This is a genomic window from Chryseobacterium sp. MYb264, assembly GCF_035974275.1.
Classification (GTDB): domain Bacteria; phylum Bacteroidota; class Bacteroidia; order Flavobacteriales; family Weeksellaceae; genus Chryseobacterium.
In genome coordinates, this window is record NZ_CP142422.1 from 4,321,970 (window position 1) to 4,552,655 (window position 230,686).

Sequence of the window (230,686 nt, forward strand, 5' to 3'; positions counted from 1 at the left end):
CGTGGAACATAGCCGTTGTATAAGCTCCCAAACCTAAAGCGATGAACATAAATCCAAGTTGTGAAACGGTAGAATATGCCAATACTTTTTTGATGTCGTTCTGACGTAATGCGTAGAATCCTGCCAAAGCCGCCGTTAAGAATCCGATGAATAAAATTCCCCCCTGAACGGTTGGTGCTAAAGTAAATAAGAAGTTTGATCTTACTACTAAATAAATACCTGCCGTTACCATCGTTGCCGCGTGAATTAACGCAGAAACAGGAGTTGGACCAGCCATCGCATCCGGTAACCAAGTATATAATGGAACCTGAGCAGATTTACCAGTGGCACCGATAAATAAACTCGCCGTAATAAAGATAATTACGCTTCCGTCTAATTCAAATTTTCCGGCGTTTTGCGCTACAGAAATATAATCTAATGAATTTGTCTGTGCTGCAATCATGAAAATACCGATCAATAACGCAAGGTCACCAATTCTGTTCATGATGAATGCTTTTCTCGCTGCTTTACCGTATTCTTCGTTCGTATACCAGAATCCGATGAGTAAATAAGAACACAATCCTACACCTTCCCATCCGATGAATAAGATCAGGTAGTTGCATCCCATTACCAATAATAACATGGAGAAAATGAAGAGATTTAAATAAGTGAAAAACTTATAGAAACCTTTATCGTGGCTCATATATCCGATAGAATAAAGGTGAATTAAAGATCCGATTCCTGTGATGATCATCACCATCATTAATGAAAGCTGATCAATCTGGAATCCGAAATCAATCTGAACCCCGTTTACGGTGAACCATTTGAAAGCTTTTACGATAACAGCAGGACTTTCAGAATCGAAATTCATGAAAAGACTTACTGCAATACAGAAAGATCCTAAAACCATTGCTGTAGCCAGACTACCCACAACAATTTTTGGAAGATTTTTCCCGAAAAGCCCGTTAATAAGAAAACCTATAAGTGGTAAAAGTACTATTGCATATATTAAATTCTCCATTCTTATCCTCTTAATTTATTAAATATACTTACATCAACAGAACGGGTATTTCTATAAAGCATAGCAATAATTGCTAAACCTACCGCTACTTCCGCAGCTGCAACCACCATAATGAAGAAAACTAAAAGTTGCCCGTCGCCGTTTCCTTTGTAGGCTGAAAATGCAGCCAGTAAAAGGTTCGTAGAATTTAGCATAAGCTCAACACAACCCAAAATAACAATAGCATTTTTTCTCAACAATACGCCCAACACTCCTAAACTGAATAATACAGAAGAAAGAATGATGAAATAATTCAGAGGGATGCTTTGTATAAATGTATTTACTTCTCCCATAATTTTATAGATCTTTTTTACCGATTAGTACCGCACCTACAATACCTGCCAAAATAAGGATGGATGCAAGCTCAAACGGTAAAACATATTCATTAAACAAAAGTCTACCCAGATTTTTCGTCAAACCAACACCTTTGTCTACATTTTCAACAACAACGTGATTGTCCTGAACACCTCTGAATACGCCTAAAATTCCAATTAATAAAAGACCGGCTGTAAAAACTCCGACAAACTTTAAAGTATTGCCCTTCTTACTTTCGTCTTCTTTATTAAGGTTAAGCATCATCAGGATATAAAGGAATAATACCATGATGGCTCCGGCGTACACAATGATCTGAATAATCGCAAGGAATTGTGCATTCAGAAGAATGTACATACCCGCAATAGAAAACATCGTAACAATTAATGACAAAATAGCATATAAAGGATTTCTGGCAAATACGAAATACACCGCACTCGCCACTGCTAAAAACGCCACCAAGAAAAATAAAAACTGATCCATTATTTTACCGCATTTTTTTGTTTCTCGGATTGTCTTTCAGTGATATCAATCCTTTGATTTATTTTTTCAACCAATTTATCTTTTCCATAGATGAAAGAACCTCTGTTAGTTTCCACGTCTACCAATCTGTCTGTAAGATAAATTGCAGATTTCGGACAAGCCTCTTCACACATACCGCAGAAAATACATCTTAGCATATTGATTTCATATACCGAAGCGTATTTTTCTTCTCTGTAAAGATCTTTTTCTTCTCTGGTTCTTTCAGCTGCAGTCATGGTAATTGCTTCTGCAGGACAAGCCACCGCACAAAGTCCGCAAGCCGTACATCTTTCTCTGCCTTCCTCGTCTCTTTTCAAAACGTGCTGACCTCTCCAGATATCTGCTCTCGGTTTCTGTACTTCCGGATACGAATATACTGCAGGAGCACCTTTCAATACGGTTCTTACAGCATGCTTAAATGTAATCCCCATTCCTGTAAAAATTGCAGGTAGGTAGATTTTTTCAGCAAGGGTCATTTCTTTGTTGGAAACAACTTTTGATCTGTTCGTAAGTTTCATTTATTGTAATTTTTTAGACTGAACTTCTATTCAGCATTTAAAAATATATTCTTATCTCTTAGTTTGCAAACGCTAAAATTACAGCACCTGTAATTAATAAGTTTACCAATGCCATTGGAATTAAAGTTTTCCAACCTAAGTGCATTAATTGGTCATATCTAAATCTTGGAAGCGTCCATCTGATCCACATGAAGATCAAAATTCCGATCACTGTTTTAGCTAAGAATGCCACGATACTCAAGATACCCGCTGTGTTTTCACCCCAGTTCTGAGTTACCCATTCAATTCCAGGATAGTTATAACCTCCGAAGAAAAGAACCACCATGAACGCATTAGAAATAAACATATTCACGTATTCACCGAACATGTATAAACCTAATTTCATGGATGAGTATTCTGTAGAATATCCTGTTACCAATTCAGATTCACACTCAGGTAAATCGAAAGGGTGTCTGTTTGTTTCTGCTAAAGCGGCTACGAAGAATACCAAGAAAGCAATTGGCTGGTAGAAAATATTCCAGTTCATTCCAGAACCCCAAGGGATAATTCCCCAAAGTTTTCCGGTTGTCTGGCTTTCTGTGATTTCTTTTAAATCTAAACTTCCCGTCATCATAATGATAGAAAGTAAAGCCAATCCCATTGCCAATTCGTAAGAGATCATCTGAGAAGAAGCACGGATAGCACCTAATAATGAATATTTGTTGTTCGAAGCCCAACCTCCGATCATGATTCCGTAAACACCAATTGAAGCCATTCCAATGATGAAAAGTACTCCAACATCAATATTTGCTACTTGTAAGTCATAAGAAACTCCACCGAAATTCAATGTTTTACCCCAAGGAATAACAGCTCCCGTGATCAATGAAATAAACATCACCAAAGCCGGACCCAATACGAAAAGGAATTTTTCAGCATTTTGAGGCGTAAAATCTTCTTTGAAGAAGAATTTTCCACCATCGGCAAGAGGTTGCAGCAATCCGAAAGGCCCCGCTCTGTTAGGTCCAATTCTATCCTGCATGATAGAGGCAACTTTTCTTTCTGCCCAAGTAGAGTAGGCCGCAATCGTTAACGAAAGCAAGAAAAGTGCTAGTACAAGTATCAATTTAAATGTAAGTAAATCCATTTTTTATTTATTTAGATATTAGATGTCAGATGCTAGATGCTAGATGTCAGATTTTAAAAATCTGTTGTCTGATGTCTGAAATCTTACGTCTTAAAGATTAAATTTATTTTTCGTCTTTTTCACTGATTTCTTTAGCCATCGGATTGTCTAAAACTCTTAGTTCATCCTTTGGTTTTTCGTAGTGGTTCAATGAAATAACTGAATGTCTGTCGATGTGTCTAGGACCTTCGATGTTCCAGTCTGAAAGCGATTTTCTTTCGAAACGGCAAGTATCACAGATGAATTCTTCAACTTCACCCCACTGATCTTTTCTTGCAGTAACTCTTGAAATTTCATCACCTTTCATCCAAACTGTAGCTTTTCCTGAACATTTATCACATTTACAAGAAGCGTTCATCGGCTTTGTGAACCAAACTCTGCTTGCAAAACGAGAAGTTCTGTCTGTTAGGGCTCCAACTGGACAAACGTCGATTACATTTCCGATGAAGTCGTTATCTAAAGCTTTATTTAAATACGTAGAAATTTCAGCGTGATCTCCTCTGAACAAAATTCCGTGCTCTCTTTCTCCAGTTAACTGGTTGGCAGCGAGTACGCATCTTGCACAAAGAATACAACGGTTCATATTCAATTTAATGTGAGGACCAAGGTCATCAGCTTCGTACGTATTTCTTTCGAATTCTGTTCTTGTCTGAAGATTTCCGTGCTCATAACCCAAATCCTGAAGGTGACATTCACCAGCCTGATCACAAACAGGGCAATCCAGAGGGTGGTTTACCAATAAGAACTCGGTTACCGCTTTTCTACCTTCCTGAGCTTTTTCAGAAGTAAGATTTTTTACTTCCATACCATCCATCACATTGGTTCTGCAGCTTGCCACCAATTTTGGCATAGGACGAGGATCTGCTTCCGATCCTTTAGAAACTTCCACAAGGCAAGTTCTGCATCTTCCTCCACTGGTTTCCAATTTGCTGTAGTAGCACATTGCAGGAGGTACAGATTTTCCACCGATTTGTCTTGCAGCTTCCAAAATAGAAGTTCCAGGCATAACTTCGGTAGTCTGTCCGTCTATAGTTATTTTGAATTTTTTAATTTCTTCTGACATTGTAATCTTATATAAAATCCGTTATCTTTTGTTTATCTATATTGTAAGGATTAGTTTGGATTTCATCCAATATTTGTTTCAACTTTCTTACAGGATTATCTGTTGTATTATAATTTTCCAGAATAAATTTCACCAGACTTACAAAACGTTTGTCCTTATCTTGATTAATTCCTTTTATACTGTTAAAATCCTTCAGATTGGCAAAACCAAAATCCTGAATATTTGTATTAAAATAATTTTCTAAAATTTTACTAATCCAAGGTTCAAATTCAGGAATTAACTGAATAAAAACCTGATTTTTATCTTTTATTCTCCCAACCTCGAAATAGTCATTTTGAATTATCCATTCAAATTCTACTTTTTGGTTTTTAATTTGTTTATTATCCTTTAATTTTACCTTATCTTCATCTATTATCCCGACTTCAAATTTATGACTATTCCTAAGAATATTAGCAATCGCTTTTGGCTTATTTGCTTGTTTATTGATGTATTCCGAACCCATTAATTTAGAGAAGAAATATTTATCTGCAAAACATTCAACTGATATAAATTTGCTCATATCCGGTTTAGTTTTCTTCCCACAAAGATTCAAAATTCATAAATACACTCATGCCATAATCATAAACATCTTCTTTATATTTTTTCAATAATTTGACCTCTGTTCCTCGTTCTTTTGAAAAGTTGGTCAGATAAATGTTAATTTTTTCTTTTGTTTCTAAATCATTTACCAATTCATTGATAATAAAATCACTATGTGTTACGATAAAAAACTGATTTTTATTTTTATTATGAATGATTTCTTTTGTAAATTCCAATATATAAGGTTCGTAACAATATGCTTCAGGTTCTTCAAAAAGAAGTACACTTTCTTCATTACTTAAAATGGCAGCTTTATAAAATAATATTCGCCTGAAAGTATCTGCCAATACTGTAAATGGTACTGAAGTAACTAAGAAATCAGATTGTTTTCTTTGTGCAGAAATTTCGCCAGTTTGTTTATTAATTACTAAATCAAGTCCCAGTTTTTCAAATTCGTTAGCAACAAATTCCTGAAGTTCTTTAATCTGAAGAACCATCATACCTAAATTTTCTCCGAAAAAAGGCATTAATCTTTTGTTCCAAAAAACTGAATCATGATCTTTTCCATCATAGAAGTATTTTAAAGTAGGATATTCAATTGTATAATTAGTATCCTCTTTAACAAATGAGTAATAAGAAAAGTAATTTCCTGTCTGCCTTATCTGACTTTTATAGTCTATGTGAAATAAAAATTCTTTATCTTTTTGTCTTATAATATTGAGCAACGGAAAATTTCCTTTAAAATCATATTTCAAAAGAAATTTATCTTCTTCGCCATTTATGGTTCTGGATACATATGAATCTGTATTTGTCATATTTTGGTTAAAAACCAAATCTCCTAAATTTTGATATCTGATAAAATTATTTAATTTGGTATTTTCAGATATATCTAAATAAGGTAAAGAAAATAGACTCACAGCTTCCAATAAATTAGATTTTCCTGAGTTCGGAGGACCAACAATAATATTGATTTCATTTAAATCAATTACTTTCAAATCTTTTATTGATTTGAAATTCGAAATTTCAATATTTTGAATGTGTTGATTCACTTTCTATTTATACTTTTTTGTATTAAATGTATATCCGATTCCGAAATTGAATTCTCCAAAAACGAAATCCTGTGCAGCTTTATCCGGCTTATTATTAAGGGTTGTCTTAATATCCGGCATATTGATGTATCCGAATTTACCTTCTGCCTGCAATACAATATGTCTCAATACCACAACACTTAGAGCCGTTCTGATATCTGCTCCGAAACCTGCTAAATGGAATCTGTCACTTCTTTCATTTCCCATCAGTTTTACATTAGATTTCGGTACCAATGCTCCGATACCAGCTCCGTAGCTCCAAAAAACATCAATATTCTTTTTATCGTAGATATTCATGTATTTCTGAGCGCCGATATTTACATAATTAAGACCATCTGTATGTTCAAATGTTAATAATTTACCGTCTGTAAGATCTACTTTTCCGTTGTTTACCAGAGATGCATATTCAGGATTGTTGATATATCCTTTAAAATCTACGCTCTGGTTCTGATCCATCACATATTTCATGTGATCCATTCCTAAAGTAATCCCTAAATTATCCTTAATAAAATAAGTTACTCTGTAGTTTACCTGAGGAACCGTCACTTTTCCAGGGTTGAAATATAAATTCCATCTGAAAGCCGATTGTCTGTCGTGAGCCACTACATTATTCAACTGAAAATCATACCCATCACCCTTAAAACGAATGTCTGAATTTGAATATGCTGAATTATTCCATCCCCAAAATGCCAGTACCGAACCTTTTTTGAAAGGATTGACGTCCTTTTTATACGTAGGTTCCGTAATTTCATTTGTACTTCTATCTATTAAAGTATCTTTTTTTGACTGTGCAAAAACAAGATTCGACAACATTAAGCCGACAACCAATAATTTATTCATCTGATTAAGCGTTTTTTTCAACCGCAGGGATCGGGTCTGCATAATTGCCCAATCCGTAATTTTGTGTCTGAGACAACTCAGGGTTTTTGATATGCCATTCAAATTCGTCTCTGAAGTGACGAATAGCTGCTGCAACAGGCCAAGCCGCTGCATCACCCAATGGACAGATGGTATTTCCTTCGATTTTTCTCTGGATATCCCAAAGTAGATCGATATCTTCCATTTTTCCTTCTCCTTTCTCGATTTTTTTCAAAATCTTGTACATCCATCCCGTTCCTTCACGGCAAGGAGTACATTGTCCGCAACTTTCGTGATTATAGAATCTCGCCAATGTCATCGTATGCTCTACTACACACTGGTCTTCATCTAATACGATGAAACCTCCTGAACCCATCATCGTTCCGGTAGCAAAACCACCATCCGCCAATGATTCATAGTTCATATATCTAGGTTCTCCGTTTACGGTTTTTAATAATAAATTAGCAGGAACAATCGGAACTGAGCTTCCTCCAGGGATACAAGCTTTCAGTTTTTTTCCGTCTTTAATACCGCCACAATACTCGTCAGAATAAATAAATTCTTCAACGGTAATGGTCATATCGATTTCATACACTCCCGGTTTGTTGATGTTTCCACAAGCAGAAATTAATTTCGTTCCTGTAGATCTTCCAACTCCAATTTTAGCGTATTCAGCTCCTGTAATATCAATGATCGGAACAATTGCCGCGATAGATTCAACGTTATTTACAACCGTTGGTCTTTCCCAAAGTCCTTTTACAGCCGGGAATGGCGGTTTTAGTCTCGGATTTCCTCTTTTACCTTCAAGAGATTCAAGCAATGCAGTTTCTTCACCACAAATATATGCTCCGCCACCTCTTTGAACGTAAATTTCTAAATCGTAACCTGTTCCTAAAATATTTTTACCTAAAAATCCTGCTGCTTTAGCTTCTTCAATAGCCTCTTCCAAAATATCCGGGATCCAGGAATATTCTCCACGGATGTAGATATAAGAAGTATTTGAACCTAAAGTATACGATGAAATAAGCATTCCTTCAATCAATAAATGAGGAAGAAATTCCATCAAATATCTGTCTTTGAATGTTCCTGGTTCAGATTCATCGGCATTGACCACCAAGTGTCTCGGCACGCCTTCTGGTTTTGCCAAAAAGCTCCATTTCATCCCGGTTGGGAATCCAGCTCCACCACGACCACGAAGCCCGGAAACCTTAACCTCTTCCAAAATTTCTTCGGGTGTCATTTTCAAGGCTTTTTCAGCTGCGGTGTAACCTCCCTGTTTACGGTATGTTTCAAAGTAGCGGATACCTTCTATATGTGCGTCTTTAAGTAAAAGTTTTTTACTCATTGTAATATGCTTTTGGCGAGTGGCTTTTAGCTTTTGGCTATTTGCTTTACGCCTTTTTTAATTAATTTAAAATTTATTTAGCCCAAATCAACCTGTCCTTCTCTGCAAAGATCAAGGATTTCGTCAACTTTTTCTATCGTTAAATTTTCATGAAAGAATTTTCCTAACTGCATCATCGGAGCATATCCACAAGCACCCAAACATTCAGCAGGTTTTAAGGTGAACATTCCGTCTTCCGTAGTTTGTCCGTCTTTAATGTTCAGTTTTGTTCTGATATGATCAAGGATTTTTTCGCTTCCGCAAACCATACAAGGCCCCGTTCTGCAAACTTCCAAAACATATTTACCAACCGGCTTCATGTTGAACATCGTATAGAAAGTTGCCACTTCATATACTTCAATTGGCTTAATACTCAATAATTCTGCAACATAATCCATCACAGGAACGTCTAACCATCCTCCGAATTCTTTCTGTGCCACGTGAAGTACAGGAAGAAGAGCAGACTTTTGTCTTCCTTCAGGATATCTTGCGATAATTTTGTGTACCTGTGCTAAACTTTCCGGTTTAAAAGCTATTGTTTCGCTCATTTTTTATCTAAGATTTCAGATGCCAGATTTCAGACATCAGATTTTAAATTTATATATAAAGGAAAAAGTCTTACATCTAAAATCTGATGTCTGACTTCTTCTTTTTTATGCGTCTAATTCTCCCGCAATAATATTCATACTACACATCGTAACGATTGCATCAGAGATTACAGAACCTGTAATCATCTCAGGATACGCCTGGTAGTAGATAAAACATGGTCTTCTGAAGTGCAGTCTGTAAGGACTTCTTCCACCATCACTCACCAAATAAAATCCTAATTCTCCGTTTCCACCTTCTACAGCGTGGTAAACTTCACCTTTAGGCACATCTGTTTCTCCCATTACAATTTTGAAATGGTAAATCAAAGCTTCCATTTTTTGATAAACATCTGCCTTTTCAGGAAGATAAAAATCCGGAACATCCGCATGGAATGGCCCTTCTGGAAGATTGTCGTATGCTTGGTTGATAATTTTTAGTGATTCCCAGATTTCCTGCTGACGAACCATGAAACGGTCGTAAGTATCTCCTGCAGTTCCTACCGGAATGATGAAATCGAAATCTTCATAAGAAGAATAAGGTTGTGCAACTCTTACATCATAATCTACACCTGCTGCACGTAAGTTTGGACCTGTGAAACCGTAGCTTAAAGCTCTTTCCGCAGAGATTGCTCCCGCTCCGATGGTTCTGTCCATAAAAATTCTGTTTCTTTCTAATAAAGTACAGAATTCTTTAAATCTTGGTGGGAAAGTTTTAAGGAAATCCTTTAATAACTCATGGAATTTTGGGGTGAAATCTCTTTCAAAACCTCCGATTCTTCCCATATTGGTCGTCATTCTCGCTCCGCAGATCTGCTCATACATATCATAAATACGTTCTCTTTCGATGAACATATAGGTAAGACCAGTAATTGCTCCGGAGTCCATCCCGGTTACACCGTTACAGATAAGGTGGTCACCGATTCTTGCTAATTCCATTAAAATAACACGCATATAATCTACACGCTTTGGAACTTTAACGCCGATTAGCTTCTCCACTGTCATGTGCCAACCAATGTTATTAATCGGTGCAGAACAGTAATTCATACGGTCGGTAAGGGTAGTAATCTGAGAGTAGTTTCTTCTTTCAGAAATTTTCTCAAATGCTCTGTGGATATACCCAACGGTTTGCTCAGCGTGAAGGATTCTTTCTCCATCCATCGTTAAGATATTCTGGAAAATTCCGTGCGTTGCAGGGTGAGTGGGTCCTAAATTGAGGGTGTATAATTGTCCGTCAATTTGCTCCTTACTGTCGTACTGGTTTAGTATATTAGATAATGAGTTATCTTTCATAATGTTTGCTTTTAGCTATTTGCTTTTGGCTAATTGCCTTCCGCTATTATCTTCCGAACATGCTGTCGTTCTTGTCGGTTCTGGTTCCGTCTTCCAAACGATATTCCTTCAACATTGGGTGGTATCCAAGATCTTCCATATTTAAAATAGCTCTAAGATCTGGGTGCCCTTTAAATTTAATTCCGTAGAAATCAAAAGTTTCCCTTTCCATCCAGTTAGCTCCGGCGTATAATTCTACTAAAGAATCAACTTCGATATTTTCTCTGGACATAAAGATCTTCAGACGCAATCTGAAATTAGCCATCATATTATGCAAATGATAAACAACGCCTATTTCTTTTTCAGGGAATTCTGGGTAATGGATTCCACAAATATCTGTAAGGAAGTTAAATTCTAATGATGAATCTTTAAGATAATGAATAATCTTCTTGATATCTTCTTTCTTCACCTCGATCGTCAGCATTCCATACGGTTCTGAACTTTCGATTACAGATTCCGGAAATTCTCTTGTGATTGCTTCTAATACAAATTCGTTTGTCATTTCCGTTAGTTGCTTATGTTGTAAGAATCTAATAATTTCTGATATTCAGGAAGATCTCTTCTTCTGATGCTTTCGCTTTCAACGAGAGCCTGAACCTGCATTACTCCTTCAATAATCTGCTCCGGTCTTGGAGGACATCCTGGAACATATACATCTACAGGAATAATTTTATCGATACCTTGTAATACAGAATACGTATCAAAAATACCACCGCTGGAAGCACAAGCTCCAACAGCCACCACCCATTTCGGCTCAGCCATCTGAGTGTAAACTTCTTTTAGGACAGGTCCTAATTTCTTTGATATAGTTCCGCAAACCATCAGCATATCTGCCTGTCTTGGTGAGAAAGAGTTTCTTTCCATACCAAATCTTGAAGCATCGTATGTTGGGTTTAGGGTAGCCATAAACTCGATACCACAACAAGAGGTTGCAAAAGGTAAAGGCCAAAGTGAAAATTTCCTCGCCATCCCGATTACACTGCTCAGTTTCGTTGCGAAAAACCCTTCTCCTTCAAATCCTTCCGGAGCAGGTGCATCTGTTCTTATTACTGGTTTGTTGTCTGACATTTTTTTATAAATATTTAAAGATTAAAGAGATTTAATGATTGAAAAATTAATCATGATTTAAATTCTCGAATCTTTTAATGTTAAAATTTATTTATCCCAATCTAAAGCGCCACGTTTCCAAACATAGAAAAATGCCATGAAGAAAATCGCCACGAAGGTAAGTACTGCCAAGAATCCTTCCATTCCGAATTCTCTGAAGTTGACAGCGTATGGGTAAAAAAATACGATCTCAATATCGAATAATACGAATAATACCGCTGTCAAAAAGTATTTGATGGAAAACGGTGTTCTTGCATTTCCTTCTACCGGGACACCACATTCCCAGCTTTGGTTTTTTACAGAATTTCCTTTTTTCTGTTTAGGGCCTAAAAAATGCGCTCCAAGCAAAGAAACTGCTACGAATGCTACCGCAACACCTGCTTGTATTAGGATCGGAATATAACTTTCAGGTAAATTCATTTTTGCATTATTATCTCAATTTGCAAATTTAGCGAATAAACAAGAAAGCATGAAATTTATCAGCTTAAAAGTAGCTCTAAAATAGGTAAAACTGATAATTTAGAATCAGTAAAAATAAGATTTTATTTCTTTATTTTTTTAAGCAGAGAGAAGGCCATGAACGAAATATATCCAAAGAGAATGCTTGCGTAAATAATATTAATCGCTGTATTGGTACGATCGTCTTCAGATTGCAAAAAGAAATTGTAGATGATGAATCCGGCGATTAAAATGGCGAAGATGATTAAGTGGGGCTTCATGTGGGGGAGAGGGGGTGTAGGGTTTTAGTGTTTGAGAGTCTGAGAGTCTGAGAGTCTTAGAGTCTTAGAGTCTTAGAGTTTTAGGGTCTTAGAGTAAAAGAGTATCAGATGAGTTGTGAATAAAATTGGTAAGAGTGCTCATTACCAATTATTCATTACCTATATTTAAAGAATAGGTTCTTCTTCTTTTGTGATTCACCGGATTATAATCCTGCCATAAAACCTGAACGCTTTTGTTTTCTTCCAGTTCAGGATTCGTTTCCGCAAACTGGATCCCCATACTTGTAAATCTTACAAAAATTTCTTTGAAAATAATAGCCGTTACACCACGTCTCTGATATTCCGGGTGAATTCCGATAAGGTAGAAGTTGGCCCGGTCGTTTTTCTTGCTTGCCTGTAAAAAATGCCACCAACCAAACGGGAATAGCTTTCCTTTTGATTTTTGCAACGCCTTAGAGTAAGAAGGCATGGTAATCGCGAAAGAAACCAGCTCATTATTCTCGTCCACCACACAGATTACATAGTTTTTGTCGATAAAAGGGAAATATTTTTCTTTATAGGTCTTTATCTGCTCCTCAGAAATTGGGGTGTAGGTCGATAGATGCCTGTATGTTTCATCCAGCAATTTAAACATAGGCTCCACAAAAGGGAGAATTTCTTCTTTCGATTTAAAATGAAGAACTTTAAGCTTGTATTTTTGAGCAATCAGTCCACTGAATTTTTCTACTTTTTCAGGTAAAACTTTAGGGAAATTCATTTCAAATTCCACCCATTCTTTTTCTTTTGTTAAACCAAGATCTTCAAGGTGTTTCGGATAGTATTCATGATTGTAAATACCGATCATCGTTGCCAGTTTATCAAAACCCATCGTTAGCATTCCTGCTTTATCGAGGTTGGTAAAACCCATTGGTCCTTCAATCTTGTCGATGTTGTTTTCTTTAGCATAATCGATTGCTTTCTGAATTAATGCCTTTGAAACCTCTGTATCATCAATAAAATCGATCCAGCCGAAGCGTACTTTTTTTATGCCCAGTTCTTTTTCCTCTTTATGATTGATGATCACCGCTATTCTTCCAACCACTTTATTGTCCTTCTTGGCAATGAATTGTTTAGACTGAGAATAGTTTAAAGCAGGGTTTTCCTTCGCATCCCAGATTTTAAATTCATCCTTTATAAAAGAAGGAACATAATAAGGGCTATTTTTGTAAAGATCCATCGGGAATTGTATAAACTGCTTCAGGTCATTAGGCGTTTTTACTTCAATAATAGAGACTGTAGACATAAGTTCAAAAGGGTAATTAATCAACAAATATAAATAATAAAATCGTAATACTTTGGCATAGTTTTTACATCTTAAAGCTTGAAAATAGACAATAAAGTTAGTTAAAATGATAGGTTATTACATAATTATCGGAATTTCGATGCTGGTAAGCTGGTGGGTTTCATCAAGATTGAAATCGAAATTTGAATATTATTCTAATATACATCTTAGGAACGGACTTTCTGGTAAAGAAGTGGCGGAAAAGATGTTAAGAGATAATGGAATTAACGACGTTCAGGTGATTTCAGTTCCTGGGCAATTGACAGATCACTATAATCCTGCGGATAAAACAGTGAATCTTTCAGAAGCAGTTTATATGCAGAGAAACGCTGCCGCTGCTGCTGTTGCCGCTCATGAGTGTGGGCACGCAGTTCAGCATGCTGTAGGATATTCAATGTTACAATTAAGATCAAAGCTTGTTCCGGTGGTTCAGATTAGCTCAAATTTAATGCAATTTGTTCTTATCGGAGGAATTATGATCATGGCTGCAACACGAAGTATAGATAACCCTAATGGAAATACCTTGGTTCTTGCCATTGGAGTTATCATGTTTGCCTTTACTACTCTTTTTGCATTCGTAACACTTCCGGTGGAATACGACGCGAGCAACAGAGCAATGAAATGGTTGAAAGATACCGGAACGGTAACTGCCGAAGAGTTTGTAGGGGTCCAGGATAGTTTAAAGTGGGCTGCCAGAACGTATGTTGTAGCTGCCATCGGTTCTCTAGCACAACTCCTTTACTGGGCATCATTATTGATGGGAGGAAGAAGAGATTAATCCTTAAATGCAAAAGAAACATACTGCATCTCGGACAATTTGTCTGAGATGTTTTCTTTTTGTGCCAATTTTAAAGAGGCGGTGAGAATGCAGTTTTCATTAGCGTCAAAATCAAGTACTTTAGCATCGAATTTTGAAAGTAGAGTGAAAATTGTATTCTGCTGATTAAAATTAAACTGAATTTCCACTTTTGTTTCCAGTTCTTTTGTAATGATATTGGCTTCTTCTAACGTGATTTTCGCAGATTCTTTATATGCTTTTACCAAACCTGAAACGCCGAGTTTGGTTCCGCCATAATATCTTACGGAAATAACCAAAACATTAGTGATCTCATGAGCTAATAATTGATTATAGATAGGCAAACCTGCACTTCCTGATGGTTCTCCGTCATCATTAGCACGGTAATTTTCACCATTCAGCCCCATGCGGAAAGCGTAGCAATGATGGGTGGCTTTCGGATGTTCAGCTCTGATTTTTTCTAAAGCATTCTTTAATTGCTCTTCATTATGTACCGGAAAGGCAAATCCGAGAAACTTGCTTCCTTTTTCTTTTAATAAAGTGTTTTCTATCGGTTTTTCTATGGTTTTGTATTCGAACTGCATTTTCCAGCATATTATTGGTGCAAAAATAAGAAAGACTTTTAATGTGTCATTATTTTAAAAGAAAATACCGCCAAATAGACGGTATTTATATTGAATTTTAAAGTTATACACAAATAACGTCTCCGCCACCTCCGCCAGAATTTCTCCAATAACAGGTTTTGGTTCCTGAAGGGCAACCATATATTTCAACACAGCTCTCTTTTTTAATTGAACCTCCTTGAACAGTTTTTAAATTCTCTCTTGAGATTTTCTTTAGATTTTTCATAATTTTTTTGGTATTTGATTTTATCGAATGTATCGATTTGTTTTAATTTTAACCAAATTAACAATTAATTCAAAGATAAGTAATAAGAAATTTATATTTATGAATTTTTTAACTTATAAAAAGAAATTGTATTATCTCTAAAATTCTCAACTTTATTAAATGTAAAATCAAAATCAGGAGCTTCAGTACCATTTTCCAGTTTCAAATTTTTATTTTTAATTACAATTGCTTCATCCCAAAGATTAGCATTGATGAATTGCTGTAAAGTAAAGCTTCCGCCTTCAATAATAACTGACTGAATTTGTTCTTTATATAAAGCTTCCATTAAATCTGAAAGAAAATTCTCTTTATCAATTTTAATAAAATGAATATGATCTTGAATTTCTTCTTTTACAGAATTGATGACGATCGTTTTCGCTTCTTTATTATAAATATTAAAATCGTGCGGAACTTTCAATTCAAAATCAATTAAAATTCTTACAGGATTTACGCCTTCTACATTTCTTACATTCAAACTCGGATTGTCATTCAAAGCAGTTTGCGTTCCAACCAAAATGGCATGCTCGTCCGCTCGCAACTGATGAACAAACTGATTTACCAATGAATTAGAAATAGAGTAAGGTTTGAAATCTTTATCTAAAAATCCGTCACCCGATTCTGCCCATTTTAAGATAATATAAGGTCTTTTCTTTTCATGATAAGTAAAAAATCTCTTATTCAGTTCAATACATTCTTTTTCTAGAACTCCTGAAACGGCTTCAATTCCTGCATCCTGAATAATCTTTTTTCCCTTCCCATTCACTTTGTCATGAGAATCCATCGCACCAATCACCACTTTTTTGAAACCTAATTCTTTAATTTTTAAAGCGCATGGCGGAGTTTTTCCAAAATGAGCACATGGCTCCAAAGAAACATAGATGGTAGATTCAGGAATCAACGATTTATCTTTTACAGAATTAATCGCATTAATTTCCGCATGATTTTCTCCAGCTTTTTGATGATATCCTTCCCCGATGATTTCGTTGTTATGTACAATAACACTTCCCACCAAAGGATTAGGATATGTTTTTCCGATAGCTTTCTGAGCTAATTCGATACATCTTTTAATATAAAATTCGTCTTGCATATTGAATGAAAAAAGCGAAGTCAAATTACTTTGCTCCGCCTTTTTAGATTTTTAACTATGTTATTCTCCCGCGATAATGCTGTGAAGATTTTGTTTTAAGGTTTCCAAATGAGCTTTTTTCTCATCAATCGAATCAAAAGTATCTTTCAGTAAAGGATTATCTTTTGTCGGGTTTTTAAAGAATGCTAAATTGTTTTCCAGTTTTACGATCTCAGCTTCAAGATCAGAAATCTGGTTTTTAATTTTTCTGGCCTTATCCGTTAACTGATTTTCAGATAAACCTTCTTCTTTAAGTTCTAATTCGTTGATTTTGTTTAATTTCAACTTCTCTCTCAACGTCTTGTTGAATTCAGAATTAATTGAAATTTTATCTCTCGGCACTTTTCCGATATTATTCCAAGCTGTTTTTATTGCTTCGATTCTTTCAATGCTGCCTTCTTCACTCGTTACGGTTTTCAGATCATCAAGAATCGCTTTTTTATTCTTGTAATTTTCTTTCCAGTTGTCGGTTGAAGTATTGCTTTTTTCTCTGTAATTGTTGAAGAAAGCGTTACATGCATCACGGAAATCGTCCCAGATTTTGTTCGTCATGCTTTTAGGAACATGCCCGATCTTTTTCCAGTCTTCCTGAAGTTTTTTGAATAACGGAACAGCAATATCCCATTCTTCATTTGCCTGATTATCCTGAGCCGTTTGAATTAATTTCAGTTTTTCCTCAAGATTAGACTGCTGAGAACCTTTTAAAGATTTATAATACGTATTTTTTGTAGTATTAAAGCTTCTCAACGTAGTTTTAAAATCATTCCAGTTTTGGTTGGATAATTTTCTCGGAACACTTCCGGTTTTTAAGAACTCTGAACGAAGATCTTCAACTCTTCTGATCGAGTTTTGCCAATAATTATGATTTGGCGTTTCTGCAGGTTCAGATAGTTTTTTAATCTCAGCGATAATTTGAGTCTTTTTCTCAAGATTAGCCGCCTGTTCTGTTTCAATAGCTGCTGAAAGCTCAGATTTTCTTTCGTGGATTTTATTGGAAATTTCTTTGAACTCTTCCCAGGTTTTTTCACGGAATTCTTCTGCAACAGGTTCTGCCTCTTCCTTCCAAAGCTTGTGAAGATATTGAAGCTCATTTAATGCTTTTTGAATGACAGGCTCATGCTCAAGTTGCTTGGCGCGCTCAATAATGTGCTGTCTTTTCTCAAGATTATGATTGTATTCCTGCTCTAAGAATTCTTTATTTAGATCCAACATTTGATAAAACTGGTTCAAATGGTGAAAATAATTATTGTTAAGGATTTTAAATTCCGATTTAGCTACCTGTCCGGCATTCGTCCAGTCCTCTTTGATTTCTCTGATTGATTTAAATAAATTGGTTCCCGGTTCCGAGTTGGTATACAGATTTTTAAGTCTTTCAATGATCGTCTGACGGTGTTCCAGATTTTTCTTTTGCTCTTCTTCCTGACCTTTTTGGTAATGGTCATTTTTCTCTTTGAAAATATTTACCAAAGCCGAAAATCTCGCTTGTGAAGGATGTTCATAACTGAAATTTTCGGGAGCATTTCCAGCATCTACATATTCATGTTTTTTGTCTTCCACTTCATCATGAATATAATGACTTGCTTTTTCTTTTAATTGATTGAATTTTCTGAAGTCTTCTCCCGCATTTGGTGCGTTGATGATTTTCTCCATTTCCTTCAAAGCATCCGCTAAAGTGATTTCTACCTCTTCATGTTCTTCATCGTGTTCGGCCGCATCTTCATGAAGTTTTTCATCATTGGTAACTTCAGTCCCAGATGTTTCTTCTTGAGATACTTCGTTAGAATTTTTCATTTCTTCGTTTTCAGAAAGATTGTTTTCTGTAGTCATAGCAAATCGTTTATGTGAGTGGCATTAATATCCTTTAAATATAGCCAAAAAGCCAATTAAAGTACTAATTTATGTTATTTTTTTTGAAAATTCCAAATTTCCCAGGCTTTTTCTGCCTGCTGTTCCAGCATATAATAGCCGTTGACCGTTTTGGCTCCTCTCTCAGAAGCGTTGATAATAAATTGGGTGTAATTCGGATTATAAATTAAATCGATAATTAAATGATTCTTAGAAACTCCGTCAAAAGGAAAGTTCAGACAGTCTTTCACATTAGGGAAAGTACCCACAGGAGTACACTGAATGATTATTGTATGGTTCTGCACCGTTTCTAAATCTAAATTATCAAAATTGATTTCTGAATTTCTCGAAATCGTTTTTGAGGTAATTCCGTTTTTATCTAAAACATATTTTACAGCTTTTGCAGCGCCGCCGTTTCCTAAAATTAAGGCTTTTGTATGATGGGTTTTTTTGTGAAGAAGCAATGTTTTCTCAAAACCGAAAGCATCTGTATTATAGCCTGTTTTTTTACCATTTTGAATTAAAACACAGTTGACAGCGCCTATCTTTTCTGCTTCATCACTCAATTCGTCCAGATAATCAATGATTTTTTCTTTGTAAGGAATCGTTACATTAAACCCTAAAAGATCGGGTGTGGAAAATAAATTCTCAACTTCATGGATTTCGTTTAAATCAAAAATGCTGTAAGAAAAGTTTTTCAACATCAGTTTTTGGAATTTATCTTCAAAGTATTTTTTTGAGAAAGAATAGGAAATATTTCTTCCTATCAAGCCTAATTTTTTATTAGAATCCATATGATCAAAAATAAAAAAAAGACCGATAATAATCGGTCTTTCATATAAAATATTTTTTAACTTTTATTCTACGATGAATTTCGTAGAGAAGTTATCTGTTCTAAGGATGTAATTTCCTTTTACCAAACCTTTTAAATGTATTTTATTTGATGTTTTAAAAGGATTTTCAATCGTCTGAATCAGTTTTCCAGAAAGATCATAGATCTGAGCTTTAGAAATTTTGTTCAGGTTTTCTCCTTTTACAAACAATTCGTTGTTCTTAACAGGGTTTGGATAAATTGTAAATTTAGATTTATCCTTTGATGTTTCTGAAGTTGCCAATGGCCCTGAATAGCAAGTCCACGAAAGGTCATCAATAGAAATTCTTTTTCCTGTTTCTGAATTTACAATTGTAATAACAACATCTCCGGAGATATTTATATTGTTGATTGTAGTTGTTGTATTCGTGCTTTTAAAAGGAATGGTCCCTGCATTGTTTCCGTTGATTTGTAAAGTCAGGTTTCCTGCGTTGTCAGAAAACGGTAATACTGTGGTAACGGTTAAGCTGCCAATCCCTCCGGAAATAGTAGAACTTGTCAGGCTTCCGTTTTTGATATTAATGGCCTTACCATTGATCGTTTGGTCAATTCTCGCATCGGTTGCTGTCCATGTGATACTATTATAAGTCCATGTTCTAGTAGCATAAGCCGGATTCGTAGGTGATGTAGGGATGTTTGAGAAATCTTCAGTTCCACAACTTCCTCCTACAGGACCATCCAGTGTTGTTGCCACCGCATCATTACTTTGTGGAGAAGAGTTTCCGGAAGCATCTTTAGCAATGACATAGAATGAATATTGCGTAAGCGGGGCTAATCCTGTCACCGTAGTTGAAGTCCCCGTCACCGTAGCTTTCAATGTACCGTTGGCATACACTTTATATTCGGTAACTCCGATATTGTCGGTGGCTGCTGTCCAGCTTAAATCGACTGAATTTGATGTTGGGTTGTTAGCTATTAAGTTGGTTGCCGCTGTTGGAGCTTCTGTATCTGGTACCACAGATCCCCAGATTAATTCCACAAACTCAGGATGATCTATGAAAGGATTTTTATTCGCCTGATACGCAAAGGTAGCGGCATTTCTTGAGAGTTCAGCTTCAGAGACCGGATCTTGGGCATGCCAGGCACGTAATTGTTCAAGCTCCCAGCTTTGTAATCCCGGAAATGCGGATGTTCCAAGCATATCACCGGTTCCTTTTGCCGTTGTAAATTCTGAAAGCCGGTTTTGATATCTTGTGACAAAATAAAAAATCATTCTGGCTACGTCCCCTTTAAATTCGTCTATCGGTTCAAATACGATTCCTGAATATCCCGGAGAGACGGATGTTCCCAGTTTTGATCCGTTTAAAGAAGTGAATGACGCAGCATTTACTTTTCCAAATGGGTAATTGGATCTCATTCCGTTTACTTTTCCGTCTGTAGCTCTGATAAAGTTTACGTCGGCCACCATAGGTGAGCCTTCAGAAAATAAACTTTGAGGAACAATGTGCTCTCTGTTGTAACAGTCGCCTTCCTTACTGTAACTTCCACATCTTTTTACATCGACAACATAATTGTAAGGATCTGTAGTGGTAGGATTCTCTGAGTAGATATCGAGTATAGTACCGTCATTTTCATAGAAGTAGTCTCTGTCAGTGGTCTGAAAGGCGGTCCAAAGTCCATTGTAGGTTTTGGTCTGATGTCCGTTTGAGATAATTTCATACAGTTTGTTTTTCAAATTCACACCGGACAGGCCTGCCGTGCCATCATAATAATTAGCGGGTGCTGTCTGCGAAAACGCATTGAAAAATGCAAAAAGCAGAATAAAGGGTAGTAGATTTCGTTTCATTACTAAAAATTGGGACGCAAAGGTACCCAAAAAACGAAAAAAATGATATTAACTTTTGGTAATATAGTCTTTGCTGATTTTGGAAAAAAACCATGAAATGGCGAAGCCGAAGGCGGAAGCGGTAACCGCAACAATGCAGTAATTTTTGCCTACAATCTTTACGGGGAAGGGTAATGATTCATTGGCTCTGAAAAATTCAGTATACAATTGGAAATAGCACAGAGCTGTTCCCAGGATTAAACCGGTAATGACTCCCAAAGTAACAATTAAAACCCCGGTGTAAAAGTAGGTTCTCCGTAAATGACTTAGCGGAAATCCCAGTGAAATTAAGGATTTTGCCTGTTCTTTTTTGTCAAGCTGTAAAATAATAATAGCCCCGGCCAGATTGAAGGTTGTGATAAAAATAACCAGCGCAAAGATAAGATAGATGAATAGCTTTTCGGTATTAATCATCTTCCAAAAGGCTGCGTTTTCCTCTTCTTTCGTTTTGATTTCAACGTCTTTACCCAATACTGAAAGCAGGTTTTCTTTAACTGAGTCTGTATTTTCTGAGTTTTTTAATTTGATGACAATCTGGTAGGCGGATTGTTTCGGTAGATTCAGTAATTCTTCAGTCAGTTCTACGGGAGCAATGATATAATTGTCCATCTGGTCATTTCCCGGAAAAATACCCGTTACCAAGATATTTTTTTTGTTATAAATATCTTCTTCCTTATTGATAATTCCTGTTCCAGGTTTAGGCATAAACAGGGTAGCGTAATCTCCTGATGAGCCTATGGGTATAGATAGTCTGTTATCCAGTGAATTCTCCATGAATACTTCATTGGAATATTCAAAGTCGGGGTAAGAACCGTAAATGACTTTTTTGTTGATAGGATTGACTTTAATATAAGCCGAATCTACGCCGCGTAAATAGGCGATGTCTCCTTTTCCGTTGTAGTTAATGTATACTTTCTCTTCTATAACTCGGGAAAAAGAGCTGATCTCTTTATTGTTTTTCAGAATGGCGCTAATTCCGGAAAGGTTTTTAAGGGTTTTCCCTGATTTACTTTTGAGGGTCAGATCAGCGTGAAGGTTGGAAATAAGATCTTTGTTTAGATCTTCAAGACCTGAAAAAACAGAGATAATAACGAACATTGCAGCTACAGCAACCGTCATGGCACCCACCGCCAGCCACGTAATAAAGGTCACAGCAGTGCTTCCTTTTTGGGCTAAAAGGTATCTCGACGCAATATAAAATGCAATGTTCTTCAAAATCTATAAAACAGGATTATCGCCTTCGCCTCTCAATTCTTTTTCCAGTTTTTCCACATCATCAAGAGCGGTATCCAGATAGAAATTAAGATTAGGGATTACACGAACCTGTTTTGCCATTTTCTGGCCGATAAAATTTCTGTACTGAGCTTTGTTTTCCTCAATTTCCTTCATCACCGCAGTTCGGAATTCCTGAGGGAATATGCTTAAGTAGATTTTGGCAATACCTAAATCTGCCGTCACCTTCACATCCGAAACCGATACTAAAATACTCTGTTTACTTTCAGCAGCCTGTTTGCGGAAAAGTTCTGCGAAATCTTCCTGTATAATCTGAGCTACTTTTCTTTGTCTGTTACTTTCCATAAGTTGTGCAAATTTAGTATTTTTGTTTGAATTGATACTTTGAAATTTCTACTCTGTATCAAATTTACGATTTAAAATGTATTAAACTTTATGAAATTAGAACATATAGGCATTGCCGTAAAATCTCTGGGTGTTTCTGATGAGCTTTTTGCCCAACTTTTAGGAAAAGAATCCTATAAAAAAGAATCCGTGGAAAGGGAAGGAGTTATCACCTCATTTTATGCAGTCGGAGAAAGTAAAATTGAACTTTTGGAAGCCGGTAGAGAGGAGAGTCCGATCTCAAAATTCATTGATAAAAAGGGCGAAGGCATCCATCATCTGGCTTTTGGCGTTGAAAATATCATTGAGGAAGTGAAAAGACTGAAAAAAGAAGGATTTGAATTTATCTCTGAAGAACCGAAAGAAGGTGCTGATAACAAATTAGTTGTCTTCCTTCATCCCAAATCTACGAACGGTGTACTGGTAGAACTTTGCCAAGAAAAGCAATAAAAAATTTTGTAGTAAAAGAAATTTTGCTATTTTTGCAATCACAAAATTTAACCAAGTTTTGAGGTCCTATAGCTCAGTTGGTTAGAGCACCTGACTCATAATCAGGTGGTCCCTGGTTCGAGCCCAGGTGGGACCACATCGGTGAAGAATAAAATTTCTTCAAAAATTTAAAAGCCCCTTTAATAGGGGCTTTTTTGATTGTTGTAAATGTTTTTAGTTCGTCATATTTGTTCATAGTTCATTAAAAAAAGTTCCCCCTTTTTCGCCCCGAAAAAAAGTTTGCATTTTACGGATTTCCATTATAATTAATGGATGCTTTATTGTTATCTTTAATATTGTATTAAATTAAATATTTAATTAATTGATTTTCAGATATTTAATTTTAATTTTAGCTTATTTTATATTACATTCGCTTAAAATTTCAATGAAATAATTTTTGTAAATCTCAAAAAAGAAAACTCATGAGTGATAAATTTTCCATAAAAGCAGTTTTACGTACGGATAAGATTCTAAAAAACGGCAAACATCCGATTTCGATTCAAATTATTATAAATTCTAACAAGAAAAGAATTTCAATTGGAGAAAGTATTGATTTGAAAGATTGGGATAAAAAGAATGGTTTAGCTATTGGAAAAGGATATAAAGACTTAAATTCAAAATTGATAAATGAAAGAAGTGGGTTAGATAAATATCTTAGAAATGCTAATTTGGCTGGAATTCCACTTACATTCAGATTAGTTGATGATTATTTTAAGAAAACTGATAACAATAATTTCTTTACTGTTTTTGATTTTATTGTTGATCTAAAATCTGAACTTTCAAAAGATACATTGTATAAATATGAAACTCTAAGAAAAAGACTGAAAGGATTTAAGTCAACAATTTTAGTATCTGATGTAGACTTAGCATTTATCACAAAGTTTGATAATTATTTAAAAAAATTAAATATTGGAGAAGGTGGTATTTATAATCATCACAAATGTTTAAAATGTATTATCAACGAAGCTGTTGAGCATAAAAAATTCAATATTGATAATCCTTACAAGAACAAAAAATCGGTGAAAGTCAAATCTCCTAATCATCGTGAGGTATTTCTTGAAGAAGATGAAGTATTAAAAATAAAACAATATCGTCCGACTTCAAAAACATTAAAGGTTGTGAAGGATATGTTTTTATTGTCTTGTTTTACAGGATTAAGGTATTCAGATTTATTTTCTCTTAAAATTTCAGATTTAGATTGGGAAAGAAAAATTATTTCAAAGCAAATGTTGAAAACAAAGCACACTATTGACATTCCTTTAAATAGCCAAATTAGAGGTTTGTTAGTTAGATATATAATAGGCGATAAAAAGCCCGATGATAAAGTCTTTCCTGAAGTCGATAATCAAGTTGGAAATAGATTATTAAAGGAAATTGCTAGAGAGAGTAAGATAACTAAAAACTTAACTTTCCACGTAGGAAGACATACATTCGCTTCGTTTTTGATTAATGATAAAAATGTATCACTTTCTCTTGTTAGTAAACTTTTAGGACATAGGAGAATAGCAAATACGATGGTATATGCTAATTCAAATATTAAAAATTTAAGAAAAGTAATGGATGTTAACCGTTATGGATAATTTCCTAAATTTGTAGAGATAAATTAAGAATATGTAATAATTGACATAAAAATTTTTAACGAAAAGCGTAAGCTGTTTATTGTCTCATCCGAAAACTGGTAATTTTCTTATACACAGACGAAATAAATAGTGAAACGCCCTGCTTTTGCGTGGGGCTTTCCTATTAGTCTGTGTAGGTGTACCAGTACCTCGGTTGATAATACGGTTAGTTCCACGCTTTTTCATTCAACTAAAAGCCGTTTTGGAACTGATGGTATTTTAATTTAACGATGAAAAACTTATTAAAAATTTCACTAATTCTTTGTGCTTCTTCATTGAGTGCTCAATTTTCAAACGCTACAGAATTTATTTCATTTGCTAGAAAAGATTTTCCAACAAAAAAATCCGTTTTATCTCAGAATAGTTGGGAGTTGAAAACTTCTAAAAAGGACTATGCTGGGGAAGTGGCATTATATCAACTAAATATCGAAAAAAGCCGTGTATGGAATGTAGCTTTAAGAAAGGTTAAATCACCAAACTCTGGAAAAACTATCTATGATACAGAATTGAAAGTTCCAAATGATGAGTTTTACATGATGAATGAATGGATGGGACAACTTTTAAAAGAAGGATATGAGTTTGAAGTAAATCAATATCGTGGAGAAAGTATATATAAAGGTAAAGATTGGAGAATCATTGTGACAATGAAAAATAATGGATATGAAGCTCTTACGAAAATTAACGTGTTGGTTGTGAAATAACTTTTGTAGTATTTTAAAATTTCTTACTTTCATATAAATTTGAAAAAATTCATGGAAAGTGATAGGATAAAAGATAATGCTATTCTGCTTAAAAAAATTAGAGCTTTGGAAAAGCGTGTGAAGATTTTGGAGGACTTTTTAGAGGAGAAAACTTTAAAAGAAACATTCACTGTGGACGAAGTTTTAAAAGTCTATGGAATAAGTCGTTCCACTTTCGATAGGTATAGAGATTCAGGGTTAAAAGTTTATCAGCCTAGACGAAATGGAAGAATTATGGTGAAAAAAGTTGATATTGATAAATTTTTAAAGAAATGAAATGGTTGATGTAATTAGATTTTATATTGAAAATGTAGAATTGACTGAAAAAGCTCTGAAGAAATTTGATATATATCCAGTAGGTTACGGTAAAGAAAGAGGGTATTACAAAAAAATGAAGAGAGAAATAGAAAATGATTTGGATAAGCCTAAAGGACGTGAGTTTGATTATTTTTCAATAGTATATGATAAAAAAGAAGATGAGAATATTGGAAAACTTTGGTTTGAGCAAAATATTAGAAGGACTTATTTTGATAGAATCAGAACCGATGAGAGCGATTTAGAAATTGCAATGAGTGATTTGCATTATAATGATTTTGTCAGAGAAATAGAATATTGGGCTAATGAACTTGATATTGATGAAGAAGATTTTTGGAAAGCAAAAATAACGAAGATCGAGTTGGGAGTAACTCTCCATTTTAAAACTCCAATGAATGGTATTATATCTTGTTTTGGAAGTTTAAAAAATTTACCTAGAAAGCATGTTTATGAAAATTCTGGAGTTAAGTTTATAGGAAACAATTATCAAGTCTCAATTTATGATAAGCTAGATAGAGCGTTTCATACGGGAGAAATTTTTGAAAAGCAACCTGCCAAAAGAAGGAATATTTTAAATGTTGGTGCAAAAAAAGTTAAAGCTTACATTCGGTATGAAATAAAAATTACAACTGTTAGTGGCGTCCTCCCTAAAGATTTCGGAGATATTAGTACATTAGATAAATTAAATAAAAGTTGGAATAATCTAAATAATATGCTTTTAAACAAAATTGATGATTTTACCTTTGTTGATATCCTATCTCCAGAAATAGTAAAATATATTATTTACGAACAAATAGGAAATGCAATTGATGGTGTAAAAGGAAAAGACAAAACCCCAATTGAGGAATATTTAGTCGCTCCTTAAAAAGCTGTTTTTTGACTTTGAAAATTATATTTGCCTAAAAAGATTCGGAGAACAAGTTCGAGCCAAAGAAGAATTTGTTGTTTGATTTGATTCAATCTCATCTTCAAATTGTATCCAATCCCTGCTAATAATGCATTATTAATATCTCCAGCCACTCCTTTCAGGAAGTTTAATCCTAAGGAGTGGTTTCTTTTTAAATGAGAGATACAAGGTTCTATGGCTGCTCTTGCCCGGAATCTTAATCTGGCTACTTGTTGCCCATATTTTGTTTTTTCTTTTTTTGCGGGAAGCAAAATTGCTGTTCCTTCCACTTCTTTGATTCCTTTAAATCCTCTGTCTGTAGTGGCTTTCGTAGGTCTTGTTCCGCCAACGGATTTTCTTACCCTCTCACTCTGTGCCAATGATTCTTCAAGAGTTTTACTATCGTGAGGATTGCCAGAAAATCTCTTTACCGAGCTGATGATCCCTGTTTTCCGACCTCTTACTACTGCTACTTTTGTCCCAAACTCGTATGCTTTTCCCGATTTTCCTTTCGCAATACACGCAACTTGTGGCTCGTGAAGACTGTAAATTTTATCTTTCGTGGTACGTTCTTGGGTGAGTGCTTTAAGGTAAATTTTAAAAACGTCTTCGTAGCCTTTCAAAACATCTTTAGGAAGTTTTCTTTCCAATTCCCGAAGAACTCTTTTACCAATCGTCCTGAGCTTTTTCCTCGCCATTTTTGCCTTCTTCTGTCTTCTGGGATGATGTCCAAAAAAAGCGTCCCGCAATAATTGTTTGCTCACTCTTCTGTAGCTTTGTCTTTGTACAACGCTCTCTTTTTCTGCTATTTTTCTACAATTGTCGATTACTTTTTTTGCTAATTTGGCATCGGTAGGAAAGGTAATGTTCTTCTCCTGAACCGTCGTATCTACCTGAACTTCATCTTCTGTTTTGGCTTTGGGATGGAGAGAAACGCTTTGTCCCAAAAGAAATTCCAAACCCTTATCTCCAATTCTTTTTCTGAAGTGTACAAAATTGCTCGGATCGAAAGGCTGCTCTGTCTGGAAAAAGGTTTCTCCGGTAAAATATTGCCAATACGCATTCTCAATCCATCTCTCTATTACACTTTCATCACTTTCTTTAAACATTTCCTTGAGCAAAAGCATTCCTGCTATTTTACGGATAGCAATAGAAGGTCTTCCGTTTTCTGAAAATAATTTCTCAAACTCTGACTCCATTTTATCCCAGGAAATCTCCCCAGCTAATTTTACCACCGGATGCTCCATATTAATAAGCTCCGTAAGCCTGGTCTTGAATAAATTCTGCTGTAAATCCTCTCTTATTTTGCCTAACATTTTGCCACTTTTTATATCCTAAAAATACAATTTATTGCAATTTTTTACAACGATTTTTTACGAAATATAAGTGCATAAAACTGATAATCAAAATATTACTTGGTTTTTAAGGAATGACTATTTACTGTACTTGGGTCTGAAATATCTTGATTTTGAAAACAATGGAGTAATCAATAATGGATTTGATGAATTCAGAAGATACTTGCTTCCTTTTTTAAAGAGAGATAGGCTGAAACGAGAAAAAATTTATAGTGATATGTATATGAAGTTTAGGGTAAAAAGCAGTCCTACTTATGCAGAGAAATTTAAAACTGAATTGGCGAAAAAACTAAAAAGTCTAGTTGCGAAATAATCTCTGTGATCATTCAGTTATATATAACCTATATATTAGACGTAAAAACTACTACCATTAATACAAAAGTTTTATAGGGCTTTAACGAAATTTTTCGTCGAAAATTCGAAGAAAAAATTTAATACAAGAAAAAGCAAGTGAAACCATATACTTGTTTACCTATTTTTGACGTAAATATATAAGAAATGAGTATCGAAGTTTATAAGTAAAAACAAATCCGAGTTTTTATTTTAATTATAATGGTAATCTATATTTTTAAGATATTAATAAAATTGTTTATAGCTTATAGCAAGAATGAAAATTTATAAATATTACCAGTTTAAGAGTGGTTCTGGATTTCTAATTTTAGTTCAGATAGAATTCTTTTAATCATGTTTTTTTTGATTCCTACTTTCTTTTCTAAATCTAAAAGCTCATCTTCAGTTAAATCAAATTTATTAACATTAGACCTGATTTTATCAATGTCATCTTGTGTAATTTTTTCTTTTGTCTTAATAGTCTTGCTTAAGATTTCGATTTGCTGGTTTTTTTGATAAACTTTTAAAATTTTAATGTAGTCACGCACCACTAATTTCGGACCACATAGATTAATTTTTAACTCAGCATCATCTTTTTCTATTTTATTTACAATGTCTCCTAAAAGATGGAAATTTTCTCCAGAAATAAATGAAAAATCAGATTGGAAAATTTTTTCAGATAGTTCATCTAAAATTTTTACTTCAATTGTGCTTATTGTATCATTTTTATTTCCAATTTTAAAAGAATTTGGTGATGCGATAAGTTTATCAACGGAAAAACTCACGAATTTTCCAAAATTGATTATATCAAGCAGCGATTCATAAAAAAAATCTTCAGATAAAACTATAGTTTTATTCTGTGAGTTATAAGTGTGTCTAAAATGCGCATCAGTTTTACCTAGTCTATGAACTAATAAGTGTCTAATATCATGAATATACTGAATTTTGAATGTTGATGTTTTAGAAGAATTAAAATCAATTAAAAATGAATTTCGATAATATTTTGTTATCTCTTTAAAACCTTGATTTTGTAATTTTCTACATTCTTTGTTTACTACTTTTGACCAGATGTTAGAAATAGAATCTGAAGCCAAAAGCTCACCATAACTAAATTCGATTTTTTGCCCTGTATGAAATAAATATTTTTTATGTAAAAAAATTTCTCTTATCAGTTCAATTAAAAGGACTTCTAATGCGGATATAGCCCTAATTAAAGTAATCTCTCTAAGATTTTTTGAAAATCCAGATCTTAATTTGTTAGCCAATTCGTGAGCGTTACCTGCTAAAAAGAATTTGTCTTCTTCAATGCCATTTAAATATATTTTTTGCATTGGTTCTATTTCACCTTCATTTATGCTTTTTTTTATTTGTTTTCCTTGATTCGGAAAACAGTATAACGAAGCATTGTAAAGAGAAATAAGTCTTTTAATTTCTCTGTTAAATTCCAAATATTGTTTTAAACGACTCATGTAATAAATATGTATGAAGATAAAAACTGTTAGCGTATACGAAGCAAATTGACGATGTTTTGAATAAAACTAATCTACAAAAAATAATTGGCGTAAAATAGTTTTTAAAAAATTGTACCTTTAAATGATTACAAATCAATCTTGAAGATAGTCTTTAATAGAAAGGTATAGGTAGAACATCTTTAAAGATGATTTTTAATGAGTTAGTCAGTATGTTTTTAAATCTTTTGGAAATGTTTCAAAAATCAATTCAAAATTATTTTTAATATAAGTTGACTACTAATAAATTTTAATTCATTTTTACTGTTTTAAAATATTTGTAAAAAAAACTTGATCTATGAAAAAATCTGAATTAGAAAATAAGTATACTTTTTTAAATAAACTCCTAGAAGAATTTTACGATGTACAATATGAATATAAAAATGCAAAGTCAAATAGTAAGAAAAATGTTGAGTCTAGATTGAGTACTTTGATAAATAGAGCTGAAAATTATATTGAAAGTGATGATACATTGTATAATATTGTTACCGTAGGAAAAACTGAATATGAAAGAATGATTTCTATTGAGGAATCATTTACTCTTCGGAATTTTTCCCGTGATATGCCTGAGATTTTAAGCAGATTAAAAAACTTTATTGAAAATTTGGAATAGTTACAACAAATGTAACTATTTCAAAACCATAGAATATTACGGGAAGCCATAATGTTTTTTTAGTAATTATCTTAATTTTTGCATTTTTAAAATCTAAGGTTTAATTGAAGATTTATTAATAAGATTATTTTGTATAAACCTATTTTAAAATTTAATCATGATAAGTAATATGTTTGGAACTATTTTAATTATTGAAATAGAAGTTTATAGCTTAATTTAAGTAGAAAAACAGGTTAAAATTTATTTTATAAAGAATAAAAATGTTATTTTGTATTAGTAATTAATTATGAGTAAAATAACACAAAATATTGTTGATGAAATTATCGATCAATATTTATTTGCAGATAAAACTTTTAGACCATGGATAATTGGTTTTAGTGGAGGAAAAGATTCTACTGTGATGCTTCAACTGGTTTGGAAAGCACTAGAGAATATTAAAAAACTCGGAATGGTTACTTCTAGAGAAGTATATATTGTTTGTAATGATACAATGGTAGAAAATCCTGTTATTACAGAATATGTATATAGAGTTTTAGATAAAATTGAACTTGCCGCTAGAGAGCAAGATATGCCTATATATGTTAGAAAGACAATTCCAAGACTTGAAGATTCCTTTTGGGTAAATTTAATAGGTAAAGGTTATCCAGCACCTAATAATGCATTTAGATGGTGTACAGAAAGACTGAAAATAAAGCCAACCTCAAGATTTATCACTGACCAAGTTTCTGAATATGGAGAAGCTATCATTTTGATTGGGACTAGAAAAAGCGAAAGTGCTAATAGGGCTAAGTCAATGAAAAAGCACTCGATCAAAGGAAAGCGTTTAAGTAAACATCCTTTTCAGAATAATACATATATGTATGCCCCAATTCGAGATTTAAGGCTAGAGGAGGTTTGGTACATTATCAATACAATGAATTCTCCTTGGGGAGCTGATAATTCCGAACTATTCCAAATATATTCTGATGCTAGTGCTGATGATTATGAATGCCCAACAGTGGTTACCGATAAAGAACATAAATCTTGTGGGCAAAGCAGGTTTGGATGCTGGGTTTGTACTGTTGTTAAAGAAGATAAGTCAATGACTGCCTTAATTGAGAACGGATTGGATTGGCTAAAACCCCTATTGGATTTTAGAAATGATTTAGCTTTAAAAAGAAATGAATCAATCTATAGGTCGCATTTAAGAAGAAATAATACATTAGCTGTAAATGGGATGGGGTCATATAAGCCTTCTTATAGAGCAGAAATTCTTGAAAGACTATTATTAGCACAAAAAGAGATTCAAAAAATTAAACCCAATGTTGAGCTTATAACTAATCAAGAATTAATTGCGATACAAACAATTTGGTTTAGAGATTCTATATTTAATGTTAAAGTTTCCGATATATATAATAAAATTCTTAAAACTGATTTCGATATGAAAAACCACAATGAGAAAAAAGATAAAGAGCTTGAATTATTAAAGCAAAGCTGTGGTGATAAATCTAAAAATTTTGATTTGATTCAAGAATTGTTAATTCTTCAAAAAAATAAATCTCTGCTGAATAAAAAAAGGGGGTTGAAGGATGATATTGAAACAAGAATTGAAAATTACTTAAAAAAAGATAAAGAAGATGTTCATTAAAGAAATAGAGCTTAATAATTTTAGAATATATAAAGGAACTAATCAAATTAATCTTTCACCCGAAGGCGATAAGAATATTATTGTTGTTAGTGGTAAAAATGGTTTTGGAAAAACGACTTTTCTAATGTCTTTAGTTTGGTGTCTTTACGGACGTCAGATGGAGAAAGTTGATGAACTTTATCAAAAAGAAATTGCTGATAAAGGAGGATATGGAAAATACATCGGAAATAGTCTAAATCGCCTTGCTAAAGCAGAAGGGGATACGAAATTTTCTGTTTCTGTTACATTTCAAGATGTTAAAATTCCAGAAATAACATGTAATGAAATTAAGATTACAAGAAGCTATGATATTGTCACAAGTACAAATGATAAAGTTGAAGTTTTAATTGATGGTTTTCAAAATGAATTAATTCAAGACTTAACCACTGATGGAAAGCAAGATGGTGAAGAAATTTTCATTCGGGACTTTATTTTACCTATAGAGATTGCAAAGTTTTTCTTTTTTGATGCAGAAAAAATTGTATCTCTAGCAGAAATTAACTCTCCAGAGCAGAGAAGGTTATTGAGTAAGGCTTATACAGAAGTACTAGGAATAAAAAAGTATGAAGATTTAAAAGAACAACTAGAAAATATTCAAGATGAATATAGAAAAAAATCTGCGAAACCTGAAGAAAGAATTGCATTCAATCGCATTATAGCTGATATAGACAATAAACAAATTGATATTGATAATATTGAGGAAGAAATTCAAAGGTTAAATCAAGAAAAGGTAGAGAAGCAGAGCGAATCTAACGATATTCAACTAAAGCTGATTCAAGAGGGTAATATGATGACCTTAGAGCAACTGAATGAACTTAAAAATGAAGAAGATATACTTACGGTTAAAATAAATTCTTTACAAAATGAATTGAAAGAGTTATTTGACTTAATACCATTTGCTCTGGCTGGTGAAACATTGATGGATGTTTCTAACCAATTAAAGGCTGAAAAAAATTATAAGAGCAATAAATTTAAGCAAGAAGATGTCGAAACTAAAACGAAAAATATATTAAATGACATTGAACTAGAGAAAAAAAGCTTCTTAGGTTTTATAAATTACGATGTAAGAGATTTTTATGAAAGCCAGATAAAGAATCTTGTTAAAAAATATTTCTATTCCGATGTCCCAGAATTACCAAGTAATTTTATCCATTATCATGACTTTTCTAATTCCGAAACTAATGAATTAAATTCTTTGATAAATAGTCTAAAGCATACTTTTAAAGAGGTTTTTACAAGAATGAATGTAGAATACTCTAAATATAAAAACGAGCTTGACTCTATTAGGAGAAAAGTGCGAGATGCTGAAAAAGATGCAGAAGATGAATACATTGCCAATTTAAGACATGAAAAAGAATTGTTAGACAAAAGAGTTTTTAGTATTGATAAGGATATTTATGATTTTGGAGAAAAAATTGGTGCCTTTAAAAATGAAATTAAAGCTCTAAAGCAAAGACAAGAAGAGCTAAGAAAAAAAATTGATGATTCCCGTTTATATTCTGAAAAGGATAAAAAAACGCAGGAATTAATTGCAAATTTGAAAGACTTTGTTAAGCAATTTAAGGTTACTACAAAAGAAAAACTTGAAGAGAATATTTTATCTGAGCTTAATATTTTAATGCATAAGAAAGGCTTTATAAAGAAGGTTATTGTCGATATTAATCAAGCTGGAGACGATGTTGACATTAATTTATTTAATGTGAGAAATGAGAAAATAGATAAAGGCTCATTATCGATGGGAGAACGACAAATGTATGCGTCTTCATTATTGAAAGCTCTTGTTGACGAGTCTGATATAGATTTCCCTGTATTTATTGATTCCCCAATGCAGAAATTTGATAAAGATCACGCAGAAAATGTTATAAAAGAATTTTACCCTAATGTCTCCAAACAAGTTGTATTATTTCCATTAATTCATAAAGAATTGACTGAATCTGAATTTAATCTATTAGAACCTAAAATAAGTAAAGCTTTTATTATTCAGAATGTAAGTACCGATTCTTCGGAATTTAAAGAGATAGAACCTGCAAACTTAATTAAAACATACGACGAGCTATATGCAAATTAACATTAGAACATCCGAAGAAAATCAAGAAATAGTAAGAAAGCTTACATCTAAATTGCCAGTTGGAACTAAAGAAAATGTTATTGCAAGAATAGCTCTTGGGTATTCTTTACAGCTTGGTAAAAGATTTAATTCTAGTGAGTTTAATATATATGATTCTAAAGGAAAAGAATATAAAGACCATATTTTATTTGATGCTAGGTTTAGAGATTTTTATATAGCTTTAATTAGCCAACATTATGGGATTTATAAAACGGATGACAATATTCCTAAATATATCAAGTTACATATCGACCACGGTTTAGAAATGCTTGATAATCTATTTGGAAATTCCAATAATTACACTTTTTTTGATTTCTTAGTTGAACATTTAGAAAAGGGAATTTCGATGCTACATACAACGGAAGTTAGTTTTGATTCTGTTAAAAATAATAGTCAAAAAATTGAAAAGTCTTATTTTCAGGAAGCTATCAAAGTTGAACTCGGGGAATCCTTAAATACAAAAGAAAAGGTAGAATTAAATTTTAATAATACGAAGTTTTATAATAATAATCATATAGCGGTCGCTGGCAGTTCAGGAACTGGGAAAACTCAATTTGCATTATATTTACTAAGTGAAATATCTGAACTATCAAATCATCACGTTAATTTTATTTATCTAGACTTTAAAGGATTAAAGGACGATGATGTCCAGCAATTAAAACCTTTCTTTGAGGGGACTAATGCTAAATTTATTGATGCTCCTAATACTAAATTCCCAATAAATCCTTTATCATTTATTGACTCTATAAATAGTGTTAATAAAAATATGGGTATTGATAAATTTGTAGATATTATATGTAAATATTCTAATATAGGAATCAAACAAAGAGGAATTTTAAGAGAAGCAACTATTGAAGCTTTTGAAGGCAAAAAAACAGGCGAGTATCCAAATTTTGATGAAATTAATAATAGACTGTTAGATATTGTTGGGGATAAAAGAGACACTTTGACTGAAATAATCGATGATTTGAGTCGATATGAAATATTTCAAGAAGATAAAAAAATTAAAAATTTTCTTAATGAAAATATCTATTTGTCTTTATCAGGAGACTTGTCGAACTCAGTGAGATTTACTTCTCTTTTTCTAATTATTAATTACATATACAATATCTTTATGAATATGGAAAATACTCCAGTTGAAAATAATAATAGAGCAATGAGGTATGTTTTACTAATTGATGAAGCCCATGTTATTTTTAAAGAAAAAAAATATCAAGACATTTTAGAGAAAATTCTTAGAGAAATACGTTCTAAAGGTGTTTCCGTTATATTGCTTTCACAAGGAATAGAAGAATTTAATCAACCTAGTTTTGATTTTTCTTCAATGTGTGAGATTTCTTTTCTACTAGATATTAAAGATAAAAGCAATACCAAATCAATTAATAAATTTTTAGGTTTAAGTGAAAAAGACGGAATTAAGGTTTCGAGAAGCTTAGAAAAAATCCAAAAAGGTGAGGCAATCTCTAATATAAAAGAATTTCCTAAAGGAGAGTTATTTAAGATTAATCAATTTTATAATAAATAGTTAAATATGAAAAATGATAATGTATTTACACCTAGGCAAATAATGCAAATATTAATTCCTGGAATTTATTTTGCTAGTTTTTTATCATTAATTTTAGCTCCTTTCCTTAAGGAAAATTTTTCATATACAACAAAAGAGGATTTAATCTTTATTTCATTATTCTCTATTTTGTTTGGCTTATTATTCTATCTAATTGATTTGCCAAAAATATTATTACATCCAATTTTTCCAACTACTGTTATAAAAAATAAGCTTAATATTTCTGATCATAATATTTATTTTAAATTCTATGATGACGAATTGAAAAGTACTTTTCATAATTTAACCGAACGATATACTTCCATATTTCATTTAGGAATAAATTTATCATTTGCGAGTGTTATATTAGTACTAGTATATTATATCTCAGCTTACTATGATGAGGTGATTTATGTTAATTCTATTATAAAAGTTATTTACTTAGTTTTCGTGTTAAGTATTATTAATTCGTTGTTAGTAATCTTTGGGAAAAATAAAATTAAGTATGTTTTTAATAGACAGGTCAGTAAATTTGTTGAATGGAAAAATAATCAACCATAATAAATTATATAAAGTTTTTGAATGGCTACATATTTATCGAGAGAAGAAATCGCTTCACTTTATATAGAAGATAATTTTTCATTTAAAGTTTGCCATTTTCCCGAATATTGGGAGGATATTGATAGAGGGATTTTTGCAAAATTGCCTGCACCTACAATGCTAAATTTTAACCAAAATATAAGAAGAAATATGGAAGGTGCTGGAATTAAAAATTCGGCAGGAATCTACATGTTTTTTCTTGAACCTGCATTTAATTTTATGCCCGAAGTTAGACATTTATTATATGTTGGTCGGGTTATTACTGGTGATTCAGATCATTCTTTTTTTAAAAGATTTTATAGTTATGTAAAAGCTATTGGTGATGACACAAGGAAAAAAAATTTAGTTAAACTAACAAATTTATGGCCTACTTATACCAAAGTTTATTTTTATCCATTAACAATTCCAGATACGGAAATAATGGAGATTGAGGATATAATAATAAGTAAAGTAATACCCCCTTTAAATAATCAATTTAAAGGTAGATCTCGAAACTCAAGACAATTATATTAATATGGTACATTTAGCATGTTTAAGAGGAAATATCGGTTATTGGACTTACTACTCAACGGTAATGAAGATTAAAGATATAGTAAAAGATAAAAGAATAATTACTGTCGCCGAATCGGATGAGTTATATACTAAAAGTATAAATAAAATTCTTCAAAGAGAAGTAAATCCTAATAGAATTAAGGATATCAAGGATTATATCTTAAATAATAATGAAAGATTTTTTAATAGTTTAATCGTTGCCATTCATAAGGGGCATCCAATCTGGACTGATATTGACTTAGCAAAAAGATTTGAGATAGATGGTGATCTTATAGATGAAAATGATTTGAATTTTATTGAAAGTAAATTTGGTATATTAACATTAAATGGAGATGAAGAAATTTTTGCTCTAGATGGACAACACCGTTTAAAGGGTATAATAAGAGGTTATGAAACAAATAAAGAAATTGGAGAAAAAGAAGTGTCAGTAATTTATGTTTTACATGATCATACTAAACTTGACAAAACTAGAAGATTATTCACAGTACTAAATAAGTATGCAGAAAAGCCGAAGGGAGCAGAATTAATTATTATTGATGAAGACGATGCAGCAGCAATAAACGCAAGAAGATTAGTAAATGAGCACAATATTCTAAAAAAACAAGGAGTCTTATCTGATTCTAAATCAGGAAATCTTGCAACTACAGATAAAACATCATTAACGACTTTGGTAACTATATACAATATTAATAAAATATTGTATGATAAGAATAAAAATTTCTATGTTAAAAGACCTAATGATCAAACGTTAAATACATTGTATAATATTTCCAAAGAATTCTGGGATATTTATTTTGAAGTGTTTCCCGAGATTGTATTATTCGCAGATGGAAACTTGGAAGTTGAGATCAATGATAAATTGATTGTACGTAATGATGATACTGGAGGTAGTCTTTTATTAAGACCTGTAGGACAAGAATTAATAGCGAAAGCATATAAAAAATTTGAAGCTACTGAAATCGATGATTTTAAAAATAAAATTAGAATAATCGATTTTGATCTAAGTTCAGTTAATTGGAAATATATTTTCTGGAATGGTAAAATGCTTGGAAAGGAAGCTTCTTTGAAGAATAATTTAATATATTATTTATTGGGTAAGTATGACAGCTCAGCATGGATTACAACTAATATGAGAAGGATTTACGGAGCGATTAATTCGCAATATGATGAAAATTCTATAAGACCCGTGGAAATTATTTAATTTGTTATTTATAATAAATAGTTTTTGCTTCAATACTAATTGAAAATTTCCCCTATTTTTCTCCCTTTAAACTATATAGACTAATAAAATCCCCATAAACATTGGGGAAAATAAGGTTTAGTTCGGGTTCAGGTGGGACCACTTTAAAGCACTCTTTTTTGAGTGCTTTTTTTATACTAAATTTTCCACAAAAATGTAAAAACCAAATTTTACATTAATTAGTCATTCCTTAAAAACCAAGTAATATTTTGATTATCAGTTTTATGCACTTATATTTCGTAAAAAATCGTTGTAAAAAATTGCAATAAATTGTATTTTTAGGATATAAAAAGTGGCAAAATGTTAGGCAAAATAAGAGAGGATTTACAGCAGAATTTATTCAAGACCAGGCTTACGGAGCTTATTAATATGGAGCATCCGGTGGTAAAATTAGCTGGGGAGATTTCCTGGGATAAAATGGAGTCAGAGTTTGAGAAATTATTTTCAGAAAACGGAAGACCTTCTATTGCTATCCGTAAAATAGCAGGAATGCTTTTGCTCAAGGAAATGTTTAAAGAAAGTGATGAAAGTGTAATAGAGAGATGGATTGAGAATGCGTATTGGCAATATTTTACCGGAGAAACCTTTTTCCAGACAGAGCAGCCTTTCGATCCGAGCAATTTTGTACACTTCAGAAAAAGAATTGGAGATAAGGGTTTGGAATTTCTTTTGGGACAAAGCGTTTCTCTCCATCCCAAAGCCAAAACAGAAGATGAAGTTCAGGTAGATACGACGGTTCAGGAGAAGAACATTACCTTTCCTACCGATGCCAAATTAGCAAAAAAAGTAATCGACAATTGTAGAAAAATAGCAGAAAAAGAGAGCGTTGTACAAAGACAAAGCTACAGAAGAGTGAGCAAACAATTATTGCGGGACGCTTTTTTTGGACATCATCCCAGAAGACAGAAGAAGGCAAAAATGGCGAGGAAAAAGCTCAGGACGATTGGTAAAAGAGTTCTTCGGGAATTGGAAAGAAAACTTCCTAAAGATGTTTTGAAAGGCTACGAAGACGTTTTTAAAATTTACCTTAAAGCACTCACCCAAGAACGTACCACGAAAGATAAAATTTACAGTCTTCACGAGCCACAAGTTGCGTGTATTGCGAAAGGAAAATCGGGAAAAGCATACGAGTTTGGGACAAAAGTAGCAGTAGTAAGAGGTCGGAAAACAGGGATCATCAGCTCGGTAAAGAGATTTTCTGGCAATCCTCACGATAGTAAAACTCTTGAAGAATCATTGGCACAGAGTGAGAGGGTAAGAAAATCCGTTGGCGGAACAAGACCTACGAAAGCCACTACAGACAGAGGATTTAAAGGAATCAAAGAAGTGGAAGGAACAGCAATTTTGCTTCCCGCAAAAAAAGAAAAAACAAAATATGGGCAACAAGTAGCCAGATTAAGATTCCGGGCAAGAGCAGCCATAGAACCTTGTATCTCTCATTTAAAAAGAAACCACTCCTTAGGATTAAACTTCCTGAAAGGAGTGGCTGGAGATATTAATAATGCATTATTAGCAGGGATTGGATACAATTTGAAGATGAGATTGAATCAAATCAAACAACAAATTCTTCTTTGGCTCGAACTTGTTCTCCGAATCTTTTTAGGCAAATATAATTTTCAAAGTCAAAAAACAGCTTTTTAAGGAGCGACTAATTATTTTTTTATCAAATCGGGGGTAACTTATTGAAAAAAAATAATTTAAAACTATATCATTTAGTAGAAAATTTCAAGAAATATTTTTACATTTGTATCAACGCAAACACATTTATATGATGAAAACAATTGTTCCTGAGCATTTGTATCTGCCTTCGATGATTCTTGAGGAAAGGCAGTATCATTACAGTTTTACTAAAAAGAGCTTTAGCCAAGAAAAAGTTTTGTCATTTGATTTTACGTTTATTCATAACAGGCAGACTAACGAAGAACCTAAAAGACTTGTTGTAAAAATTAATCGAAGTAATCTTTTGATAAATAACGAAAAACCTGACGGAACGCTTATCAGTGAACTTTTATATCATTCCTCACAGGCTTTATTTCCTTTGAGATTATCACTCAATTCTTATGGTTACCCTAAAAATATATGTAATCATGCTGATATCGTTGAAAGATGGAAAAGCTTTATACCAAGATTCAAACCATATTATGAAGGTGAAAAAGTGATAAAACTACTGAATCGTATTGGGAAAATATATAGAAATGCCGATTATTTGTTAGATAGTCTAAGAAAAGATGTCTTCTTTTCTGTTTATTTCTTTCCAATTTACGGAGATTATAGATTAGGTAGGGTTACGGGTATTGATAATTATGAATTTTCTTTTAATTCCGGGCAAAAGGTCAAATACACTTTGGATTTGGAAGTTTTAAATGAATTTACCGAGAATGATAAAATCAAACTTATGGTTAAAGGCAAATCTGATGTAAAAGAAAATGATACCGTTTCAGGATATTTTTTAATGAATAAAGACCGAACGATTCATGAAATAAAAATGGATTTCTTCTTCGTTGATTATAATGAAGAAGTTAACATTCAGATTTTTGAAACGAAAGAAATTGCGGAAAGAAAATCGGCTTTTAATGTCGTGTATGATGAAAAAGAAGAAAGAGAAAAGCTAATGAAGTCAAGAGGGTTTTTCATAGAAGAAATTGAAAGTGATGATCTACCAGAACACAAATAACAATTATGAAAAAAGGATTTATTTACATTGTAAAAAAAGGGGAGACCTTAGAAAGTATTGCCGACGATTACGGGATTTCTGTGTATCAGTTAAGAAAATTCCACAACATTTGGTGTGAAGATATTAATGACGGAATTGCTTACAAAGTTTGGGAAGGAAAAAAACTGACGGTAGAAAGGGAAATGCCTTCTCAAAATGAAATTGATGCCAGAAAAGAGGAAGAATATCAGCAGGAAAAAGAGAAAAAAGAAGAACAAAGGCAGAAAGAAGAGGAAGTTCAGCGCACCGAGCATGAAAATAAATTTTATGTTGTTGATGGTGCAAAATGTGCCTGCGATAAAGGCACTGTTCCTGCTACTTTAAAGGTTACTTCTCATTCAAAAACTATTTTCAGCAGTCGTAATAATGATGAAAAATTTGTGGGAACTTTAGAAGATGTTCAGTTCAAAGAAGGAAATAGCTGTTTTGGAAGTTGTACCGCTAAAAATAACAATCCCTGCGCTTTTGTTCCTACCGGAAAATGGCGAAAACCTTATGAAAAAATGAAAATAATGGACAAACAAGCTCTTCTTGAAATATCTTATTTAATGTGTTCGGTGGGTGGAAAAATTACTGTACAGCATCACGGACAAAGCGTGATCATGGGAAACAATAATGTACAGAAAGCAGATGCGGAACTTATGAATCAAGTGATGGTGGGAGTAGATTTTGAAGAGTTTCAGGGCGAATATGACGAAAACCAATATTACCTGTGAACTATGGGAAATATATTAAGAGGAATAGATGGAGAACGTTTTCCTTTGATTGGAAAACAAGCTCAGAAATATTCGGTGACTTTTGATGAGTCGGTAGATATTGGAACGATAAATGATGATGAAATTCTATGGCAGATATACGCTGCTAATGAATATGATAAATATGAGAAAGTGCCGTTTTCGGGACAGAAAAAAGGCAAATTGACAACCTATACGTTTTTGCAAAAATTATTAAATAAAAATCTACAACTCCAAGCGACATACAAAAATGAAACTGTAGAACTGCATATTACTCCGCAAGCCAACGGAGAGATAAAAATAATTGATGTATTTTTTATGGATGTAGAATATAAGATACGTGAAAAAGACAATCTGAAATATATGAATAGTGTGAATCTTCAAATTTACACGTTGAATATGCTGGGTAAATATGTAGATTTTAAAATTTTTGGTACTTTAAATGGCATAGAAAAAGAGCTTTATAAAAGTGACCAACCGCTGAAAATTGAACAGAAAAACGGAATTATAAAAACTAAAAAGTCTATTTTGCTAAGTCCCGCTATGTATATACAGACTCAGCAAGATCTATCTGCGAGCGTGCATTCTTACAGGATAAAAGTCTGGGAAACGGATAATGAAAGCAATTTTTATGAAGAAGGCCTCACTGTAAAAAACGAAATGGGAAAAATGGAAGTTCCGCAGGATTCTCAAACGCCGGTGAAGACGGGGACTTCGGAACCTGTGAAGAACAAGGAAGAGAAAAAATATACCTGTGGAATTGAGTATAGAAATAGTATAACATGTGTTAAATATGGCTCTAAAAATCCAATTTATGGACCACTATATTATGGTTCAATAAAATTGGGATTTTATAAAAACTGGGAAAATATTATTTCAGAAGGTAAAGTAGATCAAGAACAGAAAGAAATTATTTTAGCCATGTCAGAAAATGAGGGTAACATGGATGCTGTTCAATCTTATGATAGTGAAATTCTAACAGCTGGAGCAATGCAAAAAACTATAAATCCTGATGGCTATGGAGAATTGTCAATCCAATTATGGGAATTTAAGCAAGAGTATCCAGAAAAATTTAAAATGTTATTTGAAAACTGTGGTTGGAGTGTCAAAGAGATTGAAATTAAAGATCACTCAAAGACAATTAAAAAATATCAATCATTCTATAATGAAAAAACGGGAAAAGAATTAAAGTCTTTAATTAGAAAAGGATTTGAAGAAAAAAAATACAAACAAAAAGTAATTTGTATACCTGTAGAACCTTTTATTAATGCTTGTAAAGATGAAGATTTTCAGGCAAAGCAAATAATTGATTTTATAAAAAGATTAAATAATGCTATAAATAAAACGCCTAATGGATATTCTAGTAAGATAAAAGATTTTGTAAAATCAAAGCTTGGAAAAGCAACAGTATTAGATCATGATGTAAACAGACCGGGTCACGTTTCTAATTGTTTTGGAGAAGCACTTAATAAATTTTTTGCTGAGCATAATAAATTATCACGAAATCCCGCAGACTGGGGAGAAAATCATCATATCTATGAAAAAGAAATTTTAAAAATATATGGTCCTTTAAGAGGGCAAGGTAAATATACTATGACAGATGCAAATGCACGATATATAAAATTAAAATCAAGATTATGAAAAAAATAATAATTCTAACAATTTTACTATTAATAAATTGTTACTCCTCTCAATCAAAAAGAATATTAAATGTTCTGCCAATTACTAAAAACAACAAGCTTGGTTTTTATTCTTATGATAAAGAATTTAAAATGTACCAAGAGCCTGTGATTTTAAATAAAGGAAAGAAATATAAAATTAAGGGATATGATGTTGATAATTATTCAGAAGGAAAAATTTTAAGCTTATCGCCAAATAAAAAGTATATTGTATTAGATAATGTTATAAAAGGTTATGTCGATGATGGTATTAATAAAACATTGTATGAAAATTATTTATGTGTCATAATTGATATTAATAAAACACAAGTTGTTATGGAAATGCAAGAGAAATGTGGAGGGAATTGGAATAAAAAAAATCAATGGATTTATGGCGACAAAGTAGAGTTTAATGGTAAATAAATTTATGAATATAAAATTATTTTTTAAATACATATGATGAAGTCATTTAAACTTTTAATATAAAAAACGGCTTGTTTATTTTTGTGTTGCGAAACATAAAAAACAAATCAAGCCGATGATGTACCAAGTACTAGACAAAGATATAATAGAAAATGAAATAGTACCTAATCTTCCTAAGCCAAAACGAGGATTTTTTCCCAAAGCCCCTCTTGCTGAAATAGTAAATTGCATATTATACAAACTGAAAACAGGGGTTCAATGGGCTTATTTACCTGTAAAAAGTCTTTTTGCAGAGAATGTTTTGACCTATCAAAGTGTTTTCTATCATTTTCGTAAATGGTGTGTAAAAAATATTTGGCAAGATTGCTGGATAAAGCTATTATCAAAAAATAAATCGAAATTAGATTTATCCAGTGCAGATTTAGACGGGAGTCATACATCAGCATTACGGGGAGGAGAAGAGGTCGCTTATCAAGGGCGTAAAAAGAGAAAGACCACTACTTCGCTTTATTTTACAGATAGACAGGGACTTCCTTTAGCAATGTCAGACCCTATTGCAGGAAATCATAATGATCTGTATCATATTGAAATCTATTTTGATCAGATCACTCAAACATTAGAAAAGGCAGATATTGCTGTAAAGGGATTATTTATGAATGCTGATGCAGGGTTTGATGCTCAAAACTTCAGAAAGCATTGTGAAAATAAAGATATCATGGCAAATATTGCTTTCAATAAGCGTAATGGCTCAGACACAGACGAGATTTATTTTGATGAGCTTTTATACCATCAAAGATATACTATAGAAAGAACAAATGCTTGGTTAGACAGCTTTAGATCATTGCTCAATAGGTTTGATACTACTGTATCTAGTTGGAAATCTTTTAATTATTTAGCATTTATGGTCATTGCACTAAGAAAGTTTTATAACACAAAAAAGTTTAAATGACTTCACAATTAAAATATTTAAAGATGAAAAATAATTTTAGTATAATCTTATTGTTTATGAGTATCCAGATTTATACTCAAAATCAAAAAGTAAAGGATTTTTTGAAAACAAATTATATAATTTCAGAACTTCATAATGATTTTAATAATGACGGGTTAAAGGATGATTTATATATTTTCGCAAGTAATACTGAAAAAGAAACAAAAGTAACTATTGAAGACATGAATAAAAGGAAGTTACTAATAATATTTAATCGAAATAACAACAATTCAGTTTATTATGAAAATGATAATATATTTCCTTGTAGAGAATGTACAGGGAAAAGTGATAATGATATTAGCGATTTAAAATTTGAGAAAAATATACTATCATATAAGACAATAATAGCTCCTTTTTCATCTAATAATTATTCTATAATAAATTTTAAGTTAAAATTTATTAATCAGAGCTTTGAAATTTGCAATTATGAAGAAACTTATTATAAAGTCGGTGAAGATAATCATGCTATTATCAGGTTAGATAGTGGCGATATTCCTAAGATGAAATTTAATTATTATGATTGGGTAGCAAATAAAAGTTGGGATGATTATATTTTAGTAACAAGCCAAAATGTTACAAAACTTAATGATTTTGCTTATAAGATTGAAAGCGTAAATCCATCTGTTTTAATAAATGTTCTTTTAAAGATTATTAAAAAATATCCAGAACGCGTAGTAGCTTATCTTAATTTAGCAGATGGCTATTGGGAAACTGGAGATAAATTAAAAGCAAAAGAAAACTATAAAAAGTACATTGCTTTAATGAAATCTCAGAATAAGGATTTGAAAAGAATACCGCAGCTGGTTTGGGAGAGAGCTAAATAAAAAAATAAAAAAAAATCCGAAGAAGAAAATCTCCGGATTTCAATAATCTTTCAAAAATTTAAGACACTCAGTCTATTAATTATTATTGTTCAGTCTTGTTATTCTGAGATATTTGGTATAATCCTCAGTGGCTTTCTTCAGAATACCGGCATTGCTTCCGTATGAAGGGGTTGCTGTTCCGGGTTTGGTAATGACAATTTTAATCCGGTCATTGGCGTTAAAACGGAGGATTGTTCTTGGAAGAATCACCGTCTGAAGCTGGTTAGATACTCCGATATCATAGGGAGTTGCTGACCCTGCCACTGCAGTCCATGTTGAGCCATTGTTCGTCGATTTCATCACCGTAATAGCGACGTATGTATAATTTGAATTATCTGCCGTAACACTTCTCTGAGGATTAAAACTATAATTGGACAATAATCTGTAATTTCCTGCCGTTTTAATGGTGAAGATGTCATTGGTACTTGCCAGCTCAATATCGGCAGGGTTATCAATAGAAATTTCGTTGGCTGACCAAAGGATGGGAACCTCATAATTCTGACTGTTATTTACGCCTGTAACCTGTGCTGCAGTAAAGGACTGTGCTGTAGTAGATCTCATGACGTATTGATTAGACTGTTTATAAACAGTGATCTCTGAAAAGGTCGTGAACTTTTGCCATGCAGAACTTTGCCAGAAATAAATGGAGTTGCCGACTACTGCATTGCTGCCGCTGCCGTTTGCCGTGAGATTTACAACCATCAGTCCATTGGCGGGATTGGCAATAGTTATTACGTCATTTCTCCCTGTTAAATTAAGCCGCGGCAGAAGAAACCCTTTATTGGCAGATGAAACCTCTAAAATTGCCGATGGACTTGGTGAAGATGTTCCTATTCCGACTTGGGCATAGTGTAATGTGCCTAAGAACAACAGGATATATTTGCTTGTATCGTATATTTTCATGTCGTTTATTTTTTTCGTCAGTTGCTTTTTTAATTAAGTTTTTGAATTCTGAGCAGGCGGGAGTAAGCCAGCCCCGTTCCTGATTCAATATTAAGGGTGCTGGTAGCAGATGCGGTTCCGTGGTTAACAGTGGAGCCCTTGGCAACTACAACCCGTATAAGGTTATTGGCGTTGAGGGTAACGATAAAAGGAGCCATCATAACGGAACGGTTACGGTCTCCTGTCCCTACACCCCATGTCGAACTTGTTTTTGAAATATTCGTCCATGAATCTCCGTTGTTTGTGGAAACCTGAATAATGAGATCTAAAGCTGCTATACAGTTTGTTTCCGTGGCTTGAGTAGTGCAGGTCGTCGATACCCAGGGGTTGTATCCTACATACCCTGTGATTTCATATCGTCCTGAAGAGAGAATCTTAAAATTATTATTGGCCAGAGAAACCCTGTTTCCGACATCTACATTCATCGCTCCTGTTGCTGACGAATTGAAATTGACAACTATATTTTGTGCGCTATTAAAATTAGTTTTGTTCAGCTCCTGATTGCCCGTATTTCCTACGATGAATACCTGTGGATAAAGCTCTGTTTCGAAGGTCTGAGCTGTGGCCATGTCAATCCAGCTTGTTCCGGTCCAATAATAAAAAGTATTGGCCATGATCAGGGAATCGGAAGTGGAGTTGGTCGTATTATAAACCAGTAACCCTACAGCAGGATTGGGAATGGTGGTAACATCCGTCCTGTTTTGTAATGCCACACGGGGAAGCAAAACTCCTTTTTTGCCATTCGCAGGAAGGTTGCTGACATCAAGATCTAGTAATGCTGAGGCGTTCGGACTTGAGGTACCGATACCCACCCCGGGCCCGTTGGTGTTTTGAGCATAAGCAAGACTTGCTGCCAGGAAGCATATGGTAGAAATATTTTTCAGCATATTTTTTTTATATAAATTATTGTTGAATATCATAATCTAAAAGCGTAAGGGTTAGGTTTTTTGATATGGGTGTCCTGGTGGAAGATGCTATAGATGGGAGAGGAGCATCAGGTGAAGACGCAGGATTTTCCCCGTGAATACTTGAGGTATCACTTACGCCAAAAGGATTCTGGACAACCATTCTCACCATCTGTCCGGCAGTAAGGTTAATAGGAGTGGAAATCAAAGTGGCAGTTTTCAGTAAATTATTGGTTCTTACTCCCCAGGCTGTTCTGTTTCCGATCACATCAGTCCATGTACTGCCGTTGTTATTGGACAGCTGCAGCTTCAGATTAAGAAAGCATCCTCTTTGCGGAGATCCTATGGAAGTACGGTTAGGATTATAGTTCACATAGCCTGATATTTCATACAGCCCGGTAATATTAATCTTAAACGTATTTCCTGATTTTGTTGCGATATTCCCGGTATTAACCACCATATCGGTATCTGAAAAAGAGATGGGGATTCCACCGTTTGCAGCACTGGTAGCGTTGATGTCATTATAGGTAAAAGTCTGGCTTGATGTCGCATTGAGACTCATGACTCTGTAGGCAAGAAAGCTTTCCAGTACCGTGGTTACTCCAAAATCTACCCATTCTGTGCCATTCCAGTAATAATATCGGTTAGGATGAACATTGTCTGGAAATGTGCCGGCAGTTGAAAGATTATACACTAAGAGACCTACAGCCGGTGAGGGAATTGTCTGCGTATCACGAGAACCTGTAAGACTGACCCTGGGACCCAAGAACCCTTTTTTGCTTCCCGTGGGCAAACTGGCGGTGTTTAACTCCAAAATTGCAGAAGGATGAACTTGCGAAGTTTGAATTCCAACTTGGGCATTTAAGCAAAAGCTTAAAGATAACAAGGAAATTAATGAAAAAAATTTAATCATATTAAGATTTTTATAATAATATATTTAATTGAAATGTTTGTTTTGATGTATTGTATTCATAAAAACAGCAACAATGTATTAATTCATATGAAAAATAGGGGTCTTGTTAACATATCTTAACAGGAATTATTTAAATAGATAGTATCGATTTTAATTATAGTTTAGAAGGAATGAATATTGAAGTATTCTAAAGTTTTATCGCAAAAATGGAGGGGGTAGTCATCAGAGGAAGGATCAGTAACAAAATCGGGTAACAAATCAAAAAAAAAGAGAAAGAATAATGAGGGCACTGAAAAACCCCGTTCATATAGAATTACCAATTGATTTGGAGTTAGAATTAAGAGTTTATTACGAAAATTAAACCTTCGTAATAAGCTTTTTTTCTTTTTTTCAGTATCAAATTTTTGAGGTTTAACGGGATTGATATTGCGCCACGCCTGCGATGTTTATAAAAGACGGAGTATAGATCGATTTCTCTATATTAATTTCAGGATTCTCTTCAAATTGACAGTGAAAATAGCCATTGCACCCTGCATTTGCATATTTTCAATACCATTTGCAATCGCCCTGTCGTAGCCGTGTACGTTTTTAAGCTCGCTGTTTTTGGCTTCGATTTTATAGCGGTGTTTCGATTTTTCTTTGTAATAATCGCTTTCCTGAAAAATCATTTGCTCCTTATGTAAGTCTGATTTTATGGAAACCGAATAAGTTTTAGATTTTGCTCCTTCTTTATAACATCCTTCTTTTAATGGGCAAACCTTGCATTTTTCAATATCAAAATAATAGGTATCCACTTGATTTCCGCCTACGTGTTTCTTCCCGCCACGAGCTTTGCGAATCGCCAAATGCCCTGCAGGACACACAAAACGGTCGGCATCTTTATTGTAATCAAAACGGTCTTCATCTTTTCGAAAACCCTGGGTGATGGAAGGATTAAGTCTGGCTACTATTTTAATATTTTGTTCGCCCGCAATTTTCAGATTTTCTTTTCCGCTGTAAGCAGCGTCACCAATGATGGCATCTACCTCCATCCCGTTGTCCTGGCTCATCTGCAGTAATTTTGGCAGTTCCGGGCCGTCGCCTTTTTCTCCCGAAGTTACCACGGCCGCCGTAATAATCCGCTCTTCGCTCATCGCCAAGTGCGTTTTGTATCCGAAAAAAGAACTGTCAGCCGATTTGTGACCCGTTTTAGCGTCGGCATCTTTTGAAAAAACCATCTGCTCCCCGGTGTCTCTCACTGTTTCCTTCAAAAGATTCAGCTTCTCCTTTACAGCAGGAATCTCCCTGATAGAAGCTTCGTTTTCAATGCGTTTTTCGAGTTCTCTGCAATAATCCAATTCTTTGTTTAAATCATTTTCAATATTTTTTGAGGGCATTTTAGTTTTAAATTCTTCATCAAACTGATAAACGGTCTTGCGAAGCAGTTTTGAGCGCTCCCGCAATACTTCTATCGTTGAAAAAGGATTGCTCATCGACAAGGTGTGAGTGGCATCTACAATGATGGATCTGGATTTGATGATGCCTTTTTCAATCGCAATACTCACGGTTTTACCAATGAGCAAGCTTAAAAGATCACTATCTTTCAAACGCAGTTTTCTGAATTTTGTAAGGGAACTGGGATTGATTACATCTTCTTCCGGAGTCATATCCAAGAAATATTTAAAGGACATATCATACCGGGAACGCTCTACCACATCTACATCAGAAACTGTATAAATACTTTTTAAAAGCAGGTATTTAAACATCCGTACCGGACTTTCAGCATTGCGACCATTGTTTAAGCAGTATTTGCTCAAAAGCTCATCATAGATGAAAGAAAAATCAATCAGCTCATTAATTTTTCTAAGAAGGTTTTCCTTCGGTACAATTAAATCATACAAACCGGAATAGGCACTCAACGGAAGTTTTTCTTGCTGTATTAACATTTGCTTTGCTATTGAAATTTACATTGAAGATAAAAAAATAAGCAAAACTTTTAAAGTTTTGCTTATTTTTTTTAATGAAGTTTACTTTTTCAGTGCCCTCAGAATAATAACACCGTTTTTTAGAATTTTATAAGGATTTGTTCACTTAATAAATGAGTTTTTTAAACTTTGAAAGGCGAAAATCCTAACACTTTTAATAAAAATGCTTTTAGATCCACAAGAAGTGAGAAGCATACAATAATCATATTTCACTGATATTTTCACGGCCTGGTCTATAAGGAAATCGAATATGGTTTATCAGAAATTCAGACCATACCGCGGATTTAGCCTAGCTGACGAATTTACAGTATCAATCGTAAAAAGAAAGGCATCATCGAAGCGGAGAGCTATTTGTTATTCTGGAAGATCAATGGGATAGTGAATGTAACGCCTTATTTAAAGATCTAAATATTTTAATAAAACAAAAAGAAATCAATCCGCATCATCGGTGGCTTTAGCGGATCCCTATGCTCCGTACAGCAAATGTCTGGCTGGTAGAAATTTCAGATTTAATTTTAAATAAGATAATCTATAAAATAGCGAATAACCCTATTTTTCATTTTTTCCAACCTTTTTCCCTTTTCCCGCATCTTTATCAATAGAAACATTGTTCAACTAGAAAACGCTATTGATATGAGAAGCTTATCTATAAAGTTATTGTTATTCTTTCCGGTTTTATGGTCGGCACAGATTCCGGTCATTGAAACTCCGGATAAAAAAGGAGGTTTTGAGAAGGATAAAAATGTTATTCTTCAGAAATTAAATATAGAAACAAAAATTACCGGCGGGATTTCCACGAATGTGGTGACGATGGTTTTTAAAAACAACTCCAAGAGGATCATGGAAGGACGCGTCACATTTCCTTTGCCGGAAGGCGTGAATGTGAGTGGGTATGCACTGGATATTAATGGAAAACTGCGAAATGCTGTTCCTGTAGAAAAAACTAAGGCGAAAGAAGTTTTTGAGACCATTGAAAAAAGAAGGGTAGATCCCGGAATTCTGGAAAAAGTAGAGGGGAATAATTTCCGGACCAGAATTTATCCGATCAGTCCGAACGGCGGAGAAAGAACCATTCAGGTGACGTATAATGATGAACTTAAAAAGTCAGGCAAAAGCTATCAGTACTTTTTACCGTTGAATTATTCAACAGAAATACCTCAGTTTAATGTTAAAACAACAGTGTACCAAAATGCAGATCTACCTCAGATGGTAGAAAAGCCAGATGGCAGCTTTGATTTTATCAAAAAAGGTGATGTTTGGGTAGCCGAAACGCACAAATTAAATTATCAGCCATCTCAGAATCTTAGGATCAATTTTCCTGAGGAAGATGACAGTCAGCAGATTTTAATGCAGAAAGCATCGAATAATTCGGCGTATTTTTTAGCCAATATAGGTGTAAAAGGGAAGGAAAAGCCGAAAAGACTGACCAATAAACTGGCTATTGTCTGGGACAATTCCTTGAGTGGTTCTAAAAGAAATCATATCAAAGAATTTGAATTATTAAACGAATATTTTAAATCAAATAAAGATCTGTCCGTAAAAGTCTATTTTATTAACAACGCTTTTGAAGAAGGTAAAAACTTTACAGTAAATGATGGAAACTGGTCGGAATTGAAAGCGTATTTATCTCAGGTCACTTATGATGGCGGAACAGATTTCGGGCAGCTGAAATCGGTTAAAGAACGTGAGATTCTATTTTTTACGGACGGACTTTCTTCTTTTGGAGATTTAAAAATGAACTGGAGACAGCCTGTATATACGATCTCAGCTTCCAATAATGCCAATTTTAATCAGTTAAAATTTATCAGTAATAAAACGGGTGGAGAGTTTTTAAACTTAAATGAAAATGAGCCGAGAAAAGAGGTGAGAAAACTCCTGTTTCAACCTTTTAAGTTTTTAGGAATTGAAGATAACGCAGAAATCACGGAGGTGTATCCTTCTTTATCACAAACGGTTTCTAATGATTTTGTTCTGACCGGCATTTTAACCGGAAATAAAACGACAGCTACTTTAAAATTCGGATACGGAAATGAAGTCTCAGAGACCAAGACCATTGATTTAAATGCGAGTGAGCAAATGGTAAAAGATTGGGAGATCTCACAATTCTGGGCTCAGAAAAAGCTGAATGAACTGGAAATTTTTGAAAAAGATCATCAAAAGGAAATCAAAGATCTTAGCCGTCAATTCGGTTTGGTGAGTAATAATACAAGTTTAATGGTGCTGGAGGACATTGCCGACTATGTCCGGTATGAAATTACACCGCCCTCAGAATTGCGTGCAGAATATGACAGATTGGTCAAAAATAATCAGGTTGAGAAAGATCAGCGTGTAGATGATCTCATGCAGAAAGCCGAAAATATGACCGCCAATCTGAAAAAATGGTGGGAAACAGATTTTGATAAAAAACCTAAATATTACCCAAGAACGAGGCGCTCACAAAACGATACGATGAATTATGAGAGACAGATTGAAGAGGTTGTTATGGTAGGGTATGGCGCTCAAAGGAAATCAGTTCAGGCTTCTTCCAGTTCTGTTGTCTCGGAATTGAGAGCTAATCATAATGTTCTTGCCAGCCTTCAAGGCGCAGCACCTGGTATTTCGATTGGTAGTGGAGAGTTTTCTCCTGAGAATATAGTGAGCAGCGGAAGGATCATCGTTGCGGATATCAAATCGGATGCAGAATACATGAAATTTTTTAATGAGGCTAAAACTTCCGAAGAAATTTATCAACTGTATCTGAATCATAGAAATGAATATAAAGATGTACCTAGATATTATTTCGATATTTCTCAGCTGCTTTTTAAAAATAATGATAAGAATTTAGGCTTAAAAGTATTGAGTTCCATCGCAGATCTGGATCTTGAAAATGAAGAATTATACAAATTATTAGCCTATAAACTGAAGCAGGCTGAGGTATTCGACAAGGAACTCTGGATCACTCAGAAAGTACTGGAATGGCGACCTTTTGATCCTCAAAGTTATAGAGATTATGCTCTGGCTTTGGAAGATAATGGACAGTATCAGGCGGCTTTGGAGAATTTGTATAAAATTTTAAATCAAACGTATACAAGAGAACTGGCCGCTCGTGATTATGGAATTGAAGAAACCTTGATTATGGAGATCAATGAATTAATTGCCCGTCATAGAAATGATTTGAATTTAAAAAAGATCAATCCTAAAATTATCGCAGATCTTCCGGTCAACATCCGTGTGGTCATCAACTGGAATAAAGACAATACGGATATTGACCTTTGGGTGACCGATCCGAATGATGAGCGCTGTATGTATTCTCACAAAGCAACGGCCATTGGAGGAAGATTAAGTAACGACTTTAGAGGAGGTTTCGGCCCCGAGCAGTTTTTACTGAAAAAAGCAATTAAGGGAAAATATAAAATTGAGACCAATTTTTATAATGAAAATCAGATAAGTATTGCAGGGCCTACAGCGATTATGGCAGAAATCTACATCAATTATGCTACCGGAAAACAGGAGCGGAAAGTGGTGGTTTTTCAGAATAAAAGTGAATCTGATACAGGAAATAGAGATGGTGTGCTAGTCGGTGAATTTGAATTTTAAGTTAGTGAAAGTAGGGGCAGAAGTGGCTGCCCTTGCTTTTTATTGTTCCAAGCAATGATTAACTGATTCTATACATTAGAATTAATTCTACACCTCTTCGATTTTTTTCTATCTGTAATTTTTCATGAAATCTCTTCAGAAAGGTATTTTTACAGAATAAAGAATGTTGAGCATTATGGCAATGCAATGCATGAGATTATAATAGTCCGATTGTCGTACTTATTTTAATCCTTAATTTTAAGTTAGGTTTCAAGTCTGTTCATTGAGCAGGCTTTATTCTTTTTCTCATTTCCGGTTTCCTTAAAATATTGTTAAATCCTTAGGTTCAGCCATAACTTTTTATCATAAATTAAAATTTATGTTTATTTTTGGAATATTAACTCAACTAAATTTAAATGATGTTTACAGTTAAAACGAGGATAACCGGGTTGATGTGTGCAATCGGTTGCATTGCTTCTGCTTCTGGGTATGCCCAAAAAACCATTCACGTAACCAATCCTTCAGATTTTCAAAGAAATGAAGTCGTTTCAATTCCCGTTTCGGATTTGAGAGCCTTTCTGAAGAAAACAAAAGAGGCAGATCTGAGAATAAAAGACGGGAATAATAAATTGATCACCATTCAATGGATTGATTATAATGGAGATAACAAAAATGATGAACTGCTTTTCTTTGCCCAAATAGAAGCAAAAGCTACCAATACCTATACTTTAGTTTCGGATCCTAAAACCCCCGTTCCGGAAAGTAAGCTGACGACCTATTCCAGGCTTGTTCCTGAAAGAGTAGACGATTATGCCTGGGAAAATGATAAAGTGGCCTTCAGAGTGTATGGTCCGAAGGGGCAAAAAGAAGCATTGGCGGGTGTAAAAGGAAGTACACTTTCCAGCGGTGTCGATATCTGGTTTAAAAGAACAGATCAGCCGGTGATCAATAAATGGTATAAAGGTTATCTTACAGACCCGATGTATTATCATAAAGATACGAGAGGCGAGGGGTATGATCCTTATCCGGTGGGAGACAGTCGAGGAACGGGAGGAACGGGAATCTGGACAGGTGATGAACTTCAGGTCTCCAAAAATTTTATTTCTTCAAAAACCATTGCAGAAGGTCCGCTAAGAACGGTTTTTGAACTTCAGTATTTTCCGTACAGCAACTTTATGGTAAAAGAAGTCAAAATCATCTCCCTTGACCTTGGATCTAATTTTTCAAGATTCGAAACTATTTTTGAATCCCACACTCCTGCGCCGAATTATGCCATAGGGATTTCATTGCATAAAAATGAAGGCGAAACGAAGCTGAACGACAGAGCCGGATACTATCTTCACTGGGAAAAAATTGATGACGCGTATGTAGGTGAGGGAATTGTTGTCAATCCTAATATTGTTCAGAAATCGTTTGCCCACAGAACAGAAACGCCTGATCAGAGTAATTTGCTTGTCCTTACTACTCCACAGAAAAACCTGACGTACTATGCGGGATTTGCCTGGGAAAAAAGCGGTCAGATAAAAACAAAGGATGATTGGGAAAATATGCTGCAAAAACAGGCGAAAATTGTGGCTAATCCGTTGGTGGTTGAGTTTAATAAATAATTAAAGAGCTAGGATGAATTTAAAAATCTGTACATTAACTTTAAGCTTGGTGGCTGCCAGTTTTTCAGCTCAGGTAAAAGATACTTTGGCGGAAAAAATAATGTTGTATCAGCTTCCGATCGGAGGTTGGGGAAAACAGTTGGAAGATAAATCTGTGGTGAATTACGATTTACCGATTGATAAACCCCTTTTAAAAAAGATAAAATCAACAGGTGATGATCACGCAACGATCGATAATAATGCAACGTCAAGGGAAATCAATGCTTTAATAAAAGCTTATTCTACCACAAAAAATCCAGAATATCTTAAATCTGCAGAAAAAGGGATCGCTTATCTTTTGTTGATGCAATATAAAAACGGAGGTTTTCCACAATATTATCCAAATACGGGATTATACCGAAAACAAGTGACTTACAATGACAACGCGATGATTAATGCTTTAACGGTTTTGTATAATGCTGCGGAAGGAAAAAATGATTTTAATGTTATTGATCCTAAACTAAAAGAAAAATCAAAAGTTGCCTTACAAAAAGGTATTGAATGTATTCTTAAAACTCAGGTTTTACAGAATGGAAATCCAACGATTTGGGCAGATCAGTATAATGAAATTACCCTTCAGCCGGATAAAGCAAGAGCTTTTGAACCTATTTCTCTGGCAACAGGTGAGTCTGTGGGAATTGTAAGGTTTTTAATGCTTCAGCCTGTAAATCCAACGATTGAAAAATCGATTAACGGGGCATTGCAATGGTTTAAAAACAATAAAATCGAAGGCTACAGCTACAACGTTTCCAAAGTAAACGGAAAGGCAGTACGAACTTTAACGGAAGATAAAAACTCTGTGATCTGGGCGAGATTTTATGATATTCATACCAATAAACCCCTATTCGGAGATCGTGATGGAAGTGTAAAATACAACTACTATGATGTTTCTGAAGAAAGACGAAACGGCTACAGCTGGTACGGAGATTTTGCTGAAAAATTAATTGCAAAGGAATATCCGAAATGGCAGGAGAGAAATGGGGTTGGGAGATAGGTTGTAGATTAGTATATCAATGTACCAATGTACCAATGTACCAATGTATCAATGTATCAATGTATCAATGTATCAATGTGTCAATGTGTCAATGTGTCAATTTATCAGGGTATTAGAATGGTGGGAATCTTACTGTCTAAAATAGTAAAGGTTTGAAATTTTCAAAGGACTCTTATTATTGTTGATAATTAATCTTCCTCAACCACGAAGTGGTGAAATATGAATAGCGTCGGGTGAAACCCGATGAATAGGTGTTTCGTTTGACCATATCCAATAAATTTGAAGTAAAAGGGTAGAGGTTAAAAGAGCCAGGTGGATGAGGTTAAAATTTTACGGAAACTCTCATTCTTATTTTTAATTTATCATCATAAAAGTACAAAGTAATAAAATAGGCTGTCCAAAATTGAGGACAGCCTATTTTTTATCAATCAATAGTATTTAAATTCTTTAGAAAGAATCGCAGACATTACCCGTTAATGTCGCACCGGCATTTGCTGTTACATCAGACTTTACAGAAGATAAAGAAAGTGTTCCGATAGAATACGGTGGGGTAAATGCGGTTCCGCTTCCTACTTTATTTCCCGTGGTATTGGTAAATGTATTGTTAGAAGTTACCGTTACCGCTGTATAACCGCTCATTAAATTAATAGGCTCTTTTACATTCTCAAATACGTTTCCGTCTACACGGATATTCGCCTGAACACCTGCTGCAATACATTTGTTGCTTACAGAACTGTTGAAATAACTGTTCAGGATATGAATTTTTCCGAATCTCACTCTCGGCATACGTTCTCTACATCCCGGAGCCCACCAACAACGAACAAAAGTTACATTCAGTTTTCCCGCATCGGCAGTCGCTCCATCACTCGAACCGATAAGATTAGAGAATCTGTGATCGTCCGTACCTCCTGAACCACCTGCTTTTGGAGCTTTTAGGTAATGGAATTTCGTGTAAGAAACCGTGATGAAATCAGATTTATTTTTAATATCAAAATTTCCATCTACGCCATCTCTGAATTCACAGTGATCGATCCAGACATTTCGGCAATCATCCAAAATAGCATTGTCCCAACCATCGGTATCATACGCCCCCGGACCTTCGAAGATCAGGTTTCTGATGATGATATTGTTACATCTTTTAATGTTGATAATTCCTGAACCGTCTTTTGTCTGGTTCGTGGAAACCAGCTTAGCACCACTGGCGCCGTAAATCGTTTTTCCGGTTTGATCCTGAAATGACAAACGAGAGGTGATGGTAATGGTTCCCGTAACTTTAATGACTTTCACAGCTGTATTTTCGATCGCAGCTTTTAACTGAGCATAAGTAGAAACCGTAGTTTCTGCCGCCGTTCCGCCGCCTGTGGTTCCTCCGTTTTGAGAAGCCCATCCGGGAGCAACGCAATCCGCTAAAGGAATAATTTTACCTGCCACTGCGCTTTTTAAACCAATCTCATTGGTTGTTGATTCATTGTTGATTTCTTCCTGACCACATCCGGTCAATACGAAAGTTGAACTTAGGACAGCCATAAGAAAGACCGCTCTGAATGTTTTCTTCATAGTTTATTATATTGTAATTATTCAGGTGTAAAATTATAAAGTTGCTATTGAATTAATTTATATTTTAACGTAATAATATTTATATAATTATAATGTTGAATATTTTATTTAAACAATCGGTTGCATTTTATGTTATGTATAAAATAATTTATTTTAGCCATTCCCAACGTTTTGCCCAATCCAGCAGAATATCATTTTTCCATTTGGAAATCGTTTTTCCACCTTGATATTTTCCGTCAAAAAGATTCGGATCAGATGTATCAGAAAACCATGTGTTACCAAGCGGAATATCTGTTGAGTTTTCTTTTCCCGGCCAAAGATTGACAATATTTAATTTCCCTTCAAAACCATTTAGCTCAGGAATATCTGATGTAAATTTATAATTCAAAACTTCCGCGGCCTTCGGAATATATTGTAAAACGTAATTTCCATTTCCAAGATAATTTCCCGGCCATTTCTGAATATCTTTTTTGTGTAAAGTTTCCATATAAAAAGGTGCAAAAGTGGGATTTTCTTTAAGAATAGGGCCTTTAAAACGGAATTCAATTAAAGAACAGAAAGCGATATCCTCTGAACTTCCTTTGGTTCCGTCAACAATAATTCTTGGGCTTCTATTGATTTTTTCAAAACTTCCGCCCCAGCTTTCACCAGTAGGATCATTAGGGTTTCCATGCATCAGATAAAATAAAGTCGGGCTGTCACCCATTTTAACTTCTCCGTTATAGTAATTCTTGAAATCTTTTCCCATTGCTCCGTAACCTTTAATGTATTGATCATAATATTCGGTGCTTTTTAAAATTTTAGGATTATCATTTTTAGAAAAAAAAGAGTAGTAGGTAGAATTTACTTCGATAAACCATAGATCAGGAAAGTTTTTCACAATATAAGAATAGGAATTGGCACTCCATTTTTTGTTGGGACCACCAATCCAGTAAATTTTAATGTTTTTTTTGATATCCGGTGCGTCGTGCAAAGCTTGAGCAATATCTTCCAGTCCGCCCCAAACCAAAACCCATAATGGTTGTGAAGATTTTTTTCTGGCAGATTTTACGATCCATTCTGAGCCTTCTGTTGATTTTGAAAAACCTTCGTAAGGCGCATTTCCTCGTAATCCTTGTTTTGAAACCGAACGCAGATATGTTGGAGTGGCAAAACCTGAACTGTGTTTTTTTAATTTAGGTAAATCTTTTTCATAAAGATCGATCATTTTTAAAATTTCTTCCTTGCTTCCGTTTCCAAAAGACGGCGAAGAAACAAGCCCTTCAATATTAAATTTATCCGAGTACATCAGCAAATGGATCATCGACTGATTATCATCCGGATCGGTTCCTCCAATATCTGTGCTTATCAGAATTCTTGGCTTTTCCTGAACTATTTTTTGAGCTTTTACATAAAAAGTGCTGACAATAAGTATGAAAAGAACAAGATTTTTCATGATAAGGTTTTCATTGGGTTATTTTTTTAATAATTGTTGGAAAACGCACAGACGCAAAGCTTAATGAAATACTTAATACTAAAAGGCATAAGGATTTTATCCTCGATAAAATTTTGTGTCGCACGACTTGCTAAAAAATCTTTGCGTTTTCCAATATATTTATTTCACGTCGAAAGTATAGGTTTTACCCGCTTTTGTATCAATATCAAAAACCTGAGTTTCAGGAACATAATATGCTTTCAATTCAGCCTTTTCTGAGATTAAAGGGGGGTTAATTGCATTTACCTGATAATATTCGTTTGAATTTTCTCCACTCGCTTCCGCAAGTTTAGATCTGAACTGAAGATCTTTTGCCACACGGATTCTTGCATTGCCACCCAAAGTTGATTTTATGGTTAATTTTTTCAGCTTAGAATCTTTCCAGTCGATATCAATTTCAAAACCGCCTCTGGCTTTTAATCCTTTAACAGAACCGTTCGGTAAAGCATCCGGAAGTGCCGGTAAAATATAAAGGTCACCATCATAGCTTTGCAATAGCATTTCCGCAATTCCTGAAGTACACCCAAAATTTCCATCGATCTGGAATGGCGGATGCGCATCCAAAAGATTCGGGTAAGTTCCTCCCGATTGCCCTTTTGTTTCCATTGGAGCCGGAGTCAGCTGATCTGAAATTAATTTAAAAGCACGGTTTCCGTCGAGCAATCTTGCCCACCAGTTCACTTTCCAGCCCATCGACCAGCCTGTAGATTTATCGCCACGATAGATCAGTGAGTTTCTTGCAGCTTCCGTTAAATCCGGATTTCTGAACGGAGAGATCTGCCCCGAAGGAAATAAACCGTACAAATGAGAAATATGTCGGTGCTTGTCATCGGTTCTGTCCATATCTTTCAGCCATTCCTGCAATTGAGCATGTTGCCCGATTTGCATTGGCGGAAGTTTATCTAAAGCCGTTTTTACCTCATCCGAAAGATCCTGATCTTCATTCACGATTTTTGAAGCATTGATAAAATTATTAAATACATCAAAAACAAGCTGATTGTCCATCGTTGTACCTGCCGTAATTCCTACGCCCTTCATATAGGTGTTTTCAGGTGACATTGATGGCGAAACCACCAGATAATTTCCTGAAGGATCGGGTTGAAGAGTATCTAAATAAAACAGGGCACAGCCCTTCAGTACAGGATAATATTTTTTTAGAAACTCCTGGTCTCCGGTGTATAAATAATGATTCCATAGATGTTGAGTGAGCCATGCACCGCCCATTGGCCACATTCCGTAGAAACCGCCATCTACAATTCCTGTGATTCTCCACAAATCGGTATTGTGGTGCATATTCCAGCCTCTGGCATGGTACATTTCCTTTGCAGATTCCTGTCCGATTACCGATAGATCTTCCAGCATATCGAACAAAGGTTCGTGCATTTCGCTGAGGTTGGTGTTTTCTGCTGGCCAGTAATTCATTTCGGTGTTAATGTTCACCGTATATTTGCTATCCCAAGCCGGATTCAGCTGATAATTCCAGATTCCCTGAAGATTCGCGGGCTGTGTTCCCTGCTGCGAAGACGAAATCAATAGATAACGCCCAAACTGGAAATACAATGCCACCAAATCAGGATCGCTTGTCGTTCCGAATTCCTGAATTCTTACATCGGTTGTTTTCTTCGTCTGCTCAGTAGTTCCTAAATCCAGATTAACACGCTTGAAATATTGTTGATATTTTTCAATATGTGCTTTTAATTCTTCATTAAAACTCTTCTTCAACGCACTGTTTAAATATTCTGTAACTCTCGTATGAGGATTTCCTGAAAGGTCATCGTATTTTTTGAAATTTGTAGCGGTAGAAACATAAAGAATAACTTCATTGGCTCCTGAAATAGTGATTTTCCCTTTAGATGAGGTTACTTTTCCACCTTTTAAAACAGGAACAGCCACGGTTTTAAATTGAACTCTGCCAATTTTATTATCCATAGAACCACTTGTTCCATTAATAATCAGCTGGTTACTCTGTGTGAAAACCGATTGCACTTTATGTGGAGTAGTGGCACTAATTGAAAAATTCAGATTTCCTCTTTTACTGGAAGTTAACCTGATTACCACCACATTATCGGCAAAAGATGAGAATATTTGACGTTTGTAAGTTGCTCCTTTTACTTTGTAGGATACGGTGCTTACGGCTTTTTCAATATCTAAAGTTCTCTGATAATGACTGAAATTTTCATGACCTTTAAAATCAATAAAAAGATCGCCCATCGTTTGATACGGCATTCCGTAATTCAGATCTTTGGTGGCTTTTCTCGGGTAGGTTCTGTTGGATAAATTCTGAGCTTCTTCAAAGTGACCGTCATTCAATAATTTTCTGATCTTTTGAATGCTGTCGAAGGTATTTTTCGGAACATTATTTCCCGGTTCGCCCGCCCAGATCGTTTCTTCATTCAGCTGAAGATGTTCCTGAGCAGCTCCGCCAAAAACCATCGCCCCCAATCTTCCGTTTCCGATGGGTAAAGCTTCGTTCCAGTTTTGGGCTGGTTTATCGTAGGTTAATTTTAAATTTTTTTGAGCCTGAACGCTAACGGAAATCACAGTTCCGCAAGCCAGTAAGAAAATTTTATGTTGAATGTTTTTAAACATGATCCATTAAATTTATAAAAGTCTTAAAAAATTATTTATTCATAATTGTTTTCAACCAATCTGTGCAAACTTCTTTCCAATTTTCTGTTAATTCAGATTTATTAGAAATTCCGATGTTGTGTTCGCCTTCAGGAAAAATAAATAATGCGCCTTTTACTTTATTTTTAATCATGGCTTCATAATACAGAATACTGTTGATAACGGGAACAGCAGGATCATTCTGAGCATGAAATAAAATGGTTGGCGGTGTTTTTTCATTCACCTTATTCTGCATAGAATATTCTTTTATTTTTTCCTGAGAGGCATCTTCGCCCAATAAATTCACGCAGCTTCCTTTATGCGCAAATTCACCGAGGTCGATCACCGGGGAAACAAGAATTGCAAAATTAGGAATTGTTGAGATAGTTGACAAATCGCCTTTTAATTCTGTATAATCTTTAGAAATATTACTTGCCATTGCCGCTAAATGTCCACCTGCAGAAGTTCCTAAAACGCCAATCTGATCAGGTGAAATACCATATTGGGAAGCATTTTTTCTGATTAATTTAATGGCTGCCTGAATATCTTGCAAAGGTGCGATTTCTCTTTGTTTCAAATCCGGAGAAGTCGGTAAACGGTAATTTAAAACAAAAGCTGAAATTCCTAATGTATTCAGCCATTTTGCATAAGAATATCCGCCTAAATCATAAGTTAAATGATGGTAACCGCCGCCGGGAATGATGATGATCGCCATCGATTTTCTCTCTTCTTTTGCTGGTAAAAATGCAAACAGTTCAGCTTCCTGAATTTGAGTGATGCGTCCTTCCTTTTCTTCAACGATATTTAATTTTAAACCTTTAGAATTAGGCATTCCACCTTTGGGCCAAACCGTGATTTTTTGTTGCGCGGATAATTGTATTCCGAGAAGAATGCTAAAAATGAAGATGAAATTTTTCATTGCTAAAAATGTATTACTCATTACCAATTACTTATTACTGATGCCTAGAAGCCAGTCTGAGCACAATTTTTTCCAGTTTTCGCTCAATGCATCTTTATCAGTTACAAAAAAACGATGACCTCCTTTCGGAAATATAAACATTGCACCTTTTACTTTATGCTGAGTCATTGCTTTAAAATATAAAATACTGTTCATCGGAGGAACTGCCGTATCGTCCTGATTATGAAATAAAATAGTGGGCGGCGTTTTTTCTGTCACCCGATTTTGCATGGAATATTCCCTGATTTTTTCCGTGGAAGCATGATCTCCGAGTAAACTTTCACGGCTACCTTTGTGAGCATATTCACCGAAATCAATCACCGGACAAAACAGAACGGCAAAATTAGGAATCGTAGAAATACTTTCCCAATCACCTTTCAATTGAGTATAATCTGTTGTGATATTGCTTACACTTGTCGCTAAATGTCCGCCTGCTGAAGTTCCCACAACGCCTACAAGATCGGATGAAATTGCCCACTGTGCGGCATTTTTTCTGATGTATTTAATCGAAGCCTGAATATCCTGTAACGGCGCAATCTCTCTTTGAATTAAATCGGTTGAAGTCGGTAATCTGTAATTTAAAACAAAAGCAGAAATTCCCTGAGTATTCATCCATTTTGCAATCTGAAAAGCACCTTCATCATAAGTTAATTTAGAATATCCACCACCTGGAATAATGATCACTGACATTTGTTTTCTTTCTTTTATGGGAGGAAGGAAAGCGAAAAGTTCAGGTTCTTTTATTGCTTCAAGCTCTTTTTTCTTTTGAGTTTTTGATGCTAAAATTTTAGAATTCGGCATTTCACCTTTCGGCCAGAACATCATTTTTTCCTGTGCGGAAAATAGAGTGAAAAGTAAAATAAATGGAATGAAAACTACTTTTTTCATGGATTACAAAAATTAGAAACCTCATAGATTTTAAAACCTATGAGGTTTGATTTTAGACTTTAATCTTTTAAAAAATCTTCTCTGAACGGCGTAAAAGCATCAATCAGCTGTCCCGCTTCCAGACATTTTACCCCATGAAAAATATTGGGTTGCGCAAAAAATCCGTCACCTTTTTGTAAGATTTTAACTTCTCCATCAACAGTTACTTCAAATTTTCCTTCGGCAACATACGTAATCTGTGAGTGAAAATGTTGGTGCAATGCGCCAATCGAATCTTTTTCAAACCTCACGATCACCATCATCACCTGAGAATTGTAACCTACAAACTGTCTTGAAACACCGTCTCCTAAATCTTCCCACTCAGAATTACCGTCGAAAAATGGTTCTTTTTTGAAATTCATTTTTTAATTTTTTGTTGTTGGTTAATCACAAAGGCACAAAGATTTTTATTTTAAATGCTTTTTTAAGGCGCAAGAAAATCAAAGATTTTCGACAAAGTATACAGTGCTAAATTTTATCAAAGATAAAATCCTTGTGTCTTAAAGATTATTTAGCAATTCCAAAATTCCTAGCGTCTTTGCGTTTAAAGCTACTTAATATACTTCTCCAAACCTGTTTTCAAAGTTTTCAAATCTTTAACAGCCAATTTTGCAACAGATTCAGCACCTAATCTCGATAGATGCGTGTCGTCCGCTTTATCTTTTGTATAATAGGGATTTTCGCCTGCCTTAAAATGAAGATGTAAAAGCTTCGATTTTTCCGGCCCTGCAGCGATTTCCATTTGTTCCGTCAATAATTGCATATCTACAAATGCCACTTTCATATCATTTGCAACCATTCTTACCACCAAAGGATATTCTTTATGAGTGTCAATTAAAACGCCGTTTTCATTGAAATTTCTTCTTGTGATGGAAGTCATTAAAATAGGTGTTGCTCCTTTTGCTCTTGTTTCATTCACGTATCTTTCCAAATTCGCTCTGTATTGAGTATAAGGATTGGTAAACTTTGTAGAATCTTTTAGTTTTTGGTCGTTGTGTCCAAACTGAATGATGACAAAATCACCTTTCTTCAATTGTTTTTCGACTTTATCCCATCTTCCTTCGGTTCTGAAACTTTTTGAGCTTCTGCCGTTCATCGCATGATTCTGAATTTCAATTCCGTTGGTCATGAATTGTCCTAAAACCTGTCCCCAACCGTGCTCTGGGTTTTTATCGGGATTGTCTTTGTTTGACATCGTAGAATCGCCGATCAAGAAAAGGGTTGGCTTTTGTTGCGCCAGAATTAATGTTGAAAGAGCTATGCTAAATAATAAAAATATCTTTTTCATTTTAAATAAATTTTAATTAATGTTCTTTTGTCTTAAAGGAAAAGAACTAAAATTGTCCTAAGTCTATTTATTGCAGTAATCATTACTCATTACCAATTACCAATTACTCATGTTTGGATTCCAGTTATTAAAAATCTTTTCTAATGAATAATTCTTCAAATCTTTTTTCGTCAGTTGATGAGACCAATTAATACGTTTTGAACTATTTCCGCCATCACCTTTGCTACCAAATTCTGCGTAATAAGCAGTTTTTTCTTTATCAGGAAACATTTTGTCGCCTTTCCACGGATTCCAGCCTTCGGGAAGAATGTGTTTTCCCATTTCGGTATTGATGAAAACGGTCTTAGCGTACGGTCGCCACGGTCTTCCTAAATACACTTTGGTGATACCTTCTTTGGCAATTAATTTACAGTCGAAAAATATGAAACCATACTGTCTGTCGGCTTCTGTTGCCGCTGCGGTGATATAAGAATCTGCTAAACTTTTAATCGTACAATTTTTAAAAACAACCGTTGCCTGTCCGAAAATAAAATCTGTTGTTCCTTCAATATAACAGTTTTCAAAATATTGTCTACTGTGATTGGTTGCGGAATAAATCGTGTCCTGACAACCTAAAATATTCGAGTTTTTAATCACAAAACGGTCACCTTCCACATGGAGAGAAACCGCCTGTCCTTCATTGCACGAAGAATTTTTAATGGTTAGATTACTGATTTTAATATCATCGCCCGTCACCAATAAAGTATAGGAATTAAACGTCGTCATCTTTTCATTAAACGCATCCAATTTTCCTGAAAAATTATTGTTGGTAATTATGGTATTATCTTTATTTTCGCCTTCTAACGTTATTTTATGTTTTGAAGAAGCGATAACCACTTTTTCATTATATGTTCCGGATTTAATGAAAACTAATGCTTCCGCCGGACCTAAATCTCTTATTGAATTAATTGCCTTTTGAATCGATGTAAAATCTCCGCTTCCATCTTTGGCAACGGTAATTTTGATGTAAGGATTATTTCCTGCAAAGAGAAAATTTGCCATTGAAGTGAGTAGAATTAAAAATAATTTTTTCATAAACTGATATATTATTTTTTGACGCAAAGATTTATTTTTTCTTTGTACTAATTTTTAAGGAGCAAAGGTTGCGACTTTGTCGCTGATGAAGCTTTACGATGAAAGCGTTTGCTTAATAAAATCAATTTATTGGTTCCTCTTTGCTGCTTAAAGTTTATCATATTTATTAATAAATTTTTGCGTTTAAAATTATTATTTCAAAACTTTATCTAAAAAGTCAATAGTTAAATTCAAAGTTTCTGTAAACCAAGGTTCTGCCGACCAGAAAGAGTGAGGAGAATCTTTGATTTCATGAAACTCAGTTGGGATATTATAACTCTTTAATCTTTTCATCATATCGTCTCTCCCAGCATGAAAGCGAGGCTGCGAACTGTTGATGAAAAGGGTAGGAGGTGTATTTTTATCCACATATTCCAATGGTGAAGCTTCTTTCCATATTTTCGGATTGTCTTTTTGCTGATAACCCAGCCAATAGGCATCGTAAGTTCCTTCTTTTCCGGATTCCTCATGAATAAAGGAAACAACACCGTCTACATTGACAATAGCCTGAATTTTATTCTTTTTTTTGACACCAACTAAAGTTGCCATTTGTGCTCCCGCAGATTCACCCAAAACCACCATTTTCTTTTTGTTTAAAGAATATTTCTGATGATTTTTCCTTAGCCAGTCAATTCCGGTTTCGATATCTTCCACTCCGGCCGGATATTTGGCAACATCGGCTAATCGATAACCGATTGCAATTACCACATAGCCTTTTGAAGCCAGTTCCATCGCCATGAATTTCTCATTTTCCTTGCTTCCCGAAATCCATCCACCACCGTGAACCATCGCAATTCCCGGATATTTTTTGGATGGGTCTGAAGGATAATAAACATCTGCTTTTAAAGAAAGGCCGTTGATATTTTTATATTCCACATCTTGATCAATTTTGATATTTTGTGGAACAGGTCTTTCAATAGAAGTGAGAAAAGGATATTTTTTCTTGAATTTTTCAAACGTACCTTCGGTGGTGTAAGGACTAGCATTCGGTCGATTTACCTGTCCGAATGCCATTGTCCCCACAAAAAAAATAGAAATATAAGTATGTTTTCTGTTAAAAATCATTCGCTTATGGAAATTTTTTAATACTATTTTTTGTTGTTGGTCAATCGCAAAGGCGCAATGAATTTTACAAACTTTATGTTTTAGGGCGCAAGGATTTTATCTTTGATAAAATTTAAAACTGCATAATTTTTTGAAAATCTTTGATTTTCTTGCGTCTTTGCGATTCTCCAACTATTTAACTGCATTTTTCGCTACATCCGTTCCGATAGAAAGTGAATTTTTATCAGACGTTACTTCTTTCGGTAACAAAACGGTTCCTGTTTTGCTGCCTAAAACCTTTACGTACGGCTTGTTTGCGGATTCAAATTTCACTGTCGAAAGGTTGATATTTTTACTGTTATAAATTGTAGCTCCCGTTCCCTGAGAGTATTTAAGCTTTACATTTTTTAATTGAATTCCGTCTGCATCTACGATTGTTAAAGCTTTTCTCGTTTCAAACTGAGAATCTTCGATCACAATATTTTTAAGATTCATTTCAGCTAAACCGAACAACGTAATTGCTTCATCAGAATTCACCGCATTAATGTTTTTAAAGAAAATATTTCTGAAAATCGGTGTTTCTTCTGTTACAGGATAAACTTTTTCAGGAGTTTTATTTCCTTCCTGTTTCTGTCCGTCTTCCAACACCGGAGAGGCGCCTTCGTAGAACATATTGAAACCAATCGTCTGTGTCGGGATATTAATCATATCAATATTTTTGATGTAAATATTTTCAACGATTCCTCCCCTTCCACGCGTTGTTTTGAAACGAAGACCGATATCTGTTCCGATAAAAGTACAGTCGGAAACGTGAATATTTCTCGCGCCGCCGGACATTTCACTTCCTATCACAAAACCTCCGTGACCGTGATATACAACGTTGTTTTTTATGATTACATTTTCAGTCGGCATTCCTCTTTTTCTTCCGTCCTGATCTTTTCCTGATTTAATACAAATGGCATCATCACCAACATCAAACGTATTATCGTAAATCAGAACATTTTTACAAGATTCCAAATCTACACCATCTCCGTTTTGAGAGAACCAAGGATTTCTAACGGTAAGATTTCTTAAAATCACATTCGAACACATTAAAGGATGAAGATTCCAGGCCGGAGAATTCTGGAAAGTTGGTCCGTCTAACAATACTTTGTCACAGCCAACCAAACTTACCATTACCGGACGAAGAAAATCTTTAACCGTATTTAATTCATCTTTAGAAATTTTATCAGGAACGTTGAAGCTTGAACTGCTTTCAAATCCTTTTTTATAGCTTTCTGAAGGATACCAGTTTTTACCGTCCGCAGATAAAATTCCGCCGGATTTTACTATATTTTTCCATTCAGATTCTGAAACTTTGCTTTTTTTGATGGCTCTCCACGCATCACCGCTTCCGTCGATTACCCCTTTTCCTGTAATGGCAATATTGGTCGCATTTTTAGCTGAAATCGGAGACTGACAACGGATGGTATTCAATCCTTCAAAGCTTACGTCCACCAAAGGATAATCTGCTTTATCTTTACTGAAAACGATAAACGCCCCTTCTTCTACATGAAGATTGATATTGCTTTTTAATTCAATCGGACCTGTTAGCCACATTCCTCTCGGAACGACTAATTTTCCACCACCTTTTTTGCTAAGGTCTTCAATTGCTTTTTTGAAAGCTTCGGTATTTTTTACATTTCCACCTGCAACACCACCGTATTGAGTAATAGAAACCGTGTTAGCTGCAAATGAAGTTTCTGCCACCTGAGGCATTTTAAACTCAATGTTTTTATAAATATCAAGGTTCTGAGCATAGATTTGCCCTGAAAACATCATTGCTGCTACTAAACCGATCACTTTAAGAGACTTCTTCATTTTATTATTTTTTGAGTTTTAATTCATTTTTTTATTGCGTTTTGCCGTTGCCAATGATATGTTTTGTGATTGTGGCATACAGACAACAGCAAAACGACGAATAAAAATGAAACTATATTGTAAAGTTTTTTTGTTCTTAGATTTTTTAATCTAATGTTTTTTATCCCACGGATTTCACAGATTTGCACGGATGTTTATGTTATTTTTAAGTTTTAAAAACGGTATGTAATATCTGTGTAAATCTGTGAAATCTGTGGGAAATAATTAATTTTTTGTAATTCTAAACCAATCAAAATCGGCATATCCTCCACGCGCTGCTTTGGTTGTGCTTACGCTGTATAAACCGACTTTAGCACCAATCCATTTTCCTGGCGTCGACTGGAAAACATCGCCCACTTTTGTGAAATTTTTTCCGTTTTCGCTGTAGCTGAACTGGCATAAACCGTTGGGTTCATTCACATTTACTTTTAAATAAGCTTCGTTACCTTTTAATTTAGTTTCAAATAAAATCTTCTCCTCACCGCCTTTATCGGCTTTTTCCGCTCTTCTTAACTGAAGATAAAACCCGTCCGGCTTATTGGTAATTACGACTGATTCATGATTTAGTCCCATGACTAAAAGTCCTGCGGTTTTTCCTTCTTTGGCATCTTCCGGGGTTAATTTAACCTTTGTTGACGCTGCAAAATTCGGTGCCGGGAATTTTTGGGTTAATAAATTCGGGACATTCCACAGATTTTTTTCACCTTCAGGAACTTTTATCGAGAATAATCTTAAAAATTTCTGTCCCGGAAGTTTGGAAGACCAAACGATGTTTTCGTTCGCACTCCATTGCCATTGCAATCCCAATTTTTCTCCATCAAACTCATCCGTTTCAGGAGGTGTAACGGTAGGATATATTTTCCCTACATTTGGTTTTTTATAGGTTAAAACCGGTTCCCCGATTCCGTTTTTATTATTATCAATTCCGATAACAGGCCAGTCTTTTTCCCATTTCATCGGTTGCAGATGAACAATTCTTCCGCCTGCATCCACATCCTGAAAATGATAGAACCAATCTTCACCGGAAGGCGTGTCTACCCAGGCCCCCTGATGAGGTCCGTTGATTTTTGTTGAACCTTGCTCCAACACTATTTTCTCTTCGTAAGGACCATAAATATTTTTTGACCTTAATACCAATTGCCAACCTGTAGCCACGCCACCTGCCGGAGAAAAAATATAATAATAGCCGTTTCTTTTATACATTTTCGGACCTTCAACGGTTGGATGAGCATCATGACCATCGAAAACATGAATACCTTTATCTAAAACCTTGGTTCCTTCAGGATTCATTTTATTCAACGTTAAAATGCTTTTCACTCCGGCACGGCTTCCCGCCCAACCATGAATCAGATACGCATTTCCATCTTCATCCCAAAACGGACAGGAGTCGATCAAACCTTTTCCTTCCATTACCAAAACAGGTTTTTCCCAGGCTCCCAACGGATCTTTGGTTTTCACCATATAAATTCCGAAATCGGGATCACCCCAATAAATATAGAACTCTCCTTTGTGGAAACGGATGGCAGGTGCCCAAACGCCGTCGCCTCTTTTTGGAGTTGAAAAATGTTCGCTCGGAAGAACATCCGGAAGGGCATAATTCACCAATTTCCAGTTGACCATATCTTTTGAATGAAGAATCGGCAGTCCCGGAGCTTCATTGAAACTCGAAGCGGTCATATAATAATCGTCACCCACGCGAATCGCATCCGGATCGGAATAATCTGCGTACAAAACAGGATTTTTATAATTTTTTCCCTGATCAGCAGTCCAGACTTCGGAAACGTAATTTTTTTCCTGTGCCTGAAGGTATGTTGAAGCAACTGAAAATAAAGTTATTGTTGCTATATTTAAAATTTTTGTCTTCATAACCAGATTTTTGATCTGTTTAATTTTTAACGCAAAGAGCGCAAAGATTTTTTTGAATTTAATGCTGTTGATTTTTAGTTCGCAAAGGCGTTTCACTCAGCAAAAGCTAATTGTTTAAAAATTTTCACCATTAAGGTTTTATTAAGAAGTTTAGTATAATTAAGCTGAGCTTCGCTTTAAGCAATTAACTTAATAGAACCTTAATTTCTTAGCTCTTCTTAATGGTTTAAAGTATTATTTTTCAAACTCTAAACTGGCCAGAATAAATGGTCCTGTTCCTTTTCCGTCATTAGAACGAATTTCTTCGTTTACGTAATATTCGTAAGAACCGTCTCTGTAAGGTTTTCCTCCTAAACCTGCAACGGCACAGCATTTATTTAAATTCACCACTCCGTTTTCATCAACTGTGATTAAATTTTTAATGATTCCGTCATAGCCTTTTTTGGCAGCTGCTTTATATGATTTTGGAAGATAACCATCGTTCACCGATTTAATGATCGTATAAACGAACATCGAAGATGCGGTTGCTTCTTCATAATTCCCTTTTTCCAAAGGTTTGTCTAAGATCTGATACCAAAGCCCTGATTTTTGATCCTGAACTTTAATAACTGCATCAGCGTAAGATTTTAGATAAGAAATTAATCTTGGTCTTCCCGGATGATCTTTCGGTAAATAATCCAAAACGTCTACCAAAGCCATTCCGTACCAGCCCATTGCTCTTCCCCAGAAATTAGGTGAAAGTCCGGTTTCCTTGTCCGCCCACGCCTGTTCTTTGCTCTCATCCCAACCGTGATACAATAATCCTGTTTTTTTATCCAACATATGTTTCTGAACAGAATCGAACTGAAAAACAACGTCATCATATGCTTTCTGAGCATCTGCTCCTTTTACAAAATCTTTTGTATAATGCGTGTAGAAAGGCATTCCCATATAAAGCCCGTCAAGCCAAACCTGATAAGGATAGATTTTTTTATGCCAGAAAGATCCTTCATTCGTTCTTGGCTGTCCGTCGATTTGTAAACGTAAAGTTTGAAGCGCCTTCAGATATTTTTCCTTTTTCTCTTTTTCATACAGATACAAAAGAACATTTCCGCTGTTCAGCATGTCGATATTGTACTTATCAAGATCGTAAGTAAGAATGGTTCCGTCTTCCTTGATTAAGTCTTTTCCGAAATCGCTGATGTAGTTGTAATATTCTTTTTTTCCTGTTTTTGCGTATAGTTTTTCAGCGCCATCCAGTACAATTGCTGAAGGATAGGTCCATTTCGGGCTTTTGCTGAAATCAAGCATCCACGCTTGCGGGAAGCGGTGCATTTCAGAAAGCATCATTCTTTCAGACCATTTCAGGTTGGTAGGAACTATTTTTCCTGATTTTGAAGTTTCCGTTGATGGTTTTGAAGCAGTTACATTTTTAGTCTGGGCACAAGCGAGGAACATTCCTGATCCTAAAATGGCGACAGCATATGCTTTTATTCTGTTATTAATGAAATTCATGATGGTAAACTTTAAAGTTGATTATTTTTATCTAAAATTTCTAATTTCTTATCTAAATCCTGGTAAAAAGAGTCTTCCGTGTTTAAACCGTTCGGTTCCTGAGACCAGGCTCCTAAAAAGTAGTAGGATACATTTTTCGTTTTCTTAAAAACTACTGTATGAGTAGATTTTGTTGTGACGAATTTATCAAAATTTTCAAGAGGATAGAAGACCGCCATTCCCAGTTGATCTTCTTTTTTGGCTAAAGTCTGCTGACCGTAAGTCGCAATATAGCCCCATTTTTTATTTTTACTGATTCCTTGTTTTAACGGAATATTTTTAATGGCAACAATTCCCGTACATAACCCCGAAATGGTATTGCTCAAATTCAAATCTACTTTTACAAAGCGGTCTTTGTTGAAGATGGTTAATCTGGAAGTTAAATCGATTGCACTGCCCCAGGTTTTCCAGCCTTTGTAAGTAATGGTGGCGTAAGATTGGTCTTTTTCATTGACAACCTTTGCCGTTGTATTTTTTACGATTTTAAAAGTTTCAACAAAATCATTCTGTTCATCATATCTTCCATAAGAACCGACGCCAATCGTACGTCCGGATTTCAAAATATCCTGTCCCCAAGGGGCATCGTGATGATAGGATTCAAAACCGTCTTGCCCGACTTCTGATAAAACCAGCGTACTTACTTTTTTACCGAAAATATCGGTTGCATTTCTCCAGTCGAGATATAATCTGTATGCAATCTGGTTGTTTTCCAACCCGATTCCTTCATATCTGATATATGTTGAATGATCGGTATGAGATTCCGGAAGGGTAATTTCCTGAACATTTTTGAAAGTTCCGCCAACGTATTTATTGCCTTCCCATTTACCACCTTCTTTTACAGAAAGTTCAGCATAGGAAAACGGTGCTTTTGGGTTCTTTTGAATGCTTTCAATCACAGAAGTCTGTGCTGAAAGATTTGAAGATAATAATACTCCTATGGTTATTATTTTAAATACATTGAGTTTCATACTATTTTTCATTAAATGACTGATTTTTAACAAAAAGTTTTCATGGTTATTGCTTATTGTTTCTCAGTTATTTTTTTGACAAGATCATTAAAATAAACTTCAATATTATCGTAATTTTTATCTAAATCTCTTCCGTTGGCATTGGCAACTTTCGGGTTTAATTTATGTTTAATTTCCCATTCATCGGGCATTCCATCGTTGTCTGAATCGAGTAGAGGCTTGCCTTGTTTCAAGTCTGGAAACCCACCGACATCCTTTTGAGAATCGATGATTCCGTTTGAACTTCCTTTTGAACCATTATACGTAAAACTTCCATTTTTTACATCTTTTAAAACATGTAAATCAACGGCATCCCTTACCAAACTTGCTCCTCCGATCTGCAGAATTTTATTATAAGCTTCTTTCGGAGCATCTGTTTTTATATTATTCTGGATATCATGAGGCTGATTAATTTTAATCAAATTTTTATCTTTATCCGTCAAATTATAAGAAGGTTTCATCTGCGCAAAAACGCCTTGTGTCCAGTTATCTTTTGATATTTCAGGATTTCCTTCAATTACATTTCCATTGATGTAATATTTTCCCCAGATATTGTACACTTCGGTCTCCGGTTTTTCATTTTTGTCGATAGCGACAATTCGCTGTCTGGTCATCGTTGCAGGTCCCGGTTTGTAATAGTTATTCACAATATTGACATTCATTCCTTCACCGCCGTAGACGTTGTTGTGTCCCCAATTGTAGATCACATTATTTCTGAAATCGGTAAGGTCAGTCAGTGCAAATTTGCTTCCCGCATATTCTCCTAATCTCGGATTTCTGCTGTCGTGGTGGGAATAGATATTATGATGAAAACTCGCGAATTTTCCGCCTGCAATTCCGCCATATCCGTGAGCGCCTTTTGGATGAGCCGAGTTTCTTAAACTTTCAGCAATTACGCACCATTGAAGCGTCGTATTTTCATTGACATAAATGGAAACCGTTTCATCCGTAGACCAGCTCATCGAACAATGATCAACAATTAAATTTTTGATGAATCTTGCGCCCAAAGCATCGCCTTCCACATTCTTTTGATCACCCATTCTGAAACGCATATAACGAATAACCACATTATCTGCGCCAACGAAAGTTTCGTAATTGGCAACCGTAATTCCTTCTCCGGGAGCAGTTTGTCCGGCAATCGTAACGTCGCCTTCTTTTATTTTTAAAGGAGATTCAAGATAAATAGTTCCTCCTGTTTTAAATACAATATATCTCGGACCTTTTTGATCTAAAGCATGTCTCAAAGTTCCTTCCGAACCATCATCCGTTAATTTTGTCACAAAATAAACCTTTCCGCCACGACCGCCCGTTGTGTATCTTCCGAAGCCTTCAGCACCGGGAAAACTTAACACCTGTTGAGCGTTAATCTGTGTGGAAATACCGCATAAAATTCCTATCGTGAATAGTCTTGTGAAGTGTTTTTTCATGATTGAAAATTCTTTGGTGTTTATAAATTTTAGGTTTAATTTATTTTAAATTTTTTATAGGATTCCAGTTGTCTTTTCCTTTCAGAATCGTGTTTATTGTGTATTTTTTTCTTTCTTCTTTTGTTAATTGATGCGACCATGAAACTCTTTTTGCGGCATTCGCCCCGGAACCTTTTGAATTAAACTCGCCGTAAAAAGTAGTTTTTTCCGCATCAGGCTTGCTCCAGTTGTGCCAGCCTTCAGGTTTTATGGTTGAATTGATCTCACAATCAATATAAACCGTCTTTGCAAAAGGTCGCCAAGGTCTTCCTAAATACACCGAATTTTCTTTAGCATCACCGATAATTTTAGAATTGATAAAAACAAATCCGAATTCGTTTTCCTGTGGAGTAGAAGCGGCTGTCACGTAGCTTGCTGTTTCTTTAGAATAAATCGTACAGTTTTCAAAAACCGAAGTTCCGGCTCCGAAAATATAATCGGTTGTGCCTTCGATGTAGCAGTTTTTAAAGTAATTTCTTGAAGGTCTTGTTTTATCCGCAGAATCCTGAACACCTTTTAAATATAGCGTATCCTGATTTCCTAAGAATCGGCAGTTTTCAAAAGCAATTCTGTCACCTGAGGTTAAAACAGCAACCGCCTGTCCGACTCTTCCTGAACTGTTTTCAAACGAAATATTTTTTGCCGTAAAATCATTGGAGTAAATAAAAATCGTTGAAGAACCTGTCGTTCCGATATCTTTTCCTTCAGCATTCTTTTTTGAGGCAAAGTCATTATAAGTAATAATCGTGCTTTGAGGATTTTCTCCTTCCAGCAGAATCGCTCCTTTAGTTTCAGAAACGATGATTTTTTCTTTATAAATTCCTGCTTTTACTACAATTTTTGTTCTTGTGAAAGAACCATTTTCAACGGCATCTATAGCTTGTTGGATCGTTGTAAAATTGCCTTTTCCGTCCTTTGAAACCACAATCGTTTTATCGGCAGTTTTAAAAGAAAGAAGACTTAACAATACGATAGAAAATATTGAAAGTGATTGTAAATTTTTAATAAAAGTGGAAGTTTTCATTGAAAATCTTTTTAGTTAAAATACAGGCTTTCCTTTTCGGGAATAAGCCTGTATTCTTTGATATGAATGTGAAACTTTTTCTAGTATCCGTAGTCCTGAGTAAGATTATAATTGGAGTTAACAACATCCAGCGCTAGGGGAAGCAATTCTCGCTTATTAGGCTGGAAATAGTATGCGTAACTCTTGATTGGGTCTCCACTGATGTAAGGTTGAGTCATCGCCAGTCTCCAGTTTACTTTTGTATAGCCTGAAGGTGTTGCCACACTTTGATTAGGGCTATAGAAAATATCCGCTTTTGCAGTTCCCGCTGCTGTGTAGAAATCAATATCAGAAATATTCTGCTGAGCTGTTTTAGACTTGTCATATGCTACTTTCTTATAGAAAATATATTCAGGAACATTAGCGTAAGCACCCGTACCATTCATAAAATCAGTCAGTTTTTGTCTGGTTTCATTGATTTTAGTTTCTAGAAGATTCCAACGGATAAGGTCATACTTTCTTAATCCCTCACCACCGAATTCCAATTGTCTTTCTTTAACAATATAATTGAAGAATGCGACTTTACTTGTCGGAATTGTTCCCACCTGGCCAATGTTACCTGTATAGGCTCTCTGTCTTACAGCCATTACTGCATCTATCGCATCTTGTGAAGGTGCTCCGTGTAATTCGTTATCTGCTTCTGCAAACATTAGTAAAATATCGGAATATCTTAATAAAGGCCAGTCAATACCCAAGTTTTGAGAAGTACCTGTGATATTAGACCATGATTTTCTGAATTTTCCGTCATTCCAGTTGATGGAAGTCTGAAGTTCCTCCTGTTTTGTTGTATTTACTCTGAAGATAGCGACGTTGATGTCTCTTCTTAAATCATATTTGCTGAATTCGTAAAAATACGTTGGGATCGCACTGATTCCTCCTGAAGATTTCCAGTCAGTATCATCGTGTCTCAACCCATTGTAGTAACCTATTTTAGAGTCTGTTCTTGAATTTCCTCCGAATGCTCCGATAGCATAAATTACCTCGTTTGTAGCATCCTGAGAATTGGTGTGCAATGCTCTGAACATTCCTTCGTAGCTCGGATTTAACTGATGCTGACCAGAATTGATAATGTCTTTACATTCATCAAAAGCAATCTGATAATACTTCTGGGGATTAGAACCCTGTAGCATTTGTTGCGGGGCTCTTCTCAATGAATATCCTGCTCTTGCCAAAGCGATTCTTGCTCTTAAACCTTTTACAGCACCTTTTGAAATTCTCTGAGCGGTTGTTCCGCCTTCAGATCTCCAAGGCACAAGGCTTTCTGCTTTTAATAAGTCATCAAGAATTTTATCGTAAATAAGGTCTCTGTCTGTTTTCGGAAGGTATAAATCCGTCAAATCTGCTGAAGGAACATCCTGAAAAGGGACATCGCCCCAGTTTTTAATTAGATCAGAGTAGAATTGAGCTCTCAGCGTTAAGGCTTCCCCCAAATATCTGTCCATTAATTTTTTATCTGCATCAGAGCCTGTTTTATATACCGGCGAAAGCGGGATGTTTTTAATCACAAGATTCGCTCTTTCAATACCAGCATAAGTATCTAAGAAAGGTCTTAAAAGTTCGGTATTGGTAGGTATGGCGCCAAAACAGCTGATTCCTCTTCTGTCGTTGGCATTATAGTCTCCGGAAGTTCTTAAATCATCTCCGGCTTGTGTAAGGATAAGATTCATTCTCTGACCATAAGTATTGTCACCCATAGTGGCGTTGTATACTCCCACAAGGGCAGAGAAAGTATCGGAAGCAGAGTCGAATTGCTGTGCTTCAGCGGTATTGGAAAGACTTTCCACATCCAAGTATTGCTCGCATGAATTTAAAGATATCAATCCTGCAATGGAAAATGCTATGGCTAAAAATGTATTCTTCTTCATAATATTAGAGTTTAAAAAGTGATGTCAACGCCTGATAAGATAAATCTGCTTCTTGGATAAGCAGCGTAATCTACACCTGGTGTTAAAGGATTTCTTCTGGTATTGGCCTCAGGATCATATCCTGAATATCCAGTGATTGTAAATACATTGTTCATGGTAAAATACAATCTGAAGTTTGAAAGACCTAATTGCTTAGTAAATTCTTTTCCGAGAGAGTAGCCCACTGTAATGTTGTTCAACCTCAGGAAAGAACCATCTTCAATAGCATACGAGTGTAAGAAATAAGCACCTGCAGGAGGAGTCCATCCTGTGGTATTGGCATTTAATGCAGCTAATGCTGTAGGATCGTTTACTTTTTCTCCGGCAGCATTAAACCATTTCCATCTGTCGGCAACTTCTGCCAACATATTATTGTCTTTGTATAAATATTGTGTTGAATATTCTATTTTATTGGCGTTATATACCTTATTACCCACTGAGAAGTTGAACATCATACTCATATCCCAGTTTTTGTAACGGAAAGTCTGGCTGAACCCACCGTAGAACTTAGGCTGTGCATTTCCTAGGTCCATCATATCTTTATTATCAATTACACCATCACCATTAAGATCCTGAAGTTTAAGATCTCCCGGCTGTACTGGCTTTGCACCATTTGCTGCTGCTGCCGAACTTGGAATGCCTGCTTTTAACGTATAAACCTGAGTGGTTGGGTTATAATCAAAATCACTTACTTCATATCTTCCAGCAGTTTGATATCCCCAGAAAGTACCTACTGGCTTACCAACCTGTACCAGGAAATCATTTAAGCTGTTCTGCCAACCAGAAGGATATAGGTAAGAAAAAGAACTTGGAGAAGCATTATTCCCTAAGCTTTTGATGGTATTTTTGTTTGATGAAATATTAGCATCCATTTTCCAAGTGAACTTATCATTACTGATAATGGTAGTTCCTATGGAAAATTCAATCCCTTTATTGGTCGTGCTTCCAGAGTTTTGATATTGATATTCGTATCCCGTTGTTTTAGGAATCTGTGCTAAAAGTAATAAATCTTTCGTATCGGTCTGATATAAATCTAAAGCACCATATACTTTTCCTTTGAAAAATCCGAAATCTAAACCAATGTTTTTAGACGTTGCCGTTTCCCATTTTACGTTTTTATTCGCCAGGATATTACCTGTAGTGGCTCCCGGAGTTACATTGGTTCCGAAAGCATATCCGTAATCAGACGATGTTGTAAAGAACGTATCATACAAGAAAGATCCGATTCTGTTATTTCCGGAAAGACCATATCCTAAACGAAGTTTTAATTCGCTGATGGTCTGGCTTTCTTTTAAGAAATTTTCCTCAGTAATTTTCCAAGCGGCAGAAGCAGCAGGGAAATATCCCCATCTGTTTCCTGGTCCGAAAACGCTGGAACCATCTGCTCTCATGGAAGCGGTAAGGATGTATTTATTTTTGAAAATATAGTTGGCTCTACCAAAGAATGAAGCCAAACGATCAGGGTTTCTTCCTGCTCTCGGCGCATCCTGTACCAATCCTGGTGGAGGCGATGCCGATTGAATGTTTGCAAATGCTTCTTCCGCATTGATTGATTTAGGGAACCATTTGATGGTCATTGCTAATGATTCTCCATCAGTTTTTACCATTTCCTGACCTACCAATAGATCTACTTTATGGTTTCCGAATGTTTTGCGGTAGTTTAAAGTATTGGTATTGGTAATTCTTCTTGTTTGAGATTTGTTTAAAACAACAACAGGCTGATCGTTATTCTGTCTTGCAACAGAAGTGATAGATCCTGAAAACTGATTGATGTATTCATCTCTCTGTACATATCCGATTACACTTCTGAAGGTAAAATCTTTACTGATTTTATACTCTAAAGTTCCGTTTAATAATAAATCGTTTCTTCCGTTTTCTTTAATCTCGTTATTCGCTAAAAGAATAGGGTTTACAAGATTGGTTTCATTCGCAAATAACGGATCGAAATCGTCCACATTTACATTAGATCCACCTTCAAACGGCTGGTATCTCACGGCATTTCTCAATCTGTTTGTTCCTTGAGAACCTGTAGAAGATGTTCCTGCCCCGAAAATCGTTTGTCTGCTGTATCTGGCATTCAAAGTCATGCTCAACTTCTTCGAAATATCATAATCGTATTTGAAGTTGGCCATGTTTCTTTTAAATCCGGAACCAATCATGATTCCGTCTTCCTGCATATTATTTAATGATAATGAGAACGATGAATTATCTGATCCTCCGGTTACAGAAAGATTGTGCGTAAAGTTGAAGGCTTCTCTTCCGAATACTTCATCCTGCCAGTCTCTTGTTTTTAGTTTTTTGTAGTCTTCAAGTTTATCATAAGTACCATATCGTGTGACAAATGCATCCATATCGGTCTGTACTCCGCCTCTGTTATACGCTTCATATTGATAGAGCACATATTGGTAAGGATCTAATACATCAATTGTGTTTTGTATTTTTCTTACTCCTAGAAACCCGTTATAGTTGATTGATGTTTTGGCTCTCTTACGTCCTCCTTTGGTCGTGATCAAAACAACACCGTTCGCCCCTCTTGCACCATAAATATTGGTGGAAGACGCGTCTTTTAGTACCTCAATAGATTCAATTTCTTTTGGAGATAAGATAGATAGTGCATTATCCATCTGTACCCCATCTACTATATAGAGTGGTGCATTACTCCCCGTGATAGAGTTTCCTCCACGGATAACGATATCCACGTCCGCGCCAGGAGAACCTTCACTTAACGAAACCTGTACTCCGGCCATTCTTCCCTGGATAGCTTCGGCAGCATTGGTGGAAGGCATATCTTTAATTGCATCTGCCTTTACAGAAGCAACAGAATTGGTAACATCCTTTTTAGAAACTTTGGTATATCCTACCAAAACCACTTCGTCGATTTTAGTTTCTTTTTCCTTTTTCGGTTCTTTTTCTTGAGCCATAGCAAGGACTGGAAGTAGAAAAACAGTTAAATATAACCACTTTATTGATTGTACTCTTTTATCCATTTTGTATCCTTATAGTTTTAATTCTTGGTTGAAAGTTTTATCTCTGTCTTTTGTGTTTTTAGTGGATTTGTACGTATTCTACAGGGTTTCTAGTGGTCAATATTCTCCGAAAGAATTACGCATTTAGAGTGCAATCGATTGCGTAAGTTTTCATTATAAAATATCTTGGCTTCTAAACTAATATTATTTTCCATTACACAAAGAAAAAAATATTATTTTTTCATTAAATTGATTGCTTAAGTGTGGAAATTTAATAAAACATTTGTTAGTTAGTTTTTTGTAATTAATTGAATATTAATTAATTGTTGTTATCGTGTTAATTGATAACTATTGTTAATAAGTTTTCAATTTAAGCGCTGTTTAATGATTTAAAACTTAAAATTTTCTTAAAAATATCACTTTTTTTGCCTGAATAAAATCCCCAAATTAATGCTCAAGAGTAAAAAAAATACAGTTTTCCTGATTTTTGTCACCTTTTTGGGTGAATATTTCTAACCTTATTTTGTACTTATTAAAGATTGAACTTAATATCTATTAGATGTAGAGTATATTTAGATATTTATTGTCGATTCGGTAGCTGTTGTTTTACAGTTTTATTTTGGCACGATTTTATATTTAAACCATAGTTAAGCATTAATTTTGGTTAAACAAAACCTTACTATTTTCGTGAAAATTTTCTTAATTTCTTGTGGATTTAAATTTTATTATATTGTTTTTCAGTTAATTACAAATTAAAATGAATTTATTGTTAACTAATTGAAGAATAATTATATATTTATCCCACAAGTATTTCTACAGAATTTTAGTGTAATTTATGCAATCGATTACGCAGTGTTTAACAGGTTTTCACAAAACCGCAAAAGAAAAAGTATAAAGTAGTATGACAAAATCAGAATTTCGTTACGCCCATCATCCGGATGATGTAAAAAAATACACAACTGAAGACTTGAGAAGGGAGTTTTTGATGAATGATTTATTTAATGAAGATCAGATCAATGTAGTATATTCTATGTACGACAGAATGATCGTTGGAGGAGCAATGCCTGTAAAAAGTGCTTTGAAACTGGAGCCAACAGACGATCTTAAAGCTGAAAATTTCTTAGACAGAAGAGAATTGGGAATCATCAATGTAGGTGCTGCCGGAAAGGTGACTGTTGATGGTGAAGTTTTCGAACTGGGAAATAAAGAAGCTTTATACATCGGAAAAGGAGCAAAAGATGTTATTTTTGAAAACGGAAATGAAGGTCAGACTTTATTTTATTTCAATTCTGCACCGGCTCATCACGCTTATCCTACAAAGAAAATCACAAAAAACGAAGCTGAAATTGTAGAATTAGGCGAAACAAAATATGCCAACAGACGAACAATCAATAAACTGATTGTGAACAGTGTATTGGAAACTTGCCAGCTGCAAATGGGAATGACCGAACTGCATGAAGGAAGCGTTTGGAACACCATGCCTTCTCACACGCACACCAGAAGAATGGAAGCTTATTTCTATTTTGATCTGGAGGAAGGTCAGGCAGTAAGCCATTTCCTGGGTCAGCCGAATGAAACCCGTCATATCTTTATGAAAAACAATGAAGCGGTATTATCTCCGGAATGGTCTATTCACTCAGGGGTTGGAACTTCCAACTACACTTTTATCTGGGGAATGGCAGGAGAAAATATGGATTACGGCGATATGGACGCTGTTAAAACTAACGAACTAAAGTAATTTTTCTAATGAATTTATTTGATTTATCCGGTAAAGTTGCCGTTGTTACAGGCGGTACTCACGGATTAGGAATGGCAATGGCAGAAGGTCTTGCCGCTGCAGGTGCTGAATTGGCGATTACAAGCACAACACCTTCAAAATTAGAGGAAGCTTTAAACTATTATCATTCTAAAGGATATAGCGCAACCGGTTATCTTTTTGATGTCACTGACGAGTTGGAGGCAGCTCAGAAAGTTGCTTTAATGGAAGCTACCCATGGAAAAATAGACATCTTGGTCAACAACGCAGGAATCATCAAAAGAATTCCGGCTTTGGAGATGGAGGTGGAAGACTTTAGAAAAGTAATTGATGTGGATCTTACGGGACCTTTTATCATGTCCAAATTAGTTGGAAAACACATGATCAAAAGAAAATCCGGAAAGATCATCAACATCTGCTCAATGATGAGTGAGCTCGGGCGTGATAATGTAGTGGCGTACGCTTCTGCAAAAGGCGGACTGAAAATGCTTACCAAAAATCTGGCGACAGAATGGGCAAAACACAATATCCAGGTGAACGGAATAGGTCCGGGATATTTTGCGACCTCTCAGACAGAACCAATCCGGGTAGATGGTAATCCTTTTAACGATTTTATCATCAGCAGAACACCGGAAGGAAGATGGGGAAATCCAGAAGATCTTGCAGGAACGGCTATTTTCTTAGCTTCTGACGCAAGCAGATTCATCAACGGACAGATTATTTACGTAGATGGCGGAATTTTGGCAACCATCGGAAAACCTTCTAACGAGTAACACCACAACTGAACAACAATGAAATCTTTTATTACAGATAATTTTTTATTACAAAATAAATACGCGGAAGAATTATACTTCAAATACGCAGAAAAACAACCCATCATTGATTATCACAATCACCTAACGCCTAATGATATTGCCGAAGATACCGTTTTCGAAAATATTTCAAAGGTTTGGATTGCGGGTGACCATTACAAATGGAGAGCCATGCGTACGATGGGCGTGAATGAAAAATTCATTACGGGAGACGCTTCAGACAAAGAGAAATTTGAAGCTTGGGCTAAAACAGTTCCTTATACATTGAGAAATCCTTTGTATCACTGGACGCATTTGGAACTGAAAAGATATTTCGGAATCGATGAGTTATTGAATGAAAATAATGCGTCAGAAATCTACGATAACATCTCTTCTCAGCTTCAGACTCCTGAAAAATCAACAAGAGGTTTATTAAAAATGATGAATGTAGAATCTCTGTGCACAACGGAAGACCCTACAGATATTTTGAATTATCACCAGGATTTAGCGAAAAGCGATTTCTCGATTAAAGTAAGCACCGCTTTCCGCCCTGATAAAGCGATTTTAATTGAAAACCACAACTTTGCAGATTACATTTCTAAATTAGGTGAATCTGCCGGAATTGAAATCAATTCTTATCAGACTTTGTGTGATGCTTTAACTAAAAGAATTGAATATTTCCACGAAAACGGATGCAGACTGTGCGACCACGGATTGAACAATATTTCTTTCGAAGAAGCTTCAGAAGCAGAAGTAAACGCTATTTTCAATGATAAAATTTCAGGAAAAGTAATCGCTGCAAAGCAGGTGAATCAATTTAAAACTGCAATCCTTTTATTCTTAGGTGAAGCTTACCATAAATTCGGGTGGGTTCAGCAATTCCATTTAGGAGCGTTGAGAAATAATAATGAAAGAATGCACAGAATTTTAGGTCCGGATACGGGTTGGGATTCTATCGGTGACTTCGTTCAGGCTGAAACGCTGTCTAAATTACTGAATGCTTTAGACGGAAAAGATAAGTTGGCTAAAACTATTTTATATAATCTAAATCCTGCTGACAACGAAATTTTCGCAACAATGATCGGAAATTTCAATGATGGAAGCATCAAAGGAAAAGTACAGTTCGGTTCAGGATGGTGGTTCCTGGATCAGAAAGATGGAATGATCAAGCAGATGAATGCCCTTTCCAATATGGGATTAATCAGCTGCTTCGTTGGAATGCTAACAGATTCCAGAAGTTTCCTCTCTTTCCCGAGACACGAATATTTCAGAAGAGTATTGTGTAACTTATTCGGTGAAGAAATGAAAAATGGAGAGCTACCTGATGATATTGAGCATGTTGGGAAAATAATTTCTGATATTTGTTATCATAATGCTAAAAATTATTTTGATTTTTAAATTTAAATAATGTCCCTCGCAGATTCAGCAGATTACGCAAATTATTTAAATTGGCAAAATTTGCTTAATCTGTGAGAGATTTAAAATAATGAGATCCTCGAAAGTTAAAGAAACGTATAAAAATCTTTGATTTTTAAACTTATGTGATCTTCATATTTTCAATATATTAAACTTCAAGATGACTAAAGTGTCAAAAACTTTTGTGCCTTTTGTGGTTAAAATAAAGAGAGTTAATTAAAACTATGAGCAACAAAATAATCACATTCGGAGAAGTCATCATGCGACTTTCGCCACCCGGCAACAGAACCATGAAGCAAAGCCACGAAATGGAATTCTTTTTCGGCGGAACAGAGCTGAATGTAGCCTCTTCATTGGCAACAATGGGTTGTGATGTGAGACATATCAGTAGTGTTTCTGATGATTTTGTAGGTGAATCTGCGCTTTCTTTTGTAAAAAGCTTTGGAATTGATACCTATTTTATTTCTAAAAATGAACATCCTCTGGGGCTGTACTTTTTAGAAGTAGGATCTTCAGTTCGTGCCAGCAGAATTGCTTACAACAGATTGAACGGTTCTTTCGCCAATATTCAGCCAGATAAAATCGACTGGAAGAAAGCATTGGAAGGCTGCCGGTATTTCCACTGGACAGGCATTAGCCCGGGAATTTCTGAAACGGCTTATGAAGCTTTGAAAGAAGGTTTACAGACCGCCCGTGAATTGGGAATTGAAGTGACAACTGATCCCGCATACCGTTCCAACCTTTGGAAATATGGTAAAAACGGAAATGAAGTGTTGAAAGAACTGGTTTCTTTATCAACAATATTTATCGGTGGTGTGAATGAAATCAATGAAATTCTCGGAACTCAGTTTTCATCAGATCAACAAGGTTTCCTGGAAGCTTGTGAAGAATTAAAAAGACAATGTCCATCAATCCATAAAATTTTCGATAAAATAAGAATCGGGGTTACGGCAAGTTCTCAGCAAACACAGGGAAGAGCTTTGATCAACGGAAATTATGTTGAAACGGTATTTTTAGAAATAGACAATGTAGTCGACAGAATCGGTACGGGAGATGCTTTTGCCGCGGGTTTAATTTATGGCCTGATTAATTTTGATGACGAAAAAGCCCTGAATTTTGCCAATGCAGCCTGTGCGATCAAACACACGATTTTAGGAGATATCAACTACAGCAGCGCGGAAGATATTCTGGAAGTAATGGCTGGAAACTCGGGAGGACGAATCAAGAGATAGAGACTTTGTTGTTAGTTGCTGGTTGATAGTTTTTAGCAACCCTTTCAAAGAAAGTCTAAGCCATAGCTATTATGATCTTTTGTAAGCGAAGCGGCTTTGTGAAACTTACAAACAGTTAGTAATTATAAAAATCTTTGTGAACTCCGTGTTCAAAAAAGATAAAAAAATTAAGTAACAGCACACTAAAGGATGGATAGAACCCTATCAAAGATTATTTTAACAAAATAATTCAAACAAAATGACAAAAATTCAATCAGTTACCAATACCATCATTAGTCAGGGCGCTTTGCCACTGTATTATAATGCTGATGAAACGGTAACGTTAGATATATTAAGAGCACTTTACAAAGCGGGAATCCGTGCAGTGGAATATACAAGCCGTGGCGAATCGGCGTTGAGTAATTTCACCAAAATGGTGGAAATCCGTAATGCAGAAATGCCGGAAATGCTTTTAGGAATCGGAACTATTAAGAATTTACAGCAGGCAGAAGCCTATTACAATGCAGGAGCAGATTTCTTTATCAGTCCGGGTTTTGTAGCAGAAGTGGCGGAATTTTTAATTCCTAAAGATCTACTGTACAGTCCGGGTTGTATGACACCAACTGAAATCATCACGGCTGAAGCAGCAGGAGTAAGTTTTATTAAATTATTCCCCGGAAATGCTTTGGGAGCAGGATTTATGAGTGCGATCAAAGATGTTTTTCCAAATCTGAAATTTATGCCGACCGGTGGAGTAGATACCACGAAAGAAAGTATCGAAAGCTGGTTCAAAGCCGGAGTTTCTGCGGTAGGAATGGGAAGCAAGCTTGTGAGTAAAGAGTTGATGGCTGCAAAAGACTATGTAACGATTGAAAACGAAACAAAAAAAGTACTTGATATCATTCAGACTTTAAAATAATAATGATAACGTAAAGCAAAAGACTTTGCTGTCTTGGTTAACAGAGCGCCTTTGTGAACTTAAAAACAGTTAGTAGTCAAGAAAAATCTTTGCGGACTTTGCGTTAAAAACAAGAATCATTATTAAAAAATATTCAAAAAACTAACTAATTCTAAAACTAATATGAGTTCAGTTAAATCTCTTAAACCTACAAAATACAGATGGACGATATGTCTGCTCTTGTTTTTGGCGACCACCATTAATTATCTGGATCGTCAGGTTTTATCTTTAACATGGAAAGATTTCATTGCTCCGGAATTTCACTGGAACAATAATGATTACGGAAATATTACCGCATTATTCTCTATTTTCTATGCCGTGGGAATGCTTTTCGCAGGAAAATTCGTAGACTGGATGGATACCAAAAAAGGTTTCCTTTGGGCAATCGGAGTTTGGTCTGTTGGTGCGGTTTTACATGCATTCTGTGGAATTGCCACTTCGGGAATTCTTACAGGAAATTGGTTTGCCGGTTTTCATGGTTCTAAAGAATTGATCGGTACGATATCCAATACTTCAGCGATTATCAGTACGAGTGTAACACTATTTATTTTTGCACGTTTTGTATTGGCGATCGGAGAAGCTGGAAATTTTCCGGCAGCAATTAAAACGACCGCTGAATATTTCCCTAAAAAAGACAGAGCATTTTCTACAAGTATCTGGAATGCAGGAGCTACCGTTGGAGCTTTGGCAGCACCGCTTACAATCCCCTTCATTGCAAAAGCAATGGGCTGGGAATGGGCATTTATCATCATTGGGGCGTTAGGATTTGTATGGATGGGACTTTGGGTATTTGTATATAAAAAACCTCACGAACATAAAAGAGTAAACGAACATGAACTGAAATATATCAATCAGGATCAGGATGATCTTCCCGTTGAAGAAACATCAGCGCCTGAAAAAGTGTTCACATTCAAAGAATGTTTCAGCTACAGACAGACCTGGGCTTTTGCTTTCGGAAAATTCATGACAGACGGTGTCTGGTGGTTCTTTTTATTCTGGACTCCGGCTTATCTAAGCTCGGTATACAAAATGGATTCCACGCAAAGTGCATTCCCATTATTCATTCTTTATATGATCACTTTATTGTCGATTATCGGAGGATGGCTACCAAAATATTTTGTGGAAAAGAAAGGAATGAACGCCTACTCAGGAAGAATGAGAGCCATGTTGATCTTTGCATTTTTCCCTTTATTAGCATTATTAGCACAACCTCTTGGTTCAGCAACCTACTGGATTCCTGTTTTAATCATTGGCGTAGCGGGAGCGGCACACCAAGCCTGGTCGGCAAACATATTCTCAACAGTGGGCGATATGTTCCCGAAAAAAGCGATTGCAACGATCACCGGAATTGGTGGAATGGCAGGTGGAATTGGTTCATTTATCATCAATAAATCCTCAGGAGTTTTGTTCGATCATGCTCACAAAGCTTGGTCAACGGTTGACGGAACACCTTTATTGGAAAAATATCCACAATACATCAACGAAAGATTACCAGATGGATTCTTTGAACAATTAGAAAAATCAGGCGCAGTAGTCGTAGACGGAATTGATAAAGGATACATGATTATTTTCTCAGTGTGTGCTGTAGCATACCTGATCGCATGGAGCGTGATGAAAACATTGGTTCCAAAATATAAAGTAATTAAATAAAATATTCAGCCTTAAACCTTAAAGGTTTGATTAAGAAAAAACTTCGTGATCTTATTTAAGTGAAACGCCTTTGCGAACTTAAAAACGATTAGTAGTCGAAAAAAACTTTGCGCCCTTTGCGTTAAAAACAAGCGCAAGCAACATTAGAAAAGATGGAAAATCAAATAAAACAAAAATTAAATCGTGAATTAAATGGTTCTCAGGAAAAATTACCAATCAAAATTGTACAGTTTGGTGGCGGAAATTTCATGAGAGGATTCACCGATTATGTGATCGATAAATTAAACAAGGAAACTGATTTCAAAGGTGGAATTGTTAATGTACAACCCACTCCGAACGGTTCGGTTCATAAACTGGAAGAGCAGGATAATGTATATACGCTTTTTACAAGAGGAATTAAAAAAGGTGAAATTATTGATGAAAAGCAGGTGATTTCTGCAATTCAGAAATCGATTAACCCTTATGCAAATTATGATGAATTCTTAGCTTTAGCGAAAGAAGAAGAATTGGAATTTGTATTTTCAAATACCACTGAAACAGGAATAGCTTATGATGAAACGGAGACTTCTTACGAAGGTCCGCATAAGAATTTCCCTGCGAAAGTAACAGTTTTACTTTACGAAAGATTCAAGCATTTCAATGGTACAGCTGATAAAGGTTTGAGAATTATTCCTTGTGAATTAATTGAAAACAATGCCTTTGCATTAAGAGATATCATCCTAAAATATGCTCAGCTTTGGAATTTAGAAGAATCATTTGTGCAATGGATTAACCAAAATAATTATTTCCATAATACATTGGTTGACAGGATTGTTCCGGGTTATCCTAAAAACGATGCAGAAGCGTATGAAGATCAACTGGATTATGAAGATCAGATGATGGTGGTTTCAGAATGTTTCCTTCTTTTTGTAATTGAAGAAGCTGGAAATTTAAATGAAAGAATTCCATTCAACAAAATCAACGAACAGATTTTGGTTGTTGATGATATCCAACCTTACCGTTTAAGAAAAGTAAGAATCCTGAATGGCGGCCATACCCTGATGTTGGCTCCGGCAGTTTTAGCAGGAAAAGAAACGGTAAAAGAATCTATTGATGATGCGTTTATCGGTCAATTTTTAAGTGAAACGGTATTTAATGAAGTTAATCCAACCTTAGGTTTAGATGAAACTGAATTAAAAGATTTTGCAGAAGAAGTTTTCGATAGATTCAGAAATCCTTTTATTAAACATTATCAGGCAAGTATCGCGCTGTATTTTGTTTCTAAATTTAAAGTGAGAATCCTTCCCAGCTTGTTAGGCTACGTAGAAATCAATAAAAAATTACCATTGAATCTGGTATTTTCCTTAGCAAGTTTGATCAGGTTCTATCAGGGAAGTTTTGGCGAAAAAGCTTTACCGATTAATGATGAAGAAGCTATTGTTGCTAAATTCAAAGAAATCTGGGCAAACGAAGATTACGGAAAAGTAGCAGAACTTTCATTAAGCGAAACTACTTTCTGGGATACAGACCTTACTCAGGTTGAAGGCCTGAAAGATGCAGTGGCAAAAGCTTTGTGGGAAATAGACCAAAACGGCGTAGAAACTGCATATCATCATTTTATACAATTTTATTCTTAGAAAAAATGCAAAAGAAAGTACTAAAAGTAAATCCCAAGGATAATGTAGTGGTGGCGCTGGTAGATCTGGCGCAGGGGGAAACGGTTACTTTGGGTGAACTTACTTACGAAATTATAAAAGACACGAAGGCGAAACACAAATTCGCGGCCGTAGACTTTGAAGATGGCGACCATATCATTATGTATGGCGTAATCGTTGGAAAGGCGAATCAGTCCATCAAAAAAGGAGAAGTCATTACAACTGAAAACGTAAAACACCAAAGCGCAAAAGTAGAAGGGAAAACGGCTACTTTAGGCTGGACTCCACCCAATGTTGATAAATGGAAAGACCGTACTTTCATGGGATATCACCGTGAAGACGGACAGGTGGGAACAGAAAATGTCTGGCTTTTCTTTCCTTTGGTATTCTGCGAAAACAAGAATATCGAAACGCTGAAAAATATCTTCGAAAAAGAATTGCTTCACGATAAAGCAAGCAAACATCAACTGCTATTAAGATCATTATTAAATGGTGGCGAAACATCAGATGTGGCGGTGGAAGAGGAAGAAGATACCAGAGTTTTTAAAAATATTGATGTTAGATTTATCACACATCAAGGGGGCTGTGGCGGAATTCGTCAGGATGCCGAAGCATTGGGAAGATTGTTTGCCGGATATGTGAACAATCCAAATGTTGCGGGTGCAACGGTTCTCAGTTTGGGTTGTCAAAACCTTCAGGTGCAAATCTTTATGGATGCACTTCACGCTTTGGCCCCAAACAGCAAAAAACCGATTGTCGTATACGAACAGCAGAAATCCGGAACGATCGACGAAATGTTAACCGGTGTGATTAAAGATTCTTATGAAGGAATTAAAAAAGCCAACGATATTGAAAGAAAACCTGCACCCATCACCAAACTGAATATCGGTTTGGAATGTGGCGGTTCAGATGGTTTCTCAGGAATTTCAGCAAACCCTGTTTTAGGTGAAGTTTCCGATATTATGGCGGCAGTGGGCGGAACAACCATGCTTGCTGAATTCCCTGAATTGTGTGGAGTAGAGCAGGAGCTGGTGAACCGTTGTATCCACGATGAAGATGGTGTGAAATTCCTTAAACTGATGCAGGATTTTGAGAAATCTGTAGTCGCAGCAGGATCAGGTTTTGATATGAATCCATCTCCCGGAAACATTAAAGACGGTTTAATAACCGATGCTATGAAATCTGCAGGAGCCGCTAAAAAAGGAGGAGCCGCACCGATTGTGGAAGTGTTGGATTTTACAGAATATGCTACTAAACCTGGGCTTAACCTTTTATGTACCCCCGGAAATGATGCCGAATGTACCACCGCTTTGGTCGGTTCAGGAGCAACAGTTGTACTTTTCACAACAGGTCTTGGAACACCCATGGGAAATCCTATTTCGCCGGTGGTGAAGATTTCTTCAAACACGATTTTATCTGAGAAAATGTCAGATATCATCGATTTTAATGCAGGAACAGTGATTAGTGGAGACAAAACCATTCCTGAAGCAGCAGATGAATTGTTAGAATATATTATAAAAGTAGCAAGCGGCGAAGTAAAAACCAAAGCCGATCTACTGAATCAGAATGATTTCATCCCTTGGAGAAGGGGTGTTTCTTTATAATTATTGTTTTAATTATATAAATATTAGGGTTGAAAATGCTTCTTACTTCGGTGAGGAGCATTTTCTTTTAAACACGAGTAGCACTTTTTTACACGAATAAATATAAGTATAATCTAATCAAGATATTTATATCAATAGAAACGGGCTTTAGCCCGTTTAATGAATACACAATTCATATTGGCTTTAGCCAAAACTTAAATTAGTCCTCCATAATAAAAATGTCACAGACTAAAAATCCGTGACATAGGTATATTTTTAAGTGTTAATAATATTTATTGCTTTGCTACTTTATTTCCTATCCCCGTCAGTGAAGTGTTGGGTTTCCCGCTTTTTGTACCTGAAGTTTTATAGAATATGGTATTGTTACCTCCTTCCATTTCGATGTTATCTACTCTATCGATGTATACCGTATTTCCGGTTCCTGAAACAGAAATTTTCTTTGCACTCCCTTTTATGGTGATCGTATTATCGCCTCCTTCCACATCAACAGTACCTCCGTTAAGGGTATAAGTAAGCTTATGACCGATGCCTTCTACCTGTATTTTTTTATTGTTATCTGTTTTTTCTACCCCTTTAATGGATTCTGTTTTTCTGGATTGAGAAAAAACGGTTTCCGTTCCCAGAAAGAGAATCGCTAAGATTCCCGCTGTTTTCATCTTTTTCATATTGAATTTTAATTTAGTTGAAGGTAAATATAAGTATAAAATGAATTCTTATGGACTTTTTAAAAGTTAAATGATTATAAAATTGATGTAGACTTAGAATAAATAAGGTATGTTTTCATTTTAAATCAACGGCTATAGAATGCTCTTTTTTATATTTCCTCACAAGGGTGCGAACATACTGTCTAATATTTTAATCAGAAGTTCTAGGAGGATGTTTGTAAAAATCAACATCCGAAGCAGAGTGTAGATAAAAATAGTTTTGCGAGCGTAAAAAATCGTACTGCTCGTGTGTGAGACAAACAATTAATCATGTAGCTTATTTCCATTCGCAAAAGTTATGAGACTTTTAGAGAATAAAACTGTTCTTTAGTGGAAAATTCCAAGTATTGAATTTTTGTTTCTTAGGTTCCAAGACAAAAAAACAACTTTTTCTGAAGCTGTTTTTTATATAAGTTTAAATTCTTTTAGAATGATAATGATTAAAGCTGCCCTTTTTTAGAAGACTTCCTGATATAAATCTGCGGTTCCAGAACCACTTTTTTCTCAATGGAAATACCTGAGCTGTTTTCTTTTACTCTTTCCAGAAAAACCTGTCCTGCCATTTTTCCCATGGTCACCGGGGTTTGGTCTACAGAACTTATCGGAAGTTCCATAAACTGGGTAAATGGCTCATTGGAGAAACCGATCACGGCAACTTCTTCGGGAACTCTAATATGACGCTTTTTTAGTTCCTGACAGGCGCCCAATGCCGTAAAGTCACTCGACGAAAAGATAGCATCCGGAACCGATTTTTTATCCCATAGCTTTTTAATAGCATCAATTCCTGCATCGATAGAACTGCCTGTAGGCAAAATATTTTCTTCCTTTACAGGTAAATGGTGATCTACTAAGGCCTGTTTATAACCATTCAAACGGTTCTGATAGATTTCAAGATTCAGATCTCCCGCGAAATGACAAATGTTTTTGTAGCCTTCTTTAATTAAATGTTCAGTCGCAATATACCCTCCTCTGTAGTCGTCAATCACCACCGTGCTGATTCCTGAAATATCCTTTTTACGGTCAAAAAAGATAATCGGCGTATTGGTGGTATCTAAAATGTTCTGAATATGTTCTGTATCGATTGTCGTTTTAGAAACCGACATGAAAATGCCGTCCACCTGAGCGTTGAGTAAAGTATTCAGATGCTTTTTTTCAATATTTACATCTTCGTGGCTTTGGCAGATAATAACGTGATAGCCGAAAGGCGAAAGTTCTTCTTCAATTCCGCGAATCACCGAGGAGAAGAAATTGGTATTTACAAAAGGAACAATAATTCCTACGTTTTTGGTTTCTCCACTTTTTAAGGCCTTAGCAAGATTATTCTGCTTATAGTTCATTTCTTTTGCCGTCTTCTTTACAAGATCTTTTGTGGCCTGACTTATTCTCGGGTGATCGTTCAATGCTCTGGAAACAGTTGCCACACTGACATTTAGCTTCTTCGAAATATCATATATCGTGGCACTTTTTTTTATCATATAAGTTTTTTTATTGCTGTTTTCTATCCATCGGATGGATATACATTATTGACGTAAATTTAATCAAATAAAGCATATCTGTACTGTAAAAAAGTATTATTTTATAAGTAAATTTTCCGACGGGAAAACCTGATCATCATTTTTATCAATGCCGTCGGCTATTCGCTCGTTATTAACACGGATACTAATCCAGAAGGTACATTTTTTTATTCTTAAGGCTGATGCCTATTTTTTTTTCCGAACCAGTTGATGCTCGTTTTTCCTTCATAAATAAGACCTTCCACAAACATCACTTTCGGATCCTTCAGGGTTACATATTTATTCGAAATAGATGACAAAGAACCTTTAAAAAATTTTGTAACGACCTTTTCATCAAATTCACTTTTCTTTTCCAGAACTTGTAGTTTTTCTTTATCGATGTTTAAGGTTTTTATGAATTTATCACTAATCCAGAACGAATCATTTCCCGCTCTGGAATCTAATAAAACCTGAATTTTATATTGATCATTAAGCATGATATACGTGAAAATATCCAACGATTTATCCGCATTTGTGGTAATCTGAATATCAAATACCTTGGTGTTTTTTTCTTTGGAAAGATCAGTTAAATTAATTTCTTTTTTATCAAAATCAATAATAAAATCGGTTTCGCTGAACATGGGAAGTGAGATCAGTCCGTCGATCCCATTGAGTTTCATATCAAAAGTAGAGTAGGGAATGTTGGCGAATTTTTTTCCGGCAAACGAAACTTCACTGCTCTGAAATACCGGAATATCCATTCTTTCACCCGTTGCGCGGTAAGCAGTCAGGAAATTGTAGGTTGTTTTCTGTTTTAAATCTTTAGCAAAACTGTCAAAAAATAAATTGATTCCGCCTCCTGTGTCAAAAATAAAGTTCCCTTCTTTCCCTTCAATAGTAGCTTTCGCCACAATATGTCCGGAAGGAAGGAGCGTAATAGGTGTTTTTTGAGAAAATAAAAAACCGGATGCCGCAACAGCGAATAAGTAAAGTGTTTTTTTCATGGCTTAGTTTAAATTTAGCTTAATTCAGATGTTTATATCCGATTGAATGAATGGTTTAAAAATAATAAAATTCAATGAGGTTTGATCATGAATTTTAGAGTATGTTTAAGTTTTAATTTAAATGTAAAAAATATTCACGCGAGCAAAGAAGAACCAACAAATTGATTTGATAAAGCATGTTTTTAAGCTTAGTGAAGCAAATCGTAAGTAAAAATAATGAAGGACATCAAAAAATGATGTCCTTCACCTAACTAAGTGTGTATGATGTAAGAAATTTTTATTTTTTCCAAAGGGTTTCTATTTCCTCTAATGATTTTCCTTTCGTTTCAGGAACCATTTTCCAAACGAAAAGTAAGGATAAAACACTCATCACGCCGTAAAAGCCGTAAGTAAACGCCCCACTGAATTCCATCATGAAAGGATAAGTGGATGAAATTAAATAGTTGGCTGCCCATTGTGCGGCAACGGCAATTGCAATCGCCCCTCCTCTGATTTTGTTAGGGAAGAGTTCTGAGATTAAAACCCAGCAAATCGGCCCCCAGGACATCATGAAAGATGCCGTATAAACGATGATAAATACCAATGTTGCAATCCCGATTATATGCAGATAGGAGAAAATAGCAATGGCAAACATTCCGATCGCCATTCCGATGGAACCAACGATCAGTAAAGGTTTTCTTCCCCATTTATCAACGGTGAAAATCGCGACAACGGTAAAGACTACGTTAACCAATCCCATCACTACAGTCTGTAACATGGAAGCATCTTTATGAACGCCCATGCTTTCAAAAATCCTCGGTGCGTAGTACAAAGCAACGTTAATTCCCACAAACTGCTGAAAAACAGAAAGCAAAATCCCGATAATGATGACCGTTTTCCCGAAAGCGAAAATCTCACTTTTATGTTCGGCAACAGTGCCTTTTATTTCATTAAAAATCTGATGACCGCGAAGCTGACCATTGATTTTGGTTAAAATTTTAAGTGCTTCATCATCTTTTTTGATTAAGGTTAAATATCTCGGTGTTTCAGGAACAAAAAATAACAAAATTCCGAATAGCGCAGCAGGGATGGTTAATGATAAAAACATATAGCGCCAGCCGATATCATTAATCCACTCTACTGATTTTCCATCTGCGATTCCCCAGTTGACAAAATAAACCACCAGCATTCCGAAGATAATCGCAAACTGGTTTAATGAAACCAATCTTCCGCGAACTTCCGCCGGAGCAATCTCTCCGATATACATCGGGCAAACGGCTGAGGCTAACCCAACGCCGATTCCTCCGATAATTCGATAAAAGTTGAAGGCCAGCAAAACACCTATAGAATGTTCGCCGTGCTTGAAGAATAAAAATTCAGGATAAGCAGCTCCCAAAGCACTGATGAAAAATAAAAATGCAGCCAGCATCAAAGATTTTTTTCTTCCCAGTTTTGATGAAAAATATCCTGAAACAGCACCTCCGATAATACAGCCGATCAGTGCGCTCGAAATTGTGGCTCCGTGTGCCAGAGAACTCAATCCCAATGGGATGATCAGATATTCCTGAATAGACTTTTCTGCTCCGGAAATTACAGCCGTATCATAACCGAATAAAAGTCCGCCTAATGTCGCCACCAATGTCAGCACAGTAACATAGGTCATGTTGATCTCTGCTTTTGCTCCCGAAGAATATTGGGGTCCGGAATCTATTATTTGCATAGTTTCATGTAGTTTTAATTATGGTTAAATTTTTTTTAAACACAAATAGCACAACTATTTTCACTGATGACACAAATATTTTAGTATTGATATCTGTGCAGTTATTCGTGTCATTTATGTTTTGAAAAAACTATAAATACTGATTGATCAAACTTTCCAGATATTCCTGTTTTCCGCTTTCTCTGCCTACTTCTCCAAGACCTTCCGCGTGTGAAGCCAGATCAGTTAAGGAAAGTTTTCCTTCTGCAAAATCTTTTCCCTTCCCTGAATCGAAAGATGAATATCTGTTGGTTCTGATTTCTGTATATTTTGATTTTTCTAAAATAGCATCTGCTGCCAGAAATGCTCTTGCAAAATTGTCCATTCCACTGATGTGAGCAATGAAAATATCTTCAAGATCGGTTGAGTTTCTTCTGATTTTTGCATCGAAATTCACCCCCCCGCCCTGGAAACCTCCGGCTTGGATAATCACTAACATAGCCTGTGTCATTTCATACAAATCAACAGGGAACTGGTCTGTATCCCAACCATTTTGGTAGTCTCCACGGTTAGCATCAATGCTTCCCAATACGTTATTATCGGCAGCAACCTGCAGTTCATGTTCAAAAGTATGTTGAGCCAAAGTTGCGTGATTCACTTCAATATTAAGCTTAAAGTCATCCAATAAATCATATTGACGAAGGAAATTTAAGCAGGTTGCGGCATCAAAATCATATTGATGTTTTGTAGGTTCCATTGGCTTTGGTTCAAGGAAAAAGACGCCTTTAAATCCTTGTGAACGCGCGTAATCTTTGGACAAATGTAAAAATTGAGCCAAGTGTTCCTGCTCACGTTTCATATCGGTATTCAATAAAGACATATAGCCTTCACGACCACCCCAGAAAACGTAGTTTTCACCATTTAATTTAATGGTTGCATCCAACGCATTTTTAACCTGACCTCCCGCGTAAGCCAAAACATCAAAAGAGGGATTGGTAGCCGCCCCGTTCATAAATCTCGGATTTGAAAAGCAGTTGGAAGTTCCCCACAATAGTTTAACACCGGAAGCCGCCTGTTTTTCTTTAGCGTAATCGGTGATGAATTCTAATCTCTTTGTAGATTCAATGAAATTATCAGCTTCATCAATCAAATCATAATCATGGAAACAGTAGTAAGGAACGCCTAGTTTTGTGAAAAATTCGAATGCAGCATCCATTTTTTCGGTTGCTTTTTGCTTAACATCGCTGGACGTTAACCAATCAAATTGCTGAGTTCCCACACCGAACGGATCTCCCCCTGTTGCGCAGAATGTATGCCAGTAAGCGGTTGCAAATTTGAAATATTCCTTCATCGTTTTTCCGCGAACGATTTTATTTTCATCATAAAATTTAAAAGCCAGCGGATTATCAGATTCTCTTCCTTCAAACTGAATCTTTCCAATGCCTTTAAAATATTCTTTGTTGCCTGTTATAATAGCCATTATAGTGTTGTTTAATTTTTATTCTCATGCAATCGATTGCGCTTTTTGAACGATGTGATCCTAAAATTGAATTTGATCAAAATGTTTATTTTAGAAATTCTGGCTCAAAAAGAGTTTTCAATATAAAATGTTAATCAATGTTCATGATTTATTAATAATTGAAAGTCCCTAAATGTAATAATTTTATATAATATGCAATGAGATTTTTTAAATATCTTATTTTGTATGATAAGGGTGCTGTTATTTGATTATTTTACAAGTGGATAAGACTTGATTTACCTGTTATTTTTTACGATAAAAAATGAATTTTACACGGTTTTAATGGAGTTTGTTTTTCCCGATTTTATCACTGACTTTCTAATTTTTGGAAATTGACGGAAAATTTTGAATGGTCTCCTCTGCATTTTTCTTTAAATATTCTATTTTTGGGTATGAATAATAGGAACCGCGGGAAAAATACGGGTGATGATGATCTTTTTGGTTCAGAAAAACAGATCGAAAAGCTAAAAAAGGCTGTTCGCGATGTAAAATATCTTCTGAGCCACGGATACGCTGAAAAAGCGAGCTGTGATCTGGCGGGAAACCGATATCGATTGAAAACGAGACAGATTCAGGCTTTTCGGGGAGCTGCGGCTTCGGAAGCTCAAATTATAGAGAGAAAAGCAAAAGAATTAGGTGCGTCGGACTTAGAAAATAAGACTGTTTATCTGGATGGATTTAACATTGTGATTCTACTGGAAAGTTTACTTTCAGGCGCATATATTTTTCAGGGTTTGGATGGCTGTTATCGTGATCTTTCAGGGGTTCATGGGACTTATAAAAGGGTTAATCAGACTTTGGAAGTTATTGAAATGATCGGATCTCTTTTTCAACAGCTGAGACTGGGAAAAATAATCTGGATCTTTGATCAACCCGTTTCTAACAGCGGAAGAATAAAACAAATGATCGAGGAGTTTGCACAGGGAAAGGCTTTGAATTGGGAAGTATATTTAGAATTCAATCCGGATCGGTTTTTAGTTGAAAACGCGGGGATTGTCGTGTCTTCAGATGCCTGGATTCTGGATAACTGTGGGCATTGGTTTAATCTTGCAGCATATTTAATTCAGAATGAAAATAGATCCGCAAATCTGATAAAGCTTTTTTAAAATGAATCTATTCGAACCTTATATTTCTTTTTTTTCTGAAGAATGGAAAGAAAAATATGCTCCTATTTTAGTGGATGAGCATTTGAGTGATTTAAGTAATACTATCAAACGGTTTAAAGATGGAATGAATGATTTTCAGCTGCCTCATTTCAATGAGGAAACTCTAATTCAAAGGTCTGAAAGTTTTAGTTTATTCATCGATATTCTTGACAGAAAAGCATCATCGGAAATGAAGACGATATCTCTCGAAAATCTTGCTTTTGAACATTGGCTGAATATTCTGGGACAGCGGATTACTTCTGCCAGTATCCGTGATGAATCGGCTATCCCGCCATTAAGATCGATTTTAATTGATAGTTGTGAAAAACTTTTTAATCAGGAAATCACTACTGCACAACGCGCCTGGGAAAAGCATGTCGGAAGAATGGATGACCAATTTTGGGGTGAAGTAAAAGGGAATAATAAGCAAAAACAAGCAATGGTAATGGAAAAAATAAACCATATTTTAGATAACCGAACATGGTGGAATGTCTTTTTTCATTACAAACATCAGCTTGTTTTTGAAATCCGTGAAAAAGAAGGGCATGGCATACGTTGGAGCCATGGAGGAACTCAACTCATCGGGTTTCTGGAACCTTTTATCAATGAATAATTATCGTCCCAGAAAGAGTTTGGCCTTCGTTTTTAAACGATACAGAAACTTCGTCTGGTAGACCAGCAAATCAAATATCTCCGTTGAATTGTTATACGTCTGAGGAACCTTCACTTTGTTGATGGACTTTAATGAGCGCCTGTTCATTGTATCAAAGATGACTTTGGCAAAAGATTCTTTAGCACTGTTTTTAGATTTGAACTGAGAAATCCCCTGAGAATGAAGCCTGTATTTATAAAGGTTTTCATCAACAAAGGCCGGATCTCCGTGATCGAGGATTTTCAGATAAAGATCCTGATCTACCGCATTACAAAGATCGGGGTTAATACCTGAAGTTTTGTCGTATACTTCCTTTTTGAAAGTAAAAAAATGAGCCAACTGAATAGGATAATTAAAAAAATATTTGTCGTTATAAACCGCTTTTGTTTTTGTAAATACTGTGTCACCCTCCAACTTATCATTACACATCGTCATCCGCGAATAGGTAGCAACAATCTTAGGGTGGCGATTGTAGGCTTCGACAGATTTTTCTAAAGCCTGAGGATAGAGGGCATCATCAGGATCCAGATACCCGCATATTTCACCTGTGGCAAAATCCATACAGTGTCCTTTCGTAAAACCACAGCCTCTGTTATCTTTATTTTCATAGAGTTTGAAGCGGTTATCGTCTTTAATGATATTACGGATGGTCTCCACAGAGTCATCAGTCGACGCATCATCGACGATAATCACCTCCCAATTGGGATAGGACTGGGAAATGATGGAATCGTAGCACTCTTTGAAGTACTTGCCGTTATTGTAATTAGCGATAAGAACTGAAAATTTTTTCACAGTGTGTATATATTTTAAAACGGGAAGGTTATTTTTTTACCTCTTCAACTTCCGATAAAATTAGAGTAAAAAAGGCTATAAACCGTTAAGTTATAATTAAATTTTTTAGTATCAGAGCGATTAGCTATATCTATTAAGCCTATCAAACTTACACAAAAATAAGAAATTTTGAAAAATGAAAGCGGAGGAGATTTAAAAAAAAATGACTTAGGAAGCCAAATATTCTTTAATTACGCAAATAGACTGCGCTGGGGTAAGATAAATTTGCCTGGTCAAAAAAAAAATGAGAAGTCGTATCTGCATCACGAAATATGGGCAGGCCGACCATCATTTATGTAAAAATTAAATTAAAAAATGAATACATTTATCGACATTGGGATTAATATAACCAATAAACAGTTTTATAATGATCAGGAGGAAATTATCAATCGCGCAGTGAATAACGGCGTGGAGCAGATTATCCTTACGGGAACCAGCGTCCGTGGAAGTAAAGAATCCGCAGAAATAGCAGAAGAATATCCGGAAATTCTGTATTCAACAGCAGGAATTCACCCTCACGACGCAAAATCGTTCAGCAATGAAGGCATGAATGAATTAAGAGCATTGCTCAAAAGAGATGCCACTGTTTCAGTGGGTGAATGCGGATTAGATTTCGACAGAGATTTTTCACCGCGATCTGTCCAGGAAAAGTGTTATCGTGCTCATCTCGAATTGTCAATTGAAGTTGATAAACCGCTTTTCCTGCACGAAAGAGGAGCTTTTAAAAGGTTTATGGCCATTACCGATGAATATTTAATGCAACTTCCCAAAGCAGTAATCCACTGTTTTACCGGGACCTTAGATGAAGCGAAAATTTATTTGGATAAAGGGTTTTACCTGGGGCTTACCGGGGCAGTAAGTGATCAAAGCAGGTTTAAGCATCTGGAAGAAGTGGTTCGTTACGTACCGCTTGACCGGATGATGATTGAAACAGACGCTCCTTTCATGCTCCCGAAAAATATCTCCAGGCCGCAAAGCCGTAGAAATGAACCTTCATTCCTTCCTTATGTTGCCCAAAGTATTGCCCATATAAAGAAAATAGGCATTTCTGAAGTTGCAGAGGAAACCACAGAGGTAGCCAAAAGTTTTTTCAGACTATAGAAAAAGAGTTTTACATTTATTGCAAAACTCTTTTTTTATTTTTCAAGCGAGCTGATGACTCTGTTTAACGTGATATTAATGATACTTCACCTGATTTTAAGTTTTTAAAAAGACAAAAGTACTTTAATGAAGTTCAGGTTATCTTATAAACTTTTAATGGCCGACTCCAAAGCCAGTTCAATCATTGGTTTTAAAGCCTTTTCTCTTTCGTCGGCTGAAATCTTTTCGTGAGTAGGGATAATATCGGTGACTGTAAGGATCGTAGCTGCATTTTTCCCCAGGTGTTGCGCATTTGCAAACAGTCCAAATGCCTCCATTTCTACCGCAGGGCAATTGTACTTCGATGCAATGGCCGGAATGGCCAGATCCTTTCTGTAGAAAATATCACTGCTGTGAACATTGATTGCCTTTGCTTTTAATGAAAGCTCGTGAGCTGTCTCATTGATAGTGCCAAAAATATTTCCCTGATGAGAAAGTATATCCCCATCAATCTCCCAGGCATATTTTGCATAGGTGCTCTCGCTGGCTGCATTTTCAACATTTAAAATATCAAACAGCTGAAGGTCGGTATCGTAGGCTCCACAGGTTCCTATTCTGATAATGGTTTCCACATCGTATTCCGTAAATAATTCAAAAGAATAGATACCGATGCTCGGAAAACCCATACCGCTGGCTCCCACAGAGATTTCCTTCCCTTTATAAAGTCCGGTATAATACAGAATACCTCTTGTTTTACTGACCAATGTCGCACCTTCCAGAAAATTTTCTGCAATATATTGTGCACGAAGCGGATCTCCGGGTTGCAACAATACTTTAGCTATTTCTCCTTTTTGGGCACTGATGTGAATACTCATAATTTTATTTTGAAGCAGCAAATATAATAACTTTTTGATTGATAAAGCCATCACGATGATAATGATATACGATGGATTGCTTGTAGCTCAACATCCGATGATATCTCCATGATCTGTTTTGTTATGTCGGGGATTTTTTTAGGAGCTTGATCCTGCTTTCCGCTCATACTCCTCACGCCAGGCTCTCCAGCGCCCGCCATCCCTAAAGCCCCTGCATTCCTAAACCCTCCGACTCAGTTGCGGGGTATCCGCTGCAATCAGGGCTAGGTGGTAAGCCTGATCATCAGGATTTCTCATCAAAACAGCATTATTTTTTATCATGAAATATGTAAAGCTTCTAAAATTTTATGTCAGAAAAGAATGTAGCAGGAAGCTGGAAGAGAGGCTGGTAGCTCTTTATTTTATCATAATTCCAAAAGTCCAAAGAGAAATGGACCGACTTTGATTTTTACAACCTTACATAACCTCCATCTTCCAACCTTTAAAATAAAGAGTTGTTAAAATGTTAATCTGACTTTAAATGTTTACTTTTACTGCAAAACATAAACAAATGATGAAACAGGTTATTAACGCTGTGCAGCCTAAGCCTCATTATGTAATTCTCGATGGTTTACGCGGGGTAGGCGCCATAATGGTACTTCTGGTACACCTTTTTGAAACTTTTTCCCTTGAGGATCATACCACCATGATCATTAATCACGGCTATCTGGCAGTAGATCTCTTCTTTATGCTTTCAGGATATGTCATCAGCTATGCTTACGATAGCCGATGGAACAGGATGTCGATAAAAGGCTTTCTTACCCGTCGCTGGATAAGGCTGCAACCTATGATTATAATCGGATCTCTGTTGGGGGCTTCCTTATTTTACTTTCAGCAGTCGGAGATTCTGGGCTGGGAAAGAATCGGAGAAACACCCGTGTGGAAATTATTGCTCGTTACGTTCATCGGCATGACGATTATTCCAGTAGGAAAAAGCCTGGATATCAGAGGATGGGATGAAATGTATCCGTTGAATGGTACGAACTGGACTCTCTTTTTCGAATATATTGCTTATATTTTTTATGCGCTGATTCTCCGGAAAATATCAAAATTAGGATTGGGAATTTTATTGGGAATTGCTGCCGGTTTTATGGTTCATCATGCCTTTACAAACTCAAGTGGTGTGGTTACCGGTGGTTGGTCTTTCAGTGATACTGTTCATTTGAGAATAGGATTTATCAGAATGTCTTTTTCTTTTCTCAGCGGGATGTTTCTGGCGAGAATTTTCAGCCTCAAATCCGTAAAATATGCCTTTTTTACAACCAGTGTCATTTTAATTGCAGCACTTTCTGTCCCTCATTTGGGTGCAGAGTACGGAAAAAATGCTTTCTACGAGTGTCTTGTATTGATGATGATCTTCCCACTACTTATTTTAATGAGTGCCGGCGGAAAAGTATCCAATCCGACAGAGAAAAAAATATGTCTTTTTTTAGGTAATATCTCTTATCCCATGTATATTATTCATTTTCCCTTTATTTACGTTTTCAGAGCATGGGCAGCCAATGAAAATAAAACGCTACAGGATACCGAATCCTGGATCTATGGCATTTTAATAATGATTATTTGTTTTGTCTCTGCCTATCTTTTCATGAGGTTTTATGAAAGGCCTCTCAGAAAATGGCTCAGTACCAAACTGCTGCCGGATCAACAGTAGACTAAAGGTTCAGCATCTGACTTGAAAAAAATGAGTTCATTCGATGAGTGTAATGTTTTGTAAATCAATAGGGACGGGCTTTATCCCGCCTGAGAAAGAGGATTGTTTTAAATGGTTGATTTTAATTGAACTTAAGTTGAAAACACGCTTTATCAAATTAACTTGTTGACTCTTCTTTACTTACTTGGATATTTTTACCTTTAAATTAAACAGACTCTTAATCTCCTGAGATTTTTCCCCAACTTTTGCAACTGATTCATAATATGTCTACTTTTGTTAGAGTCCGTGATAAAATTTTAAACGGACTCTTGGATCATGAACACGCAATCTCCTTTTTTAGATACGTTGTTAATGCTTCGCAAAGACGAATGCATTACTATTTTTACGGACATTCAGGAAATCTCAAAAAAAGAGGAGCAGGATGCCGCAGATTATTTTGAATCGGAGTTTGAAAAAGAACGTCTCGAATTTCTATCGGATAAGATAATTTGTGATAAAGAAACTGCCGTTTGGGCGGCAAAAGTGCTGTATCACAGTGCACAGTTACATCTTATGAGAAAAGGGACAGGAAAAAATTTGGAAAAACTGATTCCAAAATTTAAAGGAAAAAAAGATGTTTCATCCATGTTGTCGTCTGATCTTTCGTTGAGGTTTTTACCACAAATTATTATCGTTCTTCAAAATGCAGATCCTGAAGATGCTTTGGTAAAAATGTTGGAAGAAATACTATTCCAATTTCATTATTCAGGAATTGGATATGATCTGAATCTGGAAAAAATAAATTGGGAAGAAGAACTGAAAGATAAAACCTACCGAAAACTGTATCTTGAAAGAATTGTAGAAAAAAAGGCCTATCAGCTTGCTGAAATTCCTTATATCAATCAGTTATTGATCGCCGAATTTGGAATGTATAAAGATATTTTCTGGAGAGAATTAAAAAATGTGAATATTTAGTAGTAAAAAATACGCTTTTTGCTTTCAAAAAAATAAAAAATTAATGACTCAGAATATAGAAAAATTAAACAAAGTGCTGTCCTACGTAAAAGACACTTTTGTTGGAAAAAATGATGTCGTAGATCTATTGGGAATCTGCCTTCTGGCAAGAGAAAACGCCTTTTTGTACGGTCCTCCGGGAACGGCGAAATCTGCGATTGTAAGAACATTGGCCAATACCGTAAAAGATGGCAAAAACTTCGAATACCTTTTGACACGTTTTACCGAACCCAACGAAATTTTTGGTCCTTTTGATATCCGAAAATTAAAGGAAGGCGAACTATTGACGAATACTGAAGGAATGATGCCGGAAGCTTCAATGGTTTTTCTGGATGAGATCTTCAATGCCAATTCAGCGATTTTGAACTCTCTGTTGATGGCTTTGAACGAAAAGATCTTCAAAAGAGGAAAGGAAACCAAGCAACTTCCTGCCTTAATGTTTGTTGGCGCAAGTAATGTTCTTCCCGAAGATGAAGCGCTGAATGCTTTGTTCGATCGTTTTTTGATCAGAATTAATGTAGATTATGTACATCCTGATCTTCTTCAGCAGGTACTTTTAGCCGGAAGAAAACTGGAAAATCTTGTGGAAACAGAAAGTCCGGAAATTTTAGCTCATGAGATCAAAGAACTTCAGGGTTTGTGCAGAAGTATCGATTTAAAGCCTATTTATGAAGTGTATTTAAACACGATTATCAGTCTTAGAAATACAGGAATTGCTATTTCCGACCGTAGAGCGGTGAAGTTGCAGAATCTGATTGCTGCAAGTGCTTTGATTTGCGGAAGAAATGAAGCCATTCTATCTGATTTATGGGTGCTGAAACATATTTGGGACACCGAAGAGCAGATTGAAATTTTGGAAGGTATCATTAACAGGACGATTGAAAAAGATGAAAACCCTCAGTCTCATCCTCAGGCATTGCAAAATAAAACGCCGAACCCTGAAGAAGTAATGAAAGATGTTAAAGTTTTAATTGAAAAGTGGGAAAGCGGAGCATTAAGTTTTGAAGAGCAGAATGTTATCAAAGATAAATTAAGATACCTTCAAACGCGTTGCGACTGGATCAAAAATCCTGAACAGAAACAATTTATTCAAAAAGAAATTGAAAGTCTATGGCAGAAGATTCTCCAAAGTGCATAAAAGAATATTGGGCAGAATTTCCGCGTTCGTCTGAAGATTTTCTGGGCTCGATTCGTGACTGGAAAAATGTTCAGATCGCGACGGATGATGAGATCATCTGGCTCAGAGGTTTTACCGAAGAGCAGGCAGTTTCTTCGGAGCTTCAGCAGTTGCCTGATTTTTTGCTTTACGAATTACGAGACGGACTTTTATTCAGAATAGAAGCTTTGGTTCCGAGTAAAAAAATACGAACAGGTTTGCTTTGGATGTCGATTCATAAAGCTTTGCAGCTTACTTTTCCTCCTTCCAATCAGAATTTTTTTGGTATTGACGGGAAAATTGAAATTAAGCTAAAACCAAGCGAAGAAGAGCAGCCGGCAATCGCTTTGTTATGTTCAATGAAAGATATCAAAGAGATGTTGATTGCTATGCCAAAATTTAAATTGGAAAAAATCAACTGGATTGTTATTCATGATAAAGCTTTATTCATGGGAAATCCTTTGTTGAGCTTTCCGGGAAAAACATTTTGGCTGAAAAACGATCATCTGTTGCCGACAGGCTCTGATTTTGAATTTAAAAACGTAAGCACTTTACTGCAAAAAAAATATAATGAAGAACGCGGCAAATGGCTTTTATGGAACGAAGACGGAAGTTATCTTTCAATCGATAAAAATGATTTTCGAAAATTGTCCGTAAGCTCATTTCGCCTCACTGAAAAATCACAGGAATGGATATAAATCAATATTTCCAATCGTATGAAAATTATTTCTGGGAATGGACGACTGATGAAGACGTTCCCGATGAATCCGGCTATCATGAAAACAACCTTATTTCGATCCCGAATATAGGACCGATTGCGTATAGAGCGTATGTGATCGAAGTTTTGAAAATGTTAAAGGTAGGTTTTCCGAGTTTTGGTTCTCTGCTTTTAACTTTGTATGCTACGCAAGATGGGTATATTAATTTTAATGATGCATTGGCTCCGACAAAGAATTTTTATGGCGACGGAGACACTGTAAAAAAAACGGTGAATGTAACGGTTGATTTTCTTGAACGCGTAAAAAGCTTAGATAACGTTTATAAAAAAGGTCAAAACAGAATTACCCTTTTACAAACCTTGTTTGGAAGCGTTTATCTTAGATTGTCACCTGGGAATTCTGAATTGATTTTAGGAAGATACCGAAAAAGAGCACACAAGATCAGTGAGAGTGCGGTAAAAAAATATGCAACGCCAAATTTTGTTTACAATGATTTAAGGATTTTTGAAAGTTTAAACATAAAATTTCCTACAACACAGTCTATTATTGATGCATTGCAGGGTAAAATTGATGATCTTGAACTGGAAGATGAAATTGCCGAAGATGAAGCGACTGTAGAAAGTGGCGGAGATTTCATTCAGGAATTGATAGAAGAACCAAAAACATTTCAGGTAGGAAGTTTAATTAAACGAATCTGGAGCGGTTTAAAAATTCCGATGAAGCATCTTTCACCTGGGAAACAGCCCATTGGAGGCGTTTCTGATATGACAAATAAAGGTGAACTTCACAGAATGCTTTTGTCTGAATTTGCCAATGAAGATGAGGTTTTCATGAGTAGAATTGCCAATAACGAGGCATTGTACATTCAAAGGGAAATTCCGCCTGAAGAAAATATTTTTGAAAGAATTATTTTAATTGATACTTCCCTGAAAAATTGGGGAACGCCAAAAGTTTTGTCTTTTGCGTCCACCATTGCAATCATCAAACATCCGAAAGCACACACAGAATGCAAAGTTTTTGCTTTGGGTAAAAATATCACGCCGATGTCTCTGGATAAAGTGGAAGAAGTGGTTGAAAATCTGAATCAGGTGAGTGGTTTATTAGACGTTTCACCTGCACTGAACGAGTTTTTCAGTAAAAAGCATTCTGAAAAAGATCTGGAAGTTTTCTTTGTTACGAATGAGGAAAATGTAACCAATCCCAATCTTCAGAAAGTAATTCAGGAAAATCGCGATCAGCTGAAATTTATTGTCACGACTTCTCCCAATGGCGAACTGAATTTTTATAAACATCATAACGGAGCCAGAAAACATATTCAGAAAATTATCTTGCCGTTGCAGGAATTATGGGCAAATACTCCAAAGAAAAAAGCGGTTCAGAATAATAATGCTCAGAAAAGTGGATCCAAAACTCCGGTTCCGTTGAATTATCCGGTGCTGTTTCCAACGCCGAAAAGCAGAATTGCCACTTTTTTATATGAAGGAGAATTTTATATTCTAAGCAATAAAAAACAGCTGCTGCGAACGTATTTGTCAGACAATTATTACAACAAAAATATTTATGTAAGTTCTAGAATTCATCGTGGTTCAGAGGTTTTGGTTGAAAATATTTCCATAAAACCGAAAGGACAGTTTGCGTTGGCTAAAGATAAACAGGGAAGTTATATTATTTGCCAGTATCAGCCGGATAAAAAATTACTTTCAAAACTAAATGTGATAACCGGAGAATATTCTGATCTGAATGTAACAGGACAAAATATTCCGTTGAACTTTAATCTTATTTATTTTAACCGAAATTTTTATCTGCATGAAGATGATTTTCCGATGATTTTTAAAATCAATATTGAAGGTAAAATCTCTATAGAACAGGTAGAAAATAATGAAGAAATAAGCCGACGATTTATCCGAAATACCGCAGAGCTGGCGAGGCTTCATAATGGTGGAGAAAATATTTTGAGCAATTTCGGAATCATAGGAATTAACGAAGCACAAGAATTGGTGGTTTCCAAATTGGCATTGTCGCGTAGGTTTGATAATGTTTATAGTTTTAATAAAAATATTACAGATTTAGACATTATAGCCAGCCAGAATAAGAACAAATATACTTTTGGAGACGGCAGCGAAATTATCACTGATACGCGTGGAATGCTTACTTTTAAAAGCAGCAACAAGCATATTCCTACTTTTTATATACCTTCCACGCAATACGGTTATCTCGCGTTGGCAACGGGAAAAGATTTTGGCGGTTCAGAATATTACCTGCCGAAAAATACACAGTTGAAGATTAAAGAAATGGACGAAATGTATACGGATTATATGAAGAATTTCATTAAACATATTTTGGATTATGGAACTAAGAATTAAACCTTTTCCGAAAAACAGCTATCCGAAGAAAGGAATTTTGATAAAAGGTTCTTCGCCTTTGCTATGGTTTCAGGAAATGGAAGGATTGGGAATTGATCTGAATGAGGTGAAATCTTTTGCGATTCCGTCTGATGAACCGAATATTTTATACGGTTGTTTTCTGATTTTCAATGGCTCTGCTCCCAATGAAATTGGAAGGAATGCTTATTTTCAGTCGGTTGATGATCGATTGTTTATTCCGGAAAACACAATTTTTTATCCACAGATTTTACCTGAAGAATGGAAAACCGCCGGCTCGGAATATCTCATTATGCATCCCGATTTCGGTTTGGTTAAATTATCAGAGCAGATTGATTGGATGGAAGTGATTCAAAATCCTGTGTTGGACTTATCTAAAGTTCGGAAACCTTCAAATGGAGTTAAAATTCCTTCCGAAATTCAGAGTTATACCGTGGAAATGGATGATGAGAAAGTGTTGGAAGCATTGTCAAAACCAAAAACCGATGAAGAATGGATGAAAGATTTGCCATTCGATTTGAAAAAGGTACTGGCCGGAAATAAAAAAGAAATTGAAAAATATTTAAAATATATTGAACAGTATCCTGAAAGAATTGTTGATCTGGGAGTACCGTTAGATGTGATGGGAACTTCGCGCGGCGATGGCTTTGAAAAGTTTCAGTTTGGAGGAAAAATGTTTGGCGGTGGCGGATTTTTGGGCAATCTTTTCGGAGGAAATGGAAAAAATATCTTTGGAAATCTTTTCGGCGGAAATAAAAATCCGGACGGTGCTTTTGCTGAAGAAAATGGTTCAGGAAAAAGAAGTTATTTCTGGATATTTTGGGTGATTTTGATTGTTTTTTCTGTGGTAAGATTAATCATTAAAGTGAATGACAGTTCCTCAAATGAAGTGCTTGGGAATTCTGAGCATACCAATGCAGGAACCGTTTCGCCTATACCTCAGGACGCCTTGATTTTCCAATCCGGAGTGACTGAGATTGATATGAAAATTGACTCCATTTATGGTAAGCAAAGGAATGAACTTTCAAAGGAAATGAACAAAACACGAAATGTGTATGCCAATAATAATGATGCCATGATAGAAGATCATCTTCACAGAGGTGGCAGAAAAATTGAGAAAGTAGAAGACGATGTTTTCTTCCTTAAAAACAGAATGAAAAGATCAAAAGATTCTTTAAAACAAATATATCGTGAGAAAATTATAAATGAGATTGAATCAAAATCAAAAAATATTCAAAAAGAAATTTCAGATTCAATTAAAAAATCGAGCAACGGAAATCCTGTTGATAAAGCTGTGGTAAAAAGCGTCTGGAACAAAAAACAAATTTTAATGATCGATTCTTTAGGACGTTTTTACGGAACACTTGAAGAACCGGATTTACCGATTATTCACGATTCTAAGCTGAGAACCAATGATGCGGAAAATATTCCTGAAGAAAAAGGTTCTACGTTTATGGAGATTATCTGGTTGATTATTTTCATGGTCGGTGTTGTGGGAATTTTAAATCTTTTGGTAGCAAAAAATAAAATTGATATTGGCGGAAGTAATGTTCCGGTGGGTGTGAAGGTTCTATTAATGACGATTCTCGCGGGTATGATGATCTACATTTTTTATCCTTTGGTGGAAATGTTTGGTTACAACTGGTTTGTAGTTTTGCTGATCTGCTGCGTGATGGCGCTTCTTTATCATTTGTTCCGAAGAGATAAAACGATTTTAAAATCCAACAAAAATGAATAAGCAGAAGTTTACAGAAAAATTTATCGGAGCCTTTTGCATCTTGGTTCTGATTAAAATATTAGCCATTCTGGCTGAACTTTTCCATAAAAATTTCTGGGAAGTGGTGGGAACGCTGTTTCTATTCCTTGTCGTGGCGGCGATCTGTTTTCTGGTCATTGCCTTGCAGTCTAATAAAGAAAAAACGGATAATTTCGGAGGGCGTGGCGGCAGAAGCATGGCAGGCGGCAGTTCGTATGTGGAAACTTCGGTTTTCGACAGAATCCATAATATGTACGAAGATCAGGCCCGGAAATTTATTGAAAATAACGATTACCGAAGTGCCGCAAAAGTATATATCAATCTTTTGAAAGATAATTATCGAGGAGCAAAAACCTTGGCTGATGGCGAATTATATAACGAAGCGGCTGTGATTTACCTTAAAAAATTAAATAATAAGTCGGATGCTGCCGATTGTTATGAAAAAGCAAAGCAGTACAAAAAGTCGATTGAATTATATAAGGAATTGGGACAGAAGGAAAAAGTGGGTGACTTGTATCGCGAAATTAACGAGGTTGAGAATGCCAACAATTATTATCAAATGGTGGTGGACGATTATGTAAAATACAGTCAAATGGTAAAAGCATCTTTGGTTTACCGTAAAAAAATGGAAAAGCCGGAAGCTGCTCAAAGAATTTTATTGCAAGGCTGGGAGGAAAATAAAGATACCTTTAACTGTCTGAATAATTATTTTGCCAATATTTTTGATGTTAAAGATCTCGATGTTGCCATTCGTGAGGTGTATAAAAAAACGCCTTCCGAGAAAAAGTCGATCTATCTGGATGCAATGAAACATGAATTTAAAAAAGATGTTCGCTTACAATCAACCACCCGAAATATTGCTTATGAAATTATTGCTGAAAAAATTAAGACCCATTCTGAAATTGTCAATGAATTGAAACATTTCAATCCTGAGGATGAGGTTATTCTGAAGGATATTTCAAGATATAAAATGAATAGAAATAAAATATTTGGGCATTAACTTTTAAAGATAAAAATTGACAAATAATCAAACTTATAAGCTTGGCGATTCATACAACTGAAATCGCCATTTTTATTACCCGTCCCACTGAGAATTATGATTTAATTAGTCATTCCTTAAAAACCAAGTAATATTTTGATTATCAGTTTTATGCACTTATATTTCGTAAAAAATCGTTGTAAAAAATTGCAATAAATTGTATTTTTAGGATATAAAAAGTGGCAAAATGTTAGGCAAAATAAGAGAGGATTTACAGCAGAATTTATTCAAGACCAGGCTTACGGAGCTTATTAATATGGAGCATCCGGTGGTAAAATTAGCTGGGGAGATTTCCTGGGATAAAATGGAGTCAGAGTTTGAGAAATTATTTTCAGAAAACGGAAGACCTTCTATTGCTATCCGTAAAATAGCAGGAATGCTTTTGCTCAAGGAAATGTTTAAAGAAAGTGATGAAAGTGTAATAGAGAGATGGATTGAGAATGCGTATTGGCAATATTTTACCGGAGAAACCTTTTTCCAGACAGAGCAGCCTTTCGATCCGAGCAATTTTGTACACTTCAGAAAAAGAATTGGAGATAAGGGTTTGGAATTTCTTTTGGGACAAAGCGTTTCTCTCCATCCCAAAGCCAAAACAGAAGATGAAGTTCAGGTAGATACGACGGTTCAGGAGAAGAACATTACCTTTCCTACCGATGCCAAATTAGCAAAAAAAGTAATCGACAATTGTAGAAAAATAGCAGAAAAAGAGAGCGTTGTACAAAGACAAAGCTACAGAAGAGTGAGCAAACAATTATTGCGGGACGCTTTTTTTGGACATCATCCCAGAAGACAGAAGAAGGCAAAAATGGCGAGGAAAAAGCTCAGGACGATTGGTAAAAGAGTTCTTCGGGAATTGGAAAGAAAACTTCCTAAAGATGTTTTGAAAGGCTACGAAGACGTTTTTAAAATTTACCTTAAAGCACTCACCCAAGAACGTACCACGAAAGATAAAATTTACAGTCTTCACGAGCCACAAGTTGCGTGTATTGCGAAAGGAAAATCGGGAAAAGCATACGAGTTTGGGACAAAAGTAGCAGTAGTAAGAGGTCGGAAAACAGGGATCATCAGCTCGGTAAAGAGATTTTCTGGCAATCCTCACGATAGTAAAACTCTTGAAGAATCATTGGCACAGAGTGAGAGGGTAAGAAAATCCGTTGGCGGAACAAGACCTACGAAAGCCACTACAGACAGAGGATTTAAAGGAATCAAAGAAGTGGAAGGAACAGCAATTTTGCTTCCCGCAAAAAAAGAAAAAACAAAATATGGGCAACAAGTAGCCAGATTAAGATTCCGGGCAAGAGCAGCCATAGAACCTTGTATCTCTCATTTAAAAAGAAACCACTCCTTAGGATTAAACTTCCTGAAAGGAGTGGCTGGAGATATTAATAATGCATTATTAGCAGGGATTGGATACAATTTGAAGATGAGATTGAATCAAATCAAACAACAAATTCTTCTTTGGCTCGAACTTGTTCTCCGAATCTTTTTAGGCAAATATAATTTTCAAAGTCAAAAAACAGCTTTTTAAGGAGCGACTAATTAGTCATTCCTTAAAAACCAAGTAATATTTTGATTATCAGTTTTTATGCACTTATATTTCGTAAAAAATCGTTGTAAAAAATTGCAATAAATTGTATTTTTAGGATATAAAAAGTGGCAAAATGTTAGGCAAAATAAGAGAGGATTTACAGCAGAATTTATTCAAGACCAGGCTTACGGAGCTTATTAATATGGAGCATCCGGTGGTAAAATTAGCTGGGGAGATTTCCTGGGATAAAATGGAGTCAGAGTTTGAGAAATTATTTTCAGAAAACGGAAGACCTTCTATTGCTATCCGTAAAATAGCAGGAATGCTTTTGCTCAAGGAAATGTTTAAAGAAAGTGATGAAAGTGTAATAGAGAGATGGATTGAGAATGCGTATTGGCAATATTTTACCGGAGAAACCTTTTTCCAGACAGAGCAGCCTTTCGATCCGAGCAATTTTGTACACTTCAGAAAAAGAATTGGAGATAAGGGTTTGGAATTTCTTTTGGGACAAAGCGTTTCTCTCCATCCCAAAGCCAAAACAGAAGATGAAGTTCAGGTAGATACGACGGTTCAGGAGAAGAACATTACCTTTCCTACCGATGCCAAATTAGCAAAAAAAGTAATCGACAATTGTAGAAAAATAGCAGAAAAAGAGAGCGTTGTACAAAGACAAAGCTACAGAAGAGTGAGCAAACAATTATTGCGGGACGCTTTTTTTGGACATCATCCCAGAAGACAGAAGAAGGCAAAAATGGCGAGGAAAAAGCTCAGGACGATTGGTAAAAGAGTTCTTCGGGAATTGGAAAGAAAACTTCCTAAAGATGTTTTGAAAGGCTACGAAGACGTTTTTAAAATTTACCTTAAAGCACTCACCCAAGAACGTACCACGAAAGATAAAATTTACAGTCTTCACGAGCCACAAGTTGCGTGTATTGCGAAAGGAAAATCGGGAAAAGCATACGAGTTTGGGACAAAAGTAGCAGTAGTAAGAGGTCGGAAAACAGGGATCATCAGCTCGGTAAAGAGATTTTCTGGCAATCCTCACGATAGTAAAACTCTTGAAGAATCATTGGCACAGAGTGAGAGGGTAAGAAAATCCGTTGGCGGAACAAGACCTACGAAAGCCACTACAGACAGAGGATTTAAAGGAATCAAAGAAGTGGAAGGAACAGCAATTTTGCTTCCCGCAAAAAAAGAAAAAACAAAATATGGGCAACAAGTAGCCAGATTAAGATTCCGGGCAAGAGCAGCCATAGAACCTTGTATCTCTCATTTAAAAAGAAACCACTCCTTAGGATTAAACTTCCTGAAAGGAGTGGCTGGAGATATTAATAATGCATTATTAGCAGGGATTGGATACAATTTGAAGATGAGATTGAATCAAATCAAACAACAAATTCTTCTTTGGCTCGAACTTGTTCTCCGAATCTTTTTAGGCAAATATAATTTTCAAAGTCAAAAAACAGCTTTTTAAGGAGCGACTAATTAAGAAAAAGATTTATCTTTGCGCCAATATAATTATGACAATACAAAGAGCACATATCAGTTTAAATCTATGCGATCGCCCTGCAGTAAAGGGATCGTTTGGATATGAATGGATGATATCAGATGAGGCGAAATGTGCTTGCTTTGGAAATTATTTACAATAAACCCGTAAAAATTTTATCAAGATACAGTAAAAACGCCTCGGTTGCCGGGGCGTTTTTTGTGTTTTTAAGGCAGAAATTATTTAGAATGAAAAAAAATAACCATAAAAGTGAAAATTATTTATACAAAAATGAACAATTAATAAGAAAATAAAGCGTGATCAATAACCCGATGAGAGACAGTCATTTAGGTATTTAAGACATCTGTAAAGTATTGCGGACGGAAATTCTCTATTCTAAAAACAAAGTTTAATTTATTGATTTTCAAATAGTTAATTAAAAAAATAAATTTGCGAGTTAAAAAATTTCATCCTTACTTTGCAACCGAAAATTGAAAGCAACAAGTTTTCAAGCCTTTCAAAAGAACTTTTTTTAAAACAAGAAAAATAAAATGAAACAATTACATAACATATCTAATTTACCTTCAAGACAACGCGGTGTAGAACCGATGGGGCAGGGGTATGCTTGTATTATTCTTCTTGATAGTGAATTTGTGGGAAAAAGGTGCTTATATAAATGGGTCAGCTAATGTAGCGACACGTCTAAAAATATAAAGCGCCTCCCAAAAAGAGGCGCTTTTTTTTATGGTTTCTTTAGCTTATTTGGTAAAGCGTCGGTTTGTGGCACCGGAGAATAGGGTTCGATCCCCGGAGATACCCAAAGAAGTGAATGGTGAATAGTGAATTTTGTTTCACAAGTGAATTTAAAAATTGACAAGCAAAGCGAATTGACGCTTCACTATTCACTAATAAATAATCTCATAGCTCAATTGGATAGAGCGTCGGTTTACGACACCGAAGGTTGAGGGTTCGAATCCTTCTGAGATTACAAAATAATCTCATGGCTCAAATGGTTAGAGCACCGGTCTTTTAAATCGGGGGTTGAAAGTTCGAATCTTTCTGGGATTACCAAGGTTCCGTAGCTCAATTGGATAGAGCATGGGTTTTCTAAACCCAGGGTTACAGGTTCGAAATACGAAGTATTCGTGAATACCATAAAAATAAAATATGAAATTCATGAACAATCCTGTCGGAATCACAAAAACGGAGAGTAGGCAAATATTGGTTTGTTGCGGCTTACTGCTAATGAGTTCTACGACAGTAGTGAAGGTTCAATTCCTTTGCTCTCCGCAAAAAAGGTTTATTGAGGTAATGGCTAACCTGCCTGACTGTCGCTCAGGCACTGCGAGTTCGAAATGCAAAGCATTCGTGTACGCAAATAAAAAAATATAGGCGATGGTGAACAATCTCGCATAGACCGCAAAGATTCACGGAAAATTTCGGATCCGACTGTCTCTCGGAGAAGAATTGAAAGTGAATCTACAAAACTGGAAAGATAACGGTGGTTGGTTACCCGTCTTGGACGCGGGAGGTCGCAAGTTCGAATCTTGCTTTCCAGACAGTTTGCTCCATTCGTCTAATGGTTTAGGACGGCTGCCTTTCGAGCAGTAGATAAGAGTTCGATTCTCTTATGGAGTGCAAAAGATTTCGTAGCTCAATGGTAGAGCGCTGGTCTGTTAAACCAGAAGTTGAAAGTTCGAGCCTTTCCGGAATCGCAAAAAACTAAATGTTAATTGTTTCAAAAGAGAAAAAGAAAAGGTTTGTCGAGAGCAGAAGATCTTTACGCCAAAAACACGATATAATATAGACAAGCTTTTTCTTAACTCAATTAAAAAACAAGTAATAATAGGCTGGAAGATGGATGGTGGAAGTTTTAAACATAATATAAATTTTTAGGTAAAATAAAGTTTGTCAAAGCGCAGGAGTTCTTATATCAAACAAAAATTAAGACAGACTTTATTTTTTAATAGAATTTAAAGATGAAATATTATCTAAAGACTATCAACTATCAACCAACAACTAGTTGCAAAAAATGATGGTTCGCCGAAGTGGAAGAGTCGGGGCGGTCTGCAAAACCGTTGTGAAAACTGAGTGGGTTTTGAAATGTGAAACATTCGTGAATTCAAAATAAAAAATAAAAAGGTTATGAACACTCCCATGACCATCTCAAATAACTAAAATGAGATTAGTTCCGAAGAAAAAGAAAAAGTTTGTCGAGCGAAGAAGTTCTTATATCAAACAAAAAATTAAAGACAGGCTTTATTTTTCTTCACAAGAAAGAAGTTAGATGCTAGAAATTAGAAGTTAGAGATTTAGTATGATCTAAAAACTATCAACCAGCAACTATCAACTAAAAATCCGGAAGTACGCCGAAGTTGGAGAGTCGGGGCAGACTGACATGAGGAACGAATTGAACGATTCCTAAAAAAATAAATAGAAAAAACAGAGTTAAAATCTGTTGTTTCATTGCTGAGTAGGTTCGAATCCTACTACTTCCACCAACACCGCTGATAATGTAATGGCAGCATGCAGGAAATGTACTCTTGTTGTTCAGGTTCGACTCCTGGTCAGATGGTCAAAAAAAGTGAATGGTGAATAGTGAATTTTGCTCCGCAAGTGAATTTAAAATTGACTGCAAAGCAAATCGACAATTCAGAATTCACACAAAAATGCTCTATTCGTCTAACGGTTCAGGACGCCTGCCTTTCGAGCAGAAAACAAGGGTTCGATTCCCTTATAGAGTACTGGTTAAATGGGAACGAGAAAGGTTTTGTCAAGCGCAGAAGATCTTTACAAAAAATTACAGGCATAGTTTTATAATAGACAAGCCTTCTCAGACCTAAAATATAAGTAATGAGTAATGTGCAATGAGTAATTATTGCGATGGTTATAATGAATTATGAATTTTAAAAATAATTTTTTATTACTGATTACCAATTACTCATTACTTATAAAATCCGCGGGAATGGTGGAAATGGTAGACACACTTGATTTAGGCTCAAGGTTTTGGGGGTTCGAGTCCCTCTTTCTGTACAAAATATAAGTAATAAGTAATAAGTAATAAGTAATAAGTAATCAGCAATGAGTAATTATAAAGCATGATTTTAATATTACTAATTACCAATTACCAATTACTCATTACCTATAAAACTTGGAAGAGTGGTGTAGCAGGTCTGCACGTTAGTCTGAAAAACTAAAGGTACAGGTTCGATTCCTGTCTGTTCCGCAGAATATGAGCAATAAGTAATGTGCAATGAGTAATTATGAAACATGATTTTAATATTACTCATTACCTATTACTCATTACTTATAAATTGATTCATAGTGTAATTGGTCAGCACACAAGACTTTGACTCTTGTTGTTCAGGTTCGAAATGCAGAGCATTCGTGAATTCATTAAATAAAATATAAAATTCATGAACAATCCTGATGAATCAACGAAAAGATGAATGATCAAAGGTAAATTTTGCTTCGCAAGTGAATTTAAAAAAATTGACAAGCAAAGCGAATTGACTATTCACAATTGAAATTATTAACAAATAAGTATTTAAACAAACATGTAGAAAAAATGGAAACGCAACAACAAACATGGCAGAACATGACGGGAAAAATTTTCCAACACTCTATCACACAGTTGGTAGAAGAAGCCATCATCCGCGAACAGGCAAATGGGCACCGACTGAAAGTGTGTGTGGGTTCAGACTCCCACGTTTACGGTGATGCCATTAATTATGCTACGGCAGTTGTCTTTATTCGTGAGGGAAAAGGAGCGTTTACCTTTATCAGAAAAGAAAGAGAAATACAGAATATCAGTATCAAAGAGCGAATGCTGAACGAGGTGAACAAATCCGTGGAAATCGCTTATGCCATTTGCTCTATTCTGGAAACTTATGATGTGGAAATGGAGGTACACGCAGACATTAACACCGACCCGGATTTCAAATCCAACGTCGCTTTGAGAGACGCTATGGGATATATTCTGGGAATGGGATATGTGTTTAAAGCAAAACCTTACGCATTCGCAAGTTCAAATTGTGCTGATATGATGGTGTAAAATAGCTGGAAGCGGGATTTAGGATGCAGGAAGTTTAAAACGCTTCGATTACTTCCAGCTTCCATTCAAAAAAATAAAACAATGAAAACAATTTTAATCATTAACGGAGAAAAATACTGGAAAGATTATTTTGCAGGATTTAATGTGGTTCAGAAGAAAGTTCAGACCTCAGAATTTATTGTAAAAGATGCTGAATTATATGTGATTGATGCAGATGGAGCCTGCAAACCGGATGTGATTTTTTGGAGATTGGGAGCGATAAATCCTGAAGCAAAACACAGAAATATTTTAGAATTAATCGAATATTCAGGAATTCCTTGTGTAAACTCAGCTTCAACATTATTAATGGGTTACGAAAGATTATCAATGTTAAACAGATTGAAAAAACTAGGATTACCTGTTATTGATTTTAATGTAGCAACCAATACAGACCAATTGAAAAATCTGGAAATGCAATTTCCTTTTGTGGTTAAAGTTGGAAATCATCACGGTGGATACGGAAAAAGTCTGGTTTCGACTGAAGAACAATGGGAAGAACTGAAAGATTTGCTGTTTATCCATCAGGATTATGTGACGACAGAGAAATTTATTAATTATAAATATGACATCCGTTATCTGGCTGTAAATGATAAAGTTTGGGCAATGAAAAGAAAAGGCAAATATTGGAAAGCCAATTCTTTAACCCAAGAATATCAAATCATCGAGCCGGAGAAAGAATGGATAGAAAAAGTAAAACTGTTACAGAAAAACATTAAAGCAGATATTGTTGCGATTGATGTTCTGGAAACAGAAAACGGAGAAAAAGTGATTTTAGAATACAATGATATTCCCGGACTTTCAGGATTTCCTGAAGATGCAAAGCTGGAATTAGCGAATATTGTAAAAAGTAAATAAAATAAAGTAATGGAACTCACAAAAAGATTATTATTTCTGGATGATATAAGATATCCGAACGAGGCATATCAATATACCAAGCAGGATATTTTCCTCAGAAAAGATTGGCATATCGTTCGAAATTATGAGCAGTTTGTCAATAGGATTTTGGAAAAAGGACTTCCTGAAATGATCTCTTTTGACCACGACCTTGCTGATGAACATTATTTGGAACCGAATTCTCAGGAATTTGTCGAAAAAACAGGCTACGATTGTGCAAAATGGCTGGTAGAATATTGTATGGATAACTATCTAGACTTACCAAAATTCTATTGCCACTCAATGAATCCTGTGGGAAAGGAAAATATTGAAAGCTTTTTAAAGAACTTTAAAAATTTGTAATGAACATTTTTAGATTAATTCAAGATATAAAAACGCATTTAAAACTAAGTTTTGATGAGGCTGACCGATGGTTTGATAAAGATAATGAAACGTTGAATTTTCAGCCTTCAAACGGAGGTTGGACGGTTCGACAGATTTTAGAACATATTTATCTCACAAATTTTTATTTGTTGATTCTCATTGAAAAGGGTTCAAAAAAAGCAATGCGGAATCATCTCGATCTTGATTTAAATCTTGAAATAGAAAATTATACTTTCGATCAGGAAAAGTTTGAAAAAGTAGGTGAGTACGGTGCTTTTGAATGGATAAGACCCGAACACATGGAACCGAAAGGAGAATTGAATTTAACTGAAATCAGAAGTTTAATTTCTCAGCAATATCATCAATGTTTACATTATTTAGAGTTGATGAAAAATGGCGAAGGTCTTCTCTGTAAAACGACAATGACAGTGAATGAATTAGGGAAAATCAATGTGTATGAATACATTTATTTCCTTTCACTTCACGCTCAGAGACACGTTACTCAGATGAAAAATAATGAATTAGAAACTATTAAAAATTAAAAGAAATGATTTTCAAAACATATAACTCTATAGAAAACGCTTACCAAGCCCGCGTGATCGATCAGATCAGGATGCATGGGTTTGGGGATGAGGTTTTTATTGTGCAGGAGAAGGTTCATGGTGCTAATTTCTCTTTCTTTACCGACGGAAAGGAGATTAAAATCGGGAAGAGAACCGCTTTCATCGAAAAGAATGAAAAGTTCTTCAATGCACATCAGATTTTAGAACATTACAGAAAAAATGTAATGGAAGTTTTCGAAAAGATGAAAACGATGCATCCCGATATTGAAACTGTAGTGATTTACGGTGAATTGTTCGGTGGCGGTTACAAACATAAAGAAGTGGAACCTGTAAAAGATGCAATAAAAGTTCAAAAAGGTATTGAATACGCACCTCACAATGAGTTTTACGCATTTGATATTAAGTTGAATGGAACTACTTATTTGGATACAGATTTAGTTAATCAAATTTTTGAAGAAACCGGATTTTTCTATGCAAAGATTTTGTTTCAAGGAACTTTGGAAGATGCTTTAAATTATCCGAATGTTTTCGATTCTAAAATTCCGACTTGGTTGGGATTGCCTGAAATCGAGAACAATATGTGTGAAGGAACCATTGTGAAAACTTTGAAAACCAAATATTTTGGAAATGGTTCAAGAGTCATTTTGAAAAATAAAAATGAAAAATGGGTCGAAAAATCTAAAGTGGTAAGAAAACAGAATAAAACTGTTCACAAGCAAATCAACTTTAGCGAAAAAGCTCAAAATATTTGGGAAGAAATCCAAAAATATGCAACTGTAAACAGATTAAATAATGTGGTAAGCAAGATTGGTGAATTCGAACCCAAAATGATTGGGAAAGTAATCGGTCTTTTTGCACAGGATATTTTAGAGGATTTTGAAAAGGACTTTCCAGATATTTTCACAACCATAGAAAAAGAAGAACAAAAAAGAATCAATAAGAAATTGAATTCTTTGGTGATTGATATTGTAAAAGAAGAATTAATTACAGCAAAAGTTTAGTTTTAATCTTTAAGAACTAAAATATTTTCAAAGTCGTAAACCTGAAAAACTTTTGTGATTAAATTTATTAAAATGAAAAAAATAAGTACATTATTCAAAAAAGATATACATAATTTAGGAAGAGTTATTAACGAAATTAATCCTAAAAACAACTGGGTTTTTGATGGGAAAGCGATTGCTACACAAAAGTTTGATGGTTCTGCGTGTGCAGTGATCAACGGTAAATTATTCAAAAGATACGATGCTAAGAAAGGAAAAACAGCTCCAGCAGGTGCAATTCCGTGTCAGGAAGCAGATCTTATTACCGGTCATCATCCGCATTGGGTAGCGTGTGATATGAATAAAAAAGAAGATCAATACTTTTGGGAAGGCTTCAACGCTTTGGCTGAATTGGGCAAGGTGGAAGATGGAACGTACGAACTCATTGGCGAGAAAATACAAGGAAATCCTGAAAATATTAAAGGTCATTTATTGGTAAAACATGGAGATCATATTCTTAGTTTGGAAAGTTTGGATTTTGAATTTATCAAGAACTTTTTGAGCAATCCTGAGAATAATATGGAAGGTATTGTTTTCCATCATCCCGCTGATCATCGTATGTGTAAGATTAGAAAGTCTGATTTTGGCGTGCGCAGAAAAGAGGTAAAAGAACTTGTTGTTTAAAATAAAGATTAAGTTTCGGTAATTCATTTTATCGAAACTTTTTTACGTGTTAAATTAAACCATAAAATTTTCCATCGAGTTTGTCATTCCGTAGGAACCTAGTCATGCAAAAGGGAAAATATGGTTAATAAAAAATTAGAAAAAATGTTACAAGCAGAAATAAAAAGTCTTTTAAAAGAAGACATCAGCATATTAATAAAAGTTCCAAATTCAGCAAAACACTATCTGTGTGATTGCGGTGAAGCGAGTTTGTTGACGGTGAAAGAAGTTCAATCTGTTTCGGCGGTTTTCATCAGTCATACTCATATTGATCATTTTTCAAATTTTGATGGAATTTTCAGACATCAGATTGGAAGCGGCGAAAAAATCGTGATTTGCGGACCGAAAAATATTCATCAACAAATTGAAGCAAGATTAAAATCTTACACATGGAATTTAATTGATGAAAATGCGATTGAATATGAGATCCGAGAAATCGTTTCAAAGGAAGAAATTAATGTTTATCAACTTCGTCCGCCGCATTGGAATCTTGAATTTTTAAAAACTCAGAATTTCCTTTTTGAAAATGAATATGTGAATGTTGATTTCGCAATTTTGGATCACAAAACAGATTCTATCGCTTATTTATTCAAGGAAAAAGATTCAGTGACTTTCAATGAAAACGGTTCTGAATTTAAGAAAGGAAAATGGATCAGCGAATTGAAAACTGCTTTTGAAAATAATGATTCCGACAAAGAAATTGAGGTTGAAAAAACAGTGTACAAAGCTTCTGAATTATTTCATTTATTGACAAAAAATATTGGTTATAAGCTAGGAGTCATTATGGATCATTCCGTTAGTGAAGACAATTATGAAAAAATCAAAACGGTTTTCAAAGAAGCGGATTTGGTCTATATCGAAACATTTTATAAAGATGAAGATCAGGAATTTGCGAAGATCAATTATCACAGCTTTGCATCTGCATCCGGAAAAATTATGAATGAGTGTAAAGTAAAAGATGCGATTCCAATTCACTTTTCAAGACGATATGTTGAAAGTGATAAACTGGAAATCGAAACGGCTTTTTATAAAGCGTTTCAAAGAAATTAATTAAAAATATGTATTAAACTAAAACTGCAAAAGTTACGAAAGAATTTATTCATTAAACACTCAATTTGTCATTCCGGTAGGAATCTAAGCAAAGTTTTTAGAATAAAGATTTTAACAATCAACATTTAGATTCTTTCAGAATGACAAATATAACGTTTAGCTTTTGTCGTTTAAAAAACAATTAAAAAAATGAAACCCAATATATTTTTCACAGCAGACCATCATTTTGGTCACGAAAATATTATAAAATTTTCCGAAAGACCTTTTGGGTCTTTGGAACAAATGAACGAAGAACTCATCAAAAGATGGAATGAAAGAATCGGCAAGGACGATACGGTCTACCATTTGGGTGATATGAGTTTAGGTAAACCAGATTTCACAAAAGAAATTTTGGATAAATTGAATGGAAATATTCACCTGATAAAAGGTAATCACGAAGGAGCAGCTCTGACTTATCCTAAACGATTCGCTTCGATCAGAGATTATCACGAATTGAAAATTGATGAGCCTGAGAACAGCACTGGTAAACAAAAAATCATTCTTTTTCATTACGCCATGAGAACCTGGAACGGCTCACACCGAGGAGTTTGGCAACTCTACGGTCATTCACACGGAACTTTGCCGGATGATGAAATGGCTTTGAGCTTCGATGTCGGTGTAGATTGTCATAATTTCTATCCAATTTCTTACGAAGAAGTCAAGGAATTGATGAAAAAGAAAAAATGGACGCCTCCTTTTGCTCCAAGAAATTAGTAAGCTGGAAGTCTGAAGCTGGAGGCTGGAGGTAAATTGCGCACTGCAAAAACTTCCCTCTTCCCGCATCCATCTTCCAACCTTTAAACCAAAAATTATGAAAACAACCAATGAAATTGTAATCATCGATTTGGAAGCCACATGTTGGGAAAACGACAGAATTCCCGCCGGACAAAAAGTCGATATTATAGAAATAGGAATTTGCGAATTAAACAGAACAACACAGGCAATTTCCAAGAAACAAAGCATTTATGTAATTCCTGAAAGGTCTAAAATTAATAAATTTTGTACAAATCTGACCGGAATTACGCCGCAATTAATTGAAGAAAAAGGAATCTATTTCGAGGAAGCCTGTGAGAAAATCAGAGATGAATATGATTCAACTCAGCTTACCTGGGCAGGTTTTGGAAATTTTGATAAAGAACAAATCATGGAGCAATGTGATTATCTCGGCATTGAAAATCCGTTTTCCGAAAATTATATCAATGTGATGTATCAATTCAAAAATTATATCGGATTCCATAAAATGATGGGTTTAAAAAGAGCCCTGAATTATATGAATATGGATTTTGACGGCAATCATCACAGTGGAGCAGACGATGCTTACAACGCCGCCAAAATTTTGAGGGAAATTTTGCGGTGAATTTGGGCTGGAAGTCTGAAGCTGGAGGCAGGAAGTAAATTAAACACTGCAAAAACTTCCATCTTCCAACCTTTAACAATTAAATATTACAACAATGAAAACAACAGACAATATATTAATTATAGACCTCGAAGCAACGTGTTGGGAAGACCGACCGCCGAGAGGACAGGAAAGTGAAATTATAGAAATCGGAGTTTGCATAATGGATGCAAAAACCGGTAAGATTTCCAAAAATGAGGGAATTTTAGTGAGGCCTCAATACTCGAAAGTGAGTCCGTTTTGTACGGAACTGACTTCTATTACCCAGAAAATGCTTGATGATGAAGGCATTTTACTGGAAGACGCATTAGATATTCTGAGAGTAGAATACGATTCTGAAAACCTGACCTGGGCAAGTTACGGAAACTATGATTTGAACATGCTTCAAAATCAAGCAAGAAGATTTCATGTAGACTATCCGTTGAGTGATGATCATATCAACGTGAAAACGTTATTCGGAGAATTGCATCCGACGGTTCGCAAAAGTGTTGGTATGGCAAGAGCTTTAGGTGAACTTAATCTCAAACTTGAAGGTACTCACCACAGAGGTGTGGATGATGCCAAAAATATTGCGAAAATATTGCATTGGTGTCTGCAGCAATAATGTAACAATTTAGCAATCTAAAAATGTAACGATGACTTCCTTTTGAAAAGGGAGTTTTTTTATTGATATGACACAGGAAAATGGAGCGTTAAGAAAATTAATTCTGTGAACGTTAAGAAAATTCTACTGTTTGAGCGCGAGACAAATATTTAATCGAAGACCAAATATCAAATTCGCGCGAGTTTTAGAATTTTTAGAGAATAGAAATAATTTTTAGCGGAAGTTTCCAAGTCTTGAACTTTTGTTTCTTTTGTTTCAAGACAAAAGAAAATTAATAAAAAAAATACAACGCAAAAACATTGCGCAATTCCCTTTTTACTTTGCATTATCAAAATAAAACAACACTAAAATTTTGAAAAACAGATTTTAGTCAAAATATCAGGCAGGTCTTGTTGGGTGTTTCTGTACAGCACTATTGCAGGAGAATTTGTTGAGAAACATGATTTCGTTCTGTTCAGCTTGACCTGAAGGTTTGAGGAGTTTGCCAAAAAACTTCTACCATGTGCTATGGGTCGGAGGTTCAAATCCTTCTATTTCCGCAAGGGAATATAACTCAGTTCGGTTAGAGTAATAGCTTTTTTTGGATGCGTGGGTTCGACTCCCACTCTCGTTATGCACGGGATAGCTCAGTTGGTTAGAGCACTACATTTTTAACGTAGGTTGAAAATAGACTCAAAATCTATTTTTTTTCGAGTTTGAATATTCTTATTAAAAATATTCATGGAAAAGTCTGGGATGTTTTCAGTTGTTAAATCAACATTTTGAAAAAGCCTGTAAGAAAAGATGTTTTCTGAAAATGAAATCGAGAGGAAGAATTAATAATTCTTGGATGAATTTTCTAAAAAGGACGGTTTTCCGCGTGAGCGATGGTAACGGATACCCCGCAGTGAAGAGCGAAAGCGATGAACGAGGAGTAGAAGTGAACGTAGCGACCCAAGCTGCTGGTAAAGCGATGGCGAGGGACACGCCCAAAATCTGACTCATTAGAAACTGAATTTGAAAATTAAAATTCCGAACTCAATGAATTTTTCTGAATTGCTTTCCTTCCGCCGTTTTTGGAAGAAGAGATTCCGGATTTTCCTTTTTTATTGAAATTAATAACCATTTAAAATAGTAAAACGATGATAAAGAATGTACAAATTAAAGCGTATGAAACAGGTTTGGTTTTCAAAAACGGAAACCTGATTGAGATTTTGAGAGAAGGTAATTTCTGGATTTTCGGAAGTAAATCTGTGGAAATTTATGATATGAAGTCTTTGTTTAAATCTAATACTGATCTTAATCTTTTATTGAAAAATGAAAGCCTGAAATCTCTATTGGAAGTCGTTGAAGTAAAAGACGGAGAAATCGTTCTGATGTACGAAAATGGTATTTTCAAAGAAGTGTTGAATGTTGGTCAGTATGCTTTCTGGAAAGGAATTATGAACAGAGAATTTCAAAAAATCGACTTAACGAAAGTTGAGATCACCGAGAAAATCTCCAAAACAATCCTTGAAAATATGAAGTTGAAAAATTTCGTAAGAAAGTTCATAGTAACGAATCAATATAAAGGTATTTTGCTGATTGATGGAAAATTAATCAAAATTCTGGAAGCCGGAACGTACTATTTCTGGAACAACGAAATTTCCATCGAAGTAAAATCTGTTGATACAAGAATGCAGCAAATGGAAATCGCGGGTCAAGAACTGTTGACAAAAGATAAAGCGATGCTTCGTATCAATTTCTATGTGCGTTTTCAGGTGGAAAACATCGAAAAAGCGTTGATGGAAAATAAAGAATATGATAAGCAATTATATATTCTGATGCAATTGGCTTTGCGTGAATTCGTTGGAGCTTTGACATTGGATGAATTGCTTGTGAAAAAAGATTCTGTAGGAAAAGAAATCCTTGAGAATCTGGGAAACAAAGCCGAAGATCTTGGTTTGAAAGCTTCCGATGCGGGAATCAGAGATGTTATTTTGACGGGAGAAATGAAGGAAATCATGAATCAGGTTTTGATTGCCGAGAAAAAAGCGCAGGCGAACAGCATTATGAGACGTGAAGAAACCGCTTCCACAAGAAGCTTGCTGAATACAGCGAAATTAATGGAAGAAAACGAAACGCTTTGGAAGCTGAAAGAAATGGAATATATGGAGAAAATCGCCGACAAAATTGGAGATATCACCGTTTCCGGAAACAGCAATATCGTTTCTCAATTGAAGGAAATCTTCGCAAAATAGAAACTAATAACCATTACTATAGAGACGGGTTTTGTGAAAGCAAAGCCTGTCTTGTTTTTTTATATAAAGAATTAATAATTTTTTTGTTTTCCCACAGATTTCTCAGATTTACACAGATCGAATTAAAAAAGCTCAGATTAATTTCATCAAAATCTGCGTAATCTGCTAAATCAGCGAGAAATGAAATGTTTTATTTTTTCTCCAGCCATTCCTCATAAGAAAGCACACCCAATTCCGGTTTTCCGTTACCTTCCAAAATTGAGATAAATTCTAATTGATTTCCATCGGGATCATTAAAGTAAATTGCCAAAGCAGGCATCCATGCGAAAACCATCGGCTGAAGATTCCCGTCTTTTAAGAAATTGTAAGGTTTTAAATTTTTATTTTTTAAAAACTCAACAGAATAATTCAAAATATCTTCTATATCAGCGGTAAAAGCAAAATGTCTGGTCTGCAAATTTTCTTTCTGCTCCCATAAACCCAACATCGCTTCTTTATTTTTTCCAATCCATAAAAAAGCAATCGGACGGGTTTCGTCTCGGTGAGCCAATTCCAATCCTAAAACTTTTGTATAAAATTCGATTGCATTTTCCAAATCACTTACTTGAACATGCGTTTCATATAATCCTCTAATCATAGTTTAAAATTTTAATGAAACAAAGCTAGAAAAGAGATTCTCAAAAACTTCATCGTTCCAATTCCTTTATATAAAATGAATGATAGATAGATTGTATTTGGTTGCTGGTTGATAGTTGTTGGTTCAGCGGTATGTTTGTCATTCAGAGCGAAACGAAGTGGAGCGCGGAATCTCTGTCGCTAATAAAATTGTCTGGATTCCTACAGAATGACAAACTTTGTGTATATTTTTTAAGATTTCTTCATCATACATTTCTCTGAAAGATTATATCACAAAATTTTTATTGCAAATAAAAATCCTTGCACCTTAAAAGCAGCCTGAATTAAAAAAAACTTAGCGCCTTTGGGATTTACCAACAAAAAAATAAAAACTTTTTTACAAAAATATTAACTACGCGAAAACATTGCGCAAATGCCACCTTACTTTGCATAAGAAATCAGAGAGGAAGTGATAATCCTCCAAAAATGTTTAACTAAAAACAGTAACCATGAAATTTAATTTTTTAAGAAAAGAGAATAAAGTAGTAACGAACTACGAAGGTGCAAAGGCTTACACCATGACGCCTGCAGAAGAATTGTACAGTGCTGTTGTTACAACAGGATTATCAAACGCAACCTATGAAAAAGGAAATGACAGATTGGCGAGAATTCAGTCTCTGATTCTGAAAAACGACCCGGAATTCGTTGCAAAATTAGCAATTTATGCAAGAAAAGAGATGTACTTGCGTTCGATTCCATTGGTTTTGACGACCGAATTGGCGAAACAAGCTTCGGGTACAGACTTGGTAAGCAGAACCGTTGACGGAGTTATCCAAAGAGCAGACGAAATCACAGAATTGCTGGCATATTACCAATTGGCAAACGAAAGAACAGATTTGAAAAAATTGAACAAACTTTCAAAACAAATCCAGAAAGGTTTGGTAAAATCATTCAATAAATTTGATGAATATCAGTTCGCAAAATACAACAGAAAAGCAGAAGTTACCTTGAAAGACGCTTTGTTTCTGGTTCACCCAAAAGCAAAAGATGAAAATCAACAGGCAATTTTCAACAAAATAGTCAACGATTCCTTGGAAACTCCATATACCTGGGAAGTTGAGCTTTCGGTGTTGGGTCAGACCAAATTTGCGGATGATGCAGAAAGAAAATCAGCTTTCAAAAGTAAATGGGAAGAATTGATTTTCAGTAACAAATTGGGTTATATGGCCACTTTGAGAAACCTTAGAAATATTCTGGAAGCAGATGTTTCTCCTGAAGCGATGAACAAAGTGTGCAACTATTTGTCAGATGAAAGAGCGGTGAGAAATTCAAAACAATTGCCATTCAGATTTTTGGCTGCATATAGAGAATTGAAAAATATCGATTCAAAATACACTTCATCCATCATGGAAGCATTGGAAAATGCAGTGATGGTGAGTGCGAAAAACATCAAAGGTTTTGGTTTTGATACTTCGGTCGTGATCGCGGCAGACGTTTCAGGTTCGATGCAGCAACCGGTTTCTCCGAAATCTAAAGTATTGTTGTACGATATCGGTTTGCTGATGTCGATGATGTTGCAGTCACAATGCAAAAACGTGATTACTGGTATGTTCGGTGACACCTGGAAGAGAGTTCCGATACCTAAAAGCGGCATTTTGACCAACGTAGATGCTTTCTATAAAAGAGAAGGTGAGGTGGGGTATTCCACAAACGGTTATCTGGTGATCGAAGATTTGCTGAACAGACGTGAAAAAGTGGATAAAATAATGCTATTCACCGATACTCAACTATGGAACAGCAACGGAGGTAGAAATTCTTTTGAAAATTCATGGAATCAGTATAAAAGTTTCAACCCGAATGCAAAACTATATATCTTTGACTTGGCGGGTTACGGAAAACAGCCGTTGGATGTCAGAAAAAATGAGGTATACCTTATCGCAGGTTGGTCCGATAAAATTTTCGATGTACTGAATGCTTTGGAAGACCGAAAATCTGCTGTAGAAATGATTAAAAAAGTAGTGCTGTAAAAGGCACTGCTTTTAAAATAAAAAACTAATAACTATATTTTTTAGGAGCTATTTCCCGCTTTCCACTATATCTTTTGTTTCGCTTTGCTACACAAAAGGATGTCGTTGCAATCGGGGCTAGAACAAAAAAACTGTATAATTATTATGAATAACGAGAATATAAAAAAGAATATTGATGACTGGCTAAAGTTTCTTAATCCTGATGAAGTGAAAAATGAACTTATTTCTGCTTCATTATATATAATGTCTTATGATGTTTTAATTAATACAATAGTTGAAAAAATAAAAGATTTTTATACTGATGGACATGATGGAAAAAAGTTTACTTTAAGTTCAGCATACAGAAGAGATGTTAAAGGCTTATGTAAAAAAGATATAATATTAGCTTCTTTACTTTGGCTAAAGAAAAATGAGGTTATTACTGAGGAAGAGATTGAATTAGTTAAAATTTTTAAAACTCATAGGAATGAAATTGCTCACGAAATAATGTACTTTCTTACTGATAGTAGTAAATCAATAAAATCAGAATATATAGAAGAAATAAAAAAAATAAATTTCAAAATTTTAAAATGGTGGTTTATTGAAGTCGAGATGCAAGTTAATGAAGATTTAAGTAAACTTAAAATTGAAGAATTAGACTTTAATCAAGTACTAATAATGGGAATGTTACCTCTTAATATGGCATCCAATATTTTAATTGATGAAAAAGAAAAATTCGATAAGCGAAAAAACAAACCGATGCCGTAAGAAAAGAATTCCTTCGATTTCCACTTGAACAAGAGTCTTTTCGCTATATCGCTCGGTTTCACTAACCAATGTCGTTATCATAAGAGTTTCATCGTCAAACTTCCAATTTGAAAACATTCAAAAACTCTTAAAAATTGTTACTTGGTTTTTAAAATAAATTTTAACTGCGTAAAAAGAATGCGCACTGAGGTAATAATTTTGCTTCAACAAAAAACAATAACCATGAATTATTATAAATCATTTCATAAAGGAGCACTGTATTGAGTTTAAATACTCAATACTTATGCAAAAATTAAAGTCATTAAGACAAGCTTTCGGAATTAATGAACAAGGATTAATTGATTTTCCGAAGAAAATTTCAAATGTCCGGATTTCCAGAATTTTGTATGGAAATGAAATGGGATGCTCCTGGTGTTTTCCACATGGTTTTGAGACTGTGAATGCGAAGCAGGATAAGTTTCAGCGAAATTGGAAAAAATACAGAAAAACACAATGGAAACTAAAAAAGTAAGTGTCGTAGAACAGAATTTCTTCGTTTGGGAATGGTGATACAGGTTCGAGCCCTGTTTCTGGGAAATCAGAATGGCGTAAATGGTAGCGCGCCGTTAGTAAGTCTCTGTTTGATTTTTTTACCTTACTTAAAAACAATCGATGCCGTAAAAAAGAGTTACTTCTACTTTACATTGAAACCTAATCTCTTTTTGAAAATTGCTCGATTTTAAAATTATCTTACAAGTGCCGTGGATAAAAGTTACTTCGATTTTTTACAAAGGTTCGAATCCTTTCGCCGAAAGGTGTGGTCGAGTGGCTAGACGAGTTTTAAGACAACTTTTATTAAAATTTGCCTTGTACTTTAAAAAAATAGTATTTAAACATAAAAATCAAGTGTCGTTTTAGAATCATACTTCGAGATTGAGTAAACATTGGGTCGCAGGTTCGATTCCTGCCTTTTCCCTCGAAAAGGAGAAGTAGCTCAGACGGTAGAGCAAATGCACGGAAGATTCTGCAATTATTACCTTGATTTAAAAAACAAAAGAGTGCCGTAGAAAAGGCTTACTTCGAGTCAGAATTTAGACCTCAAAAATCTAAGAAAAAGTGCAATTTCCTGAATAATAGTAAGGATCGGGTGCATGTCTGTCTTTTCGCCTTTTGCCTCTTTTTTAATAAAGAATATAAACAAAATCAGGTGTCGTAGTATAGAAATACTTCGTCCACGCTTAAGACGCAGGTTCGAATCCTGCCTGTGAAAACAGTCGTCTAAAGGTAAGATGTAAGCCATAAGTGTCTGTACGAAATTTACCTTGATTTAAAATAAAGAGTGCCGTTAGAGAAAACTTACTTCGGTTAATCTTATGATGTTGGTTCGACTCCAGAAAATAGGTCTGGCAAGACTTATTATTTCGTGGTTTTCTCGTCCTTTGCCTCTTTTTTAATTTTAAAATTTAACAGATAAGTGTCGTAGAAAAAGGTTACTTCGTAACTATAACGGTCCTAAGGTAGCGTAATTCGGGCGACCGAACTAGCGAGGTTGGGTTGAAAACCAACTGGGCAAAAGTTTTCGTAAGAAAGCGCAAGTCTCTCGTAGATGTAGAATTGCCGGCTCACTGCCCAAATCGGGTAAGAGCGGCGCTCTGAAAAGAGCACACCTTTTTCGCCTTTTACCTTATCTGTTTTGAAAATATAAGAACAAGTGCCGTAGAATAGTGTTACTTCGCTCATTACGACGGGGTCGCGGGTTCGAAATGCACGGCATTCGTGAATACAAAAATAAAATATAAAAGGACAATGAACAATCCTGCCTTTTCCACAAGCAAAAAACACATTTTAAATAGGAAAAGTAGCTCAGTTGGTTAGAGCACGACATTACGCTTTTTGGTTGTTGCCTTGTTTTAAAAATAAAAGTGTCGTAGAGAAAAAATACATCGTGAACATTTTGAAGGGGAGGAATAATGAAGTCGGTAACTCCGGCAAGATTATCCGGTTCGATTCCGGCATCACGCTGCCCCAATTATTTTTTCGAGTGTGACTTTTTACAATGAGAAGCTGTCCTTAGAGGACAGCTTTTTTTTCGTAAAAAAAATCTCATTGTGTTTTTAAATTTTTGAATACAGATTCCTGCATTCCTTTCATCACTTGTGCCTTGAAATTAATTAAAGGTTTGTTTAGTTTTATAGTCGTTAAAGGAAATGGGGGCACATTTCCAGTCGGTCATTATTGTCACTTGTGTTTTTTAACCTTCGATTGATTTACATTGGCAAAGAGAAAGAAAAAAATACAAAAAACCAAAAAATGACTATACCATTGGCATACTACTTTTATGTAATGTTTTGATTATTTGGTTTTTATGTGTTTTTTTATTCTGCGCTTCAAAAGAGATATGTTGATTTTTGAAAAATACTCGCTTGAGTATGGTAATAATCTATTTAGTTATTATACAGGTGTTTATAGAAATAGGGTGATTCTTTGTGTATGTCTTCCAGAATTACACAATTTGCTTTCATATTTATTTTATCCGATTTAAGCTTTCAAAAGTCATTATGGATCAGTTTCAAAACTTGGGGAGAAATTGTTTAGATGTATTTTTTGTCACGAATGCACGAATATTTTTATTCCCCACAGATCGCAGATTTTCAGATGCTGCTGTTTCTGTTGGTTTTTCGCAGAGACGCAAAGATTTTTTTTAATACTTGATGTTTTTAAGGCGCAAGGATTTTATCAAAGATAAAATTGAGAGCAGTATATTATCGCCACGGATACTCGAATATTTTTATTCCCCACAGATCGTGCAGATTTTCAAAGATGCTGCTCTATTTGTTGGTTTTTCGCAAAGCCGCAAAGATATTTTTTAATGCTTTATGTTTTTAAGTCGCAAGAATTTTATCAAAGATAAAATTGAGGGCTGCATATTATCGCCACGGATACTCGAATATTTTTATTCCCCACAGATCGTGCAGATTTTAACAGATGCTGCTCTATTTGTTGGTTTTTCGCAAAGCTGCAAAGATATTTTTTAATGCTTTATGTTTTTAAGTCGCAAGGATTTTATCAAAGATAAAATTGAGGGCTGCATATTATCGCCACAGATACTCGAATATTTTTATTCCCCACAGATCGTGCAGATTTTAACAGATGCTGCTCTATTTGTTGGTTTTTCGCAAAGCCGCAAAGATATTTTTTAATGCTTTATGTTTTTAAGTCGCAAGAATTTTATCAAAGATAAAATTGAGGGATGCATATTATCGCCACGGATGCTCGAATATTTTTATTTCCCACAGATCGCCTTTAGATTTTCCACAGATGGTATCGTTGATTTTCTTTGTTTAACCTTTGCGGTCTTTTATAGGTAGAAAGGTTTGGTGAGACTTAAAACGGGAGTTGTCAAAAAACTTGGTGGGGCTTCGTGTTCAATATGTAAAGTGTAAGGAAAAGAATCTGCAAAATCTGCGAGAGCAAAAAATCTCACCTTACATTATCTAAACTCTTTTGCCTGGTCCCCAACTTTTGTACTTGATCCGTCATTATGATAGCTTTTTTACAAAGTACCTCGATTTTTACAGATGATCCTTTTTGGATCAGTTACAAGTTGGGGAGTATTTGTTTTAGATAATTTTTTGCCACGAATGTACGAATATTTTTATTTCCCGCAGATGGTACAGATTTTCACAGATGATGCTGTTGATTTTCTTTGTTTACCTTTTCCAGTCTTTTACAAGTGAAATCGAAGATTATCTCCTTTCAGTCGATAAATGATATTTCGACGGAGTCAAACGGCTTGGTGAGCCTTAAAGCGGGTAGTAGTAAATAACTTCCTAGAACTTTGTGTTCAAATAATAAAAGCATACAGCAAGGCTATCATTTGCTGAGTAGAACACCGTTGCGACTGAAAATATTTAAAAGGAGAGGTAAAGTTTCAGCGATTGATAGCATTAAAAAGAAAATGAAGAATGCTTCTCGTTCTGTTTTCTAATACGCTGCTTAGATCCCTACGGAGGTAAAAAACTTTATGGATATGAGCTTTTTGCCTACTCATCGGGTTTTGTACGGGATCCTTTAAACTTTCGAAAATTATTGAGAATACGATAAGGGTAACGGCTTAACTTAATTTTTGAATGGGGCAAACTTCGTTATAGTAAATTTAAAATAAGGGGTTGTGAAAAATTTAGCAGATTTTATACTTCAAAATTGTAAGAAATTAAATCTTCACCATCTATATTCTTCGCTGCCTTTACCCATTGAAGTTGTAGAGTAAAAAGTCTGTTTTTTAAAAATAGTAGAGGGTAATGATAGGGGAGGGTATTACCCTTTTCTACTATCTGCTTTTTTCATCATGTTGTGTTTTGAAGCGTATTAAAATTTGGGGCAATTCTAATGCAGCTTCTTTTTTATTTACTCTTGAAAACTTTTAATGATTAATCGTGTTTGTGTTTATTTTTTTTAAATTTCAATTGATGTTTAATTGTGGTACAAATAGATAAAAAAAAGATGAAAAAACAAAAATTATACAATACCATCTTGATACTACTTTTGTTTAATGTTTTGATTTTTAATGTTTTGTATTTTGCTTCTAATGCCCGTAAATTGTGGTTTTTAACCATACCTGCATATCTGTTTCTGTGGGAATGCTGAATTTTTTTCGTAAATTTTGCTTTCTGTTCCGAATGGTATTAACAGATTTGAATGTATATTCAGCAATATCTTTTATGGTAAATCCTAAAAAAATATAAGCACAGAGAATGAGTTCGGTATTTCTTAATCCGGGATAAAGTTCAAGCATTTTTTTCTGGAATTCAGGGTAAACTTCCTGAAATCTGAAATAAAAAGATGGATCATTTTTTTGGGCAAGGATGGATACTTCTTTATAGACATCTCCTATTTTTATCTGGAGTTCTTCTTTTTCCATACTTTTCTGCTGGATAAGGTCGTCTTTCATCTGTAAGCTGCTTTCTGCTTCGTTAATAAGTGTTTCTTTTAGCTGTAAATTTTTTTGTAGAATTCTGAAAAGGATAAAAAATAATAGGAGAAGCACAGTAATACCTCCAATAATCCAGAGTCGTTTTTTTTCCTGCGAAAACTGATATTCATCCTGCTTGTCTGTTAAGACCGTATTGATGGCCGCATCTACATTGTTGATTCGTTCAGTTCTTATTTTAGATTCACTGTTTGAGTAAATTTCCTGGTATTCATTATATTTATCTTCATCCCCCAGTTCTTCATAAAGATTAGCGGTTTTAAGGTAAACGTCATTAAAAAGTATAGTATTGATCCCGTGATTTTTGATATTTTCAATCGCGTTGAGATAATGAGCTAGCGCCTGCTGTTTATCACTCATTGAAAAGTAATAGTCTCCCAGCTTAATATGCTCCAAAACAAGAATGGAATCTTTGTATTTTTTTCGCAATTCAAGACTTTTCTGAAAGCAGCTCCATGCCGAATCCATTTCTTTCCTTTCAAGAAATGCGGTTCCTTTAAATATATTTAAATTACAAAGGTCTTTATAGACTAGTTTTTCCGGAAGATTTTTTAAAATATCTGATGATTTCTGGTAATAGTAAAATGCAGAGTCCTTTTTCTCTTCAGGCAGATTACCCGCTATATTTACATATACCCTTTGAAGAAGACGAAGTGACGGAAGATCCTTTTTATCCTTAAGTAAATGAATGATACCAGAGATCTCTCTTTTATATTGAGAGATAAGGTTGAGATTGAGGTAATTGTTGGCTTTAATATCTTTCAGCTGTGCCTGAAGAAAAATATTTTTCCTGGTGTACTTTTCTTCAGAAGCTTTTTTTATATACATAAAACTCTCCCTTTGAAGTTCCAGCGACGAAAGCGCACAGGATAATCTGTAGTAGCTTTCAGCTTTTCTTTTGGAATCATCTGATTTTTCGGCCATTGAAGCCGCTTTTTTAGCATATTCCAACTCTTTAAGATCATTATACTTTTTATGATATTCAAATGATCTTTCCAATAGTTGATCTGCTTCTTCAGCAGAATGGTGTTGTGAATAAACAAAACAGTATAATAAGCTGAAAAATAGTATTTTCAATTTTATGATGCAGACTTTCTTGCCCCCGTAAATTCCCATCGTAAAAAGGTTTGTGCTTTTGTTTAATTTAGAACTTTGAATTTAAGCAAAAATAATGAGGTAGAAGAGGAGGGCGAAGATTTTTTTACCATACCGATGCGTTTTGAGAACCGCGATCGAAGAGTCTGTTTAAAATTTTATCTACTATTCAGCCTGGTTCGTCATCTTAGCCTCATACTTTTTTGAATGTATTTTTGATTTCCCCTCTTTGAGGTGAGGCCCGTCACATATTCTGATACAAATAAAAAAGATTGTACTATAGTCCCAAATTGGTCTATTTCTTTAGGTTTTTATTTGTTGTCTGCGAGGTTTCTCATCCATACGCCGAAGTCCTGATCTGTGGGAACCCCAAATTTTTTTCGTAAATTTTGCTTTCTGTTTCTTACGGTATGGACTGATTTAAGTGTATAGTCCGCAATATCTTTTATATTGAAACCTAAATAGGTGTAGGCACAAAGAATCAGTTCTGAAATGCGGAGGTTGGGCTGTAAATCCTTTAATTTATTCTCGAATTCCGGATACAGCTCTTTAAATTGCTGATAAAAATTAGGTGCATTTATTTTGGCAAGATGTACGAGATCTTGATATGAATGATTTATTTTTTGCTGAAGTTCTTTGGCTTCTATCGATTTTTCTGAAATTGCCTTTTCTTTTTCTTGCAGCGTGTTGGTGACATTAAAGATCATGGATTCTCTTTCCTTTATTCTCTTTCTCAATACTCTGTATATCGACAAAAGGGATAAAAATAAGATCGCAACAAAGGCGATGATCAGGAGGTAATTCTTTTTCTGAGATTCCCTGAACTGTGTTTCATTATCTTTAAGTAGGATTTCCAGGGCGAGTTCGGCATTCCTGCTACTGAGCTCGGCATTGGCAATTTGTTGGTTTGTGTACATTTTTTTATAAGCCGTATGAAGCTTTTTATCTCCCAAAAGGCCGTATTGTGCGGCAATATCCTGATAGATATATAAGAAAGGATCTATATTCGTGTGATTTTCCTTCATGTTATGAAGGCTTCTCAAATAGTAATCCAATGCTTTTGCATGATCATTCTTATCACTATAATAATCGCCAAGAGCCATGAGTTCTAAAAAAACGGATGAATTACGGTTTTTTATTTTTAACTGGTAGGCTTTCTGAAAATAATAGAGTGTGGAATCTTGTTTTTTCTTTATCCGATATACTTCTCCCATATTACCGTAATACTCAGGGATGCGTATCACGCGGTACTTTTCAGGCAAATCCTTGATAATACCGTAAATTTTGGCGTAATAATACTGGGCTGAATCCGGTTTACCGTTTTCAAGGTAATAATTTCCAATATTTCCGTATATACTGGTTATCGCTTGTCGGCTCTCAGAATCATTCCGGTGCTCCAACAGCTTTTGTGCTCCGAAAAGTTCTTTCATACTTTGAGTCCTGAGCCCCAGTAATGCATAATTATAGTACTTGACTTCCTTGATTCTGGCCTGAAAAGGAATGTTTTTGCGGGTATAAGACTCAGCTTCTGCTTTGCCTATATAAAGCAGGCTCTGCTTCTGTAATTCAGGAGTAATGGTAAGAAGTGCTATTTCATAACAGCTTTTTGCTATTCTTTCAGAATTTTTTGATTGTAGCGCCAAAATATTCGCAAGTTTTGCCTGCTTTAATGCTTCGATCGTGTTGTATTCAGATCTGTATTGAAAGGTTTTTTTCAACAAATCATCTATTTCCTTTAATTCTTTATCCTGACAGATGATAATTCCTGAACATAGAATAAATATTATCTGTAAACTTTTTCTGATAACTGCTTCCATTGGTTCTGTTTTTTTTGATCCCGAAAATGCTTGTGTAACGCTAAAATACTTGGTACCACAAAAGTAGACTACTTTGTTGATTACTACCAAAAAAATATTGTATCTCACGGAATTGTAGATCTTGTTTACATTTTGTAGGTATTCCCGTTTAATGCAAAAAGAAGTAAGATTTTGCCGTTAAGTGAAAGGTGCGGGCTATTTTTTTAACTATTTGAGCTGGATGAATGGAGTATTTTCTTAAAAAAGAAAACAGAAGGGTGTAATTATAGCAGAAAATTATTCTCCTTTCATCCTCTGCTCATGCATATAGAATGAAAGATGCTTACTGCCGGCTAGCCTGATTACTAAGTTGGAACCTGGCTTGAGCTCTAGACAATACGCCAGAAAACCGACTTACTTAATTCTCTGATTGTGGATGCGTAAGAGCCCTCAGCCAGATTCCCATGTCCTGATTGGTTGGAATATTGAATTTTTTTCTTAGGTTCTGTTTTCTATTGCGGATGGTGTTAACCGATTTGAAGGTATATTCCGCAACATCCTTCGTACTGAATCCCAGAAAAATGTAAGCACAGAGAATCAGTTCAGAAGTTCTTAATCCCGGGAAGTGCTTGGTAAGTATTTTTTGAAATTCGGGATAGACTTCGCAGAATCTTGAATAAAAAGTAGGATCATTTTTTTTGGCCAGTTCAGTGACTTCGTTATAGGAGTCATTGACCTTAAGTTTAAGTTCCTTCGCCTCTACATTTTTCTGAGTGATGATTTCGTCTTTTTTATTTAAGGAATGGGTGACTTCTGTAATGACTGTATTCTTATGGCGGAGTTTTTTCCTTAGAAATAGAGATACTATGGTTAATGACAGAACAACAGAAATCAGAATGAGGGTCATCCAAAGATAGCTGCTCCTGTGTTTTTTGTCATTTTCTTTTTGCTGGTCTTCAACAATAGCTTTTACAATATAATCCATGTTTTTAGCATTTCGTCTGTCGTTGTCGCTAATTTTTTTTTCGAAGATCTTTTTATATTTATTGTAATTGGCTTTATCATCCTTTATCTCGTAAAGCTCAGCTACATTTCTGTAAGTTCTCACTGCATACGGATCGGAGGTAGGCTGGCGCTCATTTAATGATTTTAGATAATATTCCAGAGCCTGAGCATACTGGTCTGTGCTGTAGTAATAATCTCCCATCGCCTGATACTCCGGCTGCAGGGAGCCTGCATTGTATTTTCTGGAGAGTGCTAACGCTTTATTATAAAATACATACCCGGAATCATAATTTTTTTTCCTGATTTCTTCACTCACTTCAGGATGATCATTTCTTTTGATAGCAATCGTTCCCAATCGGATGTAAAAGTTGGACAGGTCTTCACGTATTTTTTTTTCAGGGACTTTATTAAACTCTCTCTCTGCCATTTTATAATAAATTGCAGCAGAATCAAAATTTCCTTTGGTATTTTCATAAAAACCGGCTATGTCCCTGTAAAAGGTTGCTTTTACTATCGTAGATGCTTGTGCAGTATCTTTTTTAATAAGTTCTACTGCTTCAAACAGTTCTTTGATGTCTTGTGAATAAAGTTCCGCGGTGTAGTAATTATACGATTTTACACCCTTAAGCTTCGCCTGGAGCAGCGCATTTTTTTCTGTATAATTTTGCTGGTAGGCTTTTTTGATATAATAGAGACTCTCTTTCTGGAGACCGAGTTGTGATAAAACGAAAGAAAGTTGATAATAAGATTTTGCAAGATCCTCAGAATTCTGACTTTTTTCAGAAACAGCTTTTGCCTGTAATGCATAATTAAATGCTTTGAGGTCTTCAAAGTTATCAAATGCTTTTTCAGAAAGGGATAATAGTTTTTCTGTTTTTTGATGTTTTTTCTGACTGCAGGATAAAATGAACACCAAAAGCGCAGCGATTAAAATAATAATTTTCTTCTCCGATAACAGTTTAAATTTGATCATATTAACTTTTTGCCCCTTAAAGCTTTTAATGATTGTGATTTGTAGGTGCAAAAATAGAATACTTTTTTAAAAAAAATAAAAAAAACCGATAATTAATTATCGGCTGTTATCTTTTCGAAATCCTCTTCAAAGGTTTTTTTCCATTTTGCAATGGTTGTCCTGCTGATTTTGTACTTTTTTGACATATAGCTGGTTGAAAAACCATGTTTGTGCTGATATTCGAGCAGCTTTAACATCGTTTTCTTATCGTAGGTCTTTAGTTTCTGATTGTCTCTTTCGCTCTCCTTGGACTGCTGAAAAATCTTCTCATTGAAATTCAATACATCTTCCGTTGTATTAAGCTTCTTCATAAGTTCCTGAATTTTAGGATCCTTTAATTTATCAGGGTAGTCCATGGTAAGCATGTCATGATAAATCTTTTTGTAATTGGGTTTCATAGGGTAGCTGTGTATTGGTTTTTTTTTATTCTACGTCATTTCTTTTTTGCAGCCATCGGTGCAGTGTACTTTTAGGAATAGAATATTCTTTAATGACTTCACTTTGGGTCATTTCCCCCGAAATAATTCTTTTCATAATGAAATCTTTGATCTCCTGGGTGTAAATATTCTTTCTGAAATAAGGGATTTTTTCAGATTTATTAGGGTTTTTATGTACAGCAGAAGGAGGCGAATAAAGAATAAGATGAGAACTGTAAAGTCTGAAAAAATCGTATTCGAGGAGTTTACACCATCTCAATAAAATATCGGTGTCTATCGATTTGCTGGTGTAGACATTTTCAATGAATTCTTCATCCTTATTTAAAAAATTACAAATTCTTTCAATGCTGATCTCCTTTTCATCCACCCTTTCTTTAATGAATTTTCCTATGTGTATTTCTTTGTATAACATTTGTTTAAACGATGTTTATAATTAAACAGTTATACATGTTAGGCGATATAGATCAATGATTTTCAGACGGCACAACAACACGTACCTTATTATGAAAATAAAGAAAAATTAGAATTATGATATATTTTAGTCAGTATATTATATAATACAGGATATATGAAATATCCAAAAGAACTTATCCTACAAACAGCATTTCGATCCTATCGGTATCGTAGCGATCATCTTTTTATTTTTATCTTGTAAAACTTCATATTTCCAAACTTTTCCCCATAAGTCTGAATAATATTATTGCCTATTAAAGCTCTCTCATGTATTCTTATATAATTTAGTTGTTAATTTTTCCTTTGTACTGCGTCTATACAGCGATTTATTATTTCCAGTCAAGAATTAATTGATAAAAATTAAGCAACATTTGTTCTTCAAATATAGAAAATACAAATTAATTGTGACGAAAAAATAATTAAAAAATATCGTTAAAATTTAGTTTGCATTTAAAATTATACCATAAACTAACGGTTACGTGAAATATTATAAGGTTGAAATGGCTGTAAAATCGATGGTGCTGCTTCAGTTATAAAGTTGGTAAGATGACTGTTTTCAGGATACGGTTATGACCCCATACCTAAAGATATCATGGTGGCCGATTCCGATTATTATTGAGAAGTATGGATATAAAAGCTAACCGGTATTTTAAGATGTTAGCAATTGTTTATTTCAGTTCTTGATCTTTTATTTTTTTGATGGTTCTTAAAAAATGCTGTCCATTTCTTATTGAAGTCTTCCCTTCTTCCGCTTCAAAATATTAAAATAACTAAAGAATGAATCCAATAAAATCTAGACATGTTCTTAAAAACAAAATAGGCACATCATCAGGACACTGATGTAATTTTAAGACGCTAACCGTATTGTATCCGTTAAAGTCTTTACCTTTGTATTTCATTTTGTCACATGAAACTATTTGAATTTTCACATAAAATAAATTATAAAAACGAATTGTTGGCAGGGCTTACCGTCGCAATGACCATGATCCCCGAATCTCTGTCTTTTGCTATTCTTGCGGGCCTTTCTCCACTCACAGGACTTTATGCCGCCTTTATAATGGGGCTGGTAACCGCAGTTTTCGGGGGACGACCCGGAATGGTTTCCGGGGGGGCAGGAGCCACGATTGTAGTTCTGATCGCTCTAATTAAAACCCACGGAATAGAGTATCTCTTCGCTACTGTTGTGCTCGCCGGGATTTTTCAGATGCTGGTTGGTATTTTCAAACTCGGAAAATTCGTGCGATTAATTCCTCAGCCTGTTATGTATGGTTTTTTAAATGGTCTGGCAGTCATTATTTTTATGGCACAGGTAGAACAGTTTAAGGTTATTGATGCAAGTGGGGCGGCCAGCTGGCTACAGGGGACTTCTTTATATATAATGTCCGGATTGGTGGCGTTAACGATTGCCATTGTTTATTTTTTTCCTAAAATAACGAAAGTTGTTCCGGCTTCTTTAGTCGCTATTTTAATCGTTTTCGGAATCGTTTTCGGTTTTGGAATTAATACAAAAACAGTTGCAGACATTGCTCACATTAGCGGAAGTTTACCAAGTTTTCATATTCCAAGTATTCCTTTTTCAGTGGAAACTTTACAAATTATCTTCCCTTATGCTTTAATTATGGCTGGTGTCGGTTTAATAGAGTCACTATTAACATTATCTATGGTCGATGAAATCACAAATTCAAAAGGAAATGCCAACAAAGAATCTGTCGCTCAGGGCTTAGCTAATATTACTAACGGTTTCTTTGGCGGAATGGGAGGTTGTGCGATGGTAGCCCAAACTTTGGTTAACCTAAATGCAGGTTCAAGAGCCAGACTTTCCGGAATTATCGCATCAATTACCATTTTAATTATCATTTTGGTCGGAGCTCCATTTATCGAAAGAATTCCGATGGCGGCTTTGGTTGGGGTAATGATGATGGTTGCCATCAGTACTTTTCAGTGGGTGTCTATCAGAATTGTCAACAAAATGCCGAAATCCGATATTTTTGTTGGAATCACAGTAGCTTTGATTACTATTGTTCTTCACAATTTAGCGTTGGCAGTTTTGGTTGGAGTTATTATTTCAGCTTTAGTTTTTGCGTGGGATAATGCGAAAAGAATTCGTGCAAGGAAGCACATTGACGAAAATGGTGTTAAACATTACGAAATTCTCGGACCATTATTCTTCGGTTCTGTTACAACATTTACAGATAAATTTGATCCCGAAAATGATCCAAACGAAGTGGTCATCGATTTCAAAGAAAGTCGAATTGTAGATATGAGCGCCATCGATGCATTAGACAAACTATCAAAAAAATACAGTCAGCTCAATAAAAAACTTCATTTAAAACATTTAAGCGAAGACTGCATTAGAATGCTGAAAAATGCCGAAGCTGTAATCGAAGTCAATATCCAGGAAGACCCGACGTATAAAGTAATGCCCGAAAGGTAGGAGCGTTTTAGAGTTTGAAAGTAAGAGTGTTTGGGTTTTTTGAAGACTGATACCTTATAGTCCCGAAGGGACGGTTTAAGACAGAATCGTATGTAATGCGATTTAAAAACAAGGTTATATTTATATTAATCGTCTTAGAAAATCAGCGCAATCCGCAAAATCAGCGAGAGCAAATTCACAATTCACCTCTATAACCCAAACAAGGACTGCAAAATAAAATTTACAGCCCTCGTTTTTTAGGTTATTAGCGTATTGGCAATGAAATCAGGTACCAAAGCATAGTGTGACAACTTCATGCTGATCGAAGCTCTACCGCTCGTCAACGTTCTCAGATCCGAAATATATCCGAAAGTAGAAGCCAAAGGAACTTCCGCCGTGAAGATTTTTCTCCCTGATTTTTCATCAATCGAAGTGATAATTCCTCTTCGTTTGTTGATATCGGCGGTCACAACTCCCGTGTATTCTTCAATACTTTGAATTTCAACCTGCATAATCGGTTCCAATAATTTCGGTTTGCAACTTTTTGCAACCGCTCTGAAACCATCTCTTGCAGCCATTTCAAAATCATAAGCTCCGGAATCTTCAGAGTGAGTCGAGCCATCCAGAAGGGTAACTTTCATACTTTCCAAAGGGTTTCCACTCAAAGCTCCGTTTTCCATCGCTTCTCTGAAACCTTTTTCAACAGATGGAATATATTCACTCGGAACAACTCCTCCTTTGATTTGATTAATGAATTCTAAACCAATTCCAAGATCATTTCTAGGTCCGATTTCAAAAGTAATGTCCGCAAATTGTCCGCTTCCACCATTTTGTTTCACTAGTTTTTCTCTGTGAATTTTGGTTTCCGTTAAAATTTCCTTGTACGAAACTTTAGGTTTTCCCTGATTGATTTCAATTCCGTGATTCAATCGGATCTTTTCTAATGTCACTTCAAGATGCAATTCTCCTAAACCACTCAACAAAGTTTCTCCCGTTTGCCGGTCTCTTTCCACGAATAACGACGGATCTTCTTCCTGAATTTTCGCCAAAACCAATCCGAAAGATTTTTCATCGGCATTCGTTTTCGGTTCAATTGAAACTCTGATAACCGGAGCCGGAATCGTAATAGATTCAAGCAAAACAGATTGTTCGATACTCGATAAAGAATCGCCTGTTTTTGCATCTTTTATTCCCGTTAAAGCAACGATATCTCCCGCTTTTCCTTCTTCAATCGTTAAGGTTTTGTCCGATTGCATCTGCAAAATTCTCGAAATCCTGAAATTTTCACCTGTTCTTACATTCTGAATCGTGTCGCCTGATTTTATCTTTCCGGAATAAATTCTCAACATCGAAAGTTTACCCATATGTTTATCGATTACCACTTTGAAAACCAATCCTGAAAAAGTTTCTTTTTCATTCCTTTCTATTTCGATGGTTTCTTCCGTTTTCGCATCTTTTCCTTTAATAGAAGATAATTGATTCGGAGATGGAAGATAATTAACGATGGCATCAAGCAAAGGTTGAACGCCTTTATTCTTGAAAGCAGAACCACATAAAACAGGAACTAAACTTCTTACCTGACAAGTTCTTTGGATGGCTTTAAAAATCATTTCCTCAGAAATTTCGTTTTCAGAACTCATGAATTTTTCAAAGAAAATTTCATCATATTCTGCTAATGTTTCCATTAATTTTAATCTGAATTCATCAGCTTCAGCTTGATAATTTTCAGGAATTTCCTTCTCGATAATGATTTCTCCGTTTTCGTCAATCCAATACAAAGCTTTTTGTCTGATTAAATCAATAACGCCTTCAAATCGATCTTCAGAACCGATTGGAATTTGCAAAGCCAAAGGAACCGCATTCAATTTAGTTTTAATTTCATTCAAAACAGCAAAGAAATCGGCTCCGATTCTGTCCATTTTATTAATGAAACAAATCTTTGAAATTCCATGTTTCTCAGCTTGGAACCAGACGTTTTCCGTTTGTGGCTGAACTCCAGAAGAAGCGCAGAAAACCGCGACAACGCTGTCCAAAACTCGTAAAGAACGTTCAACTTCTACGGCAAAATCAATATGTCCCGGAGTATCAATAATATTGATATTGAAAATGTTATCATCCTTTTTCCATTGTGTAGAAATCGCGGCAGATGAAATGGTAATTCCTCGGTTTTTCTCCTGAATGTCTTTATCCATCGTGGTATTTCCTTCATCTACGTTTCCGATTTTGTGGATCATTCCGGTGTAATAAAGCAATCTTTCCGTTAAAGTCGTTTTTCCTGCATCGACGTGTGCTATAATCCCTATATTTCGTGTGTTGTATTTCATTTTGTTTAATTTAAATTGTTGATTTTTAAGGTGTATTCTGAATTTTAGACACGGAAATTCCTTGTCCTTACGTTTCGTTTTTGTAAGAAATTGAATTTTATTTTCGTGAAAAATATCAGATAACCTTTTCGAATAATTGAAAAGCTGAAAGTAGGGTAGCAAAAAAGACCTATCTGAACAGATAGGCCTTCGTTATATTTTTTGTTTTATAAAGGTCGATCGTTATTCAGATAAATATTCAGTGCTACCAAAGTACACAGCTCTGATAGGATGGCTTAAAGAAATTATATTTATCATTTTTGTTGACATTGTTGATTGTTAATCGGTTGCGAAATTAGAAAAAATATTTTAACAGCAAAAACTTTTTTTGATTTTTTTGAACCACTCTTAAAAATATTAAAAAATCTTAAAAAATTACAGTTTCTCATTAAAAATTCTATCTTTGAAAAGAATTGGTAAAATTCGGTTTTATAAAAACTAATGATGAAAAACTTGAAATCAATTAAATCTTTTTCAAGAAAAAGCTAAATAAAAATTTTAACTTATAAGGTTTGAAAACAGATATCGACATCCACAATCACTCACATTTTTCTTTTGATTTGTGGCTTACTTTAATAAAATCTCACCCTGAATTTAAAGCAAAAAGAGTTGAGCTTTTTTCCTCGTTTTTTAATGTGGAAAAACCAATTGATGAAGTTGCGAAAACAGTAAAATATTATGACGATTTGTGTAATGCCATTAATGAAGTAACTGGTGGAAATGTAGACACTTTCGAAATTTATTTATTGATTTTAAATTCTCTGAATGTAGATATTAAACAATTGAATAGAGATGTTTTAAACGAGTTTTATCAAAAAAGCGAAGATCTTTTTTTAGAATATAGCCCGGTTGTGATATTTGAAAATATTCATGATTTTTTTGATGAAATTAAAAATCAAGGGAAGACGATAAATATTTTGAGCAATACTGGTTTTATCAAAGGAAAAACAATGCGTAAATTCCTTATTAATGAGAATCTGGATCAGTACATTGATTTTCATATTTACTCTGATGAGATCAATTGCTCAAAACCAAATCCTCAGATATTTCAGGCAGTTAAAAATTTAATTAAAAATCAGGATTTAAGTTTAAATCAAATTTTGCACATCGGCGATAATCTGATTGCAGATTACAAAGGGGCAAAAGACTTTGGTTTTAATGCTCATTTATTAAAACACTAACAATAAAAGATGAATAAAAGATATAGTTTACATCACATTCATTCGGCGGATGAGTTTACATTTTCGCCCGCAGAATATAGTTATTTTAAATACGGAGACAGGTCGTTTGCAGAAAAATTTGCAAAAGAATTGTTTGCCGGTTTTATTGCTTCTCATGAAAAAATTTTGAACACAGATCAGCAGATCGTTGTGTTGCCAAGTCCTTATATGGCGATTCCGACGGCTTCTAATTTCCTGTGCTTTTACTTTAAAAAGCATTTGGATTTTTATTTGTTTCAGAAAGGAAAAAAATCAAGCATTTTATCAAAAATCAATAGAAATCATACCTATACAACAGATTACGGAAATCTAAGCTTTGAAGACCGTAAAAATCTGATTGCCAATGATACTTATTATCTGGATAAGGATTTTCTTAAAGGAAAACTTTGTATTTTTATAGACGATATTAAAATTACGGGAAGTCATGAGTTTACAGTGAATAAAATTTTACATGAATATAATGTAGAAGGCGACTTTTTATTCATGTATTATGCTGAACTGATGAATTTTGAACTCGATCCTAAGATTGAAAATTTTTTCAATTATTATGCGGTGAAAAACGTGGAGCATATTGCTGAAGTTATGATGAAGCCCAGTTTTGAGTTCAATACAAGGATTGTAAAATATATTTTAGGTTTAGATTCAGGTAATTTTGATTATCTTACGTCTAAAGTAAAAAAACAACAGATGAACCATTTATTGGAACTGGCAATCAGTAATAATTACCATCTTATAAAAGAATTTGAAAATAATATAAACACTTTAACGCAAACAGAACTAAATTATGGCTATTAACTTACAGAAAGGACAGAGAGAAAATATAAATGCACCAAAATTTACGGTTGGACTGGGATGGGATACCAACAATACCTCTACCGGTACAGCTTTCGATCTGGATGCATCTCTATTTTTATTGGGAGAAAATAAAAAGTTAATTTCGGATAATCATTTTATTTTTTACAACAATTTGGAGTCTCCGGATAAATCGGTAATTCATACGGGAGATAATCTTACGGGAGAAGGAGCAGGTGACGATGAGCAGATAAAAATTGATTTAACTAAAATTGATGCTGCTGTGAAAGAGATTACCGTTGTGGTGACAATTCACGATGCGGATGCGAGAAGACAAAACTTCGGTCAGGTTAGAAATTCTTTTATCAGAATTTTCAATACAGAGACGAATGAAGAAATATTAAAATATGAATTAGATGAAGATTTCTCTATCGAGACTGCGGTGGAGTTCGGAAGAATTTATAACAGAAACGGAGAGTGGAAATTTGAAGCCGTAGGTGCGGGACAGAGAGAAGGCCTGGACAAATTTGTATCAATCTATCAATAATTTACTATGGACAATCAGGAAAATCAACCTATAGATCCTCTTGGATCAATCGAGCCCCTAAAAACGTTTGAGCCTACACCAATGGCTCCTCCTACTCCCGCAACGCCGAGTATGGCACCGGGACCGGTGATAGACAGAGACGGGAATGTACAGTTAACCCAGCTTCAGACAGAAGAGCGTAAAAAATATGAGGTTCTTGCCGATGCGATCGATGAAACCAATCCGGGATCTATCGTTAACTTCGGAGCAGAGCTTCAGCGAACGTTATCCAATCAGAGTGACAGTTTCTTAGGGAATGTCCGAAGATCTAATTCCGGGGAAGTCGGGGAATTAATCAATAATCTATTGGTAGAACTCAATTATGTAGATGTCGAGGAACTCAATCAAAATAAATTCAAAAGTTTTCTAAGCAAATTACCTTTTATGAAAAGTGTAATGACACAGATTGAGAATTTATTTGCCAAATACGATAAAATTATCAACAATATTGATCAGATTTCTTACAAAGTAAATGCGGGAATTATTACTTCTACAAAAGATAATGCGGTTTTGCAGACCATTTTTGAAAGTAATATCAATGCCATCAAGCAAATTGAGGAACTGGTGATCGTCGGAAACCTGAGAATGGAAAGAGCCGGTGCAGAGCTCACTCACATGGAGGCTAACCCACAGGAATTTCAGGATTATCAGATTGCGGATAAGAGAGATTTTATTGCAAGATTAGACAGAAGACTGGCGGATCTTAAAGTTGTGCGTCTGATCATGATGCAGTCGCTTCCGCAGATCAGGCTTGTTCAGAACAACAACGTTTCGATTGCTGAGAAAGCGCAGACTATTCTAACGACTACTTTACCTCTTTGGAAAAATCAGCTTTCATTGGCGGTTGCCATGTACAGACAACAGCAGAATATTGAAATTCAGCAGAAAGTTTCCAGCACAACGGAAGATATTCTCAGAAAGAATGCAGAAAGACTGGGGCAAAACTCGATCAATGTGGCAAGAGCTAACGAACAGACTATTGTTTCTGTAGAAACATTAAGAGAAACCACTTCAAAGCTGATCAATACTTTAAACGAAGTGAAACAGATCCAGAAACAAGGAGCAGAAGGAAGAAGAAAGCTGGATCAGGATTTGATGACGCTGGAACACGAACTAAAAGCAAACGTAAGAGGATAATAGCATAGGAAAAGGTGAATGATGATGCGGTAAACATAATGTCCCAAAGCAACAGAAGATTAACAAAGCTTAAACTTCTGGCCAATTTTTTTGAAAATGTTGATGTAATTTCGATCTATATTAAAACCGATATTATACACAATCTTTTTCAGGAAAACAAGGGATTGGATTACAGTAAACTCGAACTTTTTCACTTGCAGTATACCGATAGCGTGATCGAACTTCTGACGAAGATAAAAAGACAGAAAGAGAACGATCTATTGGCTATCATTAATGAAATTGATATCAATAACAAGTACATTTCAAGTTTTGAAGATAAACACGATAATAGTTTTGAAACAGACCGCAGGATGTACAGTGGAATTTTTTCGAATCAGCTGAAAAGTCTGTATAAGGATCTCACGGAAGATAAATTCCGTTTAAATTGGGAAAATGTGCTGTATTTCAATAAAAAATATGCCACAGAATTTTACAGAAATGAAGGGGATGAAGAACCGTTGAAATCTGCTGCTTTTCCGGCTTACAAATATCTTGATTATGAAATTGAAAGGAAATTGTTGGGCAGGCTCAACATTCAGGATTTTAGAGTGCGTTTTATTTGCGGATATCTGATTTCTACACATGAATATGAGTTGTTCAGAGTTTTTCAGTCCGATGATCATTTTATTTTTGATGTAGAAGGGAAGAAAATGTATCTGATCGATGCAAAAAAGCTTGAAAAACTGGATACTTCACCTAATGAATCGAATCAGACCTCGATTGTAGATCAGCTGAAAAGTAAAAATGAGCAGTTGGAAGAAAATATCAATCAGAGAAAAAGAATATTGCCGGCGGAGGTAAGTTCTGTTTTGAAAGATTATCTTCAGAATCTTGAAAATATTGATATCATGAGTACAATTTTTGACATCAATGAAGAAACAAATATCCTTCGTGCGATGCTGAATTTAAATTTAAATAACAATTAAAAGCAAAGAATGGTGAAAACCGTAATATGAGAAAACAAAAATTCTCTTTCTTTGCTGAAAAGTAATAATTAAACATAAAAAGATGGCTATTAATTTACAAAAAGGTCAAAGAATTAACCTGACGAAGGAAAATGGGGCAACACTTACCCAGGCTTGTGTAGGAATCAACTGGGGAGCAATTGAAAAAAAAGGATTTTTCGGCGGAATCACGAGGGAAGCTGTAGATCTGGATGCAAGCTGTATTTTATATGATGCCAACAGAAACGCTACAGAAGTCATTTATTTCGGAAATCTGAAATCTAAAAACGGAGCTGTAAAGCATAGTGGTGATGATTTAACAGGTGACGTGAATGGGAATGACGGTCTTGACAATGAAGTAATTACTGTAGATTTCAGTAATTTAGATTCAAATGTTGAGCACGTAGCTTTGGTTTTGAACAGCTATAAAGGTCAGGATTTTGGAACAATTCCTTTCGCTTCAATCAGAATTTATGAAGGAACACCAACGAATGTAAGAGAGGTTTTCGCTAAATATGATATTGCTAATGATGCTTCTTTCAGAGGACATGTAGCAATGGTAATGGGTGTTTTCTACAAAAGAAATAATGAATGGAAATTCAACGCGGTAGGAGACCCTACAGCAGACAGAAAATTGCAGGAAACCATAGAAACGGTGAAGCAAAAATATTTGTAAAATTGGTATTCAATAAGAACAGGCTTCAGCCCGTTTAATGAAAAGGTAAGTTTCTAATTCGGCTTTAGCCAAAACTTATTTTAAAATATTGAATTTTAAGACAATAAATTTAAATGGCAATACTTGTACTCGTACAACTATTGCTTTTATCATATAAAAAAGCACATTAAAAAGTGGACAAACATCAAAGTATTATAGATCTTCATCCAGGGTTGGTGTGGGGATTTGCGGTAACGGTTGTTATCATGTTACTCCTTGACTTAGGAGTTTTTAACAAAAAAAGTCATGAGGTTTCTTCCAAAGAAGCCACCATCTGGTCAATTGTCTGGATTTCTTTGTCTATGGTATTTTCCGGAGTCGTTTATTGGGTTTTCAATACCGACGGAACACCGGAAAGTCACAATTTGGCAATTGATAAATTTACGCAATATCAGGCCGCTTATTGGGTTGAAAAGGCACTTTCAGTGGATAACCTCTTTGTATTTATCTTAGTTTTCGGATTCTTTAAAGTGCCGAAATATCTTCACCATAAGGTGCTTTTCTGGGGAATTATCGGAGCATTGATTTTCAGAGCAATCTTCATTTTTGCCGGAGTTGGATTAATTAATTTGACTTATTTACCTACAATGAATATTTTCGGACAGGCCGTTGATATTAATATTGTTATGGTTCTTTTCGGTTTATTCCTTGTCTATGCCGGGATCAAATCCTGGGGAGACGGTGGCGATGATGAAGATGAAGATTACAGCAATACTGCCGGCGCTAAACTGATTAAAAGATTCTGGAAAGTTTCTGATAATTATGTTGGAGACAAATTTTTCACCGTTCAGAATGGTATCAAAATGGCGACTCCGCTTTTGGTGGTTGTGGCGGTTATTGAGTTTACAGACGTATTGTTCGCGGTAGATTCTATTCCGGCGATCTTCGCTATTTCGGATGACCCTTTCATTCTTTACACCTCGAATATCTTTGCCATTTTAGGCTTAAGATCCCTGTATTTTCTTTTGGCGAACTTTATTCACATGTTCAGCAAATTGCCTTACGGATTGGCCATTATCCTGTCATTCATCGGAGTTAAAATGCTGATTGCACCATGGATTCACATTTCATCACCAGTTTCTTTAGGAATTGTAGGTGGAGTATTGGTAATCTCGGTAATCTTGTCAATCATTTTCCCTGATAAAGAGGATAAAGAGGAGAAAGAGAAAATAGAAGAATAATTTTAATTCATCTCTATGATATAAAGGCTTTACCTGGGTGTAGAGCCTTTTTTATTGATGAATATATCTGAAAAATTCATTTGCGAAGTAAAACTTACTATTCACGATTCACTTTAAAATCCTATTTATATTTCAACAGCTTATTGATCTTTTGCCTAGTTTGCAACGAAACCTTATACGCTTCATCTCTCAATTTTTGGATCTTTCCAACAGGCTGAAAATAATATTTACTTTCAAAAGGATTAAAAGACAACAATTCGTTTTCGCAAGCCGTTGGATTTTGTAAAGCACCTTTTTCTATTTTTACTTCTCCAATTTTGATGAAAGGCGAATTTTTCCATTCAACATTTAATCTGTTAATAGGTTGATGCTTCAGATCGTAACAAATTTGAATTAAAACATCGGCGTAAAAATCATTTTCATTAAAATAACGATTCAAAGCATCTTTTGGTCTCTTTTTTTTATCGAAATTTTTATCAACAGATTTAGGCTGAAGTTTTATTTTCATCATATTTTCTCCCAAACGGTAAGCCCCAACCGAATGATAATCGAATGATAAAATAAAATCATTTCTTTTAGCAAAAAGCTTAAAACCATTTTTTAAGAACGAACCTGTAAAAGTGGAAGGTATAACTTTTAAAATCTGAAGCATCAACGAAAAAGAACTCCATTTTTTAATGTAAAACCGATTGACAGAAGTGAATAATTTCAAAAAAGTACTCACGGAATTAATCGGGAACAAAGGAAAGTTCACCAAAGGATAATTGGCTAGCAGATCTCCATTTTCATCTTTTATCTTCACCGAAAATCCATAAGCAGGAACATCTTTTTTGCTATCATTAATTTTCAATTGAGCATTCGAAAAACGAATCATCAGTTCATATCTTTCCTTATCAAAAAAAGGCTGAAGTTCTTCAGGTACATTTTTATCAATGATGAATTCTCCTTTTGCTACGGCATAGGTCTTTGCATGGGCATTTCGGGTGGCGTAATTTACATCGCTTATGGTTGATGACTGTTCAACAAAGTCGGCGATACTTTTTTTATTGATCTCAAGCAGTTCCTTTTCTTCGTCGGTTAGCTTGTCGTATTTCTTATTATATTTTAATGGACTTGGCATTTAGTTTTTAAATTCAATTATAACGCCAAGTTTCGAGAAAGGTGTTAACGCAGTATTAAAGATATTTGAAATAATTTATAAGCTTAAAATGAGAAAATAGAAATTTTTGTTATTTTATTTAAAATCAACTATTTATGGGTTTTGAAATCTTTAAATAAATTAAATTTTTTAATCTTTAAATCAACAATAACTATCTTTGCAAAAATATTTAATTATGGGAGTAGCAGATATGTTATTTAAACGTAAAAAAGAATTGGCAGAGAAAAACCTGAAAGATGGTCAGGAATATATGGCAGAATACGGAAAAAGAGAAACGGTGATTGAATTACCAAGCGGATTGCAGTATGAGATCATCACGGAAGGTGATGGCGCAAAACCGGGACCGAAATCTACCGTAAAATGCCATTATCACGGAACTACAATCACTGGAAAAGTGTTCGATAGCTCTGTAAAAAGAGGGACTCCGGCTTCATTTCCTTTGAATAAAGTAATTAAAGGATGGACAGAAGCACTTCAGTTGATGCCTGTTGGAAGCAAGTGGAGATTAATTCTTCCTGCGCATCTGGCATATGGAGATCAGCAGATCAGCAAAGAAATTGGGCCAAACAGTACCCTTATTTTCGAAGTGGAATTATTGGATATCAAATAATCTATCCTTAAAAATAGCTTAAAAATCTACCTGAAATTCGGGTAGATTTTTTTATTTGTGTTATCTTAGTATTTATAATCAATGCAGATTTATTTCCGATTTTAGGGCTTTGCACAAATAAAAATACAACCAAATGAAAAGTTTATTCTATCTCCTGGCTGCTTTTAGTATGCTTACGTCCTGTGTCTCCAGAAAAAACCAGGTGATCAAACAAAATATTCTTACCCTGAAGGACAGCTATTGTAAAGCACCTTTTCAATATAATTATACTAATAAAGTTCCTTCTTATAATTCAGATTCTATTATTGCTGCGAATAAAGAACTGAAACCGATGTTTTCAGATCAAAGTATTTTAATTTTAAATGCTTTGGATAATTTGGATGAAGTTCATGATATTATCGAGCTTAAAAAAAATACGTCTTTAGATGCTCAGGTTAAAGTTTTACAGTTAAAAGGAAAGATTAATAGTAAAATTACCATTGCTTTAACAGAATTAGATGCTGTTGCCGCCGAATTTGACTGTGAAGGTGAAAGAGTAGCGCAAATCGGAAGTTATGTTGATAATCTGAACGATTCCAGAAATAATAAGCTTATTTTATATTCAATTATAACAGGGGCCGCCGCTTCGATTGCCGGAGGTATTGTAAAAGATAACGGCTGGAGCAATGCGATTGATATTGGCGGGGGTATTTTAGGAGCCGGATTTGGTTTGGCGACATTAAATCCTAAAGGTCAAAAAGTTGAATTTATTCATCAGAGAAATCTGTTAAGAGATATTTGGACGGAGAAATTAAAGGCCGCTAATTTTCCTCCGTTTGTCTGGTATATGTATACAGAGAAAAAGTTTTCAAACAAAGAAAAGCATTCAATTATTGGTAGCATGAAAGAAAGATGGCTGCATTATCAGTTTGAAGATAATAAAACGGATGCAGACCAATCGGTAATTTTCAGTGATGGTGGCTTTTACAGAGCAAATGATCTTCATAACAGAGAAGCAATGTTGAATCAAATGCAATCGGCGACGAGAACTATTAATCAGAATATCAATTATTTATTATTGGATTTGGATAGATTAATATTGTAAAATAAAAATTAAATGTAATAAAATTTGTTACATTTAATTTTTTGCTTACCTTTGTAGGGTAATTACGATGAACAATACAAGATTTGCTACGGCAATACATATTATGATTTTACTGGCGAAAAACCCTCAGGAATGGTTAACTTCTGAGTGGATGGCGGGTAGCATCAATATCAACGCGGTTGTTGTACGTAAAGAGATCAGTGTTTTGAGAGAAGCGGGGCTCATAATAAGCCGACAGGGAAAAGAAGGGGGAAGTCAGCTTTCTAGAAACGCAGAATCTATTACAATTTCTGAAATTTATTCAGCGGTAAAAAATACGGAACTTTTAGGAAAGAAAAATCAAAATCCTAATCCGGTTTGTAGCGTGGGAAGAGAGATTAACAATCATCTGGATCATTTATTTACAGAAACTGATCGATTGGTTTTAAATTTTTTAGGAGATAAATCGCTTCAGCAATTTAGTGATCAATTTGAATGAAAATTTTTTTAACCATAAGTGTAATAAAATTTATTACAATTTAATTTAAAAATAAAATATTATGAAAAAAGTAGCAGTAATTGGTGCGACAGGATTTGTGGGAACACAAGTGGTAAACGAATTGGTAAACAGAGGATATGAAGTAGAAGCGATTGTAAGAGATGCTTCAAAGGTTCAGCAAAACGAAAAAGTAACCGCTAAAAGTGTTGATGTAAACAATGTAAACGAATTGGCAGATGCTTTGAAAGGAAATGATGCGGTAATCAGTTCTTTTAACGCAGGTTGGACAAACCCAAATTTATACGATGACTTTTTAAACGGTTCCATAAACATTGAAAAGGCCGTTGAAGAATCAGGCGTGAAGAGGTTTATTACCGTTGGGGGTGCCGGAAGTCTTTTTATAGACGGTAATCAGTTGGTAGACGGACCGGATTTTCCTGCAGAAATTAAACCTGGAGCTACGGCTGCAAGAGATTATTTAAATAAAATTAAAGAGAATACCGTGTTGGACTGGACATTCTTCAGTCCTGCTATCGAAATGCATCAGGGGACGGCAGGAATCAGAACAGGAAAATACAGAACAGCTTTGGAGAATCCTGTTTTCAATGAAGAGGGGAGAAGTGTACTTTCTGTAGAAGATGTAGCAGTGGCATTGGTGGATGAGTTAGAGCAAAATAACCATATCCGTGAACGTTTTACAGCTGCTTATTAATTTTAATTAAATAATTAATTGATGTTTAAAAAGAAATTTTTAACAATTATCGCTATTCTGAGTGTAAGTTTTGCTTGGGCAGGGAATTTAAAGATAAAAGTTTTCAATCCGGGTTCTAAAGCTATTTTCCCGATTACTTCCACGATTATTTATGGAGATAAAGAGGCGATGTTGGTAGATGCTCAGTTTGAAAAACAATATGTAGAAGCGCTGGTAAAGGAGATAAAAGCAACCGGGAAAAATTTGAAAACCGTTTTTATTTCTCACAGCGATCCTGATTTTTATTTTGGATTGGATGTGATTAAAAAAGCTTTTCCCAATGTGAAAATTATTTCGACTGCGCAAACGGCATATTTAATTTCAGCTTCTAAAGATGGAAAATTAGCAGTTTGGGAACCAAAATTGAAAAGTGATGCTCCTTCTGAATTAATTGTTCCGGAAGCAGTCAATACAATTCCTGATTTGGAAGGTAACAAAATTGAGATCAAACAAAATATTGATGATCCGGCTCATAGTTTTCTGTGGATTCCTTCCATAAAAACAATCGTCGGCGGTATTTCGGTAACGGTGGAATCTCATATCTGGATGGCTGATACTCAAAATAAAGCTGCAATCGATCAATGGATTAGCCAGATTGATGCAATGAAAGCTTTGAATCCGAAGCAGGTAGTGCCTTCTCATTACGCCAAGCTGGATCTTTCACCCAATTCTTTAGATTTTGTTAAAAATTATCTTGAAAACTATAAAAAAGCAGTCACTGAAAATAAAACTTCAGAGGCAATTATAAACTACATGGTTACTCACTATCCTAATCTTCCAGGAAAAGAGGAGTTGGAAATGGGCGTGAAAGTATTTCTTGGAGAGATGAACTGGGATTTGAAATCTCCTTATCCTGCCATCGGTAGAAAGGTGCTGGTTGATTTTGGTGATACAAAATTTGTTGAGGAATATAATGATAACAAAACAATGACTTTCGTTAAAACGGAAGGTAAATCAAAAGGAGATACAGACGCTGTGCAGTATTCTGTAGTTGAGGTGGCAAAAAATGTCTTTCTGGTTTATTGGCATGAGCCTAAAAACGGATACAATATAACGCACATCGAAGATTACAATAAAAATATTGTGTACTCTAATTTTACCGCAAAAGATGGAAGTCTGGTTCACCTTGAAGGCAGGTTAAGCTTTGTACGGTAATCGATCTTTATGATTAATGAAAAATAAAAAACGGCAGCCATTTTTAGGCTGCCGTTTTATTTTGTTTATTATAACAGAATGACAGGTAGGATGAAACTGTTAAACATGTCATTTTACCTGTTTGAGAATGATCATTTTATACAGGCTTTTGCTTTTTCTGCGGCTAAGGCGGAGTGTAAAGACTAATCTCCTGTCAGAGACCTACGCGGTAGGATCCGGTGTGAAAACTCTTTGTGCCAATTCCTGATCAAAAAGATATAAAGCTGAAGGGTTATCGCTTACCATTTTTATTTTAGTTACATACTGTGATGCGCTTGCCTCTTCCTCTACCTGCTCGTTAATGAACCACTGTAAAAAAGATGTCGTTGCGAAATCACCTTCTTCATTCGCATTCTTTACGATGTTGAAAATACTTTTGGTGACTTTTTTCTCATGCTCCAAAGCCTTTTCAAAAATGTCGATTGCACCTAAAAACTCATGGGGTGGTTTTGCAATTTCCCCGATGATAATCTCACCTCCCACATCATTCAGATAATCGAACATCTTATCAGCATGCATCAGCTCTTCTTTGCTCTGTACTCTGAAGTAGTTGGCAATTCCGTCAAGATCTTTTGCCGAAAACCATGCAGACATAGAAAGATAATATTGAGCAGCATATTGTTCGTGAGCGATTTGTTCGTTAATTAATTTTGCAATTTTCTCGCTAATCATAAGTAATAAATTTACAGTCAAAATTAGGGAATAAAAGCCCGAAATCAAAAGATTTCATGAAAATTAATACAAAAAGGGCAGAAAATCATCTGCCCTTTCAACATTAAAAAATCAAAAATATAAGCTATTAATTCGCTTGTGGAGCTGCCGTCTCCATGTGCTTCTTCATCATTTTTCCGCCCTTCATTCCTTTGTCTTTCATCGCCATCTTTCTTGCTTCCATCTTCGCTTTTCTGTCTGCCTGCCATTTATCATACTGCGTTGGCGTTAAGATCTTCTTCATATCAGCATCCATCTGCGCTCTTTTCGCTTTCATTTCTTCCATTTTTGCCTGTCTTGCTTCTTTATTTTTAGCAAAATCAGCTTTCATATCAGCTTTTCTCTGTTCGTGAAGAGCTTTGATCTGTGCTACCTGAGATTGATTTAAGTTTAAATCTTTCTGCATCTGAGCCAAATGCTCCTGCTCTTTTTGTTGTCTTTTTTGTTGAAATTCCGCTCTTTTGGCGTCTTTATCCTGTGGAGTTGTAGTTTGTGCCATTGCAAAACTTCCCATTCCAATAAATGCTATTGCTAAAATTAACTTTTTCATCTTTTTTAAATCTTTAATTAATTGTTATACATCTTTTTGATTATAAGTTAAAACTAAAGTTAAAGGGTGATATTCATAAAAAATGTTAAATTTTAATAAGAATAATTTAAAATTTAAAATAAAAAAAGGACAGCTCATAATGACCTGCCCTTCACACCACTTAAATATAATATATGAAAATTAATTATTCGCTAATTTGTTTCTGAATCCTCCACGATTTTCGTTTCCATTTCCTCGGTTTTCCTGTCTTGGCGCAGCATTTTCACTTCTTTGTCTGAATCCTCCATTATTGCTGTTTCCACGGAAACCATTATTATCATTTCTTCTAGGTTCTTCTCTTTTTACTTCATTATTTCCGCCTCGGAATCCACCACCATTATTACCTCTGAAACCACTGTTATTATCAGCTCTTTCGCTTCTAAAACCTCCATTATTTCTATTGCCTCGGAAGCCTTCATTATTATTTCTTACAGCATTATCGCTGTTATTTCTGAAACCACTATTGTTTCTTCCACCATTATTTTCGCTTCTGAATCCTCCCGAATTATTATTTCTGTTATTCGACTGATTTCTGAATCCTCCGGAATAGGTATTGTTTCTCACAATATTGATAGTCGGATTATCCATTCTGCGGAATTTCGCTCTGTCGACTCTGTAAATGTTGATATTCACATTTCTGTAACGAGGCATCGGTCTGCAGATCGAAGCATAATGCGTTCTTCTGTAATTTTGAAAATAAACCACCGGGCTGCTGTATCCTCTGTAATAATTGTTTTGGAAAACAACGAAAACCCTAGGTCCCATGATTCTTTCCAACGCATAAAAACGGTCATAATACCATCTGTCTGGGTTGTATCTGTAGAAATTATTCCATGTTGAAAAACTTGAATACAGATTATTTAACTGTAAAATCTGATCTATTTGCCAACGAGACAATCTGTTTTGTGTAAAAAATACATTCCAGTTTATGTTGACGATACTGTTTCTGTAGTCGTTATAATTATTTTGGTAATAATTGCTTGGGTAATAATCCTGAGGATAATTGTAGTAATAATCATCCGGGAAATAATTTTGATCATCCTGATCGCTGTAATATCCATTGTCATTCTGGTAATATCCGTCATCATCCCAGCCATTATTTGGATACTGCTGAGCAAACGATATAGTCGCCATACTCAAAGCAAAACCGATTAATATTTTTTTCATTTTATAGTCGTTAATTGGTTAATATATAGTAGAATATCTTTATTCTATCTTTTGGATATAAATAAAAAAAAGAAGTTAAATCTTTCGATAAAACTTCTTTTAATTTATTATTAACTGTTTGATAATCAAATGTTAAATTTATGCTCTTCCACTATCTTTTACCCAATTGGCAATTTTTTCGTTAAAAGATGTATGCAGTTTCAAATCTTCAAGATTCAAATGCATTCTGTAGCGCCAGTAATGCGGGAAAACAGCCGGATTATTGATTCTTTCGTTATCCATTTTAGGATTTGTAAGTTCTGTATCTGTTGCTAAAAATTCCTGAATCGGGAAAATTGCCAACATCGAATCATTATAAAGATGCTGCTTCATAATAATTTCGGCTAGGTTTTCATTCAATTCTTCAGGTGCTTTTCCGTATTGAATTAATTGTTGATTAAAATATTTCTGCGTTAAGGCCGGATCTTCTTTCCACCATTGTCTCAACGTAGAACTATCGTGTGAAGAAGCCGTTACCACATTCAGATAACTCGCATTTTTCGGATTGTAAAACGGAATATTATCAGAAGGCATTCTTTGAACTTTTAAAGCGACAATCGCCAATTCATCCATCACAACAGGCACACAATCCGGAACTAATCCCAAATCTTCTCCACAAATCAACATTTCCGTGGCATTCAAAATCATTGGAAGTTTTTCCATCGCCTGTTCATACCAAAGGCTATCCTGTCGTTTGAAGAAATAATCGTGATACAAATCGTAAATCGCTTTTCTTTCCCAATCAGAAAGGTATTTATAAGAATCTGTATTATAAACATTAAATCTCGGATGGTACACAATCTGCCCGTTTCTTTCTTCAATTAAAAATAAAACGTTGGCACAAAGCGAAATCAATTGCTCTTCAATCGAACCTCTAGGATTTTTCTTGAAGAAATCTGATAATTTTCGTTGAGTATTAAATTCTTCTTTAAAGGAATACGTTCCATCCTTATTATCGCTGATAAATTCAAGCGCTTTGTTCGTATTTTCACCAAAATATTTCCAAACAATCTGATCGTTGATGAACGGTTTACAATATCTGTCAAAATTAAACGGAATATGCCATGCGTTGAATTCCTCCAACGTAATTGGAACCGCGGGATAAAAATATCCCAAAATACCTTGTGTAGCAGAAATCGGCATTCTCCAGATTCTGAAAAACCCTAAAATATGGTCGATTCTCATCGCATCAAAATACTGTTCCAATGCTTTGAATCTGTTTTTCCACCATTGGTAATCATCCGCTTTCATGGCTTCCCAATTGTACGTCGGGAATTCCCAGTTTTGCCCCAATTCTGTAAACTGATCCGGCGGTGCGCCGGCCTGAAAGTCCATTCCGAATAATTCAGGTTCTGTCCATGCTTCCACAGAATAGCGGTAAATTCCGATTGGCAGATCTCCTTTTACAGAAATTCCTAAACTATGGGTATAGTCTATGGCTTCTTTTAACTGCTTATGAAGCTGGTACTGAACCCACGCATGAAGCATAGAAGCATCATAATCCTTACTTTTAGGTGAAAAGAACGGGGCAATTTTTCCTGCTATATATTTTTTATGCGTTTTCCAGTCGTTGAAATTTGGTGTTTTGTATTTATCTCTCAACACACAAAACGCAGCATAGGGGATCAGCCAGGCTTCGTTATCTTTTATAAACTTTTTGAAATTTCTGTCTTTATAAATCTTCTCTTTTCCTTCATTAAATACGACTTTCAGATATTTCCATTTTCCGGAGATCATTTTTTCGTAATCGATTAATTCTAATGAATTTAATTCTGATTTTTCAGCTTGATATTCTTCAACTAAATTTTTAGGTAATTTAAAATCAAGGTTTTCAAGAGAAATATATTGCGGATGCAAAGCGTAAACGGAAACTGCTGCGTAAGGATAAGAATCCGTCCAAGTATAATTTGCCGTTGTATCATTAATTGGCAAAATTTGAATGATTCCCAAATTGGTTTCATTTGTCCAGTTTGCCAGTTTTTTCATATCAGAAAATTCTCCGACACCGAAACCATCTTCCGTTCTCAAAGAGAAAATCGGAACGGCAACTCCCGCATCATGATACATCTGATACAATTTGAATTTAAAATAATGATTCGAAACGATCTGCAAAACATCTTTCGAATGATTCGGAACAGTGAATCTATTTTCACCCGTTTCCACATCAATCACTTTTTTAGTTTCTGTATCGTAAAGACAATATTTAAATTGAATATATTCATTTTCCGGAATCTCAAGAGAAGTTTCCCAGATTCCAAAATCGGTCTGAGACAAATGAATCGCTTTTTCATAATCCCAATGTCCAAGAGAAGTTGTGCTTCCAAACAATACAATTTTCCAATTCGGATTGTAGATTGGAGCTTCAAGTCGGAATAAATGAGTATGTTTTTTCAATACTGAAATTTTTTCAGGCGAAAAATGATTCAGTTTATTATAAAGAATTTTGTTGTTTAAATAATTTTCGGGAAAATTTTTATTATTCCACTCATCGAAAATTATAAATTCTTTGTAGTTGTGCGGAAAATGAAGTTGGTGGGCAACAAATTCCGTTCTGAGAATATTTCCTCTTTCATCCGCAAGCTGATAATGATAAGAAATCGATTTTGAAAAATAATCTACCTCAGATTTCCACAAACCATTTTCAGCATAAAACATAGTATGAGTCTGGGGAACAGCGTTTTCTTCATTGATGACCAACTGTAGTTTTTCTCCAACTTTTGCGCTGTAACCTACATTAAAGTATAGCTTCATTTATATTTTTTTATAAAAATACATTTTAATCTCGAAAAATAAAACTTATTGAATATCAAATATTCATTAAAAAACCTTCTCAAATGATTCGAAAAGGTTATCTAATTTTAAACAAAGTTAAACGATTATTCCGTTACCAGAATTTTCTTGTTCAATAATATTTTTCCTGATTCATCGGTAATGCTCACCAAATAAGCGCCTGTTACCAAATTTTTAAGATAAACCTGCTGATTTAAAGAACCATCTTTTACCGATAAATTTTGCTTCATTACATTTTTACCTGATAAATCGAAAACATTCATTTTAATATTTCCTTTCACAGATCTATCATTAACATTTACGTTGATTACTTTTTCATCCACTCTTGTCGGATAAATATCAAGGTTCGCTAACGCAGTATTTGAAACTGCTTTATCATTCGCGAAATATTTACTCGCTAAATCGTAAATGTGTAGATTTTGTTCACCTGCAATTTGTTTTGCCTGCAAAGTATTAAGTTCAACTTCATATAAAGGAGCGCCTTTTGCACTTGCAATCACTACTTTTCCTTTTGAATTAACCGCAGAACCGTTCACTGAATAATTTTCCGGAATTCCTGAAATCTTACCAATAAATTTCGCTTTCAATTCTTTTGTTGAAACCTTAAAAACATTACCCGAAGTGGCAAAAACATAGAAATTATTTTCAGCATCGGCAATCATATCACCACCAAAACCAGTTTCGATGGCTGTAAAAGAATTTTTTCCGTTAGAAGCATCATCTTTAATAATCCCAAGGTCGTTTACAACATATTGACTTCCTTTTTTACTGATTTGCAAAAACTGAGTTCCAGAGTTATTGATTGCATAAATATTTCCGTCATAACCCGTTGCCATTCTCGTGATATGAGAATTGATGTCGCATGAAGTGACTCTTGCCACATTGTTTTCCACCAAAGTAATTTCTTTAGTTTTCGCATTTAAAACATAAATATTCGAAGAAAACATTGGCATATACACGAGATTGTTGTTGAACGAATCGTACGCCAACGTTGCCATCGTAGTTGCCTGAGAATTGTTATAGGTATTCTTATCCTCAGTTACAACACCTCTGTTTGTTTGTGAAAAGACTTTTGCAGAAGAATCGGAAGTGAAAATTTTTTCTCCGGAAGTTCCGTTTTCTACGTCAATTGCACGAAAATCGTTAAAAGTAATGCTCGGCGTATCTTTTCCAACCAATGCGAAAAAATCTTGTTGTGCAGAAACGTTCGCTCCAATCAACAACAAGAATAAAGGGAATAAATGTTTTTTCATAGTCTATAAATTTTATTTTTAATCATTTTATTATGACTAAGTTACATAATTTTTAGATTGAATTATAAAAAAAATAAGGTTGAGATAAAGGTTAAGGCTAAGCTTTGAAAATAGATTCTTATTTGTTAAAATATAGACATAAAAAACTCTCGCAGATTTTGCAGGTGATAGTGTTTAAAAATCTGCGTAATCTGTAAAATCTGCGAGAAATATATTTAAAAAAGAAAATCTTATTCTAATTCAAAACGTAAGAAGTTCCGTCTCTTCCGTCTTTTAGCTCAATGCCCTCTGCAAGGAGCTTGTCACGGATTTGATCTGAAAGATCAAAGTTCTTTGATTTTCTCGCCTGATTTCTTAATTCAATTAAAACCTTTAATGTCTGATCTAGTTTTTCATTATTGTTCTCTTCAATGGTCTGAAGTCCCAATACATCGAAAACCAAGGCATTTAAGGTAGATTTCAATTCTTCAAAATCTTTCGTTGAAATGGTTTCTTTAGCATCATTCAAAGCAAAAATATATTTTACCGCTTCAAACAAATGAGCAATTAAAACCGGAGAGTTAAAATCATCTGTTAAAGCATCATACGCCTTATTTTTCCACTCCTCAAGATTAAAACCAGATTGTTTTTCATCATTCGGAATGATATTATTTAAAACTTTAATTGCCTCCATTAGTCTGATGAAACCTTTTTCACTTGCCAACATGGCATCATTAGAAATATCCAAAACACTTCTGTAATGAGCCTGCAAAAAGCAAAAACGCACAATTGACGGATGGAAAGGTTTTTCAAAGAAATCATTTTCACCGGTCATCAACTGCATGGGTAAAATATAATTTCCGGTCGACTTGCTCATACGCTGAGAATTCATGGTCAGCATATTCGCGTGCATCCAGTAATTTACCGGAGACGCGTCGTTGCAGGCTTTTCCCTGTGCGATTTCACATTCGTGGTGAGGGAATTTCAAATCCATTCCACCTCCGTGGATATCGAAAGTTTCACCTAAATATTTTGTGCTCATTGCGGTACATTCAAGGTGCCATCCCGGAAAACCTTCTCCCCAAGGCGAATTCCATCTCATGATATGTGCCGGAGAAGCTTTTTTCCATAAGGCAAAATCCTGCGGATTTTTCTTTTCTCCCTGTCCGTCCAAATCACGGGTATTCGCGAAAAGCTCTTCTATATTTCTTTTTGATAATTCACCATAGTTCAGGCCTCTTCTGTTGTATTCCAACACGTCGAAATACACAGAACCGTTGCTTTCGTAAGCGAATCCTTTTTCAATTAATTTTTGAGTTAATTCAATCTGTTCAACGATATGACCTGTTGCAGTCGGTTCGATATTCGGTGGCAGTAAATTGAATAAATCCAGAACTTTATGAAAATCTACTGTATACTTCTGTACGATTTCCATAGGTTCCAGTTTTTCAAGGCGCGTTTGCTTTACGAAACGGTCGTTATTCACGTCTCCGTCGTCTGTTAGGTGACCTGCATCGGTGATATTTCTTACATATCTTACCTTGTAGCCCAAGTGCTTCAGACTTCTGTAGATAAAGTCGAAAGAAAGGAAAGTTCTTACATTTCCCAAATGTACATTGCTGTATACCGTCGGTCCACAAACGTACATTCCTATATTTCCTTCTAAAATGGGTTTAAATATTTCTTTTTCTCCCGCAAGCGAGTTGTATATTTTTAATTGCATTGATTTTTAAATTAAGATGTAATGATTTATAAATTTAGTTTTAAAGTTTGCATCGTTAAAACAGCGAAATCTTTTAACAGCAGCATTGACAGCAACAACAAATAATCGTAGCTACAAAAATCTTATCTGAAACTTTTTTAAATTTTATCATTATTTTAAATATTAATAATCCAATTTCGCATGGCTTCCCACATAATGCAGGAATTCCTGTCTTGTAATAGGATTGGTTCTGAAAATCCCGCTCAATTCTGCCGTAATCGTTGAGCTTGCCGTATCTTTTATTCCTCTGCAATTAACGCAAAGATGTTTAGCATCAATGATACAAGCCACATCTTTTGTTCCCAGTGCTTCTTTTAAAGCATCTACAATCTGCATGGTCAGCCTTTCCTGAACCTGCGGTCTTTTCGCATAATAATCCACAATTCGGTTAATTTTTGAAAGGCCAATCACTTCTCCGTTCGAAATATAAGCTACGTGAGCCCTCCCGATAATCGGTAAAAAATGATGTTCACAGAATGAATATACCGTGATATCCTTTTCCACCAGCATCTGGCGGTATTTATATTTGTTTGAAAAGGTGGAGATACCCGGCTTGTTTTCAGGAAGCAGTCCTCCGAAAATTTCGTTCACATACATTTTGGCAACACGTTTGGGGGAATCTTTTAATGAGTCATCGGTCATGTCAAGTCCCAGCGTTTCCATAATCTCCCCGAAAAGCTCGGTAATCTTCTCAATCTTTTCCTGTGGCGATTTATCAAAAGCATCTTCCCTTATAGGCGTATGTTCTTTTCCAGTGAAAATATCATCGTCGTTATCAGTAAAATCAACCATTTTTATTTAATTTGCACAAAAATACGGATAAAATCTGTTCGTCATATTTAATTTGGTTGAAAAACATTATCTTTCAATCTTTACTCTCATTTTTGTCATGATTATTGTTGAAAAAGTACAGAACGAAACCCAGAAAAAGGAATTTTTAGAATTTCCAGGCACACTTTATCAACATGACAGAAATTATATCAGACCTTTAAACAAAGATATTGAAGAGGTATTTGATCCGCAGAAAAATAAATTTTTTAAAAACGGTGAATGTGAAAGGTTTCTTTTTAGAAATAAACTGAATCAGCTGGTGGGAAAAGTAGCTGTTTTTATTAATGAAGCCTATTGTCAAAGTCAGCCAACTGGAGGAATTGGTTTTTTTGACTGTATTAATGATCAGCCAACGGCTAATTTTATCTTTGATCATTGTAAAATTTGGCTTCAGCAAAGAGGCATGGAAGCGATGGACGGGCCTGTTAATTTCGGTGAGCGGGATAAATTCTGGGGTCTTTTAATTGATGGTTTTGCAGAGCCGCTTTATGGAATGAATTATAACTTCCCTTATTACAAGGAGCTTTTTGAGAACTACGGCTTCCATATTTATTTTGAGCAGCTATGTTTCTCGAGGTCTGTTTTTGCAGATGTTTCACGAGTTTTCACTGTTATGCACGCGAAACATAAGCGAAATCCTGAAATTTCAGCAGTACGGTTAACGAAAGATAAGCTGGGAAAATTTGCAAAGGATTTTACTGAGGTCTATAACAAAGCCTGGGCCTCGCATGGTGAAGGAAAACAACTGGAGGAGACAAAAACAATGAAAATGTTTGAAAAAATGTGCCCCATTATTAATGAACATATTTCATGGTTTGTCTATGAAAATGAAAAACCGATTGCGATGTGGATGAATATTCCCGATACTAACCGATGGTTTAAATATTTAAACGGAAAGTTCGGGATATGGGAAAAACTTAAATTTCTTTGGATTAAGAGATGGAAGAAAAATGAAAAAATGATTGGGCTGGTTTTCGGGGTTGTTCCTGAATGGCAAAGAAAAGGAATTGAAGGTTTTATGATCTGGGAAGGAACCCAGCACATCAGAAAATATACTGATTTTAAGGTGACTGAATTGCAGTGGATAGGTGACTTTAATCCTAAGATGATTAAAATTGCCGAAAATCTTGATACCGAAGTCACCCGGAAACTCGCTACTTATCGCTATTTATTTAACAGAAATAAAATATTTCAAAAACATCCTGAGCTGTCATAATGAGAGGATAAAATTATCCTGAAAAAGACAAAGCCGCCTTCTGAAAAGCGGCTGGTTTATCATTTCTGACCTGAGTTTTAGATCACGGGCTTTTTTTATTGTATACTGCCGATTTCTTATCGTCGACTCTTATCAGTTAAGAATCGGTTTTAATTAGTAAAAGTACTGAAAAATTACAGATTCATAAATAACCTGGGATTGACCGGAGTATTATTTTTATGTACTTCATAATGGAGATGAGGTCCTGTGGAACGTCCTGAATTCCCTGATTTTGCAATCACCTGGCCTACCTTTACATGATCATTTACCTTGGCGACCAATTGAGATAAGTGACCGTAAAGCGTTGCCAAACCATTTCCGTGAGAAACGATGACGCAATTTCCATAACCGCCTTTTTGACCCGAAAAGATTACTTTTCCAGCAGCCGTTGCCATAACATCCGAACCGTAAGCCACAGCAATATCCAGTCCTTTATGGAACTGCATTTGATCGGCTTCAGCCGGAGGATTGTTTTTTTCAGTGCCTGCCGCTTTAGTATTTGAATTTGAAGCGACCGCTTTTGTTGATGAACTGGCTGCAGGAACTGGAGCAGCAGGTGTTACTTTGGGCGTTACCATTACTTTTACCTCTCTTTTATTTCCGTAGCTGTCCGTCAGTTCAATTGTTTTTTCTACGGGTTCTGCTTTTACTTCGGGAGCGGTAGCAACGGCAACAGGTTTAGATTCTGTTTTCGATGGCGATTTTACCGAAGCATACACTGTTTTAAAAGGAATAGGGTTTTTTCTGATTCCGAAGTTGGATGAAATATACCCTTCCGTAGGCATTCCCAGAGGAACTTCCTGAAGTTTTTTCTGAAGATCCATTAAATATTGGCTGTAACGGTTAGACTGTCTGGCAAGATAGACTGAGTTTGAAATACTGTCTTTACTTAATGCCATTAATCTTTCACTCGGCACATCCTTAGACTTTAAAAATGAATTCAGCTGAGCAACCGTTTGATCTACAATAATCAGGTCGGTTTTCATTTTAAGATAGTCCACACTGTCTTTTTGGGTATTAATTTTGACAAGATTGACTTCATAAGTCTTATCATCTTTTTCTGAGAATAATTTGGCAATGAAAATGCCTTGTGCAAAAACAACGGTTAAAAGTCCTCCTAAAAGGATGTTCACGTTTTTTTTGCTGCTTAAAAATTTCTTCATTTTTCCTGCTCTTAGAATTAAAAAACGGTTTTTAAGGTTGCAAATTTAATTAAAAATAATTTTTTGATGTTATTTTTGACATACTTTTATTTTTATTTATAAATAACGGTGATTAATGTATTTAATTATCTTGAAGTGTTAATTTTTTATAAAAATGGGTTTTATCATGCCCTCAAAAGTTCTGTTCCTCCTTTGTTTTAATATATTTGCAAATCACATATCAGTTATGGCGAAAAAGAAAACAAATTCGGATTCTTCACCTTCAAAAAAGAATAAAAAAGATATTGCCGTTGGCGTCGTGGGAAGCGGAAGTTTTGCAACGGCTATCGTAAAAATGTTGGTAGAAAATTGCAAAGTAGTGCATTGGTGCGTAAGAAATGAGTTTGTGAAAGGAGCCATTGAGCTTCGCGGTCACAACCCTACGTACCTTACGGCGGTTAATTTTAACCTTAAGAGTTTAAAGCTTACAACTGACATCAATGAGTTGGTTTCGGCCTGTGATGTTATTGTACTGGCCACTCCGTCGATCTATCTTTCTGATACTTTGGATAAGATGAGTTGCGAGTATGGGGATAAGATCTTCGTTTCGGCGATTAAAGGAATAATTCCGAAAGTGAATGATGTGGTAGCCCACTATTTAAGAGATGAATTTAAAATAGGGTTCAGGAATCAGGCAGTGATTGCCGGGCCTTGTCACGCGGAAGAGGTGGCGATGGAAAGACTGTCTTATCTAACGGTGGCTACAGTGGAAGAGGAGGTTTCTGCCAAACTGGTGGATATTTTTAATTCAGACTTTATTAAAGTACATTCCAGTAAAGACATTTTAGGAAATGAATACAGTGCCATTCTTAAGAATATTTTCGCTATCGGAGCGGGGATTGCCAGTGGTTTGGGCTATGGAGATAACTTTACAGCCGTCTTTGTTTCCAACGCGATCCGTGAAATGGAGACTTTTCTGGAAGCCATTTATGAAGCACCAAGAGACGTTAATGAAAGTGCATATTTAGGGGATTTACTGGTAACGGCCTATTCATTGTTCTCCAGAAACAGAAATTTAGGAAATCTTATTGGTAAAGGATATACCGTAAAATCAGCCATTCAATCGATGAATATGGTAGCTGAAGGATATTATGCTGCCGATTCTATTTATCAGACATCAAAAGCGAAAGGACTAAAACTGCCTATCGTTGATACCATCTACAGTATTTTATATGAAGGTAAAAATGCTGAAAAACAGTTTAAAAAACTGACAACGAAACTTAACTAAATTATATTTTTAAACATTTCGGCTTTGAACTTGGTGGATTTTTAAATCCGTACAATGGTTCGGAGCCGAAGTTTTTTTTGGGCGTGATTTTTCAGCATTAAAATTAATGTTTTCGATAGGGTTTAATTTATATTTTCCATCACATTTTCTGGCATAAGGATTAATTTGTTTTTTTTGCAAAAAATTATCTGCTAAATCGTATAATCAGGCTTTCATTATTAAAATTTTTCACGAAATTTGCTATAAAATTTAGAATTATGTCACAAACGCTTATTAGCAGAACACCGAAGCCAAAATATGACGTTGTCCTGATAGGTGGCGGAATTATGAGTGCCACTTTAGCAACTTTGCTTCATGAATTTGATCCCGATCTGGAAATTGCCATTTTTGAAAGGCTGGGAAGATTCGCCAAAGAAAGTACAGCCGCCTGGAATAATGCGGGAACAGGACATTCTGCTTTTTGTGAACTAAATTATACCCCTGAGCAGCCCGATGGAAGCATCAATATTTCAAAAGCTGAAAGTATTGCGGAACAATTTGAAATTTCCAAGCAGTTCTGGGCTTATCTTGTGGATAAAGGCTATGTAGATACCCCGAAAGACTTCATCAATTCTTGCGCCCATATGAGTTTGGTATTTGGTGAAAAAGATGCCGAATATCTGAAGAAGCGTCATGATAAATTATCAGAGTCGGTTCTGTTTAAAGGAATGGAATTCTCTACCGATCATGACAAACTCAGGGAGTGGATTCCTTTGGTAATGAGCAAAAGAAATAAATCTGAAGTGCTTGCTGCTACAAAAATGGATATGGGAACCGACGTTAATTTCGGGAGCTTAACAAGAAAAATGGGGCGACATCTGATGTTAGGTTCTAATGTTGACATCTTCCTTTATCATGAAGTGAAAGACATTAACCCACGTAGTGACGGAAAATGGGAGATGAAGGTGAAAGACAGAATCAAAAATCACAAACAGGAAGTGGTTGCGGATTTTGTGTTCATCGGAGCCGGAGGCTATGCGTTGCCGTTATTAGACAGCTCAGATATCAAGGAAAGTGAAGGGTATGGAGGTTTCCCTGTTTCAGGACAGTGGCTGGTGACTCACAATCAGGAGTTAGTAGAGAAGCATCAGGCAAAAGTGTATACCCAGGCTACTGTGGATGCGCCGCCAATGTCTGTTCCTCACTTGGATTTAAGAATAATTGATGGTAAAAAAGCCCTTCTCTTCGGACCTTTCGCAGGGTTCTCTACTAAATTTTTAAAAGAAGGAAGCTATCTGGATTTACCTGAAAGTGTGAACACCAAAAATCTAAGATCTCTTTTTGGAGCATGGTGGCATAATTTACCATTAACCAAATATCTGATTCAGCAGGTAGCGATGAATAAAGCACAGAGAATTCAGCATTTAAGAGAATTTATTAAAGATGCTAAAGAAGAAGATTGGGAATTAAAAGTTGCCGGACAAAGAGTTCAGATCATTAAAAAAGATGATCAGCTGGGTGGAAAGCTTGAATTCGGAACTGAAGTTGTTGTGAATAAAGCTGGTACCATAGCTTCTTTGTTAGGAGCTTCTCCTGGCGCTTCAACCGCTGTTCATGCCATGCTGAATGTTCTTGAGAAATGCTTTCCTGAAAAGATGGAAGGTGCATGGAAAGATAAATTATTGGAGATGGTTCCTTCCTACGGACAGAAATTAGCCCAGAATCCGGATCTTACGGAAAAATTAAGAGATTATTCCAAAGAAAAATTGGAACTGGATTATTAATCTTATTTAAATAAATAAAAAAAGAGGCTGTCCAAACTTTTTGGACAGCCTCTTTTTTTTTAGTTTAGCCATATCGATAATATTAAAGCTGGACTTTTTTTGTTTTTCGTCCAGCTGTTCTATGAGTTGTACTTTTTCTACTATAGATTTATTCAGAGAATCAATATCAGAAAACACATCATCCGAGTTTAGCATATCTGCAAGATTAACAGCTAAAGCATTTGCAATTTTTTCTATAGAAGAAGATTGAGGATCTACTTTTCCGTTCTCAATTTTAGAGTATTGGCTTGGGTTCATACTCAAAGTTAGTATAATACCAATCAAAAATCAAAAATTAAGTATCTTTGCAGACAATTCCCTTCTCATGTCAGAAACCATTGTAAAACCCGTTATCGTAAAAGAATTATTGGAATCTCTTCAGACGAAAATAGAAGAGGAGCAGCAGGTGATTGTGCACTGCTGTTTTCCGGCATCCCCATTTTTGGGAAACCTGATCAGGATTTGGAATACAACCTATCTTTTTGATAACCAGTCGGAACATCAGAGTAAGCTGATCCATGCCGAAAATATTACGATTTTCCCGAACTGGACGCCTGTGCCATTTATGAAAGATTTTTGGTTTACCTTAGTATTTTCAGGATTGCCGAAAGAATGCAAGAGTTTTGATTTGAAGGAGGTCATTCCTGAAGAAGGTGGCTTTTTCGTGGAATCGATCAAAAGAAATAAGTCAGATATTTATCGCGTGAAAATTTCAGAATCCTATTAGAATGATTTTACCAACCATTCTATTTTAAAACATTGCTATCATTTGCTGAGTAAAATGCCCTTGTGAACAAACTTATTAAGCATTAAATTGACCAATTCTTGCGAACCTTTGCGTTAAAAATAGAAGAGGCTTTTAAACTCAGAAGTTTCCATTATTTCCTTAAACAGTTCAGCAAATATTCAAATAAATTCATGAAATTTGTTTAAAATAAAGCGCTTGGTATTTTGTAATATAATCATACTGTTGGCGAAAACAAAAAAATCATCGTTTTAACCCCAATTTCAAATAAATTTATGAAGAAATATATTTTGCTGCTTATACTTTTCCCTTTGTTTGCCTTGTCTCAGAAAATGGTGTCTAAAGACATTGTGGAAATCAAAAAATTTCAGGACGAACTTGATGAAGAATATCGTAATCCTAAGGAAACACCTTTAAGAGGCGATAATTTTACCAATTTTAAAGGACATCCTTTCTTTCCTTTCGATCTGAAATATAAAGTAACCGCATCATTTACCAAAACAAAAGATGCGAAACCTTTTGACCTTCCCACTTCATCAGGAAAAACAAAATCTTATAGAGAATATGGCAAGGCAACTTTCGAATTAGACGGAAAATCATATACTTTAACCTTATATCAAAGTTTAGATTTAATTAAACAGAAGAAATATAAGAATTATTTATTTCTCCCTTTCCGTGATGCAACCAACGAAAAAGAAACCTATGGCGGCGGGAAATATATGGATTTAACCATTCCGAAAGGAAATACAATCGTGCTGGACTTCAACAAATCCTATCAGCCTTTCTGTGCGTACAATGCGTATGATTACAACTGCCCGATCGTTCCTGAAGAAAACAAACTTCCCGTAGAAATTCGCGCAGGAGTAATGTATGACGATATTTATCATCATTAAGATATGGTTCATTTACAGTTTTTCAGACCCGAAGATTTGCATGACGTTAGTTATTCGTTGAATGAACTTCAGCTCCAATATACTTCTACCGCCGAATTTGCATTAAATCGGATTTCCGAAAGAAATACAGGTTTAGAATTTGCCGTTACGATTTTCGATAACAATAAACAGGCTGGTTTTTTTACGCTTGATTTTGGTGAGGATAAATTAGACCTTACGGATAATCAAAACTCAACATTATTGCGCTCTCTTTCCATAAACCCTGAAATGCAGGGTAAAGGAATCGGAAAAAGTGCAATGATTCAGGTGGATGATTTTGTGCAAAAAAACTTTAAAGATTGTGAGGAAATCGTTCTTGCTGTTAATCAAAATAATATTTCCGCTTACGAATTATACCTAAAAGTAGGTTATCAATACGAAGGAAAAACCCGCATCGGAAGAAGCGGACCACAATATTTAATGTTCAAAAAACTTTAAAATCAATTTTCAAACAATTAACAGATAGATTCACCATAAACATCTCTGCAATCTGCAAAATCTGCGAGAGAAAAAATCAATATTCCCTTCAATTAAGAACGGGCTTTAGACTGTTTTTTCATTGATAAACATCAAAATGGCTTTAGCCAAAACTTATTCAGCCTCAAAATTTAAGAAACTTTTAATTCAGAATTTTCCTGTTTGGCGTGATCCTTTCAACTCAATTGGTGTAACATCAAATAATAAAACATGGAAATATCACTTCATAATCAGGTAGCTGTGGTAACAGGAGCTTCCAGCGGTATAGGTTCAGGAATTGCAAAATCACTGGCTTCGGCCGGAGCCACAGTCATTGTCAATCATTCATCCGAGCGGTCTACTGAAGAAGCAAAAGCTGTTTTAAAAGAAATTACCGATGCCGGTGGAAATGGAATCACTTACCAATGCGATGTTTCCAAAGAAGATCAGGTCGTAAAAATGTTTCAGGAGGTGGTTTCCCAATTGGGGACGATAGATATTCTCATCAACAATGCCGGGGTTCAGAAAGATGCAAAATTCACCGAAATGACCCTCGATCAATGGAATACCGTTATCGGGATCAATCTCACCGGTCAGTTTTTATGCGCCAGAGAAGCCATCAAAGAATTTCTTCGCCGCGGAATAGATACTTCACGTTCCCTTGCCTGCGGAAAGATCATCCACATCAGTTCGGTTCACGAGATTATTCCCTGGGCGGGTCACGCCAATTATGCATCAAGCAAAGGGGCGATCCGGATGTTGATGCAAACTTTGGCTCAGGAATACGGAGCAGATAAGATCAGGGTCAATTCAATATGTCCGGGAGCTATTCAAACACCGATCAATAAAGATGCCTGGAGTACACCGGAAGCTTTAAACTCATTATTAAATTTAATTCCCTACAACAGAATTGGTCAACCGGAAGACATCGGCAATTTAGCCGCTTTCATTGCAAGCGATCTGGCAGATTATATCACAGGAACCAGTATTTTCGTGGATGGCGGGATGACGACTTTTGAAAGTTTTTCAACGGGAGGTTAGGTTTTGGGCGCACATTTCCGGCTTTCACTACTCGCTTTTTTGTGCCTTTGCTGGGCCCAACGCTTACAAAAAGAGCTCAGACAGGCCGTTCAATCCGGGGCGCAGTGTAGCCGAAAATACAAGAAATTCAATGATCAATAGTGAATTTATGTCACTTGTTAATTTTTAAATTGGATATCAATTCACGATTGACTTGCAAAGCAAAATTCACCATTCACTCTTCATTTGAAAGTCAATGGTCAATAGTGAATTCGTTTCAATTGTCAATTAAAAAAATAATCATTCAGTCTGTCATTCTGACGAAGGGCGAATCTCTACAAAATTTTTATTGAGATTTGTTATTAAGAAAAGACTGCCAAGAAATAATCGTAAATTCTTCATTTCGCAGGAGTCTAGACTTAGTATCAGAAATATAATCTGAAAAAATGATAACTTAGATTCCTATGAAATGACAAATAAAAGCTAAATTATAGAATGAAAACTCGGCGCAATAAAATCATAGGTTTTAAAAACCTATGAGGTTTATCTTAATCATATATCACCAATCAATCATCATTTATAAAACTTATGAAAGAAAAAGAAAGATTATCCGACGTCAGCTGGAAAAAATGGGGACCTTATGTCAGCAATAGGGAGTGGGGTGTGGTTCGCGAAGATTATAGCGAAAATGGAGACGCATGGAATTACACCAACCACGAGATTGCCGAAGCTAAAACCTATCGTTGGGGGGAAGAGGGAATTTGTGGCATTTGTGATGACCTTCAAAAGCTCGTTTTTTCTGTCGGATTCTGGAATAAGAAAGATAAAATGATGAAGGAGCGTTTTTTTGGTTTATCTAATGATCAGGGAAATCATGGGGAAGATGTTAAAGAATATTTTTATTATCTCGATTCTACACCAACGCATTCTTACATGAAAATGCTGTACAAATATCCTCAAAATGCTTTTCCTTACGAAGATCTCGTACAAACAAATGCCGAGAGAACCAAAGATGAACCTGAATATGAACTCATCGACACCGGAATTTTCGATCAGAATGAATACTTCGATATTTTCATTGAATATGCCAAAGAAAGTCAGCATGATATTCTGGTGAGGCTCACCGTTGTCAACAAATCAGAAAATCAAACTTCATTAATTATTCTTCCGACCATTTGGTTCCGAAATACCTGGAATTGGGGATACAACGATTATCGGCCACAAATGAAATCTGAGGTCCGAAATTCTATACAAATCAGTCATAAGGATGTAGAAATAAAAAAGATATATGCCCGTCAATCGGAGAATGTGCTGTTTTGTGATAATGAAACCGATAATGAGAATATCTATCAGTGTCCCGGGAATTCAAATTATCCCAAAAATGGAATTAATGATTTTGTCATCAACGGAAATCCAAAGGCAGTGAATCCTGCTAACACAGGAACTAAGGCTTCATTTTTTATAGATGCGGATTTTAACCCTAAAGAAACAAAAACTTTTGAATTCAGAATTTCAGATAAAGAACTGGAACAGCCGTTTGAAGGGTTTGAAGAAATTTTTAATTCAAGGCAAAAAGAAGCCGATGAATATTATAATGAAATTCAGCAGGGAATACAGTCAGAGGATGAGAAACTGGTGCAACGACAGGCTTTTGCGGGAATGTTATGGAATAAAATGTTTTATCACTATAACGTGGAGCGGTGGCTGAAAGGAGACCCTGCCCAGACGAAACCTCCAAAATCCCGTGAGAAGATCCGTAATTACGACTGGAAGCACCTCAACAATGAACATATTATTTCCATGCCCGATAAATGGGAATATCCGTGGTATGCCACGTGGGATCTGGCCTTTCATACCATCAGCTTTTCTCTCATCGATCCGGATTTTGCTAAGCATCAGTTAAAATTATTCCTTTTTGAATGGTATATGCATCCCAACGGGCAACTTCCGGCTTATGAATGGAATTTCAGTGATGTTAATCCGCCGGTACACGCCTGGGCCGTGTTCAGGGTTTTTAAAATAGATGAATATTTTAAGGAAAAACCGGATCTCGAATTCCTTGAAAGTGCCTTTCAAAAGCTGTTGATGAATTTTACATGGTGGGTGAATAAAAAAGACCTTAACGGTAATAATATCTTTGAAGGCGGATTTTTAGGACTCGATAATATTGGAGTTTTCGACCGGAATACAACGCTTCCGAATGGTGAACAGCTGGAACAGTCTGATGGGACAAGCTGGATGGCCATGTTCGCTCTGAATATGATGAGAATTGCTCTGGAACTGGCACTTTACAACAATGTGTATGAAGAAATGGCGATGAAGTTTTTTGAACATTTCCTGGCGATTGCCAATTCGCTGGATAATATGGGCGACGAATGTTTCAGCCTTTGGGACGAGGAAGATGAGTTTTTCTATGATGCCATTGCTTCAAATGACGGCAATCATATGTATTTAAAACTGAGAACGATTGTTGGTTTGATTCCGATGTTTGCCGTGGAAGTTATTGATGATGAAATGATTGAGAAACTACCGAATTTTAAGAAGAGGATGCAGTGGGTTTTGGAAAATAAGCCTGAATTGGCAGCATTGGTTTCCCATTGGGAAGTAAAAGGGGAAGATTCAAAGCATTTACTTTCTCTATTAAGGGGACACCGACTGAAAAGACTGTTGAGCCGGATGTTAGATCCTGACCAGTTTTTAAGTGATTTTGGTGTTCGTGCTTTATCGAAAGAATATGAAAAAAATCCCTATACTTTAAATTTAAACGGAACAGATTACACGGTAAAATATACCCCGGCAGAAAGTGACAGCGGTCTTTTCGGGGGGAACAGCAATTGGCGCGGCCCGATCTGGTTTCCGGTCAACTTTTTAATTATAGAAAGTCTGCAGCGCTTTTTTTTCTATTACAGCCCTGATTTTCTCGTGGAATATCCAACAGGAAGCGGAAACTATTCCAATCTGGATCAGATTGCTGATGCTTTAAGCAAAAGGTTGTCTAAATTATTTTTAAAAGATGAAAATGGAAATCGTCCTTTCAACGGGCAGTATCCGAGATTTCAAACCGATCCCGATTTCAGGGATTATATTTTATTTTATGAATATTTTCACGGAGACAGTGGACGTGGAGTAGGAGCCTCTCATCAAACGGGTTGGACTGGCTTAATTGCAAAAATTCTGCAACCTAGATTTTCTAAAAAAGAAATCGCGGAATCGGAAACTGAAATGCCGGATGATGCGGAATAGTAGTTGAATTGTTTTTAGCTGATAGTTGCTGGTTTTTAAAATCTTTTAGGTTAAGGAAAAATAACTAAACGCAAAAACGAAATAGTTTGTAAGCCTTATTACTGAAATATCTCCTGAATAACTTCCAGAGACACCGGTGTTTTAAAGTCCGTAATATGATAATGATAATACACCAAAATACTGTCTAAAAATTGTTTTCGAAATGAGGAACGAATCTTAATTTCATATGGATTTTCAGATTGTAAAATGCTTTTCCAGATCAGTGAAATGGTATTGTCGAATAACTGATGATGAGCTGTTGATGAGAAAGTTCCGGTTTCAGGGTCAAGAAAATCTTCACCACCAATCAATGGGGATACCCCTTGAATCTTTAAAATTTTAATTAAAAAAACGAGATGTGCCTGATAATTTTTTTCAGTTAATTCACTGATAAATTCTTCAATTTCCCGGCAAATACTCATATTTTTACTTTCATTTCTTAGAATATGATTCAAAAAATCCGAAATAAAGAATATAATGGTATTTACTTTTACGTCCGTATAAATATCATTATTTTTTAGGAGTTCGAACTTAGAAATAGTCTGTATCCCGTTTCCCTTAACGGGGGTCAGGGAAAAACTGAGTTGATTCAACGGCAGAAGTAAGGCTTTTTTCTTGTTTCTTTTGGCATACATGCCCTTTAAGAAAAAAGTCTGAAAGCCGTCTTCTTCTGTGAAACAATGCAAAACAGCATCATTTTCTCCGTATTTTAAGTATGAAATTAAAAATCCGTTTTGTGAATTCATTAATTGACTACCGCTATTTTGGCAGTTGCTTTATCGGAACCGTCTTCATTGGTCATCAGGACAAAATATATTCCTGAAGCCACTCTTTTCCCCTTCATGCTCATAAGATCCCATTCATAATACCCACCTCTTGCCACGGCAGAATGCACAACATTTCCTGCTGCATCGGCAATACGTATATTGGTTTTCTCAGCAAGCCCTTTGATGGTGACTTTCCCTTTGAAATTAGAATAAACGACAGGGTTGGGGTACACCAGAACGTTCCCGAATTTTGAAGTAACATCTCCGATATCTCCTTGGTAGGCTACAATTCCGTCAAGGGTTACAAAGTATACCTTCCCCGTTTTGCTATCTACTTTAATATCCGTAACACTGTTGGTGGGCAAGGGAGAATTTTCTTTTGTAAAGTGTTTGATGGTCTGCTCTCCGTTGGACGAAAGGTAATAAACACCTCCATCTTCAACAGAAACCCATTTTTGATTTCCTGTATCCGATTCGATTTGTAGAATAGTACTGTCTCTGAAAAGTTCTTCTGCCAGACCATTCTGCTCAATAATAATAGGATTAGCCTGTGGGGATGAATCGGTAATTGCGGCTTTGGGATTAGAAAGAATTCTAAGCCCCAATCGGGTACCTATCCATACGTTATCGTCTTTGTCCACACTAACGGAAACAGTTCCGCTCGCTGGCAGACCATTATCTTTTTTCACAATTTTATAAGGTGCCGTGGTGGAGAGCGGATTCGTTCCGTAATCTTTCATAATCAATCCTCCAGGATCAAAAAAAGGACTCGGAATATAAAGGATCCCGTTTTTGGTTAAAGGCTTCTGGGCATTTCCGGCAGAAATGATGGGAACTAATGTAAAATCATCAGCAGTTCGGTCGTACACGTAATATCCTACATTACCAAGGGGGCTGTCTACAAGACCTACAGACACAAAAAGCTGGTTATTTTCATCAAAACTTATCCCCGCCGGACGGTTATTAAATGGACCTGAGTCATTGTTTTTGTAAACCTTCTTAAAGACATCATTTTCCATTTTATAAATGCCTTTCTGGTTGGTCGCAAAGCTGTGGTTGATAAAAAAAGCTTCTGCAGGATTTGAAGGATTAGGGGCAACATCGAGAATATTGAAACCAATGGGATTATTGATAAAATATTCAGGATAATTCCATTGAGTACCGTTGAAGTGGTAATAGCCCATATTCCGGCCTGCCGGATTATCATTATAGGCCTGCCTTCCTCCTGTGGAGACCCATATCTGGTCATTTAATAAAGATATTTTATAGGAAATATTATTATAGGGACCATCTGGTTTGAAGATCATATTATCTTCAGTTTTAATCCCGGAAAGTTTGGTTCCTCCATATACTTTTCCATTCACCCGGGTCGCTGTATTACAATCTTCAGCGAGGCCGACGCTTCCTGAGGAAACACCGTTTGTTCCGAAGGTATAGATTCTGTTGGCATCAGTAACGATAATATCATTATTTGTTACCACAACATCACGAATGGCTGAAAAACTAACCGGTAAAGCGGTTGGTGTACCATTGTTATAGAGATAGGCTGAAGTGGCAGAACCGAAAGAAAGCACAGATTCTGAATCTATCTGATTGAATGATCCTGCCATCTCTGTAGTCCAGGTAGTATAAACCGGAAAATTGGTATTGATTTCATGACTTTTTAAACCCGAATTGGTGACTGCAAATACCTTATTATCAAAGATTGTCGCTTCGTTACTTGCCTCATATACTCCTCCGTTAATGAAAAACGCAGAATCGTTGAACTCTTTCTTTGATAGGTCAAAGACTGAAACGCCATACCCTACGGAAACAGTCGCCTTATTTCCGTTAATGGAGATATGATTGATTTTTTTATTTCCTGTATATCCTGTTGCCAGCGGAATATCTACTACATAGGTTACTCCGTCCGGGGTAATAACATCCAGAGAGCCGTTCTGGTATCCTACAAGTCCCATATTGGTTTGCGGATTATAGTCAAATGCAGAGATCTTCACATCATGAAGGCCGTTGGCTTTCGATAACTTTGTAATTTCTCCTGTCGAAATGGTATAAAAAAAGATTCCGTTTTCTGTGGCTGCCACTATTTTACCACCACCTTCTTTCATGACCAGTACGTTGTTGTATGAAAACAGATCGGTCCACTTTTTTGAAGAAATATTTTGTGCCTGTACCCACTGCAGGGAGGCTAAAATTCCAAGAGAAATTAAAAGTTTTTTCATATTATGCTATTATGCTGCTGTCAATTACCTGATTATTCCAGGAAATATGTTTTACGTTTTTATGAGTATCAAAATAAAAATCTATCCTTCCTAAGAGAAGACCTGCCCACCCCACCTGGTTTACCAGAACGTTTTTACCGGATTTATTGGTGAAACTTTCAGGTTGAGGTAAGAAGGTGTGGGTATGCCCGCCGAGAATAATATCAATATTATCGGTTTGAGCCGCCAGGATTTTATCACTTATTTTATTGGGTTCATCTTTGTAATCATAACCGATGTGTGAAAGGCAGATCACAAGATCACATTTCTGTTCGTTTTTCAGGAAGTTGGAATAATGTTGGGCAACATCAATAGGATCTGAATAAACCGTTTCCCCATATTGTTTTTTGCCAACCAATCCGTCTAACTGAATTCCGACGCCGAAAAGCCCAACTTTGATTCCGTTTTTATTGAAAATCTTATAGGGAGAAGTTTTTCCGTCGAGGATTGTATTTTTAAAGTCATAATTCGAACAGATGAAAGGAAAATTTGCATTGGGCAAAACCTTTAAAAACCCGTCCAGTCCATTATCAAAATCATGATTTCCCATAGTGGAGGCATCGTACTTCATCATCGACATTAATTTAAATTCAAGTTCGCCTCCGAAGAAATTAAAATAGGGAGTCCCCTGAAAAATATCACCGGAATCAAGAAGTAAAACATTAGATTCCTGATTTCTGATCTGCTGAATTAAAGTGGCTCTTCTCGCAAAACCTCCCTGATTGGGATTTCGGGTATAGCTTGCATCAAATGGTTCTATCCGGCTGTGCTGATCGTTGGTATGAAGAATAGTCAGTTTGTTTGCGGATTTCAGATCAAGAATATTTAATTCTTCTGCCATCATCATATTGGGAGCTAAAGCCATTGCCAAAGTTCCGCCACCTAGTGCTTTTAAAAACTTTTTTCTATCCATTATTTCTTACCGATAAAATTTAAACGAACATCATTATTAACCACTACTTCGGGATTTTTTTTGAAATAATCAATGAAAAGATCTCTCATTTTAATGCCTGTCGCAATGGACTCTCCCCGCGAGAAAAATTTCATATTGTCACCGCCCAATGCCAGATAATCGGAGGTAGCAATATAATAATCGTGTGCCGGATCTACTGCCTTTCCATTGATCAAAGTCTTCGTTAATTGTCCGTCTTTGGTTTCAATGGTTAAATGGGAAACCGGATTGTTTACCTGATGTTCTGCATAGTAATCATACAGACCTTTTAACTCTGAACCCTTCATTTTTACAATAACTATCTCATTTTCAAAAGGCATCACTTCAAAAATGTTTTTAAGCAAAATATCCCCTTTTCCAATCGTTGTACGGATTCCTCCGATATTGATCAAAGCGGCGTCGACATTTTTCTGAAGGTTTTTCTTTGCCCATTCATCAGCTCCTTCGTAGGTATAGTCTGCTAAAAGATTACCTAAATTGCTATTATCACCCTGTTTGGTAAGATCTATACTGGTGTGGGAGATTTTTTGATTCATCTCTTTATCCAGTTTCTGCTTATAAGGCTCAATAAATTTTACAAACTCCTCATCATTCCTCAGCTCATTATTAATAGAAATATTTTTCTGAGTTTTTACCTCCGTAAGCTGAATGGAAGAAGCGGATGAGGCCGTCCTGCATGCAGAAAGAGTAGTCAGAACAATTCCTAGTAACAAGAATTTATTTTTCATATACAGTAAATTATTTTTTATAAAAGCCCTTTGAAATTACCTTTTTCTGTTTTTATATCCATTGTTTTAATGGCAGCAATTCCCTAATATCTTTTAGTATATGCAAATATAATTATATGTATAATAAAACATTATTATTTATGATAAATTCTTAGCTTAAATTATTAAATTTGACAAAAATAATTCTTACAGATGAGCAAGTTCAAAGGAGTAGGTGTTGCACTGGTAACGCCTTTTAATGAAGATTTATCCGTTGATTTCGATAGTTTGACTAAACTGGTTGACTTTAATATCGAGAACGGAACCAACTATTTGGTTGTTTTAGGAACCACAGCGGAAGCTGCGACGCTTTCTGCTGAGGAGAAGAAACAGGTGATAGACCATATCGTTAAGGTAAACAACAAACGCCTTCCTTTGGTTTTGGGAATTGGTGGTAATAATACACTTGAGGTAAAAAAACAGATTGAAGAAGCAGATCTTTCTGCATTTGAAGCGGTACTTTCTGTATCTCCTTACTATAACAAACCTAATCAGGAAGGGCTTTATCAACATTATAAAGCGCTGGCTTCCACAGGGAAAAATATCATTATCTATAATGTCCCTTCCAGAACAGGACAAAATCTTGAAGCAGAGACGACTTTACGTCTGGCAAAAGATTTCCCGAATTTATTCTTAATTAAAGAAGCAGCCCCGAATATTCTTCAGTATTTCGATATTTTAAGAAAAAAACCTGAAGGATTCAACTTAGTTTCTGGTGATGACGAATACACACTTCCTGTAACTTTAGCGGGTGGGGCAGGAGTAATTTCTGTGATCGGACAAGGATATCCTAAAGAATTTTCAACAATGGTTCAATTGGCTTTGGATAAAAGAGTGGAGGAGGCTTACGAAATTCACAACAAATTGGTAGAAATCACAAGACTGATTTTTGCTGAGGGAAATCCATGCGGTATCAAGGCTGTTTTAGCTGAAAAAGGAATTATTAAAAATTATTTGAGACTTCCTTTAATTCCGGCTTCAGAAGGTCTTTATGCTAAGATTAAAGCAGAAATGGCGAACATTTAAAATGTAAATAGTCAATTTGCTTTGCAGTACATTGTGAATCTTACAGTGATCATAAAACAAACAGAGGTGAAAAGTTTCGAACTTTTCACCTTTTTTAATTTTTACAATTTAAATACATGAAATTTATAAAAGCTACAGAAATTGATATTCCTTTAATTCAGGATCTGGCAAGAAGATCCTGGGAAAATGCTTACGCTGAAATACTTTCTGAAGAACAGTTGGAATATATGCTTGGAACAATGTATTCTGAAGCGGAAATTGCAAGCCATCTCCACCAACCAGATTATCACTATTTTTTGATAGAAGGCGAAACTGATCGTTCATTTGGAGGTTTTATAGGATATGAAAATCATTACGAAGAAAAAACCACCAAGCTTCACAGAATTTATCTGATTCCGGAGGTCAAAGGAAAAGGATGGGGAAAGGAAGCCCTGCGGTTTCTAAAGGAAAGAGTGTACGAAAATGGAGACGATAGAATAATATTAAATGTCAATAAAAATAATCCGGCAAAAAGATTTTATGAATCTCAGGGTTTCACTGTATATGATGAGGGTATTTTCGATATTGGGAAAGGTTTTTTCATGGATGACTACCTGATGGAATTTTTAATTCACGAGCAAATGACTTAAAATTTTGTAATATTAAATGATAATTCTATAACATGTGAAGTTATTTTTTAGCCCATCTTTGTCATATATCTAATCACGCATTAATATTTCAAAAATAGTACATTCATATGCTTGGTTTTAAGCTGTCAGAGCTTCTTATCGGTATATTTTTTTCATCCTTAGTGTTTAAATTCCTGTATTCAATAATGCAGGAGTTTTTGTTTTTTAACAAATTTTTATAAAAATTTACACTAATTCACTTTTATATGAAATAAAGTTTTTATATTTACTTGAAAATTTTACACACTATATCGGGATGAAAATGTACGTTAAATTTGATTTTAATGCTCTTTGTAAAAAGGTATTGGATGAAAAGCTTAAAGAGCAAGGGCTTAGATACCGTCTGCTTAACTTTGGCGAAGTAGAATTCTATGAATCATTTACCAAAGAACAGCATAATGTCTTCAAGAAAAATCTTGAGGAATACGGAATCGAGATTATTGAAAGTCAGAAAATTGCTTTGGTGCAAAAAATAAAAGATGCTATTGCAGAACTTGTTTTTTCAGATGAAACGGTTTCTGTGAAAGCTTCAATCTATATTGCTGAAAGGCTGAACCATAGTTACGGATATCTTTCAAATCTGTTTTCAGAAGTGACTTTTACGTCTATTGAGAACTTTATTATTCTGCAGAAGATAGAGCACGCTAAAGGCCTTATTATTGGCAATAAGCAAAGCCTTACTGAGATTGCCGATAAGCTTAATTATTCCAGTGTGGCTCATTTGAGTACGCAGTTTAAAAATACGACAGGGATAACACCTTCCCAGTTCCATAAGATTGTAGCGAAGAGAAGAAAGGCACAAAGTTTATCACTAAACTTTTAATAGACATATGAATAAAGAATACCTGAATATTCTGTTGGTTGATGATGCAGAGGAAAATATTGAACTGTTTAAAAATATTTTTAACGAGTCAAAAGTGGGGGTCAAGTTGTTGGCATTCCAAGATTCAAACGAATTTTTTGAGCATCTTGATAATGATGAAACTCTTGCTCCAGAAATAATTTTCATTAATTATGATATTTTTAAGAATGATTTGCTATATGAAATTAAAAAGAGAGAAAATCTTTATAAAGTAATTACAGTTATCTATTCAGAAAAAATTTCAGATGATGAAATAGATGATTTCTTTGTTAACAATGGAAATGTTTCCATTAAAAGAACAGAGAATGAATCAGCTTTTAAAAAGAAAGTTTCTGAAGTGATAACAGTGAATTGGCAATATTATACTTCAGGATTAAATATGGATAATTTTATCTTAAAAATATAATGCTGATAAGGCTTTCAGAAGTTTCATTTATTAACCATAATTTAATATTTGAAGCATAATATTCACACAAAAGTGAAAATTTTGTAATTAAAAACTGAAATCATATAAAAGTATTTTCAACTTATATTGTCACTTTTGTAATAAGAAAATAGCAACACAAATTCATTCATATTTAAAAATAAAATGCATGATTAAGTTATTTCAAATTTTAGGACTGAATTATATAAATCACAATGTTAGTTAAACAAAATGAATTATACAGTTTTCCAATTTATAAGCGAAGAAGATCTTTAAAAAAAACGGTACAATCATGAAAACTTGCGAGTAGTTACGGGATATTACTTCCTATAATGAAAGTCTCAGTTAGTTTTTATAATAATGCAAATTGGAAACATAGTTCATTTTGTTTTTTCATATTTATTTTAATAGTTGTAGCTGAAATATCCCTCAAATGCAACTTTATATCAAGACACCACACCACAAAATATTAATGTATGAAGCGATTCAACTATTAAAATAAATTTTCAGAGAAACCAAAAAGTAAATTTCTTCTAAATAACAGTTTTATAAGGGGGCCGCGAAAGTCATATTTTCGCGGTTTTTTTGTGTTCCTAAGAAATTTTACTCCACTTATTTTTACCCCGGTAGGATCTCAGATAATAATTTTTTATGATCTGATGATCGGGTCTTACCAAAAGTCGATCTGTCTCGAGAATTTTTTCAACCGTTTTTTTGGTCAGCTTAATGATATCGGAATCCTGTACAAGATCCAATCTTTTAAAATCTACAACACCGCTTTGCTGGGTTCCGAGGATATCTCCGGGACCCCGCAACTGCATATCTACCTCTGAGATTTTAAAACCGTCATTGGTCTCCACCATAGTTTTAATACGGGTTCTGCTGTCGCTGGACAATTTGTCCGAGGTCATCAGAATACAATAGCTCTGTTCCGCACCACGACCTACGCGTCCTCGCAGCTGATGCAGCTGAGACAGACCAAACCTCTCCGAACTTTCAATTACCATCACAGAAGCATTGGGAACATTGACGCCGACCTCAATTACCGTGGTAGCCACCATGATCTCCGCTTTTCCCGAAGCAAAATAATTCATGGCTTCATCCTTTTCAGCGGGTTTCATTTTCCCGTGAAGCATGGTGGTATTGTACTTTGAGAAATTATCCATAATACTTTCCAGCCCTTCCATTAAATTTTTATAGTCTAATGTTTCAGATTCGTCGATTAATGGATATACGAAATAGATCTGTCTTCCTTTCTGAATTTCTTCACGGCAGAAATCATAGACATACCTTCTGTCTTTTTCACGTCTGTGGGCTGTGATAATAGGTTTTCTTCCAATTGGCAATTCATCAATGACAGAAACATCGAGGTCTGAATAGAAACTCATCGCCAGAGTGCGGGGGATAGGCGTAGCCGTCATGACCAGAATATGCGGAGGTATTTTATTTTTTGCCCAAAGTTTGGCACGTTGTGCCACACCGAATCTATGCTGTTCATCGATAATAGCTAAACCAAGGTTTTTGAATTTAACTTTATCTTCCAAAACGGCGTGCGTTCCAACCAAAATGGAAAGTTCTCCGCTTTCCAGTTCCTGATGAATCCGTTTTCTTTCAGACGCCTTTGTAGAACCTGTTAATAATCGAATATTGATCCCGGTTTCCGTCAATAGATCTTTGATACCGTTGTAATGCTGTTGCGCAAGGATTTCCGTAGGAGCCATTAAACAGCTTTGAAAATCATTATCCATCGCGATAAGCATGGTCAGTAAAGCCACCATTGTTTTACCTGAACCTACATCTCCCTGTAAAAGGCGGTTCATCTGGATCGGCTTTTTCATATCGAGACGAATTTCCTTTAATACTCTTTTTTGAGCTCCTGTCAGTTCAAACGGAAGGTGATTTTCATAAAAACCAGTGAAATAATCTCCCACAATCGGAAACGGATTTCCGTGCGACTGCGTTTTATGGTGAAGCTTTTTTAAAGCGAATCCCAGCTGAAAAAAGAAAGATTCTTCAAATTTTAAACGATAATTGGCCTTTTCAAAATACTCCAGGTCTTTTGGAAAGTGAATATTTAAAAACGTATGTTGCCTTGATAAAAACTTAAAATGTTTTATCATGTATTCAGGCATATTTTCCTGAATCAAATTGGGAATTTCCTTACATATATTTCTCAGGATATTCTGGAAAAAACGCTGTCCCAACCCTCTTTTTGTAAGCTTTTCCGAACTCGGATAAATGGGTTTTAAACGAAGATCATTCTCCTTATTCTCTTCCACTTCAATTTCCGGATGTGGCATTGAATATTGATTATTGAATACATTGATCTTTCCAAAAATGTAAATTTCTTTATTGATCGGAATTTGTTCCTTCAGCCATTTTGAATACTGAAACCATACCAGATCCATAGAACCGGTTTCATCATTGAATTTTGCAGCAAGTCTTTTTGTTTTTCCGGTCTGGATCTCCTGAATATTAGTGATTTTACCTTTCAGTTGTATTTCAAGGCTGCTTTCCTGAAGATTATAAACCTTGTGAATTTTGCTCTTATCCAAATAACGGAGAGGGTAGAAGTTCAGAAGATCTTCTACATTGGCAATGCCTAAAACACTTTTAATGAGTTTGGCTTTTTCGGGGCCTATCCCCTTAACATATTCTATGGAGGTTTCTAAATTCATGTAAAAAGAACCACGAATTTCGGGAAAAAATAGATAGTAAAAAAGACTTTCAGTTTTGAAAGTCTTATATTTTTAATCTTTTATTTTGGATTTGAACTTTTTCTGATAATCCTCCCACTGGTCACGGCTTCGGATTTTTTTGTATAGGTTATTGGAAATCAACTCTAAATAAGGTTCAAGTTCTGTGGCTGATAATTCCCCCTGCAAAATGGTTATAGGGTCTCCCTTCTCATCTAGAAAAACAGTACTCGGAACGGCGGCTACATTCATAAACTGAGTAAACTCATGCAAAGAATTTCTTCCTTTTTTCTGTTCGGTGTTAGGATTTGTAAAAGTCCTGTCGAAAATTTTTATCGGTTTTTTTTCTTCAGCATTAAATCTCACAGGATAATAATTTTGATTCAGTATATCTGCAATAACCTGGTGCCCATAGGTCTTTTTATCCATGATTTTACAGGGGCCGCACCAGTCCGCATAAAAGTCAATCAGTATTTTCTTGGGATGCTCTTTCTGAGCTTTTAAGGCATCTTCAATTGTCATCCACTTTACCTGTGCAAAGCTGAAGCTGAAAAAGAAAAGTAATACGATGCTTATTGTTTTTTTCATAATTTGATATTTTACGTAAAAATAAGCATAATAACTTATCTTACTTGACCTCCTGCATTAATTTTTTCACAAACGGAGATATCAAAATTAATACCACTCCGGCAATCACCGCATATAATCCCAATTGTTTATATCCATCAGTATAAGTGATGAGAGCATCATAGTTGGTAGAGCCTTCTTTTGCGGTGGCTAAACCTGCTCCGATGATGCCGGCAACATACTGCCCATAGGCTGAAGCCAAAAACCACATTCCCATCATCATTCCCTGTAGATTTTTTGTTGAAAGTTTTGTCATGATGGATAATCCTATAGGAGACAGGCATAATTCCCCCAAAGTGATGATTAATAAAGCAATGGTAAAGAAATTTAAAGATGTAATCCCCTGAAGATTGGCGAAAAGTCTGGTGGCAAACAAAACATAATAACCAAGACCCAGGAAAATAAATCCTAAACCGAACTTTATAATTGTATTCGGTTCAATTTTTCTTTTGTTCAACCAAATCCATAGCAATCCAATTAATGGGGCTAAAAAGATAATAAAGAAAGCACCTCCTGAATTATTAACTCCATTCGGATCTAACCCAAGAAGATCTTTATTTAAATTTTTAGCGGCGAAAATACTTAATGAACCTCCACTTTGTTCGTAAATTCCCCAGAATAGAATCGAAAATAAAATGAAAACAAGTGCTGCCCATAATTTTTTACGTTCAGCCGTAGTTACTTTTGTCATTTCGTAGAATAAATAGATCAAGGTCAATGGGCCGATGGTCCACATAAAATAATCGGTGTATTCTGTTTTAGCAACCATCGTCATAATGATCGGAACGAAGATCAATGATAAAACATAAACTCCGTATTCCTGCCATTTCGGAATGGGGGCAGATTTTACTTCGTTTTCAGGATGCCCTGGCTGAAGCCCGATAGAGCCTAAACTTCTTTGGGTAAATACAAAATTAATTAAGCTTACGACCATTACAACAGCAGCAAAACCGAATGCTAAATGCCATCTTAATTCTTCAGGAATCTGGTTGGCAAGAAGTTCTCCTTTTCCGATTGCGATACATAAATATCCTCCGAGCAAGGCTCCAAGATTGATTCCTGCATAGAAAAGTGAGAATCCCGCGTCGGCTCTTGAGTCATTAGGTTTATAAAGCTGACCAACCATTGACGAAATATTTGGCTTGAAAAAACCGGTTCCTACAACGGTAAATGCAATTCCTAAAAAGAAATGAGTATGTGGATCGATCGCCAGAATAATGCTCCCGACGATCATCAAAATTCCGCCCCAAAAAAGAGATTTACGAAATCCAAGGATTTTATCTGCGAAAAGCCCACCAACGAAGGTAAAAGCATAAACGAATGCCTGGGTAGCTCCATATTGAAGGTTGGCTTCACTTTCGTGAAAATTAAGTTGAGAGATCATGAAGAATACCAGCATTCCGCGCATTCCGTAGAAACAAAAACGTTCCCACATTTCAGAGAAAAACAGACTCCATATTTGTTTAGGGTATTTTCCTTTGAAATTTTGTATTTCATCTAAAGTTAAGCTCATTTTATATGATTGAATTTTAATTTAAATTTTTATTATCTTCCTGATCCAGCTCAAAACGAATTCTGTCCTGATCAATGATTTGTTTTAATTCTTCTTCTGTGGGAAGGTATAAAAGATATTTACTTGCGAAAAGATTGTTTTTATCATTCAAAACTGAATATTTTACGATGGTTTCATCTTTTTCAGAACAAAGTAAAATTCCGAGGGTAGGGTTGTCATCTTCACCGCGTTTTAGATCGTCATACATTCTTACGTACATATCAATTTGACCAATATCTTGGTGTGAAAGCTCTCCGGTTTTTAAATCAATAATCACGAAACATTTTAGAATATAGTTGTAAAAAACCAAGTCAATATAAAAATCAGAAGTATCCGTGGAAATATGTTGTTGTCTTCCAACAAAGGCAAAGCCTTTTCCAAAATCTAATAGAAATTTTTGAATATGATCGATGATCGCCGTTTCGATATCTTTTTCGGAGTTTTTTTCATTGGCTTTTAAACCTAAGAATTCAAAAATATAAGGGTCTTTTAAAACACTTTGAATGTTTTCATTGGTATTTTTCTTATGTCGTAAAACTCTTTCGTAAGCCAGTGAATTGATTTGTCTTTTTAAATCTCTGTAATTCCAGTTATTATGAATGGACTCATTGATATAATAATTCATTTTTTCTGAACTATCAAGCTTTATTAATAATCTGTAATGAGTCCAGCTCAATTGTTGACGTAATGCGTCAACAATTGGAAATGCAGTATAAAACTTACGCATATTGGAAAGATTAGTATAATCAAAGCCTTTTCCAAATTCCAGAGTTAGCTTTTTAGAAAGATTTTTTAAGGTATATTTTCCATATTCTGCACGTTCTTTTCCCCGCTGTTCGTCTTCCACAATAAGCTTTCCGATTTGCCAATAGGTAAGCAATAGGGTAGAGTTCGCTATTCGAAAAACTTTTTCGCGCGACTGGGTAATAATCTCTTTTACGGATTGAAATAAAGAATCTTCGGAAATTTCCATCATACGAAAATAAAAAAAACCTCTGACTTAGCAGAGGTTTTCATTGTATTTTTATCGATGCGAATTAGTTTACACCGTGCATCATTTTCTTTAAGATGGGTGAAATTAATGCCAAAATCACAGCAGCAATACCACAAAGAACTACGAATACCATGAAGAATTCGAATAGATTGTGGATTGTGAATCCTGCGAAAGTATTATATTCTACTTTAATGATATTTTCAGATTTTAATTTACTTAATTCAGCATCAGAAGGATAAGAAAGTTGTTCAGGTTTTATCTCTGCTTTTTTATCAACTTTCTTTATTTCATTAATCTTTTTAGTATTCCCTTCGATAATATCAGTAAGTTTTATCTTTGTTTTATCTAATTTTTCTTTATCAACTTTAGCAAGATTATATTGTGCCAATATAAATAACTCTTTTGGAGAAGCGTCATGTTTTTTATCTAAAACAGCCTGTAAATCAATTCCCTGTTTTTCTGCAGCCATAAATTTGTCTCCTGTAGCAGGTAAGATAGAACCTAATGTTCCTGCCAAAGCATAACCAGCGGCATTAGAAATAAAGAATACACCATATAATAATGAGGCAAATCTTTTTGGAGATAATTTACCTACCAAAGATAATCCGATTGGTGATAAACAAAGTTCTCCACAAGTTTGAATGAAATAAAGTAATACTAACCATTTGATAGCTAGTAAACCACTGTTTCCTAGGTCCTTTACGTTGTAAGCAATAATAAAGTATGAAAGAGCAATTAATGCTAATCCCATTGCTTGTTTAAGCGGAGATACAGGTTCTTTTCCTTTAGCTCTCAATTTATCCCAAAGAATACTGAAAGGAACTGCTAAAATAACTACGAATAATCCATTGAAAATCTGTACCATTGATGCAGGCATTTCCCAACCGAATAAAAATTTTCTATCAGTTTGATAATCCGCAATGAAAGTCAATGAAGATCCGGCTTGCTCGAATGCAGCCCAGAAGAATATAATAAAGAATGATACAATGTAAATTACCAGAATTCTTTGGATTTCTACTTTTGTTAAAGCTTTATCCATAAGAATAAGGATTGCAAGAGAAATCCCGGAAGCATATATAATTGGATAAATAATTCCTTTTACTAAACTTCCTATCTCAAATTTGCTGAAAAATACTTCATTTACGTGAAGATATCTGAAAACAAAGAAGAGAACAACAAATAATGCTGCAGTAATTCCTAAAGATAAAGATGAAAATTTTGCCTTTTCACCATCTTCTTCTACGTTGTTTGTTTTAGAAGGTACTGCTCCGATTGGCTTTCCTTCAGGAGTAACAACATATTTGTCTTTCAGAAATAAAAATATTAAAGTTCCTAAAACCATTGCGATACCCGCTGCTAAATATCCCCATTTAAAAACGAAAATATCTCTTTGCCCGTCTACAACAACGTCTGCAATGATTGGAACAAAATATTGGCTCAACAAAGCACCGATATTAATTCCCATGTAGAAAATGGTAAATGCAGAATCTAGTTTCGATTTTTCTTGTGCTGGATACAAGCTACCAACCATCGATGAAATATTTGGTTTGAAGAATCCATTACCGAAAATAATAACTAATAAACCTAACCAAAATGCTATTTTAGAGGTTTCTAAGCTGCCGTCGAAAATAGTTGCACTATAAAAAAGTAAAAACTGCCCGATTGCCATTAAAGTCCCTCCTAAAAGGATACAATATCTGTTTCCTAAGAATTTGTCTGCTATAAATCCTCCTAAAAGCGGCGTTAAATAACATAATGCTAAAAATCCACCATAAATGATAGATGCATTTGATTCTCCTAAACGAAGAGCATTTACCATAAATAATGTAAGAATAGCTCTCATTCCATAGAAGTTGAAACGCTCCCACATTTCTGTACCAAATAGTACCCATAGACCTTTAGGGTGACCTTTCTGTTGAACAGTATCCATATTTAATCGTTAATTTTTTGTTAAGACTGACAAATATAGTTTTTTTTGTGTTTTCGGCAAGGTTTTAATTTTATAATTAAATAAAAAAGCTGCAGAGTGATTCTACAGCTTAATTTTGTTTATTATAAATAAGGATTAATGTCCTTTTTCTTTCATGATTTTATTTAATTTTTTCAGCATCGAAAGACCTAAAAGTGTAGCAAATACCAGCAAAGCGAAGTTTACAAGAAAATAATTCATTTTGTTGTCATAGCTATACCATGTACTTGCTAAAATTCCTGAAAGCTTGTTTCCTACTGAGTTGGCAAGGAAGAAACCTCCCATCATCAAAGCGGTAATTCTCGCAGGTGAAAGCTTTGAAACAAAAGATAATCCCATTGGAGAAAGACATAGTTCCCCGACGGTGATGACTCCGTAACTGGCTACCAACCACCAAGGCGAAACTTTTACAGCTCCGTTATCTCCGGCCCAAACTGCTAAAACCATTACCAAACAGGATAAACCTGAAATGAAAAGTCCTAAAACAATTTTCGTCGGAGTCAGAGGTTCTTTACCTTTTCTTCTCAGTAATGCCCAAAACCCAACCACAACTGGCGTTAATGCAATTACCCAAAACGGATTGATGGATTGAAATAATTCTGTATTATATAAATAAACCTTTTTCTCAGGGTTCTTCTCTAAATCAGCACGTTGTTCCGGATTGATATTTTTAAAGTAAACATCTTTTCCCTGCTCTTTCAGAGGCTTACCATCTTTGTCTTTCTGAGACTGATATTGATCATTATAAACAGGAACTTCCTTGTTTTCGTAGCTTTTTCCGTCCACCATATAAATATCTTCCAATGGTTTTTCTAATGCTGCAGGAACACTTCTCTCCGTGTAATAATTAGCCCATCTTGTTAAGGCTGTTCCGTTTTGCTTGAAAACTGCCCAGAAAAACATACTGATCAAGAAAACTGATAGCAAAGCTCCAATTGATGATTTTTCTTCCGGTTTTGCTTTGAAATAAAGAGAAGCGTAAAAATAAATCACAGGAATACAGGCAAAAATAAAGGCATCTGTACTGTCGCTTCCAAATATGTTATCAGGGATAAACCAACCGATAACTCCGGCAATAATAGCAGGAACGAAAACTTTCAACATAATTTCAGAAAGCTTGGTATCACCTTCCTGTACAGGTTTCATTTGAGCGGCATGAATATAATGTTTTCTACCAATCGTAAAAATCACCATACCGATTAGCATTCCGACTCCGGCCGTGATGAAGGCTTCACCCCAACCGAATTTATTTCTCATGAATGCTGCAATAATATTACAAATAAACGCTCCGATATTGATCCCCATGTAAAAAATATTGTATCCGGAATCTTTATTGGCTTTATAAGGTTCTTCGGAATATAAATTTCCTAATAAGGTAGAAATCGTTGGTTTAAAGAAACCGTTTCCGATGATAATTAAGGCTAATGAAGAATAAAATAAGGTCAAATCTTTGAAAACACCCATCCCGATATATCCGGCAGCCATTAAAATTCCTCCCAAATAAATCGATTTAATATATCCTAAAACTCTGTCCGCTAAAAATCCACCGATGAAAGGTGTTAAATAAGTTAAAGCAATATAGGTTCCGAAAATGTCGTCGGCAGTTTTGTCGGGAAGCCCTAAACCTCCTTTTAAACCCGTGGGCTCAATCACATACAACACAAAAATTCCGAGAATAAGATAGTACCCGAAACGTTCCCACATTTCCGTAAAGAAGAGGAAAGGCAATCCCTTAGGATGTTTAGTCTTCATAGTTGATAAATTTCAAATTTCACAAATATAGAATTTTAAAAATAATAATAGAATTTTATTAACTTTGGATAAAATAAACCGAATTATGAATACAGTATTTCACTTATCTTCTCCCGATGAAATCAATGAAGATTTAATAAAAAGTATAAAAGCTGCTTTTAAAAATAAACCCATTTCAGTAACTATTGAGGAAGATTTTTCAATTCCCGAATGGCAAAAAGAGGAGGTGAGAAAAAGAGCTCAATATGCAAAAGAAAATCCGGAATCGCTTTTGGATTTTGATGATTTTATCGAAAATTTTGAAAAAAAATTATTAGATGAAAAAAGCTAAAACAGTAATTTCCGCAAATGCAGATTTTGATTTGAAGGAGATTACCGAATGGTATAACGCAAAAAATAAAAAACTAATTTGGGTATTTTTAAAAGATTTTAAAGAAAAGGTAAAATATATTTCTGAAAATCCTCTTTCCTGCGAAATTAGATATGAAAATTACAGGATAGTATTTTTGAAAAAGTTTCCATTTGGAGTTCATTATTTTTATGATGAAGAAAAAAATGTAATTGAAATATATTCTGTTTTCCATGCTTCCAGAAACCCCGAAGAATGGAAAGACAGAAAATAAAAAACCGAATCCTAAAAAAGAGATTCGGTTTTTTTATGTTTAAATTTTATCGGAAATTACAGATTCTCCAAAATAAAATCAGTCATTTTCTGATACAATTGCGGTCTTGTTTGTCCGCCATAAATTCCGTGGTTTTTGTCAGGATACGCCATAAAATCAAACTGTTTTTTATTTTGAATTAAAGCTTCCGAGAATTCCATTGAATTTTGGAAATGTACGTTATCATCGGCCGTTCCGTGGATTAATAAGAATTTACCTTTCAACAAATTCGCATATTCAGTCGGTGAGTTTTTATCATATCCATCAGGATTTTCCTGCGGAGTTCTTAAAAATCTTTCTGTGTAAACTGAGTCATAATATCTCCAGTTCGTCACCGGCGCCACCGCGATTCCCATTTTGAAAACATCTGCACCTTTGGTCATTGCCAAACTGGTCATATAACCTCCGAAGCTCCATCCGAACATTCCGATTCTTGATTTGTCGATGTATGATTGATTTCCAAACCATTTTGCTGCAGTAATCTGATCTTCAATTTCATATTTTCCTAAATTCATGTAGGTTACCTTCTTGAATTTAGCCCCTTTGTAACCTGTTCCACGTCCGTCAACACAAGCTACGATATAACCTTTTTGTGCCAGCATTTCAAACCAAATTCCGTTTCCGTTGTCCCAAGAATTAGCAACTTGTTGAGATCCCGGACCAGAATATTGGAACATGAACAATGGATATTTTTTGTTTTTATCAAAGTTTTTAGGCTTGATAATCCAAGCATTCATTTGATCTCCGGCATCGTTTGGAATCGTAATAAATTCTTTTTCTGTAAAATTGTCAGCTTTTAATTTCTGAAGTTGATCATTATTATTCTGAAGTTCTTTTACCGTTTTGCCATTTCCGTCTTTTAAAACAAAAGTATAAGGTTTTGCAGCGGTAGAAGATGTTTCAATGAAATAATTATAGTTTTTGCTGAAGTTTGCTGAATTATTTCCTTCTGCATTAGAAATCAACTGAGTTTTTCCGTTTTCGATATTCACTTTAGAAACCACTTTGTTGATGCTTCCTTTTTCAGTGGTCTGAACGTAGATTTCTTTAGATTTTGGATTAAATCCGTAATAATCTGTTACTTCCCAGTTTCCTTTTGTCACCTGTTTTTTCAGCTTACCATCTTTGTCATACCAATATAAATGGCGGTTTCCATCTCTTTCAGAACCCCAAAGGAAAGAATTGTCTTCTAAAAATTCCAAAGTTGGACTGTCGGTATCGATCCATTTGTCATCCGTTTCGGTGAATAATTTCTGAACAGCTCCCGTTTTTGTATTCACTTTCAACACATCAGAAGCATTTTGAATTCTGTCAGAAGTGATCAAAACAATTTCGTCTGCTTTCGCTGTCTGAATAACGTTTGGAATATAATAATGCTTAAAACTGTCTAAATTAACTTTCGTTTTTTTACCGTCGCTCAACTGATAAATATGAGCCGAAGCTACCGAATTTTTTTCTCCTGCTTTCGGATATTTATAACGCATTTCGCTTGGGTAAAGTGTCTTTCCGTAAATAGGAATGTAGATTTCCGGAACTTCGGTTTCGTCTAATTTTACAAAAAGAATTGCATCTGAATTTTTCGTCCACTCGTACAATCTTGCGTGCCCGAATTCTTCCTCGTACACCCAGTCAGCAAGACCATTTAAAATTTTATTTTTAACGCCGTGTTGCGTAATCTGTGTGATTTTTCCTGAATTTAAATCCTGATAAAACAGATTATTATCCACTATAAAAGCGACTTTTGTTGCATCTGGAGAAAATCTCGGTTCCTGAACGGGCTTTCCTTCATTTAAAGAAACTGTTTTTCCTGATTTAAGATCTTTAACATCAAAAACCCCTAAAAATGAATGTCTGTAAATAGGCTGACTTCCCTTTTGTAAAAGGATTTTAGACTCATCGTCAGAAAATTCGTAGCTTTCGAATTGTCCGTCTACCAAATTTCCTTCTTTTTGAGAAGTTTTGTAAGAATATTTTGCAATCCCGCCTTGTTCGATCACCAAATAGTTTTCCCCATTTTTCATGGAAGTGATTCCGGCAATGCCTTTTCCGCGGTAATATCCTGAGTATATTTTATCTAAAGTAATTTCCTGTGCTGATAAATTTTGAAAGATAGCAGCTACGGTGAGCGTAAGTAAGAATTTTTTCATTTCTAATTTTAAAGAGAACTCAAAGATAATAATTTTATCAAGACGTATTAAAAACCTTTTCTATTTGATTCTTTGGCAGAAAAATTGAATATCACATAGTATAATCAAATCAAATTATAATTATGGAAACGAATGCTTTTGACCAAAAACTTAACCGTTATGTCTTAAATGACCAGATTGTTTATACTGGCTTTTCAAGTTTTAAAGATGCTGAAGAATGTGCAAAAAGCAAGGGAGGAACTTTGGTAGAAGTTGGTTTTAAAGATGGAAATGATAATCCGGTAATTAGCGGTGAAGCGGGTTTGATAGAAAAAAAACTGCATTATTACGTAAATGCAGGCGAGGAGTACAAGTTCATACACTCTTCAGATCCGGGATTCAGGAAATATGCTGATGAATTGCAAAAAATAAAAGCCAGTCAGCAACAGGCTTCACCAGAAGAACGGTATTTCGCAAGTTTTGAAATTGAGAATACGGAAGACCCCATCATTGTGATCAAAAATGATCATTTTGAATCGGTAACATCCAGAGAAAGATCTAAATACTTAAAGCATGCTCACGTATTTGAAATCGGAGTAGCTTTACCCAAATCTTAAAAAATGAAATTATGAGCAAGACCAAATATTCAGAAAAAGCTCAGGACAAAATTGGAGAAGTAATGCACGAATTCAAGGAAGGAAAGCTGAAATCTTCTTCCGGACAAAAAGTGACCGACAGAAAACAGGCCATTGCCATCGGTATTTCTGAAGCCAAAGAAGCAGGACTAAAAGTTCCTAAAAAGAAAAAAGAATAGTGTAAATAAAAATCGGCTTGTACATTTTTCAAACCGATTTTTTTATGATGTAGTTAATGTATTCGTTTCGTCTGTTTGAGTATTTTCGAAATAAAATGTAGAAAAATGTATTGAGAACTTTTTAATTAAAATAAACTTCTCGATACTATTTTTTCAAAATTTACTCGAAGTGACGAAGCTCTATTTTAACTTTTTTCAATTAAAATCCTTTGTAATTATACATCACGCGATAATATTCATCTGCCATTCTATCACTATTGAACTGATCTTTCACATCGTTCATTGAATTGTGCTGGATTTTTCTCCAAGCATCAGGCTTATCATAATAGGTTGTAAGAATTTCGTTTTCAAGAATTTCATATAATTTGTTTAAATCATAATTATCCTGTTCGTAAATGCTCATGTTCATGTAATCTGCTTTTGGAACAACGAAAGAATTTTCGCCATGCTTAGCAAACTCAGGAATCCAGCCATCGTCTGTAGAAAGATTGATCGATCCGTTCATTGAGGCCGTCATTCCTGAAGTTCCTGAAGCTTCTCTCGGAACTCTAGGATTATTCAACCAAAGATCAGCACCTTGCTTTAAAGATTTACTCAAAGACAATTCGTAACCTGTAAGAACCGCCATGTTTTTATGATTTTTACTTTCTTCAACCAGAGAATTGAACGTAGAAATCGCAGAATAATCCATCGGATAAGGTTTTCCTGCCCAGATAATCTGCACCGGATATTTTGGATTATTTAAAAGTCTGTAAAATCTGTCTTTATCGTGTAGAAGAAGGTCGGCACGTTTGTAACCCGCAAATCTTCTCGCCCAAACAATGGTGAAAACATTTGGATTAAATAAATTTCCCGTTTGGTCTGCAACAATTTTAAATAATCTTTTCTTCAAATGTTTTTTTCTGTAATCGAATAAAGTATCGTTACGCTCATCTTTAGCGTTATAAAGCGGCTTGTCTGCCCAATATTTAAATTCCTGAGCATTCGTGATTGAAGTAATTTCACAAATTCCTGGATATTTACTCCACATCGCTCTGGAAACTACGCCGTGAAGCTGAGAAACTCCGTTGGCCACTCTCGCCATTTTCAAAGCACAAAGAGAATGGTTAAAACGATCGTCATCAGAACCTTCGATTCTTTTCACATCTTCCATGCTGAAGCCTGAAAAATAAGACATATCGTAGCATAGCTTGAAATTATGTTTTTCGTTTCCGGCTTCTTCAGGAGTGTGCGTGGTGAAAACCAGTTTTTCTTTAACCTTATTTAAATCTCCATTATATTTTTTCAACAAATGGAAAGCAGCAGGAAGTCCGTGAGCTTCATTTAAATGATAAACATCTCTTTCAATGTTCATTTCATCTAACAATTTTGCGCCACCTTTTCCTAATAAAATGTACTGCGCCAGTTTTGTAGATTCGTTCGCATCATACAATTTATGACAAATCGTTTTTGAAATATGATCGTTTTCAGGAACATCCGTCGAAAGGAAAAACATAGGAGCTGTGTTGAACGTTTCGGGATCAAGATACCAAACCTTCACCCAAACCGGAGCGCTGTGAATTTCGATTTGAAATTTAATGCCTGTGTCTTCCAGAAAACTGTACATTTTTTTCGTCCAGGTTGGCTGTAAAGTCTGATCATGGTTTCTCGCCTGATCATAATATCCGAATTTCCAGAGAATCCCGATGCCTACAAGATCCTGTTTAAGATTGTAAGCACTTCTCATGTGAGAGCCCGCTAAAAATCCCAAACCTCCGGAATATATTTTTAGTACCTGCTCAATGGCGAATTCCATCGAAAAGTAGGCTACTTTTTTAGAGTATTGTGGATTAACACTATACGGTATTTTAAAATTTTTAAAATCCATAAATCACAGTTTATATTTGAAGGGGCAAAGGTATTAATTATGAAAATAAACTATATGTTAATTATCTGATAAATTAATTTAAAAAGTATCTGTTGAATAGTTTTTTTACTTAACTTTAAAATATAAATTTTTGATAATCAAAAGAAACCGAAGGTTTCGTGTGTCTCAACAACCCTTAAAAGATAAGCACATGAAAAAGGCATTTTCCGATGAAGATTTGATCAAGAATCTGAGCTTATATTATCTCAATCGATATTTGAAAAAAAAGCCGATTGAAAAGTATCACCGCAAAATAGACGAATCTCCGCTTCACGACCGTGAAAAGTATAAAAAGAAGTCTGAAATTTTGCTGCTGAATTCTTTTATGCATCATTTTCCCGAAGTTCAGTTCGAAAACCTTACCTGCGAAAGTCCCGACTTTATCGCAAAATTCAACGACAAAAAAATAGGAATTGAATTGACTGAGGTCATCAACCATCTTGAAATGAAAAAGGTGGAAAGCAACTTAAATAAAATTTTCCGTCAGGCTGAAATATTGTTAGAACAAGAAGACACTACGAAATATCGTGGTGTTTATTTTTTAGAATTTCATCCTAATCTGAAGTTTGATAATCTTGAACAACAACAGGAAATAATTCATTTTATTTATAAAAGTATTAAAAAAGGAAAACCTGTGGGTTGTCTAAAAAGTTTGCGAAAATCTTTTCATCGTAGAAATGTTTTCATTACTCACGAATATAATATGAATCTTTTTGATGAGCTGTGTTCGGAGAAAATTTTAGAGTTGATAGAAAAAAAGAATGAAAAATTTCCTTATTACGATACTTCTGTAGATGAATGTTGGCTGGTAATTGTTTCAGATATGAATTCTTTGGCTTCACGATATACTTTTATTCAGGATAAGGAACATTTGCATGAAGTGAAAAGCCCTTTTCATAAGATTTTTCATTTAGAGAATCTTTGCGGAAATATCACGAGTATAAAGTAATTGTTGTTGTTTCGATTTTTAACTAGAGTTAATTTTTAATATTTCGCATATAAATATGTAATTTTTTTAAATATTGTTATTGTTGGTTGAAAAAATGCTTATATTTGATATACACCATTTTACGTTGGCGCTAATAACCCTGAAAAAAATTATATATGAAAAAAATTCTACTCATTTTACTTGTATGTATTTCTCAGATATTTTTTTCGCAAGCAGATTGTTCAACTGCATTATCGGTTTGTGGAAATTCTGATATTACCTATTCTCCCTCTGGAGTTGGCAATGTGAATGAAACACTCGGAGGATGCCTTACAACGGGAGAACACAATTCTATTTGGTATAAAATCACCATTGCTACAGCCGGTACATTAACTTTTGACCTGCTTCCCACAGATCCTGATGCAGATTATGACTGGGCTATTTATGGTCCGAATGTTACCTGTGGTGCGCTGGGTACTCCCATTCGTTGTAATGCGGCAACCGTATTTACGGTAGGAGCAGCAACGGGTATGAATATGACAAGCACTATTATCAGTGCGGCTGGTGGGTCTTACACTCCTTATTGTCAATATATGGATGTGCTGCCCGGGCAAACGTATTATTTATATATTGATAACTGGGTGGATGCGATTAATCCTACGATGGCTCCGTTTTCGTTGACTTGGGGCGGAACAGCTACTTTGGCATCGCCATTTATAGATCCTGCAATTCAGCCTCATCCTTTTAATCCTCCGGGAAGTCCGGCAGCAAATCCTGCTGATCCCAGAGAGATTATTATATGCAATACACCCGCGATTTTTGATTTCAGTACTTTAACTCCGGGAATTCTGAATGGAAATCCGAATTTCTTTATTACTTATCATACAACACAGAACGATGCGCTTTCCGGAGCAAGCCCTATTTTGGCGCCTATTACGGTAAGTACTACTGCAACTTATTTTTACAGTATACATTATGAAGATCCTACAAATCCCAATAATCCTATTAATTCTTGTAGGCAGGTTGGTGCATTTAAATTTAAACAAGGAAATATCAGTGGAACAAACGTGACGATATACAGTTGTAATAATAACAACGCGGGAACGGCGACTTTTGATCTAACAATAGCTGGAGTTTTTGGAGATCCTACTGCGGTTAAGAAGTATTATTCTTCCATGGCAAATCTGAATGCAGGAACAAATGAAATTTTGAATCCTACAGCATATGTGTCTGCAGAAGGAACAGTTTATGTAAAAATAACGTCTTTATACGGATGTGTTGCCAATGCGGTAATTACCCTGAAATTTCATCCTGTTGTTGTGGTAAATGATGCTACTTTGAGAACCTGTTTCCTGGAAAGAGATCCTTTAACGGCTTCCTTCAACCTTACTGTGGCGGCAGTTTCTTCTCAACTCGGAATTATTAAATCATACTATCCTACATTAACAGATGCAATCAACGGAACAAATCCTATTGCAACTCCCACTGCTTACATTGCTCCAAACGGATTTGCTTATATAAAAGTCACCAATGCTCAGGGATGTTATGCTATTGCGAAAGTCAGTCTGGAAGTGATTGCTCCGGTTTTTTCATCTGTCTTAAAAGATAAAATAATCTGTATAGAAGATACCACAACACTGGATGCCGGATCCGGCTTTAGTGATTATGAATGGAGTACAGGAGCAAAAACACAGTCGATTACAAATGTTGGAGTGGGAACGTATTGGGTGAAGCTGAAAACTGGCGATTGTATTACTACTCAGCACGTAAAAGTAATTCCTTCCGATCAGCCTGTGATTTCTACTATTGATATTTCAACTAGCACGGTCACGATAAATGTTATCGGAGGAACTCCGGCTTATAAATATTCGATGGATAATGTGAATTGGCAAGATTCTAATGTTTTCTCTAAAGTGACAAGAGGCGATCATATGATATATGTGAAAGATTCTTATGATTGCGAACCTGTGGATGTTACCATTGTTGTTCCTAATCTTACCAATGTCATTACACCAAACGGAGACGGAATAAATGATGTGATTGATTATACAGCATTGGGCAATAAACAAAATTTAACCTTCAATATTTTTGATCGCTACGGAAATAAGGTTTTCCAAGCCGATAGATTCAACAATTATACATGGGACGGAACCATTGGTGGTAAAAAAGTTTCAACCGGCACCTACTGGTATTCTGTAACATGGAATGAAAATGATAAAAAGAATACCCAAATCAAATATTCCGGTTGGGTCATGGTAAAAAACAGAGATTAAACTGATTTTTAAAATAAAACTAGGATAACCGTCACCCATGTGGCGGTTTTTTGGTTAATGTAAAGATCGAGAATCTATAATAATATAGTAAGTCCTAAACTCTAGTACTCTATAACTTAATTTTTAGAAGCTATTTCCTGCTCTTCGCACTCGCTATTTCTTATATTTTTCGGCTTGGGCGGGCTTTGCCCGCCCGAGCCGAAAAATATAAGAAATGAGCTCAAACAAATGCTGCGATCAGGGCTAGGGAAGTCGTCATTTTTTCAAGATTAGTCATTTTATTCTTATGAAAATCTTTAACTTAGATATTCAAATTTAAACTCATGAAAGAGCTATTCATAAAACGTTTTGACTATTATAAAATATTGAGTGATCAATCATTCGATCAATTATCAGATGAACAGATTTTTTGGCAATTCAATGAAGAAAGTAATTCCATAGCCGTTATTGTAAAGCATGTTGCGGGAAATATGCTATCCAGATGGACGAACTTTCTAACCGAAGACGGAGAAAAACCTTGGCGAAATCGAGACGAAGAGTTTATAAATACCTTTAAAACCAAACAGGAAGTTTTAGAATATTGGGAAAAAGGCTGGAAATGTCTTTTCGATGCTTTAAATCAGATTACTGATGAAAATTTATATTCAACTATTTATATCAGAAATGAAGCACATTCCGTAATTGATGCGGTTTTCCGACAATTAGCGCATTATCCTTATCATATCGGACAAATCGTTTACATCGCAAAAATGTTGAAAAATGATCACTGGAAAACACTTTCTATTGCAAAAAATAAATCTCAAGAGTTTAATTCCGAAATGAAAAATCAATTCTCTGTTAATGATTTGGATTCAAATTCTTCGCCGGTTTGCTATCAAAATAGTTCCGAAGTTAGGGATGAATTTAAGCAATAGATTGAATCAATTTAAAAATCATATTAAAATTACTATCTTTGCACCCATTAAAATTCAGGAGTAAATAATGTCAACTTTTCAGAGAACTGCCGCATTTCACACCCTTGGCTGCAAATTAAATTTTGCGGAAACATCTACTATTGCCCGTCAATTAACAGATGCTGGTTACGATAAGGTAAGTTTTGATGATAAGGCAAATGTTTACGTAATCAATACTTGTTCGGTAACAGAAAACGCAGATCGTGAATGTAAACTTCACGTAAAAAGAGCCATGAAAGCCAATCCTGAAGGGTTGGTGGTGATCGTTGGATGTTATGCACAGCTGAAACCTGAAGAAATTTCACAAATCGACGGAGTAGATTTGGTTCTTGGAGCCAAAGAAAAATTCAATATTCTAAGTTATCTTGATGATTTGGAGAAATCTGAAAGTGAAGGAATCGTTCATTCTTGCGAAATTGAAGAAACCGATTTCTTTATCGGAAGTTATTCCATCGGCGACAGAACCAGAGCTTTTTTGAAAGTTCAGGATGGTTGTGATTACAAATGTACCTATTGTACAATTCCTTTAGCAAGAGGGATTTCTCGTTCTGATACCATCGGTAATGTGTTGAAAAATGCTACCGAAATTGCAGCCAAAGACATCAAAGAAATTGTTTTAACGGGTGTAAACATTGGTGATTACGGTAAAGGTGAATTCGGAAACAAAAGACACGAACATACTTTTTTAGATTTAATTTCAGAATTAGATCAGGTTGAAGGCATCGAAAGAATCCGTATTTCTTCCATCGAACCGAATCTTTTGAAAGATGAAAGCATTGAATTGGTTTCTAAAAGCAAAAGTTTTGTTCCGCATTTTCACATTCCTTTGCAATCGGGAAGTGATGATTTATTGAAAAAAATGAAGCGTCGTTATCTGACGAAGCTTTATAACGATAGAGTAAACAAAATCCGCGAGGTAATGCCTCATGCGGCTATTGGTGTTGATGTAATTGTTGGTTTCCCTGGTGAAACTGAAGAAAGATTCATGGAAACCTATAATTTCCTGAATGATCTTCCGATTACTTATCTTCACGTTTTCACATATTCTGAAAGAGAAAACACAGAAGCTGTAGGAATGGAGGGCGTTGTCCCGATTCCTGAGAGAAAGAAAAGAAATAAAATGCTGAGAATTTTATCTGAAAAGAAAAAAATGGCATTCTATCAAACCCAGCTTGGAAAGACGCTTCCTGTGCTTTGGGAGCACGAAAATAAAGACGGAAAAATGTATGGCTTCACAGAAAATTATGTGAGAGTGCAAAAAGATTTTGATCAAGCATCTGTCAATCAAATCGAATTTCTGAATTTAGAAAAAATCCTGTCAGATGGCACGGTTTCTGTGCAATCTTCTTACGAAAGTTTTTTAGCAAAAGCATAGTCTCTTTGCAAAATTTCCACTAAATTTATTTTTAACTTAAAATACGACATTCATGAGAGATAAGTTTTTATCTTGGGGGATTGTATTAGTGATTGCTACATGGGTTGTAGCGATACTAATAAGAGCGCATTATTGGATACCGACGCTGCTATCCGCAATTTACGCATTGGGAGTCTACAACACTTACCAGTCGAAACATGCTATTCTGAGGAACTTTCCGGTATTGGGATACTTCCGGTACTTCTTTGAAGGTATTTCTCCGGAAATGCAGCAGTACTTCATCGAAAGGGAAACCGACGGGAAACCGTTTCCAAGAAATCAGCGTTCTGCAGTATACAGACGTTCTAAAAATTTGAGTGACACGGTACCTTTTGGAACTCAGCTTGAAGTGAATCACAGAAAATATGAAGGAATTAAGCATTCTATTTATGCTAAATCTCCATCAGAAGAGCTTCCAAGAGTTTGGGTAGGAGGAGAGCAGTGTACACAGCCCTATCATGCTTCATTGTTCAATATTTCAGCGATGAGTTTTGGAGCTTTAAGTGACAGAGCACAGATTTCGTTGAACAAAGGAGCTAAAAAGGGAAATTTTTATCATAATACAGGTGAAGGAGGAATTTCTCCCCATCATTTGGAAGGTGGAGATCTTTGCTGGCAAATCGGAACCGGATATTTCGGTTGTCGTGATGACGAAGGAAAATTTAATCCGGAATTATTTACAAAATATTCTACACTTCCAAATGTAAAAATGGTTGAAATTAAATTATCTCAAGGTGCAAAACCTGGTCACGGAGGAGTTTTACCGGGCGTAAAAAATACACCGGAAATTGCAAAAATTCGTCACGTCACACCCGGAATGACGATTATTTCTCCACCATCGCATTCTGCTTTTTCTAATGCAGCAGAATTATTAAGATTTGTGCAACAATTAAGAGAACTTTCAGGAGGAAAACCTGTTGGGTTTAAGCTTTGTATCGGAGATACTAAAGAGTTTGAAGATATCTGTGTTCAGATGAACGTCTTGAAAATTTATCCTGATTTTATTACTATCGATGGAGCAGAAGGAGGAACCGGAGCAGCGCCACCAGAATTCTCAGACGGTGTCGGAATGCCTTTAGAACCAGCCTTGATTTTTGTCAACAGAACGTTGAATAATTATAATTTAAGAAATAAATTAAGAGTTATTGCCAGCGGAAAAGTTTTGACAAGCCTTGATATTCTGAGAGCGGTTGCAATGGGAGCGGATATGTGTAACAACGCGAGAGGCTTTATGTTCTCATTAGGCTGTATTCAGGCACTAAGATGTAATAATAATAAATGTCCGACGGGTGTGGCTACTCAGGATAAAATGTTGATTAAAGGGCTTGATGTAACAGATAAAGCAGAAAGAGTCTATCATTTTCATAAAAATACGCTTCACACTTGTAATGAATTAATTGCAGCAGCAGGAAAAAGCTCTTACGATGAGGTAGATGCCTCCATGTTTATGAGAGGGGATGAATTTGACCACCTAGCAGATCTTTATTTCCCGGATATCTTAGGAAATGTAAAGCAGAAAGCTCGATATTAAGAAGAAACGGAAGATAAAGTAATAAATACGTCAATAAAATTTTAAGCAGACTCTCAGTTATAAAAATAAAAAACCACTTCGCTACGAAGTGGTTTTGCTTTATGTAATTCTTAAATGATATAGCTTATTTTTCTCCTGCAGGTCTTGCTTCTGTTTTGTACACCTGAAAATTGAAAACAAAAGTCCTGTTTCTGAAAGAGTAGCCGCTGTAATTATAATGTGAATCTCTAGCAAAAGCAGCTCTTGAAGGAACAATAATTACCCCTTGTAGATTATAAGGAGCCCCATTAGGTAAGTCGAATGCCTTAAATTTTCTGATGGCTTCCTGAAAACCTTCTATTTCGTAGTAACTTCTCTGCTTGGAGGCATCTGTGGTAGCTGCGTCTAAAACAGTCTGTTTTACATAATAAAACATAGGGTCTACTAAGGGGGAGCCTGATTCTTCAAGAGAATTATATCCGGTCATATTAGTCCCGGAAATAAATGCCACATTTCCATCTGTATTAGCGGCAAGATAAGTTTTAGCTCTTGTCAGAATGGTAATTTTATCATCATCCCCAATGGTTGTCCCTGTAGTTGGAGTTGCAGAATCATCTGGTTGTGCTCCTTTTCTCACAATATACACAACTCCTGAAGATAATTTTACAGGCGCCGGAATCATCGCACTTAATTTTGTCTGATGATCATCTGCAGTATCTGTTGCACTAAATGCTTTTATATTTCCCTGAGTGTCTAAATAATTTTCATCTAAAAACTTGGTAATAGACTGATCGTCATAAGTGTTTTGTGTTGCAATATCACTTGGTTCTACGTAGGTAGTCGTATCATCATCATCTTTTTTACAAGCAGTGAAGCACAATGATCCTGCAAGGATATATAAAAATATTTTTTTCATTTCAAAAAACTTTAATTACTTTACAAATAATATAACGGCAAAAGTATAAAAAATTATGAGAATAGATAAATTTTTATGGAGCATTCGTTTCTATAAAACGCGAAGTATTGCTGCAGAGGAGATTAAGAAGAACAGGGTTTCAATTGGAGAATCTGCCGTAAAGTCATCGAAGGAGGTAAAAGAGGGAGATACGATTAAGATTCGTAAAAATCAAATTGATTATAAAATAAAAGTCATTCAGATCCCGAAAAGCAGAATAGGGGCTAAGCTTGTTCCGCTCCATATAAAAGATGTAACAGATAAAGAGCAGTATGAATTACTTAAGTTAAGAAAAGATTCTCAAAATTATTACAGAATAAAAGGCGAGGGGAGACCTACCAAAAAAGACCGTCGTGAAATGGATGATTATGTGGAAAATGACGTAACTGCAGACTTTACAGACTGGGACGATTTCTTTGGTGAAACGGGGGAAGATGCGGAAAATGAAGATTAGCATCCTAAATTACAGAAAAGCTCTAGAGATAGAGCTTTTCTATAATTTCATTTACAATGTCTTCCGGCTCTCTGCTGTCCGTTCCTACACTAAATTGAGCTTTACTGTAAAATGCATTTCTTTCAAATAAATGTTTGGCAATAAATTCTGGGAGATCTTCTCCTGAGATGTTGGCAATGAGAGGTCTTTTTTCTTTTTGCTTTGAGAGTCTTTCCGCTAAGGTGGATACAGAAGCCCTTAAAAACACGCTTTTGGAATTAATATTAATAATATCCATATTATTGTAGTACACCGGAGTGCCGCCGCCTAGGCTTAAAACTACATTTTCTTCGCTTGCCAGAATTTCTTCCAGAGCCTCCCTTTCAAGCTTTCTAAAATAAATTTCACCCTTTTTTTCAAAGATTTCAGGAATTGTTAATTTATTTTTTCGTGAAATCTCTTTATCAAGGTCAATTAATTTAAAATTGAGTTTTTCGCTTAAAATTTTGGAAATGTGAGATTTGCCGCATCCCATGTATCCGACGAGTGAAATTATCATGAATTTTTTTTAAACAAATTTGCGAAAAAGTTTTGAGATAACGAAAAAACTCATATCTTTGCACCACTAAAAACGAAGGACATTATCTCAATGTTAATCGTTAATTAAGTGACCGACTCGGTAGCTCAGCTGGTAGAGCAATACACTTTTAATGTATGGGTCCTGGGTTCGAATCCCAGCCGGGTCACTTATGATAAAATTACTAGATTTTTGTAATTTGTCGCCTGTGTGGTGAAATTGGTAGACACGCCATCTTGAGGGGGTGGTTTCCTAAGGATGTGCTGGTTCGAGTCCAGTCGCAGGCACACAGTAATACAATGTAAATAATTGTAGTGATCTTTAAAATTTAATTTTATATTTATCACAACAATTGTGACCGACTCGGTAGCTCAGCTGGTAGAGCAATACACTTTTAATGTATGGGTCCTGGGTTCGAATCCCAGCCGGGTCACAAATTTACTGAAAAGTAATGTATTTTAAATTCAATGCTTCTTTTGGAAACTTTAATTTAAAATGTTTTTGCAAATGCAAATTTATTTGTATCTTTGCAGTCTTGAAAACGAAAATGCTAGTGTTTTTGTGAGTAAAGTGACCGACTCGGTAGCTCAGCTGGTAGAGCAATACACTTTTAATGTATGGGTCCTGGGTTCGAATCCCAGCCGGGTCACAAGTTTACTGAAAAGTAAATTTTTTTCATATTAATATTTTGTGATTTGGTGTTTCAAAGGCTTCCTCAAGAAGCCTTTGATTTTTTTATATCTGTAGTCCTTTTGATTGGATTTAATAGATTAAGGGATCAAACGCAAAACTTGGGAACTAAGGAAAAAGTGGATCAGGCGCAAAAGTTGGGGGCTAAGCAAAAAGTTTGGTTAATCTGAATATAAAGAAGTTTCTATCTTTGACTCCTCTGAGTTGCATTCTGAAGTTTTTTGGATCAAATACAAAAGTTGGGGACTAGGCAAAAAAGTTTAGATTATGTAAGGTGAAATTTTTTGCTCTCGCAGATTTTGCAAATGATGCAGATTCTTTTCCTTATACTTTACATATTGAACACAAAGCCACCCCTAGTTTTTTGACAACTCCCGTTTTAAATCTCACAAGACTGTTCTCCCTATAAAAGACCGCAAAGGTTAAACAAAGAAAATCAACGATATCATCTGTGGAAAATCTAAAGGCGATCTGTGGGAAATAAAAATATTCGAGCATCCGTGGCGATAATATGCAGCCCTCAATTTTATCTTTGATAAAATCCTTGCGACTTAAAAACATAAAGCATTAAAAAATATCTTTGCGGCTTTGCGAAAAACCAACAAATAGAGCAGCATCTGTTAAAATCTGCACGATCTGTGGGGAATAAAAATATTCGAGTATCTGTGGCGATAATATGCAGCCCTCAATTTTATCTTTGATAAAATCCTTGCGACTTAAAAACATAAAGCATTAAAAAATATCTTTGCAGCTTTGCGAAAAACCAACAAATAGAGCAGCATCTGTTAAAATCTGCACGATCTGTGGGGAATAAAAATATTCGAGTATCCGTGGCGATAATATGCAGCCCTCAATTTTATCTTTGATAAAATTCTTGCGACTTAAAAACATAAAGCATTAAAAAATATCTTTGCGGCTTTGCGAAAAACCAACAAATAGAGCAGCATCTGTTAAAATCTGCACGATCTGTGGGGAATAAAAATATTCGAGTATCTGTGGCGATAATATGCAGCCCTCAATTTTATCTTTGATAAAATCCTTGCGACTTAAAAACATAAAGCATTAAAAAATATCTTTGCAGCTTTGCGAAAAACCAACAAATAGAGCAGCATCTGTTAAAATCTGCACGATCTGTGGGGAATAAAAATATTCGAGTATCTGTGGCGATAATATGCAGCCCTCAATTTTATCTTTGATAAAATCCTTGCGACTTAAAAACATAAAGCATTAAAAAATATCTTTGCAGCTTTGCGAAAAACCAACAAATAGAGCAGCATCTTTGAAAATCTGCACGATCTGTGGGGAATAAAAATATTCGAGTATCCGTGGCGATAATATGCAGCCCTCAATTTTATCTTTGATAAAATCCTTGCGGCTTAAAAACATAAAGCATTAAAAAATATCTTTGCGGCTTTGCGAAAAACCAACAAATAGAGCAGGATCTGTGGGGAATAAAAATATTCGTGCATTCGTGACAAAAAATACATCTAAACAATTTCTCCCCAAGTTTTGAAACTGATCCAAAATGGATCAAGTACAAAAGTTGGGGACCAGGCAAAAGAGTTTAGATAATGTAAGGTGAGATTTTTTGCTCTCGCAGATTTTGCAGATGATGCAGATTCTTTTCCTTACACTTTACATATTGAACACGAAGCCCCGCCAAGTTTTTTGACAACTCCCGTTTTAAGTCTCACCAAACCTTTCTACCTATAAAAGACCGCAAAGGTTAAACAAAGAAAATCAACGATACCATCTGTGGAAAATCTAAAGGCGATCTGTAGGAAATAAAAATATTCGAGTATCCGTGGTGATAATATGCAGCCCTCAATTTTATCTTTGATAAAATCCTTGCGTCTTAAAAACATAAAGTATTAAAAAATATCTTTGCGTCTTTGCGAAAAACCAACAAATAGAGCAGGATCTGTGGGGAATAAAAATATTCGTGCATTCGTGACAAAAAATACATCTAAACAATTTCTCCCCAAATTTTAATACTGATCCATAATATGCAGCCCTCAATTTTATCTTTGATAAAATCCTTGCGACTTAAAAACATAAAGCATTAAAAAATATCTTTGCGACTTTGCGAAAAACCAACAGAAACAGCCCCACCCACAAAAATCCTATCAATCTATGGGAAATAAAAATATTCGTGCATTCATGGCAAAAAATACATCTAGTACCATTTTATCTTTTAAATTTCCTTTAAATTATTCAACCATACGGGGTTATATCATCATTAAATACTTGTTCGTCGGGCTTCACCTGACGCTACTGTATATTTAACCCCTTCAGGGTTTATTAAGGTAAATTCAAAAAGAAAATAGTATAAACAATTTCTCCCCAAGTTTTATAAGTATTTCCTATTCCTATTCATCAGAAAAATAAAAAAAGCGTCACTTAAAAGCGACGCTTATATATCAATTAGGAATATATTTCTTGAACTTAGCCTAACGTAAGTCTCAGTGTCAGTCCAAATGCATATTATCAATTAATCTCACTCCGTCTACAACGACAACAATGAAGGCTCTGTAATTTTTGTCTTTATAGAAAAAATCAGTTTCTTGTAAGGTTTCCTCGTTGGCGATTAAAAAATATTCCAGTTGCATTCCCTTTTGCTGATCAAAAATATCCTGTATTCTTTCTTTTATTTCAGTAACTGAGAATTCATTGAACCATTTGTTAACTTTTTCTAAGGTTTCATAGATGATTTTAGATGCCTCTCTTCTTTCCTCATGAAGTCTCTGGTTTCTCGAACTTAAAGCGAGTCCGTTTTCTGCTCTGAATATAGGGACTCCTGTTATTTTTACAGGGATTTTTTTCTTTTCTACCATTTTTTTGATAATAGCGAGTTGCTGGAAATCTTTTTCTCCAAAATAGGCATTGTCAGGCTGTACCTGTCTGAAAAGCTCCTCTACCACTGTTCCTACGCCATCAAAATGTCCGGGTCTGGATTTTCCTTCCATTTCATTTTCCAGTCCGTCAAAATCATAATGAGAGCTTTCTGCTTTTTCTGGATATATATCGGCAACTTCCGGGATGTATACCGCATCTACAAAACCTGAGTTTTTAAGAATTAAAATGTCTCTGTTGATATCCCTGGGGTACTTTTCAAGGTCTTCTGCGTTGTTAAATTGAGTGGGATTAACAAAAATTGATGAGATCACCAGGTCATTCTCTTTACTCGCTGCTTCATATAAGGATAAATGCCCATTGTGTAAGGCACCCATTGTAGGGGCAAATCCTATTCTTTTACCCATTTCTTTCTGTCTTTCAATGAAATCCTGAAGTGTTTTCTTATTTTTTAAAACTTCCATAGTTTATGCTAATAGTATTTCAAAAATACTAAAAATATCACATAATATCCTGTCGTTTTAATAATTTGAGTCATTGAATTTTCGTAAAAAAATGTTAATTAAAATAATGTTGGATGTTTTTTTGTAATTTTGCACATTAAAGCAATTTTACAAAAATTTAGATAGAAGTTTATGCCGAATCAAAAAATACTGTACATTACTACAGAGATGTATCCATATCAGGAAGACACAAACATGGCTACATTGGTTAACAAAATGGCACTTAAGATGCACCAAGAAGGCAATGATGTTAGAGTTTTTATGCCAAGATTTGGACAAATAAGTGAAAGAAAGTTCCAGCTTCATGAGGTCATCCGACTTTCTGGAATGAATATCATTATTAATGATCTCGATCAGCCTCTGATTATTAAAGTAGCGTCGCTTCCGGGGGAAAGACTTCAGGTTTATTTTATTGATAATGAAGAGTATTTCAAAAGAAAACAATTGTATTTCGAAGATGACGGTACTGCTTTTGACGACAACGATGAACGTGCAATCTTCTTCGCAAGAGGAGTTATTGAAACCATCAAAAAGCTGAACTGGGTACCTGATATCATTCATCTCAACGGATGGATGACTTCTTTCATGCCTATTTATCTTAAAACCTATTATGAGTCAGATACGTATTTCAAAGATGCCAAGATCGTTCTTTCATTATATAATGAAAAAGATGCTGCTTTGAGTGCCAATGTAGAAGAAAAACTGAAGTTTGATAATATTTCTGGACTAAAAGCGTTAGAAAAACCAAGCTTCCAGAGTTTTGTGATCGAAAGTATGAATTATGTTGATGCTGTGGTAAAAGGGGATGAATTCCTTAATGAAGAACTGGATAAGGCTTTCAATGAAACTACAACTGAAAAATCTGAATATCTGGATGTAGATTCAATAAACAAATTATATTAAAAACACAGTGTAATGACTAATACGATTAAAAGAAATTTCTTTATCCTTTTTTTGGCGATTTTTGGAGGTGGCCTGCTTTATAACTGCGAACCGGATGCAGATACCCTGGGTGAGCAATTGTTTCAGGATGATGCGGCACAGGGAAAAGAAATCGCATTCGACCTGATAGGATATAATATCAATAATCTGGACAGTATCCAGAGTGACGCTTCCAAACTCGGATCTGCTGTCCTTGGAGCTTTCGATGAAAGTCAGTTTGGAATGCAGAAAGCCTCGTACCTTACCCAGGTGAGATTACCTTCTTATGCACCGGATTTTGGAACCAATGCAAAAGTAGACTCGGTTGTTTTGGTGATTAAACCTACGTATGCTTCTGATTCGGTGACGACCACTACCAATGAAGATTATATTTATAAAGATCCGTCGGGAGATATCGCTGCCAAAAAAGTGGTCAATACATATCCTATCAACAGATATGGTAAAGCAAAAAAAACAATGACGCTAAAAGTTCATGAGGTTACCGAATTCCTGAATGGATACTCTGACAAAGCCAGTTCTAAAAAGGAATATGCTTACGACCAAAATAGTGAGATCGGTTCTAAAGTTTTGGATGGGAACGTTAATTTGGTAACCATTACAAAGGATTCTGATGCTTCTTCAATTTATACATCGTCTGCTGTAGGAATCAGAGTGAAATTGGACTCTGCTTTCTTTCAGAATAAAATTATTGCTAAAAAAGGACAGGCTGAGTTAAGTGATGTCTCTAATTTTATCAGATATTTTAAAGGATTAAGAATTTCTGTGGCCGAGAATGACGGCTATTTAATGAATTTTGGTCCCAATGATATGGAACTTGTGATGTATTACAAGAATGATAAAACGGAAAATGGTACCACGACGAGACCTCAGACTACATATACATTTTCTGTAGGTTCAGGAAATACACATATCGGAAGCTATGCTTACACTAGATCCAGTAATTATACAGCCGCGATTAACGGAGCCGATAAAGCTAACGGAGACGCAAAATTGTATACTCAAGGCATGGGTGGGGCGTCTATCGGTGTTAATTTCTCAAAAACTACAATTGATTCACTGAAACAGTTGTACCAGGAAAAAAAGGCAGCAATTATTGGTGCCAGAATTAGAATCTATACGGATGCTTCATGGACAAATAAATATTACAAACCAACTGCGTTCAATATTGTACAGGGAGAGGTTGAAGATCCTGCCAAGGGGCTTAACAAGTATGCATTTACAACAGACTGGAGTACTCTCGGCGCTGGCGGAGCTCCTAATTTTGCATTTTACAGAACCTATAATCTTGATAAAGATCAGTCCTACTATGAATTTACTGTGACACAATCTCTTAAAGATATTGTTGAGGGTAAGGAAGGAGTAGATTACACTAAGCAGTTCTACAGAATTGATCTGGGAAGTTTCTTGCAAACCTCGACTGGAGCGCTTGTGGGACACCAGTATACTTCCAGAGCTTATGACAGAAACAGAGCTGTTTTTGTAGGATCTGATAAAGGTAATGCAAAAAGAATAAAGGTAAGAGTTATTTACGGAACAAAATAAATTTAAAAACACGAGATAATTATGTGCGGAATTGTAGGATATACGGGTTTTCAGGATGCGTATGAGATTGTGATTAACGGCCTGAGAAGACTGGAATACAGAGGATATGACAGTGCCGGAATCGTTCTTGAAAATGGCAACAATAAACTTGAAGTTGAAAAAACAAAAGGTAAAGTAGAGGATCTTGTACAGATTTCCAGCCAGTTGAAAGGAGTGGCAAAAATAGGGATGGGACATACCCGTTGGGCTACTCACGGGGTTCCCAGTGATAGAAACTCTCACCCGCACTTATCTAATAATGGAAAAATAGCACTTGTTCATAATGGGATCATTGAAAACTATGATACTATTAAAACAATGCTTAAAGAAAAAGGATATTTCTTCAAATCTGAAACAGATACAGAAGTATTGGTAAATCTTGTTCAGTATTTTATGGACTTAAATGCTGAGACAGATTTCCCGACAGCGGTAAGATATGCTTTGAATGAAGTATACGGAGCTTATGCAATTACAGTAATGCATGAAGATTTTCCTGGACTACTTGTTGTGGGAAGATTGGGATCTCCATTAGCCATTGGTATCGGCGAAAAAGAATATTTTGTCGCATCGGATGCCTCTCCGTTCGTGGAATTTACAAAAGAGGCCATCTATTTGGAAGAAGGGCATATGGCGACGATTTCTTTGGAAAAAGGAGTAGATATCCGCACCATCAATGAAAATTCTAAAATAGAACCTGAAATTCAGGAACTTAAATTGAGTCTTGAACAAATAGAAAAAGGGGGGTTTGAGCATTTTATGCTTAAAGAGATCTTTGAGCAACCCAAATCTGTACACGATACAATGAGGGGTAGACTTCTTGTAGAAGAGGGAGTAATTAAAATGGCCGGCATTTGGGATCATATTGAGAAATTCAAGAATGCCAACCGTATTATTATTATTGCCTGCGGAACTTCCTGGCATGCAGGTCTCATTGGAGAATATCTTATAGAAGAATATGCGAGAATTCCGGTTGAAGTTGAATATGCTTCAGAATTCAGATATAGAAATCCTATCATTTCCGATAAGGATGTTGTAATTGCAATTTCTCAGTCTGGAGAAACAGCTGATACGATGGCTGCTTTAAAATTAGCAAAAGAAAAGGGAGCATTTATCTATGGAATCTGTAATGTGGTAGATTCTTCTATTGCTAGAATTACGGATGCGGGCTCTTATACCCATGCCGGACCTGAGATTGGTGTGGCTTCTACAAAAGCGTTCACGGCTCAGCTAACCATTCTTACTCTTATTGCCTTTAAATTGGGGAAACATAACGGGAACTTAGGAAATGCAGAATTCATGAGCCTTATTTCCGAACTGGATGCCATTCCCAAAAGAATTGAGGAAGTGTTAAGCACGACTCATGAATTAACTCAAAATATCGCAAAAGATTTCGTTCATGCGACAAACTTCCTTTATTTAGGAAGAGGGTATAACTATCCTGCTGCACTGGAAGGTGCATTAAAACTTAAAGAAATCTCTTATATTCATGCTGAAGGATATCCGGCTGCAGAAATGAAGCACGGACCTATTGCTTTAATCGATGAAAACATGCCTATTGTCATCATTGCTCCTAAAAAAGGACATTACGATAAGATTGTAAGTAATGTTCAGGAAATAAAAGCGAGAAAAGGAAAAATTATTGCTGTTGTAAATAAAGGAGACACCCAGGTAAGTGAAATGGCAGACTATGTAATTGAGATTCCTGAAACCTCAGAATGCTTCTCACCAATCGTAGCATCAGTGCCTTTACAGTTGTTGGCTTATTATATCGCTGTTTATAGAGGAGCAAATGTAGACCAACCAAGAAACCTGGCAAAATCTGTAACTGTGGAATAAAAATTTATTATAAATAAAATAAATTTAGATTTCTCACGTTATTTCAAAAAAAATCTTAAAAGTTTCTTAAAAAAATTATATATTTACGGCTTAATTATAAAAATTAACATGAAAAGGATATTTCTTTTATTATTGTCTGCGTCGGTAGCGTCGGTATCTTGTTCAGGTGGGGGAAGCTCTTCTGTGGGAAAACCAGGAACAAAAGGAGAATTGATACCAAGAGAAAAAACAAAATCATTTGTTGCAGAAAGACCTTACGGTATGGTTGCAATCCCTGCAGGATCCTTTATTGCAGGTTTAGCGGATCAGGATCCTACAAATACTCCTGAAAAAGCAGGATTAAAAACGGTAACGGTTTCCTCTTTCTTTATGGATGAAGCTGAGACGACAAATGCAGAGTACAGGGTATTCATTAATTATGTGAGAGATTCTATTGCCAGAACTTTACTTGCAGAAGCTGCCGGAGAAGGTGGTGAAGGTGGAGGAAGAGGAACCGGAATCGGTGATTATGCATACCTTGCAAAAAAAGAAGATAATTTAACACCATATCAGGAATATTTAGAAGGACAAGGAGGTAGAGATGACGGAGAGTATGATGCCAGCAAAAAATTGGATTGGAAAATCCCTTTGCACTGGAGTACTTCAAAATATCCTGATGTAGAATATGCAGAAATACTTGAATCTTTGTATTTGCCTGCTTCTTCAAGAATTGGTAATGAAAGAATCCTTGATGTTAGTAAGTTGAAATATACCTACAGATGGGAAGATATGGGGACGGCAATTGCTGATAACGAAAGAGGAGCTAATTCTCTTAAAAGTGAAAGCATTGCCATCTATCCCGATACAACGGTGTGGGTAAAAGATTTTCACTTTGCTTACAATGAACCATTGTTTGAGCAATATTTCTGGCACAAAGCTTATAAAGATTATCCTGTTGTTGGGGTAACTTGGGATCAGGCTAGAGCTTACTGTAACTTCAGAACAAAATTAAAGTCTGATTACAACGAAAGCTTAAAAAGAAAAAAACAAAAACCTTTAATTTTCAGACTTCCGACAGAATTTGAATGGGAATATGCAGCAAGAGGTGGGATGCAAAATGCAACTTACCCATGGGGTGGTCCTTATTTAATGGATGACAGAGGTTGTTATCTTGCCAACTTCAAACCGAAGAGAGGTAATTATATGGAAGATGAGAAAAAAGGTACTTTTACATATACAGCTCCGGTAAAGAAATTTAAGAAAAATGGATATGGGTTATATGATATGGCAGGAAACGTTTCTGAATGGACTTTATCTGCATATAACAACTCTTCATACGGCTTCTCATCTACACTCAACCCTTCTACAAAAGACAGATCTGATAACAAAAAATCTGTAAGAGGTGGATCTTGGAAAGATGTAGGTTATATGTTAATGACAGGTGCAAGAGACTGGGAAAGAAAAGACTCAGCAAGAAGTTATATCGGATTCAGAACTGTACAGGATATCCCTGAAGCGGCTGTTAAACCTAGAAATATCAAAAGATAAACATCATTTTCGGCTATTTATTTATAAAAATTAACATTAAAAAAAACTAACTTATATGTTTAAGACTAAAGATGCGTGGATGAATTTCTTTTATTCATTCGGTGCTGCAATTGTAATTCTTGGAGCTTGGCTTAAAATTACCCATATTACCCTGGGACCAATTAACGGTAACATTGCCCTTACTGTGGGACTTATTACAGAGGCTATCATCTTCATTATTTTCGCATTTGACCCCCCGAAAACAGAAGAATCTTATGCATGGGAAAATGTTTATCCTGAATTACTGGATAAACATGCCAATCCTAATCCGTTACATTCAAACTCAACCTCGCCTAAAGGAATTGCTTCTAACCAATTTGCAGAATTAGAAAACTCTCTTTCTACGAAATTGGATAAAATGCTGGAAGATGCGAAACTTGATGTTCAGTTATTTGAGAGATTAAGAACAGGTATCGATAAGTTTTCTAGCTCTGTAGATCAGATTAATCAAACGGTAGACGTTTCTGCTTCTACCCATAAGTATAATGACCAATTGAACAAAGCTGCTACTCACATGGAAAGCATGAACGCTCTTTATGCGATGCAATTGGAAAGTGGTAAAAAACAATCTGAATTTGCTAATAAATATGTGGCAGATATGCAAAAATCTGCGGAACAATCTGAAAAATTCAATCAGGAGTTACAAGGTTTAACATCAAATTTAAATAACTTAAACAGAGTTTACGGTGGTATGTTAACTGCTATGAAGTCTTAATTCCCAAACCATTCATAATTTAACTACTTAATCAAAAAAACGAAAAAAAAGAATGGCAGCAGGAAAACAGACCCCTCGTCAGAAGATGATCAACCTTATGTATTTGGTGTTCATCGCGATGATGGCCCTAAATATTGATGCAGAAATCATCAGATCATATTATGACTCAACAAAGGCACTTAATGAGACTAGAACTTTAACTGAGAGAAAAAATGAGAAAATTTTCGAAAGAACTCTTGAAGCTAAAGCTCAACAGGTACCTGATACATATGCACAACCTTGGGAGCAGTATAAGCAACTGAAAGGTAAAATTGATCTTTTAGTAAAATCAGCTGATGATATTAAGGCTAACCTTAAAAAACAATCAGAATTTCATGATAAAGATCCTAAAACAGGGAAAGATCTTGATGTAAGCGAAAATTTCGCAGCTCTGAATAACAATGAAGCGACAATGGCTTATTTCTTCAAAGAAGGAGACGAAAATGCACCATCTAAAGGAGCATTGGACTTAAAAGCTAAGATTGATGATGTAAGAAATTTTATTAACAGTGCATTTGGTAATAATCCTCAGTTACAGGATTTAGTAGATAGAGCGAATAAATCGATCATTGCTGAGTATCCTAAAGGAAAATCTCCAAACGGTAAAACCTGGTTTCAGAATAAATTCTATCATCAGCCGCTTATTGCCGCAATTTCAAATCTGGAAATTATTCAGAATGACGCAAGAAACGTGCAGTCAGATGCATTAGCTTTATTGCTACAGGAAAAAGTGGATGCCAGTATCAAATTTACAAGCTACGAACCTATTGTTTCTGGACCAACCGATATTCAGGCAGGTAAGCAGGCTGAAGTGAAAGTTATGCTAGGTACCTATTCTAACAGTAATAAGATCAGTATTTCCGGTGTAAGCAAACAGGAAAATGGTAAAGGAATTATTCCGATTTCAGGAGCTGGTATCGGAGAGCATAAGCTTTCTGGAGTTATTACTTTAACAGATGCTTCAGGAAAGCCACAAACTTTCCCTTGGACGCATACGTATAATGTAATTGCTGGACCTAGAGAGGTGAAAATGGAAAAAGGATTATTGCTTTCTGCGGATAAAATGAACGTTATGTACAGAGGGCTTGAAAATCCAGTATCTGGTTCTATCTTAGGTGCTGATAATTCTAAATTGTCATTATCTGCTCCGGGAGCAACAGTAAGAAATACAGGAGCTGGGAAATGGATCGTAAAACCAACAACAGGAAACACCGTAAAATTAACTTTATCTGGTGTTGACCCTTACGGTAAAACCGTTTCTGAGGTATTTGAATATAGAATTAAAAATGTTCCACCTCCACAAGGTCAGATGAGAGGACAGAATGTATTGTCCATGCCGGCAACTTCTATTCCTAATCAGTCTGTTCAGGCGGCAATTCCTGACTTCGACTTCCCTGTATCATTCACTGTAACACAGTTTATGGTAAGAGTGCCTGGGAAAGCGGCATTATTAATTAAAGGAAGTTCTTTGGATGATGCAGCAGGCTTGGTAAGAGGTTTAAGAACCGGAGATGTGGTGTCAATCTTTGATATTAAAGCAACAGCACAAGGTCTGGATGGACAGGTAATTAAAAACATTACTCCTATATTAATTAACGTTCAATAGAACTAAAAATGTAAATTTATTATGAAAAAATATATTAGCAGCCTTTTAGTATTAGTTTCGGGATTTGCTTTTTCCCAAACTATTCTGAACGCTTCTTCTCCGGAAGAATTCAGAAAGATGAGAGAGGAAAATAAGCAGAAAGTAGGAGATACTGTTGTTGATAAAACAGTAAAGCCTTTAGAATATGGCTTTGTTGATGATAAAGATATCTTAAAAAGTATGTTTGTTTGGGAAATTATCGATATGAATGATAAGATTAACCAACCTTTCTACTATGATAATCCTGATGGTTTATTGTCTACTCAGACGAGATCATTATACCAGCTTTTGTTAGATGCCGCACTTACAGGAAAGATTGAGCAGGTTTATAATGATGAAAACTTTGTCGACAGACTATCTGCTGATGGTATTCAGAAAAGATTAGAGAAAGTGGTTATTAACGACGCTGCTATTGATATTCTTAACTCTGGAAGAGCATTAACGGATCAGGAGAAGAAACAATATACAGATGTTTATAAGACGACTACTGATAAGGTTAAAGTGCTTAAGATCATGGGTATGTGGTTTATTGATAAGAGAGATGGGCAAATGAAGTACAGACCTCTTGGAATTGCTGCAATGGGACCAGATCCTGCTGTACAGGGAGTTATCGGTCCGGACGGTAAGCCAATTGCGAGTAACGACGAGCTTATCGATCTGTTTTGGATCTATTATCCGAATGCCAGAGATATCTTAGCTAATAATTATGTTTTCAATAGAAAAAACTCTTCTGCAGATCTTTCTTTTGATGATTTAATAAATGCGAGAAGGTTTTCTTCTATTATTTATAAGTCTTCAAGTGGTTTAGGAGATGGAATTATTAAAGACTACATTCCTAAGAATGCAGATGAACAATTGGAAGAAAGTGATAGAATCAAAGAGCAGATTCTTGAAATGGAAAACGATATGTGGAATTATTAATATTTCACTTGATATTTATAGAAAACCTGAGTATTTTTACTCAGGTTTTTTTTATTATGAAAAATGTAGATTATATAATAGTTGGAGATGGGTATGCAGGACTTTTTTTTGCGCATCAGCTAATAAAGGAGAATAAGTCCTTCATCCTTTTTTCTGAAGGTAAAACGAGTGCTTCCCAAATATCCGCGGGAATCATTAATCCTGTTGTTTTAAAGAAATTCACTACCTTTTGGCTGGCTCAGGATCAAATTCATTTTTTAAAAGATACGCTGAAAGAAATTGAAACATATACCGGTGAAAATTATCTGATTGAGGCGCCTATTCACAGAATTTTTCATGATGAGAATGAAAGAAACCTTTGGCTTAAAAAATCAGGGAAAGAAGAGCTTACTCATTTCCTTGATCCTAAATTCGATGATTTAAAGGGGGTAAAAAACGAATATCTTTCCGGAAAGGTTAATCAGTCTGCCAGACTTAATGTAAAAGGTTTTTTTGGAGGTCTATTTGCTTTTCTGGAAAATAACAACTTTTTAATTAAGGAAAGATTTAATTATACAGATATCCGTATTGATGAATCTTCTTATCGCGATATTCATTTTAAAAATCTCATCTTTTGTGAAGGAATGGGAGTGAAAGAGAATCCATATTTTTCAGAAATTCCTGTGATGGCCAACAAAGGGCATCATATCAAAGTTCAGATCTCGCAGACCATTCCCTTAAATATAACGATTAAGAAAAAGCATTTTCTTTTTCCTACCGAGAACGGTTTATATTTTTACGGAGGAACTTACGATCGTGAGCAGCTGCATCATCAAATTGATTCTTCAGCAGTAGAACAACTTAAAAAAGGTTTGTCGGAGTTTTACCCGTATCCGTTTGATATTCATGAAGTGAATTTTGGTTTCAGACCTACAGTGAAAGACAGAAGACCAATCATAGGGAGCCATACAGAATGTAAAAACCTTTTTGTTTTCAATGGCTTAGGAGCAAGAGGAATCCTTAACGGTTGCTATTTTGCGAAAAGCTTATATGATTTTATCGAAACAGGTATTCCTTTACCTGAAGAAATATCTCTAAGCCGTTTCACACAGAAGAATGAACCCCAATAAGCTTTTATTTTGCGAGAGTATGTGGTTAAAAAGATAAAACAAAGAGGAAACAAATCGCCGGATAACAAATCGGGATGAGTATTTGGTCCGGCGAATTTGCATTCCTACTTCTACTAAATAATTATATGATATTGGTTATTATAGATGATAAGGTTATTTTATTTTAAAAACATTTACATTCTCATCAATATTCGGGTGATTTATATTGATTGTGTTTTTTTGTGTAAGATTTAAATAGTAACGGAATGCAAATGTTTTTGATTAAAATATTTTTTCCACTTAGCTACCGTATTTCTGCTCAGTTTGAAATGATTCGCTAATTCTGTGTTGTTAAGTTCGTTTTTTTGCTGGTACTCAAGGATTTCAAGAATGGCGTTCTGATCGTAAGATCGGTGCTTTTGATTAAATTCAACCGTCTCTTTATCATGCAGTCCGAAAATAATATTATTTAACGTGATAACATCAAGAATAGATATTTCTCTTTTGGTGAGAATATTGTTACATTCCTGTTGTTTGTTCGGGTGGTTTCTGCTGATGATGTCATTATAAATCAGTCTGTAGTTTGGGTAGGTTCGTGGCATAATATAAGGTGTTATGGGGTTGATTTTTCTGAATTTTTTTTGTTATTCATATTTCTGTATTTTACAGTCCATCGGTGCAGAGTCGTTTTAGGAATTCCATATCTTTCTATCACTTCATTCATATTTTTCTCACCGGAATTGATAAGTTCGACAATAAATTCGATCACTTCCTTAGTGTAAATATTTTTTCTGAATTGTGGCAGTGAAGAGGTTTTTTCCTTTTGACAGGTATAGAAATTGCTCTGAGGAGAAAATAAGATGAGATGCTGAGAATAGATTCTGAAGAAATCGTATTCCAAAAGTTTGCTCCATTTTAAAAGAAGCTCGGTTTCAATAGTGTGAGATCTGTACATTTCTTTTATTTTATCCTCGCTGCAGGAAAAGAAATTACATATTCTGGATATTTCTATTTCATATTCTGTAACCCTCTGTTCTATTAATGTACCGATATTGATGTCCTTAAATGATGTCATAATCGTTTCGTTTGTGTTTATACGCAATAATTCTTGTTTGTTCATTAGGCAGGCATACTCTCTAAAAATGGGCAGGGCATGATTGCTGAAGCAAATCTATCATGTCGCAGGCAAAAAAAAATATTTTCAACTGTTAATAGGCGTTAATAGCATCATTAAAATTCGTTATTATGTATTAATTTTTATTTTACAATTTATTGAATATTAATTTGTTGTGTTTTTCAAGGTGTTAATTTTTTAGAATTTAAAATTTCTGATTTTTTTTTTCACTGAAATAAGATTTGCATATATTTTAATGAAGTATTTCATGATAATTTACAAAATCATTTAAGGATTTTAGGTGGGAATCTTGTGGTATAAATTGTGAGAGGGACTTAAATTTATTTGTCGGGCTTGATTTATGTATTCATTTTCCTACTACTTCTTTTTCTTTGTATGTATTAAAATTGTTATTAAGAGCTTTTTTGATTAAAAATTTAAATCAAAATTTGTTTTTTTGAGTATTTGATTTTTATTAATCTTAAAAGTATTGAAATTCAATTAAATACATTTTTTATTTTTGTTTTTTTTATATTTTTAGTGGATGTATGTTTACAGGATTATAGGGCTTATTGTTATCCTTTTTTTCATGACTTCTTGTTACATGGAAAAAGAGGAAGATTATTTTTATGAGGTTAATAAAGAACTCTCAAAGGCCAATCGTAACCAGGAAAAAATTTCTGAAATTTATCGTATAGAACTGGGAAAATACAAACGCACGAACGAGCTTAAGTACCTTATAAGCAGTAAATTTGCAGAAACCTTTATCGATATTGACGAGAGGCCTAAAAAAGTATCCCTGATTTATGAATTATTAAGAATCAACGACGGAGATTATGATTTTATTACGGCTTATTGTAAACTGAGCCTGGCTCACGAATTTGAGGATACCTCTCCTAAATTAGGCCTGCAGTTTCTTAATGAAGCTATCAAAATAGAGGAAAAGGATGACAAAAAAGTTCTTCTTCCCCATCTCTATCATGCCAAAGGAAGATGGTATTTTCAGCACAATAATTTCTCACTCGCCCGGATTTATTTTTATAAAGCGCTAAAAACTTTCAAGAAAGACGATATGCTTTATATAGCCTCTATGTATAATAATTTCGGATTGTGCGATTATGAAATGAAGGATACTGAATCCAGTATCAGCAACATAAAACACGGAATTGAAATTCTTGAGGGGAAAACGAATCCTACAGAAGAAGAACGACGTTTTACTTATACGATGAAAGGTAATCTGGGAGAGATTTATTTTAATAAAGATGACTATGTGAGTGCTGTTAAGTACCTTGAGCAGGAGTTTCACTTTAATAAGGATCAGAAAAAAAGGGAAGATAACCAGATCAGAAATACCAGGCAGCTGCTTGAAATATATAAGACCACCGGTGAAAAAAATAAAGAAATTGAACTGATAAACTACCTTCTTGCCCTCGAACCTCGTTTAAAGAATACCAATCAAAGGATTTTGCTTTGTGAAATCCTGCAGCATTATTATTCAGATAAAAATGATCTTCAGCAGCTGAAGCAGTTATCCGAAAAACTGGTAGAGCTTAATAAGAAAAGTAATGAGGAAACGGTAGAAGATCTTGATAATATTTCTGACATTCTCAATGGGTATATCATTAAAAATATTAATCAGGAGTTTGATTATAAGGTTGAAATGCAGGAAAGAAACACCGTTTTGTTGATTGTGCTGGTCATTATTCTGATAAGTTTTTTTACAAGATCTATCCTCAAGATCAGAAAGAAAAATGAAAAAGAAAAAGAATATCTGACCGGACTTAAAAATGAATTGGAAAACAATAATGAAAGCCTCGAAAAGGATATTCTGCTCAAAGAGGAAAAGATCAAAAATCTGCATTTAAATCTCAATCTTAAAATAGAAACAGAAAAGGCATTTCTGGAGAATCTTAAAAAAATTAGAAAATCCAAGAATGTAAATGCTACAGATACAGTACGAGATCTTTTTTTTCAAATGAATAATCTACTTCAGATTGATGAAAAAAATCATGAATTTATTGATGACAGTTCTTCTGAAAACAGAGAATTTATTAAAAAATTATCAGAGAGATTTCCTCAGCTTACAGCACAGGAACTCAAATTATGTGTCTATTTCAGACTTAACCTTTCATCCAAAGAGGTTTCATTGCTTGAAAAAATTACGCCCGGAAGTGTGAGGGTCTACAAAGCCAAGATTAAAGCAAAAATGAAACTGGATAAGGAAGAAAACCTGCCTACTTTTTTAGGTATGATTGTATAAATTTAATAAGGAAAAGAAGAGCATTACATACGTTCGATTACTGAATCAGTCTGAAAAGTAAATACATAAAGGTGAGGATGAAAATTGCCTTACCGGAAAAATATTCTGAAATAAATAATACTGTTTTCTTTTTGAATTTACCTTCCCCCCGAAGGGGTTAAAAATGAGTAGTGTCAGGTAAAACCTGATGTATAAGTATCCAATGATATTATGACCCTGAAAGAGTTAAATAATGTAATGGAAATTTCAAAGATAAAATGGTATAATCTAATTTTTGATTAAGATGATCCTTAATTTACCATCATTGATCGTTATTCCTTGTAACGATTATCTTTTAATGTTATAAAAAATTCAATAAAAATCGATATTTGGAATGAAATTTATTCTATAAAAATAGTTTGTCGCTAGGTTCTTAAGAGGAAAAAGTTGAATATC

The 230,686-nt window shown here is 35.2% G+C and carries 189 protein-coding genes and 17 tRNA genes (1 of these 206 only partly in view); 118 read left to right on the forward strand and 88 right to left on the reverse strand.

The genetic code is table 11. The annotated features are described in order from the left end of the window. From nuoL to VUJ46_RS18945, 16 genes are all read right to left on the reverse strand, one after another. Positions 1-1,000: the 5' portion of an NADH-quinone oxidoreductase subunit L gene (gene nuoL, locus VUJ46_RS18870; protein ID WP_326982242.1), read on the reverse strand. It extends 914 nt beyond the left edge of the window; only the first 1,000 of its 1,914 coding nucleotides appear in the window; its start codon is at positions 998-1,000; its stop codon lies off the left edge, out of view. 2 nt (positions 1,001-1,002) lie between these two features. Beyond that, a complete protein-coding gene (gene nuoK, locus VUJ46_RS18875; protein ID WP_062652978.1) occupies positions 1,003-1,332 on the reverse strand; it encodes an NADH-quinone oxidoreductase subunit NuoK in 330 nt (109 codons plus the stop codon). Between the two features lie 4 nt (positions 1,333-1,336). Then, a complete protein-coding gene (locus VUJ46_RS18880; protein WP_326982243.1) occupies positions 1,337-1,834 on the reverse strand; it encodes an NADH-quinone oxidoreductase subunit J family protein in 498 nt (165 codons plus the stop codon). Continuing rightward, positions 1,834-2,391, reverse strand: coding sequence for a NuoI/complex I 23 kDa subunit family protein (locus VUJ46_RS18885; protein WP_267404218.1), 558 nt, complete (start codon positions 2,389-2,391; stop codon positions 1,834-1,836). The genes VUJ46_RS18880 and VUJ46_RS18885 overlap by 1 nt, the downstream gene beginning before the upstream one ends. Positions 2,392-2,449: 58 nt before the next feature. After that, the gene (gene nuoH / locus VUJ46_RS18890) at positions 2,450-3,514 is read right to left on the reverse strand and encodes an NADH-quinone oxidoreductase subunit NuoH (RefSeq protein ID WP_326982244.1); all 1,065 of its coding nucleotides are present in this window, start codon (positions 3,512-3,514) and stop codon (positions 2,450-2,452) included. 103 nt (positions 3,515-3,617) lie between these two features. Continuing rightward, a complete protein-coding gene (locus tag VUJ46_RS18895) occupies positions 3,618-4,616 on the reverse strand; it encodes a 2Fe-2S iron-sulfur cluster-binding protein (RefSeq protein ID WP_326982245.1) in 999 nt (332 codons plus the stop codon). A 7-nt stretch (positions 4,617-4,623) separates the two neighbouring features. Then, positions 4,624-5,175 carry a hypothetical protein gene (locus tag VUJ46_RS18900; protein WP_326982246.1) on the reverse strand — a complete coding sequence of 184 codons (552 nt, stop codon included), beginning with the start codon at positions 5,173-5,175 and terminating at the stop codon, positions 4,624-4,626. A gap of 7 nt (positions 5,176-5,182) precedes the next feature. After that, on the reverse strand, positions 5,183-6,244 hold the full coding sequence (locus VUJ46_RS18905) for an AAA family ATPase (RefSeq protein WP_326982247.1): 1,062 nt from the start codon (positions 6,242-6,244) through the stop codon (positions 5,183-5,185). A 3-nt stretch (positions 6,245-6,247) separates the two neighbouring features. Continuing rightward, complete coding sequence (locus VUJ46_RS18910) at positions 6,248-7,123, reverse strand: hypothetical protein (protein ID WP_326982248.1); 876 nt, start codon at positions 7,121-7,123, stop codon at positions 6,248-6,250. A 4-nt stretch (positions 7,124-7,127) separates the two neighbouring features. Then, a complete protein-coding gene (gene nuoF, locus VUJ46_RS18915) occupies positions 7,128-8,486 on the reverse strand; it encodes an NADH-quinone oxidoreductase subunit NuoF (protein WP_326982249.1) in 1,359 nt (452 codons plus the stop codon). Between the two features lie 77 nt (positions 8,487-8,563). Then, a complete protein-coding gene (locus VUJ46_RS18920) occupies positions 8,564-9,073 on the reverse strand; it encodes an NADH-quinone oxidoreductase subunit NuoE family protein (protein WP_039370403.1) in 510 nt (169 codons plus the stop codon). 105 nt (positions 9,074-9,178) lie between these two features. Then, positions 9,179-10,402 carry an NADH-quinone oxidoreductase subunit D gene (locus VUJ46_RS18925; protein WP_326982250.1) on the reverse strand — a complete coding sequence of 408 codons (1,224 nt, stop codon included), beginning with the start codon at positions 10,400-10,402 and terminating at the stop codon, positions 9,179-9,181. Between the two features lie 46 nt (positions 10,403-10,448). After that, positions 10,449-10,943 (reverse strand): NADH-quinone oxidoreductase subunit C, encoded by a 495-nt coding sequence (locus VUJ46_RS18930; RefSeq protein ID WP_267404203.1) that lies wholly within the window; start codon positions 10,941-10,943, stop codon positions 10,449-10,451. A gap of 5 nt (positions 10,944-10,948) precedes the next feature. Continuing rightward, positions 10,949-11,509 (reverse strand): NADH-quinone oxidoreductase subunit B, encoded by a 561-nt coding sequence (locus tag VUJ46_RS18935; RefSeq protein WP_326982251.1) that lies wholly within the window; start codon positions 11,507-11,509, stop codon positions 10,949-10,951. Between the two features lie 87 nt (positions 11,510-11,596). Then, the gene (locus VUJ46_RS18940) at positions 11,597-11,968 is read right to left on the reverse strand and encodes an NADH-quinone oxidoreductase subunit A (RefSeq protein ID WP_040996932.1); all 372 of its coding nucleotides are present in this window, start codon (positions 11,966-11,968) and stop codon (positions 11,597-11,599) included. Positions 11,969-12,415: 447 nt separating this feature from the next. Next, the gene (locus VUJ46_RS18945; protein ID WP_326982254.1) at positions 12,416-13,549 is read right to left on the reverse strand and encodes a GTP cyclohydrolase; all 1,134 of its coding nucleotides are present in this window, start codon (positions 13,547-13,549) and stop codon (positions 12,416-12,418) included. 106 nt (positions 13,550-13,655) lie between these two features. On the opposite strand from VUJ46_RS18945, the gene VUJ46_RS18950 reads away from it, so the two are divergent. Beyond that, complete coding sequence (locus VUJ46_RS18950) at positions 13,656-14,366, forward strand: zinc metallopeptidase (RefSeq protein ID WP_326982255.1); 711 nt, start codon at positions 13,656-13,658, stop codon at positions 14,364-14,366. Here VUJ46_RS18950 and VUJ46_RS18955 read toward each other — a convergent pair. The 8 genes from VUJ46_RS18955 to rbfA form a co-directional block, all read right to left on the reverse strand. Next, positions 14,363-14,968, reverse strand: coding sequence for an IMPACT family protein (locus VUJ46_RS18955; RefSeq protein ID WP_326982256.1), 606 nt, complete (start codon positions 14,966-14,968; stop codon positions 14,363-14,365). The genes VUJ46_RS18950 and VUJ46_RS18955 overlap by 4 nt on opposite strands. Before the next feature lie 103 nt (positions 14,969-15,071). Next, complete coding sequence (locus VUJ46_RS18960; RefSeq protein ID WP_326982257.1) at positions 15,072-15,233, reverse strand: bacteriocin-like protein; 162 nt, start codon at positions 15,231-15,233, stop codon at positions 15,072-15,074. Positions 15,234-15,330: 97 nt separating this feature from the next. Beyond that, entirely contained in the window at positions 15,331-16,359 is a 1,029-nt protein-coding gene (ribD, locus tag VUJ46_RS18965) for a bifunctional diaminohydroxyphosphoribosylaminopyrimidine deaminase/5-amino-6-(5-phosphoribosylamino)uracil reductase RibD (RefSeq protein WP_326982258.1), read from the reverse strand. A gap of 60 nt (positions 16,360-16,419) precedes the next feature. After that, a complete protein-coding gene (locus VUJ46_RS18970; protein ID WP_326982259.1) occupies positions 16,420-18,225 on the reverse strand; it encodes a DUF349 domain-containing protein in 1,806 nt (601 codons plus the stop codon). Positions 18,226-18,299: 74 nt separating this feature from the next. After that, positions 18,300-19,037, reverse strand: coding sequence for a shikimate dehydrogenase family protein (locus VUJ46_RS18975; RefSeq protein ID WP_326982260.1), 738 nt, complete (start codon positions 19,035-19,037; stop codon positions 18,300-18,302). A 63-nt stretch (positions 19,038-19,100) separates the two neighbouring features. Next, entirely contained in the window at positions 19,101-20,900 is a 1,800-nt protein-coding gene (locus tag VUJ46_RS18980) for an endonuclease (RefSeq protein ID WP_326982261.1), read from the reverse strand. Between the two features lie 48 nt (positions 20,901-20,948). Beyond that, the gene (locus VUJ46_RS18985) at positions 20,949-22,154 is read right to left on the reverse strand and encodes an ABC transporter permease (RefSeq protein WP_326982262.1); all 1,206 of its coding nucleotides are present in this window, start codon (positions 22,152-22,154) and stop codon (positions 20,949-20,951) included. A gap of 3 nt (positions 22,155-22,157) precedes the next feature. Next, positions 22,158-22,517 carry a 30S ribosome-binding factor RbfA gene (rbfA, locus tag VUJ46_RS18990; RefSeq protein WP_326982263.1) on the reverse strand — a complete coding sequence of 120 codons (360 nt, stop codon included), beginning with the start codon at positions 22,515-22,517 and terminating at the stop codon, positions 22,158-22,160. A 90-nt stretch (positions 22,518-22,607) separates the two neighbouring features. On the opposite strand from rbfA, the gene mce reads away from it, so the two are divergent. From mce to VUJ46_RS19020, 6 genes are all read left to right on the forward strand, one after another. After that, complete coding sequence (gene mce, locus VUJ46_RS18995) at positions 22,608-23,006, forward strand: methylmalonyl-CoA epimerase (RefSeq protein WP_326982264.1); 399 nt, start codon at positions 22,608-22,610, stop codon at positions 23,004-23,006. 62 nt (positions 23,007-23,068) lie between these two features. After that, positions 23,069-23,142: transfer RNA gene (locus VUJ46_RS19000), tRNA-Ile, on the forward strand. A 325-nt stretch (positions 23,143-23,467) separates the two neighbouring features. Beyond that, positions 23,468-24,625 (forward strand): site-specific integrase, encoded by a 1,158-nt coding sequence (locus VUJ46_RS19005; protein ID WP_062701499.1) that lies wholly within the window; start codon positions 23,468-23,470, stop codon positions 24,623-24,625. A gap of 269 nt (positions 24,626-24,894) precedes the next feature. Then, positions 24,895-25,365, forward strand: a complete 471-nt coding sequence (locus VUJ46_RS19010) for a hypothetical protein (RefSeq protein ID WP_326982265.1) — start codon at positions 24,895-24,897, stop codon at positions 25,363-25,365. A gap of 51 nt (positions 25,366-25,416) precedes the next feature. Further along, positions 25,417-25,680 carry a helix-turn-helix domain-containing protein gene (locus VUJ46_RS19015; RefSeq protein WP_326982266.1) on the forward strand — a complete coding sequence of 88 codons (264 nt, stop codon included), beginning with the start codon at positions 25,417-25,419 and terminating at the stop codon, positions 25,678-25,680. Between the two features lies 1 nt (position 25,681). Beyond that, the gene (locus VUJ46_RS19020) at positions 25,682-26,584 is read left to right on the forward strand and encodes a hypothetical protein (RefSeq protein WP_326982267.1); all 903 of its coding nucleotides are present in this window, start codon (positions 25,682-25,684) and stop codon (positions 26,582-26,584) included. On the opposite strand, the gene VUJ46_RS19025 is transcribed toward VUJ46_RS19020, so the two are convergent. Together VUJ46_RS19025 and VUJ46_RS19030 are read right to left on the reverse strand one after the other, a co-directional pair. After that, entirely contained in the window at positions 26,581-27,921 is a 1,341-nt protein-coding gene (locus VUJ46_RS19025; RefSeq protein WP_326981209.1) for an IS5 family transposase, read from the reverse strand. The two genes, VUJ46_RS19020 and VUJ46_RS19025, sit on opposite strands and share 4 nt — an antisense overlap. Before the next feature lie 671 nt (positions 27,922-28,592). Next, a complete protein-coding gene (locus tag VUJ46_RS19030; RefSeq protein ID WP_326982268.1) occupies positions 28,593-29,759 on the reverse strand; it encodes a hypothetical protein in 1,167 nt (388 codons plus the stop codon). A gap of 337 nt (positions 29,760-30,096) precedes the next feature. Between VUJ46_RS19030 and VUJ46_RS19035 the strand changes: the two genes are divergently transcribed. The 14 genes from VUJ46_RS19035 (at position 30,097) to VUJ46_RS19100 (ending at position 45,459) form a co-directional block, all read left to right on the forward strand. Further along, positions 30,097-30,411 carry a hypothetical protein gene (locus tag VUJ46_RS19035; protein WP_326982269.1) on the forward strand — a complete coding sequence of 105 codons (315 nt, stop codon included), beginning with the start codon at positions 30,097-30,099 and terminating at the stop codon, positions 30,409-30,411. Positions 30,412-30,697: 286 nt separating this feature from the next. Then, positions 30,698-32,038 (forward strand): DNA phosphorothioation system sulfurtransferase DndC, encoded by a 1,341-nt coding sequence (dndC, locus tag VUJ46_RS19040; RefSeq protein ID WP_326982270.1) that lies wholly within the window; start codon positions 30,698-30,700, stop codon positions 32,036-32,038. After that, a complete protein-coding gene (dndD, locus tag VUJ46_RS19045) occupies positions 32,028-34,145 on the forward strand; it encodes a DNA sulfur modification protein DndD (protein WP_326982271.1) in 2,118 nt (705 codons plus the stop codon). The genes dndC and dndD overlap by 11 nt, the downstream gene beginning before the upstream one ends. Beyond that, positions 34,135-35,709, forward strand: coding sequence for a DndE family protein (locus VUJ46_RS19050; protein WP_326982272.1), 1,575 nt, complete (start codon positions 34,135-34,137; stop codon positions 35,707-35,709). Before dndD ends, VUJ46_RS19050 begins: the two co-directional genes overlap by 11 nt. A 6-nt stretch (positions 35,710-35,715) precedes the next feature. Further along, positions 35,716-36,288, forward strand: a complete 573-nt coding sequence (locus VUJ46_RS19055; RefSeq protein WP_326982273.1) for a hypothetical protein — start codon at positions 35,716-35,718, stop codon at positions 36,286-36,288. Positions 36,289-36,309: 21 nt separating this feature from the next. Further along, positions 36,310-36,840 carry a hypothetical protein gene (locus VUJ46_RS19060; RefSeq protein ID WP_326982274.1) on the forward strand — a complete coding sequence of 177 codons (531 nt, stop codon included), beginning with the start codon at positions 36,310-36,312 and terminating at the stop codon, positions 36,838-36,840. Between the two features lies 1 nt (position 36,841). Then, the gene (locus VUJ46_RS19065; protein WP_326982275.1) at positions 36,842-38,080 is read left to right on the forward strand and encodes a DNA sulfur modification protein DndB; all 1,239 of its coding nucleotides are present in this window, start codon (positions 36,842-36,844) and stop codon (positions 38,078-38,080) included. Positions 38,081-38,419: 339 nt separating this feature from the next. Further along, a complete protein-coding gene (locus VUJ46_RS19070; protein WP_326981209.1) occupies positions 38,420-39,760 on the forward strand; it encodes an IS5 family transposase in 1,341 nt (446 codons plus the stop codon). Between the two features lie 127 nt (positions 39,761-39,887). Next, entirely contained in the window at positions 39,888-40,793 is a 906-nt protein-coding gene (locus tag VUJ46_RS19075; protein WP_326982276.1) for a hypothetical protein, read from the forward strand. 5 nt (positions 40,794-40,798) lie between these two features. Further along, positions 40,799-41,548, forward strand: a complete 750-nt coding sequence (locus VUJ46_RS19080; protein WP_326982277.1) for a DUF4280 and LysM peptidoglycan-binding domain-containing protein — start codon at positions 40,799-40,801, stop codon at positions 41,546-41,548. 3 nt (positions 41,549-41,551) lie between these two features. Then, positions 41,552-43,207 carry a hypothetical protein gene (locus VUJ46_RS19085; RefSeq protein WP_326982278.1) on the forward strand — a complete coding sequence of 552 codons (1,656 nt, stop codon included), beginning with the start codon at positions 41,552-41,554 and terminating at the stop codon, positions 43,205-43,207. Continuing rightward, positions 43,204-43,647, forward strand: coding sequence for a hypothetical protein (locus VUJ46_RS19090; RefSeq protein WP_326982279.1), 444 nt, complete (start codon positions 43,204-43,206; stop codon positions 43,645-43,647). Before VUJ46_RS19085 ends, VUJ46_RS19090 begins: the two co-directional genes overlap by 4 nt. 118 nt (positions 43,648-43,765) lie before the next feature. Further along, entirely contained in the window at positions 43,766-44,596 is an 831-nt protein-coding gene (locus VUJ46_RS19095; protein ID WP_326985088.1) for an IS5 family transposase, read from the forward strand. 23 nt (positions 44,597-44,619) lie between these two features. Further along, positions 44,620-45,459 carry a tetratricopeptide repeat protein gene (locus VUJ46_RS19100; protein ID WP_326982280.1) on the forward strand — a complete coding sequence of 280 codons (840 nt, stop codon included), beginning with the start codon at positions 44,620-44,622 and terminating at the stop codon, positions 45,457-45,459. A 75-nt stretch (positions 45,460-45,534) separates the two neighbouring features. On the opposite strand, the gene VUJ46_RS19105 is transcribed toward VUJ46_RS19100, so the two are convergent. The 4 genes from VUJ46_RS19105 to VUJ46_RS19120 form a co-directional block, all read right to left on the reverse strand. Then, the gene (locus tag VUJ46_RS19105) at positions 45,535-46,401 is read right to left on the reverse strand and encodes a hypothetical protein (protein ID WP_326982281.1); all 867 of its coding nucleotides are present in this window, start codon (positions 46,399-46,401) and stop codon (positions 45,535-45,537) included. Between the two features lie 29 nt (positions 46,402-46,430). Then, the gene (locus VUJ46_RS19110) at positions 46,431-47,327 is read right to left on the reverse strand and encodes a hypothetical protein (RefSeq protein WP_326982282.1); all 897 of its coding nucleotides are present in this window, start codon (positions 47,325-47,327) and stop codon (positions 46,431-46,433) included. Between the two features lie 16 nt (positions 47,328-47,343). Continuing rightward, positions 47,344-48,258 carry a hypothetical protein gene (locus VUJ46_RS19115; protein WP_326982283.1) on the reverse strand — a complete coding sequence of 305 codons (915 nt, stop codon included), beginning with the start codon at positions 48,256-48,258 and terminating at the stop codon, positions 47,344-47,346. 476 nt (positions 48,259-48,734) lie between these two features. Next, positions 48,735-50,183, reverse strand: a complete 1,449-nt coding sequence (locus VUJ46_RS19120; RefSeq protein WP_326980898.1) for an IS1182 family transposase — start codon at positions 50,181-50,183, stop codon at positions 48,735-48,737. A 672-nt stretch (positions 50,184-50,855) separates the two neighbouring features. Between VUJ46_RS19120 and VUJ46_RS19125 the strand changes: the two genes are divergently transcribed. The 3 genes from VUJ46_RS19125 to pelA all read left to right on the forward strand — a co-directional run bounded on the left by VUJ46_RS19125 (position 50,856) and on the right by pelA (position 56,417). Next, a complete protein-coding gene (locus VUJ46_RS19125) occupies positions 50,856-53,798 on the forward strand; it encodes a VIT domain-containing protein (RefSeq protein ID WP_326982284.1) in 2,943 nt (980 codons plus the stop codon). Between the two features lie 395 nt (positions 53,799-54,193). Then, on the forward strand, positions 54,194-55,384 hold the full coding sequence (locus VUJ46_RS19130) for a DUF4861 family protein (protein WP_326982285.1): 1,191 nt from the start codon (positions 54,194-54,196) through the stop codon (positions 55,382-55,384). A 13-nt stretch (positions 55,385-55,397) separates the two neighbouring features. Then, a complete protein-coding gene (gene pelA, locus VUJ46_RS19135; protein WP_326982286.1) occupies positions 55,398-56,417 on the forward strand; it encodes a pectate lyase in 1,020 nt (339 codons plus the stop codon). Positions 56,418-56,864: 447 nt separating this feature from the next. Here the strand turns inward: pelA and VUJ46_RS19140 are convergent, their stop codons facing one another. The 17 genes from VUJ46_RS19140 to VUJ46_RS19220 all read right to left on the reverse strand — a co-directional run bounded on the left by VUJ46_RS19140 (position 56,865) and on the right by VUJ46_RS19220 (position 81,044). Next, positions 56,865-57,974: a pectate lyase family protein gene (locus tag VUJ46_RS19140; protein WP_326982287.1), complete on the reverse strand. Its 1,110-nt coding sequence runs from the start codon at positions 57,972-57,974 to the stop codon at positions 56,865-56,867. A 148-nt stretch (positions 57,975-58,122) separates the two neighbouring features. After that, entirely contained in the window at positions 58,123-59,409 is a 1,287-nt protein-coding gene (locus VUJ46_RS19145; RefSeq protein WP_326982288.1) for a nucleoside hydrolase-like domain-containing protein, read from the reverse strand. A gap of 159 nt (positions 59,410-59,568) precedes the next feature. Further along, positions 59,569-62,037 carry a glycoside hydrolase family 95 protein gene (locus VUJ46_RS19150; RefSeq protein ID WP_326982289.1) on the reverse strand — a complete coding sequence of 823 codons (2,469 nt, stop codon included), beginning with the start codon at positions 62,035-62,037 and terminating at the stop codon, positions 59,569-59,571. A gap of 31 nt (positions 62,038-62,068) precedes the next feature. After that, a complete protein-coding gene (locus tag VUJ46_RS19155) occupies positions 62,069-62,995 on the reverse strand; it encodes an alpha/beta hydrolase (RefSeq protein ID WP_326982290.1) in 927 nt (308 codons plus the stop codon). A gap of 6 nt (positions 62,996-63,001) precedes the next feature. Then, complete coding sequence (locus VUJ46_RS19160; RefSeq protein ID WP_326982291.1) at positions 63,002-63,901, reverse strand: alpha/beta hydrolase; 900 nt, start codon at positions 63,899-63,901, stop codon at positions 63,002-63,004. Between the two features lie 59 nt (positions 63,902-63,960). Beyond that, positions 63,961-64,302, reverse strand: a complete 342-nt coding sequence (locus VUJ46_RS19165; RefSeq protein WP_326982292.1) for a cupin domain-containing protein — start codon at positions 64,300-64,302, stop codon at positions 63,961-63,963. Positions 64,303-64,490: 188 nt separating this feature from the next. Next, entirely contained in the window at positions 64,491-65,228 is a 738-nt protein-coding gene (locus VUJ46_RS19170; RefSeq protein WP_326982293.1) for a rhamnogalacturonan acetylesterase, read from the reverse strand. 96 nt (positions 65,229-65,324) lie between these two features. Beyond that, complete coding sequence (locus tag VUJ46_RS19175) at positions 65,325-66,302, reverse strand: pectinesterase family protein (RefSeq protein ID WP_326982294.1); 978 nt, start codon at positions 66,300-66,302, stop codon at positions 65,325-65,327. 192 nt (positions 66,303-66,494) lie between these two features. After that, on the reverse strand, positions 66,495-67,406 hold the full coding sequence (locus tag VUJ46_RS19180; protein ID WP_326982295.1) for an alpha/beta hydrolase: 912 nt from the start codon (positions 67,404-67,406) through the stop codon (positions 66,495-66,497). 171 nt (positions 67,407-67,577) lie between these two features. Further along, complete coding sequence (locus VUJ46_RS19185) at positions 67,578-69,245, reverse strand: glycoside hydrolase family 28 protein (protein WP_326982296.1); 1,668 nt, start codon at positions 69,243-69,245, stop codon at positions 67,578-67,580. A 264-nt stretch (positions 69,246-69,509) separates the two neighbouring features. Beyond that, positions 69,510-71,150 (reverse strand): glycoside hydrolase family 43 protein, encoded by a 1,641-nt coding sequence (locus VUJ46_RS19190; protein WP_326982297.1) that lies wholly within the window; start codon positions 71,148-71,150, stop codon positions 69,510-69,512. A 234-nt stretch (positions 71,151-71,384) separates the two neighbouring features. Beyond that, a complete protein-coding gene (locus tag VUJ46_RS19195) occupies positions 71,385-72,644 on the reverse strand; it encodes a glycoside hydrolase family 88/105 protein (RefSeq protein WP_326982298.1) in 1,260 nt (419 codons plus the stop codon). A gap of 11 nt (positions 72,645-72,655) precedes the next feature. Continuing rightward, entirely contained in the window at positions 72,656-73,651 is a 996-nt protein-coding gene (locus VUJ46_RS19200; protein WP_326982299.1) for a DUF4861 family protein, read from the reverse strand. Positions 73,652-73,704: 53 nt separating this feature from the next. Continuing rightward, entirely contained in the window at positions 73,705-75,117 is a 1,413-nt protein-coding gene (locus VUJ46_RS19205) for a pectate lyase family protein (protein ID WP_326982300.1), read from the reverse strand. A 40-nt stretch (positions 75,118-75,157) separates the two neighbouring features. Then, entirely contained in the window at positions 75,158-76,180 is a 1,023-nt protein-coding gene (locus tag VUJ46_RS19210) for a pectinesterase family protein (protein ID WP_326982301.1), read from the reverse strand. 80 nt (positions 76,181-76,260) lie between these two features. Further along, positions 76,261-78,084, reverse strand: a complete 1,824-nt coding sequence (locus tag VUJ46_RS19215; RefSeq protein ID WP_326982302.1) for a RagB/SusD family nutrient uptake outer membrane protein — start codon at positions 78,082-78,084, stop codon at positions 76,261-76,263. Between the two features lie 11 nt (positions 78,085-78,095). Then, positions 78,096-81,044, reverse strand: a complete 2,949-nt coding sequence (locus VUJ46_RS19220) for a SusC/RagA family TonB-linked outer membrane protein (RefSeq protein ID WP_326982303.1) — start codon at positions 81,042-81,044, stop codon at positions 78,096-78,098. A 946-nt stretch (positions 81,045-81,990) separates the two neighbouring features. Between VUJ46_RS19220 and kduI the strand changes: the two genes are divergently transcribed. The 8 genes from kduI (at position 81,991) to VUJ46_RS19260 (ending at position 92,109) form a co-directional block, all read left to right on the forward strand. Continuing rightward, entirely contained in the window at positions 81,991-82,827 is an 837-nt protein-coding gene (gene kduI, locus VUJ46_RS19225) for a 5-dehydro-4-deoxy-D-glucuronate isomerase (RefSeq protein ID WP_326982304.1), read from the forward strand. An 8-nt stretch (positions 82,828-82,835) separates the two neighbouring features. Next, entirely contained in the window at positions 82,836-83,618 is a 783-nt protein-coding gene (locus VUJ46_RS19230) for a gluconate 5-dehydrogenase (RefSeq protein WP_326982305.1), read from the forward strand. Positions 83,619-83,636: 18 nt separating this feature from the next. After that, the gene (gene uxaC / locus VUJ46_RS19235) at positions 83,637-85,034 is read left to right on the forward strand and encodes a glucuronate isomerase (RefSeq protein ID WP_326982306.1); all 1,398 of its coding nucleotides are present in this window, start codon (positions 83,637-83,639) and stop codon (positions 85,032-85,034) included. Between the two features lie 242 nt (positions 85,035-85,276). Next, positions 85,277-86,284: a sugar kinase gene (locus VUJ46_RS19240; RefSeq protein WP_326982307.1), complete on the forward strand. Its 1,008-nt coding sequence runs from the start codon at positions 85,277-85,279 to the stop codon at positions 86,282-86,284. A 238-nt stretch (positions 86,285-86,522) separates the two neighbouring features. After that, on the forward strand, positions 86,523-87,182 hold the full coding sequence (locus VUJ46_RS19245) for a bifunctional 4-hydroxy-2-oxoglutarate aldolase/2-dehydro-3-deoxy-phosphogluconate aldolase (protein ID WP_326982308.1): 660 nt from the start codon (positions 86,523-86,525) through the stop codon (positions 87,180-87,182). A 162-nt stretch (positions 87,183-87,344) separates the two neighbouring features. Next, positions 87,345-88,871 (forward strand): MFS transporter, encoded by a 1,527-nt coding sequence (locus VUJ46_RS19250; protein WP_326982309.1) that lies wholly within the window; start codon positions 87,345-87,347, stop codon positions 88,869-88,871. Between the two features lie 152 nt (positions 88,872-89,023). Next, the gene (locus tag VUJ46_RS19255) at positions 89,024-90,487 is read left to right on the forward strand and encodes a tagaturonate reductase (protein ID WP_326982310.1); all 1,464 of its coding nucleotides are present in this window, start codon (positions 89,024-89,026) and stop codon (positions 90,485-90,487) included. Positions 90,488-90,492: 5 nt separating this feature from the next. Then, the gene (locus VUJ46_RS19260) at positions 90,493-92,109 is read left to right on the forward strand and encodes a UxaA family hydrolase (RefSeq protein WP_326982311.1); all 1,617 of its coding nucleotides are present in this window, start codon (positions 90,493-90,495) and stop codon (positions 92,107-92,109) included. 272 nt (positions 92,110-92,381) lie between these two features. Here the strand turns inward: VUJ46_RS19260 and VUJ46_RS19265 are convergent, their stop codons facing one another. From VUJ46_RS19265 to xylA, 5 genes are all read right to left on the reverse strand, one after another. Continuing rightward, a complete protein-coding gene (locus VUJ46_RS19265; protein ID WP_326982312.1) occupies positions 92,382-92,774 on the reverse strand; it encodes a DUF3060 domain-containing protein in 393 nt (130 codons plus the stop codon). A 479-nt stretch (positions 92,775-93,253) separates the two neighbouring features. Then, complete coding sequence (locus VUJ46_RS19270) at positions 93,254-94,288, reverse strand: LacI family DNA-binding transcriptional regulator (protein ID WP_326982313.1); 1,035 nt, start codon at positions 94,286-94,288, stop codon at positions 93,254-93,256. A 212-nt stretch (positions 94,289-94,500) separates the two neighbouring features. Then, positions 94,501-95,310: a retropepsin-like aspartic protease gene (locus VUJ46_RS19275; RefSeq protein ID WP_326982314.1), complete on the reverse strand. Its 810-nt coding sequence runs from the start codon at positions 95,308-95,310 to the stop codon at positions 94,501-94,503. A gap of 277 nt (positions 95,311-95,587) precedes the next feature. Next, on the reverse strand, positions 95,588-97,009 hold the full coding sequence (gene xylE, locus VUJ46_RS19280; protein ID WP_326982315.1) for a D-xylose transporter XylE: 1,422 nt from the start codon (positions 97,007-97,009) through the stop codon (positions 95,588-95,590). 130 nt (positions 97,010-97,139) lie between these two features. Further along, a complete protein-coding gene (xylA, locus tag VUJ46_RS19285) occupies positions 97,140-98,468 on the reverse strand; it encodes a xylose isomerase (RefSeq protein WP_326982316.1) in 1,329 nt (442 codons plus the stop codon). A 431-nt stretch (positions 98,469-98,899) separates the two neighbouring features. Here xylA and VUJ46_RS19290 point away from each other — a divergent pair, with 431 nt between their 5' ends. Continuing rightward, entirely contained in the window at positions 98,900-99,613 is a 714-nt protein-coding gene (locus tag VUJ46_RS19290; RefSeq protein WP_326982317.1) for a DUF434 domain-containing protein, read from the forward strand. Between the two features lies 1 nt (position 99,614). Then, positions 99,615-100,265, forward strand: coding sequence for a hypothetical protein (locus VUJ46_RS19295; protein ID WP_326982318.1), 651 nt, complete (start codon positions 99,615-99,617; stop codon positions 100,263-100,265). Here the strand turns inward: VUJ46_RS19295 and VUJ46_RS19300 are convergent, their stop codons facing one another. Continuing rightward, positions 100,266-101,096 carry a glycosyltransferase family 2 protein gene (locus VUJ46_RS19300; RefSeq protein ID WP_326982319.1) on the reverse strand — a complete coding sequence of 277 codons (831 nt, stop codon included), beginning with the start codon at positions 101,094-101,096 and terminating at the stop codon, positions 100,266-100,268. 354 nt (positions 101,097-101,450) lie between these two features. On the opposite strand from VUJ46_RS19300, the gene VUJ46_RS19305 reads away from it, so the two are divergent. After that, on the forward strand, positions 101,451-102,236 hold the full coding sequence (locus VUJ46_RS19305) for a TatD family hydrolase (RefSeq protein WP_326982320.1): 786 nt from the start codon (positions 101,451-101,453) through the stop codon (positions 102,234-102,236). Positions 102,237-102,379: 143 nt separating this feature from the next. Here the strand turns inward: VUJ46_RS19305 and deoD are convergent, their stop codons facing one another. Beyond that, entirely contained in the window at positions 102,380-103,090 is a 711-nt protein-coding gene (gene deoD / locus VUJ46_RS19310; RefSeq protein ID WP_326982321.1) for a purine-nucleoside phosphorylase, read from the reverse strand. A gap of 550 nt (positions 103,091-103,640) precedes the next feature. Between deoD and VUJ46_RS19315 the strand changes: the two genes are divergently transcribed. From VUJ46_RS19315 to VUJ46_RS19470, 32 genes are all read left to right on the forward strand, one after another. Then, positions 103,641-104,783, forward strand: a complete 1,143-nt coding sequence (locus VUJ46_RS19315) for an acyltransferase family protein (RefSeq protein WP_326982322.1) — start codon at positions 103,641-103,643, stop codon at positions 104,781-104,783. A 315-nt stretch (positions 104,784-105,098) separates the two neighbouring features. After that, entirely contained in the window at positions 105,099-105,737 is a 639-nt protein-coding gene (locus VUJ46_RS19320; protein ID WP_326982323.1) for a hypothetical protein, read from the forward strand. A 43-nt stretch (positions 105,738-105,780) separates the two neighbouring features. Then, a complete protein-coding gene (locus VUJ46_RS19325) occupies positions 105,781-106,914 on the forward strand; it encodes an AAA family ATPase (RefSeq protein WP_326982324.1) in 1,134 nt (377 codons plus the stop codon). Then, complete coding sequence (locus tag VUJ46_RS19330; RefSeq protein WP_326982325.1) at positions 106,887-107,630, forward strand: hypothetical protein; 744 nt, start codon at positions 106,887-106,889, stop codon at positions 107,628-107,630. The genes VUJ46_RS19325 and VUJ46_RS19330 overlap by 28 nt, the downstream gene beginning before the upstream one ends. After that, positions 107,621-110,014 (forward strand): hypothetical protein, encoded by a 2,394-nt coding sequence (locus VUJ46_RS19335; protein ID WP_326982326.1) that lies wholly within the window; start codon positions 107,621-107,623, stop codon positions 110,012-110,014. The genes VUJ46_RS19330 and VUJ46_RS19335 overlap by 10 nt, the downstream gene beginning before the upstream one ends. Further along, on the forward strand, positions 109,998-111,770 hold the full coding sequence (locus VUJ46_RS19340) for an APC family permease (protein ID WP_326982327.1): 1,773 nt from the start codon (positions 109,998-110,000) through the stop codon (positions 111,768-111,770). Before VUJ46_RS19335 ends, VUJ46_RS19340 begins: the two co-directional genes overlap by 17 nt. Continuing rightward, positions 111,763-112,788 (forward strand): hypothetical protein, encoded by a 1,026-nt coding sequence (locus tag VUJ46_RS19345; protein ID WP_326982328.1) that lies wholly within the window; start codon positions 111,763-111,765, stop codon positions 112,786-112,788. Before VUJ46_RS19340 ends, VUJ46_RS19345 begins: the two co-directional genes overlap by 8 nt. Positions 112,789-113,014: 226 nt before the next feature. Beyond that, the gene (locus tag VUJ46_RS19350) at positions 113,015-114,355 is read left to right on the forward strand and encodes an IS5 family transposase (protein WP_326981209.1); all 1,341 of its coding nucleotides are present in this window, start codon (positions 113,015-113,017) and stop codon (positions 114,353-114,355) included. A 133-nt stretch (positions 114,356-114,488) separates the two neighbouring features. After that, positions 114,489-115,829, forward strand: coding sequence for an IS5 family transposase (locus VUJ46_RS19355; RefSeq protein ID WP_326981209.1), 1,341 nt, complete (start codon positions 114,489-114,491; stop codon positions 115,827-115,829). A 764-nt stretch (positions 115,830-116,593) separates the two neighbouring features. After that, positions 116,594-116,661 (forward strand) — tRNA-His (locus VUJ46_RS19360). A 94-nt stretch (positions 116,662-116,755) separates the two neighbouring features. Continuing rightward, positions 116,756-116,829, forward strand: a tRNA-Arg gene (locus VUJ46_RS19365). A gap of 6 nt (positions 116,830-116,835) precedes the next feature. Beyond that, positions 116,836-116,912: transfer RNA gene (locus VUJ46_RS19370), tRNA-Lys, on the forward strand. 1 nt (position 116,913) lies between these two features. Further along, positions 116,914-117,039, forward strand: a tRNA-Arg gene (locus VUJ46_RS19375). Positions 117,040-117,046: 7 nt separating this feature from the next. Further along, positions 117,047-117,131 (forward strand) — tRNA-Ser (locus VUJ46_RS19380). Positions 117,132-117,328: 197 nt separating this feature from the next. Continuing rightward, a tRNA-Pro gene (locus tag VUJ46_RS19385) sits at positions 117,329-117,400 on the forward strand. Positions 117,401-117,406: 6 nt separating this feature from the next. Then, a tRNA-Glu gene (locus VUJ46_RS19390) sits at positions 117,407-117,479 on the forward strand. Positions 117,480-117,484: 5 nt separating this feature from the next. After that, positions 117,485-117,556: transfer RNA gene (locus VUJ46_RS19395), tRNA-Asn, on the forward strand. A gap of 645 nt (positions 117,557-118,201) precedes the next feature. Further along, positions 118,202-118,342: transfer RNA gene (locus tag VUJ46_RS19400), tRNA-OTHER, on the forward strand. A 170-nt stretch (positions 118,343-118,512) separates the two neighbouring features. Then, positions 118,513-118,585 (forward strand) — tRNA-Glu (locus VUJ46_RS19405). A gap of 215 nt (positions 118,586-118,800) precedes the next feature. After that, positions 118,801-118,874 (forward strand) — tRNA-Leu (locus VUJ46_RS19410). Positions 118,875-118,994: 120 nt separating this feature from the next. Continuing rightward, positions 118,995-119,067: transfer RNA gene (locus VUJ46_RS19415), tRNA-Phe, on the forward strand. A gap of 342 nt (positions 119,068-119,409) precedes the next feature. After that, the gene (locus tag VUJ46_RS19420; RefSeq protein WP_047438062.1) at positions 119,410-119,895 is read left to right on the forward strand and encodes a ribonuclease H-like YkuK family protein; all 486 of its coding nucleotides are present in this window, start codon (positions 119,410-119,412) and stop codon (positions 119,893-119,895) included. Between the two features lie 81 nt (positions 119,896-119,976). Further along, positions 119,977-120,789 carry an ATP-grasp domain-containing protein gene (locus VUJ46_RS19425; protein ID WP_326982329.1) on the forward strand — a complete coding sequence of 271 codons (813 nt, stop codon included), beginning with the start codon at positions 119,977-119,979 and terminating at the stop codon, positions 120,787-120,789. Between the two features lie 9 nt (positions 120,790-120,798). Continuing rightward, entirely contained in the window at positions 120,799-121,170 is a 372-nt protein-coding gene (locus VUJ46_RS19430; protein ID WP_326982330.1) for a cyclic-phosphate processing receiver domain-containing protein, read from the forward strand. Continuing rightward, entirely contained in the window at positions 121,170-121,733 is a 564-nt protein-coding gene (locus VUJ46_RS19435; protein ID WP_326982331.1) for a DinB family protein, read from the forward strand. The genes VUJ46_RS19430 and VUJ46_RS19435 overlap by 1 nt, the downstream gene beginning before the upstream one ends. Before the next feature lie 5 nt (positions 121,734-121,738). After that, complete coding sequence (locus VUJ46_RS19440) at positions 121,739-122,755, forward strand: RNA ligase, Rnl2 family (RefSeq protein WP_326982332.1); 1,017 nt, start codon at positions 121,739-121,741, stop codon at positions 122,753-122,755. A gap of 72 nt (positions 122,756-122,827) precedes the next feature. Continuing rightward, positions 122,828-123,418: an RNA ligase 1 family protein gene (locus VUJ46_RS19445; RefSeq protein WP_326982333.1), complete on the forward strand. Its 591-nt coding sequence runs from the start codon at positions 122,828-122,830 to the stop codon at positions 123,416-123,418. A 144-nt stretch (positions 123,419-123,562) separates the two neighbouring features. Beyond that, positions 123,563-124,507: a peptidase gene (locus VUJ46_RS19450; RefSeq protein WP_326982334.1), complete on the forward strand. Its 945-nt coding sequence runs from the start codon at positions 123,563-123,565 to the stop codon at positions 124,505-124,507. 189 nt (positions 124,508-124,696) lie between these two features. Beyond that, a complete protein-coding gene (locus VUJ46_RS19455; protein WP_326982335.1) occupies positions 124,697-125,260 on the forward strand; it encodes a metallophosphoesterase in 564 nt (187 codons plus the stop codon). 97 nt (positions 125,261-125,357) lie between these two features. Continuing rightward, positions 125,358-125,903 carry a 3'-5' exonuclease gene (locus VUJ46_RS19460; protein WP_326982336.1) on the forward strand — a complete coding sequence of 182 codons (546 nt, stop codon included), beginning with the start codon at positions 125,358-125,360 and terminating at the stop codon, positions 125,901-125,903. Between the two features lie 94 nt (positions 125,904-125,997). Continuing rightward, positions 125,998-126,546: a 3'-5' exonuclease gene (locus tag VUJ46_RS19465; protein ID WP_326982337.1), complete on the forward strand. Its 549-nt coding sequence runs from the start codon at positions 125,998-126,000 to the stop codon at positions 126,544-126,546. A 1,121-nt stretch (positions 126,547-127,667) separates the two neighbouring features. Further along, positions 127,668-128,765, forward strand: a complete 1,098-nt coding sequence (locus tag VUJ46_RS19470) for a slipin family protein (protein ID WP_326982338.1) — start codon at positions 127,668-127,670, stop codon at positions 128,763-128,765. 190 nt (positions 128,766-128,955) lie between these two features. Here the strand turns inward: VUJ46_RS19470 and VUJ46_RS19475 are convergent, their stop codons facing one another. After that, entirely contained in the window at positions 128,956-129,402 is a 447-nt protein-coding gene (locus VUJ46_RS19475; RefSeq protein ID WP_326982339.1) for a VOC family protein, read from the reverse strand. 487 nt (positions 129,403-129,889) lie between these two features. Here VUJ46_RS19475 and VUJ46_RS19480 point away from each other — a divergent pair, with 487 nt between their 5' ends. The 3 genes from VUJ46_RS19480 to VUJ46_RS19490 all read left to right on the forward strand — a co-directional run bounded on the left by VUJ46_RS19480 (position 129,890) and on the right by VUJ46_RS19490 (position 132,665). Beyond that, positions 129,890-131,407, forward strand: a complete 1,518-nt coding sequence (locus tag VUJ46_RS19480) for a TROVE domain-containing protein (RefSeq protein ID WP_326982340.1) — start codon at positions 129,890-129,892, stop codon at positions 131,405-131,407. A 144-nt stretch (positions 131,408-131,551) separates the two neighbouring features. Next, complete coding sequence (locus VUJ46_RS19485) at positions 131,552-132,154, forward strand: hypothetical protein (protein ID WP_326982341.1); 603 nt, start codon at positions 131,552-131,554, stop codon at positions 132,152-132,154. A 283-nt stretch (positions 132,155-132,437) separates the two neighbouring features. Continuing rightward, the gene (locus VUJ46_RS19490) at positions 132,438-132,665 is read left to right on the forward strand and encodes a phosphate ABC transporter substrate-binding protein (RefSeq protein ID WP_326982342.1); all 228 of its coding nucleotides are present in this window, start codon (positions 132,438-132,440) and stop codon (positions 132,663-132,665) included. A 4,053-nt stretch (positions 132,666-136,718) separates the two neighbouring features. Here VUJ46_RS19490 and VUJ46_RS19495 read toward each other — a convergent pair. The 5 genes from VUJ46_RS19495 to VUJ46_RS19515 form a co-directional block, all read right to left on the reverse strand. Beyond that, positions 136,719-138,200 carry a hypothetical protein gene (locus VUJ46_RS19495; protein WP_326982343.1) on the reverse strand — a complete coding sequence of 494 codons (1,482 nt, stop codon included), beginning with the start codon at positions 138,198-138,200 and terminating at the stop codon, positions 136,719-136,721. A gap of 329 nt (positions 138,201-138,529) precedes the next feature. Next, the gene (locus VUJ46_RS19500; protein ID WP_326982344.1) at positions 138,530-140,035 is read right to left on the reverse strand and encodes a hypothetical protein; all 1,506 of its coding nucleotides are present in this window, start codon (positions 140,033-140,035) and stop codon (positions 138,530-138,532) included. Between the two features lie 397 nt (positions 140,036-140,432). After that, positions 140,433-141,992, reverse strand: a complete 1,560-nt coding sequence (locus VUJ46_RS19505; protein ID WP_326982345.1) for a tetratricopeptide repeat protein — start codon at positions 141,990-141,992, stop codon at positions 140,433-140,435. A 92-nt stretch (positions 141,993-142,084) separates the two neighbouring features. Further along, positions 142,085-142,429, reverse strand: coding sequence for a helix-turn-helix domain-containing protein (locus tag VUJ46_RS19510; protein WP_326982346.1), 345 nt, complete (start codon positions 142,427-142,429; stop codon positions 142,085-142,087). Between the two features lie 25 nt (positions 142,430-142,454). Beyond that, a complete protein-coding gene (locus VUJ46_RS19515) occupies positions 142,455-142,880 on the reverse strand; it encodes a helix-turn-helix domain-containing protein (RefSeq protein ID WP_326982347.1) in 426 nt (141 codons plus the stop codon). Between the two features lie 948 nt (positions 142,881-143,828). On the opposite strand from VUJ46_RS19515, the gene VUJ46_RS19520 reads away from it, so the two are divergent. Continuing rightward, a complete protein-coding gene (locus VUJ46_RS19520) occupies positions 143,829-145,355 on the forward strand; it encodes a SulP family inorganic anion transporter (RefSeq protein WP_326982348.1) in 1,527 nt (508 codons plus the stop codon). A gap of 236 nt (positions 145,356-145,591) precedes the next feature. Here the strand turns inward: VUJ46_RS19520 and fusA are convergent, their stop codons facing one another. Next, entirely contained in the window at positions 145,592-147,658 is a 2,067-nt protein-coding gene (fusA, locus tag VUJ46_RS19525; protein WP_326982349.1) for an elongation factor G, read from the reverse strand. 551 nt (positions 147,659-148,209) lie between these two features. Here fusA and VUJ46_RS19530 point away from each other — a divergent pair. The 7 genes from VUJ46_RS19530 to VUJ46_RS19560 all read left to right on the forward strand — a co-directional run bounded on the left by VUJ46_RS19530 (position 148,210) and on the right by VUJ46_RS19560 (position 154,311). Then, positions 148,210-148,878 carry an HAD family hydrolase gene (locus tag VUJ46_RS19530; RefSeq protein ID WP_326982350.1) on the forward strand — a complete coding sequence of 223 codons (669 nt, stop codon included), beginning with the start codon at positions 148,210-148,212 and terminating at the stop codon, positions 148,876-148,878. Positions 148,879-148,887: 9 nt separating this feature from the next. Further along, positions 148,888-149,712 carry a phosphoribosyltransferase family protein gene (locus VUJ46_RS19535; RefSeq protein WP_326982351.1) on the forward strand — a complete coding sequence of 275 codons (825 nt, stop codon included), beginning with the start codon at positions 148,888-148,890 and terminating at the stop codon, positions 149,710-149,712. After that, complete coding sequence (locus tag VUJ46_RS19540; protein WP_326982352.1) at positions 149,702-150,256, forward strand: TerD family protein; 555 nt, start codon at positions 149,702-149,704, stop codon at positions 150,254-150,256. Before VUJ46_RS19535 ends, VUJ46_RS19540 begins: the two co-directional genes overlap by 11 nt. 6 nt (positions 150,257-150,262) lie before the next feature. Further along, a complete protein-coding gene (locus VUJ46_RS19545; protein ID WP_326982353.1) occupies positions 150,263-151,432 on the forward strand; it encodes a toxic anion resistance protein in 1,170 nt (389 codons plus the stop codon). Positions 151,433-151,470: 38 nt separating this feature from the next. Beyond that, on the forward strand, positions 151,471-152,397 hold the full coding sequence (locus VUJ46_RS19550; protein ID WP_326982354.1) for a hypothetical protein: 927 nt from the start codon (positions 151,471-151,473) through the stop codon (positions 152,395-152,397). Between the two features lie 82 nt (positions 152,398-152,479). Further along, entirely contained in the window at positions 152,480-153,091 is a 612-nt protein-coding gene (locus VUJ46_RS19555) for a TerD family protein (protein WP_326982355.1), read from the forward strand. A 173-nt stretch (positions 153,092-153,264) separates the two neighbouring features. Further along, the gene (locus VUJ46_RS19560) at positions 153,265-154,311 is read left to right on the forward strand and encodes a TerC/Alx family metal homeostasis membrane protein (protein WP_326982356.1); all 1,047 of its coding nucleotides are present in this window, start codon (positions 153,265-153,267) and stop codon (positions 154,309-154,311) included. A gap of 121 nt (positions 154,312-154,432) precedes the next feature. Here VUJ46_RS19560 and VUJ46_RS19565 read toward each other — a convergent pair whose 3' ends face one another. Then, entirely contained in the window at positions 154,433-155,431 is a 999-nt protein-coding gene (locus tag VUJ46_RS19565) for a catalase (RefSeq protein ID WP_326982357.1), read from the reverse strand. Between the two features lie 214 nt (positions 155,432-155,645). On the opposite strand from VUJ46_RS19565, the gene VUJ46_RS19570 reads away from it, so the two are divergent. The 5 genes from VUJ46_RS19570 (at position 155,646) to VUJ46_RS19590 (ending at position 159,548) form a co-directional block, all read left to right on the forward strand. Further along, positions 155,646-156,080 carry an FKBP-type peptidyl-prolyl cis-trans isomerase gene (locus VUJ46_RS19570; RefSeq protein ID WP_326982358.1) on the forward strand — a complete coding sequence of 145 codons (435 nt, stop codon included), beginning with the start codon at positions 155,646-155,648 and terminating at the stop codon, positions 156,078-156,080. 133 nt (positions 156,081-156,213) lie between these two features. Further along, entirely contained in the window at positions 156,214-157,164 is a 951-nt protein-coding gene (locus VUJ46_RS19575; RefSeq protein WP_326982359.1) for a hypothetical protein, read from the forward strand. A gap of 67 nt (positions 157,165-157,231) precedes the next feature. Further along, positions 157,232-157,642 (forward strand): Rrf2 family transcriptional regulator, encoded by a 411-nt coding sequence (locus VUJ46_RS19580; RefSeq protein WP_326982360.1) that lies wholly within the window; start codon positions 157,232-157,234, stop codon positions 157,640-157,642. A 61-nt stretch (positions 157,643-157,703) separates the two neighbouring features. Beyond that, the gene (locus VUJ46_RS19585; RefSeq protein ID WP_326982361.1) at positions 157,704-158,354 is read left to right on the forward strand and encodes an NAD(P)-dependent oxidoreductase; all 651 of its coding nucleotides are present in this window, start codon (positions 157,704-157,706) and stop codon (positions 158,352-158,354) included. A 21-nt stretch (positions 158,355-158,375) separates the two neighbouring features. Continuing rightward, positions 158,376-159,548 carry an MBL fold metallo-hydrolase gene (locus VUJ46_RS19590; protein ID WP_326982362.1) on the forward strand — a complete coding sequence of 391 codons (1,173 nt, stop codon included), beginning with the start codon at positions 158,376-158,378 and terminating at the stop codon, positions 159,546-159,548. 201 nt (positions 159,549-159,749) lie between these two features. Here VUJ46_RS19590 and VUJ46_RS19595 read toward each other — a convergent pair whose 3' ends face one another. The 7 genes from VUJ46_RS19595 to folE all read right to left on the reverse strand — a co-directional run bounded on the left by VUJ46_RS19595 (position 159,750) and on the right by folE (position 168,669). After that, positions 159,750-160,259: a ferritin gene (locus VUJ46_RS19595; RefSeq protein ID WP_326982363.1), complete on the reverse strand. Its 510-nt coding sequence runs from the start codon at positions 160,257-160,259 to the stop codon at positions 159,750-159,752. A gap of 127 nt (positions 160,260-160,386) precedes the next feature. Continuing rightward, positions 160,387-160,848: a hypothetical protein gene (locus VUJ46_RS19600; protein ID WP_326982364.1), complete on the reverse strand. Its 462-nt coding sequence runs from the start codon at positions 160,846-160,848 to the stop codon at positions 160,387-160,389. A 180-nt stretch (positions 160,849-161,028) separates the two neighbouring features. Then, a complete protein-coding gene (locus VUJ46_RS19605; protein WP_326982365.1) occupies positions 161,029-162,054 on the reverse strand; it encodes a hypothetical protein in 1,026 nt (341 codons plus the stop codon). A gap of 138 nt (positions 162,055-162,192) precedes the next feature. Beyond that, entirely contained in the window at positions 162,193-164,844 is a 2,652-nt protein-coding gene (locus tag VUJ46_RS19610) for a 4-alpha-glucanotransferase (RefSeq protein WP_326982366.1), read from the reverse strand. A 125-nt stretch (positions 164,845-164,969) separates the two neighbouring features. Continuing rightward, a complete protein-coding gene (locus VUJ46_RS19615; RefSeq protein ID WP_326982367.1) occupies positions 164,970-166,136 on the reverse strand; it encodes a T9SS type A sorting domain-containing protein in 1,167 nt (388 codons plus the stop codon). Positions 166,137-166,371: 235 nt separating this feature from the next. Then, positions 166,372-167,838, reverse strand: a complete 1,467-nt coding sequence (gene cysS, locus VUJ46_RS19620) for a cysteine--tRNA ligase (protein WP_326982368.1) — start codon at positions 167,836-167,838, stop codon at positions 166,372-166,374. Between the two features lie 162 nt (positions 167,839-168,000). After that, positions 168,001-168,669 carry a GTP cyclohydrolase I FolE gene (gene folE / locus VUJ46_RS19625; RefSeq protein WP_123909115.1) on the reverse strand — a complete coding sequence of 223 codons (669 nt, stop codon included), beginning with the start codon at positions 168,667-168,669 and terminating at the stop codon, positions 168,001-168,003. 97 nt (positions 168,670-168,766) lie between these two features. Between folE and VUJ46_RS19630 the strand changes: the two genes are divergently transcribed. Then, on the forward strand, positions 168,767-169,924 hold the full coding sequence (locus VUJ46_RS19630) for a hypothetical protein (RefSeq protein ID WP_326982369.1): 1,158 nt from the start codon (positions 168,767-168,769) through the stop codon (positions 169,922-169,924). Positions 169,925-170,097: 173 nt separating this feature from the next. On the opposite strand, the gene VUJ46_RS19635 is transcribed toward VUJ46_RS19630, so the two are convergent. Next, positions 170,098-171,126, reverse strand: a complete 1,029-nt coding sequence (locus tag VUJ46_RS19635; RefSeq protein WP_326982370.1) for a peptidoglycan DD-metalloendopeptidase family protein — start codon at positions 171,124-171,126, stop codon at positions 170,098-170,100. Positions 171,127-171,352: 226 nt separating this feature from the next. Here VUJ46_RS19635 and VUJ46_RS19640 point away from each other — a divergent pair, with 226 nt between their 5' ends. Continuing rightward, complete coding sequence (locus VUJ46_RS19640) at positions 171,353-172,393, forward strand: NAD(P)H-dependent glycerol-3-phosphate dehydrogenase (protein WP_326982371.1); 1,041 nt, start codon at positions 171,353-171,355, stop codon at positions 172,391-172,393. 257 nt (positions 172,394-172,650) lie between these two features. Further along, positions 172,651-174,156: a malate dehydrogenase (quinone) gene (mqo, locus tag VUJ46_RS19645; protein ID WP_326982372.1), complete on the forward strand. Its 1,506-nt coding sequence runs from the start codon at positions 172,651-172,653 to the stop codon at positions 174,154-174,156. A 6-nt stretch (positions 174,157-174,162) separates the two neighbouring features. On the opposite strand, the gene VUJ46_RS19650 is transcribed toward mqo, so the two are convergent. Next, positions 174,163-174,453, reverse strand: coding sequence for a helix-turn-helix domain-containing protein (locus VUJ46_RS19650; protein WP_326982373.1), 291 nt, complete (start codon positions 174,451-174,453; stop codon positions 174,163-174,165). Positions 174,454-174,520: 67 nt separating this feature from the next. Between VUJ46_RS19650 and VUJ46_RS19655 the strand changes: the two genes are divergently transcribed. From VUJ46_RS19655 to VUJ46_RS19675, 5 genes are all read left to right on the forward strand, one after another. Then, positions 174,521-174,922, forward strand: a complete 402-nt coding sequence (locus tag VUJ46_RS19655) for a hypothetical protein (RefSeq protein WP_326982374.1) — start codon at positions 174,521-174,523, stop codon at positions 174,920-174,922. Positions 174,923-175,215: 293 nt separating this feature from the next. After that, entirely contained in the window at positions 175,216-175,833 is a 618-nt protein-coding gene (locus VUJ46_RS19660; RefSeq protein ID WP_326982375.1) for a DUF1684 domain-containing protein, read from the forward strand. 3 nt (positions 175,834-175,836) lie between these two features. Next, positions 175,837-176,310 (forward strand): GNAT family N-acetyltransferase, encoded by a 474-nt coding sequence (locus VUJ46_RS19665; RefSeq protein WP_326982376.1) that lies wholly within the window; start codon positions 175,837-175,839, stop codon positions 176,308-176,310. Positions 176,311-176,559: 249 nt separating this feature from the next. Next, positions 176,560-177,369 carry a glucose 1-dehydrogenase gene (locus VUJ46_RS19670; protein ID WP_326982377.1) on the forward strand — a complete coding sequence of 270 codons (810 nt, stop codon included), beginning with the start codon at positions 176,560-176,562 and terminating at the stop codon, positions 177,367-177,369. 567 nt (positions 177,370-177,936) lie between these two features. Then, positions 177,937-180,591, forward strand: coding sequence for an MGH1-like glycoside hydrolase domain-containing protein (locus VUJ46_RS19675; protein WP_326982378.1), 2,655 nt, complete (start codon positions 177,937-177,939; stop codon positions 180,589-180,591). A gap of 98 nt (positions 180,592-180,689) precedes the next feature. Here the strand turns inward: VUJ46_RS19675 and recO are convergent, their stop codons facing one another. From recO to VUJ46_RS19695, 4 genes are read right to left on the reverse strand one after another with little or no spacing between them, the layout of a single operon-like run. Beyond that, complete coding sequence (gene recO / locus VUJ46_RS19680) at positions 180,690-181,376, reverse strand: DNA repair protein RecO (RefSeq protein ID WP_326982379.1); 687 nt, start codon at positions 181,374-181,376, stop codon at positions 180,690-180,692. Then, positions 181,376-183,619: a type IX secretion system anionic LPS delivery protein PorZ gene (porZ, locus tag VUJ46_RS19685; protein WP_326982380.1), complete on the reverse strand. Its 2,244-nt coding sequence runs from the start codon at positions 183,617-183,619 to the stop codon at positions 181,376-181,378. The genes recO and porZ overlap by 1 nt, the downstream gene beginning before the upstream one ends. A gap of 1 nt (position 183,620) precedes the next feature. Beyond that, positions 183,621-184,571, reverse strand: a complete 951-nt coding sequence (locus VUJ46_RS19690; protein WP_326982381.1) for a bifunctional metallophosphatase/5'-nucleotidase — start codon at positions 184,569-184,571, stop codon at positions 183,621-183,623. Next, positions 184,571-185,338, reverse strand: a complete 768-nt coding sequence (locus tag VUJ46_RS19695) for a 5'-nucleotidase C-terminal domain-containing protein (RefSeq protein WP_326982382.1) — start codon at positions 185,336-185,338, stop codon at positions 184,571-184,573. Before VUJ46_RS19695 ends, VUJ46_RS19690 begins: the two co-directional genes overlap by 1 nt. A gap of 192 nt (positions 185,339-185,530) precedes the next feature. Here VUJ46_RS19695 and dapA point away from each other — a divergent pair, with 192 nt between their 5' ends. The 4 genes from dapA (at position 185,531) to VUJ46_RS19715 (ending at position 188,339) form a co-directional block, all read left to right on the forward strand. Then, entirely contained in the window at positions 185,531-186,403 is an 873-nt protein-coding gene (gene dapA / locus VUJ46_RS19700) for a 4-hydroxy-tetrahydrodipicolinate synthase (RefSeq protein WP_326982383.1), read from the forward strand. Between the two features lie 116 nt (positions 186,404-186,519). Continuing rightward, positions 186,520-187,032, forward strand: a complete 513-nt coding sequence (locus VUJ46_RS19705; protein ID WP_326982384.1) for a GNAT family N-acetyltransferase — start codon at positions 186,520-186,522, stop codon at positions 187,030-187,032. A 295-nt stretch (positions 187,033-187,327) separates the two neighbouring features. Further along, positions 187,328-187,894, forward strand: coding sequence for a helix-turn-helix domain-containing protein (locus VUJ46_RS19710; RefSeq protein ID WP_326982385.1), 567 nt, complete (start codon positions 187,328-187,330; stop codon positions 187,892-187,894). Positions 187,895-187,901: 7 nt separating this feature from the next. Beyond that, positions 187,902-188,339, forward strand: a complete 438-nt coding sequence (locus VUJ46_RS19715; RefSeq protein ID WP_326982386.1) for a response regulator — start codon at positions 187,902-187,904, stop codon at positions 188,337-188,339. A gap of 611 nt (positions 188,340-188,950) precedes the next feature. Here VUJ46_RS19715 and recG read toward each other — a convergent pair. The 6 genes from recG to VUJ46_RS19745 form a co-directional block, all read right to left on the reverse strand. Then, positions 188,951-191,035 carry an ATP-dependent DNA helicase RecG gene (recG, locus tag VUJ46_RS19720; RefSeq protein ID WP_326982387.1) on the reverse strand — a complete coding sequence of 695 codons (2,085 nt, stop codon included), beginning with the start codon at positions 191,033-191,035 and terminating at the stop codon, positions 188,951-188,953. Positions 191,036-191,107: 72 nt separating this feature from the next. After that, on the reverse strand, positions 191,108-191,641 hold the full coding sequence (locus tag VUJ46_RS19725) for a thioredoxin family protein (RefSeq protein ID WP_326982388.1): 534 nt from the start codon (positions 191,639-191,641) through the stop codon (positions 191,108-191,110). A 40-nt stretch (positions 191,642-191,681) separates the two neighbouring features. Further along, a complete protein-coding gene (locus VUJ46_RS19730; RefSeq protein WP_326982389.1) occupies positions 191,682-193,193 on the reverse strand; it encodes a peptide MFS transporter in 1,512 nt (503 codons plus the stop codon). A gap of 16 nt (positions 193,194-193,209) precedes the next feature. Beyond that, entirely contained in the window at positions 193,210-194,208 is a 999-nt protein-coding gene (locus VUJ46_RS19735) for a PDDEXK nuclease domain-containing protein (protein ID WP_326982390.1), read from the reverse strand. Positions 194,209-194,269: 61 nt separating this feature from the next. Then, complete coding sequence (locus VUJ46_RS19740) at positions 194,270-196,156, reverse strand: peptide MFS transporter (RefSeq protein ID WP_326982391.1); 1,887 nt, start codon at positions 196,154-196,156, stop codon at positions 194,270-194,272. A 135-nt stretch (positions 196,157-196,291) separates the two neighbouring features. Then, entirely contained in the window at positions 196,292-197,947 is a 1,656-nt protein-coding gene (locus tag VUJ46_RS19745; protein ID WP_326982392.1) for a peptide MFS transporter, read from the reverse strand. An 85-nt stretch (positions 197,948-198,032) separates the two neighbouring features. Between VUJ46_RS19745 and VUJ46_RS19750 the strand changes: the two genes are divergently transcribed. Together VUJ46_RS19750 and VUJ46_RS19755 are read left to right on the forward strand one after the other, a co-directional pair. Then, the gene (locus tag VUJ46_RS19750; RefSeq protein WP_326982393.1) at positions 198,033-198,278 is read left to right on the forward strand and encodes a hypothetical protein; all 246 of its coding nucleotides are present in this window, start codon (positions 198,033-198,035) and stop codon (positions 198,276-198,278) included. Continuing rightward, positions 198,265-198,570: a type II toxin-antitoxin system RelE/ParE family toxin gene (locus tag VUJ46_RS19755; RefSeq protein ID WP_326982394.1), complete on the forward strand. Its 306-nt coding sequence runs from the start codon at positions 198,265-198,267 to the stop codon at positions 198,568-198,570. Before VUJ46_RS19750 ends, VUJ46_RS19755 begins: the two co-directional genes overlap by 14 nt. Before the next feature lie 56 nt (positions 198,571-198,626). Here VUJ46_RS19755 and VUJ46_RS19760 read toward each other — a convergent pair whose 3' ends face one another. Continuing rightward, entirely contained in the window at positions 198,627-200,756 is a 2,130-nt protein-coding gene (locus VUJ46_RS19760; protein ID WP_326982395.1) for a S9 family peptidase, read from the reverse strand. 122 nt (positions 200,757-200,878) lie between these two features. Between VUJ46_RS19760 and VUJ46_RS19765 the strand changes: the two genes are divergently transcribed. Both VUJ46_RS19765 and VUJ46_RS19770 read left to right on the forward strand, forming a co-directional pair. Beyond that, a complete protein-coding gene (locus tag VUJ46_RS19765) occupies positions 200,879-201,352 on the forward strand; it encodes a hypothetical protein (RefSeq protein ID WP_326982396.1) in 474 nt (157 codons plus the stop codon). Positions 201,353-201,363: 11 nt separating this feature from the next. Beyond that, positions 201,364-201,549, forward strand: a complete 186-nt coding sequence (locus tag VUJ46_RS19770) for a DUF6496 domain-containing protein (protein ID WP_326982397.1) — start codon at positions 201,364-201,366, stop codon at positions 201,547-201,549. A gap of 199 nt (positions 201,550-201,748) precedes the next feature. On the opposite strand, the gene glgP is transcribed toward VUJ46_RS19770, so the two are convergent. Continuing rightward, positions 201,749-203,416, reverse strand: coding sequence for an alpha-glucan family phosphorylase (gene glgP, locus VUJ46_RS19775; protein ID WP_326982398.1), 1,668 nt, complete (start codon positions 203,414-203,416; stop codon positions 201,749-201,751). 190 nt (positions 203,417-203,606) lie between these two features. Here glgP and VUJ46_RS19780 point away from each other — a divergent pair, with 190 nt between their 5' ends. From VUJ46_RS19780 to VUJ46_RS19800, 5 genes are all read left to right on the forward strand, one after another. Then, on the forward strand, positions 203,607-204,404 hold the full coding sequence (locus VUJ46_RS19780; RefSeq protein WP_326982399.1) for a hypothetical protein: 798 nt from the start codon (positions 203,607-203,609) through the stop codon (positions 204,402-204,404). Between the two features lie 155 nt (positions 204,405-204,559). Further along, the gene (locus tag VUJ46_RS19785; RefSeq protein ID WP_326982400.1) at positions 204,560-206,656 is read left to right on the forward strand and encodes a gliding motility-associated C-terminal domain-containing protein; all 2,097 of its coding nucleotides are present in this window, start codon (positions 204,560-204,562) and stop codon (positions 206,654-206,656) included. Positions 206,657-206,979: 323 nt separating this feature from the next. After that, positions 206,980-207,570 (forward strand): DUF1572 domain-containing protein, encoded by a 591-nt coding sequence (locus tag VUJ46_RS19790; protein ID WP_326982401.1) that lies wholly within the window; start codon positions 206,980-206,982, stop codon positions 207,568-207,570. Between the two features lie 67 nt (positions 207,571-207,637). Continuing rightward, entirely contained in the window at positions 207,638-208,984 is a 1,347-nt protein-coding gene (gene mtaB / locus VUJ46_RS19795; protein WP_326982402.1) for a tRNA (N(6)-L-threonylcarbamoyladenosine(37)-C(2))-methylthiotransferase MtaB, read from the forward strand. 52 nt (positions 208,985-209,036) lie between these two features. Further along, on the forward strand, positions 209,037-210,554 hold the full coding sequence (locus VUJ46_RS19800; protein ID WP_326982403.1) for an FMN-binding glutamate synthase family protein: 1,518 nt from the start codon (positions 209,037-209,039) through the stop codon (positions 210,552-210,554). A gap of 124 nt (positions 210,555-210,678) precedes the next feature. On the opposite strand, the gene VUJ46_RS19805 is transcribed toward VUJ46_RS19800, so the two are convergent. Beyond that, positions 210,679-211,449 carry a hypothetical protein gene (locus VUJ46_RS19805; protein WP_326982404.1) on the reverse strand — a complete coding sequence of 257 codons (771 nt, stop codon included), beginning with the start codon at positions 211,447-211,449 and terminating at the stop codon, positions 210,679-210,681. 55 nt (positions 211,450-211,504) lie between these two features. Here VUJ46_RS19805 and VUJ46_RS19810 point away from each other — a divergent pair, with 55 nt between their 5' ends. Continuing rightward, positions 211,505-211,942, forward strand: coding sequence for an RNA-binding S4 domain-containing protein (locus tag VUJ46_RS19810; protein ID WP_326982405.1), 438 nt, complete (start codon positions 211,505-211,507; stop codon positions 211,940-211,942). A 22-nt stretch (positions 211,943-211,964) separates the two neighbouring features. On the opposite strand, the gene VUJ46_RS19815 is transcribed toward VUJ46_RS19810, so the two are convergent. Next, positions 211,965-212,480 (reverse strand): shikimate kinase, encoded by a 516-nt coding sequence (locus VUJ46_RS19815; protein WP_326982406.1) that lies wholly within the window; start codon positions 212,478-212,480, stop codon positions 211,965-211,967. Positions 212,481-212,594: 114 nt separating this feature from the next. Here VUJ46_RS19815 and VUJ46_RS19820 point away from each other — a divergent pair. The 4 genes from VUJ46_RS19820 (at position 212,595) to VUJ46_RS19835 (ending at position 213,147) form a co-directional block, all read left to right on the forward strand. Continuing rightward, positions 212,595-212,667, forward strand: a tRNA-Lys gene (locus VUJ46_RS19820). A 35-nt stretch (positions 212,668-212,702) separates the two neighbouring features. After that, positions 212,703-212,785: transfer RNA gene (locus VUJ46_RS19825), tRNA-Leu, on the forward strand. 73 nt (positions 212,786-212,858) lie between these two features. Next, a tRNA-Lys gene (locus tag VUJ46_RS19830) sits at positions 212,859-212,931 on the forward strand. Between the two features lie 143 nt (positions 212,932-213,074). After that, a tRNA-Lys gene (locus VUJ46_RS19835) sits at positions 213,075-213,147 on the forward strand. Between the two features lie 2,509 nt (positions 213,148-215,656). On the opposite strand, the gene panC is transcribed toward VUJ46_RS19835, so the two are convergent. Further along, positions 215,657-216,505 carry a pantoate--beta-alanine ligase gene (gene panC / locus VUJ46_RS19840; protein WP_326982407.1) on the reverse strand — a complete coding sequence of 283 codons (849 nt, stop codon included), beginning with the start codon at positions 216,503-216,505 and terminating at the stop codon, positions 215,657-215,659. Positions 216,506-216,676: 171 nt separating this feature from the next. Between panC and VUJ46_RS19845 the strand changes: the two genes are divergently transcribed. From VUJ46_RS19845 to VUJ46_RS19880, 8 genes are all read left to right on the forward strand, one after another. Further along, complete coding sequence (locus VUJ46_RS19845; RefSeq protein WP_326982408.1) at positions 216,677-217,447, forward strand: glycogen/starch synthase; 771 nt, start codon at positions 216,677-216,679, stop codon at positions 217,445-217,447. A gap of 12 nt (positions 217,448-217,459) precedes the next feature. Next, entirely contained in the window at positions 217,460-219,028 is a 1,569-nt protein-coding gene (locus VUJ46_RS19850) for a DUF4270 family protein (RefSeq protein ID WP_326982409.1), read from the forward strand. 21 nt (positions 219,029-219,049) lie between these two features. Further along, positions 219,050-220,903 carry a glutamine--fructose-6-phosphate transaminase (isomerizing) gene (gene glmS / locus VUJ46_RS19855; RefSeq protein WP_326982410.1) on the forward strand — a complete coding sequence of 618 codons (1,854 nt, stop codon included), beginning with the start codon at positions 219,050-219,052 and terminating at the stop codon, positions 220,901-220,903. Positions 220,904-221,011: 108 nt separating this feature from the next. Beyond that, positions 221,012-222,430, forward strand: coding sequence for a type IX secretion system lipoprotein PorK/GldK (gene porK, locus VUJ46_RS19860; protein ID WP_326982411.1), 1,419 nt, complete (start codon positions 221,012-221,014; stop codon positions 222,428-222,430). Positions 222,431-222,485: 55 nt separating this feature from the next. Beyond that, a complete protein-coding gene (porL, locus tag VUJ46_RS19865; protein ID WP_326982412.1) occupies positions 222,486-223,184 on the forward strand; it encodes a type IX secretion system motor protein PorL/GldL in 699 nt (232 codons plus the stop codon). A gap of 52 nt (positions 223,185-223,236) precedes the next feature. Next, on the forward strand, positions 223,237-224,829 hold the full coding sequence (porM, locus tag VUJ46_RS19870) for a type IX secretion system motor protein PorM/GldM (RefSeq protein ID WP_326982413.1): 1,593 nt from the start codon (positions 223,237-223,239) through the stop codon (positions 224,827-224,829). Between the two features lie 21 nt (positions 224,830-224,850). Further along, a complete protein-coding gene (gene porN / locus VUJ46_RS19875) occupies positions 224,851-225,789 on the forward strand; it encodes a type IX secretion system ring protein PorN/GldN (RefSeq protein ID WP_326982414.1) in 939 nt (312 codons plus the stop codon). 56 nt (positions 225,790-225,845) lie between these two features. Beyond that, positions 225,846-226,898 carry an NAD(P)/FAD-dependent oxidoreductase gene (locus VUJ46_RS19880; protein ID WP_326982415.1) on the forward strand — a complete coding sequence of 351 codons (1,053 nt, stop codon included), beginning with the start codon at positions 225,846-225,848 and terminating at the stop codon, positions 226,896-226,898. 230 nt (positions 226,899-227,128) lie between these two features. Here the strand turns inward: VUJ46_RS19880 and VUJ46_RS19885 are convergent, their stop codons facing one another. Continuing rightward, positions 227,129-227,479 (reverse strand): helix-turn-helix domain-containing protein, encoded by a 351-nt coding sequence (locus tag VUJ46_RS19885; RefSeq protein ID WP_326982416.1) that lies wholly within the window; start codon positions 227,477-227,479, stop codon positions 227,129-227,131. 11 nt (positions 227,480-227,490) lie between these two features. After that, positions 227,491-227,952 (reverse strand): transposase, encoded by a 462-nt coding sequence (locus VUJ46_RS19890; protein ID WP_326982417.1) that lies wholly within the window; start codon positions 227,950-227,952, stop codon positions 227,491-227,493. Positions 227,953-228,595: 643 nt separating this feature from the next. Between VUJ46_RS19890 and VUJ46_RS19895 the strand changes: the two genes are divergently transcribed. Further along, the gene (locus VUJ46_RS19895) at positions 228,596-230,251 is read left to right on the forward strand and encodes a hypothetical protein (RefSeq protein ID WP_326982418.1); all 1,656 of its coding nucleotides are present in this window, start codon (positions 228,596-228,598) and stop codon (positions 230,249-230,251) included. Positions 230,252-230,686 lie beyond the last annotated feature (435 nt).

Coding starts and splice junctions, on each gene's coding strand:
- VUJ46_RS19540 (WP_326982352.1), top strand. CDS start 149,702: ATGGCTATTAACTTACAGAAAGGACAGAGAGAAAATATAAATGCACCA.
- VUJ46_RS19085 (WP_326982278.1), top strand. CDS start 41,552: ATGGGAAATATATTAAGAGGAATAGATGGAGAACGTTTTCCTTTGATT.
- VUJ46_RS19850 (WP_326982409.1), top strand. CDS start 217,460: ATGACTAATACGATTAAAAGAAATTTCTTTATCCTTTTTTTGGCGATT.
- nuoF (WP_326982249.1), bottom strand. CDS start 8,486: ATGAGTAAAAAACTTTTACTTAAAGACGCACATATAGAAGGTATCCGC.
- VUJ46_RS19750 (WP_326982393.1), top strand. CDS start 198,033: ATGAATACAGTATTTCACTTATCTTCTCCCGATGAAATCAATGAAGAT.
- VUJ46_RS19205 (WP_326982300.1), bottom strand. CDS start 75,117: ATGAAAAAACACTTCACAAGACTATTCACGATAGGAATTTTATGCGGT.
- VUJ46_RS19815 (WP_326982406.1), bottom strand. CDS start 212,480: ATGATAATTTCACTCGTCGGATACATGGGATGCGGCAAATCTCACATT.
- VUJ46_RS19655 (WP_326982374.1), top strand. CDS start 174,521: ATGTCAGAAACCATTGTAAAACCCGTTATCGTAAAAGAATTATTGGAA.
- VUJ46_RS19340 (WP_326982327.1), top strand. CDS start 109,998: ATGGAACTAAGAATTAAACCTTTTCCGAAAAACAGCTATCCGAAGAAA.
- VUJ46_RS19160 (WP_326982291.1), bottom strand. CDS start 63,901: ATGAAAAAAGTAGTTTTCATTCCATTTATTTTACTTTTCACTCTATTT.
- VUJ46_RS19615 (WP_326982367.1), bottom strand. CDS start 166,136: ATGAAAAAACATTTATTCCCTTTATTCTTGTTGTTGATTGGAGCGAAC.
- VUJ46_RS19670 (WP_326982377.1), top strand. CDS start 176,560: ATGGAAATATCACTTCATAATCAGGTAGCTGTGGTAACAGGAGCTTCC.
- VUJ46_RS19710 (WP_326982385.1), top strand. CDS start 187,328: ATGAAAATGTACGTTAAATTTGATTTTAATGCTCTTTGTAAAAAGGTA.
- VUJ46_RS19505 (WP_326982345.1), bottom strand. CDS start 141,992: ATGATCAAATTTAAACTGTTATCGGAGAAGAAAATTATTATTTTAATC.
- VUJ46_RS19250 (WP_326982309.1), top strand. CDS start 87,345: ATGAGTTCAGTTAAATCTCTTAAACCTACAAAATACAGATGGACGATA.
- VUJ46_RS19515 (WP_326982347.1), bottom strand. CDS start 142,880: ATGTTATACAAAGAAATACACATAGGAAAATTCATTAAAGAAAGGGTG.
- porN (WP_326982414.1), top strand. CDS start 224,851: ATGAAAAAATATATTAGCAGCCTTTTAGTATTAGTTTCGGGATTTGCT.
- VUJ46_RS19475 (WP_326982339.1), bottom strand. CDS start 129,402: ATGATTAGAGGATTATATGAAACGCATGTTCAAGTAAGTGATTTGGAA.
- VUJ46_RS19270 (WP_326982313.1), bottom strand. CDS start 94,288: ATGATAAAAAAAAGTGCCACGATATATGATATTTCGAAGAAGCTAAAT.
- VUJ46_RS19535 (WP_326982351.1), top strand. CDS start 148,888: ATGAATAAAAGATATAGTTTACATCACATTCATTCGGCGGATGAGTTT.
- VUJ46_RS19440 (WP_326982332.1), top strand. CDS start 121,739: ATGATTTTCAAAACATATAACTCTATAGAAAACGCTTACCAAGCCCGC.
- VUJ46_RS19605 (WP_326982365.1), bottom strand. CDS start 162,054: ATGAAAAAAATATTAATCGGTTTTGCTTTGAGTATGGCGACTATATCG.
- porZ (WP_326982380.1), bottom strand. CDS start 183,619: ATGAAAAAACTTTTAATTTCTCTTGGAATTTTAGCCTCCCTGCAGTGG.
- recG (WP_326982387.1), bottom strand. CDS start 191,035: ATGAATTTAGAAACCTCCATAGAATATGTTAAGGGGATAGGCCCCGAA.
- VUJ46_RS19800 (WP_326982403.1), top strand. CDS start 209,037: ATGAGAGATAAGTTTTTATCTTGGGGGATTGTATTAGTGATTGCTACA.
- VUJ46_RS19805 (WP_326982404.1), bottom strand. CDS start 211,449: ATGAAAAAAATATTTTTATATATCCTTGCAGGATCATTGTGCTTCACT.
- VUJ46_RS19075 (WP_326982276.1), top strand. CDS start 39,888: ATGATGAAAACAATTGTTCCTGAGCATTTGTATCTGCCTTCGATGATT.
- VUJ46_RS19180 (WP_326982295.1), bottom strand. CDS start 67,406: ATGATTTTTAACAGAAAACATACTTATATTTCTATTTTTTTTGTGGGG.
- VUJ46_RS19330 (WP_326982325.1), top strand. CDS start 106,887: ATGGCAGAAGATTCTCCAAAGTGCATAAAAGAATATTGGGCAGAATTT.
- VUJ46_RS19650 (WP_326982373.1), bottom strand. CDS start 174,453: ATGAACCCAAGCCAATACTCTAAAATTGAGAACGGAAAAGTAGATCCT.
- VUJ46_RS19465 (WP_326982337.1), top strand. CDS start 125,998: ATGAAAACAACAGACAATATATTAATTATAGACCTCGAAGCAACGTGT.
- VUJ46_RS19035 (WP_326982269.1), top strand. CDS start 30,097: ATGAAAAAATCTGAATTAGAAAATAAGTATACTTTTTTAAATAAACTC.
- VUJ46_RS19810 (WP_326982405.1), top strand. CDS start 211,505: ATGAGAATAGATAAATTTTTATGGAGCATTCGTTTCTATAAAACGCGA.
- VUJ46_RS19190 (WP_326982297.1), bottom strand. CDS start 71,150: ATGAAGACAAAAATTTTAAATATAGCAACAATAACTTTATTTTCAGTT.
- xylE (WP_326982315.1), bottom strand. CDS start 97,009: ATGCAAATAATAGATTCCGGACCCCAATATTCTTCGGGAGCAAAAGCA.
- VUJ46_RS19025 (WP_326981209.1), bottom strand. CDS start 27,921: ATGTTAGGCAAAATAAGAGAGGATTTACAGCAGAATTTATTCAAGACC.
- VUJ46_RS19275 (WP_326982314.1), bottom strand. CDS start 95,310: ATGAAAAAAACACTTTACTTATTCGCTGTTGCGGCATCCGGTTTTTTA.
- VUJ46_RS19165 (WP_326982292.1), bottom strand. CDS start 64,302: ATGAATTTCAAAAAAGAACCATTTTTCGACGGTAATTCTGAGTGGGAA.
- VUJ46_RS19695 (WP_326982382.1), bottom strand. CDS start 185,338: ATGAAAAATAAATTCTTGTTACTAGGAATTGTTCTGACTACTCTTTCT.
- VUJ46_RS19630 (WP_326982369.1), top strand. CDS start 168,767: ATGATTATTGTTGAAAAAGTACAGAACGAAACCCAGAAAAAGGAATTT.
- VUJ46_RS19170 (WP_326982293.1), bottom strand. CDS start 65,228: ATGAAAAAGATATTTTTATTATTTAGCATAGCTCTTTCAACATTAATT.
- VUJ46_RS19060 (WP_326982274.1), top strand. CDS start 36,310: ATGGCTACATATTTATCGAGAGAAGAAATCGCTTCACTTTATATAGAA.
- xylA (WP_326982316.1), bottom strand. CDS start 98,468: ATGGCTATTATAACAGGCAACAAAGAATATTTTAAAGGCATTGGAAAG.
- VUJ46_RS18940 (WP_040996932.1), bottom strand. CDS start 11,968: ATGAATTTACCTGAAAGTTATATTCCGATCCTAATACAAGCAGGTGTT.
- VUJ46_RS18930 (WP_267404203.1), bottom strand. CDS start 10,943: ATGACAAACGAATTTGTATTAGAAGCAATCACAAGAGAATTTCCGGAA.
- VUJ46_RS19080 (WP_326982277.1), top strand. CDS start 40,799: ATGAAAAAAGGATTTATTTACATTGTAAAAAAAGGGGAGACCTTAGAA.
- dndD (WP_326982271.1), top strand. CDS start 32,028: ATGTTCATTAAAGAAATAGAGCTTAATAATTTTAGAATATATAAAGGA.
- VUJ46_RS19140 (WP_326982287.1), bottom strand. CDS start 57,974: ATGAAGAAAACATTCAGAGCGGTCTTTCTTATGGCTGTCCTAAGTTCA.
- mtaB (WP_326982402.1), top strand. CDS start 207,638: ATGTCAACTTTTCAGAGAACTGCCGCATTTCACACCCTTGGCTGCAAA.
- mqo (WP_326982372.1), top strand. CDS start 172,651: ATGTCACAAACGCTTATTAGCAGAACACCGAAGCCAAAATATGACGTT.
- VUJ46_RS19015 (WP_326982266.1), top strand. CDS start 25,417: ATGGAAAGTGATAGGATAAAAGATAATGCTATTCTGCTTAAAAAAATT.
- VUJ46_RS19125 (WP_326982284.1), top strand. CDS start 50,856: ATGAGAAGCTTATCTATAAAGTTATTGTTATTCTTTCCGGTTTTATGG.
- VUJ46_RS19735 (WP_326982390.1), bottom strand. CDS start 194,208: ATGATGGAAATTTCCGAAGATTCTTTATTTCAATCCGTAAAAGAGATT.
- VUJ46_RS19155 (WP_326982290.1), bottom strand. CDS start 62,995: ATGAGTAATACATTTTTAGCAATGAAAAATTTCATCTTCATTTTTAGC.
- VUJ46_RS18950 (WP_326982255.1), top strand. CDS start 13,656: ATGATAGGTTATTACATAATTATCGGAATTTCGATGCTGGTAAGCTGG.
- VUJ46_RS19595 (WP_326982363.1), bottom strand. CDS start 160,259: ATGATTAGCGAGAAAATTGCAAAATTAATTAACGAACAAATCGCTCAC.
- VUJ46_RS19185 (WP_326982296.1), bottom strand. CDS start 69,245: ATGAAGAAGTCTCTTAAAGTGATCGGTTTAGTAGCAGCAATGATGTTT.
- VUJ46_RS19565 (WP_326982357.1), bottom strand. CDS start 155,431: ATGCCAAGTCCATTAAAATATAATAAGAAATACGACAAGCTAACCGAC.
- nuoH (WP_326982244.1), bottom strand. CDS start 3,514: ATGGATTTACTTACATTTAAATTGATACTTGTACTAGCACTTTTCTTG.
- VUJ46_RS19880 (WP_326982415.1), top strand. CDS start 225,846: ATGAAAAATGTAGATTATATAATAGTTGGAGATGGGTATGCAGGACTT.
- VUJ46_RS19725 (WP_326982388.1), bottom strand. CDS start 191,641: ATGAAAAAAACAATAAGCATCGTATTACTTTTCTTTTTCAGCTTCAGC.
- VUJ46_RS19890 (WP_326982417.1), bottom strand. CDS start 227,952: ATGACATCATTTAAGGACATCAATATCGGTACATTAATAGAACAGAGG.
- VUJ46_RS19470 (WP_326982338.1), top strand. CDS start 127,668: ATGATAAAGAATGTACAAATTAAAGCGTATGAAACAGGTTTGGTTTTC.
- VUJ46_RS19245 (WP_326982308.1), top strand. CDS start 86,523: ATGACAAAAATTCAATCAGTTACCAATACCATCATTAGTCAGGGCGCT.
- VUJ46_RS19445 (WP_326982333.1), top strand. CDS start 122,828: ATGAAAAAAATAAGTACATTATTCAAAAAAGATATACATAATTTAGGA.
- VUJ46_RS18900 (WP_326982246.1), bottom strand. CDS start 5,175: ATGAGCAAATTTATATCAGTTGAATGTTTTGCAGATAAATATTTCTTC.
- VUJ46_RS19585 (WP_326982361.1), top strand. CDS start 157,704: ATGAAAAAAGTAGCAGTAATTGGTGCGACAGGATTTGTGGGAACACAA.
- glmS (WP_326982410.1), top strand. CDS start 219,050: ATGTGCGGAATTGTAGGATATACGGGTTTTCAGGATGCGTATGAGATT.
- VUJ46_RS19120 (WP_326980898.1), bottom strand. CDS start 50,183: ATGTTAATACAGCAAGAAAAACTTCCGTTGAGTGCCTATTCCGGTTTG.
- VUJ46_RS18880 (WP_326982243.1), bottom strand. CDS start 1,834: ATGGATCAGTTTTTATTTTTCTTGGTGGCGTTTTTAGCAGTGGCGAGT.
- porK (WP_326982411.1), top strand. CDS start 221,012: ATGAAAAGGATATTTCTTTTATTATTGTCTGCGTCGGTAGCGTCGGTA.
- VUJ46_RS19100 (WP_326982280.1), top strand. CDS start 44,620: ATGAAAAATAATTTTAGTATAATCTTATTGTTTATGAGTATCCAGATT.
- VUJ46_RS19195 (WP_326982298.1), bottom strand. CDS start 72,644: ATGAATTTCATTAATAACAGAATAAAAGCATATGCTGTCGCCATTTTA.
- nuoK (WP_062652978.1), bottom strand. CDS start 1,332: ATGGGAGAAGTAAATACATTTATACAAAGCATCCCTCTGAATTATTTC.
- VUJ46_RS19690 (WP_326982381.1), bottom strand. CDS start 184,571: ATGGATAGAAAAAAGTTTTTAAAAGCACTAGGTGGCGGAACTTTGGCA.
- deoD (WP_326982321.1), bottom strand. CDS start 103,090: ATGAGTATTCACATCAGTGCCCAAAAAGGAGAAATAGCTAAAGTATTG.
- VUJ46_RS19260 (WP_326982311.1), top strand. CDS start 90,493: ATGCAAAAGAAAGTACTAAAAGTAAATCCCAAGGATAATGTAGTGGTG.
- VUJ46_RS19665 (WP_326982376.1), top strand. CDS start 175,837: ATGGTTCATTTACAGTTTTTCAGACCCGAAGATTTGCATGACGTTAGT.
- VUJ46_RS19510 (WP_326982346.1), bottom strand. CDS start 142,429: ATGAAACCCAATTACAAAAAGATTTATCATGACATGCTTACCATGGAC.
- VUJ46_RS18895 (WP_326982245.1), bottom strand. CDS start 4,616: ATGTCAGAAGAAATTAAAAAATTCAAAATAACTATAGACGGACAGACT.
- VUJ46_RS18955 (WP_326982256.1), bottom strand. CDS start 14,968: ATGCAGTTCGAATACAAAACCATAGAAAAACCGATAGAAAACACTTTA.
- VUJ46_RS19555 (WP_326982355.1), top strand. CDS start 152,480: ATGGCTATTAATTTACAAAAAGGTCAAAGAATTAACCTGACGAAGGAA.
- kduI (WP_326982304.1), top strand. CDS start 81,991: ATGACAAAATCAGAATTTCGTTACGCCCATCATCCGGATGATGTAAAA.
- VUJ46_RS19150 (WP_326982289.1), bottom strand. CDS start 62,037: ATGTTTAAAAACATTCAACATAAAATTTTCTTACTGGCTTGCGGAACT.
- VUJ46_RS19005 (WP_062701499.1), top strand. CDS start 23,468: ATGAGTGATAAATTTTCCATAAAAGCAGTTTTACGTACGGATAAGATT.
- VUJ46_RS19145 (WP_326982288.1), bottom strand. CDS start 59,409: ATGAAAAATCTTGTTCTTTTCATACTTATTGTCAGCACTTTTTATGTA.
- VUJ46_RS19790 (WP_326982401.1), top strand. CDS start 206,980: ATGAAAGAGCTATTCATAAAACGTTTTGACTATTATAAAATATTGAGT.
- VUJ46_RS18935 (WP_326982251.1), bottom strand. CDS start 11,509: ATGTCAGACAACAAACCAGTAATAAGAACAGATGCACCTGCTCCGGAA.
- pelA (WP_326982286.1), top strand. CDS start 55,398: ATGAATTTAAAAATCTGTACATTAACTTTAAGCTTGGTGGCTGCCAGT.
- VUJ46_RS19520 (WP_326982348.1), top strand. CDS start 143,829: ATGAAACTATTTGAATTTTCACATAAAATAAATTATAAAAACGAATTG.
- VUJ46_RS19020 (WP_326982267.1), top strand. CDS start 25,682: ATGGTTGATGTAATTAGATTTTATATTGAAAATGTAGAATTGACTGAA.
- VUJ46_RS19030 (WP_326982268.1), bottom strand. CDS start 29,759: ATGAGTCGTTTAAAACAATATTTGGAATTTAACAGAGAAATTAAAAGA.
- glgP (WP_326982398.1), bottom strand. CDS start 203,416: ATGGATTTTAAAAATTTTAAAATACCGTATAGTGTTAATCCACAATAC.
- VUJ46_RS19175 (WP_326982294.1), bottom strand. CDS start 66,302: ATGAAAAAATTATTTTTAATTCTACTCACTTCAATGGCAAATTTTCTC.
- VUJ46_RS19240 (WP_326982307.1), top strand. CDS start 85,277: ATGAGCAACAAAATAATCACATTCGGAGAAGTCATCATGCGACTTTCG.
- VUJ46_RS19590 (WP_326982362.1), top strand. CDS start 158,376: ATGTTTAAAAAGAAATTTTTAACAATTATCGCTATTCTGAGTGTAAGT.
- VUJ46_RS18980 (WP_326982261.1), bottom strand. CDS start 20,900: ATGAAACGAAATCTACTACCCTTTATTCTGCTTTTTGCATTTTTCAAT.
- VUJ46_RS19730 (WP_326982389.1), bottom strand. CDS start 193,193: ATGAGCTTAACTTTAGATGAAATACAAAATTTCAAAGGAAAATACCCT.
- VUJ46_RS19305 (WP_326982320.1), top strand. CDS start 101,451: ATGAATACATTTATCGACATTGGGATTAATATAACCAATAAACAGTTT.
- VUJ46_RS19430 (WP_326982330.1), top strand. CDS start 120,799: ATGGAACTCACAAAAAGATTATTATTTCTGGATGATATAAGATATCCG.
- mce (WP_326982264.1), top strand. CDS start 22,608: ATGAAATTAGAACATATAGGCATTGCCGTAAAATCTCTGGGTGTTTCT.
- VUJ46_RS18945 (WP_326982254.1), bottom strand. CDS start 13,549: ATGTCTACAGTCTCTATTATTGAAGTAAAAACGCCTAATGACCTGAAG.
- VUJ46_RS19575 (WP_326982359.1), top strand. CDS start 156,214: ATGAAAAGTTTATTCTATCTCCTGGCTGCTTTTAGTATGCTTACGTCC.
- VUJ46_RS19715 (WP_326982386.1), top strand. CDS start 187,902: ATGAATAAAGAATACCTGAATATTCTGTTGGTTGATGATGCAGAGGAA.
- VUJ46_RS19345 (WP_326982328.1), top strand. CDS start 111,763: ATGAATAAGCAGAAGTTTACAGAAAAATTTATCGGAGCCTTTTGCATC.
- VUJ46_RS19325 (WP_326982324.1), top strand. CDS start 105,781: ATGACTCAGAATATAGAAAAATTAAACAAAGTGCTGTCCTACGTAAAA.
- dapA (WP_326982383.1), top strand. CDS start 185,531: ATGAGCAAGTTCAAAGGAGTAGGTGTTGCACTGGTAACGCCTTTTAAT.
- VUJ46_RS19090 (WP_326982279.1), top strand. CDS start 43,204: ATGAAAAAAATAATAATTCTAACAATTTTACTATTAATAAATTGTTAC.
- VUJ46_RS18970 (WP_326982259.1), bottom strand. CDS start 18,225: ATGACTACAGAAAACAATCTTTCTGAAAACGAAGAAATGAAAAATTCT.
- rbfA (WP_326982263.1), bottom strand. CDS start 22,517: ATGGAAAGTAACAGACAAAGAAAAGTAGCTCAGATTATACAGGAAGAT.
- VUJ46_RS19095 (WP_326985088.1), top strand. CDS start 43,766: ATGTACCAAGTACTAGACAAAGATATAATAGAAAATGAAATAGTACCT.
- VUJ46_RS19485 (WP_326982341.1), top strand. CDS start 131,552: ATGAATAACGAGAATATAAAAAAGAATATTGATGACTGGCTAAAGTTT.
- VUJ46_RS19635 (WP_326982370.1), bottom strand. CDS start 171,126: ATGAAGAAATTTTTAAGCAGCAAAAAAAACGTGAACATCCTTTTAGGA.
- VUJ46_RS19315 (WP_326982322.1), top strand. CDS start 103,641: ATGATGAAACAGGTTATTAACGCTGTGCAGCCTAAGCCTCATTATGTA.
- VUJ46_RS19550 (WP_326982354.1), top strand. CDS start 151,471: ATGTCCCAAAGCAACAGAAGATTAACAAAGCTTAAACTTCTGGCCAAT.
- VUJ46_RS19480 (WP_326982340.1), top strand. CDS start 129,890: ATGAAATTTAATTTTTTAAGAAAAGAGAATAAAGTAGTAACGAACTAC.
- recO (WP_326982379.1), bottom strand. CDS start 181,376: ATGAATTCACAAAACGGATTTTTAATTTCATACTTAAAATACGGAGAA.
- VUJ46_RS19745 (WP_326982392.1), bottom strand. CDS start 197,947: ATGAAGACTAAACATCCTAAGGGATTGCCTTTCCTCTTCTTTACGGAA.
- VUJ46_RS19055 (WP_326982273.1), top strand. CDS start 35,716: ATGAAAAATGATAATGTATTTACACCTAGGCAAATAATGCAAATATTA.
- VUJ46_RS19570 (WP_326982358.1), top strand. CDS start 155,646: ATGGGAGTAGCAGATATGTTATTTAAACGTAAAAAAGAATTGGCAGAG.
- VUJ46_RS18960 (WP_326982257.1), bottom strand. CDS start 15,233: ATGAAAAATCTAAAGAAAATCTCAAGAGAGAATTTAAAAACTGTTCAA.
- VUJ46_RS18885 (WP_267404218.1), bottom strand. CDS start 2,391: ATGAAACTTACGAACAGATCAAAAGTTGTTTCCAACAAAGAAATGACC.
- VUJ46_RS19755 (WP_326982394.1), top strand. CDS start 198,265: ATGAAAAAAGCTAAAACAGTAATTTCCGCAAATGCAGATTTTGATTTG.
- VUJ46_RS19070 (WP_326981209.1), top strand. CDS start 38,420: ATGTTAGGCAAAATAAGAGAGGATTTACAGCAGAATTTATTCAAGACC.
- VUJ46_RS19320 (WP_326982323.1), top strand. CDS start 105,099: ATGAACACGCAATCTCCTTTTTTAGATACGTTGTTAATGCTTCGCAAA.
- VUJ46_RS18910 (WP_326982248.1), bottom strand. CDS start 7,123: ATGAATAAATTATTGGTTGTCGGCTTAATGTTGTCGAATCTTGTTTTT.
- VUJ46_RS19460 (WP_326982336.1), top strand. CDS start 125,358: ATGAAAACAACCAATGAAATTGTAATCATCGATTTGGAAGCCACATGT.
- VUJ46_RS19115 (WP_326982283.1), bottom strand. CDS start 48,258: ATGATTAAATTTTTTTCATTAATTTCCTTGTTATCTTTAAGCTTTTGC.
- VUJ46_RS19130 (WP_326982285.1), top strand. CDS start 54,194: ATGATGTTTACAGTTAAAACGAGGATAACCGGGTTGATGTGTGCAATC.
- VUJ46_RS18975 (WP_326982260.1), bottom strand. CDS start 19,037: ATGGATTCTAATAAAAAATTAGGCTTGATAGGAAGAAATATTTCCTAT.
- VUJ46_RS19600 (WP_326982364.1), bottom strand. CDS start 160,848: ATGAAAAAGTTAATTTTAGCAATAGCATTTATTGGAATGGGAAGTTTT.
- VUJ46_RS19740 (WP_326982391.1), bottom strand. CDS start 196,156: ATGGATACTGTTCAACAGAAAGGTCACCCTAAAGGTCTATGGGTACTA.
- VUJ46_RS19220 (WP_326982303.1), bottom strand. CDS start 81,044: ATGGCTCAAGAAAAAGAACCGAAAAAGGAAAAAGAAACTAAAATCGAC.
- VUJ46_RS19200 (WP_326982299.1), bottom strand. CDS start 73,651: ATGAAACTCAATGTATTTAAAATAATAACCATAGGAGTATTATTATCT.
- fusA (WP_326982349.1), bottom strand. CDS start 147,658: ATGAAATACAACACACGAAATATAGGGATTATAGCACACGTCGATGCA.
- folE (WP_123909115.1), bottom strand. CDS start 168,669: ATGGTTGATTTTACTGATAACGACGATGATATTTTCACTGGAAAAGAA.
- VUJ46_RS19215 (WP_326982302.1), bottom strand. CDS start 78,084: ATGAAGAAGAATACATTTTTAGCCATAGCATTTTCCATTGCAGGATTG.
- VUJ46_RS19110 (WP_326982282.1), bottom strand. CDS start 47,327: ATGCTGAAAAATATTTCTACCATATGCTTCCTGGCAGCAAGTCTTGCT.
- VUJ46_RS19770 (WP_326982397.1), top strand. CDS start 201,364: ATGAGCAAGACCAAATATTCAGAAAAAGCTCAGGACAAAATTGGAGAA.
- VUJ46_RS19545 (WP_326982353.1), top strand. CDS start 150,263: ATGGACAATCAGGAAAATCAACCTATAGATCCTCTTGGATCAATCGAG.
- VUJ46_RS19295 (WP_326982318.1), top strand. CDS start 99,615: ATGAATCTATTCGAACCTTATATTTCTTTTTTTTCTGAAGAATGGAAA.
- VUJ46_RS19785 (WP_326982400.1), top strand. CDS start 204,560: ATGAAAAAAATTCTACTCATTTTACTTGTATGTATTTCTCAGATATTT.
- VUJ46_RS19845 (WP_326982408.1), top strand. CDS start 216,677: ATGCCGAATCAAAAAATACTGTACATTACTACAGAGATGTATCCATAT.
- dndC (WP_326982270.1), top strand. CDS start 30,698: ATGAGTAAAATAACACAAAATATTGTTGATGAAATTATCGATCAATAT.
- porM (WP_326982413.1), top strand. CDS start 223,237: ATGGCAGCAGGAAAACAGACCCCTCGTCAGAAGATGATCAACCTTATG.
- VUJ46_RS19290 (WP_326982317.1), top strand. CDS start 98,900: ATGAATAATAGGAACCGCGGGAAAAATACGGGTGATGATGATCTTTTT.
- VUJ46_RS19895 (WP_326982418.1), top strand. CDS start 228,596: ATGGAAAAAGAGGAAGATTATTTTTATGAGGTTAATAAAGAACTCTCA.
- VUJ46_RS19675 (WP_326982378.1), top strand. CDS start 177,937: ATGAAAGAAAAAGAAAGATTATCCGACGTCAGCTGGAAAAAATGGGGA.
- VUJ46_RS19490 (WP_326982342.1), top strand. CDS start 132,438: ATGCAAAAATTAAAGTCATTAAGACAAGCTTTCGGAATTAATGAACAA.
- VUJ46_RS19050 (WP_326982272.1), top strand. CDS start 34,135: ATGCAAATTAACATTAGAACATCCGAAGAAAATCAAGAAATAGTAAGA.
- VUJ46_RS19355 (WP_326981209.1), top strand. CDS start 114,489: ATGTTAGGCAAAATAAGAGAGGATTTACAGCAGAATTTATTCAAGACC.
- VUJ46_RS18925 (WP_326982250.1), bottom strand. CDS start 10,402: ATGAAAGATAACTCATTATCTAATATACTAAACCAGTACGACAGTAAG.
- porL (WP_326982412.1), top strand. CDS start 222,486: ATGTTTAAGACTAAAGATGCGTGGATGAATTTCTTTTATTCATTCGGT.
- VUJ46_RS19765 (WP_326982396.1), top strand. CDS start 200,879: ATGGAAACGAATGCTTTTGACCAAAAACTTAACCGTTATGTCTTAAAT.
- VUJ46_RS19660 (WP_326982375.1), top strand. CDS start 175,216: ATGAAGAAATATATTTTGCTGCTTATACTTTTCCCTTTGTTTGCCTTG.
- VUJ46_RS19760 (WP_326982395.1), bottom strand. CDS start 200,756: ATGAAAAAATTCTTACTTACGCTCACCGTAGCTGCTATCTTTCAAAAT.
- VUJ46_RS19420 (WP_047438062.1), top strand. CDS start 119,410: ATGGAAACGCAACAACAAACATGGCAGAACATGACGGGAAAAATTTTC.
- VUJ46_RS19580 (WP_326982360.1), top strand. CDS start 157,232: ATGAACAATACAAGATTTGCTACGGCAATACATATTATGATTTTACTG.
- VUJ46_RS19640 (WP_326982371.1), top strand. CDS start 171,353: ATGGCGAAAAAGAAAACAAATTCGGATTCTTCACCTTCAAAAAAGAAT.
- VUJ46_RS19425 (WP_326982329.1), top strand. CDS start 119,977: ATGAAAACAATTTTAATCATTAACGGAGAAAAATACTGGAAAGATTAT.
- VUJ46_RS19335 (WP_326982326.1), top strand. CDS start 107,621: ATGGATATAAATCAATATTTCCAATCGTATGAAAATTATTTCTGGGAA.
- VUJ46_RS19450 (WP_326982334.1), top strand. CDS start 123,563: ATGTTACAAGCAGAAATAAAAAGTCTTTTAAAAGAAGACATCAGCATA.
- VUJ46_RS19010 (WP_326982265.1), top strand. CDS start 24,895: ATGAAAAACTTATTAAAAATTTCACTAATTCTTTGTGCTTCTTCATTG.
- VUJ46_RS19210 (WP_326982301.1), bottom strand. CDS start 76,180: ATGAAAACTTCCACTTTTATTAAAAATTTACAATCACTTTCAATATTT.
- VUJ46_RS19255 (WP_326982310.1), top strand. CDS start 89,024: ATGGAAAATCAAATAAAACAAAAATTAAATCGTGAATTAAATGGTTCT.
- VUJ46_RS19265 (WP_326982312.1), bottom strand. CDS start 92,774: ATGAAAAAGATGAAAACAGCGGGAATCTTAGCGATTCTCTTTCTGGGA.
- VUJ46_RS19780 (WP_326982399.1), top strand. CDS start 203,607: ATGAAAAAGGCATTTTCCGATGAAGATTTGATCAAGAATCTGAGCTTA.
- VUJ46_RS19610 (WP_326982366.1), bottom strand. CDS start 164,844: ATGAAGCTATACTTTAATGTAGGTTACAGCGCAAAAGTTGGAGAAAAA.
- panC (WP_326982407.1), bottom strand. CDS start 216,505: ATGGAAGTTTTAAAAAATAAGAAAACACTTCAGGATTTCATTGAAAGA.
- cysS (WP_326982368.1), bottom strand. CDS start 167,838: ATGCAATTAAAAATATACAACTCGCTTGCGGGAGAAAAAGAAATATTT.
- VUJ46_RS19230 (WP_326982305.1), top strand. CDS start 82,836: ATGAATTTATTTGATTTATCCGGTAAAGTTGCCGTTGTTACAGGCGGT.
- VUJ46_RS18920 (WP_039370403.1), bottom strand. CDS start 9,073: ATGAGCGAAACAATAGCTTTTAAACCGGAAAGTTTAGCACAGGTACAC.
- VUJ46_RS19500 (WP_326982344.1), bottom strand. CDS start 140,035: ATGGAAGCAGTTATCAGAAAAAGTTTACAGATAATATTTATTCTATGT.
- VUJ46_RS19065 (WP_326982275.1), top strand. CDS start 36,842: ATGGTACATTTAGCATGTTTAAGAGGAAATATCGGTTATTGGACTTAC.
- VUJ46_RS19885 (WP_326982416.1), bottom strand. CDS start 227,479: ATGCCACGAACCTACCCAAACTACAGACTGATTTATAATGACATCATC.
- ribD (WP_326982258.1), bottom strand. CDS start 16,359: ATGCAAGACGAATTTTATATTAAAAGATGTATCGAATTAGCTCAGAAA.
- uxaC (WP_326982306.1), top strand. CDS start 83,637: ATGAAATCTTTTATTACAGATAATTTTTTATTACAAAATAAATACGCG.
- VUJ46_RS19435 (WP_326982331.1), top strand. CDS start 121,170: ATGAACATTTTTAGATTAATTCAAGATATAAAAACGCATTTAAAACTA.
- VUJ46_RS19105 (WP_326982281.1), bottom strand. CDS start 46,401: ATGAAAATATACGATACAAGCAAATATATCCTGTTGTTCTTAGGCACA.
- VUJ46_RS19350 (WP_326981209.1), top strand. CDS start 113,015: ATGTTAGGCAAAATAAGAGAGGATTTACAGCAGAATTTATTCAAGACC.
- VUJ46_RS19455 (WP_326982335.1), top strand. CDS start 124,697: ATGAAACCCAATATATTTTTCACAGCAGACCATCATTTTGGTCACGAA.
- VUJ46_RS19705 (WP_326982384.1), top strand. CDS start 186,520: ATGAAATTTATAAAAGCTACAGAAATTGATATTCCTTTAATTCAGGAT.